Here is a 230,686-nt window from a genome sequence, read left to right as displayed (position 1 = left end):
AACCAGTCAAAACTATGTACGTTTAGCGGATGAACTGTTACGCATTGGCAGACCGCAGGAAGCTGCGACAAATTATCAAAAAGCCTTAACCGGCATCTTCGTTCAGGATCCCGATATTTTAGTTAAGCTGGCTCAGGCGCAGTTTGACAGTCATGATCCGGTCTCCTGTCAGAAAACCCTGGAACGACTTATTGATGCCAATCCTGATTATCGCTCTCAGGATGGTCATTTACTGTATGCCAGATCGCTACAGCAAACTGGTGATCTTGATAAAGCAGAAGATGAATTCAGAGTATTGGTTGAATACTACACCGGGCCAGAAGCACGTTTCCGTTATTACCAGTTACTGATTGAAAAGGGTGATAAGTTAGAAGCTAAACATCAGTTGGAAACCATTGCTGTGATGGCTCGACGCGCTAAACCACACTATCGTAAAATGCATAAAGAATGGTTGACGAAAGTGAATCAGGAGTTGAAGGCGCTGGGGTAATGTTGGATTCTTTATTTTAGGGTGCTGATAAATCTGATAAATCAGCATCTATGAATATTCCGGTCGTAAAATCTGAAGTGCTTATATTCATTTTGTGCTCGACCGGAAGACCATCTGTACTTGGCTTTGGTGCGTGTCGGGCCTGGTCTCCCTACGGGCACTTCGTTGGCTTACGCCAAGTCGACCCCCACGGGAGCCCCTCCCGACATTTGGCTATTTTAAAACACAGTGCTGAACAAATCAGACTTTGTCATCAATCTCAAATGGCCTGCGATGCAGGCCATCTTGTTTTTTTATTGTCTCAGGCGAACAGTTTACGTCTTTGTCCCTCAGCGTCAGCTGCCCTCAATGCAGCCAGTACATTTTCGGCGCTGATTTCATGGGGTTCGTTATGGATGGTTTCTCCCTGACTGCATGAAGCTTCGGCGACTTTCATCAGGTCATCATCACTGACCTGTTTTAGGCCTATATCTTCCAGTGTGGTTGGCAGACCAACATCACGGCAGAAGTTATATACCGTATCAATTACTTCGGGTTCCCGATCGGTAAGCATTAACATTGCCAGTGTGCCAAAGGCGACTTTTTCTCCGTGCCAGTAGCTGTGGGTTTGTGGCAATACGGTTAAGCCATTATGGATGGCGTGAGCCGCAGCCAGACCGCCACTTTCGAAACCTAATCCGGAGAGCAGGGTGTTGGCTTCAATAACGTGTTCCAGAGCCGGGGTGACCTGCTGTTGTTCACAGGCAGATTTTGCCAGCACGCCATACTGTAGCAAGGTGTCATAACATAAACGTGCTAAACCATAAGCCGACATAGGACCTGGACGACCCGTCATATTGCCTGCCATTTTTATGCGGCAATCTTCTGCTTCAAACCAGGTTGCCAGCGCATCGCCAATGCCGGAGACCAGAAAGCGCACCGGCGCCTGGGCGATAATTTTTGAATCAACCAGCACTACATCAGGGTTGCGGGGAATCATCATATAGCGTTTGAATTTTCCTTCCTGAGTGTAAATCACCACTAAAGAGCTGCATGGGGCATCGGTAGAGGCCAGAGTGGGCACAATAGCAATAGGTAACTTAAGGAATGCGCCGGTTGCTTTAGCGGTATCTAACGTTTTACCTCCGCCAATACCAACGATCACTTCAGCACCGTAGTTTTGTGCTAATGCCGAAATACGGTCGATCTCTTCATCAGAGCATTCGCTGTTAAACACTTCAACCTGACAGGCAATTTTGCCCTCCAGTGCTTTAACAATGTCATTGCCCAGCTTTTGATGAACGACAGGGTCTTGCAGTATCAATGCCTTTTGACCCAGACGCGATAGTTCATCACCTAAACACTTCTCAACTGCCCCTGAACCTTGTACGTAACGACCGGGGAAAATAGCAGTAGTAATCATTTTAGCTCCTTAATAGTGATAAAAATGGTTACCAATGCTTATTGTTCTTTATGTGGAACTAATGTTCTGTATGAAAGCATGTTCTTCCTGTAATTATTTGCCGTCAACTTCAAAATGGCGAAAGTTGCGTCAGCTCACAGATATTCAACTTTGACAATTTACCCCATTGACTCTTTTATCCAGCGCGAGGAATATTGTTCTGTATATTGAATATTTGTTCTATATACGGAACAAATTACGTAACAATGAATAACAAACAACTAACGTACTCGCGTTTTTTATCATTTAGCGGTTGAACCAAGGAACATAGTAATGAGCACAGATTCAAGTAAACCTATTCCTAAAGGGCGCTGGATGCATATCATTCCGGCAACCATTTTGGTCTATATCGTGGCTTATATGGACCGAACCAATATCGCAATCGGTATTGCCGGTGGTATGGATAAAGATCTCGGCATGACGGCATCATTTGCCGGACTGGTGGCAGGGATTTTCTTCATCGGTTATATCTTTCTGCAAATACCGGGTGGTCATATTGCTGAACGTTATAGCGCCAAGAAGTTTATTGCCTGGACGATTGTCGCCTGGGGAGGATTTGCCCTGCTAACCGGCTTTGTGCAAAATTCGACCCAGTTATTGATTATCCGCTTCATTCTCGGGGTTGCTGAAGGTGGGGTATATCCAGCTATTCTGGCGTTAATCGGTCACTGGTTTCCTAATGAAGAGCGGGCCAGAGCCATTGCCTTTTTCCAGATGAACCTGGCGGTTGCCTCGATTATCACTGGCCCACTGTCTGGTTGGCTGATTGAGCTGCACGGCTGGCGCGAAATGTTCATCATTGAAGGGGTATTGTCACTGGCACTGCTGTTTGTCTGGATGTCATTAGTATCTGACCATCCTCATCAGGCGAAATGGCTGGACCCACGGGAACGTGAGTGGATTGAGAAAAAGCTGGAAGAGGACCGTATGGGCGCTTCTGTTGATGATAAAGCCAGCATTAGCACCATTATTCGTAGTCCGAACCTGTGGAAATTGATTGGTATCTACTTCTTTGTTCAGGTCGGGTTCTATGGCTTTGCGCTGTGGATGCCTAACCTGATTAAAAACCTGACCGGTAGCGGCATGACCATGGTGGGTATGTTGACTGCAGCGCCTTATGTGCTGTGTATCTTCGGTCAATACTATATCGCTAAGTGGTGTGACAAGACGATGAATCGTCGCCTGTATACCGCAATCCCTCTGGTTGGTTTTGCTGTCTGTTTAACCCTTTCTCTGTTGCTGAAAGAGAGCATCTGGCTTTCTTATGGTGTCATGGTGCTGTGTGGCTTCTTCTTACAGGCTTATGCTGGTCCATTCTGGACGCTGCCACCGCTGTTATTCCCATCCAATGTTTTAGGTGGTGTACGTGGAACCATTAACGCATTGGGTAACCTGGGTGGATTTATTGGTCCATATCTGGTGGGGCTGCTAACCATGACCGTTAGCCAGACGGCGGGCATGTTTGTACTGGTCGCTGCCTTAATGATAGCCGTTTTCCTGCTGTTTACGCTGCCGGCCATTACCGCCCGGCCACCGAAAAAATAATCAGTAATGTCGTGATGAATTAATAATTAAAGGAACCACAAAATGAAACAGAAATGTCAGGGCGCTCGTGATTTATGGTCGCAGTTAGATGCACTGCGTATGGGGATGAACTACAGCAAAGAAGATACCCAGAAGCCTCAGGTACTGATTGATGACTGTTATGGCGAAAGCCATCCGGGAAGCTTTCACCTCAATGAACTGGGCTATGAAACCATGTTAGGGGTTCATGAAAGCGGTGGTCGCGCAGTACGCCATCATGTCACCGATATTTGTGATGGCTGGGGGCAGGGGCATGATGGTATGAACTACATTCTGGCCTCGCGGGAAGCGATAGCCAATATGGTAGAGATTCATGCTTCGGTAGTGCCTTATGACGGGGCGGTACTGATTTCCAGCTGCGATAAATCCGTTCCGGCACATTTGATTGCTGCTGCTCGTCTGGATATGCCGTTGATTCACATTCCCGGTGGTTCGATGCGTCCGGCTCCGAATATGAGCACCTCCGATTTGGGTGGTCTGACGGCCAAACTGAAGAAAGGCGAGATTAGCGTAAAGCAGGTAGAAGCGCATCAGCAGTGCGGTTGTCCTACTGCCGGTGCCTGTCAGTTTATGGGAACAGCCAGCACCATGCAGTGTATGTCAGAAGCCTTAGGTATGGCGTTGCCGGGTAGCGCTATTATGCCTTCTACCATGTCAGAGATCCGTCGGGTAGCACGTGCTGCAGGGCATCAGGCCATGTATCTGGCTAATCATAAAGTGAAGCCGGAAGAGGTGATCAGAAAGCCAGAGTCAGCCACCAAGAAAGGCTCCATCGCTATTCTCAAAGGCAATATTGCACCGGATGGGGCGGTTATCAAATATGCCGCCTGCCGTGCCGATATGCATCAGCACGTAGGTCCGGCCAAAGTGTTCAACTCAGAGGAAGATGCACAGCAGGCGATTATTCATAACCGGGTGAACCCTGGGGATGTGCTGTTTATTCGCTACGAAGGCCCTAAAGGTTCCGGCGCCCCCGAAATGCTGATGACAACTGATGCCATTGTGTATGACAACCGCCTGGATGGTCGAGTGGCATTGATTACCGATGGTCGTTTCTCCGGTGCTACCAGCGGCCCGTGTGTGGGGCATGTTTCACCGGAAGCGGCTGACGGTGGGCCAATTGCACTGGTGGAAGATGGTGATTTAATCGAAATGGATGTACCAGCCCGTAAGCTGAATATCGTTGGTATTAATGGTGAGCACAAAACGCCGGAGCAGATTGAGGTCGTTATGGCTGAACGTCAGGCTAAATGGATACGTCCGGATTATTCCCACCGTAAAGGGGTGTACAAGCAGTTCACTGAGCGAGCGGCTTCGTTAATGGCTGGTGCCTATACCAGTTAAGACTCTATCAGCATAACAGGGTAAGTAAGGCTTCCGTCACGGTTAAACGTGACGGAGGCAAAGTAACAGAGATGTAATTCATTAGCGATAAGACAGGATAATACAATGACTGACCTGAATAAGTTTAGAGGCGTTTTTCCTCCGGTACCGACGATTTTTCATGCGGATGGGCGACTGGATACCGTGGGAATGGGGGCGCTGATTGATAAATTAGTCAATGATGGCGTAGATGGCATGTTGATTCTTGGCAGTGGCGGTGAGTTTTGCCATATGCCTAAAGCACAGCGTTTTGACGTGGCTGAGTTTGCGGTAAAACATATTGCCGGTCGGGTTCCTGTATTATTAGGCATTAGTAGTCCAAGCACTCAGGAAGTAGTTGAGTTCGGTCAACATGCGGATAAGTTAGGCGTGGATGCCGTACTGGTTCTGAATCCTTATTATGCACTGCTTAATGAAGAGTATATGTATAACCATTTCCGCACCGTAGCGGAGAGTATTCGTTCTCCGGTCATTTTGTATAACTTCCCGGCATTAACCGGTCAGGATATCAGCGTGAGTCTGATCGCCCGTCTGGCAAAAGAGGTCAGCAATATTATCGGTATTAAAGATACGGTGGATAATATCAGTCACGTACGTGAGGTTATTAATCAGGTACGGCCAATACGTCCGAACTTTGTGGTGTTTTCTGGCTATGACGAATATATGATGGATACCCTGATTATGGGCGGTAATGGTGCCATTCCGGCAACCTCTAACTTTGCAGCTCAAATTACCTGTGGAATTTACCGGGCGTTTAAAGCGAAAGATTATGAAACCATGTTTGAACTACAGCGCCAGCTATCACGCTTATCAACGGTATATAGTTTAGAGACGCCGTTCTTTGGCGTAATTAAACAAGCGATTAAACTGTGTGGATTGAATATTTCTACTGAAGTTTTGGCTCCGGTAAAGAAACTATCAGAAGAGAAAAAGCAGCAACTGATGAAGGTATTAACCTTTGCTGAGGTGCCACATCAGGATCGTTAAGTTGTTTGTGTAGTAAAAATAGTTATTCAGAAAGCAATCAGACTTTCGTTTCCTGACGAAGGTCTGATATTTTTTTGCGAGATTCAAACTACTTTAGCTGTTGAGCCAGCTGCTGTCCTGCTTCCATCACCAGAGAGGCCAGATATTCCCGTTTATCGTCTGGGATCTGGAAAGCCACGCCGGAGGTACTGATGGCGGCAATCGCCTTGCCCTGATGGTTCAGCACCGGAACGGCAATGCAGCGAACGCCCTGACTATCCTCTTCATTATCATAGGCCCAGCCGCGCACGCGGATTTCAGCCAGCTCGGCTTTCAGCACATTGATATCGGTAATGGTGGTATCGGTGATACGGGTCAGTACTTTATCTTCCGGCAACAGTGCATCAACTTCTTCATCGCTTAAATGCGCCATTAGTGCTTTGCCTAAACCAGAACTGTATAACGACAAGCGCTTACCTTCCCAACTGCGGATAATAATCGCCTGTGGGCTTTCCAGTTTAGTCAGATAGATAGGTGACGAACCCTGTAACACCCCTAAATGGCAGGTCAGGTTAGTTTTATCGCGTAATGCTGTCAGTACCGGCAGGGCGATTTTTTTGATGTCGTACTGCTCAACGGCTTTATTGCCAAGTTCATACAACCGCAGGCCAAGATAGTATTTATCATTATCCTGACGCAGCAGGCCGTGAGCCACCATACCATTGAGTAAAGAAGATGTGCTGCTTTTTGCAATGCCAACTCCCTGATAAATCTGGCTAAAAGTGGCACCATTTTTATCAGATAAAAAGTCACAAATACGAACAACTTTATCCAGCGCAGGAATTTGTGTAGTGATTGTTTTCATCGCGGTACTTATGCAATTGGCATCGTTAAAGGAACTGAACAGAATTCAGGATAGGCTATAGTATAACCAGTATATGGAATTAAATAAAACGGACAAGGGAATCAATGGGATATGATTGCAGTTTCCCGGTGATTTACTAAGGTGAGTTACCGATAAATATACAGGGCTTAGTGTTCGCCAAGCCCTGTAATAGCAGATCAACCAATGGTCATTAAACTGGCGTTACCACCGGCTGCGGCGGTATTAATACTGAGTGCTCGCTCCAGTATCAAACGTTCTAACAAGATATTGGTATCCCCATGAGCGAATCCCTGTACTGATAAAATTGGCCCGTCGCGTTGGGCAATCTGTTCGCTAATCAGTTGCAGCTTGTCGCTGTCACCGTGGTACAGCACGCCGTCAAATGCCACTTCGGTATTATGCCAGTCGGCAACAAATCCGATTTGTGACTGGACCGGCTCCGGCAGATTTTTGTGCAGCGAACGAGTAAAGTTATGATCTACCCATAACACTTTGGAGCCGCTGGCTAAAACCGCGGCCAGTTGGATCAATGCATCCTGTTCTTCATGATGTAAGCACAAAATACGATGGCGCGGCATTAACGCATAGCTGTTGCGCTCACCGGTAGGGCCGGTGAGCAGACGAATGGTTCCTGCCTGAGAATAGTTAGCGTAACTGTCGCATAAGGTTGCCAGCGGACGATTTTCTTTCTTTAGCGCCCACTCTTTAAATGCGGTTAATGGCTGCAATAGCAGTTCTTTGGTACGAGTATCCACCAGACGTTCCCGATCGCTACGGGACAGCGCTTTAGCAATGGCATCATCCGGGCGATGGGACAGCAGACGATAGAGATACAGCGGACCACCGGCTTTTGGTCCGGTACCGGACAAACCTTCACCGCCAAACGGCTGAACGCCAACCACGGCACCAACAATATTTCGATTTACATACAGATTACCCACGGCAGCCCGCTCGGTAATTTTGGCGATGGTCTCGTCAATACGGGTGTGAATACCCATGGTTAATCCGTATCCTGCCGCATTAATTTGCTCGATTAGCTGAGTGACATTTTCGCGTTGATAACGCACCACGTGCAGAACCGGCCCAAATACTTCTTTGGTTAGCTCGTCGAGACTTTCCAGTTCAATCAAGGTTGGTTGTACAAAGGTGCCTTTTGTCAGCAGGGCGCTATCTGAATGACAGTCAAATGAAGACTGATAGATTTTACGCCCTTTGGAATGCATGGTTTGGATATGCTGTTCAATACTGGTTTTTGCCTGAGCATCAATCACCGGACCGATATCCGTTGATAAACAGTCAGGATTTCCCATTTTGCATTCGCTCATGGCGCCTTTCAACATAGTGATAGTTTTGTCAGCGATCTCTTCCTGAAGGCAGAGAATACGCAGGGCAGAACAGCGTTGCCCGGCACTGTCGAAGGCGGAAGCAACCACATCATTAACCACCTGTTCTGTCAGGGCAGAGGAGTCAACGATCATGGTGTTTAAACCACCGGTTTCGGCAATGAGCGGAATGGTGTGGCCTAAGGTATCAAGCCTTCCGGATATGTTACGTTGTAATGTCATTGCTACTTCGGTTGAACCGGTAAACATGACGCCGCGAATACGTTTGTCATTAACCAGTTTAGCACCAATGGTTTCGCCTTTGCCGGGCAGTAGTTGAACTGCTCCGACTGGAATACCAGCCTGATGCATCAGGCGAATTGCCTGAGCGGCAATTAATGGCGTCTGTTCTGCCGGTTTGGCTAATACGGTATTACCTGCTGCCAGCGCGGCAGCAACCTGACCGGTAAAGATAGCCAGTGGGAAGTTCCACGGGCTAATACATACCACCGGACCTAAAGGACGATGGGTATCATTGCTAAAGTCATGTTGTACCAGTTCGGCATAATAGCGCAGGAAGTCGATGGCCTCACGCACTTCAGAAATCGCATTATTAAACGTTTTCCCGGCTTCTCTGACCAACAGGCCAATCAGCGGCTGTAGCTGATTTTCCATCAGGGATGCGGTACGGTTTAGCAGTTCTGCCCGCTGTTCTGATGGGGTGGCTGACCAGATAGGTGCGAAGTTAACTGCACTGTTGAGTGCTTGCTCGGCATCCTGTTCTGTTGCCTCTTTGACTCGTCCAACGCAGTCGCGATGATCTGCCGGATTAAAGACTTTTTCTGCTGTCACATCACTGCTGGTTTCACCATCAATCATCGGTTCTGCACACCAGGAGTGAGACGCGCCGGCTAACAGTGCTGAGGACAGGGAAGCCAGGCGTTGCTCATTAGAGAGGTCTAATCCGTTAGAATTCAGGCGTACGCTGCCATACAAATTGCGCGGTAATGGAATTTTAGCGTGAGGCTTGCCTAATTCACCCTCGGTCACCGATTGAGCTTCAATAACCTTAACCGGATCGGCCACCAGTTCATCAAGAGTGATGCTGTGATCAGCAATACGGTTAACAAAGGAGGTGTTCGCCCCGTTCTCCAGCAGGCGACGAACCAGATAGGCCAGCAGAGTTTCGTGAGTACCTACTGGCGCATAAATACGACAAGGGCGCTGTAGCTTCCCGTCACTGTGCTTACCCACTACGTGATAATAGAGTGGTTCTCCCATGCCGTGCAGGCACTGGAACTCATATTGACCGGGGTAGTAGTTATGACCAGCAAGATGGTAAACCGCCGCTAAAGTATGGGCGTTATGGGTAGCAAACTGCGGATAAATCGCCTCCGGTACCGCCAATAGTTTACGGGCGCAGGCCAGATAGGCGATATCGGTATACACTTTGCGGGTATACACCGGATAGCCCTCAAGCCCGTCGGTTTGCGCGCGTTTGATTTCGCTGTCCCAGTAAGCGCCTTTGACTAAGCGAATCATCAGGCGATGCTGGCTGCGATGGGCCAGATCGATCAGATAGTCGATGACATACGGGCAACGTTTCTGATAGGCCTGAACCACAAAACCGATACCGTTCCAGTTAGCCAGGCGTGGTTCAAAACAGAGTTTTTCCAGTAAGTCTAACGAGATCTCCAGTCGGTCTGCCTCTTCAGCATCAATATTCAGACCAATATCATATTGGCGTGCCAGCAGGGTGAGTTCCAGCAGGCGAGGGTAGAGTTCGCTCATCACTCGTTCATATTGAGCCCGGCTGTAGCGTGGGTGAAGTGCCGATAGCTTAATAGAGATCCCCGGACCTTCGTAAACACCTCGGCCATTGGCGGCTTTACCGATGGCGTGAATCGCCTGTTGGTAAGAAAAGAGATAGCGTTGAGCATCAGCTTCGGTGAGGGCGGCCTCACCCAGCATGTCATAGGAGTAACGGAAACCTTTATCTTCCTGCTTATGGGCATTGGCTAAGGCTTCAGAAATGGTCTCACCGGTAACAAACTGTTCCCCCATCAGACGCATTGCCATATCTACCCCTTTGCGGATAAGGGGTTCACCACTCTTGCTGATAATTCGATTAAGGGATGAAGAAAGTTGTGACTCATTATGGGTGGATACCAGCTTTCCGGTCAGCAATAGCCCCCAGGTTGCGGCATTAACAAACAGAGAAGGGCTTTGTCCCAAATGGGAGTGCCAGTTACCGTTACTGATTTTGTCACGAATCAGAGCATCACGAGTGGCTTTGTCAGGGATACGCAGTAATGCTTCCGCCAGACACATGAGCGCCACGCCTTCAGAAGAGGAGAGTGAAAACTCTTGTAATAATCCCTGAACCATACCGGCACGGCCAATGGCGGTCTTCTGTCCACGTAGTTTTTCAGCCAGTTTATAGGCGAGCTGATGTGCGGCGTTGCTCTGTTCACCGTTCAGGCGTGCTTGCTCCAGCAGGCGCGGAATAATTTCAGTTTCCGGCGTACGGTAAGCGGCAGTAATGGCAGCACGGTTAACCGACTGAGGTTGTACGTTTTCAGCAAATTCCAGAAAAGGTTGGCAGACTTGCTCGGGTTCTGGCTCTGGCAGAGTGTCGTCATCTTGCCGGTTGTCCAGTTCATTGGCCGACAGCTCGAAAGGGATATTACCCTGTTCCAACTGCTCTAAATAATTGAATATAGCCTGTTTAATCAACCAATGAGGAGTACGGTCTAGGGTTTGGGCCGCTTTTTTTATTCTGTCGCGTGTCGCTTCATCCAGCTTGACGCCCATGGTGGTCATTCCCATTTTGTTTCCTCTACGCCCGCTATCAAAAATCAGGTGGTTATCATTAAGCCTCTCTCGTGTTGCTGAATTACTCAGAGCGAAAGAAGCGTAAAACATCGAAAAATAGATAAATGGTTATGCTGAATTGAAAAATTACCGCTTACTGAGAATAGGCAGTAAAACCTCAATGTTGCAACTTTGTTTTAATATGGTTGCACCTATTATGTGATCTCGATCTACGATGGTGAATAATTCTATTTAAGTACTGTTTTTTGGAATATCTGACAGAGACTTGTAATCTATTGATAAGGTATGGATAATTTCGGGCTTTTGCACATCACAGTTCGGCAGGGAATTTTGTTGCAGACAGAGTAATAATTTTATAAATGTGATCTGCTGTAACATAAATGTAATTATTTGTTAAATATATTGTTAATCTTTTATTTTGTTGACTAGGATTGTAAGACGCACTGAATCACAGGTAACACTTTAAATTCGCGTTTTAACTCTATCGCGTGCTCCGTTTTCTGGCAGTGGTGAGACTTTGGGATAACATCGTTCCCGCTTCTGTTTAATCAGAACCGGCTCAGAGCACTCTCGCCAGCAGCGATGAAAAACGTCAACTGAATATTTTAAAATAATGAAAGTGGAGAGTTGCATGAGCGCCAGCATGCCAATGTTAGTGACCTTTGTGGTCTATATCGTGGGAATGATCGTTATTGGATTAGCGGCCTATCGGGCAACTAATAACTTTGGTGATTACATTCTGGGTGGCCGCCGTCTGGGGAGTTTTGTTACCGCATTATCTGCCGGTGCTTCGGACATGAGCGGTTGGTTGTTAATGGGGTTACCTGGGGCAGTCTATCTGTCGGGTATCTCTGAAAGCTGGATTGCTATAGGTTTAACCATTGGTGCTTACCTGAACTGGCGTATTGTTGCCGGTCGTTTACGGGTACATACCGAGATTAACCATAATGCATTAACACTACCGGATTATTTTACCACTCGCTTTGAAGATAAAAGTCGTATTTTAAGAATTTTTTCTGCGGTAGTGATTTTAATTTTCTTCACTATTTACTGCGCTTCCGGGGTAGTTGCCGGTGCCCGACTGTTCGAAAGTACCTTCGATATGGACTATGGAACAGCATTATGGGTTGGCGCAGCGGCAACTATAGCCTATACCTTTATAGGAGGGTTTCTTGCTGTTAGCTGGACCGATACTGTTCAGGCATCACTGATGATTTTTGCCTTAATACTGACGCCAGTAATGGTGATTATTGCAGTGGGTGGTATCGACAGCTCAATGATTGTGATTGCAGCGAAAAACCCGGAATACCTGGATATGTTTAAAGGTTTGAACTTTGTTGCCATTCTCTCGCTGTTGGGCTGGGGCTTAGGTTATTTTGGACAACCACATATTTTGGCTCGTTTTATGGCAGCAGATTCCCACCATGTGATTCACAATGCCCGCCGTATCAGTATGACCTGGATGATTTTCTGTCTGGGGGGAGCGGTAGCCGTTGGCTTCTTTGGTATTGCGTTCTTCTCTAATAACCCGACGTTAGCGGGAAATGTGAGTGAGAACGGCGAGAGGGTGTTTATTGAGCTGGCTAAATTATTATTCAACCCATGGATTGCCGGTATTCTTCTGTCGGCTATTCTGGCGGCGGTGATGAGTACTTTGAGTTGCCAGCTGTTAGTGTGTTCCAGTGCATTAACCGAAGATTTCTATAAGGCATTCCTGCGTAAAAACGCCAGTCAAAATGAGCTGGTGTGGGTAGGTCGTCTGATGGTATTGCTGGTTGCAGTGATTGCGATTGTGTTAGCCGCTAACCCGGATAATCGGGTATTAGGTCTGGTGGCTTATGCCTGGGCAGGTTTTGGTGCCGCTTTTGGCCCGGTGATCCTGCTATCAGTCATCTGGTCAGGTATGACAAGAAATGGTGCGTTGGCTGGTATGGTGGTTGGTGCGGCAACGGTACTGATTTGGAAACAATATGGGTGGTTTAACCTGTATGAAATTATTCCAGGCTTTATCTTTGCCTCTATTGCAATAGTCATTTTCAGCAAGATTGGCAGTCAGCCAACTGAAAAAATGATTGCTCGCTTTAATGAAGCTGAAAAAGAGTTTCAGAGCGAAAAAGAATAATTCATTGATGTGCTTTATTTATGGCGCCAGACGGCGCCATTTTTTTATCCAAAATTTTAGTTACTTATCTTTAACTGGCATATAGATATCGGTGATCAGGTCGGCTTCAGGTGTATCGTAAGGGTTGTTAATATAAATTTCGAACGGTGGCAGGTCTGCGCACTCATAGCCGCTCTCAGGTAGCCATTGACCATAGAAGGTATTATAAGCCTGTTCCAGTGTGTTATAGGGGCCTGTATGGCGATATCGGGCATAGCGTCCTGCCGTCAGTTTAATGGTGCGGATATTTTTATCCTCTGGCTCTTTTTCCAATGGTTGAATGAACTGAATACAGGCATCCGACTGGCACTTTTCCGGTGCAGTAGTAATCGGGTCGTTATAGTAGATACCGATACCGTATTTCCCCTGTGATTCGAGATGATTGGCGGTAACCCATTGCCATAACTGATGAAATGCCTGTTGAATGCCAGTATAAGGGCCGATATGTCTTACGCCGTAAACGATAACCTCTTCCCGGGTTTCGATGGTGATATTCATTTTAATGATCTCCGTGCAGATGGGGGGATAGATTGAAACAGGAGCCTGGCGGTCAGGCTGGGTTCCTGCCTTACGATATTGGGCAGGTGACAAACAAAACTGATGTTTGAAAGCGCGCGAGAAAGACTGAGGTGTTTCATAGCCGGCTTCCATAGCAATATGAGTAATGGGGAGTGAGCCGCGGGCAATCTGAGCGGCTGCCCGATCCAATCGTAATCGACGATGTGTATCCGCCACGGTTTCTCCCATTAAGGCTGTATAAATACGATGGAAGTGATACAGCGAAAATGCGGATGCTTTTGCCAGTGTGGCGATATCTACCGGTTCATCTAACGATGCGGCGATCAGGCGATGAACCCGTTGAACCCGGCGGCGATAATTTTGTTCAGTTTTGGACTTCCGCATAACGTATTGTTCCATTTAGTATTTATAATTCCTGAGGGGGATTATAACGGGGGGATAAACGGAATACTTATCATGGATTGCGGAAAAGTGGTTATTTTTTGGTTGATGTGAGATGGGTACGAAAGGGAGAATGTTGAAGTAATGGTAAATAAAATAGCCACACGTTACTGATATAAATAAACATGTGGCTTATACATTGGCATTTTTATGGTATTCGTTTATTTCCCCGTGACCGGAAAATAGAGATCGGTGATTAACTCTTCTTCTGGCGTTTCCATTGGATTATTTCGATACACTTCAAACGATGGCTGGTCGGTTTTCTGGAAATCGCTGGCAGGCAGCCAGTTGTTATAAAACTCATTATAAACCGGCTCCAGAGCTGAGTAAGGGCCGATATGGCGGTAGGTGGCGTAGCATCCACCGCTTATCAAGACAGGTCTGACAATTTCAGAGAGCTGTTGGTCTGACAGAGAATGTTCAAACTGTAAACACGCATCGGAACGGCACTATTCCGGGGCTTTAACTTTTGGGTTGTCGTGATAAATAGCAATTGCCGATCTGACCTGGGTGGTGAGATCTTCCGCCAGCGCCCAGTCCCAAAGTGCATTAAACGCCTTATGGATTTCAGGATAAGGGCCACAGTGCCTGATACCATAAACAGTGATCGTTTCCCGGTTTTCGATGGTGATATTCATAGTGTATCCCTAAGATTATTCAATCAGTGGTAGTGACGTTAACCACACTAATAGCGTATTTGGATAGAAATCAATGTGCTGTTAAAAATATAGCTCAGCTGCATCTTCACGGTGTATTAATCAGGCGGTAATTCTGATTAACTTTACTACTAATAAACGCAATAACGCTTTCGTTGTCTGCCTGAGCCATTTCCCCGGGAATACCGATGTACCCCTCATCGGTAAAAATAAAAATATATTGGTCATGAGTTATGACGGATTTAACAAAGCTCCATTTAAGAGCAATAACGAACTGTGCGCGAATCTGGTTGATTCCATGCTCACCGATCTCAATAATTTCATTGTGTTCGGACGAGGCTGTTTGAAGGTGTTTTTTCACCTTTTGGGATAGGCAAAAGTTATAACGAATACCTTCAAAATAGATGCCGAATATGAACGCTAAGGTCAGTTTGACCCAGAGATCATAGCGTTCGGGGATCGCATCCCACATCATAGCGACCACAATTAAACAGAAGTAGAAAATAACATTGGCAATACGCTGGAATATACTCCGACGTTTATGACTATTTAATGCCAGAAACAGACGTGCGGCTTCTTTGTGTTCACGGTAGGGCATTGCCGGACAGGTATATCTGAATTTTATCGTGCCAATATTTCCATCAAAGACATCTGAGTTATCGCTCATTCCTGTTATTTCCGCGGGTAAAAAAATCCCCTGCCAAAACAGGGGGAGTTAATTTCAAAATAATACCACAATATATTCTGGTTATAGCTTCGTAGGCTTAATTTCCCAAATCTCTTCGGCATACTCCTGAATGGTACGGTCAGAGGAGAAGTAGCCCATATTGGCAATATTGAGAGCTGCTTTACGTGCCCAGAGGTTTGGCTTGCGATAAAGTTTATCCACCTCGTCGTGCATATCCACATAAGAGCGATAATCCGCCAACAGTTGATAGTAATCCCCGAAGTTAACTAGAGAATCAAACAGAGCTCCGTAGCGATGAGGATCTTCAGGATTAAACACCCCGGTGGCAATTTGATTTAATACCTGATTCAATTCCATATCCTCCTCGTAGATTTTACGCGGGTCGTAGCCATGGGCTCGCAGCGTTTCAACCTGCTCGGTGGTATTACCGAAAATAAAGATATTGTCATCACCCACATGCTCTTTCATTTCTACATTAGCGCCATCGAGGGTACCAATGGTTAACGCACCATTCATCGCGAACTTCATGTTACTGGTGCCCGATGCTTCTGTTCCTGCCAGCGAAATCTGCTCAGAGAGATCGGCGGCAGGAATGATCATCTGTGCCAGGCTGACGCTGTAGTTAGGAATAAATACCACTTTCAGCTTGTTCTTAATGCGCGCATCGTTGTTAATCACTTTAGCCACATCATTGATCAGATGAATAATCAGCTTGGCGTTAACATAAGACGAAGCGGCTTTACCGGCAAAAATAACCGCTTTAGGCACCCAGTCCGCATCCGGAGATTGCAAAATACGGTTGTAGCGGGTGATAACCTGCAGCAAATTAAGTAACTGACGCTTGTACTCATGGATGCGCTTAATCTGCACATCGAACAGCGCATTAGGATTAAGAATCACATTCAGGTTTTCAGCCACATACTCTGCCAGCTTTTTCTTATTCTGCAATTTAGCCTGTTTAATTTGGTCAATAAAGGCCGGGAAATCGATGGCTTCATTCAGATAAGAGAGCTTACTCAGATCGGTGCGCCAGGTTTTATCGATGGTTTTATCCAGCAGATCGGAAAGAGGGCGGTTGGCCAGTCCTATCCAGCGTCTTGGCGTCACGCCATTGGTTTTATTACAGAAGTGGTGCGGGAATATTTTAGCAAAATCGGCAAACAGCGATTTTACCATCAGATCGGAATGCAGCGCCGAAACCCCATTAACTTTGTGGCCGCCAATAACCGCCAGCCATGCCATTCTGATTCGACGGCCGTTAGATTCGTCAATCAGTGATACACGACTTAATAAACCCGGATCGTCCGGATAGTGTTCTTTAACCACATTCAGGAAGTATTCGTTAATTTCAAAAATGATCTGCAGGTGGCGCGGCAGAATTTTGCCCATCATATCTACCGGCCAGGTTTCCAGCGCTTCACTCATTAGCGTATGGTTGGTATAGGAGAAGATACGAATCGTCATCTCCCAGGCATCTTCCCATTTGAAATTGTGATTATCGATCAGTAAACGCATTAATTCAGGAATGGCCAGAACCGGGTGGGTATCATTCAGGTGAATAGCGACTTTTTCTGCCAGGTTTTCGTAGGTTTCATAAGCCAGCCAGTGGCTGTGTAGAATATCCTGCAGGGTGGCGGAAACCAGAAAGTACTCCTGACTTAAGCGCAGTTCACGCCCGGATGATGTGGAGTCATTAGGGTAGAGTACTCGGGACACGTTCTCAGAATTGTTCTTATCTTCTACCGCAGCAAAATAGTCGCCCTGATTAAACTTACCCAGGTTAATTTCGTTACTGGCACGCGCCGACCATAAGCGCAGAGTATTGGTCGCATCCGTATCATAACCGGGAATAATCTGGTCGTAGGCACAGGCCAGAATCTCCTCGGTTTCTACCCAATGGGAGGTTTTGCCTTCGGTTTGTACTCGCCCACCAAAGAACACTTTATAACGGACGTTATGGCGCGGGAACTCCCAGGCATTACCATATTCCAGCCAGTTATCCGGGGATTCCGCCTGCTGACCATCTACGATATTTTGTTTAAACATACCGTAATCATAACGAATGCCGTAACCGCGAGCGGGCAGACCCAGCGTTGCCAGAGAATCCAGGAAGCAGGCCGCCAGACGCCCCAGACCACCGTTGCCCAGACCCGGATCGTCTTCTTCGTTTATTAACTGCTCCAGATTAAAGCCCATGCTATCGAGAGCCTGTGCCAGATCGTCATAAATACCGAGGTTTAAAAGTGAGTTAGACAGCGTCCTGCCGATTAAAAACTCCATTGACAGGTAAGAAACGCGACGACCCGACTGGGAGAAGTGGGCGCGAGTAGAGCGCAGCCAGCGCTCCACCATCAGATCCCGTACGGAAAATGAGATAGCATTTAGCCAGTCATGCTCGGTGGCCAGCGCAGGTTCTTTACCAATAACAAACTTCAATTTTTCCTGAATGGAATTTTTTAGATTCCGGATACGTTCTTCGGGTGTTTCAAAATTAAATTGAGAAGACATAAGTTTCGTCCATATTGTGTATGTGTCAGCGTTAAGGGCAAATCCATTTTTTGCCAGAGGCCCTGTGAATTTTTAATTATCAATAATTGGGTTTCATGGTTTGAAACCCAGCTTGGTTTTAAGTGGTATATCCATGCGATCCCTATTTAAGTTATCGTTCAATATTTCAGCAATGCAAGGAAAAGCTAACTTAAATGTTGGTACATGGTTAAGTATTTCGCGGCGGCAATGTCCCAGCTAAAGTCCATCGCCATAGCCTGACGTTGTACCCGACGCCACTTAACCGGCTCGGCCCAAAGGGCAAAGACCCGTCGAATAGCATCGTTTAATTCATTTACCTGACTGTCGCGGAATATAAAACCGGTGGATAATTTATCCGCCAGGTTTTCCAGCGAGCAGTCAATGACGGTATCGGCCAGGCCGCCGGTATATCTGACCAGCGGAAGAGTGCCGTATTTCAGGCCATACAGTTGAGTTAATCCGCATGGCTCAAAGCGGCTGGGAACCAGAATGACATCCGCTGCACCAATGATGTTGTGGGCCAGCGCTTCATCATAGCCAATATGCACAGCTATCTGCTTAGGGTACTGTTTGGCCATCTCCAGATAAGCATCTTGCAGGTGGGCATCGCCGCTACCCAACAGAACCAGTTGACCGCCTAACTCCAGTAGTTTTGGCAGCGATCCTAACAGCAAGTCCAGGCCTTTTTGGCTGCTCAGGCGGCTTACCACGCCAAACAGCGGCGCATCCGGGGTGACGGTCAGCGCCTGTTGATATTGCAGTGCGGCTTTGCATGCCGCTTTACCCGCCATTTTTCTCGGGTGGTAGTTTTCCGGCAGCAGCGGATCGGTTAATGGATTCCATATTTGATAATCAACGCCGTTAAGAATACCGGTTAACTTACCGTGATACTGACGCTGCTCCAGCAGGTTTTCCATACCAAAACCATATTCCGCATGGGTTATCTCTTTAGCATAAGTTGGGCTGACAGCGGTGATCATATCCGCGTAATACAGACCTGCTTTGAGATAGGAAATTTGTCCGTAGAACTCCAGTCCGTCAGGCTGCATAAAATGAGACGGAAGCTGAAGCTCATGCAGATGGCGGGCAGAGAATTGCCCCTGATAGGCCAGATTATGCACGGTGAATACCGAGCGTGCCGGATAGCCACGCGCAGCCAGATAAGCACCTGCCAGTCCGGCATGCCAGTCGTGGGCGTGAACAATTTCTGGCTGCCAGTAAGGATCAATGGCGCAAGCCAGTTCACAGGCAACCCAGCCTAACAACGCAAAACGTTTATAGTTATCAGCATACTCATGCTGGGCACCATCGTGATAAGGGCTACCGGGACGATCGTAAAGATGGGGAGCATCAATCAGATAGATTCCCACGCCATTATAAGTACCGTAACGTAAGGTTATTTTACCGGCAAAGGTCTCCTGTTCGGTGACCAGTGAGGTTTCTCCAATGCCTTGCATCAAGGCGGGAAAGCCGGGCATCAGTAGGCGAACATCGGCCCCTGCGGCAATCTGAGCAGCGGGAAGGGCGCCAAGTACATCAGCCAGTCCCCCCGTTTTTAATAGCGGGTATAGCTCAGAACATGCATGTAAAACTCGCATCCTAACTCCTGTCTGAAAATAGAAATACCCCGGTTGGCGATGGTACGCAAAACCGGGTTAAATATTAAACATAGTGGATATTCACCAGACTTTCGGGGCATCCAGTTATAGTTTCGCCAGCATCTCTTTGGTGATCAAAACAATGCCCCCTTCTGAGCGATGGAAACGGCGTTGATCTTCTTCCACATTTTCTCCTACCACTAAGCCTTCCGGTAAGTGACAACCACGGTCAATAATACAGCGGCGTAAGCGACAAGAGCGACCAACGTAAACATCCGGTAACAATATGGTGGAGTCAATGGTACAGAAGGAGTTAACCCGAACTCTCGGGAACAATACTGAGTTCACCAGAACCGAGCCAGAAATAATACAGCCAGCGCTAATCAGCGAGTTCATGGTCATGCCGTGGCTGCCTGAACGGTCCTGGACGAATTTAGCCGGTGGTAGTGGCTCCATATAAGTACGGATTGGCCAGGTTTTGTTATACATGTCTAATTCAGGGGTGACCGATGCCAGATCGAGGTTAGCACTCCAGTAAGCGTCAATGGTTCCAACATCACGCCAGTAAGGCTCGGCATTGACGTCAGAAGTCACGCAGGAAAGATTAAATGGATGTGCCCATGCTACGCCCTGAGAAACGGCTTTAGGGATTAAATCTTTACCAAAGTCGTGGTGGGTTTCCATGTTCAGGCTCTCTTCTTCCAGCAGTTTATAGAGATACTGAGCGTTGAAGACATAAACCCCCATACTGGCTAAAGACATGTCTGGCTGATCGGGCATCGCCGGTGGGTTAGCGGGTTTTTCCAGGAACTGAAGAATGCGCTCATCTTCGGCAATATCCATGACGCCAAACTCAGAGGCAGCTTCACGCGGTACGGCAATACAGGCCACGGTACACTGGCTGCCTTTTTCTACGTGATCCAGCAGCATACGTGAGTAGTCCATCTTGTAGATATGGTCACCGGCCAGAATAACGATATATTCGGCCTTATAGCGGCGGATAATATCCAGGTTCTGATAAATCGCGTCAGCGGTGCCACGGTACCATTCTTCATGGTCTTCGCGCTGTTGAGCAGGAAGCAGATCAACAAACTCGTTCATCTCTTCATTCAGAAATGACCAGCCGCGTTGGATGTGTTGTACCAGCGAGTGGGAGTGATATTGGGTCAGGACGCCAATACGACGGATCCCTGAGTTCATACAGTTCGACAAAGCAAAGTCGATAATGCGGAATTTTCCACCAAAGTGTACTGCGGGTTTTGCTCGTTTAGAGGTTAAATCCTTCAGGCGTGACCCACGTCCTCCGGCAAGTATCAATGCCACTGATTGCTTAGGCAATTGTCTTGCTAACATGAGTTGATGATTGGTGTCCTGTTTAACCATTTTTCCTGCAGCCATTCTTAAAATCCTATGTAATCAAATTGAATCAATAAATACCGATATCGGTATAGTTAAATTTTTTAGTTTCTATTGCGTAGCACGCTAATACTGCGGGGTGACGCAATACATTTGGTATCGCCCACGCCAATATCAGCAACGGAGAACGGCGGGGCGATATGCCATTGTCCGGAAGGTAAATTCAGGGTTTGTAGTTGGTCGGTACGATTAATGACAACAAGCCAGGTTCCGGACAGTAAAATCTGTAACGGAGGAGGCTCAGCGCTTTCCCATTCATTGGCTGACATAGGTTGCCCTTGTGCGTTAAGCCACATCACATCTTTATTGCCGTTTGCCGATGTGGCTTCGCCAGTCCACCATGTTTCAGTGGTTAAGGCGGGGATTTGCTTACGCAGTGCTATCAGGCCTGAGGTAAACGCTAGCAGTGCTTGATCGGCCTGAATCCAGTTAAGCCAGGTCAGGGGAGAGTCCTGACAGTAGGCATTGTTATTACCCTGCTGGCTGTTGCCCAGTTCATCACCGGCCAGCAGCATTGGTGTGCCTTGTGACAGCAATAGCGTGGCCAGAAGTGCACGAGCGCTGGCGTTACGGCGCTGTAATGTTGCGTCATCTGCTTCCAGTCCTTCTATACCGTGGTTGTAGCTATAGTTATTGCTGTTTCCATCACGGTTCTGTTCGCCGTTTGCCTGATTGTGTTTTTGATTAAAGCTAACCAGATCCCGTAGGGTGAAACCATCATGAGACGTGATTTTGTTTATCGATGCGTAGGGCAAACGTTGATGGTGCTGGAAAACGTCGCTGGAGGCCGCATAGCGACGAGCAAAAAGCCCCAGCGCAGAAGGCTGTTGTAGCCAGAAACTACGCATATTATCGCGAAAGTGATCGTTCCACTCGGCCAAAGGCGCGGGGAAATGGCCTGACTGATAACCGCCCTGACCAATATCCCAGGGTTCTGCAATCAGTTTGAGTTTTGAGAGGATCGGGTCATGCTGTAATTGTGTTAATAACGGTGACTCAGAGGAGAAGTCAGGCGTTCTACCCAGCACAGTAGCTAAATCAAAGCGAAAACCATCAACATGACATTCGGTGGCCCAGAAACGCAGGCAATCCAGCACCCATTGCATTGCTGCCGGCTGCGTAAGTTTTAGGGTGTTACCACATCCGGTCCAGTTCTGATAGTCACCCTGTTCATCAAGCCAGTAATAGCTGGCGTTATCGATACCGCGCAGGGATAACACTGGCCCCGGAAGGTCCAGCTCTGCGGTGTGGTTAAACACCACGTCCAGAATGACCTCAATACCCGCCTGATGCAGCGTTTTCACCATATCGCGGAATTCAGACAGCGGTGTAGAGTCGGGGCTCTGAGACCAGTAGCTCGGCTCTATGGCAAAAGGCGCCAGCACGTTATAGCCCCAGTAATTGGTTAAACCAAGCTGTTGCAGACGGGGCTCATCAACGTGAAGTTGAACTGGCAGCAGCTCCAACGCAGTAATTCCCAGTCTTTTTAGATATTGGATCATGGCCGGATGGGCGATACCCGCGTAGGTCCCTCGCAGAATTGCCGGAATATCCGGGTGGGTTTTGGTCAGACCGCGAACATGGGCTTCATAAATAATGGTTTCAGACCACGGTGTTTGGGGCAGAGTATCATGTTGCCAGTCATAGCTTTCGCTGAGCACGATGCTTTTTGGCATGACAGAGGCGCTGTCTACACTGTCGGGATGATGGTTCGCATCACTCAGCAACGGGCTATCAATTACTTTGCCATCCAGCGCCTGACAATAAGGGTCGATTAGCAGCTTGTGTGGATTAAAACGAAATCCTCGCTGTGGATCCCAGGGCCCATGCACCCGGTAGCCATAACGCAATCCGGGTACTCCGGTTGGCAAATAGCCATGCCAGATATCACCGGTTCGTGAAGGCAGCATCAGGCGCTGTTCTTCACCATCCGAATTAAACAGACACAGCTCGACGTTTTCGGCCTGTGCTGAATAGAGTGCAAAATTGACACCCTGACCATCAAAATGGCTGCCAAGAGGATAAGGGCTGCCTGCTGCTAAAGTGACCGTCATGCTACTAAGCCTCCCGTTGCAGATAAAGGGTAGAGAGTGGCGGTAATACTAAACTTAACGAGTATGCCCGATTGTGGGACGATATCTCTTCACTATGAACGCCACCGAGATTACCGGCATTACTGCCGCGATAATATTCAGAGTCGGTATTCAGTATTTCTTGATATTGCCCCGGTAGGTTAATACCGATGCGGTAGTTTTCCCGCAGTACCGGAGTGAAATTACTGATGACAATTACTTCATTGCCCGATTCATCACGACGTATAAAGGCAAAGACCGAATTCTGATGATCGTCTACCACTAACCATTCAAATCCATTTTCAACATAGTCCAATTGATACAACGGAGCATGCCGCTGATAGCAATGGTTCAGGTCGCGGACCACATTTTGTACTCCGTTATGCCAGCCGCCGTGAATAGGGTCTAACAGATGCCAGTCGAGGCTGCCGTCGTGATCCCATTCGCGTCCCTGAGCAAATTCCCCTCCCATGAACAGCAGTTTTTTGCCGGGATGAGCCCACATAAAGCCGTAGTAGGCGCGCAGGTTGGCAAATTGCTGCCAGGTATCGCCGGGCATACGGCCAAGCAGTGAGCGTTTGCCATGTACCACTTCGTCATGGGACAGAGGAAGAACAAAGTTTTCCGTATGGGCGTAATACATACCGAAAGTCATTAAGTTGTGGTGATACTGACGATAAACCGGATCCAGTTTCATATAGTCCAGCGTGTCGTGCATCCAACCCAGATTCCACTTGTAGTGGAAACCCAGTCCACCGGCTTCAGGTGGTAAGGTTACACCGGCAAAATCAGTAGACTCTTCCGCCACGGTGATCGCGCCAGGGCATTCAATACCAATAGTCTTATTGGTATAGCGAATAAATTCGATGGCTTCGAGGTTTTCATTGCCGCCGTACTGGTTTGGAATCCATTCACCGTCCGCCCGGCTGTAATCCCGATAGACCATAGAGGCAACAGCATCAACCCGTAAGCCATCAATACCAAATCGCTCTATCCAATAGAGGGCGTTACCGGCCAGATAGTTTCTTACTTCATGACGACTGTAGTTATAAATCAGGGTATTCCAGTCCTGATGGTAGCCTTCTCGTGGATCGGAATATTCAAACTGCGCGGTACCATCAAACTGCGCCAAACCATGATCGTCACTGGGGAAGTGAGCTGGAACCCAATCCAACAAAATATTAATGCCAGCCTGATGTGCCGTTTCGATCAGGTAGCGAAAATCCTCTAAGGTGCCAAAACGGCGGGTTGGGGCATACATACCGACGGGCTGATAGCCCCAGGAACCATCAAACGGATGCTCATTAATCGGCAGAAGCTCAATATGAGTAAATCCCATATCCTTAACATAAGGCACTAACTGATCCGCCAGTTCACGGTAGCTGAGCCAACTATTATCATGCAGGTGACGCCGCCAGGAACCCAAATGAACCTCGTAAACAGACATCGGCGCAGTAAAGTCATTTGCCTGGCGGCGTTGTTGGGTCATTGTCACTCGCGATGGCAGTTGGCTAACGCGAGATGCGGTGTCGGGGCGCATTTCGGCAGCAAAAGCGTAAGGGTCGGCTTTCAGGCGAGTGACATTATTGCTGTCAATAATTTCATATTTATACAACTGACCTTCATGTATATGGGGAATAAATAACTCCCAGATGCCACTCTCTCTGCGAAATCTCATCGGGTGCCTGCGACCATCCCAGAAGTTGAAGTCGCCAACTACCGAAACACGGGTAGCATTGGGTGCCCAAACGGCGAAGGTGACGCCGTCTACGTTATCCATATTAGTGAGATGTGCCCCGAGTCGTTCATATGGACGCAGGTGGGTACCTTCAGCCAATAACCACGCATCCAACTCTTGTAACAACGGACCAAAGCGATAGGGGTCTTCAATGATCTGCTGGGCATCGCCCCAATCAATCATTAACTGGTAACGGTAAGGCGTCTTACTGGGGGAGAGGGTACCGGAGAAAAAACCAGTCTGGTCGGTTTGCGTCAGTGTAAGCAGTATCTTTTGCGTGTCTTTATCCAAAACGCTGACCTGAGTAGCATCAGGAGCGAAGGTGCGGATGGCATAGCCGTCTGCGGTTTTATGAATCCCCAAAATTGAGAATGGGTCTGCATAATGGCCGGAAGTTAGTTGTTGGATCGTGCCTCTGTCAATAGTGCCGGACATCCATATTCTCCCAATATGTTATTTATTGGCTCAAAATAAAAACCAGCCAATAAAAAATATAATATCGCTAATTAATCGGCGCGATATTAAATAAGTGCCTTGTTTTACCTTACTGAATCATCAGATTAAAACTGTGAGTTAGTTCTTGTAATTCATATAATAGCAGCCATACCGCTCTTTCAGCCAAATAGGTACCTCTCATTTATTATAACTAAGGGTATCAATGACAGACGGTAAATAAGATAACAATCTTAAGTTTGAACGTGATCTTTAGTCATAAAACCCCCTTCAAATAATAATACTCAAGTTTCATTTTTAAAGTTAAGGTCATATAAATCAAATGGTAATGATATCTTGAATGTGTAATGTACTTCTTCGGTTATCTGAAACGGTTATTAACATTTAGGATAGCCGGATAAATACTATCGAGATTCATAGTGAGTAATTCAGACATCAATACTCAGACTGATAGCTTAATTAATATATTTATATTCATTATTAGCATAACCACCTTTTTAGCTTGTGCCAGTTTGCTGTCTTATATTGTCTGACAAATAGGTTTTATTTTGATACCACGCTATTATTTCCCATTATGAGACGGTTAATTCTTTATGATTATTTTTAGTCAATTTCGATTGAAGTTATCTGACATAATTAACGTGAGGCGCTGTTCATGAATTAGTTTGATTGATTTGGTTCATGACTGATTACATTCAATCAAAAATAGTGGAAGTGTTACCAAGGTCACAGTATGATGTTTGTGATTAAATATAATCACAGCTGACCAATAAAAATCACTATGCTGAGGATACAATGAATATTAAAAAATCGATAGAGAAAATCCCTGGCGGCATGATGGTGGTTCCATTAGTTTTAGGCGCCATTATCAATACATTTATACCGGAAGCACTTCAGATTGGTGGGTTTACCACAGCACTGTTTAAAGGCGGGGCAGCACCACTGATTGGCGCATTTCTTTTATGTATGGGTGCGGGGATAAGCATTAAAGCTGCTCCTCGTGCTTTGCTGCAAGGCGGTACCATTACATTAACCAAATTGCTGGTTGCTGTTGCAATCGGTCTTGCTGTTGAACGTTTCTTTGGTGCAGATGGCATTTTCGGTTTAACCGGACTGGCTATTATTGCCGCAATGAGTAACTCAAACGGTGGACTTTATGCAGCATTAGTTGGCGAGTTTGGTAATGAGCGTGATGTTGGCGCTATTTCCATTCTGTCACTGAATGATGGCCCTTTCTTTACCATGATCGCATTAGGTGCGGCCGGCATGGCGAATATCCCAATGATGGCGCTGGTGGCGGTGCTGGTTCCATTAGTCGTGGGAATGATTCTGGGTAACCTTGATCCACAAATGCGTGATTTTCTGACTAAGGGTGGCCCGCTGTTAATTCCTTTCTTTGCTTTTGCATTAGGAGCTGGCATCGATCTGCATATGCTGCTGAAAGGCGGTCTGGCAGGGATTGCGTTGGGCGTGCTGACCACGTTGGTTGGTGGTTTCTTCAATATTAAAGCGGACCGTCTGGTAGGGGGTTCTGGTGTTGCCGGTGCGGCAGCGTCCAGTACGGCAGGTAATGCGGTGGCAACGCCATTGGCAATCGCGACCGCTGATCCATCCTTAACAGAGATAGCCAATGCGGCTGCACCACTCATTGCGGCATCGGTTATTACCACGGCTATTTTGGTACCTATTCTCACCTCTTGGGTAGCAAAACGTAACGCTCGCTTAGCGGGAGCAAACTAAGATGAAAATGCTGGTCATTGCAGATGATTTTACCGGTGCCAACGATACGGGCGTTCAACTGGCTAAAAAAGGTGCCCGGACAGATGTGCTGTTGCATGAAAAACCATTACGTAGCCATAAGGCAGATGTTTTGGTCATCAATACGGAAAGTCGAGCTGCAACTGCCCGGCAGGCAGCGGAGAGCGTTACCCGAGCTATTCATGCTCAGCTCTCCGCTGATAGTTCAGCACTGTTAGTGTATAAGAAGATTGATTCTACTTTTCGCGGTAACGTAGGCGCAGAAATTGAGGCAGCTATGAAGGCCAGTGGTGCAAAAATTGCACTGGTGGCTGCAGCGATCCCTGCTGCAGGCAGGGTTACGCTCAATGGATTATGTCTGGTAAACCGTATTCCGCTGGTGGAGACTGAATTTGCCAGCGACCCAAAAACGCCGATTCACTCATCACGTATCAAAGACATTATTGCCGAACAAACCACATTGCCTGTTCATGAAGTTTCACTGGCTCAGGTGCGTTCGGGCAAATTAGCTGAAATAGTGAAACAGCTGGCGCAGGGGCCGGAATGCATTGTGGTATTGGATGCAGAGGTAGAGAGCGATTTATCGGCTATTGCGGATACGCTCACCACTCTGGAGCAGCCTTATTTATTGGTAGGTGCCGCTGGATTTGCCGGGGCATTACCTTCTGATCTCTATCTTAAACCTCGTGAACGGTTGCCCGTATTGGTGGTTGCAGGGTCGATGAGCGAAGCGACCCGCAAACAGATTATGTATGCCCAGAGGGAGAAGTCTCTGGCAATCATTGAGGTCGATGTTGAAAAGCTGCTCGGAGCAGAGAGCCAGAGCGAAACGAAACAGATTATTACGCAGGCGGCAGACGTATTGCGTCAACACCAGCATTGTGTGTTACGCACCTGTAGGGATGAGGCCGCCCGTCAGAAGATTGACCAACTGTGTGAACGCTACCAGCTTAGCCGTCAACAGTTAGGTGACAAAATTAGCTCAACCCTGGGAATGATAACCCTTGAACTGCTGGCCCTGTCGCAAATTGGCGGATTATTCCTGACCGGTGGGGATATTGCTATTGCCGTTGCGCGCGCACTGAATGCCGAAGGTTATCGTATTTCCGCCGAAGTTTCCCCTTGTATCCCTTGTGGCACATTCGTTAACAGCGAAATTGATGATTTACCGGTCATTACCAAGGCAGGAGGATTTGGTGCGGATAATGCCCTGAGCGACGCCATTTATTTTATTGAGGAGATGTATCATGGGAAGTAAAACTATTGCCGTCACTATGGGGGATCCGGCAGGGATCAGCCCGGAAATTATTATCAAAGCCCTGACTGAAGGCAGTTTGTCAGGCGCGCCGGCGGTAGTGATTGGCTGTCTGCATACTTTACGTCGCGTACAGGCATTAGGCATTGTGCCTGCGGTAGAGCTACGGGAGATTCAGCAGATATCAGAAGCGCAATTCGCTCCGGGAGTTATTCATGTTCTGAATGAACCGCTGGCAGATCCGGAAGCGCTAGTTCCGGGGAAAGTTCAGCCGCAGGCGGGTGATTTAGCCTATCGCTGTATCAAACGTGCAACGGATTTGGCGCTGGCCGGAGAAGTGCAGGCCATCGCCACTGCGCCGTTGAATAAAGAGGCGTTGCATTCGGCTGGTCATCTCTACCCGGGGCATACTGAACTGTTGGCTAAGTTAACCAATACCCGTGATTACGCCATGGTGTTGTACACCGATACTCTGAAAGTGATCCATGTGACTACCCATATTGCACTGCGTAAGTTTCTTGATACGTTAAATCGCGATCGGGTTGAGACAGTGATTGGTATGGCGGATACCTTCTTGAGACGCGTTGGTTTTGACCATCCACGTATTGCTGTTGCCGGGGTAAACCCGCATGCCGGAGAGAATGGCTTGTTTGGTGACGAAGAGATCAAGATATTAACTCCGTCTATTGAAGCCATGAAAGCGAAAGGTATTGATGTTTACGGCCCTTGTGCTCCTGATACGGTGTTTTTACAAGCTAATGAAGGTCGCTATGACATGGTGGTTGCAATGTACCACGATCAGGGGCATATACCGCTGAAGCTATTGGGTTTCCATGATGGAGTAAATATTACCGCCGGATTACCCTTTATTCGTACTTCAGCCGATCACGGTACCGCATTTGATATTGCGTGGACAGGTAAAGCCAAATCTGAGAGCATGGGAATATCCATAGAGTTAGCTCTGAAACTTGCCTGATATACGAGTGCCATGAAAGGACAAAGTCGTCTGGACCAGATTATGGATTATTTAAAAAGTCATAATCTGGTCACCGTTGAACAGTTAGTTGCGGCGATTGATGCTTCACCGGCAACCATTCGTCGCGATCTGATTAAGCTGGATAAGCAAGGTGTGATTATTCGCAGCCATGGCGGCGTTACTCTTGACCGTTTTATTCCCGATCAGCCCACCACCAATGAAAAGATTCATCGCAACCAGCATGAAAAACAGGCTATTGCCCAATACGCAGCGGGCATGGTGAAAGCGGGGGATTCTGTCGTATTAGATGCCGGAACGACTATGATGGAGTTGGCACGTCATCTGACTCATCTTCCGTTACGGGTTATTACTACTGACTTGCATATCGCCCTGTTTTTATCTGCGTTTAAGCAAATCGAAGTCACCATTATTGGTGGCAGAATTGATGACAGTAGCCAGTCCTGTATTGGCGATCACGGTCGTCGGTTGCTACGAAATATCTATCCTGATGTTGCTTTTGTTAGCTGTAACTCCTGGAGTATGGAGCGGGGTATTACTACACCAACGGAAGAAAAAGCGGGATTAAAGCAAGATTTAGCCGCCAATGGCCGCAAGCGAGTATTGCTGGCAGACAGCAGCAAATATGGCGCCTATTCACTGTTTTGCGTAACGCCACTCAATACCTTAACGGATATTGTGACGGACAAAGGATTAACGCCTGAAGTTCAGCATAAGCTGCGACAACAGCCATTCGTGTTAAAGCTGGTGTAATTGATGACTATTCTGCGTGAAGCAGAATAGCCACACTTATCTCAGGCCCGAATATCCTGATATTCAGGCGTGGTATCAAACTCATGTTTAGCAAAAGGGCATAACGGAATAATTTTTCGATGTTCGCCGCGCATTTTCTCCACGACTTTATAGACCAGTTTCTTCCCTACGCCCTGACCCTTCAGTTTTTCATCAACATAGGTATGGTCAATAATGGTCAGCTTTTCCCCGGTAGGAACAAAGGCGACTTCGGCCAGCATGTTACCTTTCGTATCATTAACATAGAAACGATTTTCACCTTCAAGAATGTTAATTTCCATACTATTTCTCTCTGTATTGCAGGGCACCGCTTGGGCAGGTATCAATCACGCGTTTAACTTCTTCAACGCTGGCATTATCCGGCATAATCCAGGGTTTGCGAGACAGTTTAAATATATTGGCATTTCCACGTACGCAGTTGCCTGAGTGTTGGCACATGGCGGTATTAAAATAGACATCGATATTTTCGCCGGTATAGCAGCGATAACCTTTTTCCGTTAGTTCATTGCTCATAAATTGCTCACTTAATTTATTGTGATTATTTTGCCGCCTGTTAAGTATAGATAACTGTTTTAAAAAGGCATTAGGATTTATTCAGAAACAACCTGTGACAGAAACAGCGAAGGGGCGAAATCGCCCCTTACTGACAGATAACAGCAATCACCAGAAGTGGGAACCGTATCCCCACATTAAGACGGTAATAGCTAACAATGCTTCCAGCACCAGTATGCCTAAAGCCAGCGTTGAGCTGGAGAAAATGAATCCTTCACTGCGATCGATATTAAGGAAAGTCGGAATACCGGAGTAGAGCAGGTAGGCGCAATAACACAGGCCAACGATGCCAGCTAACAGACAGAGCCATACTAACGGATAGAGCGCTACCAAACCACTGAGAAACATGGGCGTGGCAGTATAGCCTGCGAAAATGATGCAACGCTCAAGGCTGGGAGACTGTGCATAGCGTCGCGCCATCAGATGAATAATCCTTCCGACAATGGCAACTGCAGCCAACAGCATGCCATAAAAGAGAATGGCAATATAAGCCGCGGTAAATAACGATACTTTTACCACCGGTTGGTCGCCAATCATCCAGCCAAATTGGGTGGTTCCGATAAATGAACAGACAACGGGAACCGCTGCCAGTACCAGAAGGTTACGGGTATAGAGATGGGAAATGGTTTCCTGCTCTTGACTGATTTGTTGGAATTCACGGCCAGGGTGGGCCAGAAGTCCCCATACATGATTGAACATCATATGACACCTCCGAGCTTACTGAAAACCCTGTCAGGTAAGCGATCCTGCCTGAGCGTTCAGGTTTCTTCTACGGTCACCCGTTAAGTATATAAACAGCAGGAAGGAATGGTTGCAGAGAGGAGGTGTATTGTATTTCAAAACATATCATCCTGTCGCAAATACGACAGGATGATAGTGGGTGATCAGCTTGCTTTTTCAGGGCTTTTCTTGGGTTTAAGTTTACCAAGTAGTGTAACCACCAGTAACACCACTGCACCGGCAACAACGCCAAACAGCATATTGAGTACGGTAGGGGTTAGCATATTGAGAACGCTGCCAACGGTTGGCAACGTTAATACTGAAACCGATGCGCCCTCAATAAGATGATGAATCATCGGTAATCCATGGGTAAGAATACCGCCGCCCACCATAAACATTGCCGCTGTACCAACAATGGATAAGGTTTTCATCAGATAAGGGGTTACGTTGACCAGACCATTGCCAATCACGCGAGCGATACTGGCTTTTTTACGGCTTAGGTAAAAGCCTACATCGTCCAGTCTGACAATACCGGCAACTAAACCGTAAACGCCAATAGTCATCACAATTGCAATGCCGGACATCACCAGAACCTGCTGTAAAAAACCAGCATTGGCTACGGTACCCAGAGTTATGGCAATAATTTCTGCAGATAAGATAAAATCAGTTCTGATCGCGCCTTTAACCTTTTGCTTCTCATAAACAGCAATTTCTTCAGGAGATAGGGCAGGCGTCTCCTGGTGCTCATTTTTTGTATCGGTTGCTTTAGGGTGTAAAAACTTATGGGCCAGCTTTTCAAATCCTTCATAACAAAGGAAAGCACCACCGACCATCAGTAAAGGCGTTACTGCCCAGGGAATAAAAGCACTGATTGCCAGCGCTAATGGCACCAGAATCAATTTATTTAAAAATGAGCCTTTAGCCACAGCCCAGACGACCGGTAATTCGCGGTCTGCCCGAACGCCGCTCACCTGTTGAGCATTGAGCGCTAAATCATCACCCAGTACACCAGACGTTTTTTTTGCCGCGACCTTAGTCATCAGCGCAACATCATCCAGAACGGCTGCAATATCATCTAATAATGCGAGTAAACTACTTCCTGCCAATTTTTAAAACTCCTGAAAAAAGAAAATCAAAGTGTCCTTACTCATTATGGAGGCAAAGCTTACCTGATGGGATGTTGGCTGCCTATATAAAACTTTTGGGCGACTACCTTTGCGTCGTTTCTAACGACTTCTGCTTTTTATAATTCTTTGCTGCCGCAGGTACTGGCGGAGCTTCTCCGGTTTCCATCCACTTGCGTAAACGGTTAGCGTCGGCAAAATGCGTGTATTTACCGAATGCGTCCAGAACAACTAAGGTTACATCCCGATTAGCAATAGTGGTGCGCATGGCCAGACAGTGTCCTGCTTTGTTGGTAAACCCGGTTTTAGTCAGTTGAATATCCCAGTCACCTTTTTTAACCAGATAGTTAGTATTGCGAAAATCCAGCGTATAAAGCGGATTTTGGAAGGTAACGGTCTTTTCTTGCGTGGTGCTCAACTGGCTAAGCAGAGGGTAGCGCTGAGAGGCAAAAAGTAATTTAGTCAGATCGCTGGCGGTAGAGACATTCTGTTCAGACAGGCCCGTAGGTTCTACATAGTGAGTATGAGTCATGCCCAATGCCTGTGCTTTATCATTCATTGCCTGAATAAATGCATGATAACCACCCGGGTAGTTATGAGCTAATGCCGCCGCTGCGCGATTTTCAGAAGACATTAGCGCCAGCAGTAACATATCTTCACGAGAGATTTCACTACCTACTTTGACCCGAGAATAAACGCCTTCCAGTTCATGAGTTTGGTTAATCGTTACCGGAATAACTTCGGATAACGGGAGCTGTTTGTCCAGCACCACCATGGCCGTCATTAGCTTGGTAATTGACGCAATGGGCACCACTTTATTTGGTGCTGCGGAATAGATCACCTGACGGTTTTTCATATCAATCACTAAAGCACTACCGGAGGCAATTTCAGGTTGAGATAAAACAGCGGATACAGTAGATGATTGTGGATTAGCAAAGGCATGAGGTAATGAAACGGTACCTGCCGAACACAACAGCAAACCTAACAGAGAATAACGAAGTTTTATGCGCATAGTGACCAATATTCTTTCAGAAAAGGGCTGGGATGATGCTAATTGTGGCAAGTATAAATGAGGTTATAGTTTTTCGCCTATGGGGTGATATGTAATTAATTATTTTAAACCTAAAACATAAAGGCTGGATTGAATAACCAAACCAGCCTTTAATCATTCAAATAGTGGTATTACCCCTGACGAACCTTCTGCTTTTTAATGCTTTTGCCGGCATCGGCAACCGGTAGCGATGGGGTTGTCTCTATCCAGGTACGTAGTCTGTTAGCATCAGCAAAATGAGTGTATTTACCATAGGCATCTAACATCACTAATGCCACTTCCCGATTACCAATGACGGTGCGCATCGTCAGACAGCGACCTGCCTTATTGGTAAAACCGGTTTTAGTTAACTGAATGTTCCAGTCATGGTCGCGAATCAAATGGTTAGTATTACGAAATTCGAGGGCGTATCTAGGATTTTCAAAAGAAACCATTTTCTCCGGCGTGGTACTCAACTGGCTAAGCAAAGGGTATTTTTTAGTCGCCATCACCAGTTTGCTCAGGTCGCGGGCGGTTGATACATTTTTCTCTGATAATCCTGTTGGCTCAACATAGCGAGTGTGGGTCATTCCCAGAGATTTTGCTTTAGCATTCATTGCGCGAATAAAGGCTTTATATCCACCGGGATAGTTGTGTGCCAGACTGGCGGCTGCACGATTTTCAGACGACATTAATGCTAATAACAACATATCCTTACGGGTAATTTCGCTACCCACCTTAACTCTGGAGTAAACCCCTTTTAATTCAGAAGTTTGATTAATTCTGACCGGAATAACCTGAGTTAACGGCTGTTTAGCATCAAGAACTACCATGGCAGTCATTAACTTTGTAATAGAAGCAATAGGCACAACTTTATCCGGATTAGTGGCATAAATAACCTTACGAGTATTGATATCTACAACCAGTGCACTTTGGGATGAAAGACCTATTTGCGGTGATGAAGTCGTTGATGCGGTTTTATTGTTTTTAGCCGTTGCTTCGGGCATTGCCACCATGCTGGAGGTCAGGACGAGCAGGCTCAATAAAGAAAATCGGATTTTTTTGCGCATAGTTTGCTGACTTCCATTGAGTTATCGGTATAGAACAGGATGTTCTGCTGCTGAAATTATAATTTATAGTTATGCAATTCGCACAGGCAATTTGTGGCATATCGGCATAATAATTGGGGGTTATTTGTAAAAAAATGTATTCCTGTCGTTTTAACCATCATCATCTTTTAAGCAGGCATATTTGACAGGTTAGTGGTGTCAGAGATAACGCTCATCTTTTTTGGGGTTCCATTTATTGTGATTGATAGTGTGGTTTGCTTTTGTTAAGTGATGATTTAATTTTTTTTAAATACAAATGACATTTAAATTAAATCAAATTCATTTTATTTTGAGTTTTTATCTTAATTTTAATTTATTAATGGAGTGTGTGTTCTAAATATTCTTAAGTTAAGAAGCGTTGCATTTATTTTTTTATTAGTTCGCATTTATTTGTTTTTGATTTCTATTTTTTATATTTTTATTTTTTCATGTTATAGCTTAGTCCTGTTTTGGAATATTTATATTATTGACTTGAATGAGAGGAATGGCTGAATATGGTGGTGTTTTGAGAAGCAATGAATATATTATTTGTTTCTCTAAATGCGGTTGTTTTATTTCTTCCTGCTTAGTTTTTATAAGTATTTATTTAGTTAATTAATTATGAATTGGGATCGATATAATTTATCGGTTTTAATTCTGAATGTAATAATGGATTAGGACATTGATATGAAAGTTGAAATTAAAAAAGTATTACTGCTCGCAGCGCTACTTACTGCAATTCCATCATCAGTTATGGCTGGAACTATTACTTTTAAAGGTAAAGTTATTGATGCTGGCTGTACGGTTGATGTTGATGGTAATACTGACGAGACGATTGATTTAGGTTCAACACCTAAAGGTGATTTCACCAGTGCTGGAGTGACGGGCGCACCAAAATCTTTCGTTATCAATTTAAAAGGTTGTCCGGTAGCGGGAACAGGTGTTCCAACCATGGCATACGTTAAATTTAGTGGTACCACGGATGGTAAAAACTCCTATTTTAAAAATAGCGCAGCAACAGGTGCTACTAACGTTGCCGTATTGCTGAAAGACGAAGCAGGTAACGAAATTGTCAACAACGATGGTAATGAGGCGATCGCTATTCCAACTACTGGTGGCGATATCGCGGTGAACTACACCGCTCGTTTAGTTGCTACTGCTACCGGCGTTACATCAGGTGACGTTCAATCTGTAGTGACTTATACCGTTAGCTATAACTAATCATTTGTTAATACCTACAGTTTTGAACCAGATTACCGCTGGTTCAAAACTGCCTCTGATTTGAAATTTGCTCAGTTTTAACCGATATAAAAGGATTTAATGATGAAATCATTATGGATGCCGGTATTTTTTTCTTTGTTGATGAGTACTGTTTTTCCGGCAAGTGCCAGCGTAGTTATTGGTGGCACGCGTGTCGTTTTTGATGGTAGTAAGAAAGAAACCTCAGTGTCGTTAGAGAACAAAGATAATGTCGCTAATTTGGTCCAATCCTGGATTACTCCAGCGGATGCAGATACACCCAGTAAAGATGCCATCATCATTACGCCACCGCTATTTCGGTTAGATGCCGGCGACAAGAATGTATTGCGTATTGTTCGTTCAGGAACGCCAATGCCAGAAGACCGTGAGTCGATGTATTGGCTGAACGTTAAAGGTATTCCATCTACCGCAAAGGCTTCATCAAGCAATTCTCTACAAATTGCAGTTAATTCAAGAGTTAAACTGATATATCGCCCTGCAAGTCTGCAAGTCTGCAAGTCTGCAAGTCTGCAAGTCTGCAAGATACTCAGCCTGAATCATTAACTCAACAACTGGTATGGGGAAAGAGTGGCAACAATATTACCGTTAATAACCCAACGCCGTACTACATGAACTTTGCCCAAATTAAAGTTAATGGCAAAGAGGTTCCTGAAGTGACTTATGTCGCACCTCGCTCTCAGGCGGTTTTTCCACTACGTCAAAATGCGGGTAGTGGGAAGGTGACATGGCGAATTCTTAATGATTTCGGCATGGCCGGTGCGGAGCATTCAGCCAGTTTCTAATTCGTACTCTTTTTGTTATGCCGTGATGTGACGTAAAGAATTAGTTCATCCACATCGCGATCAGGGATTGATAGAAACAGTTAATGGTGTAAGCAAGATGGAATTTTCTAAAAACTATCCTCGTAAATCGATGATTGCGGTAAGTCTGTTATCGGCGTTATGTATACCCTATGCCGAGTCGCAGGATTACTTTAATCCTGCATTGCTTGAAATGACCAGCACAGAACCTCCTTCAGTTGATTTGTCTTCTTTTGAAGCGGGTGCTCAGGCTCCGGGTATTTATCACGTTGATGTTTTTATTAATAAACAACTTGTTGATACTAAAGAAATTGAATTTAAACAGGTCGAGATTGCACCGGGAAATAATCAGCTTCAGCCATGCCTGAGTGTAACCCTATTAAAAAGCTGGGGGCGTAAAAACAGAAAACTATCCCGATCTTGGTAATATTAAGAGCGAATGCGCCAACCTGTCTGCTATTCCACAAGCGACGGCTGAATTTAAATTTAGCGATCAGCGTTTAAATTTAAGTATTCCACAGATTGCTATTATCTCTTTTGCCAGAGGCTATGTGCCACCGGAGCAATGGGATGATGGTATTAATGCGCTATTACTTAACTATAGCGTGTCAGCGTCTACCACAATCATGCGCAATGGTTCTGGCGGTACGCAGAATAATCAATATGTTAACTTAAGACCGGGGATGAATCTTGGTGCCTGGCGCTATCGTAACTACTCAACCTGGAATCATGGTGATGATGGGCAGAACAGTTGGAATTCTGTATATAACTATGTTACTCGCGACATTAAATCATTAAAAAGCCAGTTGATATTAGGTGATAGTGTTTCACCTTCTGATGTATTTGACAGCGTTGCATTTCGCGGCGCTCAGGCCTCTTCCGACGATGATATGCTACCGGATAGTCAACGGGGTTTTGCACCGGTCATTCGGGGCATTGCGCGCAGTAATGCTGAAGTTACCATCGAACAAAATGGCTACACCATCTACAGAACTACCGTCCCACCGGGCGCCTTTGAAATTAACGATATGTATCCTACCGGTGGTTCAGGGGATATGACACTGATCATTAAAGAGTCCGATGGTAGCGAACAGAATTTAATTATCCCTTATGCATCTTTACCAGTATTACAACGTGAAGGTCGCCTTAAATATAGCCTGACTGCCGGGCAAACACGTTCCAGCGATAGCAACGATCAAAAACTGAATTTTGGTCAAATGACGGCGATATATGGTATTCCCTGGGGCACAACAATCTATGGTGGTGCTCAGCAGGCTGAGAACCGATACAGCTCGCTGGCATTAGGGGCTGGCGTTAATCTGGGTGATATTGGCGCGGTATCAATGGATGTTACTCAGGCATGGTCGAAACTCTATACTGAAAACGACGCAACGTCATTTGAACAGCAAGATGGCCAGTCTTTGCGGGTACGTTACAGTAAGAATATTGTCAAAACGGGAACTAACTTCAACGTGGCGGGCTATCGTTACTCTACCAGCGGGTATTACACTTTGCAGGATACGTTAAGTAACCGTTACGATAATTTCGACAATAATATTGGTCGTCGTCGTAACCGTACTGACGTTTCTTTATCACAAGATGTGGTGTTTGGTTCCGTATCACTGAGTTTGATTAATGAAAACTATTGGGACAAAGGCCGTATGAGCTCGGTCAGTGTCGGTTATAACAACAGTTGGAAAAGCATTAGCTACGGTTTTAACTATACCTACAGTAAGAACTCAAGAAATAGCAGTGATGATAACGATAATAATCAGAAAAACGTTGATCAACTGTTCTCTTTTAATGTCAGCATTCCATTAGATAAATGGTTAGCGGGCAGTAGCGCAACCTATAGCCTGAACAGTTCTAAAAACAGATCGACTACCCATAACGTTGGCCTCAACGGTACTGCGCTGCAAGATAATAATCTTAACTGGAGTGTACAAGAGGGTTACGTTAGCGACGATCGGGCTAATACCGGTAGTGCCAATGTTACTTATCAGGGAACTTACTCCAAACTTAATGCGGGCTATGGCTATGACGACTATGCCGATCGATTTAACTATGGCATTCAGGGCGGAATGGTCGTACATGGTGATGGGGTAACCCTTTCCCAACCGCTGAGCGACACCGTGGTATTGGTTAAAGCGCCGGGAGCCCAAGACGTACCGGTTAATAATCAAACCGGTGTGAAGACCGATTTCCGTGGTTATGCCGTTGTGCCGTATGCCTCGCCTTATCGTAAGAGTGATATCTCTCTTAATACTGAAGACATCAAAGATAACAATCTGGAACTGGATGATACCAGTAAGAGTGTTGTTCCAACACGCGGTGCAGTGGTGCGTGCTGAATATGTGACTCAGACAGGATATCGGGCATTAATTACCATTGAGTATGCAAATGGCGTGATTCCTTTTGGTGCCGTTGTCAGCAATAGCAGCACTGGTGATAGTAAGGAATCGAGTAAAAGTAGCATCGTTGGGGATGATGGTCAGGTGTTTGTTGCAGGGTTACAAGACCAAGGACAGCTTCTGGTTAAGTGGGGGAAATCAGTCAATGAACAATGCACGGTGAATTACCGTATTTCTCCACAAGAAACCACCTCAGGTGTATTAATTTTACGTGAAAAATGTCTTTAAGGGCAGGGAGCATAATCATGATGGGAATCAACAACAATGTTAAAAGCTGCCATGGGAGCCATAAATTATGGTCAAAGGGATATCTATTTTTGGGACTGATGGGCATGGTTTTTAATGCCGCAGCATACAACGATTCTGATTCGGTGCCTTTTAACGTTACGGGTTCCATATATGCTTCATCATGTACGGTTACTTTTCCTGGCGATATTAATTTAGGCACTTACTATCGACAAAATATCTCGGTAGCCGGGGCTAATACGTCGGATATTCCGGTTGCGGTTAGCCTGACAGATTGTTCACCTTTTATCAGTAAAGCCACGGCAAGTTTTAGCGGAACCGCTTATACCGAAGACGCTGGTTATGGATCTACTCTGTATGCCAATAGCATTGTAGGTGGAGCTCAGGATCTGGGATTACAGCTATTTAATAGCGATCCGATGGTTTCGTTGGGAAATAATGCTAACTATGTGATCAATATCGATCCCTCAACAAAATCTGCCTCATTGAATATGACCGCCCGTATGTACACCCCACATGGTTCTCCAACGGCGGGTGATTTTAGTGCTGCGGTAACCATCAACTTTACTTATCAGTAAGTTTTGTTATGGCCCGAGATGAAATGGAAGTCTTATGAAAAAATATTTATTTTTAGTTCTGGTTTTTTTTAGCTCAATCACTGAGGTTCATGCGATTTGTGAACGAGCCTGGTTAACTGATATTGCCACTTCAAACTTAACATTACCTAAAAATATTGTGGTGGAAAGTCGCAATTATAATGGCGGCGAGGTGATTTATTCATCCGGGTGGCCGGGTTCCCGGCCTTCAAGTGCACAAATTAACAACTGCGGTGACAACTATGTTGTTGGTTTTTATTATATGAATCCCCCTCAGGCTAATGGTACCCCAGTGGGAGATATGATATTTCCTACCGGTCTTACCGGATTAGGGGTAAGAATCTACACGATGAATCAGGCGGGCCCCTATGATTACATCAGGGCCATTGATAATAGTTTCCAGCCCGGAGATGGAAGGGCTGGTCACAAGTTAAATAACCCCAGCTACCATTTAGAATTGGTTGCGACGGGCGGGCCGATTAGTTCGGGAATACTCTCCTTTGGTTCACCTATTGCCCGGGTTGATTTTCGTGAGAGCCCCGGAAGTACTTTAGGTGAGTCATCGGTAGGTTCCCAATTAACTGTATCTACCAGCGTCATTACCGTGAAAGCCATGGGGTGTAATGTTACAGGCTCCCCAGTTAATTTACCGATGGGCAATATTAAACTGTCTGATTTTGATTCCAATACTAAAGTTGGCTCTGCTTCTGCAGCACTGACTCTGAATTGTGAACCGGGAACTAATGTTTCATTGTCCGTCGCTGCCCCTCAGGTAACCTCAGGGGATACGGCCAATAATACTGTAATTGCCTTAACTAATGCCGGTTCTCCGGGCGTGGCCAGTAATGTTGGTGTTCAGCTTGGGCTTCAGTCCAGTGTGTACAATACCAACAGTAATGGCCTGCCGTTGAATACCCCAATTGCACTGGCAACCTCAAAGCGTACTCGCGATGGCGATGGTACTGATAGCGTTACGGGGGGGGCCCCCGCATCAATACCAATGACCATTACGGCTACTTACTATAAAACGGCAGATCCGGTTGGTCCTGGTTTAGCGAATGCGACCGGAACCTTGAATTTTACTTATAATTAATTGGTTACGAAAAAGGGTGTAATGAACGTTACGCCCTTATTTCAATTTATTAAATTGAAATAAGGGAATTGAATCATTTTTGTCTGACTACTTTTTGGTTCTGGTAATATAATAAAGCCTGATGTTAAATAAGTTTTTATATTTCCTTCTCATCTTATCCCTGCATCTATGACAGTTTATCTCTGTAGATTTAATATATCCTCTCATCTTTAAGTAAATTAATCTTTTATTGTTAATTGTTTCAGTATTTCAATCTGATAAAAATGAATCATTGCTATTTTTATAAGCGATTTCATTTTTCATGCATTGATATTTTCTTTTAAGTCCAGATAGTTAATGGTCTATTATTGGATTTTTAATTATGTTGACTGAAATATACCTATCGCATAAATATAAGAAAGTTCTTAATGAGATTGAATTTTTCCCACTTTGAATCAGGTCAAATCAGGCTGTTTATAGCTTGATTGCTTTGGATTTGTATAAACGTTATTGAATAATTACCCCTGAGATTTAGAGGAGATGAATTATTGCTCTTTACTCTGAATTTAATAATAGATTAGGACATCGCTATGAAAGTTCAAATTAATAAAGTATTACTGGTTGCTGCTTTATTTACTGCAATTCCATCTTCTGTCATGGCTGGCACCATTACCTTTACCGGTAAAGTTATTGATGCAGGCTGTACTGTTGATGTTGATGGTTCCACCGATAAGACGATTGATTTAGGTTCAACGCCTAAAAGTGATTTAGGCAGTGCTGGTATGACCGGTGCACCAAAGGCTTTCACTATCAATTTAACCGGCTGCCCGGTGGCGGGAGCTGGTGTGCCAACTACTGCATCAGTTAAGTTTAGTGGTACGACTGATGGTAATAGTACTTACTTCAAAAATAGCCTGACCGGTGCCACGGCTGCAACTAACGTTGCTGTATTGCTGAAGGATAGCGGCGGTACAGACATTATCAACAATGATGATAATCAACCGATTACGTTACCGAGTGCAGGGGGGGATATTACTGCTAATTACACCGCTCAGTTAGTCGCTACTGCGACAGGCGTTACATCAGGTGATGTCCAGTCTGCAGTCACTTATACCGTTAGTTATAACTAATTAATGAGTCAACGCATACAGTCTGAACTGGATTATCCGGTTCAGAACTGTTTTTTAATTAGTCCGCGCCTGTAGTGTTAAAAATAAAGGATTTCACGATGAAGTTATTATGGATGCCTATACTTTTCTCTCTGTATATAACAACCATTTTTCAGGCTAATGCCAGCGTTGTTATTGGCGGAACTCGTGTGATCTTTGATGGCAGTAAGAAAGAAACCTCGGTGTCGTTAGAGAATAAAGATAATGTTGCTAATTTAGTTCAATCCTGGATTACACCCGCCGATGCAGATACCCCAAGTAAAGACGCCATCATTATTACTCCACCTTTGTTTCGGTTAGATGCCGGTGACAAAAACGTATTACGTATTGTGCGTTCAGGAACGCCAATGCCGGAAGACCGGGAATCAATGTACTGGTTAAACGTCAAGGGAATTCCATCGGTGAACAAAAATACGTCAAGTAATTCATTGCAAATCGCCATTAATTCAAGAGTTAAGCTGATTTATCGACCAGTAAGTCTGAAAGAAACGATGCCCGAATCATTAACTCAACAACTGGTATGGGGGAAAAGTGGTAACCGCATTACTGTAAATAACCCAACCCCGTACTACATGAACTTTGCACAAATCAAGGTTAACGGCAGAGCAGTGCCTGATGTGACTTATGTAGCACCTCGTTCTCAGGCAATTTTCCAACTACATCAAAATACAGATAGTGGAAAAGTGTCATGGAGAATTTTGAATGACTATGGCATGGCTGGCGCAGAACATTCAGCCACCTTTTAATTTGCACTCTTTTTGTTCTGTTGAGATGTGAGTGAATTGTCAGAAAGTTCACATCATTGCCAGGGATAGACAGAGACAGTTTATGGTGTAAGTAAGATGGAAATCTGTAAAAACTCTCGTCGTGAATTGATTATTGCAGCCAGCCTGCTGCCTACGTTATGTATACCTTATGCCGTGTCTCAAGACTATTTTAATCCGGCATTACTTGAAATGAATAACTCGGTACCTCCTTCCGTTGATTTATCTTCGTTCGAAGAAGGCTCTCAGGCTCCGGGTAATTATCGTGTTGATGTTTTTATTAATAAACAGCTTGTTGATACCAAAGAGATCGAGTTTAAATCGACGGGAAGTGAGCAGGGTGACAGTAAACTTCAGCCTTGTTTAAGTGTGGAACAGCTAAAAAGCTGGGGGGTTAAAACTGAAAATTATCCCGACCTCAATCAGGCAAACAGCCAATGCGCTAATTTATCTGCTATTCCACAGGCTGCCGCAGCATTTAAGTTTAATGAACAGCGCCTGAATATAAGTATTCCACAAATAGCGGTGATTTCTTTTGCCAGAGGTTATGTACCTCAGGAACAGTGGGATGATGGAATAAATGCACTATTGCTCAATTATAGCGTGTCGGCTTCCACGACGATGCCGCGGCATGGTTCTGATGGCACGCAAAATAGCCAATATGTTAACTTACGCCCGGGTATAAATCTTGGTCCATGGCGCTATCGTAATTACTCCACCTGGAATCATAACGACGACGGGCAAAAAAGTTGGGACTCGGTTTATAACTACGTTTCCCGAGATATTAAGTCATTAAAAAGCCAGTTGATATTTGGAGATAGTGTTTCACCATCAGATGTGTTTGATAGCATCGCCTTTCGTGGCGGCCAGGCCTCTTCTGATGATGACATGTTGCCAGATAGTCAGAAAGGTTTTGCTCCGGTTATTCGGGGGATTGCACGTAGTAATGCAGAAGTCACCGTTGAACAAAATGGCTATACCATCTACAGAACCACTGTCCCACCGGGCGCCTTCGAAATTAACGATATGTATCCTACTGGTGGTTCAGGAGATATGCAGCTTACCATTAAAGAATCTGATGGTAGTGAACAGCATTTGACTATCCCTTATGCTTCTTTACCTGTATTACAACGAGAAGGTCGTCTTAAATACAGTCTGACCGGAGGAAGGACCCGCTCTAACGATAGCAGTGACCAAAAAATGGATTTTGGCCAGATGACTGCAATATATGGTATGCCATGGGGTGTCACCCTTTATGGTGGAACTCAACAGGCTGAAAATAAATACAGTTCAGTTGCATTAGGTAGTGGCGTTAATTTGGGAGATATCGGTGCATTATCGATGGATGTCACTCAAGCCTGGTCAAAAATACATATCCCAAACAATTCATCCGTAGAGCGGCAAAATGGTCAGTCTGTACGGGTGCGCTATAGCAAAAACATTGTTAAAACCGGCACTAATTTCAGCGTAGCGGGCTATCGCTATTCTACCGGGGGATATTATACCTTACAGGATATGCTGAATACTTATAACGACGATTCAGACAATGATAATACCGGGCGGCGGCGTAACCGTACTGACGTTTCATTATCACAAGATGTGGTGTTTGGTACCCTGTCTCTTAGTTTAATCAACGAGAACTATTGGGACAGAGGCCGTATGAGTTCGGTCAGCGTTGGTTATAACAATAGCTGGAAGAGTATCAGCTATGGTTTTAACTATACCTACAGCAAAAACTCTGACAATAGTAATAATTCCAACAATGATGACGCCAGTAATAGTAAAAGCACCGACCAAATATTTTCCTTTAATATCAGTGTTCCGTTAGACAAATGGTTATCGGGCAGTAACGCTAATTATAGTCTGAATAGTACAAAACACGGACCAACTTCTCATAACGTCGGTCTTAATGGAACTGCACTACAAGACAATAACCTTAGCTGGAGCGTACAAGAGGGATACGTGACCGATGACAATGCCAATACCGGCAATGCCAGTGCCACCTATCAGGGAACCTATGCCAAGCTTAATGCCGGTTACGGTTATGATGATTATGCCAATCGGTTTAACTACGGTATTCAGGGTGGAGTTGTGGCACATGGTGACGGTGTAACGCTTTCCCAACCGCTCAGCGATACTATTGTGCTGGTTAAGGCTCCCGGTGCCGAAGGGGTTCCTGTTAATAATCAAACCGGTGTGAAGACCGATTTCCGCGGCTATGCCGTCGTGCCTTACGCTTCTCCTTATCGTAAGAGTGATATCACTCTGAATACCGAAGAAATTCCTGATAACAACCTTGAGCTGGATGATACCAGTAAGAGCGTGGTTCCAACACGCGGTGCAGTGGTGCGTGCGGAATATATGACGCAAACCGGATATCGGGCACTAATGACCCTTGAATATGCAGGAGGGGTGATTCCTTTTGGCGCGATTGTCAGTCATACCACCGATAGTGAAGCATTAGGCAGAAGTAGCATCGTTGGAGATAACGGACAGGTGTACGTTGCTGGTTTACAAAATGAAGGGCAGCTTTTGGTACAGTGGGGAAAATCAACCAATGAACAATGTACGGTGAAATACCAAATCTCTCCACAAGAAACCACTTCTGGTGTGCTGATTTTGCGTGAAAAATGTCTTTAATGGTGGGGAATACAATGATGATGGGAATGGACAATAAAAAAGTTAAGTATTGTCATCGGCGTCAGAGGGTATTGATGAAGGGGTATCTGTTTGTGGGATTGTTGGGCATGGTTTTTAATGCCGTGGGTTTTAATGCTTCTGATACCGTTCCGATTAACGTTACCGGAACGATTTACGCCTCATCCTGTACGGTCACATTTCCCGGTGATATCGATTTAGGTACCTACTACCGTCAAAATATATCCGTTGCCGGGGGCAATACACCCGAAGTGATTGTTACGGTAAATCTGACCGGTTGTTCACCTTTTATCACTAAAGCTACCGCCTCGTTTAGTGGAACGCCCTATGCAGAGGATTCGAGTTATGGGCCTTACATCTATGCCAATAACGTCGCGGATGGCGCTCACGATCTGGGATTACAGTTATTTAATAATGATCCGGTGGTCTCTCTGGGTAATAACACCAGTTATGTGCTCAATATTGATGCAACAACTCAATCAGCTGCATTAGTGATGGCTGCTCGCATGTATACCCCCACGGTGCGCCGACAGCGGGTGATTTTAGTGCAACAGTTACCATTAATTTTACCTATGACTAGCGTGAAATAGTTTGGGGAAATGGGTGAAGTTCGGCTCGATATGAAATGGATATAATGATGAAAAAATATTTATGTTTAGTTTTGATATTGTGCTCTGTGGTTTTAGAAGTACGTGCGGACTGCAGACGCGCCGCTGGTAATAATATTTCTGTTTCCAACCTGACATTACCATCTAATATTGTTGTGACCAGTCAGAACTATGTTGGTGGAGAGGTTATTTATGCGTCAAGTTGGCCCGGTTCACAACCATCGAGCGTGCAAATTACCGGTTGTGGAAAAAATTATGTTGTTGGTTTTTTCTATCTTAATGCGCCTCAGGCGAGTGGTACACCAACTGGTGATATGGTCTTTCCTACCGGCGTCACTGGATTAGGCGTAAAAGTATCAACTATGAATCAGGCCGGACCTTATGATGCGGTAAGGGCTATCGACAACACCTATCAGCCAGGAGATGGCAAGTCGACACATAATTTGAATCATTCCTCTTACAACTTACAGCTTATTGCTACCGGAGGACCAATTGGTTCAGGTACACTTTCCTTTGGGTCTCCTATTGCACAAGTCGACTTTCGTGAAAGTGCAGGAAGCTCTTCGGGAGATGTCGCATCCCAATTCACAGTATCTACCAGTGCTATTACTGTGAAAGCGATGGGATGTAACGTAACCGGTTCTCCGGTGAATTTACCGCTAGGTAATATTCAGCTGTCTGATTTTGACTCGAACACTAAAGCAGGAAGCGCCTCGGCAGATTTAACCCTGAATTGTGAACCGGGAACCAATGTTTCGTTATCTGTTGCAGCCCCACAGGTAACGTCAGGAGATACCGCTAATAATACGGTGATTGCCTTAACCAATGCCGGTTCTCCAGGGGTGGCCAGCAATGTAGGTGTACAGCTCGGGTTTCAATCCAGTTTATACAATACCTATGATAACGGATTGCCGTTAAACACCCCGATAGCACTGGCAACCTCTACCCGTACTACTGACAATAACGGTACTGTTACGGTGAGTGGAGGCGCGCCTGGTTCAATACCTATAATGGTGACAGCGACTTACTATAAAACCGCCAGTCCCGTTGGCCCTGGGCAGGCAAATGCTACCGGAACCTTGAATTTTACCTACAACTAATGGGTATTGGAAAAGGGCATAATGAAGATTATGCCCAACGAGAAATTATCAGAATGGAGCAATGGCGAGGGAGAGTTGCTGCTTATCGGTAATGGTTCTTACGGTGGCAAACAATTCAGAGGCTTCATCATATTCTTTGCGTAAATAACCTAACCACTGCTTGGTTCTGGCAATATTATACAGTCCGGTATCAAACGGATTCTCCGTCTGAACATATTTCTTTAGCAATTGAAGGACCTGTTCCCATGGCATTTTGTCCTGCTGGTGTTTAATCACCGCGCCCAAATTGGGTACGTTCAGTGCACCTCTGCCCACCATCAGATCCTGACAACCGGTTATCTCCAGACAGCGTTGAGCATCTTCCTTACTCCAGATCTCGCCATTGGCGATGACCGGAATGGATAAACGCTGACGAATATCACCAATCGCCTGCCAGTTGATGCGGTCGGCTTTATAACCGTCTTCTTTGGTGCGCCCGTGAACCACCAGTTCACTGGCCCCACCTTGCTGTGCGGCATCGGCAATTTCAAAGCGATGGTCGATAGACTCCCAACCCAGGCGGATCTTTACCGAGACAGTTTTATCGGCAGTAACCGCCTGACGCATGGCGCGAGTTACCTGATAGATGGTTTCTGGCGTTTTTAGCAGGCTGGCTCCGCCATCACCACCGACCACCCGCTTGGCCGGGCAACCGCAGTTAAGATCTACCCCATGGGAACCCAGTTCCGTAACCCGAAAGGCATTTTCAGCCATCCATTGGGGAGAGTTTCCTAGTAGTTGAACCCGAACTGGTGTGCCAGATTTGGTTCTTCCACCATTACGTAACTCCGGACAAAAACGGTAGAATGCCTTGGCTGAAAGCAGGGTGTTCACCACCCGAACAAATTCGGTGACGCAAAGGTCATAGTCATTAATCTCTGTGAGAAGCTCACGAACAAAGGCATCCAATACGCCTTCCATTGGAGCTAACATTACACGCATGGGATCACCGAATAATAGATAAAAAGAAGCGGGTGCATTTTGTCACACCCGCCTCAGAGATATCAATGCTGTCAGGTTACTCTCCCTCTTTTTTCACTAATTCTTGCCCCTTTTCATCATAGGTCACGCCATTATTCTGGGTGTAGGTGGCTTTATCACCATCCTGACGATTGGTATAGGTATAAACAGAATCGTTAAAGGTATGAACAACTTGATTTTTGCGGTCAATTAAAAGAGTAACGTTACCATTTTCTACTTTGGCACTGCCACCCTGAAACATTTCTGCCGATCGATATATCAATGGAATAACTAACTTACCTGAAGTATCAATATAACCATACTCATTCTTGATTCCTTTCACTGCGGCCAGACCATTAGAGAAAGGATAAATAACTTCGTATTTACTGACATTAAGACCTGCATTCTTTCCGCTACGGTTAATATAATAACGTTTACCGTTGGCATCAGTTACTGGCATCAGTCCATCTTTACCAAAGCCGGAAAAGCTATCTAACTGATAATAATGATTATCATTGAGTTTTTTGCCATTCACATCGTAGATATCATAATGTTGATACAGGTAGTACTTGTCATTTTCAATGGCATAGTAAGGCGTATTACCTTTTAACGGTTCGATGGTGCGGGTAGTGTAGCGGGTAATAATATTGCTGCCATCAAAGGTTACAATATCAAAGGTTCCTTTCAGAATAAGCTGAAGATTATGGCTATTATATATTTCGTAGTTACGATCGGATTTTTTGTTATTGATGTTATAAGCACCATAAAAATTATCGCTTATTTCAATATCATTATATTTGACAGGTAAGATGATTTGATGAGTTTGTATATTCAACAGCCCCTGAAGACGAGAACGATCGTTTTCTTTAGTAATATAGACATATTTATTTTGCAGTGGCTTTGGTTCATATTGGGTGAAACTAAAAGGCTGAAGCTCAAGGCGTTTCTCATTTCTGTTTAACCGATAAACTGAAGTATTGTTAACATCTTTATGTGCCTCTGTCGCGTAATAATAATCGCCAACAGCATATTCAAGGCGATTGTAGCGTGGAGAAATAATCCATTCACCCAACTCAGATATCAGCCCATACTTTTTCCCGGTTTTATCTTGTGCGCTGATCAGGTCATTAAAGTAACGTTGATTACTTTGGGTTAGTTGAAATGAATAGGTTTCTGTTTTTGATTCCGGGCGCATAAACAGGTTAATAGCTGAAACCTCGCCCTGAAACTGATATGTGGCAATGAAACTCGGTGGATGGGTTTTATGTGCCTGCTCCTGAGAAGGGTAGTTATTGATAAAAAACTGTAATAATGCCTCTTTATCTTTAACTTGATGGTTTTCTATTTGTTGCAGAGCCTGCTCAGTAAAGGTCTGGAGCAGACCAATATAATAATTATCATTGCTATAGGATGAAGACCCAAGCGGCTTTAATGCCCGACCGCTGTTGTCTATCCCTTCAACGTGAAGAATATTTTTATGGACGGATTCGGGCAGTTTAAGTTCAACTTCCTGCCCGGACATTTGCACCAGTTCAATTTGCTCCTGAATAGATTTATCACCATGACTAAAGTGCAATTGCTTTGGCTGAAGCGGTAATGTGTAACTTGCTGTCATTGAAAGACTGGCAATACGCTTGGCGCTATTCAGGTTCCCATTGCCTTCAGTGTTACCACTGCTGATTGTGGCAGTGGAACCATCAATAAAAGTGACACCAGTAACGTTTAACTTATGTTTGGGATAGTTGTAATCATCATAGTTTTCAATTAACTGGGACAGATGATAGGAATTATAGTTAGTCTGAATAGTCGATAGATCGCCCGATATGGACTGGTAAAATGATAAACCGTTCAGATACTCATGGTATTTACTGTTAATTTCTGTCTCAGATAATGGAATAAATTTATCAACATGCTCTGTCTGTTGGTTTGTTATAGAGCCAGCGGAAATACGTATTGATCCAAATTCCTGATGTTTTTTCAGGCTATCAGATTGTTCCCGCAGCATTTTCTTTATCTCAGGGAAACTGTGTTTTTTAAACTCTTCTCGAAGTTCTGCTTCCATTTCAGGGGTTATTGCACGCTCTTGTGCCAGTAAATGAGCACTACACAGTAAACTTAGTGAAAGTAAAATACATTTCAACAGGGAGTGGAAAAGCATTTTTGACATAGAGAAAAATTCCTTTTAGTACAGACTAAACAGCCTGTTTAATGTTGTTTAAACAGGCTGTTCTGAAACCAATTATTCCTGATGATGATTTTGCCATAATATCGATAATTCTTTATTAAAAATAAACTCAACCTGTGTGATTTATCGAGTAAGCAAATTAAATATTAAATGAAGCATTATTTATCCTAAACAAACCTGATAATTCCATTCGTAATCCTCCAATCTGGTACATACTGTTTATATTCTTTTTACGATTTTAGAATCCAACAGGAAGCAGCCATGGTCAGACAAAATAAGCTATCTAAGCCTTTGTGTAACGTTTACCAACGATTAATAGGCGTTCTGGCTGTAACTTTGATATTGCTTCCCCTGGGGATGGTTCAGGCTGCAGAAGACGATACCAGCGTTTCTTTTGCCGGTAATTATCGAATTGTCGATCCTGAAAGTGGTGAAGTGTCCCCTCCAATATTACGCATTAGCCCATATCAGAAAGGTGAGGAAGAGAATCTGACAGAAAGTCAGCTGAAAAAACGTGCCTGGAGTGCTGAGGATATGGAAACCAAAGAAAAAGTATTTTTTGACCGAATGGATGAGAAGGATAGTAAAGTTGCTGCGGGATTGAAAGCCCACGGCTGGGAATGTGCCGTCTCTTCACATTTGTTGCTGTGCGGCGGTAAAGTGGGTGAAAAGCCATTTGATGGTGAAGATTTTACCAGCCAAACCGGTTGGTTGTTGATTGTGTTGGATCAGGGGCCGGTAGAATTAATTAAATGTGGTGTACAAAGCTGCGAAGAACCGCCAGAAGAACAAACGCCAAATAACGATGACAACATTCTGTAATTGCGGCATCTGAAGGGTTTCTTTAACAACAACTATGAGAGGATACCAATAGAATCTATTTAATTTGACATTAAGCATAAGGACTAAAGCATGAAAAAAAGAGGGCTACAGGATAAAGTAAAGCTTAATAATGGTGTGCTTATGCCTCAGCATGGATTTGGGGTATATAAAATTGATAATCAGGCAGATGCTGAGGTCGCTATCAATAAAGCGCTGGAAGTAGGGTATCGGGCATTTGATACCGCTCAGCTCTACCACAATGAAGGAATTTTGGGCAATCTGTTGCAGCAAAGCGGCGTTGCTCGTGATGAACTGTTTATCACCACAAAAATAGGTGATGAGAATCAAGGTTATGATGCAACACTGTCATCCTTTGAGCAGTCAATGAAGGCGCTAAAACTGGATACGCTGGATTTGCTGCTGGTGCACTGGCCAAGCCAACAACACTTTTTCGATACCTGGCGCGCGCTGGAAGGGCTGTATAAAGAGATGCGGGTACGCGCCATCGGGGTTTGCAACTTCAACGCCAGCCATTTGGATCGGTTAGCCAATATGGCAACGGTAGTGCCGGCGGTGAATCAAATCGAATGCCATCCTTATCTGACCCAATACCCACTGAAGAACTATCTGAAGCAACATAATGTGATTGCTGAAGCCTGGAGTCCTTTAGGCAGGGGAATTGTCCTTGACGATCCTGTACTGAAAACTATCGCGGATTATTATCATAAAAGCACGGCTCAGGTCGTGCTGCGTTGGCATTTACAGCAGGAGATGGTGATTATTCCTAAATCGGTTACGCCATCTCGCATTGCGGAAAACGTCGATATTTATGATTTTGCCTTATCTGATGAACATATGACAATGATTGACGGGTTGAACCGCGATTATCGTACCGGACACGATCCGGATGATGTTTATCCGAACATCTGATTGGTCGTAGTTTTGAAAAGAGCGCTTTGAAAAGAAAGTATTGAAGCGGAGTTTTTGAGGCGGATAGATATTATCCGCCTCTGTAACACTAATCAGTCAGGCTACAAACCGAACAGTTGGGATCCCGCGGTAGCTTCATTTCTCTGAATTGCATGGTCATGGCGTCGAGGGTTAACAATTTACCCGCTAAAGGCGTACCAAATCCGGTCAGGACTTTAATTGCCTCGGTTGCCTGCATCGCACCAACAATACCCACCACCGGAGACATAACGCCAGCTTCAACGCAGGTTAACGCTTCTGTACCAAACAGCCGACTGAGACAACGATAGCAAGGCTCATGTTGCTGATAGGTAAAGACGCTGATTTGGCCTTCCATACGAATAGCCGCTCCGGAAACCATAGGCTTACGCAGAGCAAAGCAGTGCTGGTTTAAGCGATTGCGGATCTCAACGTTATCGGTGCAGTCCAGTACGATATCAACCTGAGCAATCAGCGCTTGTAGTTGGCTATCGTCAAGATTTTCATTGACCGTATTTAATGCCACATTGGGGTTAATACCCGCCAGCGTCATTCTGGCGGATTCCACCTTCGCCATACCAATACGGTCGTCACGATGTAAAATCTGACGCTGTAGGTTAGACAGAGAAACCGTATCGAAATCCAGCAGGGTTAGCGAACCAATACCCGCCGCACAAAGATACTGAGAGGTAGGGCAGCCTAAACCACCTAAACCCACGATCAGTGCGGAAGAGGCTTTTAGCTTCTCCTGACCATCAAAATCAAATCCTCTCAGGATAATTTGGCGGTTATAACGTAGCGTTTCGGCATCGCTTAATTCCGGCAGCATGAATTAACTCTCCAACAGAGGATTAAATGGCTCAACGGTTACCCATTCACCGGCAGCCACTGAGCCACGTTCCTGTTCCAGTACGATAAAACAGTTCCCCTGGCTGAATGAGCTAAACACATGAGAACCCTGATGACCGGTGGTTTTTACTTCCAGCTCACCTTGCGCATTGCTGGATAAAATACCGCGTTGGAAGTCCATTCTGCCCGGCGTTTTTTTCAGGGCGGTGATGGTCTTCACTTTTATCTGACGCGGTTTTTGCCACTGACTGTAACCGCTAAGCTTCATTAGTAATGGCTGGACTAATTGATAGAAAGTCAGGGCAGCGGAAACGGGATTTCCCGGCAGTCCACAAAACAGGGCGTTGCTTAACTGACCAAAAGCGAAAGGCTTACCCGGCTTAATGGCCAGTTTCCAGAAGCTGATTTTACCCATTTCATCCAGAATTTGTTTCGTGTAGTCCGCTTTACCCACGGAAACACCGCCGCTGGTGATGACAACGTCTGCCTGCGCATCGGCTTTGGCAAATGCCTGGCGAATAGCCGCCTCATCATCACGAATAATGCCCAGATCGATAACCTCACAATCCAGTTTTTCCAGCATTAAACGTACGGCAAAGCGATTGGTGTCATAAATCTGGCCTTCCTGTAGCGGTTGACCAATGGTTTGCAGCTCATCGCCAGTTGAGAACAGGGCCACTTTAAGGCGACGATAGACGGTAACCTGATCCACCCCCAGAGAGGCTAAAAGCGGAAGCTGAGCTACACCCAGTTTTGAACCGACAGGGAGGACCTCTGCGCCCTGACGAATATCTTCACCGGCTAACCGAATGTTCTGGCCAGCTTTTGGCATTGCGGTAAAACGCACGCCGTTTTCCTGCACTTCAGTCTGTTCCTGCATGATCACGGCATCAGTACCAGCAGGAATGGGTGCTCCGGTCATAATACGAACACAGCTGCCCGTGGGCCATTCACCATGAAACGGCTGACCGGCAAAAGCTTTACCTGCAACGGGCAGAACGGCAGATTCGGTAACTTCGCTGCGGCGGACGGCATAACCATCCATGGCCGAATTATCGAATGGTGGTACGTTCAGCGGTGAGGTTATTGCTTGTGCGGTAATACGATCGGCTGCCTGAGTTAAATTGATTTGCTCGGTTTGGCCAACCGGTTCAACCTGAGAAAGTAATTTATCTAAAGCCTGACTCAGCGTAAGAAGTGAAGAAGAAGTTGAACAACAGTCCATCTGACGGCTCCGTTACAAACCCGTAAGGTTTGGGGTGAGGATATAGAAAATATCGGCTTATTATGCCCGAACAACGGTCATCTCACAATTTGTTGAGATGTGGATTCCATTGGGAAATATTTTAGGCGGCTGGTGCACCTCATCAGAAATCATTCAAATTTCAAGCTGACTTTCTGCTTAAAACATCTGTTTATTTAACAATATTTCTACAGAGTGCTGGATAAACCTCGTCGGCTAAATTACAGTGTCAGGCTTAAGGTGTGATCCTTATCAAAGATATTGCCATAGAGAGTTTGGAGAGAGACGATGTCATCCCTGAGTAAAGAAGCGATGTTAGTTCATGCAGCATTAGAAGCCAGAGGACTGGAGACCCCGCTACGTGGTCAACCTGTGGATGCCACTACGCGCAAACAGAAAATTGAAGAGCATATGACGTCGATTATGCAGTTGCTCAATCTGGATTTGTCCGATGACAGCCTGGCCGAAACGCCAAAGCGTATTGCGAAAATGTATGTGGATGAGATTTTCTCCGGTCTGGATTACGCAAACTTCCCTAAAATCACCTTAATTGAAAACAAAATGAAAGTGGATGAAATGGTGACGGTTCGGGATATCACTCTGACCAGCACTTGTGAACACCATTTTGTTACTATCGATGGTAAGGCGACAGTCGCTTACATTCCGAAAGATTACGTAATTGGCCTGTCCAAAATTAACCGTATCGTTCAGTTCTTCTCCCAGCGCCCACAGGTGCAGGAGCGTTTAACGCAGCAAATTCTGCTGGCGTTACAAACCTTGCTGGGAACCACCAACGTTGCGGTATCTATTGATGCTATCCACTACTGCGTGAAATCCCGCGGTGTGTGTGATGCCACCAGCTCCACCAGTACCACTTCAATCGGTGGTATCTTTAAAAGTAATCCAAGTACCCGTCAGGAATTTCTCCGGGCAGTACGCCACTCCCCACACCATATCTGATTCTGCATTTACCTGTGCAGCACGATGAAAACCTGTCAGTACAGAATAACGGGAAGGCATTAATGCCTTCCCGCCGTTTTGAACAACTGGATAGCGCCCGTGGGCTAGCGCTGTTAGGTATTCTGGTAATGAATATTGGCGGGTTTGGTTTACCTAAATCGGCCTATATGAATCCTGCCTATATCGGTATGCCATCTTTCAGCGACGGTTTGGTCTGGTCGCTACTTAGCACGTTTGTGCAGGGCACCTTTCTGGCGATGTTTGCCATGCTGTTTGGTGCAGGCTTGCAGTTGTTGAGTAAACGCAGCGCCGGATGGAATGCTTCGCGTCTGTTTTGGCTGGCTTTGCTTGGTTTTTGCCACAGCGTTTACTTTTGGGATGGTGATATTCTGCTGACTTATGGTCTGGTCGGGCTTGGCAGCATGATTATCATTCGTACCACCTCCACATCCCGTAGCCTGATGCGTACCGGTATTCTGCTGTATTTTATTGGATTGGCAATCATGCTATGGCTGGGTTCGCTATCCGGTAGTGGATTCAGCGAAGACTGGACCCCCTCAGCCAGAACTCTGGCCTATGAAACGGCATGGAAGCTGACCGGCGGCGAGCTGGCTCATGCTGAACGCCTGAAGATGACATTAATGATTCAACTTTCGGTGATTCTTCAGTATGGCTGGGAATTGGCTGGATTAATGCTCATTGGCGCTGGGTTGCTTCATAGCGGTTGGTTATTGGGCAAGGCCCCATTAACCGACTATCGCCGTCAGGGATGGCTTCTGTTTGCGATTTCGCTGCTAATACATATTCCCGCCATGTTGATGCAGTGGTGGACCGGGTGGGATTTTGTTATTGCCGGATATTATCTTCAGGTCCCTAAAGAAATTGCCGCGACGTTGCAGGGAATTGCCTATCTGGCGTTATGGTATGGTTACGGGCAGTCAATTAACTGGTCAAAAGCCAATGCTGTTTTATCGCAAGTAGGGCGTATGACGTTGAGTAACTATCTGCTACAAACGCTGATCTGTACTACGTTTTTTTATCACTATGGTGGGTTTAATCATTTTGATCGTTTACAGCTATTGGCAATGGTACCGGCTATCTGGTGTGTGAATATTCTGTTTTCATTGTTATGGCTGAAGTACTTCAAACAGGGGCCGGTAGAGTGGTTATGGCGACGGCTGACGAGCTTAGTGGCTACGGAGTGATGAATTGAAGAGAATGTTTTATCCGCAACGGAAAATGTCCTGATTCAGAAGCCAGTTATTTAATGACCCGAGGCCCTGGCATTTCGCAACGGCGGTACCGTACTTAAATCTTCCAGTTCAAGCAGCTGTTCCGGTGATACCGCCGGATAGTCCTGCACATCGCCTTCCAGACTATATGGAGTAGGGATTGGCACCATGGGACCAAGGAAACGAGGTTCCCGCTTCAGAATATAGAGATCGGTCAGAGCGCCAAGTCTGGCTACCACTTCACGCGCCCGTACCATAAACATATTTTTAGGTGAAGGAACCGCATAACACTGGGCCTTAATACCGCTATGCAAAGCGATAAACAAAGCACGCTCACAGTGAAAGCGTTGAGTGATGATGGTGAATTCGTTGGCACCAAATACTTTACGTGTGCGGATAATCGAGTCCAGCGTTCGGAAGCCGGCATAGTCGAGTACGATATCAGAGGCTGGAACACCCGCCTGGATAAAATCCTTACGCATGGTAATAGGCTCGTTATAGTTTAGCTGAGCATTATCACCACTGAGTAACAGATAGCTGATTTTATTGCTGTTATACAGATTAACGGCGCCCTGAATGCGAAACTTATAGTACTGATTGATAACGCCAGTACGTACATATTTGGAGGTGCCCAATACTACGCCAACGTGACTTGCGGGTAACTCTTCAATGTTTTCGTACACATAAGGGGCAGTTCGCCAACTAATCCAGCGATCGAGCAGCAGAGCGGTGCATAGCATTAACGCCAGCAACACTAACAGGCTATATATCAATCGTTTCAATATCATAGTTGGTTCATAGTTGGTCATTTTAAAATGAACGGCAGCTCTCAAGGCTACTTTACGGCAAGACCGAAAACAAGATGGCTTAAACTAAAAAATTGCTAAGCAATGAGTAAATTATTCGTAATGGGTGAGCAAAACAGCATTCTTTCAACACTGTTTCAGATTCTGATAGTTCATAATTTATACCTAAAAATAGTCAATCGGAGGGAGAGGCTGCCGTTGGGGTCGTAGCAGCTTTAGCTGCCGGACAAACAGGCAAAGCCTGTTTGAACAGCGCTCGCGCTGGCCCGAAGGGTGAAACACCGTAAGGTGTTTCATAACTGCCCCTAGGCTGACTAGGCCCGACGCACTCTATAGTCGAGTACTGATGGTTTACCGACCGTACTCGGAGTAGATATAAGTACATTATATTTACGGTCGGAATATCCTCAGTAGCTAATTTATTAAGTCAGACAGCGCCTCAATAAATAACGGCTCTGAATCGAGCCGTTATTAAAACAACAATAATATCAGAACGAAGTTCGCTTATACCGACGATACTGCGGATCCCAGAAGTTATTATCGATTTCTTGCTGCAAGGCTTCATCAGAAGTCACAACCGCAACGGATTCCAGCTGTGCCATTTTAGCTACTTTCAGCGCGATATAGCGGGAAACTTGCTGAATGTCATCTACTTCTGGTAACAGAGCACCTTCGCCATGTTTAGCCAGCGGAGAGCAGTCAGCCAGTGCGCGACTGGCGGCCATCAACATACCGTCAGTAACTCTACTGGCTTTAGCTGCAAGCACACCAAGACCGATTCCCGGGAAGATATAAGAGTTATTACACTGGGCAATGGGGAACACTTTCTCTTTATACATCACCGGAGCAAACGGACTACCGGTGGCAACTAATGCTGCACCGTCGGTCCAGTTGATAATATCTTCAGGGCGGCCTTCAACCCGCGAAGTAGGGTTAGACAGCGGCAGAACAATCGGTCGGGCACAGTGTTTGTGCATTTCACGAATGATCTCTTCGGTAAACAGACCTGCCTGACCCGATACACCAATCATTACCGTTGGTTTTGCATTACGTACCACTTCCAACAGTGAGATAGCTTCATTTTCGGTATGCCAGTGGTTGAGTAACTCATGTTTTTGTACCAGCTTAGATTGGAACTCAAGCAGGTTTGGCATCTTATCGGTCAATAAACCAAAGCGGTCAACCATAAACACCCGTTCCCGGGCTTCCGTTTCGCTTAAGCCCTCGGCGATCATTTGGGCAATAATCTGTTCGGCGATACCACAACCGGCAGAACCGGCGCCCAGGAATACCACCGTTTGATCTTTCATCTGGCTACCGGCAGCGCGGCTGGCGGCAATTAAACTGCCCAGCGTCACGGCAGCTGTACCCTGAATATCATCGTTAAAGCAGCAAAGCTCATTACGATAACGGTTAAGCAGTGGCGTAGCGGTCTGCTGTGCGAAGTCTTCAAACTGCAGCAGAACGTTTGGCCAGCGGCGTTTTACCGCACAAATAAAGGCATCAACAAATTCAAAATATTCATCACCGGTAATGCGCGGATGACGCCAACCCATATACAGCGGATCGTTCAGGCACTGTTGGTTATTAGTACCCACATCCAGCACCACCGGAAGGGTATAGGCCGGGCTGATACCGCCACAGGCACAGTAAAGAGAAAGTTTACCGATAGGAATCCCCATACCGCCGATGCCCTGATCCCCAAGGCCCAGAATACGTTCACCGTCGGTTACCACAATCACCTTAACGTTTTGTTTGGTGGCGTTTTGTAGCATGTCATCAATATTGTCTTTATTCGGATAGGAGATGAACAGGCCACGGTGGCGACGATAAATATCAGAGAAGTGCTCACACGCCTCGCCAACGGTCGGGGTGTAAATCACCGGCATCATTTCGCTCATGTGATTTTCAATCAGGCGATAGAACAGGGTTTCGTTAGTATCCTGAATATTACGCAAGTAGATATGCTTATCGATATCCGTTTTGAATCCTAAAAATTGTTTATAGGCGCGCTCGGCTTGCTCTTCGATGGTTTCAATTGCTTCAGGCAACAGGCCGTGGAGATTAAAGTTACTGCGTTCTTCCTCAGTGAAAGCGCTACCTTTATTCAGCAGTGGAGTTTCAAGCAGGGCAGGACCAGCATAGGGAATATATAACGGACGTTTACTTTCGTGTTCCAGTTCCATGAAATTGGCTCTTTTAGATCAGGTAAAAGGATAGTCGGGCAACTGCGACCCGTAATCGTCCGCCGATTTTAGGAAACTCAACACAAATGTACAACCAATGTTACTAATATATAGATATTTTGTTGATTATTGAGATCCAAACGACATTAATCATGAGTTGGCGATTTCGGGTCTTAGGCCGTTAGTCTACCTGAAAAATTTCCTTTTGTTCGTCCTAAGCTGTGAAAAAATGTAAATAAAAGAGGGAAATAGCAATTCCCGTTGTTTCTATTGTTTTTAGTAATTTAGGAAAATATTTAGCGGATAAGTGTGATTATCTGAGGAAGGAAAAAGGGTATGGAAAAGAAATCTAATTTCAGGCCATACCCCTAATTTATGGTTTATCAATCAGGCAAACAGTTTTACTAACACGGGAAAGACAAAAGGCGCTGCCAGAGAAGTAATAATACCGCAGATCACCAGGGCTAAAGAGCTATAGGCACCTTCCTGATAATCTTCTTCAGCGCAACGTGCAGTTCCAAGGGCATGAGCGGTTGAGCCAATCGCTAATCCTCTGGCGGACGGTGTTTTTATTTTCAGCATATTGAGTATCGGATGACCAAACACTGCGCCAAATATTCCCACAAACATGACACAAATAGCGCTGATGGCTGGAATACCGTGAATAGATTCGGCAGTCGCCATCGCAATGGGTGTCGTGACCGATTTGGGCAATACCGAAGCGGCGATTTCCGGAGAAGCACCAAGCAATAAGGCGGCAGCGGTACCGGTAATCATGGCGACCAGGCTACCCACCAGACAGATAGTAATGATTGATTTCCAGCGTGCTCGTATCTGATGCAACTGCTCATACAGTGGGAAAGCCAGAGCTACCACGGCAGGCTGTAACAGATCGTTGAGCAGTGAACTGCCGGCAAAATAGCTGTCGTAGCTGGTATGGGTAAGCAACAAAACAGGAATGATAATAAACAGCGAAATCAACAGTGGATTAAGCAACGGCTGTTTTAACTTAATCGCCAGTTGACGGGCACCATAAAACGCCACCAAAGTCAGAGGAATAGCCCACCACATTATGATGATTCCTTATCAGACTTCATTCGTCTGATGCCGTGCATATAGTGGGAGGAGTAGCCAACCACCAGCATAGTGATTAGGCTGCTGATCAGACAGGAAATCACTAAAGGACCAAACTGACTGACAAGCTGAGGATAGTATTTGATCACCCCAACGCTGATAGGTACAAACAGCAGGGCCATATGGCGAATAAACAAATAACAGCCCGGTTTTACCCAGCTAGAGGGTAATATTTGAGTGGAGAGCAGGGTAAAAAGTAACAGCATGCCAATAATGCTACCCGGAATTTTCAGGGGAAGCAGGGTAGAGATGGCGTTGCCCGCTAACAGACAAAGATAAATCAGAACAAAGGCTCGGAGGTATTGCCAGCAGAGTCTCAGGAACGGCAGCATAAAAAGTCCCTCTGCATTAGAATTGGATTTATCATACAATTAAATTTCATTAATGTGCTATCGATCACACAATAAATGTAATGAAAGATCGTTTCAAATCATTTCTGTAAAGCATCAAATTGATCGTTTCCGTTATCAGTATAAAACAAAACATTAATCGGTAATTAATCACTGAGTTAGATCATTTAATTGATTGTTTATTAAATGGTTTTTTAAGCCTTTCTCTGTGGGTGAAAAATATTTATTTTGCACTATTGGCAAGGGGGTTGTTGTGGTGCAAAATGCACCCAATAGTGAATAACCGGCGTAAAATGACGTCGGTTATTTTTTTGCATCCGACCAGAGAAAAATGGTTATAAATCTTAAAGATAATAGATTTATAGGGCTTATTCCGAGGTTAATAAATATTCACGTATACCGCTTAATTTTGGTAACTTATTGAATAAGGAATAAAAATGAAAAATTCCCTTCTCAAACCACCTCTCTGCGTCGGTGATCAATACCGCCGCAGTGACTATGGCGCACGGCAAATCCAACGCCTTACTAACCGATGTTATACCCCTCTAAATTTTAGCCGCTCGCTATGTTATTCCCCTGCGGCCTCTCTGCTTTGTGTGTTATCGAGTAAAAAAGTTGAGAGCATGGGGGAATACGGCTATGTCTATTAGTCTTTCTGCAACCTCTATACCTGTCGCTAACCGCGTTCAACTCAAACGTTCACTAAAACTGTGGCAAATCGTCGTTATCGGTTTGGCGTATCTGACGCCAATGACCGTATTCGACTCGTTTGTGATCGTTTCCGGTAAGACAGAAGGCCATGTTCCCAGCGCTTATATTCTGGCATTAGTTGCCGTACTGTTTACGGCTATTAGCTATGGCAAATTAGTGCGTCAGTTTCCGGAAGCGGGATCGGCATATACTTATTCGCAAAAGGCGATAAATCCTCATGTGGGCTTTATGGTGGGTTGGTTATCATTGATGGACTATATGTTCCTGCCAATGATTAACACACTGCTGGCAAAAATCTATTTGTCGGCACTGTTCCCTGAAGTCGCGTCATGGATATGGGTTGTTGGCTTTGTCTTCATTATGACGGTGATTAACCTGCGTAGCGTTAACTGGGTGGCAAACCTGAATATGATTCTGGTGTTTTTCCAGATCGCTATTCTGGTGGCGTTTGTCTATCTGGTTTGGGAAGGTTTGCATCTTGGTGATGCAGGCAGAGCCCAGGTTGATATCACCAGACCGTTCTTCTCCAGCGAAGCGCAAGTTGTGCCGATTATTGCCGGTGCAACGGTACTTTGCTTCTCGTTTTTGGGCTTTGACGCGGTCAGTACCTTATCTGAAGAGACGCCGGACCCTAAACGCGTGATCCCTAAAGCCATCTTCCTGACGGCGCTGTATGGCGGCATCATTTTTGTCACGGTTTCTTTCTTTATTCAGCTCTACTTTCCGGATTTAACCATACTGAACGATCCGGATAACGCCACGCCAGAAATCGCGCTGTACGTTGGCGGGAAGATGTTCCAGTTCATTCTGCTGTGCTGCACGGTAGTCGGGGCGCTGGCATCAGGTCTGGCTTCTCATGCCAGTATTGCCCGCCTGTTATATGTAATGGGACGTGACAACGTGCTGCCGGAAAAAGTGTTTGGTTATGTACATCCTAAATGGAAAACGCCGGTAACCAATATTTTACTGGTTGGCGTAGTGGCTCTGGCCGCACTGTTCCTCGATCTGGAAAGTGCCATTTCACTGATTAACTTTGGTGCTCTGGTTGCTTTTAGCTTTGTTAATATCTCGGTTATCTGGTTCTTCTTTGTGCGCCAGAAGCGCAATAAAAGCGCTAAAGATATTTTCAGCTTCCTGATCCTTCCGCTGATTGGCGCAATCATGATTGTCATTCTGTGGCTGAATCTGGAAGAAGACTCACTGCGTCTTGGTTTGATTTGGGGCGGGCTGGGCTTGTTGTATCTGGTTTATATTACCCGTGGATTCCGTCGCCCGGTCCCGACGCTGGGAGCTAATCGGGGTGTTACACCTGCGTTATTGCCTGATAATGGCGATAATACGGTAACTGAAGTTAAATAATCTAACGGGATTATCTGAGAGGGCGTCAAATGTATGACGCCCTTTTTAGTTTTTACTTTATTTCAGTTAAATAATATCTTCTTTTGGCTGACCATTTTGAACAACAGAAGTATGATGCCGTCTTTGTAGAATCCATCCCTTCAGTAACCCCGACATACAAAACAGCAACCCAATCCAAATCAGGGTAAAGCTAACGCCTTTCACTTTATCGAAAGCCTCATTGAACAAGAAAATCGCCAGTAAGAACTGAATAGTGGGTTCAATATATTGGGATAATCCAATCACGGTTAAGGTGGTGCGTTTAATTGCGGCAGCGAAAAATAGCAAAGGCAGCAGGGTAACTGGAGCTGTCAGCGCATAGTAAATCCGGGTTGTGGTATCGGCATTGGTTAATGCACTTTCGCCGCTGGTCGATAACCAAATGGTTAAACCAATGGCTACGGGAAACAGCCACAGCGTTTCAACGGTAAGGGCGGTGATAATGTCAAAACGAATGAACTTACGAATCAGGCCGTACAGCGCAAAAGCACTCCCCATAATCAATGCTAACACCGGTAATTGGCAGTATTGCCAGAGTTGATAACTGACACCGGCAAAAGCAAACAGTACCGCCAGTTTTTGGCTGAGGCTAAGGCGCTCATGCAAAAAAATCATGCCCAGCAAAATAGAGAATAGTGGATTAATAAAGTAGCCAAGACTGGCGGCTAAAACCTGATCGTGAGTCATAGCGTAAGTAAAGGTACACCAGGAAATAGCCATAATGCTGGTACCCAGCAGACAAAACAGCAAGGAGCGCTTATCCTGCCAGATTTCTCGCCAGCGGGTGCGCTGTTTTATCAAAGGACGAACTAACAAGAGCAGAGGAAGAGACCATAAAATCCGTTGAGCCAGCATTTCAATGGGTTCGGCACCAGGTAACAGGCGATAAAACAGCGGGGTAATGCCCCACAGTATAAAAGAGAAGATTGCCAGCGCGGCTCCGGACCTGACCATCATACTACTGATGTCCTGCTTTAAACGGGTGTTGAAGTTATGATACACCGGTGCAAAACAGAGATATAGCAGACTAAATCAACAAAAACGCCATATATCAGAGAGTTCTGCTATATGGCGTAAAACGATCGAAAATATTAGCCAACCAACTGTTCAGCGTAGCGAAACAGTGCTTTAAGCTGGGAGAGTTTATCTGCATTATCGCCGTGTAATTGAGCCAGTTGCTCGATTTTAGCCACGTACTTCTCCAGACGTTCCGGACTTAACATCTCCTGACGATGTGCCAGCCAGCGGCGTTGTTCAGCATCATCCAGGGTTTTAGGATAGTTACGGGCGCGGTAGCGGAACAACAGGGTTTCCAGCCGGTTATCATTAAAGGCCAGCGTTAATGCCGGCAGGTTTTCCGGTTTAGTTTTCTGAATGATGCCAATAGCCGCACGATCCGCATCGCTGAAGAAGCCGTCATATAATCGACCATCCACATCAGTTGGTGGCGTAAACGGTGTAGCTTCGCTATAGATAGCAACAACTTTTTCGCGCAGGTCCGGGCTCTGACGTAGTAATTGAAGATTGGCCAGACAGCGTTGACGATCGATACCCAAACGGTCGGCATTTTCCGGCAGTAGCGTTTTAGCAGGGGCTAACACTGGGCACTTATTGGTATGTACCAGTTTTAACGGAACCGGCAACTCTCCCTCACCAAGGTCATCACGACGGGTGTAGAGTCGTGCACGTAAAGTATCAGCATCCAGCTCCAGCAGTGGGGTCATATCACCCGCTAAATCGCAGACAATCACCGCATTATTGTTATCCGGATGCCAGGCCAGTGGTGCAATCCAACTGGTATTTCCCCGCAGTGCGCCAAACATACCGGATACGTGAACCAGCGGGGTTATTTCGGCAATATCAATCAGGTTAGCCACTTTGCGCTTATTTCTTAACTGGTACAGATAATCAAACAGTTTAGGCTGGGCCTGTTTCACTAGCTTCGCCATAGCAATAGTGGCGTAAACATCGGACATTGCATCATGAGCGTGAGTATGTTCCACACCGTTGGCTTTGGTGAGGTGTTCCAGCTTAAAGCTGGGTAAGCCATCATCATTCAATGGCCATTGAATACCATCAGGTCGCAGGGCATAACAGGCTCGCATAACATCCAGCAGATCCCAACGAGAATTGCCATTTTGCCAGCTATAAGCGTAAGGGTCGTGGAAGTTACGGTAAAAAATATTCCGGCTCACTTCATCATCAAAGCGAATATTGTTGTAACCCAAAATGCAGGTATTCGGGACGCTAAAACTATCGTGAATTTGACGGGCAAATTCCGCTTCAACCATGCCCTTGCTGATAGCTTCCTGAGGAGTAATACCGGTGATCATCACGGCATCAGGATCAGGAAGGTAGTCATTGGCGGGCTTACAGTAAATAACTAATGGTTCAGCGATAATATTGAAATCACTATCAGTACGAACGCCGGCAAACTGAGCGGGGCGATCGTAGGATGGACTAATACCGAAAGTTTCATAATCATGAACGTAAAAAGTTGGCTGTTCTGCTGGGTTTTTCATCTTACGAATAGTCTTTAGTTGTCTGTCGGTTATCTGATTTCTGGTTGGTAAGGATAACATCAAAAGCCGAATCAATCGGTAGAATTTATCCATGGTGATTTAATGTCGCGGGAAAGCTTAAGCTTATTGAAGATATAGCTATTCTATTAATGGATAATGATTGTGATTGATATAATTACTCAACCAAATTAAATGATATAACTAAGTATATAATTTCTTTTAATCCCATCATCATGGTTGGTGCATTTTATGTCTGAAACTGCGCATTCATTTTATCAGACTAAACGCCGGATTTATCTGCTGTGCTTTAGTATTAAAACCCCAATGGGAAAGGTTGTCTCTCTGTTTTGGGGAGGAATAGCATTACTTATCGTATTGACTGAATTTATGCGGATGGGGGGATTAGGGTTTAATTTTAATCATCCGACGTTTTACCATCAGATGGATATCATCTTTGTTCTGTTGTTTTCCTTTGAATATCTTATGCGACTTTGGGTTACTCCTAAGTTTATCAAGTATCCAACCTCTGTCATGGGGCTGATTGATTTAATAACCACGCTCAGTCTTTATTTGATTTTATTATTTCCTGAGCTGGTTGCGCATTATGAGAATTTAATGAGATTGGGGCGTATTCTCTGTATTTTGCGCCTGTTTAAACTATTGGGCGTAATGGATGATGTGGCATTTTTTCATCGCTGTATTTTAAAAGCCAGAAGCAAGCTATTACTGTTTTTATTCTGCATTGTTATTGTAGCAATGATGAGCGGCGGTATTATGTTTGTAATAGAAGGCCCACAAAATGGATTTACTAATCTGGGATCTTCAATCTACTGGGCGGTAGTGACACTGGCTACCGTTGGATATGGGGATATTACGCCTCACACCACGCCAGGTCGTATTATTGCTTCCATGTTGATTATATTAGGTTATTTGTCACTGGCGATACCTACCAGTATTCTTTCGGCCTATGTGATGGCAGAAAGAGAACGTAAAATATCTTTTCGCTGTCCGATATGTAAACACGTAGGGCATGAACGTGATGCCCGGTACTGTAAACACTGTGGTGGCAAACTGAGTAGTAACGGTTGATGTGAAGAAAAGCCCTTTAGATGAACTAAAGGGCTGTTGATACATTAAATTAATAAATCGAGCGATACAGTGCTTTAATCTCTTCTACGTTGGTATCCCGTGGGTTGCCACCGGTACATACATCGTCAAAGGCGGCCTGAGCCAGCGCATCGATATCACTCTCTTTCATACCAACATCACGAAGTTTGGCTGGAATACCAACGTCTTTGCTTAGTTGCTTTACCGCATTAATAGCGGCTTCACGTACTTCGGCCAGCGCCATATCCGCTGCGCCTTTAACACCCATAGCAATGGCGATAGCACGGAATTTATCACCGGTGAAATCGGCGTTGTAAGCCATGATATGAGGCAGCAAAATAGCGTTGGCCACACCATGAGGCGTGTCGTAAAAAGCGCCTAATGGATGCGCCATGCCATGAACCAGACCTAAACCAACGTTAGAGAATCCCATACCGGCAATGTATTGACCTAACGCCATATCTTCAACGCCAACAGGGTCGCCTTTTACCGAAGAGCGCAGAGAGCGGGCAATAATCTCAATGGCTTTTAGATGCATCATATCTGTCAGTTCCTAGGCACCTTTGGTGGTATAACCTTCGATGGCGTGGGTCAGGGCGTCAATACCGGTTGCGGCTTTTAGTGAGGCAGGCATGCTGGCCATCATTTCGGAGTCAATAATAGCAATAACCGGAATATCATGTGGGTCAACGCAGACAAACTTACGGCGTTTCTCTTCGTCGGTAATGACATAGTTAATGGTAACTTCAGCTGCGGTACCGGCGGTGGTAGGAATGGCAATCATGGGAACGCAGGCGTTTTTAGTGGGCGCTACGCCTTCCAGACTTCTTACGTCAGCGTATTCAGGGTTGTTAATGATAATGCCAATCGCTTTACAGGTATCCTGTGGTGAGCCACCACCAACGGCAATCAGATAATCGGCTCCAGACTGTTTAAACTTCGCTACCCCTTTTTGCACTACGGCAATGGTTGGGTTTGGGATAACTTCATCAAACATCTCGTAAGGCAGTTTGGCTTCATCCAGTAGTTTGCTCACTTTAGTGGCCACACCGAACTTAATCAGGTCTTTATCGGTTACCAGCAGCGCCTTTTTGAATCCGCGCTTTTTCACTTCATCCACAATATGGGAAATGGCTCCGGCACCAAAATAGGAGGTTTCATTGAGGATCATTCTATTTGCCATGTTATAGCTCCATAAGATTGTTATATTTAAAAGCGATTAAAAATGAATCAATTCCTGAAGTTATCTAAATTGGCAGTTCAGGCTGTTTTCCAGCCGGCTGAACCGAACTCCATGTCTATGAACTTAGAGTAATTAACTTTCCTGTCAGAAAATTGATATAGGTTAGGAAAGGGGGGGGAACAGTTGTTTTTAGTTATTATTTTTAGAAAAAAAGAATAAACTTTGATCTCAGACCATAAAACAAGATATCTGACTCTAGCCCAATGGAAGGGTTGGCAATAAGGTGACTATTCGGTATGTTTTATCCGTTTTCTAATTTCAACTATCAGGATATTTATTTTCTCACATCATGAAAGTTACCCGATTACACAGTACTAATGACGTGCTTTTTCCAACCTTTGAACGCCTTTATCGCATCTCTTTCCCCGAATTTGAGCAGCGTACCTTTGAGCATCAGGCAAAGGGATTAATGGCAGAAAACTATTTCCTTCACTGTTATGAGGAGAACTCGCTGTTTGTTGGCTTCGTGGCATATTGGGAGTTTGCTGACTATGTGTATATTGAGCACTATGCCATTAGTGACAAGGTGCGCGGGCAGGGCTATGGAACCCGTTTGCTGGGGGAGTTGATTGCTTCGACGAATAAAACGGTGATTCTGGAAATCGATCCGGTAGTGGATGAGATCTCTCAAAAACGGCTGCGTTTTTATCGTGCATTAGGGTTTGTGGAAAATGATTTCCCTCATGTTCACCCGCCTTATCAGGGGAAGTTTCATGGGCATCAGCTGAAAGTGTTAAGCAGCGGACGAAAGATTACGGAAGCGGAATATCAGCAATTTAATCAGGATTTGAAATTGATAGTGATGGAGAAGTAATAAATGAAAAAGCCAGCGAGGCGCTGGCTTTTAGGATAGTAAGGTTATTTACCTATTACTTATGTCTTTCCCGCAGCCGGTTAATCACCGAACTTAAATTCAAATCCTGATCCTGTAGCAGAACCAGTAAGTGATAAACCAGATCGGATGCTTCATTGGTTAGCTCTTCACGGTCATTAACTGTTGCGGCCAGTGCGGTTTCTACACCTTCTTCACCTACTTTTTGAGCAATGCGTTTGGTTCCGCTGGCATACAGTTTTGCGGTGTAAGAGGTGGCCGGATCCGCCTGCTTACGCGAGGCCAGCAACTGCTCTAACTGATAGAGAAATGTCCATTCAGTTTCAGCAGGCGCAAAGCAACTGCTGGTACCATTATGGCAGGTAGGACCAACCGGATTGGCCAGAATCAACAGACTATCGTTATCACAGTCCGGCGTCATGCTGACAACATTCAGGAAGTTGCCGGAGCTTTCTCCCTTGGTCCATAAGCGCTGTTTTGTTCGGGAGAAAAAGGTCACTTTACCGCTTTGCTCTGTAGCGTGTAAGGCTTCCAGATTCATATAACCTAACATCAGAACCTCGCCGGAAACCGCATGCTGGACAATCGCTGGCATCATACCGTCGACTTTTTCCCAATCCAGCTGGCTGTGTTGCTGTTGCGTTAACATGTTCTGATCTCCACTTGATTATCGGCAAGATAGCGTTTTAGCTCACCGATATTGATAATTTGCTTATGGAACACCGATGCGGCCAGTGCGCCGTCAACGTTAGCGACGTTAAATGCATCGAGAAAATGTTCCATTGTTCCGGCACCGCCAGAGGCAATAAGCGGAACTTTACAGACCTGGCGTACCAGCTTCAGCTGTTTCAAATCATAGCCGTTACGAACACCATCCTGATTCATCATATTTAGCACAATTTCACCGGCTCCGCGCTTTTGTACTTCCTGTACCCAATCCAACGTGTTCCAGGCGGTGGCTTTGGTGCGGGCTTCGTCACCGGTAAATTGATAAACCTGATAGCTTTCTTGTTCAGCGTTATACCAGGTATCAATGCCCACTACCACGCACTGCACGCCGAAACGGTCGGCTAACTGAGAGATCAATGATGGATTAGCTAATGCCGGAGAGTTAATGGAGATTTTATCCGCGCCAAACGAGAGGATCTGACCGGCATCTTCAATGCTTTTAATTCCACCGGCAACGCAGAAGGGGATATCAATCACTTCTGCTACTTTTGAGACCCAGCTTTTATCCACTACGCGGCCATCGGAAGAGGCGGTAATATCATAAAACACCAGTTCATCCGCGCCTTCTTCAGCATAGCGTTTGGCCAGTGGAACAATATCACCAATGATTTCATGATTGCGAAACTGCACGCCTTTAACCACCTGACCATCACGAACGTCCAGACAGGGTATTATCCGTTTTGCCAGCATGAAATGGCCTCCTCTACGTTAAATTTACCGTCCAACAGGGCACGACCAACAATCACGCCTTTTACACCGCTGGTGCGCAGGGCAGCAATATCATTCAGACTGCCAATCCCGCCGGATGCCTGAAATGCAATGTCCGGATAACGCTGGCTAATTTCACAATATAAATCGACGTTAGAACCAGCCAGGGTACCGTCACGGGATATATCGGTACAGAGCACGTGCTTTAAGCCATAGGGAAGATAGCGTTCTACTATCTGTTCCAGAGTCTGGCTGGAGTTTTCCTGCCAGCCGCTAATGGCTACGTTTTTATTACCGTTATCATCAATGCGTACATCTAGCGCCAACACCAATGCATCGGCACCAAAACGTTTAAACCATTGTTCTACCATTTCGGGCTGGCGTACGGCGGTTGAACCGATAACTACCCGGCTGGCTCCGGCATCAATTAAATCACTGACGTCTTGTTCTGTACGAATACCGCCACCAATCTGAACCGGAACCGAAACACCGGCTAACAGTTTGCGTAATAAAGGCAACTGGCGAGCTTTCGGGTCTTTAGCACCGGTTAAATCAACCAGATGCAGTACCTGAGCACCTTGCTGTTGATATTGTTGCAGGCGCGGCAGTGGATCGTTACCATAATCGCGCTGTTGTCCATAGTCTCCCTGATGCAGACGCACTACGCTGCCGTCAATCAGGTCTAATGCAGGAATAATCATCTCAGTTACATCTCCAGAAAGTTTTTCAGTAGTTGTGCGCCGGCCTGACCAGAACGTTCTGGATGAAACTGTACGCCGAAGAAGTTGTCTTGCTGTACTGCGGCGGTGAAGGGCTCGCCGTAGGTGGAGTGCGCGATAGTGGCTGAACATACGGGCATAGCGTATCCATGTACGAAATAGAAATAAGCACCGTCCTCGATGCCGCGAAACAGATGATGACCCGCCAGTGGATTGACGTTATTCCAGCCCATATGAGGGAGAGGCAGGTTGTGCGCTTTCATCTGCTTGATCGGAGCATCAATAATGCCCAGCGTATCTGTTGAGCCTTCTTCACTGCTTTTAGCCAGTAGCTGCATACCGAGGCAAATGCCTAAAACCGGTTGAGTACAGGCTTTGATTAAAGGGATTAATTCGCGCTCATTCAGTATTTTCATGGCGGCAGAGGCGGAACCTACACCGGGAAGAAATAGCTTGTCAGAACGCAGAACAATGTCTGGATCCCGACTCACTACCGGGTTATAGCCCAGGCGCTTAACCGCATAAGCCACCGATGCCAGGTTGGCACAGCCGGTATCTAAAATCACCACTTCCATTACAGCACCCCTTTTGAGCTCGGCAGGGTATTACCCTCTACGCGGATTGCCTGACGCAGGGTGCGGCCAAATACTTTAAACAGACTTTCCACCCTGTGGTGGTCATTTTTACCCTTGGTTTTCAGGTGTAAGGTGACCGCCATTGAGTAAGACAGCGAGTGGAAGAAGTGTTCCACCATCTCAGTGCTCATATCGCCAACGCGCTGATGGGTAAATTCGGCTTTGTACTCAAGGAAAGGACGACCGGAAATGTCCAGCGCACAGCGGGCCAGACACTCATCCATCGGTAGTGTAAAACCAAAACGGCCAATACCGCGTTTATCACCCAATGCCTTTTTAAGCGCTTCACCCAGTGCCAAACCGGTATCTTCAATGGTGTGGTGATCGTCAATAAACAGATCGCCTTTCACATTGATATTCATACGAAAACCGCCATGAGTGGCTATTTGGTCCAGCATATGGTCAAAGAAACCAATACCGGTGTGAATTTTGCTGTCGCCCTCACGATCCAGCCAGACTTCCACATCAATGGAGGTTTCTTTGGTGGTACGAATAACATGAGCATGGCGGTCTGACTGAGTTAACTGTTCAACGATTTGATTCCAGCCCAGCGCATCACGCTGGTAGCGAATGCCCTGAATACCCATGTTTTTCGCCAACTGGATGTCGGTTTCCCGATCGCCAATCACCCAGGAATTCTCATAATCCATCACGGCTTTATGCATATAGGCTGCCACCATTTTTGTTTTAGGCTTGCGGCAGTCACATTTGTCTGCTGGCATGTGCGGACAGATCAGCGTTTCTTTAAAGCAAATTCCTTGAGAGGACAGAATCTGCATCATCAGGTTGTGTGGTGGATCGAAATCTTGCTGCGGAAAACTGCTGGTTCCCAGTCCGTCCTGATTGGTGATCATCACCAGTTGATAACCGGCATCCTGTAATTTCAGCAGGGCGGGAATGACCTGTGGCTCTAATGCCAGCTTATCTAACCGATCTACCTGAAAGTCTTCAGGGGGTTCGGCGATGATGGTACCGTCGCGGTCAATAAACAGATATTTTTGGCTCATGGCGGCTGTTTTCCTTAAAAGTTTTTCAAAGCGTCAGTGACGGCATCGCATTCACGCTGGGTTCCGATAGAGATGCGCAGGCATCCTTTCAGTCCCGGCTGTTTGTTTTGGTCTCTGAGTATAATTCCTTTATCCCAAAGCGCCTTAAAGGCTTTTTCTGAATCTGTCAGGTTAAATAGCAGATAGTTAGTTTCGCTGGGATAAACCTGGGTTACGCAGGCGCATTTAGCTAACGTTAGCTTCAGTTGATCGCGACGGGCATTGAGTTCTGCTACGCGTTTACGCATGGTGGATATACCCGTTTCGCTCAGTGCCTGTGCGGCAATGTCTGCCACCGGTGTTGAGAGTGGATAAGGGGCAATCACTTTCAACAGCAGATTGATAATCTCTTGGCTGGCGAGGGTAAAGCCACAGCGTAAACCCGCCAGTGCAAAAGCTTTGGACAGCGTACGCAACACCACCAGGTTAGGGTACTGGCTGAGCCAACTGACTACGCTGGCTTCAGGACAAAATTCAATATAGGCTTCATCAACGACGACTAATGCGCGTCCGGCAGTCATTGCCAGCAGTTCACGAATGTCGTCCGGATTGATCAGATTTCCGGTGGGATTATTTGGACTGCAAACGTAAACCAGTTTTACGCCTTCCAGTGCAGCGGCAATGGCAGGTAAATCTAACTGCCAGTCAGCTTTGCTGGCGACAGTCCGGCGTTCAACACCGAGGGTTTCGGCACTTACGCTATACATCCCATAGGTTGGCGGGCAGTAGAGCACTGAGTCTTTACCCGGCTCGCAGAAGGCTCGCATCAGTAATTCAATACCTTCATCAGCACCACGGCTAACGATAACCTGCTCTGGTTTTACGCCTGCGTAAGTGGCGTAACGTTGAATCACCTGAACCGGTTGGCATTCCGGATAGCGGTTTAAATTTTGCTCTGTCAGCTGATAACTGGTGGCTTCCGGATACTCATTGGCATTCAGCCAAACGTCACCGTTACCACCAATACGGCGAGCTGACTGATAAGGCGTTAACTTTCTTACATTATCGCGGGCTAATTGTTCAATACTCATTTACGCCTCCGGATTCAGTTGTTTTAGTTTGGCGACGCGCAAAGAGACAGCCTGTTTGTGGGCGGTTAATTGCTCAGCCTGTGCAAGGGTTTCAATCGTCGGGGCTAACGCCATAAAACCCTGCTGGGTTAACTGTTGAACGGTCATACGCTTTTGGAAATCCGCTAAGCCTAAACTGGAACTGGTTGCGGTGTAACCGTAGGTCGGCAATACGTGATTGGTTCCGGATGCGTAATCACCGGCAGATTCCGGTGACCAGTCGCCAAGGAACACCGAACCAGCGCTGGTAATTCGCTCCACCAGTGCTTCAGGATCGCGCGTCTGAATGATTAAGTGCTCTGGTCCATACTGGTTACTGATATCAATGCATTGGTCCAGATCTCTGGTCACAATTAAGCGACTTTCAGCCAACGCCTGACGGGCAATATCTTGTCGTGACAGGGTTACCAATTGCTGTTCCAGCTGTTCAGCAACGGCCTGAGCAATATCTCTGTCTGGCGTTAATAAAATAACCTGAGAATCGGGGCCGTGTTCCGCCTGTGACAGCAGATCCGAGGCGATAAAGGCAGGGGTTGAACCACTGTCAGCGATTACCAGTACTTCTGAAGGACCGGCTGGCATATCAATCGCCGCACCACCAATAGCCTGACTCACCTGACGTTTGGCTTCGGTCACATAGGCGTTGCCCGGTCCGAAGATTTTATCCACTTTAGGTACGGTTTCGCTGCCAAATGCCATCGCGGCTATGGCCTGAGCGCCACCCAGTTGGAAAACGTTTTTAATACCGCACAGTTTTGCCGCATACAGAATTTCATCGGCAATCGGTGGCGGTGAACAAAGCACCACTTCTTTACAACCCGCCAGACGAGAAGGGATGCCTAACATTAATACCGTTGACGGAAGCGGTGCGGTTCCTCCTGGAATGTACAGGCCAACGGATTGAATTGGGCGAGTAACCTGCTGACAACGTACGCCAGGCTGTGTTTCGATATCCACCGGTGGCAACACTTGAGCCTTGTGGAAGGTTTCGATATTGCGTGCCGCAATAGCCATTGCCTGTTTGATTTCGTCACCTAAACGCTCAGACGCCGCATTGATTTCTTGCTCGGTGATACGCAGGCTGGTGGTTTGTACTTTATCAAACTTAGCGTTAAGCAGGGTCAGCGCTCGGTCACCACCGGCTCTCACCTGTTCGATGATTTCGCTCACCGCGGTACTGATGCGATCGGATGCATTTACCGCAGGACGAGAAAGCAGTTCCTGCTGTTGCTGTTTATTGCATTGTTCCCAGTAGGTCAGTTGCATGGTGGTTACTCCATCATTTTTTCGATTGGTAACACCAGAATTGAGCTGGCACCGAGTTTTTTCAGGCTTTCCATGGTTTCCCAGAACAACGTCTCACTACTCACCATGTGCATGGCTACGCGATTTTTATCACCGGCCAGCGGCAGAATGGTAGGGCGCTCGGCACCAGGAAGCAGGGCGACAATCTCTTCCAGACGGTCGTTCGGTGCGTGCAGCATGATGTATTTGGATTCACGAGCCTGAATCACCCCTTGCATACGGGTCAGCAGTTTATTGATCAGTTCTTGTTTCTCGTCGGAGATTTCACCATCACGCTGAATTAATGTCGCTTTAGAACGATAGATTACGTCCACTTCACGCAGACCGTTGGCTTCCAGCGTTGCTCCGGTAGAGACTAGATCGCAGATAGCATCGGCCAAGCCTGCCCGAGGGGCAACTTCGACTGAACCATTTAACAGACAGGATTTAAAACGAACTTTTTGTTCGTCCAGATAGCGTTTTAACAGGTGAGGATAAGAGGTCGCGATACGGCTGTTTTGTAAGCATTGTGGACCGGTATATTCGGCATCCAGCGGCATAGCGATAGAGAGACGACACCCGCCAAAATCAAGGCGACGCAGGGTAGTATAACGAGGATCCTCTCCCTGAGCGCGGCGGCTTAACAGTTCTTCTTCCAGAACGTTTTCACCAATAATGCCAAGATCTACTACGCCATCCATAACCAGGCCGGGAATATCGTCATCACGTACGCGAAGAATATCAATGGGCATATTTTCTGCGAAAGCGATCAGGCGCTGTTGTTGGAGGTTAATTTTGATACCACAGCTGGCGAACAGCTTCTGGGATTCATCACTTAAACGACCTGATTTTTGCATAGCTATTCGTAAACGGCTTTTATCTAACATGGTAATCCTCTTATCTCTCTAATTTATTCTTCTTAAATCGTGGGCATTAAAAAAGCCCTCGGAAGGATTCTTCCGAGGGCTCTCTCTAACATTCTGTTCGCCACTGGAAGATCCGTTGATCGTCTTCCAGCACCAAAGGCCTGAAGACTAATCAGGGTGATGGTGATGATGGTGGTTAAACAGAACGTTATTCATAATATTTTGCGCCTTGAATCAGATAATTTATTTATGTCGCTGATAAGTAACCTACCCATTGTTTAACAGAATGGCAACTACTTTTTTAAATAATTATGCAGAATGTAGAATAGGTAAGAAAATCATGGTTGAACTATCTGCTCTAAATACCGATTGGTTACTGAATTAAACAGGTAAGGCCGTTAGTTTTGGCTTATATTGTATAGCGTTACTCCAACAAACAGAGTCATATATACCTACAGGTAAAATGCAGATGAAGAAGGTATCCATAATTGGTTTAGGCTGGCTTGGAATGCCGCTGGCACTTTCACTGGCAGGACAGGGATATATTGTCGCAGGCAGTAAAACCACACAGGATGGCGTTGAGGCGGCTCGTATGACGGGTGTAGATGCTTATCCTTTAGTGATGAGCCCTTCGCCAGAATGTGAAGCAGAGGATTGGGAGCAACTGCTGAACTGTGATGTATTAATTATTACCTTACCAGCCAGTCGCGATCCTGAGCGGGCGGATATCTACCGTCAGTCAGTACAGCTGTTAGTGGATAGCGCGCTGAGTAAGCAAATTTCCCGCATTATTTTTATCAGCTCTACCTCGGTGTATGGATCAGGGGAAGGGGAAATAACGGAAGCATCTTCTCTCAAACCGGAACGCGTCTCTGGCAACGCGTTGGTGAGCATAGAAAACTGGTTACATGATATGCCTCACCTGCAGGTGGATATTCTGCGTCTGGCGGGTTTGGTTGGACCCGATCGCCATCCGGGGCGATTCCTGTCCGGTAAGCAAGAATTGCCGGAGGGAAACTGTGGTGTAAACCTGGTTCATCAGGAAGATGTTATCGCAGCGATTCAACTATTACTGAAGCAGCCACAGGGTGGGCATGTTTATAACCTGTGCGCGCCAATGCATCCACGCAAACAGGATTACTATCCTCAGATGGCAAAAAAATTGGGTGTACCGCCACCGCAGTTTACGCCAACAGGTCGTACATCGCTGGGACGAATCATCAATGGGCAAAAGATATGTCGGGAATTAGGATTTGAATACCGCTTTGAAGACCCGGCATTGATGCCGTTGTTGTAGTTAAGCCCCGATGGTCTTCCGGCCGCCCTCGATGTTTATATCTGGACATCGAGGGCGGCCGGAATATTCAATAATAATTTGTTTCAGGTGGTTGACGTTAATTAACGATGCTCAAACGCCAGTGCTTTTTTCTCAATTAACCGCATCATCAGCGTGAGCAAACCATTAACACACAGATAGATAATACCGGCTGCGCCATACACCATCACGTCGTAGGTTCGGCCATACATCAGTTGGCTGTAACCCATCACTTCCATCAGCGTAATGGTATAGGCCAAAGAAGTACTCTTGAATACCAGAACAACTTCGTTGGAATAGGAAGAGAGGGCACGTTTAAAAGCATAAGGTAATAAGATCCGCAGGGTTTGCGCTTTAGACATACCCAATGCAGAGCAAGACTGCCACTGACCGGATGGAATGGCGCGTACTGCGCCGTGGAACAGCAAAGTGGAGTAGGCAGCACTGTTTAAAGCCAGTGCGATCATAGCGCACAGCCAAGGCTCGGACAGCAATTGCCATAACACCGGGAATTGCTTAATGCCTTCAAATTGACCCGGGCCGTAGTAAATCAGGAATATCTGTACCAGTAACGGAGTTCCGGTAAATAGCGTGATATAGCCTTTAACTATCCAATTAATGACCGGTGTTTTTAACGTCAGAACCACGGTAAACAGGATAGCCAGAATCAGCGCTACAATCAGAGCAACAATCGTCAGCGTCAGGCTGGTATGTAGCCCCTGTAATACATCCGGTAGATACTGAAACATTATGAAGCCTCCCGTTCAAAGCGCGTAGTGCGTCGCTCAATCAGGGAGAGAATATGCTGGCTAATCAGGGTAATGGCTAAATAGACCAGTGCCGCAATCATAAACCAGGTGAAGGGTTCCTGAGTGCGGATAGCAATACTCTTGGTTTGCAGCATCAGGTCATTAACGCTAATCAGTGAAACCAGTGCAGTATCTTTTAACAGAACCAGCCATTGATTGCCTAAGCCGGGCAGGGCATGACGCCACATTTGCGGCATGATTAAACGAAAGAAAATGGCGCTTTTACTGATACCCAGTGCCTGACCCGATTCCCACTGCCCACGAGGAACTGCTTTTAATGCGCCGCGCAGGGTTTGTGAACCATAAGCGGCATACAGTAATGACAGGGCAATGACACCGCACAGGAATGGGCTGACATCGAAGTTTTCAATATTTAGCTGAATGGTGACGCCCAGTAGGGTAAAGCCATCTGCAAGGGTCATCAACAGTTGTGATGCCCCAAAATAGATAAATAATACCACCAGAATTTCTGGCAAACCGCGCAGGATCATAACGACACCGGTGGCGATATAGCTAAGAAATTTCAGGCGAGATGACTCCCATACGGCAAAAAACATAGCCAATATCAGACCCAACACCAGAGAGCATACTGCCAGGCCGACGGTCATACCGGCGGCGCTGGCTAACGGGAGAATTTCATTCATTATTTGTCAGATTACTTCTGGAACCATTTGTTATAGATAGTCTGATAGGTACCATCTTTCTTGATTTTATCCAGTGCGGCATTCAATTTGTCGCGCAGGTCAGTATTCTTTTGGTTTACTGCAATGGCAAAGCCGGTACCAAAGTAGGCATTATCTGTGACCCTGTCACTAACACTGGTTAAATCATCATTTTTCTTCAGCCACTCGGCGACTACCGCCGTATCACCAAACACCGCATTAATACGGCCACTTTTCAGATCAAGAATGGCATTCTGATAGCTGTCATAAGCGACCGGCGTGATTTCGGTATGCTTCTCCAGCAGATATTTCTGGTGAGTGGTACCGTTTTGCATGCCGACTTTTTGTCCTTTCAGCGCGGCCAGATCGGCTACTTTGCCTTTGATAGCAATAAACTGAGCGGAGTTATCATAATAAGTATTGGTGAAGGCTACCTGCTCCAGACGCTCTGGCGTAACATCCATGGCGGCAATCGCGGCATCAAAACGACGGAATTTCAGGCCCGGAACCAGGCTGTCAAAACCCTGATTGGCAAAAGTACATTCCGCCTGAAGCTCTTTACACAGCGCATTAGCCAGATCGATATCAAATCCCTGAATCTGATTTTTTGCATCAACAAACTCAAACGGAGGATAGGATGCTTCAGTAGCAAAACGGATTTTTTCTGCGGCTGCGGCAGAAAGGCTAAGGCTTGCAAGCAGGGTGGCGACCAGTAATTTTTTCATATCCAGACTCCAGAGAGACTTAATGGGAGAGATAACCTGCAAACTCTTTGGTTTGCGGGTGAATAAAGGCATCGGCGGTGCCGTATTCTACGACATGGCCTTGTTCCATATAGACCACCCGGCTGGCAGTCTTCTTGGCAAACTCAACTTCATGCGTCACGATAACCTGAGTAATTCCTGTATCAGACAGTTCACGAATGATGTTTACTACCTGAGCAGTGATTTCAGGATCCAGCGCGGCGGTTGGTTCGTCAAATAATAGTATCTGAGGTTCCATCATCAAGGCTCTGGCAATGGCCACACGCTGTTGTTGTCCACCAGAAAGATGTAATGGGAAACGAGTACTGAACTCTTGTAAACGCAGACGCGCCAGTAGTTTCTCTGCCCGATCGATTGCAGCCTCTTTAGACAGCCCTAAAACCCGACAAGGGGCTTCAATCAGGTTCTGCATTACCGTCAGATGCGGCCACAGATTATATTGCTGAAATACCATACCGACATTACGACGTAACTCGCGAATGGCACTTTCTGATGGCGGCTGACTAAAATCAAATTTGTTACCTGCGATGGCAAGTTGCCCGGAAACCGGCATTTCTAACAGATTCAATACTCTGATTAGTGAGCTTTTACCTGCGCCACTAGGGCCGAGTAACACTAAGGTTTCTCCGCTTGGGCAGTCCAGTGTGATGTCAAACAGAGCCTGATGGCTACCGTAGAAACAGTTTATCGCTTTTAAATGAATACTCATGCGCCAATACTGAATAGTAATTAATGTGTTAATGGTAACGTTGACCGGATAGGGATGCAATCAAAGCCGTATAAAATTTGCAACGACTTCACAATTAACGGAAAACCGAATGACTAATCATCGACTATTTACCGGTAAATGCAGCGTCTTTAGTTTAGGTCAGGTTTAAAAATGGTACAAAAGGAGATAACAAGCAGAGGAAGAAAAAGGGGAGTATTGGCTGTCAAAGACAGCCAATCGGTGTTGCTGAACACATTACTGAGCAATATTCATTATAAAATTGCGCAATAAACCTCATAGGCAGCCCAACCAAGAACCGCGCCAGCAGGTAAATCGATAATATAGTGCTGTTTGGTAAACATGCAGGAAAGGGCAATCAGAATTGGGAACAGAAATACCCAGGGACCAAGCGTGCTGTATGCCAGTAACGCAGTCAGCGTGGCGACAGATACGTGCATGCTTGGGAAGCAGTTCGATGAGTCATCAAACTTTTGCACAAATAACAGGAATTTTTCAGACCAGCTTTTACCGGTATTCATGCTACGCCAGTGAGAGGGGGTAGAGACTGGAAACAGCATAAAGAATGTCATCTGCATAACCAGAAGAACAATATAGCTGAAAACAATCATGATGAAGTGACGGGAATCTTCCACAATCCAGTTGATATACAAAATGGCAGGATAGTAAAGGAAACTGTAAATCCATGACCAGGATGGCCAGAACGGAATTTTTTCATCAATGGCTGAGCTAAACTCACGGACTTTGGTAATCGTATGGCGTTGGGTAAAAAAGTAAAACTGATAAACACCAACAATAAGAATACCGCTTAAAATAAGATTGATAACGTAATCGATAGGACTCATGGGTTATTCCCTTAACTGATTCAATACTGGATTTTGTTGTTATATTGGTCTGATAAATAATAAAGGGCGATAGTATATAAATTAATTCAGCTTGTGTATCGCAAAGTCTGCATAGTCGGCGATTATCGCAACATAATTTGTATCAAACTATGAAAATGTTTCAGATTTACAGCCAGTTAATATAATTAGCTTTAAAACTAAATGGTCGCTCCTTTATAGGCTGAAAAAGAGTATTGTTTTTTTGAGTAATTACTTATCGTAAACTTATTGTTTTTTATAACTATTATTTAATTTTGATGCGTGTGGATAAATATGCTCAACCTCGACGCATCAGGACTTTCCCGTTATGATGATTCAATATCTGATTGATACCTTTGGAGAACGGTAATGCAACGTATAACGATTTCTATTGATGACGACCTGATGGAAGAGATAGATAACATTATCAAGCAGAAAAACTATCAAAACCGTTCGGAAGCAATTCGGGATTTAACCCGCACTGGTATCCAGAACTCCTCATTAGTGGTTGAAGGTAATCCCCCGTGTGTCGCGGCGCTGGTCTATGTTTATGACCATGAGTCGCGTGAACTGTCTAAGCGATTAACCCGCACTTTTCATGAACAACATGACTTAACGTTAGCCAGTCTGCACGTTCATCTTGATCACGGTAGCTGTATGGAAGTCTCTATGTTGAAAGGTGATGCAGAGCGGGTAGGACAGCTGGCTGAGCAGGTGATTACGGAACGGGGTGTAAGATATGGCAAGTTGGTGATGGTACCGGATAATAGTGGCGGACATTCCCACCATCACCATCATGATGACGAACATGACCATCATCATGATTAAGATTTTGTTTAAAATGTAAAAACAGGGCCCGGATTATTATCCGGGCCCTGTTTTTTATTGAACTAACAAAAAACCATTTAAAGCGCTGACTCGTAAATTTTCTGGCTGTCGGCTAAGGTGATATCACGGTGTTCGCCGAGTTGGGTCATTCCGTGTTCTTTTAGCTTTTCTATCAGTGCAGGAATCGAACTACCATCTAACTTATAGTCAGACAGGCGCGTAGGGGCACCCATTTGCTGGAAGAAGTTTTCGGTAGCTTTAATTGCTGCTTCGATACGCTGATCTTCGGTGCCGGTATCAATGTTCCATACGCGTTCTGCGTATTGCAGTAATTTCCCCCACTTCTGCGCTTTTTTGGCGCGCATAATGGCAGGCAGAATAATGGCCAGGGTTTGTGCGTGGTCCAGACCGTGCATTGCGGTCAGTTCATGGCCCAGCATATGGGTTGCCCAGTCCTGTGGTACACCAGCACCAATTAAGCCGTTTAATGCCATGGTGGCACACCACATGATGTTTGCCCGAACGGCATAGTTTTCTGGTTCTTTTAATGCTTTAGGACCTTCCTCTATTAACGTCAACAATAACCCTTCAGCGAAACGATCCTGTACTTTGGCATCAACCGGATAGGTGAGGTACTGCTCCATGGTATGAATGAACGCATCAATAACCCCGTTAACAATCTGGCGAGGGGGAAGAGTATAAGTCGTGACCGGATCCAGAATAGCAAACTGAGGCATCACGAACGGAGACATAAACGCTTGCTTATCACCCGTTTCACGACGGCTAATAACCGCACCATCATTCATTTCCGAACCGGTAGCCGGTAAAGTCAGTACCGAACCGATTGGTAGTGCTTTCGTGACTTTCTTTCCGCGACTGGTGACGATTTCCTAGGTTTCTCCCACGTAATCAGCAGCAGCGGCAATAAATTTAGTCCCGTCCAGTACTGAACCACCACCGACGGCAAGCAAGAAATCGATCTTATTGTTATGCACCATTTCTACTGCTTGCATCAGCGTTTCATAAGTAGGGTTGGGTTCAATACTACCGAATTCAAACAGGGTATAACCTTTCAACGCCTGATGAACCTGATCTAAAACACCGTTACGTTTAATGCTGCCGCCGCCGTAGGTAATCAAGACTCGGGCATGAGCAGGAATAACCATAGGGAGTTGAGCAATCTGACCCTGACCAAACAAAACTTTTGTAGCAAGATGAAGGCTGAAATTATTCATAGTGATAGATCCTGACGGTAACATGATGGATAAGAAACAGAATTTTTTCGTTTCGGAAATGCTTAACAAGATACTTTATTCACATTAACATAAAACCGATAGGTAATTGGCCTGTTTAATGTAAATGAGTGATTCATGGATGAGCCTAACTTACTGAGTAACAGAATATTCTGTCATAAGGCCTTTAACCAAAGCGTTAGATATTGAGTATACTAATGCTATTCACCGATTTTTTACATGCAAAATCACAAGCTTGAACAATACTGTTAGACAGTGCTTTGAACGTGATAAAGCCACATCTGAAATAACCCGTTGGGAGATATTGAAATGCAAAGACTAAGAATTAAAGAGTGGGCTAAAGTTCGTGAAACATCCGTTGAAATTGCAGAAGCTATTTTTGAACTGGCTAATAACGATGAAGTAAAAGCACAACAAATTTGGGACGAGGGCAGCGATGAAGTTCTGCCACTGGCATTTAGTAAAACCGATGCCGATCGCCTCTACTGGGGTGAAGAAACTATCGAACGTAAAAACGTCTGATAACGTTTCAGATGTTTTACCACCTTAATAACGTCGCTTTGTGCGACGTTATTGATCGTTATCCAATAGAACACAAAACTTCATATAAAACACATATAAATCAATTAGGCTCAGCGAACAGGTTTAGTTAACGGATTAAATAACCATGCGTAGGCCACTCTCCTCATATCATCCCTGGCTTTACTGGCTACGGGTACAACAACGGCGCTTTTTTCGTCAAATAAGCTGGCGACTAGGCTCCCGTAACTATACTAATCGGTTAATACCTGAGCAGCGTCTGGAATATCGCTTTATCAAGCACACCTCTAAGCTTATTCGCAAACTAGGTAATAGTGACATCGCTCTGCAACATAACAAAGTGATTAACCTTAAACTGGCAACGGCAGCAACCAGCGGTATTGTGATTGCCCCGGGAGAGTACTTTTCATTTTGTCGTCTGGTAGGGAAACCGACAGAAAAGCGCGGGTTTGTTGAAGGAATGGAGCTCTCTTATGGCGAAGCTCGTCAGGGAATTGGCGGTGGAATTTGTCAGTTAAGTAATCTTATTCACTGGATGGCTATCCATTCGCCGCTAGTAGTAGTGGAAAGAGCTAACCATAGTTTTGATCCTTTTCCCGATGAGGGGCGTATTTTACCTTTTGGTTCCGGTGCGGCAATTTTTTATAACTATATCGATCTGGTTTTGCATAATCCAACGCAAGATACCTTCCAACTGATTTTTAATGTGGCAGAACATCAATTAGAGGGAGAGTTGCTGTGTGATAAGCCCCGGGAAGTGAAATACCATGTTTATCAGCAGGCGCATCGATTTGTACGACAGGGCGATCGGGTATGGCGGCAAAATGAAATCTGGCGTGATATTTCAACCAAAGGCCAGGAACCGGTTATTTTACAGTCAGAGTGTTTGTATCGTAATAATGTGGTGGTTAAATATCATGTCGATACACAACGGCTGAACACAGATCTGTCATCAGCCTGAAGGTAACAGCAGACATTCGGCGCCAGCAAATTATTTTTTCTTTCTTAATTCAGTCACGGGAAATCCACCAATACCCCAGTTGTCCATATCCACTTCATCAATAACAACAACGGTAGTGGCCGGGTTTTTATCCAGAACCTTAACCAATAGTTGGGTTACTCCTTCGATAAGCTGCTTCTTTTGTTCTGCGGTAGCGCCTTCTTTAGTAATTTTAATATTGACGTAGGGCATGACGAAATTCTCCAGGTTGTTTATTCAGAGGCTTTTTTAAGGTATTGATATTAAATTATGGGCAGCAACCACAATTTTTACCAGCCACGATTTAGTGGTAGTTGAGTGCTGGCGCAAAAAGGCGTTATTCTTAATACCAATTGGTGTTGATAGGTCATTTTGTGGGTGGGGTAACCGATAATTGCATGCAGGACAATGAATTATGATTTTGATTACCGGCGGTGCACGCAGTGGAAAAAGCCGTCTGGCGGAACAGCTAGCCAATCAGAAGGCTGCTGCATACGGAGGAAATGTACTCTATATTGCCACGTCACTGGCGACTGATGATGAAATGTTGCGACGCATTGAACAGCATAAATTAACACGTCCTGCTCACTGGCGTACTCATGAAGGTTATCGCCAGACAGGCAATGAGATCCGTCAGCAATCAGGCTTTTTTCCGGTAATAGTGCTTGAATGTATAACGACTATGCTAACCAATCTTATCTTTGACTGGGCTGGCGATAGTGATCCCGACCAACTGGATTATTCGGCACTTGAACGTTGGCTGGAACCGCAAATGGATGATTTATTGAAGTCTTGTGCGGAGAGCAAAAGTGAAATCATTATTGTGACCAATGAGTTAGGTTGCGGTATTGTGCCGGAATATCCATTAGCACGACATTTTTTAGATATCGCCGGTAGGGTGAATCAAAAACTGGCTCAACAGGCGGATGAAGTACATCTTGTGGTATCCGGAATTGATGTGAAAATTAAAGGTTAATCATGAAATTTATTAAACTTTTTCTGGTCTCTTTGCAGTTTCTTACTCGAATTCCGGTTCCAGGACGCTATACAGACAGTGTTGAAATCAGTGAATATCGTCGTATGGTGATGGCTTTTCCGCTTGCCGGATTGACCATTGGTTTAATCAGCGCTTTTGTTTTTGTATTGACTCAATTGTGGTGGGGAAACCTGCTGGCTTCTGCCTGTGCAGTTTTAACCGTTGCCATGATTACCGGAGCGTTTCATCTGGATGGTTTAGCGGATACGGCAGACGGCATATTCTCTTCCCGCCCGCGAGATCGCATGCTGGAGATTATGCGCGATAGCCGCATTGGTACTCAGGGTGCATTAGCGCTGATATTTAAGATCTTATTGCATGTACTGGTGGTGTATCAGTTGGCCGAAAATCAGGCTTCGGTTGCTCATTTATTAATTGTCGCGCCGGTGGTTGGTCGTTCACTGAGCGTACTGCTGATGTACCGACAAAACTATGCCCGAGAGAGCGGCATGGGAAATTTGTTTATTGGCAAGATTGAACGGGGTGAGTTCTATACGGCATTGCTGATTGGTCTGGTGTTAGTATTTCTGTTTGCCGGTGGATACGGTGTATTAATGGCCGTGGTAGCTGGCGTATTGTTACTGGTTTACCGGGCGTTGATTCAAAGCAAATTGGGTGGACAAACCGGGGATACACTGGGTGCCGGTATTGAAATCGCTGAACTTCTGTTCCTGTTACTTATGGTTCATTGATTGATGCGCTTATATTTGGTGCGTCATGGTGAAACAGAAGTGAACCAACGACGGGTCTATTCGGGTTCTACCGACCATGAACTTAATGTACAGGGGATTGCACAGGCAGAGCTATTAGCTCGAGCCTTATCCGGGGTTCAATTTGATCGGGTCGTAACTAGTGGATTAAGGCGAACTCAGCAAACGGCAGAATATATCTCAGGGATAAACCGGCAGCAACATCAGCAATTAAATGGATTAAATGAAATTCATTTTGGCCTTTGGGAAGGGCGTCATTATCAAGAACTGGAGCAAAACGATAGCCAAAATTATGCCAACTGGTGCTCAGACTGGAAGAATTTTCCGCCCCCCGAAGGGGAGAGCTTTAATCAGTTCAATCTACGAATTCATCACTCTTTTACAGCCTGGTTAAATGAAGCTGAGGCTGCCAGTCTGAATAACATCCTGTTTGTCGGTCATCAGGGAACCTTACGCTGTATTTTACTCTCGTTGCTGAAAATGCCGGCAGAAGGCTTTTGGTTTTTTACCTTCAGGCATGACGCTTACAGTGTTATCGATATTCATCGTGGGCATGCGGTGATCCAGCAACTGAATGTTCTGGTCTGAAGCATCCATTTTTTGTAATACCACAACTCTCATAGGTCATTACCGTATATGCAAAGCTTAAACCAAATCATCGCTCAGATACGCCCCCTGGACAAACAAGTAATGGATGAGATGTCCATCAGATTGGATGGTTTAGTGAAGCCGGTAGGCAGCTTGGGCAGGTTAGAGCTACTGGCTATTCAGCTAAGCGGTATTTACCGTAGCCTGAATATTAGCGCACCTCATAAACAGTTAATTGTCATGGCGGCAGATCACGGGGTCTATGCTGAGGGAATCACTTTGGCACCGCAGGCAGTAACTCATCTTCAAATGATGAATATGGTAAAAAGCGTTTCTGGCGTTTGCGTACTGGCAAAACAGATGGATGCGGAGGTTTTGCTGGTGGATGCCGGGATTGATTCATCACCGATAGAGGGTGTTTTAAATCATAAGGTTCGTCGCGGCAGTGGAAATATTGCTACTCAGGCAGCCATGAGTCGTGAAGAAGCAGTAACACTGCTGGAACGTAGCGCACAACTGGCTATAGAGCAGGTTAATCGCGGTGTCAGATTAATCGGTACCGGTGAGCTGGGCATGGGCAATACTACGCCAGCGGCGGCAATGGTGAGTGTGCTTTGTAATGTGATGCCTGAACAGACTGTGGGTGTAGGGGCGAATTTCCCACAGGATCGTATGCAACATAAGATTGAGGTCGTCAAACGAGCGATTGCAGTTAACCAACCGAATGCGGACGATAGTATTGATGTATTGGCAAAGGTTGGTGGCTTTGATCTCGGTGGGATGGCGGGAGTAATGATAGGGGCAGCAGCGGCAGGAATACCTATCGTTTTGGATGGCTTTCTCTCTTGTGCTGCAGCATTGGTTGCCGTAAAAATTGCCCCACAGCTTCATCCTTATTTGATACCGTCCCACCGTTCTGCTGAGAAAGGTACACATTTGGCGCTAGAAAAGCTAAAACTTGTTCCCTATTTGGAGATGTCTATGAGACTGGGGGAAGGTAGTGGTGCTGTGATGGCATTTCCAATAATCGATGCTGCCTGTGCTATTGCGAATAACATGGGAAGTTTGGCGGAATCAAATATTTTATTATCAGATTGATTTGTTATTCATCAAATTGCACATGAAATTAGACTATAGTATTATTTTTTGTGGCGGCACTAAATGGAATATAGATTATAAAATAATAAATCGATAATCTTGCATAGTTATAGTTTACGTAATTATTTATTTCAGGTGACTATTAGGCTTGTAAGTGAAAATTAATGAAACATTATTCTGATTGTGTGCTGTAAGAAAAGAAAGTTAGTTTAAATAGAAAATAATCAGGCAGAATTTAGCGAATAATATTATTATAATCCTAATTATCTATAACAGATTGAGAACCATCGCTTTAACTGTTGCAGCTGTTTTATTGGATACAGAAAGCTTTTTAAGAATATTATTTACGTGAAAATTAACGGTTCTGTCACTGATTGACATCAAAATAGCAATTTCATTTGAGGTCTTGCCTTCAGCCGTCCAGCGTAGAATATCTTTTTCTCGTTTCGTTAGCTGATAATCGGCTTCATGGTTTTCTTGTGGTAAGAGATATTCTGCCAGACGGTTATGCGCGATTTGAGAAAGCCAGATAAGTGAAGGGGCTTGAACTAACAAGGTTTTAGCCGTGTAGTGCTGATCGGGACTGGCAAACGTTAACATTCCGACACGACCAATAGAATCTTTCTGAGCTTGAGAGATACCGTGATTAATGCCAAACGCTTTAGCTTCTTCCCAAAAATAGGGAGACGTTCTGTATAAGTCATCCTCCCAGAATAGCGCCTGGGTAGAGCGCAGGCCATGTTGAACGGTTGGATCTATTTCGAAATAATTATTGGACTGATAGGCCTGATTCCAGCCGATAGGGTAGTTATTAATAACCTGCGGTTGCTGGGCTGATAAGGGATATATGGGTCTTACTCCGTAAGCACAATATTCAAAGCCCAAATCGCTGGCTGCTTTTTGTAATGTTTTAAAGAAGGATTCTTTATCTTTGGTTTTTGATAAATTTTCATAGGTTCGATATAAATTAATTTTCAAAACCGCTTCCTTCGATAGAAAAACACTTAGAAATAAACCGACGGGAAATCGATATCGTTGAACAAGACAACGACATGATAAATTTTTATACACTTAATTATAATATATACACGAAGCCCGTCAGGTAGCCAGTACGCAATATAAATATAGTTAAACAACTGACTGATTGTAGTAACTAGTATACTAATATCATAATTTTGAGCTGTAAATAAAATATGTTGTACTAACCAAGCTTGATCACAACTTAAGATACCAAAGTTTAACACTTAAGGAGATGTGTGTGCAGAACAAGAAAGACATTAATATTGAAAATCATGATGAATGCCATGCAGCCAGCGTGGATTATCGCGTTAAAGTCGATGTCGATTTCTTTAAAAATGTTAAATTTACCCACCTCTATTCTGCGGCACATGCGGAACCTGAAGAATTACGCTTTCAGGGGGGAGTGATTACCGCCATTACGGGTTATACCGAATGGGTAAGTCAGATAACTCCCATTTTATCAATAGGTTGGGATTGGGAGCTGCGTTATGAAAACGCCAATTGTCAGTATGTGAAAATTGGACCAATCTTTAGCAATATCGCTTTTTATATGGATGAAAACTTACAGAATGAAACGGATGAAGAGGGATATATACAGCGACAACTTGATAACAAAATAGCTGAAATCGATTGGAATGAGAAAATATTTCAGTTTATCACTCAGTAACTCCGTGCGATAGCTAGTAGATCTGTCAGGTTACGCTCCGTAATCCAATGTTATTAATATATTTTTCCAATAAATTTACAGTGTGGGAAAATATATCATGGAATTTTTATCAGGTTCACCGCGTAACTTACCTTCTGGATTAGAAAATGAGCTTGCGGCATATCGCTATAAAGTTTTTGTTGAGAAACTGGGTTGGGAGCTAAACACCCCAATTGGATATGAGCGAGATCAGTTTGATAAGCCTGATACGGTGTACGTTATCGCCAGAAATAGCCAGAAAGAGATCATTGGTTGCTCCAGGTTGTTACCGACTACGGAGCCCTATTTGTTAAGTGAAGTGTTTCCTGAATTACTCAATGGAAACCACCCTCCAAGTTCACCTTATATCTGGGAAATATCTCGTTTCTCTGCGCTGGATTTAAACTCGTCCGCGCTGGAGAAGCAGCGGGGCAGCCTTTCATCGGTTGTTGCTGCTGGTTTATTAAAAGAATCAATAAACTATCTTGCTCAATATAATGTGAAAACCATTGTCACCGTCTCTCCACTTGCCGTGGAACGATTGATTAAAGGATTAGGCTACGACGTCCACCGGGGAGGGCCGCCGGTACTGGTTGATGGTCATCCGGTGATTGCCTGTATCATTAATGTGAGATAGCAGTATTCTCCATCCACGGGTTGTACCTGTACCCATAGCCAATACGTTATGTTGAAAACATGATTTATTGGCTATTTAGCTTTTTTTGCTGTTTTACCAGTCAATTCCCTGTCTGGCCTGCAATCCCTGATCAAAAGCGTGTTTTACCGGGCGTAGTTCGCTAACCGTATCTGCCATCTCAATTAGAGCGCGATGACAACCTCGTCCTGTAATGATAACCGTTTGCCCCTGTGGTCGGTCTTGTAGCGCCTGTATAACCTCTTCCAGTTCGACATAACCATAGGTGATCATATAGGTCAGTTCGTCCAGTACTACCAGGTCTAATAACGCATTGGATAACATTCGTTTGCCGTGTTGCCATACTTCTTGCGCAGCTAAAGTATCACTGGCCTTATTTTGTGTTTCCCAGGTAAAGCCAGTCGACATCACCTGAAACTCTACACCATGCTGGGATAACAGATTACGTTCCCCACACTCCCAGGTCCCTTTAATAAACTGAATAACCGCTGCCTGCTGGCCATGGCCAACGGCTCGGGCTACGGTACCAAAGGCGGCAGTACTTTTACCTTTACCATTTCCGGTCAAAATTAACAGGAGTCCGCGATCCTGAGTGGCAGCAGCGATTCGTTCATCAACCTGCTGTTTGATTTTTTGTTGACGCTGCTGATGACGCTGGTCATTTTGAGTGGTCATGGAGAGTTTGCTCTTTGGTTATTCATAAGCACTAAGCTTAGCAACGATTTTTACCGATTATCCAGAAATATCCGAACGGATAAAAACGGGATAATCATGTTACTGGCGAGTTTTTTACTTTCAGGGTAATGTGGGGGGAGGTTAAAGCAGTTTCAGGTGCGATTGCTTTAAATTAACGCTATCAGTTCCACATTGTTTATATATGTCTTCTAAAAAAAGAAAACTGTTATCTGTTTTTGTTAATGATAAATAAACGCCTGTATAGAGAAGAGCGCAGTCAACTTAAGGGGTAGGGAATGTTTCAACACGTTAATGCATATGCCGGAGATCCAATTCTTTCTCTGATGGAAGAGTTTTCTAAAGATAAGCGTGAGTCAAAGGTGAACTTGAGCATCGGTCTTTACTATGATGAGCAAGGGCGAATTCCTGTTTTAGATTCAGTATCCCAGGCAAGAGAAAGACTATTTAAAACCAATCATGACCCTCTGGTATATTTACCGATGGACGGCATGCCTGTTTACCGCACGGTAACTCAACATCTGTTATTGGGAGAGGATAATCCGGCGTTAGTGGCTAATCGTGTGGCGACAATTCAAACGCTGGGTGGTTCCGGTGCTTTAAAGGTAGGGGCAGATTTCTTGCATACCTATTTCCCTGAGTCAGAGGTTTGGGTCAGTAATCCTACTTGGGATAACCATGTGGCGATTTTTGAAGGGGCAGGGATCAAGGTTAATCGTTATCCCTATTTTGACAGTGAAACCCGAGGTGTTGCCTTTGAGCAAATGCTGGCAACCCTGAAGACATTACCGGCAAAAAGCATCGTCCTGTTACACCCGTGCTGCCATAACCCAACAGGGGCCGATCTGCTGCCTGAACAGTGGGACAAAGTGGTCGAGGTTCTGGCGGAACGTGAACTGATCGCCTTTATGGATATTGCTTATCAGGGCTTTAGTAAAGGTTTAGATGAAGATGCCTATGCCATTCGTGCCGTCGCTAAAGCGGGCATTGCCTGTTTGCTGTCTAACTCATATTCAAAGAATTTCTCTATTTATGGTGAACGTTGCGGTGGTCTTTCGGTTTTTTGTGATAACGCCGATGAAGCGACCAGAGTGCTGGGGCAGCTTAAAGCAACAGTGCGTCGTAACTATTCAAGCCCGCCATTGAGTGGTGCACAGGTTGTTGCAACCGTTCTGTCCGATCCGCAGCTAAAAGCGATGTGGATGAGTGAAGTGGCAGAGATGCGCACTCGCATTCTGCAAATGCGTCAAAAGATGGTTGAGGTGATGACTCAGGCATTACCGGGACGCGACTCAAGCTATCTGGTGAAACAAACCGGCATGTTCAGCTATACCGGCTTAACGCCAGAACAGGTTGATCGACTGAAAAATGAATATGCTATCTATCTGGTGAGAAATGGCCGTATGTGCCTGACCGGATTAAACGGCGCTAACGTTGAGCGAGTAGCCAAGGCATTTTCTGAAGTATTGTAGAGAATAAAAAACACGCCCGGTAATCATATCGGGCGTGTTTTTATTTACTGCTTAGAGGCTATATCACGCCTTCGACGCGCTGTTATATACCATCTTCCCGCCAACCACCGTACGCAGTACTTTTACGTTTTCGATATCTTCCGCGGGAATATTGAACACATTACGGTCCAGAACAATCATATCGGCAAATTTACCGACCTCCAGCGAACCGATAACATCTTCACGGTGTTGAGCGTAAGCGGAGTCGATAGTTGCAGCACGCAGCACTTCAGTAACGGTCAGGTTGCGGTCATTGTCCAGTCTCGGTGGTGTGACGCCATCCACAGTACGTCCCTGACGGGTGGCCGCGACCTTCAGGTCGTACCATTCATCTAAGCCATCAATTGGCCAGTCGCTGCCAAATGCCACAACGGCGCCGGCATCGATAAATTTAGCGATAGGTTCCAGCTCCTGAAAACGCTGTTCTCCCAACATATGGCGCTCTGCAACGATCAGTTCTGGCGTTGGGGCTGCCCATTGGAAAGAAAGGCAGGCAATGGCTCCCAGACGGGCAAAACGGGCATAATCTTTGGCGTTAACCAGTTCGTTATGGGCTAGCCCCGGGCGAATATCTTTATCCGGATGGGCAATTCGCATTTTTTCAATGGCATCCAGAGCGATGGAGACCGCCCCTTCACCCACAGTGTGCAGATGTGGGTCGAAACCTGCGGCGGCAATTTTCTCCATCAGTTCATCAAGAATTTCAGGGGTAAAATAGAGGTCACCATAGCGATCGGTAACCTGCCAGTCCGGTTCAGTCTCAGTGCCTTTATTAATGGTATAAGGTTCCAGCAGAGAAGCGGTCATGGTCGGTGGCTGTAAGACGCCATCAACAAACATCTTGATATTACGTAAGCCGATTCCCGGTTCTGGTTGCCATTCGGCTTGATGGTAGCGGTTTGCAAACTCAACGGCTTTTTCTACCGCTCCGGCAACGGCTTCTACACTATGAGCATCATCTGGCGTGATCTCTCGGGCCGCCTGAAAACGCAGGGTAAGTTGACCTTGCTTTTGCAGTTCGCTAAAGGCATCCAATTGTTTGGCTGAAACCCGTGCGTCCATCACCGCGGTGACACCTTGAGCGTTAAGGGCGTTCTGCACCAGCGCCGCCACTTTTACTGCCTGTTCAGCTGTCAAAGAAGGAATACTGTCAACCGCCCGCATTGCCGGGGCATCTTCCAGTATGCCGTTAAGCTCACCATTTGGATATTTACCTATTTTGCCATCGCTCGGTTCAGGCGCATTTTTATCAATGCCGAACAGTTCCAAAGCACGGCTGTTAGCCAGCATGGTATGGCAGTCGTTAGAGAACAGGATCACCGGACGTTTGGTATTCAGGCGATCCATATCGGAACGGTACATATCGATACCGGCTGGAATCATGCCCTGGCGCAACCAGGCGGTCACTTTTAACCAGTCGTTTTCGCCTTTCAATACATCTTTATCCAGATGTTGCTGTACGCGCGCCAGAATCTGTTCGATAGTCAGTGATTCATAGTTCAAATGACAGCCAGACAGCTGCTCACCACCCCAGAATGGGTGCATATGACCATCGATGATGCCCGGCATCATCATTTTTCCCTGCAAATCGATTTGTTCGGTTTTTGCTCCGACATAAGATTGAAGCTGTTGAATATCGCCACAGGCCAGAACCCTGCCAGCCGCAATCGCAATAGCATCAACGACGCTGTTTTGAGCATCTGCGGTGTAGATATATCCATTAAAATAAATGACGTCGGCTACGGTATTACTCATCGTCAATCATCCAGTTGTTGATTAAAAATGTTACGGGCTGGCGCAATTAATCGCGTCAGCCGATGTTAAATTCCCACTGTTGTATGCGTTATATCTCCGGTGGAGGCATAAGCAACAGGACAAAAGGGGGAGGCTAAAAATAACAAAACGGGGAGAATTAAATTCTCCCCGCTCAGGCGGCTCCTGAAACCCATTGGTGGGTAACCTTAGCCAATAATCAGGTCAACCTCTTCAGCGGAGATTGCCGGAGGCGTTTTACTGAAGCCTCGGGTAATAAAGGCCAGATAAAGCGCACCAATCGATAACCAAACCAGACCAACGGTAAGGGCATAGCCGTCCAGGCTGGTCCATAACCACAGGGTCAACAGAACACCAATGGATGGCAAAATCAGATAGGTGAATAATTTCATGGCGCTGTGAGGCGTTTTGCTGTCAATGACGAAATGCTTAATTACCGTCAGGTTAACGAAGGTAAAGGCAATCAGTGCACCAAAGCTGATCATTGACACCACCATATTGAGTGACAGCACCAGAGCAAACAGAGAAGTCACACCAACAAAGATAATCGACAGTACCGGGGTTTTCAGACGTGGGTGAATATAGGCAAATACCGATTTAGGTACCACACCTTCACGCCCCATCGCATAGAAGATCCGCACAATACTGGCCTGAGAGGTCATAGCGGAAGCAAACACACCAATGACATAAGCAAAGGTGAAAGCCGAAGCCAGCAGCGCGCCGCCAACTTTACGCATCACCGCCAGCGTTGCGGTATCTGTATCCGGAAGAAAATCCTGCCACGCCGGATACACCAAATGAGAACAGTAAGAGATGATGATAAACATCACACCGGCAATAAATACGGTATACATAATGGCGCGTGGCAGGGCACGCTTGGCATCTTTGGTCTCTTCAGCCATGGTTGAAATGGCATCAAAACCGAGAAAAGCCAGACAGAGTATGGCCGCGCCAGCGAATAATCCGGATGTTTGTCCCTGCACAATGGTAATCGGTGCCATTAAGGTTTCGATATCAAAATCAATTGGCGTCTGGAAACAGAGATAGAGGAACAGTGCAATAAAGAGTAATTGCATGACGATGATTAGCATATTCATTGAGCTAACCAGTTTAATTCCTAAAATATTTAACGACGTTACGATAAATATGGTGGTGCAAATGATTGCCCACATTGGAATCGCCGGAAATTCAGCATGCAAATAGATACCAATCGCCATGTAATTGATGATCGGCAGAAACAGATAGTCGAGCAGTTGTGTCCAGCCCACCAGAAAGCCAAGGTTGCCACCAAATGTTTTTTGAACATAAGAGTAGGCCGAACCTGAAAGAGGCAGGGCGCTGGTCATTCGACAGTAACTGAGAGCTGTAAAAAGAACGGCTGCTAAGGTGATAACATAAGCGACAGGCAGATGGCCTTCGCTGAGTACAGTAACTTGACCATAAGTGGTGAAGATACCTAAAGGAACCATATAGGCCAATCCAAAGAATACTAACGCAGGGGTGGTTAATACTCTTGTCATACGTACCGCATTGTGTTGCATTATTTTCCAAGCCCTTCCCAAAAGCCCTGACCAATGCAGCCTATATGTATTTGATATAGCACTACACCTGAAATAATCGATGTTGCGCTCATTTTCAGTGAAACCCTTAAATCAAAGCGACATGAGAATGAATGTCTGATTAAAGAGAGCTCAATGAAACGTTGAAAAGCCACACGCTTTTCATCCGCTGGGGTGAACGCAGGGGGCGTACCTTATAGCACTTAAACCCGTTTGGCAATAATTAGTCGCCACACAGTAAAATTTTATCATAAATAAATTGATGAAAGCCAGATATGACAAGGCTTACAGGATGGTTCAATGTGGCGAGTATTATTGATTTAATAAGATAATGTATTGTATGTTTTTTGTTATTCAGATGAATGGATTAGTTACTTTAAGTAATACCGTTTATAAGAACTGAATATCCAATAATGTGACCATTGCCTGAAGACAGATAATAAAAATGACACACCAGACTGACTGGCGTTTTAGTTATTCGCTTGTATAACCAAAAGACAATTTGCTAAAGTAAACACTCCTATCTGACTGGAGTTTGCGCCGAAATGAATAAATAACCCTGAATTGCCGATAACAGATATCCATCTTTTTTGAGGCAGGGTTATATATGCGCAAACATCACCATCTTTTTTTTGCTCATCGTTTTTTAGCATATTGATGCTCTGTCTTATCGCCATATTGATTTTTGAGGTGATAAATGACCGCAATTTCTCTTCACCAACTGCATTTTCAGTTCAGCAGTGACAGGGTGATTTTTCAACAATTGAGCCATAGTTTCTTGCCGGGTAAACAGGGTATCGTTGGTGACAACGGTAGTGGCAAATCGGTATTGGCAGCGCTGATTTGTGGACAATATTTACCCGATGCCGGTACCTTGATTGGGCCAATATCTCCGGGTTTTTTAACTCAGCAACATTATTCTGATCGGATAACCATTGCTGATTTTCTTGGTCAGGACGCGCGTTTAGCTGCGTTGCGTCGAGTGTTATCTGGTTATTTCAGCCCGCAGGACTTGCTGTTGGCGGAAGATAACTGGCTACTGGAAGAGCAGTTAAGGCATCAATTAGCGGATATTCACATTGCTGCCGATCCGCAACGGGAGGTCGCCTCCCTTAGCGGAGGAGAGCAAACCCGGTTAATGCTGTGGAAACTATTTACCGGTAATCATGACTGGCTGATTCTTGATGAGCCTGGCAACCACCTTGATTTAGCCGGTCGTCGATGGCTCCAACAGGAAATCGAACGCTATACAGGAAACTTACTGTTGATTAGCCACGATCGCGATTTACTGGAACAGATGCCGCAGATTCATGAACTGTCTGACGGTCACTTGCGAAGCTATGGTGGAAATTACAGTCTATACCAGCAGCAAAAGCAGGAGCAGCACTCTGCACAATTGCGACAGTTAACTCATCAGAAGGAGCAGCTTAAAACATTACGCATTGCGCAACAAAACAGCATTGAACGCGCGGAAAAACGCGCTAAGAGCGGTAAAAAGTTGCGCGACAGCGGCAGCCAGTGCCTGTTGTTGCTGGATAAAATGAAAAACAGCGCCGAGATGCGTCGATCTTCAAGCTTACGCCATGCAGACCGTAAAATTGAGCAGACGCAAACCACCATTGCCGATATGCAACAAAAGCTACAACAACCTAAAGCATTAAATATGGTTATTGATACCCAGAACAAAAAGAGTCGTTATGCTGTTCAGATGGATAAGTTGATCATGCCTTATGGTTATCAGGGGGAGATAACCCAAACCATCTTCCCCGGCGAACGCTACTGGTTACAGGGTAATAATGGTTGTGGTAAATCAACGCTATTGAAAATTCTGACAGGGAAGATAATACCTCAGTCGGGTACAGTGAAAATGCAGGGGCGTATTGCTTATTTCGACCAGCATCAGTCACTGCTTCAGGGTTCGCTATCGGTTTTGGATAACCTGCGTTATCTGGCATCAGGCCTGACAGAAAGTGAATACCGGACTCAGTTAGCCAATATTGGTTTTCGGCGAGATAACGTGTTTAAGCTGGCAGGTTCGCTTAGCGGAGGACAGCGGGTCAGATTGGCATTACTGGCAATAACCAGCGGTTCACAACCGGCTTCGATATTATTGCTGGATGAGCCGGACAACCATCTGGATTTACATGCCCGACAAATGTTTGAACAGGCGATAGCCGGTTATAACGGAACGCTGATGGTTGTCAGCCACGATCGGCATTTCATTGATAATATTGAAGTGACTCATTGTCTGAAGCTAATGTCATGATGTTAAAACGTTTACCATAAGGCACCAGTGCATTGGTATCACGTGTTTTTTCTGTTTGTTAAGGCGAGTGGTTTAACTATAAGATATCAGGCAGACAAGGTTTTGATTTTTTAATCTGAAGGTTTTATATGGCCTATATACCAAAGAACTACGCCAAACTTGAAAATGGCTATCGTGAAAAAGCCCTGAAGCTGTTTCCCTGGGTTTGCGGCAGATGTTCCCGCGAATTTGTCTATTCCAACTTAAGAGAGCTGACGGTACACCATGTCGATCACGATCACTCGAATAATCCGGAAGATGGCAGCAATTGGGAAATGTTATGTCTGTTTTGCCACGACCATGAGCACTCGAAATATACCGAAGCGGATATCTATGGCTCAACGGTAGTTGCCGGGGAAGATGCACAACAGGATCAAGGGCTGGCAACCCATAATCCGTTTGCTAATTTGCGTGATTTAATGAATAAAAAATAGCCAAAGGGACAGTGTCACAAACGATCGTTCATCAAAGAGATTATATATTGATGACCGATCGTTTTTATTTTTTGGTGGTTAAACCGTGGTAATGAAAGGTGCCGCCATTTGCTGCATCCGTTCACAGACTTCATTAAAGGTTTGCTGATTTTTTAGCATACTTTTCAAAATGCGGTATTTACCCTGTGCAGTGGTAATTTCTAACGCTTCATTATGCTGGACATTAACCCGCTCCAGTTCACGGATGTCGCCATACATAATAGTCATCACTTTTGGCCTGACGTGTCCTTTCGGGTAATTGACCGAATCGGAAGTAAAGATAACGTTCTGACGCTCAGAAAAACTATTCAGTAATATGATAAACGCCATCAACGTTAGCAGAGCAAAAATCAATGCGGTTGCAGAAAGCAGGTAGCGTGCCTGTTCAGCCGTTACCGAGGCAGATTGTCCAACAACTAGCCATTGCTCGGTATTATTGATTTGATTATATGAAAACCAGGCTAACCAGCCAAAAAAACCAATACCCATTAAAATAAACAACCGATTTATTTTGTAGGGATACTTTACGATATCCATGCATTGTTCCTGTCAGCACTGCGATAGGTTTAAAACCATAATGCCAGAGGTTATAGAAAGCCAGAGAGTAACCCAATTTATACATTAGTGCCATTTTGTATCGGATTACGCGGGCGATATTAGCCATAATCCCTGCCAGCCTTCCTCAATACGATTAAAAATTAAATAATTCACACCTTTGATGATATCGTATAACACACATTTCATAATTAATAATTTACTATTTATCAATTAATTATAATTAATTGAGCTTCTGTTTACTTCCGTTTGCTTCTGATTTGGACTTGAGTGTATGACTGTAATCACCCTCTGTGTTTTTATCATTAACTACTATTACCCTGGTACAGAGGAGGGAACATGTTTTTAGAAGAAAGAAGAGAGAGAATTCTGACTTTTTTAGATAAAAACGAACGGGCAACGGTAAATCAGTTGGCTGTGATGTTCTCTGTTTCTAAAGAGACAATACGTTACGATTTAAGAGTATTAGCTCAAAAAAGTTTACTCTTGCGCTGCCACGGCGGTGCTCAAGTGTTACGAAAAACGCTGCAATCGGATCTTATTACGCCATCATCAGATATGGATATCGCTTCGTTACTTAAAAAAATCGACAAAAAGAAAAAACGGACTTCGTTGTTGAACAGCAACCAAACGGTTCAGGGTAACGTCTGTATCTTAGGTTCTTTTAACGTTGATATCGTGGCAAAAGTAGAGCGTTTTCCTAAAGGCGGTGAATCGCTGATGGCGATTAACAGTACGCTGGGCCCTGGAGGCAAAGGGGCCAATCAGGCCATGGCGGCCAGTAATGCGGGTGCAAAAGTACATTTTGTCTGTAAGACAGGCAAAGATCAGTTTAGCCAGTTTGCCTATCGCCATTTAAGTGATTCTGCTATCCATTCTTTTACACTTTATCAGTCGGATGAAGCGAATACCGGCAATGCGGTTATCTATGTTTCTCAGCAGGATGGGGAAAATATGATTGCCATCTACCCGGGCGCCAATAAAACCATTACCGAAAGCGAAATTATTGCTATCAGCGAACAACTAAAAAAATCTGACGTATTACTGGTTCAGTTGGAAAACAATTTTGATGCCACATTCAATGTGATGAGGCTGGCCAATGCGCTTGGGGTCAAAATCATTCTTAATCCGGCACCCTACTCGCACGAAATACTACAATTCATTGAGTTAGCTAACATTATCACCCCTAACGAAACGGAAGCCTCGCTGCTATCGGGCATTGAGGTGACTGATATTGCCAGCGCACAACAAGCCGCACGTGAAATTGCCCATAAAGGGGTTCAGACCGTTATTATCACGCTGGGAAGCAATGGCGCACTGCTTTATGAAAATAATCAGTTTCAACATATTCCGGCATTGCCCGCCGTGGCGGTAGATACCACCGGCGCGGGTGACGCTTTTACCGGCGCATTAACGGCGGCCATTGCGTCAGGACAAAATCTGGGATGGGCGGTGAAATATGCCACGGCTTTTGCCTCTTTAGCGGTAGAACGGGAAGGAGCTTCAAACATGCCTACTCATCAGCAAGTGTTACATCGGCTCTCGCTAAATGCCGATTTTTAATCATATGTTCAATTCAGGAGTATCAACCACATGGTAAAAAAAATTATTCTGGATTGCGATCCCGGTCATGACGACGCAATCGCTATGTTACTGGCTCACGGTAACCCTAATATTGAGTTACTGGCGGTGACGACAGTCGTCGGTAATCAGACATTAGAGAAAGTTACGCGTAATGCATTAGCGGTGGCGCGAATTGCCAATATTACCGGTGTTCCTTTTGCAGCAGGTTCGGCTCGTCCTCTGATTCGCCAGATAGAAATTGCCCCCGATATTCATGGTGACTCTGGCCTCGATGGCCCGGTATTACCCGAACCGGCCTTTGATGTGGATTCCCGCCATGCGGTGGATTTAATCATTGAAACCATCATGTCACATCCACCTAAAACGGTAACCATTGTTCCAACCGCGGGTTTAACCAACATTGCATTAGCTGCCCGTCTTGAACCGCGCATTGTTGAGCGGGTAAAAGAGGTGGTACTGATGGGCGGTGGTTACCATGTAGGAAACTGGAGCGCAGTAGCCGAGTTTAATATCAAAATTGACCCGGAAGCGGCACATATCGTCTTCAATGAAAAATGGCCGTTAACCATGGTGGGGTTAGATCTTACCCATCAGGCACTGGCAACCCCTGACGTTGTAGAGAAAATCCGGGCAGTGGGAACCAATCCGGCTAAATTTGTTCTGGAGCTGCTTGAGTTTTTTGGCACCATGTACAAAAGCGCTCAGGGATTTGATTATCCACCGGTACACGATCCTTGTGCTGTTGCATATGTTATTGACCCTTCAGTTATGACCACGCAAAAAGTACCGGTTGATATTGAACTGACAGGTACCTTAACGCTGGGAATGACGGTTGCTGATTTCCGTTCACCACCACCGGCAGATTGTCATACTCAGGTGGCGGTAAAACTCGATCACCAACGTTTTTGGGATTTGGTGGTAGATGCTCTTGAGCGTATCGGCGAGGTCAAAGTATGACCAATGCCTCTTCTGGATCTTCAACGGTAAGTGTAACGGTACTAATGACGGCGTTGCTGGCAGCCTGTATCGCCTTTCAGCTGAATGCCAGTATGCTGGGTCCGGTGTTGGTCACTATTGCTGAAGAATTACATTCTGATGAGGCGGCGGTTTCATTATCTCAGACCGCTTTTTTCACCTCAGCGGCACTGTTTTCGCTGTTCTTGCCCCGACTGAGTGACATTAAGGGGCGTAAAAAAGTATTAGTCTGGATGCTGGTGATTATGACCGCAGGGACTATTCTGGCGGCCGTCGCGCCTAATATCGAAACGCTGTACGTAGCCCGAATTATTCAGGGTGTTTCCGGCCCGGTAGTACCACTATGTTTGTTAATGCTGCGCCATGAAATATCCGATCCGAAAGTCTACGGCACCATGATGGGGGTAGTAACCGCCGTAAATGGTGGTATTGCGGGTATTGATGCCATTGCCGGTGGTGTACTGGCGGCTAACTTTGGTTTTCGCTCGGTATTCTGGGTGATAACTGCGGTGGCGGCGATCTCTACTTTGCTGGTGATTAAATGGGCACCCGAATCCCGTCCTTCAGCCGGAACAAAAATGGATTGGCCGGGCGTTGTCTTACTGGTGCTTTCTTTGGCTTCGATGCTGATAGCATTAGGGCAGGCAGGAAATATCGCTGCAGTAAACTGGCCGTTGGTAATGGGGCTGGTGATTTTCTCGGTGGTGATGTTTATCTCTTTTTGGCAGGTTGAAAATCGTAGTCAGCATCCGCTGGTAACCACGTTTTATCTTAAACAGCGTAGTACCTGGGCGCTGCTGCTAACCACCATACTGACCATGACAGGAATTTTTGCCATCGTAAACGGTCTGGTTATGTCCTTTGCTCAAAACCAGTCAGTAGGTTTTTCTTTAGGTGCAGATACTGCCGCATTAGCATTTCTGACGCCTTATGCACTGATTGGCTGGTTAGTCGGGCCTTTTTCCGGTCGTCTGGCACCAACCCTTGGTTATAACAACGTACTGCGTATTGGTTTGTCAGGAAGCATCGTGGCGATTCTGATCATGATGTTCATTGGCCTGCATTCCTTACCGGTGCTGATTGCCGCCGTATTGCTGATAGGCATGACCTATGCGGGTATTGCCAATATTATGCTCAACGGATTAGGGATTGTGTTATCTCCTAAAGATAACCCCGGTTATCTACCGGGAATGAACGCCGGTGCATTTAATTTGGGGGCAGGACTAAGCTTTGCGTTGCTGCCTGCGGTGCAAATTATGACCACTCCTGAAGGCACTACCTCACCAGTGGGGTATTTCAACGGAATAACTCTGGGACTGGGCATCACGGTTCTGGCGCTATTGGTGTCGTTTTTAATTCCAAGACCGGTTAGTGCGGAAGTGAAACAGTGATGTGATATGGATTTGAGCATCGACCATCAAAGAGCCGGGGTAATCCCCGGCTCTTTACTTATGTGAAATTAGTGAGGGGATGTGGCTTTTAGCCCATAACTGCCTGAGGTGTCGCTCCCGGTATAGTTTGTCCGGCTTTTTCCTGTTCATCGTCTTCCTGTTGGAAACGTTCAGCCGCAGGAACAGATATTTTAATAGCGATCATTACTGCCAGGAAACCACCGACCAATTTACCTAACAGAATCGGAATGACCAGTGTCGGTTGGAAATTGGCAGTAAAGGCCAGATGATCACCAATGGTTGCCTGAGCGCATACGCCAAAAGCCACACATAACACTTTGTCACGGGCACGCATATTGATGAATAAGTGATAAGTGGCAATGATATTGGCTAACACCATAATGAACGCCAGCGCGCCGATATCGGTTAACTTCAGAACTTTGCTTAGTGCACCAACCATACGTTTACAGTACTTCTGGAACAGATAACAGATAGGGAAGGTACCTGCCAGCATAATGCCAATGTATCCGGCAATTTCGATGGCTCGGAACAGCTCTTTCTGGTCGGCAAACAGTGGGTCAAAGCCCCAGGCGCCAAACACTTTCGCAAATACTCCCGTGAAGTGTTCGATAATAGAACAGGCCAGAACCAGCTTAATAAAGGCGTCCATAATTTTACCAAACACCAGAAAGCCAGCCACCATCAATTGAGGGCGATACTTCAGGCCGGCAGCCAGCAGAAAACAAAATACAAACAGCGGTGCCAGATATTGCAGCATAGTGATGAAATCCAGCGTCAGATGATGCAATGCCGGAGAGTTGGTGGAGATAACATCGCGTACCGGAATATTGTTAAAGGTAATCAGCAATAGTGAAGCCAGAACCCCAAATGGAATACTGATCAGCCCCGCCATAGCACCTAATGCCAGATATTTGTGATCCTGACGGTTAAGCATAGTTAGCCCAACCGGAATCAGATACACAATGGTTGCCCCGGATGTATAACCAATCAACATGGCGGTAATCCACATATCGCGGTTAGAGGTTAGGGCATCGGCTAACTGATAGCCGCCCATATCCACGGCGATAATCGATAGTGCGACGATAGAAACATCAGAACCAACCGCGCTAAATACCGGCCCCAGCAAATGTGATATAGCCTGAGACAGTAAAGGCACTGCGGCCATGATACCCGCCTGAGCCAGAAATACCGGTCCGATAGAGTGTATGCCGTTAACAAACTCTTTTCCCAGCCCGCTGTCTGGTTTAATGATGGAGGCCAGTGCACCGACCAGTGTTCCCACCATTATAAGATAAATAACATAGTTGCCGAACTCAGCCATGGGATATCCTTTTGAATTTATTCTTTTATTAACTGCGTAAGTTGCGTGAACGGCCAATAATGTCTTGATACTTTTCCATTACGCCGGACATGGAACTGCGATTTGGTTTAGTAATTTGGGCATCTTGTTTAAAGCTAATAGGGCGTTCGATTCCCAATCCTTTTCGAGCCAGCATGGCAGCACCCAGCGCGGTGACTTCACGATTTACCGGTGCAACAATGTTTTTCTGAATCAGATTAGCGAGGAACTGTTTGAAATATTGGTTAGATGACAGGCCACCATCGACAGAGATCGCGTCACCCAGTGGAGAAAGCTTATCCATAGCGAGAATCACTTCTGCTGAGCGTACTGCGATGCCTTCCAGTACCGATTGCAGAAGATCTTTTCTTTCGATGTCCAGTGATAATCCAGCCCAAACACCGGCAGCAGAGCGATCCCAGTATGGGCACGCCAGACCAGATAACGCAGGTACAAAAGCCAGTCCGCGAGAGATAGCAGAGTCTTTATTGAAATCGCTCAACTCATCAAAATCGTCAAGCAGGCCGATTTTCTTCACCCAGTTAATGGCGGATGCAGCGTTATACACACCACCGTCCAGGCCAAAAATCGGTTCCTGACCGGGGAATTTCCAACATAATGTGGGTAACAGGCCGGAGCCTTTGGTTTCTGCGATAGTGGTTCCGGTTAAGGATTGCAGAAATGCGCCGGTACCAAATGTCACTTTGGCATCTCCCTGATTGCGGCAGCCGTGGCCATAGGTTCCGGCAAACTGATCGACAATCACCGCAGTAACGGGGGTAATGTGCCCATCCAGATTAATACTGCCAAAATCACCTACCGTATCGCGGATTTCAGGCAAACAGTGAATAGGAACGCCGAATATTTCGCACAGTTCAGGATCCCAGGAGAGGGTGTGGATATTGAACAGCGAAGTACGGGATGCGGCATTATAGTCAGTGCAGTAAATGCCACATAAACGGTCAAGAAAAAAAGCATCCATAGTACCGATACGCAGCTTTCCTTTATCGGCCAGCTGTTTGACGCCAACAATATTCTCAATAATCCAGTTCATCTTGCTGGCGGAGAAATAGGGGTCGAGTGGTAAACCGGATTTTTGTTGTACTAAGGGTTCCAGCCCCTGATCTTTCATCTGTTGAATACGCTTTTCCGTGCGCATGTCTTGCCAGATGATAGCGTTATACAACGGTTTTTTGCTGTCCGCATGCCAGGCGACAATGCTTTCGCCCTGATGGCAGATCCCCAGGGCATCAACCACTTCACAGCCAGATAAACACTTCATAATGTTAGCCAGAATCTCTTCCGGATCGTGTTCAACCCAACCACTGTTTAGCGTGATTTGCTTGTGTGGAATGCTCATAGGGGAATGAGAGCGACCATTTTCATCAAACACCACGATTCTGGTTCCGGTCGTCCCCTGATCGATGGCGGCATAACGTTGGTTAAGCATTGTTCGCTTTCCTAAATATTATTGTTGTTAATTGGAGTGTTTTTTTGATTATCTCGATCAAACGGAAATAAAATCCACAAATATCTCACATTATGTTTCTTATATGTGATAAACGTCACAACAAATTAACATTGTGGTGTTGTTTTTGTTATTAGTGGTTATTAATGTTGTTTGTGATGTTGATATTGTGGATTTGATGTGGTTTTATGTGTTCAGGAAACAAAATTTATCGGGATTACCTGAAGATGAAAAATCAAAATGACCAGATTTGGGATGTGATCGTCATTGGTGGTGGCGTGGTAGGTTGTGCTGTTCACCGTAAGTTTGCCTTGATGGGTGCTAAAACACTGTTGCTGGAAAGAGGGGGAGATATCCTCTCTGGTGCCAGTAAAGCCAACAGCGCTTTGTTGCATACGGGGTTTGATGCTCCACCAGAAAGCCTGGAGCTGACCTGTATCCAAAATGGCTACCGTGAATTCATGGACATCAAAGACAAAATGAATTTACCGTTGCTGCAAACCGGCGCGTTAGTGGTTGCCTGGAGTGATGAACAACTGGCTAAACTGCCGGGCATTGTTGAGCAGGCTCATCGTAATGGCGTGATGGATGTTGAGCTTATTGATAAAGAAGAAGTCTATCGACGCGAACCTAAACTGGCAGCCGGGGCACTGGCCGCGGTGAGCGTACCGGGTGAAGCAGTGATGGATCCATGGAGTTCGCCATTAGCCTATCTTACTCAGGCAGTGAAACATGGTGCGAGTTACCAATTCCACTGCGAAGTGGAAAGTGGGGCTTTGGAACAAGGAATGTGGGTTTTACAGACCAAAAAAGGTGAGTTTCGTGCCCGTTTAGTGATTAACTGTGCCGGTATCAATGGGGATATTGTTGAAAGTATCTGTCATCCATCACCTTTTCAAATTAAGCCGAGAAAAGGCCAATTCCTTATTTATGACAAAGCGGCAGCGGAAGATATCAACGCTATTATTTTGCCGGTTCCAACGGCTATCACGAAAGGCGTTTTGTTAACTAAAACCATTTTTGGCAATTTACTGCTGGGGCCAACGGCGGAAGAGCAGGATGACCGCTGGAAAGCGGAAGTGAAACAAGACGTGTTGGAAGATCTGATTCGGCAGGGCAGCAAAATGTTACCCAGCTTGCATAACTATACGGTCACTGCCACCTATGCCGGATTGCGTCCGGCAACGGAAGAAAAGCACTATCGCATCGCTGACTACCCGGAAAAACAGTGGATTTGTGTTGGCGGTATTCGCTCTACCGGGCTGACGTCCGCTTTAGGCGTCGCTCAACATATTGCCAGTCTGTATTTGCAGAATTTTTCCCCGCTGTTTGAATTCAACCCACCACAAGAGATTATCTGGCCACAAATGCCGGTGCTGTCTGAATATCATCAGCGCGATTATCAGCATGAACATAATGGCGGCATCGTTTGCCACTGTGAGTTGGTAACCCGAAGAGAAATTGAAGCGGTATTTGATTCTGATATTCCACCAGAATGTCTGGGAGGACTACGCAGACGAACCCGGGCCATGATGGGGCGCTGTAATGGCTTTTTCTGCAGTAACAAAGTGGCAGAAATTATTAACGATCGTTTTGAGAATACGCTGGCTGTGGAGGTACTGAAATGAGACTGAATTATGATGCGATCATTATCGGCTCAGGACCTTCTGGTATTGCCGCCGCTACCGAATTAAAACAGCAAGGCATCAATAATATTGTGATTCTGGAACGTGAATCACAGGCGGGTGGCGTTCCCCGTCATTGTCAGCATCCAACCTTTGGTTTGTTGAGCTTTAAACGACCAATGAAAGGTGGCGCATTTGTAGAGAAGATTTTATCACTAAGCGCCGGAGTTCCGGTGATGACCAATACCACGGTGGTAGAGATTCGTCCGGAAGGAAAATTGCTGGTCTCCTGTGATAAAGGACTGGTTGAAATGCAGGCGAAGCGAGTATTGATTGCTACCGGCGCTCGTGAAACACCGCGTCACCCGCGTTTAGTTTCCGGGTTACGTCCACAGGGGGTATTAACAACCGGAGCACTACAGCAGTTTATCTACCTTAACCGCCAGAAACCTTGTCGTAATCCGGTGATTATCGGTAGCGAAATTGTCAGTTTTTCTGCCATTTGGACTTTACGAAATGCGGGCATTAAAGCCAAAGCGATGATTGAATCTCAATCGCGTATAACAGCCAATCGTCCTTTAAGCTTATTTCCTGCCCTGATGGGGGTTCCGCTGCATTTAAATAGCAAGTTGGTTGAGATTGGTGGATTAAACCGGGTGGAGTACGTCGTCATTGAGCGTAACGGTCAAAATGAACGCATTGAGTGTGATGCCGTTATCTTTACCGGAGAATTTACTGGTGAAAACACCCTGATTAGAAAGAGCCATCTCGATTTTATTGCCAATACCGGTTGCCCGGTGGTAGATACCAATGGACGCTGTTCTGACGCTGCTTACTATGCATTAGGTAATATGCTGCATCCTGCCGATATGGGAGATCAGTGTTATCTGGAGGGAAAAGTGATTGGTGAGGCGGTTGCCAGAGATCTGCATCAGGTGAGTGGAGCGGCGATAAATCGCATTGTAATCCAACACGATAACCACATTTTGTTTACTGCACCGGGTTGTGTGGACAAAACGGCAGCCAATAGCCAGTTTAATTTGAATATTCGGGTGAAACAGGCGATCAGTGGACAGGTCACGGTAACAGCGGGGAGTACCATTTTGTATCAGGGAAATCACCGCTGTATGCCGGGTCGTCGAATCATGCTGAAAAATGTGAACGCTGAATTGATACCGCTAAACGCTACAGAAATTAGCGTGAGTATCGTATAGTTGAGTAAAAGTTAACTGCTTAATAATAGGGTACAAAAATATATGGCTGAAGGACGTTCATCTAATTTCCGGCATCAAACGATTCTGGAACAGCTATCCTCTAACGGTCAGGTATTTGTTCACGATTTAGCTGAGTATTTTAATGTTGCGCAGGAAACCATCCGCCGCGATCTGACCAAGCTGGAGTCGCAAAAGTTACTGAAAAAAGTTCACGGCGGAGCGGTGAACATTCAGTCTAAATTTGAGCGAAATTTTTCTGAACGGGCCAAAGTGGCTATTGATGAAAAGAAAGCCATTGCGGTAAAAGCGGCGGGGGTGATTAAGTCAGGTGATACGCTGTTTATTGATTTTGGTTCAACCACGGTTGAATTCAGTCAAAGCGTCAAGATGATTAATAACCTGACCGTCATTACCAATTCCCCGGTAATTGCCAGCATTATGCAAGAGAACCCAACCATAGAGACCATCTTAATTGGTGGTCAATTTATTGGTTCTCAATATGCCTGTCTGGGGGCGATTGCCCTGAGAAATATCAGCGAGCTGTTTGCAGACTATGCGGTTATTGGTGTGGGGGCTATAGACGTGAATCGCGGCATCATGGATCAGAATGTTGATGAAGCGGCGGTAGCCAGAAAAATGCTGGAAAACAGCGATAAGCTTATTGCATTGGCGGACTCATCTAAAGTGAATAAACATGCGATTAATTTGGTTACCGGTTGGGAAGATGTCGATATTTTAGTCACTACCAGTAAAGATTTTAAGATTGCTGATAAACGTAGCGCAATTAAAACCAAAATTATTCTGGCTAGTACCGGAAGTGATGCGGAATAGATAAATAGCATTTCGCATGCGTTAATTAAAATTTTGTATTTAATGTCAGGCCATTAATTCTATGGCCGGCATTTCCCTACGCCTGATTTAAGGCACTTAAATGTTATCTGGTTGATTTATATATAATGTAAAGGAAACATAATGAAGCTCTATTTTATTGCCTGCCCTTATTCAGACCCAAATCCGGAAATTGTTGAACAACGTTTTAACCAGTGCACTGAAGTCGCAGCGAAATTGTCATTAGCCGGGTATGCGGTATATAGCCAAATTACCATGACCCATCCAATTAATGTGGTAGTCAGTAAACAAGGCAAAAAGATTAGCTGGACGCCGATTGATGAAGCTTATATGGCACGTTGCGATGAGCTGATTGTACTGACGTTACCGGGCTGGGATAAAAGCAGTGGTGTAGCGGGAGAAATTGAATACTTTCAATCCCGCGGAAAGCAAGTATGGACATATGATGAGTTCGTGCAAGAGTATGATATATAGGCAGCGCTTTTTTACTGTCAGTCCGTTGGTTTAAAATAATCCACGCTATTGCGTGGATTATTACGTTATTAATCTGGATATTGGCTATCAGTGACTTTTTCCATCCAGGTTACGCTACTTCCCTCCAGCGATTCGGATATGGCGATGTGAACCAGCGGTTGAGTGGCGGATGCGCCATGCCAGTGTTTAACACCGGGTGGAATCCATACTATGTCACCGGTTTTAATTTGCTGAGCTTGGTTGCCCGATTGTTGTACCCAGCCGGTTCCGGAGGAGACAATCAGGGTCTGGCCAAGGGGATGGGTATGCCAGGCGGTGCGTGCTCCCGCATCAAAAGACACAATACCGCCGCCAATTCTGGCGGGAGAACTCCGTTGAAAGCGAGAATCTACTTTTGCCGTACCGGTAAAATAATCTGCTGCGCCAATGGTGGTGGGTTGAGAGCCTGCCGGGCTGATGATAACGTTATTCTGCGTTGCCATAACGGTTATGGGTAACGACAAGACAACAAGAGCAAGGATAATGGCTTTTTTCATAACTGATTCCTGTAACGATGATGCAGGGCGAAAATGTGCTTATTTATTTTCTTTAAAAACATCTTTGGCTATTGAAATCGCGGTGACGGAATTCGGCCAGCCGGAATAGAACGCCAGTTGAGTAATGGTTTCAATTAGCTCTTCCTGTGTTACTCCGTTCTGACGGGCGAGGCGAAGATGTGAACGCAACTGGTCGGGGCGATTCATCGCCACTAAAGCACTAACGGTGATCAGACTCCGATCTCTTTTGGATAGCTGGGGGCGCTCCCAGATATCCGCATATAACACATCATCAGTGAGCTGGGCCATTTTGGGCGCAATATCCCCCATTAGCTGCTGTGCGCGGGAAGGGGGTTTATTTTGAGTAGCAGCATCCTGAGCGTAGGAATAGGTAGTGACTGAACTGGCAAAGATTAAAGCGCTACAGATTAAAGAACGCATAATGATTTTTTTCATTGTTCATTTCCTTTGTTATCGGTGAAGTTAAACCTAGATATCAATGAAGATGTAACAATGTTAACCAATGACTCATGTCACCAGCCTGACAACCCACTGACATATTTGTCAGAAAGCTTCTATTTATTCATTTAGCTCAGATTAATCGCCAGCGTCAGTCCAAAGGTATTAACACCATCATGACTATGGGCAAATACATCCCCCTGATGCATTAATGCCACTGCCCGAACGATAGAAAGCCCCAGTCCGTGGTGGGTACTGCTACTGGTGCGTGATAAATCTACGCGATAAAAACGTTCAAACAGACGAGTTAAATGTTCAGAAGCAATGGCATCGCCAATATTAGTGACGGCAACAGCAGCGAATCCATCTTTCTGGCTGATCGTTATTTTAACGTTGGTATTTGGAAATGCATGACGGGCGCTGTTTTCCAACAGGTTTGCCAGTGAGCGATGAAACAGACGTTTATCAATATGAGCAATAACATCACCTTCTATCTGAATAGTGAGATTTTTTTCTGCAAAAGAGGGCTCTACATATTCAGTAGTTTTAATTGCCTCTTCACGTAAAGAGACGTTAGTTAATTGAGTGGCGTGTTCACCTGCCTGCGCGTGGGAAAGAAAAAGCATGTCATTGACGATCGACGTCATTCTCTCAAGTTCTTCCAGATTGGATTCCAGTAACTCTTCAAGCTGGTAAACTTCACGCTTTCGCGACAGGCTCAGTTGGGTTTGTCCAATAAGGTTAGTCAGTGGTGTTCTTAACTCATGAGCAACATCTGCATTAAAACTTTCTAATTGTTGCCATGCCACTTCCTGACGTTTAAGCACACCATTAAACGTCGTTGCCAACTTCTGTAACTCATCCGGCAGGGTTGCGGTATCCAGACGTTGACCTGGCGTTCCGGGTGCAAGCTGGTGGGCCTGCTCGCTAAGGTGATTAACCGGGCGCATCCCTATTCTGGCGATGGCGTATCCCAACAGTGCTACCAGAAAGACACCAAAAGCGGTAATCAAAATCAGCGTGCGGGTAAATTCATTTAGCGTCCCCATATAGGGCGTAGAATCAATGGTCACCACATAGCGCAACGAGGGGCGTTCACCGGCAGCAGGAATTTCTGTAATTAACAGAAACAGAGAACAGGCCTCTTCTGTGGCTCCTGCAACTTTACTGAACCCGTTATCCAAAGAAGCTAAATTGACGCCGACCGGAGTGGGGCCGCCCACCTGAAACCTGGCGTCATCACTGAGAACCCAATACTGAACGCGTCCTCCCTCTGCTGCTGACAGATCGGCGAATTTAGTGGACAGAGTCTGCCAGCCATCCAATGTTGTTCTGGCTTGAATCCAGGGTTCCATCAATGAATGGCGGAACAACAATTCATTGTGCATTTGCCTTTGCAGTGAATCATGCAGGGAGTTTCTTAACAGCAGGCCAGATGCGGAGACAATCAGAATAGAAGCTAAAGTAAACATCAATGCCAGTCGGCCAGAAATAGAACGTTTCATCATCCAAGTCTTCACTATTTTGTCGGGTGCTCAGGCCTGATCTCCAGAACGTACCCCATACCACGTACGGTATGCAGTAATTTCAGCGGATAAGGCGTATCTATTTTGGCTCTTAAACGTTTAACCGCCACCTCGACCACATTGGCATCACTGTCAAAATTCATATCCCAAACCTGTTCAGCAATCATCATTTTTGACAGTATTTCTCCCTGATGCCGGGCCAGAAGACTTAACAGAGAAAACTCTTTAGCGGTTAATTCCAGTCGATTTCCTGCCCGGCTAACGCGTCGGGCCAACAGGTCGAGATGTAAATCATGAATTTGTAGTTGAGTGACATCGGCCCCATCACTGGGACGGCGTCTTAGCAAGGCTTGAATACGTGCAACTAACTCAATCAGTGAGAAGGGTTTGGGCAGATAATCATCTGCGCCATGACGTAATCCCTTGACGCGTTCATCCACCGAACCACGAGCAGATAGCATTAATACCGGAGTTTGCTTACGGGCACGTAATCCCTCCAGAACGCTGTAACCATCCATACCTGGCAACATCACATCTAACACAATGGCATCGTAGTCATATTCGAGCGCCAGATATAATCCGTCTGTCCCGTTAGCGGCTACGTCTACGGTAAATCCCAGTTCGCTGAGTGCCCGGTTGATGTAGGAAGAGGTTTTTTCTTCATCCTCTATCAGAAGTAATCGCATGTTTTCCCCTTTATTCTTCAGGGTGATAATACACCAGTTACGGCTATCTTAACGGTTCATCGCCAACATGTAGCTGACATTTTCCTGACATTTTTGTCAGAAAACGTCGATTTTAAACTGACAGAAATGTTATCTGACGGTCACGTTGATGTCAGCCAGCCCCGTTTAGACTACCTGAAAATCAACGCCCTTATTCAGCAGCAGCAAGGGATCGTGCGGAATATTAAATCGTTAATTCCTTATCAGGAGACTATTTTTAATGAAACATAACATGTTCAGAATCACGCTATTAGCTGCAATGATAACTATCTCATCTGGAGCAGCACTGGCAGCAGACTATAAGCAAAATCCCTTTACACTAACGTATGACGGTGCAATTACTGACAATGTGAAAGGCAACGTCAATATTCATCCGGTTACCTATAAACTCAATGGCATTGATATAGCCGCCAACGTATATACCCCGGCGAACTATGACCCGGATAAAAAATATCCAACAGTGGTGGTGGCTCATCCGAATGGCGGGGTAAAAGAGCAGGTGGCTGGCTTATACGCACAACGGCTGGCTGAACAGGGATATATCACCATTACCGCTGATGCCGCCTATCAGGGGCCAGTGGTGGAACGCCGCGTAATGTCGATAAACCAGCTCATCGAATTGAGGACATTCACGGTATGGCCGATTTTATCAGTCAATATGCTGGTGTTGATGTTGAACGCTTAGGCCTGTTGGGCATTTGTGGTGGCGGTGGTTATTCGCTAAAAGCCGCGCAAACAGATAAACGCTTTAGTGCCGTTGCCACTCTGAGCATGTTTGATTCTGGTCTGGTCAGGCGTAATGGTTATGTTGACTCTCAGCTCGATACCATACAGCAGCGTTTAAAACAGGCTTCTGACGCCAGAGCACAGGAAGCCGCTGGTGGTGAGGTAATCTACACGGGTGATGCTCAATTAACCGATGAGCAGATTGCACAATTGCCATTTGACCTGTATCGCCAGGGTTTTGAGTATTACGGTAAAACACACGCGCATCCTAACTCTACTTTCAGATACACCTTGAGCAGTTTGCTCGACTTAATGCGTTTTGATGCCAGCAGCAATATGGATTTAATCGACAAACCACTGCTAATGATGGCGGGGAGTAAAGCTGATTCCCTGTATATGACACAAAACGCGTTTAGTCAGGCGACCAATGCAAAAGATAAAGAGCTATTTCTGATTGATGGGGCAACCCATATCGAAACTTACTGGCAGCCGCACTATGTCGATCAGGCGATGGTCAAACTGGACCAGTTTTTCGCTAAGAATCTTTAACGGATAAAACCGTATATGACTTGTCTGTGCCTGTCAGTGAGCGATAAGTGTTTGCTGGTAGGTCAGACGAGGGTTAATCCTTTTATAAGAGCAATAAACGTTATGAAAAAAATCATCATTCTCTTTTTGTTCGTGGCCTTCGGTAGTTTGAATGCCATGGCGGAACCGATAAGTAATCACGCTCAAAGAACGTTAATTGTCTATTTCTCTCAGCCAGAAGAGGTGAAGTTAGAGGGTGTTGATGGTGTTTCCGGCGCCAGCATTTTACAAAAAAATAACCAGATATTGGGCAGTACACAATATCTCGCTCAGGTTATTCAACGCCATACCGGGGGCGAATTATTCCGAATTGAAACCGTTATCGCGTATCCAACACAGCACGAGCCATTACTACGCTACGCGGAACAAGAACTGCGAGATAACCGACACCCTGAATTGAAAGCTAAAATTGATAATCTTGCTGATTACGACAGGATTTTTATTGGCTACTCCATATGGTGGTACAAGATGCCAATGCCAGTGTATAGCTTTTTACAGCAGCACGATCTGAGTGGCAAAATCCTGATTCCTTTTACCTCACACGGTGGTAGCCGTTTCTCTGATTCTCTTCGTGAAATTAAGCGCCTGCAACCGGATGCTCAATTAATCACTCAGGGGCTGGCTATTTCCAGAGAAGATGTGGCAGATGAGAGCACCGTAACCAGAGTGAGTGACTGGTTGAATCAATTAGCTAACGTGCAGCAATAACGGGCTTGTGATGAGAAAAAAATATCAGTGTCAGGTTATGTTGGATGTGGTCATGGTTTCAATTCTACTTTCATTAATGGGATTTCATCTATGGAGTGAATATGTCCACGAATGGCTTGGTGCGGTCTTTTTTTTAATGGTGGTATTGCATGTGAGTTGGAATATTCACTGGATACAAGCGCTATTTCAGGGAGAATACTCTACTTTTCGCATCCTGCAACTGTCGATAAATGTCCTTCTGATGCTATTGTTTTTGTCTGCGGCGATCAGTGGAATAATGCTTTCGCGACATATACTCCCCAATTTCATTATGCATAATTCATCCGATTTGGTCCGAAAGATACACATGACCAGTATACATTGGGGACTCGTCGTTATCGCTTTGCACCTCGGTGTTCACTGGAAAATGCTGGCTAATTTCTTCTGTAAAATCTGGCATATTTCACCTGACTCGGTATTGGTCAGACGTATTCTTCCTGCGCTTTTAGGTATGGTTTCCGGTTATGGTCTTTATGCTTTCATTCACCGAGGGATATTGCCTTATCTGCTACTGCAGGTCGATTTTGCCTTTTTTGACTTTGAAGAGTCAAAGCTTCTGGTTTACTGGGATTTTTTTGCCATCATGATGTTTGGGGCTTATCTGACCCGATATTTGATATGGCTGACAATATTCAGACCACAGTAAGGTGTTCGGGGCGGTCTGATAGTAAAAAAGAGACTAAAGTCTTCAAATATTGAAGTGGCACTTGTTATTCGGGATATCATTCGATATATAATTATTTATATATCGAAATGAGAGGATCTCTAATGACATTTTTATCTCGCCGTCTGGCGCTTGCCAGTTTGACTCTGCTTATCTCTTTTTCTGCTTTCGCCGATCGTCAGGTTACCGACCAGATTGGTCGTACGGTAACCATTCCTGATCGGGTTGACAGGGTAGTGGTTCTGCAACATCAAACGTTGAACCTGCTGGTGCAAATGAATGCTACTGAAAAAATTGTGGGCATTCTGGCCAACTGGAAACAGCAATTAGGCAGTAACTACGCCACTCTGGTTCCTGAACTAAACGGTAAAGCGACGCTGGGCGATTTAACCCATGTGGATGCAGAAAGTCTGGTGGCATTGAAGCCACAGGTAGTTTTTGTCACTAACTATGCTCCTCAGGAGATGATCGATAAGATCAGTGCATTGGGTATTCCAGTGCTGGCTATTTCATTGCGTCATGATAATCCGGGGGAACAGTCAAAAATCAACCCAACCATGGATGATGAAGAACAGGCTTATAATTTGGGCCTCAGGGAAGGGATTGAGTTGATTGGGAATGTCATCAATAAGCCCGAAGAAGCTAAAGCGCTGGCGGATGCTGCCTTTGCGGGTCGTCAAATGGTTACCGATCGTTTAAAATCACTGACCGAACAACAGCGCGTTCGGGCCTATATGGCGAATCCCGATCTGAGCACTTATGGTTCCGGCAAATATACCGGACTGATGATGAATCATGCGGGAGCATTCAATGTCGCGGCAGCCACAGTAAAAGGCTTTAAGCAGGTTGCATTGGAGCAGGTTATCGTCTGGAATCCCCAAGTGATTTTTGTTCAGGATCGTTACCCTAAAGTGGTGGATGAAATTACTCATGATGCGAAATGGCAAACTATCGATGCGGTTAAAAATCACCGCGTGTGGTTGATGCCAGAATATGCAAAAGCCTGGGGCTATCCAATGCCGGAAGCTATCGGCTTAGGTGAACTGTGGATGGCGAAAAAACTCTATCCTGAAACGTTCAGCGATATTGATATGCGTAAAGAAGCGGATCGCTGGTATCAGCGTTTCTATCGTACTCATTATCAGGGTATTGATTGATGTTAAAAGTGCTGGCTGCGGGCAGTTTGCGTCGGGTATGGATTCCATTGATGGCGCAGTTTCAAGCTGAAACCGGTATAGCATCAGACACTCAATTTGGCCCCGCGGGATTGCTGCGCCAGCGAATTGAGGCAGGTGAAACCTGTGATTTCTTTGCTTCAGCCAGTGCGAATCATCCGGCTGCCTTAATCTCTGCCGGGCTTGCTTTGGGCAGCATACCTTTTGCCTCTAATCGTTTGTGCCTGAGTGTAGCACGGCGGGTTACTACAGCCAGTGATGACTGGTTATCACTATTGAGTAACCCGAAACTACGCCTGGCAACCTCTACGCCGGGCAGCGATCCTTCTGGTGATTATGCCTGGCAACTGTTTGATAATCTGGAACACTATCAATCTGGTTTAGGTGAAAGCCTCAAAAATCGGGCGCTATGTTTAGTCGGTGGAGCCGGGAGTCCGGCAGTTCCTCAGGGGGAGATGGCTGCCAGTTGGCTGATTCGCAGCGGGCAGGCCGAAATGTTTCTTGGTTATGCCAGCTACGCCTCAAGCTTGAGGCAGCATGCTGATATATTAGTGTGTGATATCCCTGAAGAGATGAATATAGTAGCAGATTACGTTTCTGCTATATGTAGTGAAATGGGAATGGCTCTTGGCGCATTTCTTCGTACGCCAACGGCAATGGATATTCTTAAACAGTATGGATTTGGTGTCGGACTCTCTTCGGGTTCAGATTGCTGAATTTTCCCGAGTTGCAGTAAACCCTTTTATTTTTTGATAACCAGCCTGTGTGGATATACCTGAAATACCTACTTAGGAGGTATTTTCTTAGATCAAAATTCGTTATATATTTATTTATATAGCGATAGGCGGATACAAAAGTGAACGATGAAATATGAGTAATTTTTTTGGTATGGGATTAATCGCAGGTATCAATAGCCAGGAACCTTATAGTTCTCAACATATAACACGCTACTGTGAAGATTTTAGACGCGGTTATGTTATTGGTTATACCCATTCTTTAATGCAATTAAGTGGTGATAGCGAATTAGTCACCCGAGTAGCAGGAAGTTTGACTCAAAAATACGGCCTTAACAAAGAGACGATGATGGAAATTTATACTGAATTTCAGCAGGACTCTTCTGTTAGCTCGTTTATTTCTGGTTATACGGCTGCGGCTTAAACTTCAGGCAATGAAGAGCTTCGGTCTTGATCATATCACCAGATCGCCTGCCTTAGCTGGCATAGAGAATCTGTTTCAGAGCGCATAAGAAAAGGATAGCCAGATGTTTCTTTATATGTTTTATCTTGGTGGTAACGCAGGTAAGTCTAATATTGAAGTCCATGACGTTCAGTTTGTTGCCGCAGCGAAACCTGAAAACGCATGGCCGGCCTTACGTTCGGCCTGGTTTGGCGATGCGAATAAAATTCATATAGACGGTTATGCAAAAATCACCTGGGTTGATGGATACTCCGTATCGCTTTCGTTAACTCCCTCAGGAAAAGATAATCGGTTATATTTTGTTAATGTTGGCGGCTATCATCCTTCGACTCTGGCGGAACTCCATGCTTTCGATCTTTTTGTTGCCCGAAGCGATAAAGAAGCGAAAGTTAAGGGACTACAACATCTTCTACATGGTGTTGCGCAGCAGCATAAAGATAATTTAAAAGCAGTCGACGATTGCCTGCTGTTAGATAAAGTGGGGGAGTATTATATCCACCTTGAGCCTTGCTCAGCAGGAACCCACTTTAGCCCTGAATGGCAAGGTTATCAGCCTATTGGTTAATAGTATCAGTTCACGACATTCGATTTTCATCGATAAAAACAGGCGCCTTAGTTAACTAAAGCGCCTGTTTTTATTGTATTTGATTTCTACGGCTTAAAGGTGTTGCTGTACTGGATTTTTTGTTGTGATGAATAATCAATAGAGATAACCAATTTATCCGAATCGATTTTGGTTATTTCTAATTATTATTTATAAATTTATTTATTTTAAAGAGTTGTTAATTTCATCGATTATTTTTTACATATATTATTATCTTGCTAAGTTTTTTGATGTGTTCGTTTGACTTATTGTGATTATTGTTATTTAACCAATTGAAAATAATGCATTAATTTTTCAATCCAAATCCTTAATGTGTGTTTTATTAAAATATTAAATATATTGATTTTCATCACTAAATGGGGGTTTTGGTTAGTTTTGATGAAAATCTCAACATTTCTTATTTACAAAATTGATGAAATGTATACAATCTGAAACTTAAATTAAAAGCGTTGTTTATTGTGTCGTTTTTAATCGATTTTATTAAATGGATAAATGTCATCAGGATGAGCCATTATGGATAATAGATATAATAGTTGTTATTTAGGAGAGCGCGCTTCAAAACCTAAAGTAGCGCTACAAAATTTACACCATCACGCCAGTCAAAATCCCTTTAATAAAACTCTACTTGCAGGTGCTATCTTTCTTGCTGCCAACACCGCTTATGCCGCAGATCCTTGTGATTATGTGAGTACCAGTCCTGAAGCCAGTTGTGTATATGTTGATAACCAAATAAATATCACTATTCACTCTGATATCAATAATCCAAATAATACTCCAGCCTATCAATATGAAACTGATTATATGACTACAGATAAATCAGTCATCAGTTTAGAGGCAGGTACAACAATTCATTCGGATGCAACGGGTATTCAGGCACTAGGTTATAGCAACTCTGAAATTGAAGTGAGTACCTCTGGCAATATTTATACCGGTAAAACGACCGATGTTGATGCGCCGGATCCTCAGGCTCCAATAACCGGGCCTTCCGGAGGTCTTTTAGCGCTGGGCGCCGTGATTCAAAACTCCGATAGCCAAATTGTTAACCAGAGTGCCAGTAAAGATACTGCCGCAATATATTCTCAGGCGCTGGAGTCTCGGGTGACTACCTCGGGTGTTATTCGCTCTCAGGTTGGGGATGCGGTTCGTTTACAGGATACCGGTCCTGAATATTCCTATAGTAGCGGTGGCTACATTATTCTCGATCCTCAGAGTGTGTTTGATGTTCACCTACAGGCAGGGAGTGTGGTTGAAGGTGGCTCGGAAGGTGCGGGTATTAAAACCATTGGCGGTGCAACCTCTAATATCACTATTGATGAGGGAGCAACACTAAGCGCATTGTCTGATGTAGCGATTAGTGCAACTGGCTATGATCATTACGATCTCAACTATAGTAGTAATCCGTCTGGTATCGATACATACCAATACAGCGGGGCGGCTACCAGCATCACCAATGCAGGAACCATTACCGGTGTTATTCAATTGACCAGTGGTCAGGACAAGATCGTGAATGACACAACGGGCGTCTGGAATGTTCGTCAGTGGTCAGATTCCGATCGGGATGGTGTCAGGGATACGGTTGCTTCTGTAGCAACCAGTGATTTTGGTGGTGGAACGACAGAGTTGGACAACCGCGGTCAAATTATACTGACAGCCAATGCTGATGGCAGCGCAAATAGCGCGCTATTGCAAAATTTGAACACCTTTAAAACCAGGGGCGTTTAATACTCGCTAATAATGTAGTGGGTGACCGTTTTACCATTGACGGTGACTATGTGGGTAATAATGGCACCATTGAGCTGGATACTTATCTGGGGGACGATAGTTCTCCCACCGACAGAGTGATCATTAATGGCTCAACCTCTGGACAGAGTTATCTGGTGATTAATAATCTTGGCGGAACAGGGGCTGAAACCCGTGAAGGAATCAAAGTTATTGAAGTTAACGGTGATTCATCCGGTGAGTTTATTCAGCAAGGTCGTGTTGTTGGCGGCGCATATGAATATTATCTGCATAAAAATGGCATGAATAATCAGGATGGTGACTGGTATCTGCGTTCACAGCTTCCGGTAGTAACGCCTGAAGATCCCGATCCTACGCCGGACCCGGACCCTGAGCCTGAAAATATCAATCGACCAGAACCTGGTAGCTACATGTTTAACCACATGGCGGCCAACAGCCTGTTCCTGATGCGCCTTCACGATCGTATGGGCGAAACCCAATATACGGATGCCTTGACCGGTGAGCAAAAGGTGACCAGTTTATGGTTGCGTCAGGTTGGCGGTCATAACCGTTCTCGTGATAGCAGCGGTCAGTTAAAAAATCAGGGAAATCGTTATGTGGCTCAAATGGGGGCGATGTTGCTCAGTGGAGTACCAATGGTTTAGACCGTTGGCATTTGGGGGTAATGGCTGGATACGCCAGGCAAAACGGCAATACTGAGTCAAAATATTCTGAATATAAATCCAGGGGTTCTGTTGAAGGTTACAGTGCAGGATTTTATGGTACATGGTATGCCAATGAGCAAGATAAAACCGGAAGCTATGTTGATGCCTGGGCTTTATATAACTGGTTTGATAACGAAGTGAAAGGCGACCAACTGGCGACGGAAAAATACAAATCCCGTGGTGTTACGACATCAATCGAGGCTGGCTATACTTTCAAACTGGGGGAGAGAGCCTCTGACGGTGTGAAATATTACCTGCAACCTAAAGGGCAGCTCACCTGGATGAACGTTCGGGCTAATGACCACACTGAACATACCAGTAGTGGTAGTTCGCGGGTTTCCTTTGATGGTGATGGCAATATTCAAAGTCGTCTGGGTATTCGTGCTTATGCCAACGGTCATAGTGATATTGATAACGGTAAAGATCGTAAGTTCCAGCCATTTATTGAAGCCAACTGGATCCACAACACCCATAACTTTGGTGCAACCATGAATGGCTATAGTAATAGTATTGATGGCACCAAAAATATTGGCGAAGTGAAAGTGGGTCTTGAAGGCCAGTTATCTCGTCATCTGGATCTTTGGGGTAACGTCGCGCAGCAAATGGGTGACAGTGGCTATAGCGATACTCAGGCTATATTAGGTATTAAATATCGTTTCTAGTTGATGGTCATCGTTAAATGAAAGCCTGTCGGTGTTGTTTAACCGACAGGCTTTCCACCTCGCGAAATAGAGTAAAGATGTCATCCACGAATATCTGTCGCGTTTGATAATAGGGTCTGGTATGCAACCACGAGTTTTAATTGTTACAACTGAAGCCCCGGACGTGCTGTTTAGCGGTCTGGGCTTTTTTAATGAGCACTTTTGGGCGGAATTAAAACGTCGTAATTATCCTTTTAAAGTGTTGTATCTGAATAATCAAAAGACACCACCTTCTCAGTTGGCTGATTATGAGATTGCAGTAGAACCCGCTTTACCTTTTGACTCATCGCTGGAGTCGCTTAGCCTCAATGTGGCCTGGAGTACATCGCAAAAAATTCAGCCGATCCTCAATGAGTTCAAACCCGACATTATCTCGGTGCATGAAAACTCACCGCTGTTACCGTTCTTTTTTGAGCTAAACCGGGTTCAGTTTACCCTGCATTCAAGCTATATCGGTATGCAACACTATCTGACCCGTACGCAAAAAGGAATGCAGCATTATTGGGAGCAGAGAATCGCCGTACGGCAAAGTGGCGCGGTGGTTCTTCATAGCGATTGGGCTCATCGTTCTATTATTCAGCATGTTTCTGCAGATATCGTTCCTCCTCATATTTTCCCTATCGGTGTGAATTTCGCTGACTATCCGGCAGATAAAATTGCCCATCCGGAAGGCAAAGTGGTGATTAGCTTCTTTGGACGCTTTACCGATATTGTGAAAAATTTTCAGATTTTCCGTGATGCCATCAATACGCTTCCGCCAGCCTATCGGCAGCGTGTAGAAGCCCGGGTTTATGGCCCTGAAAAAATCCCCGACTATATGGAGAAAGAAGGTTTTAAAGGTTTAACCTTTGTTCAGGGGGAAGAGAAGAGGCGGGCACTGGCGGAAACCGATATCGTGGTTTTCCCGAGTATGCAGGAAAGCTACGGTATTGTTGGGCTGGAAGCATTGCTGTCGAACTGCGCGCTGATAGCCACACCGGGATTAGGCATGGATAGTTATATGCAGCCGGAATACGCCTGTGAACCGACGGTCACCGCGATACAAGGGCGAATTATTGCTTACCTGTCGGATGTGGAACAACTGCGTAAAGACCAGAAGGCACAGCTATTCCGCAATAGTGTTAATCGACCTGAGTTTACGTTAGGCAAGATGACCGAGTCGTATATTGAGGTTTGGCAGGAATTGCTTAAGAAGTTACAGAAAGAACCACAGTAATAGTTTAACGCGCAGTGATTCATTCTTTTATAAGCTTATTTTGACATAGGGCCAGATATTTAATCTGGCTCTATTTTATTCCGGTTCATTGATTATCTTCTTGTTTATACCATTCCCCGTATATCCCTAAATTACCCCTACATTATTTACGGCTAATCTGGTCGCCTTTTTTTGCCAATCTGGTGCTTATTCAACCGATCCCCCCTTGTTATGGTGTTTTCAGATAAAGGTGATACCACCTTTGAACATGTCTAAAGCCAATATAATGAGGAAGCATGATGACCAGAAAACTAGAAGGAAAAGTGGCACTAATAACCGGTGGAGCATCCGGTATTGGTGAAGCGATTGCCAAAATTTATGCGAAAGAAGGCTGCAAAGTTGCTTTGCTTGATATTGATGAACCGCGCCTGAAGATGGTCGCCGGTGAAATGCTTAATCAAGGCTTTGATGTTATCTCCATGGTTGTGGATGTGGTTGAAGAACAGCAGGTTATTCAGGCATTTAAAAGTACCGTTGACCGTTGGGGCAAAATTGATCTGGTGGTAAACAGCGCAGGACGTGACTCGCTCTCGCCACATATTTCAGAAACTACGCTGGAAGAGTGGAACAAAACCATTGGGCCAAACATGACGGGCGTTTTCCTGTGCTGCCGTGAAGCGTTTCGGGTAATGGAAAAACAGTCGAGCGGTGGACGCATTATGAACATCGGTTCCTCCTCCGCCAAAATGGCCTCTTGCCCGGGCCATAGCCCATATCGCGCATCCAAGCACGGCATGATGGGTCTAAGCAAAAATATTCTGCTGGAAGGCATGAATAAAAATATCGGCGTGACTGTGATTAACCCTTCCCATGTAAAAACCCCAATGACCGAAGTTCTGGACTCCGGCACCTATGACGGTGGCGTAGTTCATACCGATGGCTGGCTGGATGAGAAAGAGCTGCGTGAAGGCATCTACAACAGCTGTATTGATGTGGAAAACGTGGCGGAAATTGCACTGTATATCGCCACCAGAACGCCGGATGTTACCGTTCCAACCGTTGCGTTCTACCCAACCCACAAAGCTCATCGTTATGGCATGGAAGTGTAGGGAGGTCGCCATGAAAAAGTTAACTACTGCGCAATTAGCAAAATATTTTGATCACACCCAGTTAAAGGCATTCGCCACGGAAGAGGATTTCAAAATCCTGTGTTCTGAAGCGAAACAGCACGGCTTTATGATGGTGGCAATTAATTCAGTTCCTGTTGCCGCCTGTAAAGCGCTGTTAGCCGGTACCGACGTCCATGTTGGTGCAGCCATCAGTTTTCCTTTAGGTCAAACCACCATCGAGGTGAAGTGCTTCGAAACCGAGCGCGCCATTATCGAAGGTGCCGATGAAATCGACTATGTCATCAATATCGGCAAGCTGAAAGAGGGTAATTACGCCTATATCGAGGAAGAGATGAAGGCCATTGTTGCCCTGTGCCGTAAAGCTAACGTGTGTTCCAAAGTGATTTTTGAAACCTGCTATTTAACCAAAGACGAGATTGTGCGCGTGGCTGAAATTGCCAAACGGGTGAAACCGGACTTTATCAAAACCTCAACCGGTTTTGGTACCGCAGGGGCTACGGTTGAAGATGTGGCACTGATGAAGCGCACAGTGGGTGATGACGTCAAAGTAAAAGCCTCTGGAGGTGTTCGCGATCTGAAAACCTGTCTGGCCATGATCGAAGCAGGTGCTGAACGGATCGGAAGTTCGAACAGCGTCAAAATTGTTGAGGAATACGCCGGACAGTACGCGTAATAAGGAGTCACTCATGTCGTTAAAAATGGTGGTCACCGATCTGGATGGCACGCTGCTGACATCAACTGATCGACTGACTCAGGCTTCGGTAAATGCATTTATCCACTTAAAACAGCAGGGGATATTGCCAGTGGTCGCAACCGGAAGAATGTTAAGTGAAGCGCAATTTGCCGTTGAAGGCATTGGGGCGACTAACTACTTCATGGGGATGAACGGGGCTCAAACCGTGAATCTGCAGACCCGGGAAACCATTTACCAGAGAACATTGGACCTGGCGACAGCGCAGGCGCTGGCCGATATTCTCGATGAACTGGGGGTGTTCTATCAGATATACAGTCACACCTCCGTTTATACCCGCCAGCACTGGTTAAACGACATGAGTGCTTCAGGAATGAAAGCCGAATATATCCGGCGATTTGCCTCATCCATTCTGCCATTTTCTCAGGTCAACGATCTGGGCGCGGTAAAAATGTTTGTGGTATGCAAAGACATCAATAAGCAACAGCTGATGCGTGAGCGTCTTGCTTCTCTGGAGTCCATCATTCTGGTCTCTTCCTATCCCAACTATTTTGAAATTTTGCCGAAAGGGCTAAATAAAGGCGATGCGCTACTACGTCTTTGCGCCCATCTCGGTATTGCGCTGCATGAAGTCGCCGCCATTGGTGACAGTGATAACGATATTGAAATTTTATCTCAGGCTGGCGTCGCCATTGCCATGGGAAATGCGTTTCAACAAGTGAAGGACGTAGCCGACCACATTGTTCCGGGTAATGACGATGACGGAGTGGCATACGCCTTAACCCATATTATTCCACAATATTTGTAATTAATGAGGCCCAATATGAAAGCCGCTTATTTCCACGGTGTTGGTGATATCCGTGTAGAGAGTCAATCCATACCGGAAGCTGGTTCTGATGAACTGGTGATTAAAATGAAGGCCAGCGCCATATGTGGCACCGATCTGCGTATTCTTAAGTTTGGCCACTTTAAAATTCCAACCGGAACCAAACGCGTATTAGGCCATGAAATTGCCGGAGAAGTGGTGCAGGTTGGTCGCCATGTCAGTCAGTTCAAAGTGGGAATGCGCGTTGCGTTACCGCCAAATATTGGCTGCGGCTCCTGCGCTATGTGTCGTAAAGGCTATACCCAGCTTTGTCCAACTTATGAAGCGTTCGGTATTAGCTATGACGGTGGTTTTCAGGACTATGTCAAAGTACCGGCACAGGCGATACAGCGCGGAAACGTGGTTATCATCCCTGGCCATATCAGTTACGAAGAAGCGGCGATGGTTGAGCCATTCTCCTGCGCTTATCACTCTTATAAAGCGTTAAATATTAAACCCGGTGACAGCGTGGTGATTATTGGTGCCGGACCGATTGGTGCCTGTCATGTGTTGATGAGTCAATTAGCCGGCGCGTCAAAAATCATTGTTGCCGACGTTCAGGATAACCGTCTGGAAGAGATGGCAAAACTGGGTGTGGATGTTACGGTTAATTCAGCTCGTGAAGATCTAAAACAGGCCGTGCTGCGAGAAACTGACGGCGAAGGTGCTTCAGTCATTATTACTGCCTGCTCAATTCCTGAAATTCAAACCCTCTCGATGGAAATTGCCGCCACTCACGGCCGAATCAATCTTTTTGGCGGAATGCCAAAAGGTAAAGAGATTGTTCCATTAAACACCAACCTGATTCATTACAAGGAGCTTACGGTACTGGGTACCACCGGCTCGAGTATCAATGATTATTGTGAGTCAATGGCGCTGGTTGCTTCCGGAAAATTGCAGTTATTACCTTTGGCAACGGCACGTTTCAATGTGGCTGAAATCAATCAGGCTTTTGAATATGCGCTTTCTGGTCAGGGCATGAAAACGCTGGTGGTGGAGGACTGATGATGACGGTATCAACAATGAAAGCTGCGGTATTGCACGCTCCTGCCGATTTACGGGTACAAGATGTGCCAGTCCCTGGTTGCAAGGAGGATGAAGTTCTGATTCAGGTTAAAGCCGCAGGGATCTGCGGTTCAGACCTTGATCGAGTAATGGTAACGGGAACCTATCGTTTTCCAACCATTCCGGGGCACGAGTTTAGCGGCGTTATCGCCGCCATCGGACGCAATGTCACTAAGTTTTCACCAGGAGACCGGGTAGCGGTAGCACCCATTTTGCCTTGCTTTAGCTGTGATTTTTGCCAACAGGGCCATTATGGTCAATGCAACAATTACAACTATCTGGGTTCCCGTACCGACGGTGGGTTTGCTGAATATGTCGCCGCGCCGGAAAGAAATTTAGTCAGGCTGTCGGACAATATCAGCTATGAACATGGTGCGATGGTGGAACCTGCGGCAGTGACACTTCACGGTGTAATGCGTGCCGGTATTAAAGCCGGAGATAGCGTAGCGGTATTAGGTTGTGGTGCGCTGGGGCTTTTTGCTATTCAGTTTGCCCGCATCTTAGGAGCGACCCGCATTATCGTTACCGACATTGCTGAAGATAAACTGGCGCTGGCTCAGCAGGTTGGTGCGACTCAGGTGATTAACAGTAAAACCGATGATGCAGTGAAAGCGATTCTGGCCAGTGGTGCGGTTGATATCACCATTGAAACGGCAGGGGTAGCGGCCACACAGGTTCAGGCGCTGGAAGTAACCCAAAAGCACGGCAAAGTGCTGTATTTGGGCACGGCACATGCGGATGTCACCATTCCTCCTCATGTTTTTGAACACATTATTCGTAATGAGCTGACGCTTCTGGGGGCCTGGAACTCGTTTTCAGCACCATTCCCCGGACGGGAGTGGTTTGCCATTATTGACTATATCCAGAATGGTTCATTAGTTATGCAACCACTAATTACCCACACCATAAAGCTTGAAGATCTTCCCATCTTTGTTAAGGACATGAAGAAACGAGTTGTCTCTTACAACAAAGTCATTATAAAAATGTAATAACAAAATACGAGGAACATCGTATGACTTTTTTTGAGCTAAAGAACTATTCCAATCCTTCAATTAGCCTTGCCCAACAGCGCCGCCAGTGGGGAGTTCAATTCCTGAAAGCCTTTCTGGCGGTATTTTTAGGCTATATGGCTATGTATCTTATCCGTAACAACTTTAAAGTTGCCGGACCTTTATTAAAAGAACAACTGGATATGACAACCACGGAGCTTGGCCTGATAGGGCTGAGCTTTTCGATTACCTATGGCGGCTGTAAAGCTCTGGTCGGATTTTATATTGATGGAAAAAATACCAAAAAGTTTCTGGCATTTTTATTAGGGCTCTCGGCTCTGTCAGTGATGGCAATGGGGCTGGTCATGAGCCATTTTGGTTCACCTATTGGCATTCTGATGACGCTGTGGGGGCTTAACGGCCTGTTTCAAACCTCTGGTGGTCCGGCATCCTATTCAACGTTGACGCGTTGGACACCAAAAGAAAAACGCGGACGTTTTCTCGGCTTATGGAATATGTCACATAACGTCGGTGGTGGTTTAGCCGGAGTACTGGCCCTCTGGGGAGCGAATGTATTCTTTGATGGTAATGTGGTGGGCATGTTTATTTTCCCTTCCTTCATTGCGTTAGCCATTGCGGTGCTGACTTTTTATCTCGGTAAAGGAGACCCCAGAGAACTGGGCTGGAATCGGGCGGAAGAGATCTTTGATGAACCGGTAGCCGAGGTGGATCAGGAAAACAGTGAAAGCAAATGGACCATCGTGAAAAGACACGTTCTGCTAAACCCCTTTGTCTGGATCCTCTGCCTGTCGAATATCTTTGTTTATATCATTCGTATTGGTGTCGATAACTGGGCTCCTTTGTACGTGGCCGAGCACTTCAACTGGAGCGGTAGTGATATGGTCAATACTATCCTCTATTTTGAAATGGGGGCATTGGTGGCCAGCTTATTGTGGGGATATGTTTCGGACTTACTGAAGGGACGGCGGGCGATTGTGGCGGTAGGCTGCTTTGTATTGATTATTTTTGCCTTACTCAGCTATCGCTACGCCACTTCGGTATTTATGATCAATGCTTCTCTGGCGGCGCTTGGGTTACTGATTTTTGGGCCTCAATTAATGATTACCATCTCGCTGGTGGACTTTGTGCCTAAAAATGCCGTTAGCGTAACGACCGGACTGTCGGGGGTATTTGCCTATTTACTGGGTGACTCCATTGCTAAAGTCTATCTGGCGATGATTGCTGACCCTGAGAAGCCCGGCGTTAAATTCTTTAATACGACGCTTCACGGCTGGCATGACATTTTTGTGATTTTCTACTGCTGTGTGTTTGCGGGGATTGTTTTATTATCGATTGTTGCTATTGCCGAAGAGAAACGCATTCGCAAAGAGAAGAAAATAGCGTTACTCAAAGCTGAAGTGACCGAGGCTGAAGCCTGTTAATTGGTTAAAGCGCTAAGTTTAGCAATCAGGGTTTCAATGCTGGATAAAGAGTCTGCCGCACAATACATATAGAGTGAGTTGGCAAAGTTTTTATCCAGCGTTTGCAGCGGAAGTAAACTGATTTGTTGTCCCTGCATTTTGATGATGCTTCTTTCATTGAGTGGGGTTGGAAAGGTAATTAATCGGCTGATACTCGGCATTCCATGCCAGTTGGCTTTTCCTGCCAGATGAGTCGATAAAATATTTTCTACGCCTTCATTTTGTTGTCGAACTTTGGCTTTCAATTCTGATAAAAATTGCTCATAAGCACCGCTGCGCAGCATCTCTTCCGCATAAATTTGAATCAGCGTACTGACTCTTGGTTCAACCTGAGACTTCACTTCCAGCAGCCGTTTTACCGTATTGCGCGGCGCCACAATCCAGGCAAGACGCATGCTGTGCCCAATGGTGTTGGTAAAAGTACCCACATAAATAACATTGGAAGCGCTGCCGGAATAGGAACGCATGGGAAGTGGTGCATCAAATAGTCCACGCATGGCATCGACTTCGATAATCGGATTATCGTTGGTGCGACAAATCTCATATTGTGCACGTTTGTTTTGTTCATCGGTCATATGGCAGGTTGGCCAGTGGCACAGTGGCGTGGTCAGGAAAAAAGCGTAGCGATTTTTGGTTAATACTTTTTGCAGGCTGTCAGTGCTGATTCCGCCTGCGCACATGGGTAAAGGAATGGCTGAAGCCCCTAAACTGGTTAAAATCGGCTCGTAATAGCCCGGTGATTCATAGACTACCGGTGATAAACGGCTAAAAAAGGTGGAAGAAATAATATACAGCGCATTAGAAATGCCGCTGGTGATAACAATCTCTTCTGGTGAGCAATCAATGGCCAGGGTGTTTTTTAAGTGACTTGCCAGTAATTCCCGCAGTTGATGAAACCCGATATCGTCATAATTCATTAAGTCTTTACTGGCGATACGGCGGGAGACCGCATCAGAAACCGCCATTAACGGCATCTGCGGTGAGAAATCCATGCCTGGCCACAGCAGCATACTCTTACTGTAAGAACGGGCAGAAGAGTATTGAACATCATCCTGCATACGCGAATGACAGGCTTTCTGAATCAATAATTGCCAGTCGATACCCTGAGCACGTAAGGTGGAGATCGCCCGTGACTTTTCCCGAATGCTAATCACCTCTTCATCCTGCAACAGATTAAAGGCTTCAACCACCGTAGTTTTACTGACGTTTAGTTTCAGGGCGATAGCGCGTTGGGAAGGGAGCTTATGACCGGCAGGGTAATTTTCTAAATATTTCTTAATACTGCTGGCTACCTGAAAATAGAGCGGGGTACCTGCCTTCTGATCGATAGGCGTTAACATGAGCTTACTCCTTGTTCAGCGGCAGATAGCTAAGGCAATGGGTTGTAACCAATATAATCGCAGGAAAAGCCGCTAGTCAAAGCAGTGAAAGCATAATTGCTGGTGAGATAACAAAGATTTGGCAAGCTATACAGCAATCATGTTTCAGATATTGCCTCAGGAGCATGACTTCAGTTTATTTGTCAGGACCAACGATAATCTGAATAGCGTTTATCATCGTTCATTGGCTTAAATGAAAAGTATAAAAATAAAGCGTCATAGTGTGTTTATTAAACAAATCAGAGAAATAGTTAGCAGGCTGTTTATTTATGCAGTTTGAATAGATAATAATTAATTTATCGTTTTATATTGATTGGATTTTTCTAATTATTCAATCCATTAATAATTAACCACTTCAGATGAAATAAAAATTTATCCTTTTTTATTTATTGGTATTTTTTCTTTAAAAACAATACCGTGGCTTATAGTGAGGAAATCTTAACGCATTGTCCTGGCTGTGTTTTTTAATCAATGGACTTTGGCGGTTGTGATTTCAAATGCAAACATAGTCTAAGATTAATTATGTAATTACGGACAAACAGAAACGCTGGCGGAATAATGAGATGTCAGTTTACTCTCATGATTTATATCAATGTTGATTAATTAAACAGCTTAAATGCAGCTGACAATTTAAATAACTTAATACATTATGCAGAATGTTTTTGATTTCTTATCTCTGCAAATAATAACGATAAGGTGATACAGATGGATCTCTTTTTAGTGCAACTCGCTGTCGTGTTGTTATGTATAGCTATTGGTGGAAAAATTGGTGGAATAGGGCTGGGTGCTGCCGGGGGAATGGGGTTGTTCGTACTGGCATTTCTGTTTCATCTGGAGCCTGACTCGCCGCCGGTGAGTGTAATGCTGATTATTATTTCGGTTATTACCTGCATCACCATTCTTCAAGCCGCGGGAGGGCTTGACCTTCTGGTATCACTGGCGGAGAAAATGCTGCGCACCAAACCCAATGCGATTACTTTTTTAGGTCCATTTGTCTGTTATATCTTCACCATCATGTGTGGTACATCCTATATTGCTTTCTCGGTTTATCCGGTGATTGCGGAAATAGCTACCGATGCCAGAGTCCGTCCGGAAAGAGCCATGTCCATGTCGGTGATTGCGGCCAATATGGCACTGGTTGCCAGCCCGATTAGCGCCGTTGTGGTGGGAATGCTAGCAAAGGCAGCTTCTTTAAATATTACGTTATTGGATATTTTGTCCATTACGGTGCCGGGTACGTTGCTGGGTTGCTTAGCCGGTTGTCTGTTTGTGTATAAAAAAGGCGCGGAGTTGTCTGATGATGAGGAATTTACCCGGCGTCAGCAGACGGGAGAGTTCGATTTAACCACGTTGTCAGCCGCAAAAATTGGCAATCCGACTCAGGCTAAAATCGGTCTGGCTATTTTTGCCGTCGGCGTACTGTTGATTGTTATTTTAAGTTCTTTTAAAGCGATGAGACCAGAATGGCATGGTGAAGTGATGTCGGTTTCTACCACCTTGCAAATACTGATGTTAACCACTGCCAGCCTGATTATGATTTTTTGCCGTATTGCGCCGGAAAAACTTCATGAAGGTTCTACCTTTAAGTCTGGTTTGATCGGCGTAGTGGGGATCTTTGGCCTATCGTGGATGACCGGTACTTTCTTTGGTACCTACAACGATCTGTTTATTACCAACTTCTCTCATATTCTGAATGAGTATCCGATGGTGTTCGGTCTGGTGCTGTTTTTCCTGTCGATACTGATTTACAGCCCGGCAGCTACCATTATTGCGTTGATGCCATTAGGGGTAGCGATGGGGCTTCCTGTGTATACCCTGATAGCATTACTACCTGCCGCCTGTGCCGTGTTTATTATTCCCGGTGGTGCGCAAATCGCCTGTGTCGCCTTTGACCGAACCGGCACCACCCGGTTAGGTAAGTATGTTATTAACCACAGTTTTCTGCTGCCCGGTATGGTATCGTTAGTGATGTCGGTTGTTTTTTGCATGTTGATTGCTAAAACATTCTACTGATTTACCGACTAAATAACTTATATCTTATTGAATTAGCGAAGTAAGGGAGCTGTTAATGGGTTCTGAATCGGTTTTTTTTGAAAAAGTGCGCTCGCATATTTTAGAGCAGGCAACTTTAGGCGAACGAATTGAAACAGAAACGGAACTGGCTGCGCGTTTTAATGTTACTCGCTATCAAATAAGAAAGGTGTTGACCTCGCTGACCCAAATGGGAATTTTGGATAGATCGCCTAAAAAAGGCAGTGTGATTCGCCAGATGAACACCGATACCTTAAGCGATCAGATGCAAATTCAGTTTGGCGCGGCAGGGTTTGATATTAATGAGTTTTTAGAAGCGCGGGTGTTAATTGAATGCGCAATTCTGCCTTTAGCGATTAAGCGTATGACGCCGGCGCTGATGGGAAAATTAGAAAACACCCTGAATCAGATGGAAGAGTTTGCCCATATTCCTTCCAAAGCAGACCAGTTTGACCGGGATTTCCATCTGCTGATCTTGCAGGCCTGTGGCAATCGTGTGTTGCAGGTGTTCTCTGATGTACTGATAACTTACTTTGATAAAACCTCTGCATTATTGAATTCTTTTGGTCCGGAGTATTTTGTTGATATCGCCCGGCAGGAAAAGGCTATTTTGAGTGCGATTAAAAGCGAAGAGGTTGAGTTAGCGGTGAAACTGTTACGGGAGCATTTGGTGAACACTTCACAGACTCTGCCGCCGGAGAATATTGCTGTTGGTAAACCGAAGGTTAAGCGCAGTAATAAAAAGACTGAGAAAGGGTAATTTGTTGGTTTTTTTGTCTGTTTTAATGTTGGTGGTTATTCTGGCCGTAAAGGTGGTGTGTTTATATCAACGTTGTGCCCGTCTGTAAGACCATTTGTACTTTACCCCGGAGTGTGTCGGGCCAATGCAAGCGTTGTTCAAACAGGCTTTGCCTGTTTGTCCGGCAGCTAAAGCTGCTAAGACCGCCAACGGCGGCCTCTCCCCGATTGACTATTTTTAGTTATGAATTCTAATGCATTGAACTTTTTACTTAATCCAGAAGCTGACAACGATTAATTTGTCGGCTTCTGGCCCTATATGGTTTAGTTAGAACACGATTTGAGAAATAAAGTAGCCTGCAATCACTGCTGAAATCACCATCACAAAGCCTGGTCGTAGGTAGCTGTGGTTGATGACGTATTTACCCAGTCGGGTAGTGCCGGTTCGGTCAAAGGCGACGCAGCCAATTTGGCCTGCGCCGGGAACGATAAAGTCACCGCAGGTTGCCGGATACATAGCAACCAGCAGCGCAGGGGGAATCCCCATGGCTGCACCTAATGGCATTAGCGCTGCCACCGTGGCGGACGGGCTGAAGATAACGGCTGAGAAGCAGAACAATATTAAGCCAAACAGCATCGGCCAGGATTCAACCATATGTTTGAACAGCTCTTCGAACAGAGGGCGATAGGCATCGAAGAAGGTACCGGTCATCCAGGAAATACCGAATACGCCAACCACCCCGATTAAACCGGAACGGAACACTGAGCCGGAGGCAAACTTATCGCTGGGGACTTTACTAAAGATAATGATAAACAGGGCGGCGGCCAGCATGACCATTTGGATCGGGGCTGGAGTAGCCAGAGGCACCATTTTTCCGCCGACTTCCCAAGCAGGCAGCAGAGACTTGACGGAGCCAAACAGAATAACGGTGGCAACGCCAATACCAAAAATCAGTACCTCAACTTTAGCGCCAAACGTTGGTTTATAAGCCTGTACTTCTTTTTGCTCAACGTGTAGCGACTGATAGTCACCTGCGGCAACTCTGCGTTGAAATTCCGGATCGTTCTCCAGCTCTTTTCCGTGTTTAAATACCGATAGACATCCACACAATGTACCAATAATAAACGCGGGGATACTCACCCCAAGGATTTGGATGATAGAAACGTCATACATCGACAGTGCGGCTATCATACCTGCGGTTGCGGCACTCATTGGGCTGGCGATAACGGCGATACCCGCGGCGATAACGCACATCGACATGGGCCGTTCGGGCCTGATTTTGGCTTCAGCGGCAACTTCTGCCACCACCGGGTAGACGGCAAAAGCCACATAAGCCGTTCCGCAAAACATGACAAACAGTGAGCAGATGAAAGGGCCCAGAAAGGTGATTGCACTGGGTTTTTTCCGTAGCATCTTTTCGGCAACGCGTACCAGAAAATCAAGACCACCGGCACCCTGTAATACACTGGTACAGGCGATAACTGCGATAATAATTAATAATACGGCAATCGGTGGTGAGGCAGGTTGTAAGCCGAACAGTAGTGTCAGTATACATACACCTAACCCCCCGGCCGCACCCAGTCCAACGCCGCCATAACGCCCACCCACACCGATACAAACAAGTACAACTAACAGTTGAACCCAGAATAATTCAGACATAAGAGTCCCTCCTACAACATGCAAAAAGCACGGCAGTCATATAGGTTATTTTTATTTAAGGCATCAGCGCAGAGTGATGAGTCGATGCCCTATGACATGATTGGCTGGCTCAAGGGCTATAACAGGCTCTTAGCCAGAGCGATCTGCTTAGTCACTGCATCAGGTGCTGTTCCGCCGTAAGACTGTCGGGCACCGACTGAGGCTTCCAGCGTAATATCTTCATAGATATCGTTTTCAATTTGTGGATGGAAACTGTGGTACTCATCGAGGGTGAGTTGATTAAGCTTTTTGCCATGCTTAATGCAGTAGTTCACTACGCTACCTACCACATGGTGAGCATCACGGAACGGATGCCTTTGCGTACCAGATAGTCGGCCATGTCGGTGGCGGTTGAGAACCCACGGTCTGCCGCATCCCGGGTTTTATCTTCATTGATTTTCATTTTCTCGATCATTGGCGCAATAATCTTCAGGCCTGCTTGCAGGGTATCCATTGAATCATAGACCGTTTCTTTGTCTTCACTCATGTCGGTGTTATAGGAGAGGGGAAGGCCCTTCATAATGGTGAGTATTGCCATCAGGTTGCCATAAACCCGACCGCCTTTGCCGCGCATTTTTTCTGCCACGTCAGGGTTTTTCTTCTGCGGCATAATGCTGGAACCGGTACAGAAATCGTCAGACAGTTCGATAAACTTAAAGTCCTGGCTGGAGAAGAGCACCAGTTCTTCTGAAATGCGGGTCAGATGCATAAAACACATGGCCGCCGCCGCATTAAACTCAATCATATGGTCGCGATCGCTGACGGAATCAATGCTGTTTGGCGTTGGTTCATCAAAGCCCAGAGCTTTTGCGGTGAATTCGCGATCGATAGGGAAGGTGGTACCGGCTAAAGCTGCGGCACCTAATGGGCACTGCCCCATACGGCGATACAGATCGTTAAAGCGGCCATAGTCGCGCTGTAGCATCCAGAAATAGGTCATTATCCAATGGGAGAACAGAATCGGCTGTCCGGTTTGCAGATGGGTATAACCTGGCATGATGACATTAAAATTTTGTTCTGCTTTGGCCACAATGGTTGCTTGTAGTGCGCGGATATTCTGCTGAATTTCCAGAATAGTAGCGCGCATATGCATTTTAGAGTCCAGCGTGGTTTGGTCGTTTCGGCTTCTTCCGGTATGTAGTTTTCCACCTACGGGTCCTACGATCTCGGTCATCCGTTTTTCAATTGCCATATGAATATCTTCATCAGCGGTACTGAAAACAAACTGGCCGTTTTCGATCTCTTGCTCTACTTTTTTAAGCCCGCTAATGATGGTGTCTGCATCACTTTGGCTGATGATATTTTGACGCCCCAGCATGGTTGCATGAGCAATGCTGCCCTTAATATCGAATGGGCATAGTCTTTGTTCAATCATGATCGTTGCATTGAACTCTTCGACCAGTTTGTTGGTTGGTAAATCAAATCTGCCGCCCCATAGTTTTGATGACATGTTACTTTTCCTCGTTAGATTATTTTTTATACATAAAAGAACGTAATGAATCTGAACTACAACACACAGTTATATTGTCGACAATTAAGATTATAAAAACGACAATATTGATCACATAATCGACAAATGAATTTTGACAGAAAGTAATTGTTGTTCTTTTCGTGTGAAAATTTTGTTTAATAATGTGAGAGGTAGGGGAGAAAAAATGATGAGAAACCCACTCTGGCGGGTAACGCTATAGGCAGGCTTCTTCGAATTTAAAGAGAAGAGGTCATGGGGATTATCCGTTAGTGGTTACGGCTAAAAGGCGGCCATCATCTATAGCTAAATGCTGCCGGGCCAGCGCTTCAACCTCTTTCGGCTCATGAGAGACTAATAACAGGGTGACGGAAAACTCGGATTGTATGGTTTTCAGTGCCTGCCATAAACGCAGTCTGACTGACCAGTCAAGGCTGGAGAAAGGTTCATCCAGTAATAATAATCGTGGTTGGCTAATTAACGCTCTGGCTAACGCTGCCCGCTGTTGTTCCCCACCAGAAATTTGTGAGGGATAGCGTTTAGCTAAATGTTCTATTTCCAGTAACTGTAATAAATCACGGCGCTTTTGCCAATCTTGTGGCTGCTTTGCTGCGTATTGAGCAAGGCGAAGATTGTTTTCTACTGTCAGGTAAGGGAACAGATATAAACGTTGATTTAAGTAGCGGCAAGGGCGCTGCCAGATAGGCAATGTATCAATGCACTGGTCCGCAATGGAAATCGAGCCCTGATAGTGAATATTGCCAACAATGGCATTGAGTAACGTGGTTTTGCCGCTACCGGAAGGGCCGCATATTGCGGTACAGGTTCCGTGCTCAACGGAAAAACTGACCTGTTTTAAAATACCGCAGGAAAGGTTATTCACTTTTAACATCGGGAATCCCTTTTTGTTGTAACAGATGCAGTATCAGTAACAGGAAAACGGCAAACAAAATTAATAACAGGGCGCAGCCAACCGCTAACGAAAAATCACCGCTGGCAATATTCAAATACACGGCAATAGGCAAGGTTTCGGTTTTCATTCGTGTTGCGCCAGCCAGCATTAGCGTGGCGCCAAACTCCCCCAGTGCACGGGACATTGCCAGCACACAACCACTGAGTAATGAACGCCAGACTAATGGAATTTCAACCAGGCAAAGGGCTTTTAACGGAGTGAGCCCTAAGTTATAGGCCGTATGCACATAGGCAGGAGCGATAGAGGTAAAGGCAGCATAGGCGCTGCGGGTAATAATGGAGCAGGCGACATAGGTTTGAGCAATAACAATACCAAAGGGAGAAAACAGCCATTGGGATATCATCGGTGCCACTTTACCTAATGGCCCGGATTGCCCCAGCAACAGCAGCAGTCCAATGCCGACCACTAAAGGAGGCATTACCATTGGCAAATCCAACAGTATGTTGATAATTCGCTTTCCGGGTACGTGCAAACGAGCCATGGCCCAGGCGGCGGGAAGACTGATGATACAGGCCAGTAACAATGAGATGAGCGCCGTAGTGACAGATAACATTAACGCAAACTGAATCTCACTGTCTGACAATAGCTGGATAAGGTGACTAAAACTCAGTTGAGTAAAGAGTGAGCATAGTGATCCTACGATTAAAAAAAGTAGGATCGCCAGAGGTAATAACGCTAATTTTGCCACCTGTTAACCTGTATCCGTATTAATCAGTTAATTGCTCTTTACCGGCAGGTATCCCCGATCGGTAAAGTTTTTTATGCCCTGCGGAGAAGCAAAAAATTCAGCCAGTTGTTTGGCAATCTCCGGCTGAGTACTGGTTTTTAGCACGGCAATCGTGGCGACTTCTTCGGGGATTCCATCCGGCGAAGGTAACAGCGTTAGGGTGTCCTGGTTTTTGATAGCATCAGAACGACCAATAACGGCTGCGTCTACATCACCATTCAGTAAATAAATCAGGAGCTGTTTAATGGTCGTAGCCTGTACCACGATTTTGGCTTTTAGCTCTTTTTCATAACCACTGGCGACCAGTAACTGCTCTCCACTTTTGCCTAAGGCAATGGCTTTAGGATCGCCCATACCAATCTTAAGATTACTTTTCGCCAGTTCAGCCAGGGTATGAATATCACCACCGGTGGCTTTTCTGACGGCCATGACCGGTGTATGAAGTACTAATGGGTAAGAGGAACTCACCTCTCCCTGTTGCTGCAATTTCTCAACGTAGTCCGCAGAGCCGGGTAGAAAAACATCACCGGCTTTCGTCAGATTAAAGCGGGTAAGGATTTGTCCTGAACCGCCATACTCAATCACCACTTTATGGCCAGTATCTTGTTCAAACTGTTTTACGATCGATTCTACAGGCTGACGTAAACCTGCTCCGGCATAAAGGTGTAATTCTGCTGCGCTGGCAGAATGACTGGCTAGTAGTAAGCTCATCAGGGTAAGTGCTTTTTTGAATAAACGAGGCATAACGGATTTCTCATTATTATTAAATACTGTTCTGGCCTTGGGTTCGATGACGTAGCCAGCATGACAAACAAAAGCTATCGATATGTTATTATTTATATAGCGATAATCAATGTAACATGCCTGTTTGACAAAACAAAGATGGTTTGAATACCACTTTAGCGTTGTTTCGATCGACTATAGTGAGGGTAAAAAAGTGATTTGCTGGTCAGCCCTTGATCTATTCGTGGCGGAGTAAATCGAGCACCTGACGTCAGAGGCGGTATGGCAAAAGAAATCAGATAAAAGATGGAAATGAAGTATTTCGTATTAAAGCTACACACCTTTTCAATCATTATGAATGTATGCTTTATCCGATTCTATTTTTACGAACAGGACTGATGAAGATGCGATGGTTATTTGATATTACAGTAACTGAAGATCTCGCTTGTCATTGAATGTATCCTCTATTGGTATTTTTATAAAAATATTCCGACACTTTTACCCATCATCTTAACTATGCTAAGTATGAAAAATTGCATTTGATGAAAAAATTAATGAGAAAACCTGAGTTTTTTATAACTAGAATTTAGCAAGTTGATAATGGATCTGATCAAACCATGGAGTAGCTATAGTTTTATCGCTCATCACAAGATGTTTTTTATTTAATGTAGTATTCATTTTTATCTGCGGCTTACATTTTCATAAACAAGAAAATAAATTAAAACTAAAATAATTTAATTATGTAACTATTTCTTTGGTTATTATTATTTTTATTCTTATTTTTAGCTTTCTCTGAAGAAAAATTAATAATGTTTGCTGTTTATTTATTTTGTTACTAATTGGTTTAATTCGGTATTTTTGATTTTAATCAATTTATATTGAGTGTCTTATCTATGATTAGAATCACAGTAAAATTTAAAGTACTCATAATTGGTAGTGTCATTATTTTATTTTAATTACCTGGTGAAAGGTTCTTTTTATGTGATGAATTTATTAAATCCATTACTGTTTTTTTAAATTTACAAAAAAACAGGTGGATTAAAAAAAGTTTTATCGGCTATATTCATTAATTATTCATATTAATTATTTTATTAAAATACTACATATTAGATTTATTGATCGTTTTACTTGATTAAATTGGTTTTTATTGCTGGATTGATCATGTTGCACAGCATTATTGATCGTGTTTTAATGTTTAAAAAGCGATAAAGAGTAATTTATTGGTATTTTTTTGAATAAATCACTACATTGTGATTTCTGGGTGATGGGGCGACGTTGCTCTTATTTAATGGACTTTTAAAAACATTAAGATGATAGAAAAATAATTTCAACACATTAAGTTATTCTCATTAACTTATTTTGAAAGATGAATTCTCATGCATATAAAAAGATGAGAGTGTTTACGTGAGTAGAGCATGGATAGCTGCTTTCGCAGGCCATCTATCTGTGTCTCAGATCATGAGGATATAACCAAAAAATACACATTGGTTATTAAATTTAGAAAGTGAAATACCAACATGGAGTTTGTTATGAAATTGAATAAATATCTTTTGGCAACCGTTGTGGCAACGGCTTTAAGTAGTGCGGCCGTTCAGGCGGCTGATGGAACGATTACTTTTAACGGTACCGTGACAGATTCAGCCTGTACCGCGATTGCATCTGTTACTGCGGATACCGTAGCAACGGGTACGCCAATTTCAGCTACGCTGACCTTGCCGCCGGTTACCACTACCACGCTGAACGCTGCGACAGGTACTTATGCTGGGCAGACTCCGTTCTCTATCCAGTTAACCGGATGTGAAGCAGCTACCGGACTGAACAACGTACGTGCACTGTTCACCACCTCTAACACGCCGGCTGGTGATGCCCATGTGATGGCAAATACCGCTGCTGCAACACCGGCAACTAACGTCGCGGTTGCCATCATGCAACAAAACGGCACCACGCAGATTGATCTTAACGGTGGTACCGCAACCGATCCGGGGGCTGCATTGCCTGTTGCCGGCTCTCCTGGGCCACTTAATCTGCACTACAAAGCGGCCTATAAGTCACTTAACCAGAGCGTAACGGCCGGTAACGTAACCGGAGTGGCTGATTTCGTCATCTCCTACTTCTGATAATTAACTCACTGCATTTAGTAGAAATAACAACCACCACGACAGTGATTGTCGTGGTGGGTATGAAATGACTTAACGGACTGAGAGAAAGTCAAAATGATAAAGTTACCTAAGCGAATGATTATAAGAAAACAATGCACTTTATCGGTTATTGCTGCGTCGATTTTACTGTCATTTTCTTCTGGCGTATGGGCAGAAGAAAATGACAGTGAATTTGAAAGTGCGTTTTTGCGAAAAGACAAAAATGGCGCTTCGCCAGACATCTTTCTCTACAAAAATGCCATTGCACCCGGAATGAAACGGGTGGAAGTGGTGGTCAATGACCGGATCACCGATGTGTATGAAGTGAATTTTGTTCCTCAGTCACAGGGTGGGCAGGTAGTGCCCTGTCTGAATCGTCGGTTGTTGAATGACGCCGGCGTTAAAACCGAACTGTATGACAACTGGCGAACGTCACTAAAAAATGATGACGGGCCTTCAGAAGCATCGGCCGTTTGTGATGATTTAGAACAGCGTATTCCGGCCGCCAGAGTATTTTATGATGATGCGCATCAGCAATTGCGTCTGACCTTGCCGCAGGAAGCAGTAAATAGCCAGCGATTTCAGATGATTTCGCCTAAAGAATGGGATGATGGTACACCAACGTTACGTACCGCTTATAACGGCTATTTTTATCATTCCCGACAGAAGAGCAGCGGCAGTGATGGCGGGCGAAATATTAACAACAGCGCCTTCGTCAGTCTTAATAGTACCGCCAGTTTTGGTGCCTTGCGGGTCTATAGCTTTGATACCTTTAACAAGAATCCGGATCGGGGCTGGCAGAGTAACCATGACCGGTTGTATGCCGAAAGAAATATTGTTTCGCTGAGTTCCAAAATTTATGCAGGGGATATTTATACCTACACCCCCAGCAATATTATGGGGGTTATCCCACTGCGGGGTTTTACCCTGGGTACTAACGAGCGCATGTTGCTGGAGTCGCAGTTTACTTATGCGCCGGTTATTCGGGGAACGGCGCGTACTAACGCCCGTTTGATTGTACGCCAGCGGGGAAACATCGTTTACAGCCGAACGTTGACGCCGGGTGCGTTTGCCATTGATGACCTGTACTCCGCACAAATGGGGGCTGATCTGGATGTTACGGTAGAAGAGACCGACGGTACTGAGCAAAAGTTCAGCGTTCCCTATACTTCGCTCCCCAATATGATACGGCCCGGAGCACTACGCTATAGCTTGTCAGTAGGGGAGTACCGGGATAATCAATCAGACAAACCGGTGATGGGGGCGCTGAGTATTGAGCGGGGATTTGAGGCCTTTACCCTGAATGTTTCCGGTCTGGGCTCAGATGATTACCAGTCAGTTGCCGTGGGTGCAGCCTGGAATATCGGCAATATTGGGGCATTTTCACTGGATATGGCGCAGGCCCGTTATACCTATGACCGGGTATCCGGTCAGTATGATCAAGAGACCAAAAATGGTACCGCATTGCGCCTGCTGTACGCCAAACAGTTTGATACCACCGATACTGGATTACGTATTTTGGGTTATCAGTACCGCTCGGAGCACTTTCTCTCGTTTTCCGAATTTAACAGCCGTAATTACCATCGCCGGGAAGGGTACGATAACGACTACGAAGATGGCGATAGCCTGTGGAACAAACGGCGTCGCAGCCGCCTTGAAGTGAACGTTAATCAGGGAATGCAAGATTACGGCAGCCTTTATCTGACGCTGAGTCAGGATCGTTACTACGGCACCTCAGAAAAAACCACTTCGGCTTCTGCCGGCTATGGATTTATGGCAGGACCAGCCAATATCAGTCTGGCCTATACCTACAGTAAAAATGGCAAAGGGGACAACGATAATTCACTGAATCTGGGCATCAGTATTCCTTTGCGCTGGGGAGAGAGGGGCAAAAATTATAACTCGGTGAATTACAACCTGACCCGCAATAAAGATAACCGTTACAGCCAGTCGGTAGGCTTCTCGGGCAGCAGTCAGAACAGTCCGCTGTCCTACAGCCTGAACGTACAGCGAGATTATCAGGAAAAGTTCAGTGAGTCCGCCTCCCTGAGTTATGACTCCAGTCTGGCGATGTTGAATACCTCTATCAGTCACAGTGACTATTCGGATCAATTTTCGGCGGGGATGTCTGGCGGTTTAGTTCTGTATAAGGGCGGACCAATTTTAACCCCACGAATGGGGGATACCATCGCTATCGTGGAAACCCCGGGCGCATCAGGTGTCGGCGTGTCAGGCAGTAATAATCAAACCGATTATTTTGGGCGTGCGGTAGTGAACTACCTGAGCCCTTATCGCTACAACACCATTAGTCTGGATACGACTAATACTCAATCGGTAGAGCTGAAAGAGTCTGCCAGAAAGGTGGTGCCTACCGAGGGCGCGGCAGTACTCATGCGTTTTGCCACCCGAGTGGGGCGACGGGCGATGGTGATCGTTCAGGGTCCAAATGCAGTACCGGTAGGAGCGATAGTGACTGTTGAGGGACAGGATGAAGAGGCCGGTATTGTGGGCAATAACGGTTTGACTTACCTGACCGGGCTGGATGCTCGCAACGATGAATTACTGACCGTTTCCTGGGGCAGAAACAACCAGCAGTGTCAGTTTACGTTGCCCAAATTGCCGGATGCCGACGATAAATCGCAATGGCATCAGAAAATCCCGGTGAACTGCCGCTGACAGCCAGAGTTAACCCGGAGCAATTGCCCGATATTGAATAGTGATGAATTGAAAGGAAGTGGAAAAATGATGTTGAACAGGCTGAATAACATGAAACGTATAACTCTCGCCGCACTGGCTTTGGGAACCCTGTTGCTCTCGGCACAGACTTTCGGTGCGGTTCGGCCACAGCTAACCCGAATTGTGGCTTATGCAGCCGACAAAGAGACACCGATTGAGGTCATTAATGAGAGTCAGGAAACCTACCTGATTCAGTCCTGGCTGGAGGATTTAAAGGGCAATGAGAATAATCTACCGTTAGTACTAACGCCGCCGGTAATGAAGATTGCTGGTAAGCAGGAAGGCAAACTGCGTCTGGTGGTGTTACCGGCAGAAATCCCACAGGACAGGGAATCAGTGTACTGGTTGTCGATTCAGGAAATCCCGCCCAAGGCGAAAGATAATGAGAACAATAAACTGGTGCTGGCCATCCGTAGTCGTCTGAAGGTGTTTGTGCGTCCAGAGGGGCTGGATGGTAGTAAGGCTGCCGATGCGGTGAAGTCATTACAGTGGGATGTTGAGCGTGATGGGGGCGAAGTATGGCTAAAGGCCACCAATCCAACCCCTTATTACATCAGCTTTGGCAAGCTGGAACTGAAGGCGGGGGGTGCAAACGGCACCACGCTGGAAAGTAAAACAGTGATGCCGGCACCGATGAGCAGCCAGCGCTATGCGGTACCGAAGAGTTTTAAAGGTAAATCAGTAACGCTGACCTACAGTGCGGTGAATGATTATGGTGGGGAGACTGAGGTGCTGAATACGGGGGTGAGGTTGTGAATAGACTGAGAAGCATGTCGCTGGTTGTACTGGCTGCGGTAATCTCTGTGGTGGGAGGGATGCGGGGGGCATGGGCGGGAATGTCGCATGTTGCATATACCTGGACATATGCAAACTCCCCTAATAGTTATAATAAACCGGCAGGCACATGTACCTTTATATATCCAGAATATCAACCCTTCGCTCAGGCAAGAGAGCTGATAGTGGATAACCATTTACCAAATGGCTCTGTTCTTTACTCTTGGGATTATAATAATTTCCTGCCCAACTTTGGCTGGTCCTGTACAAGTTCTGGTGTGAGCAGTTGGGGGGCGGATCATTTGATCACTGATGCAGGGATAATACCAGGCTCATTGGGTTATATATATGCCACCTATTTACGGAGCGCGACAGAGCTTTCACCGGGTATTTATAAAACGTCTGTAGAGGGCATTGGCGTAAAGTTTTATCTGAAAATATCAGACGAGACCACCTATAACATTCATCAAGGCCATACTGGCATTAATACTATTGAGGGGACTGGTTTCACAACCCCAGAACCCCCACCAGGCAGTGAATTCACAGTTAGCGGTGTTACTACTTTTTATGTGAGAATGTCGAGATTTCCAGAAAGTAAGGGTACTTCTGGCAACTTTACATATACGCTGAAGGGAACGGCAAAGTATTCTATCAGAGCGGAACTCATCAAAACTGGCGATATTACAATAACATCACCAATTGCATTAAGTGTTGTTGGTGCAAGTAATGGATACGTGGATTTTAATAGCATGAAAGAGCTGAACGGTTTATCCAGACTGCCAGGTCCTCTCGCTGGTAGTGGTATATTAATATACCCCGCAGCCTGCCGTCTCCGCGGAGCAGCGGACTACCAAATAGACCTAGGCCGCTGGGTTGATTTGACTGGAAATAATATCGGGAGCCTGCCTGCCCAAGGAAACATAAAACCTGTCAATATTAGTCTTGAATGCTCTGGTAAACTCGATAATGTCGAATTCAGCTTCCAGGACACAGGCGATTCTCCTCTAACCAACCGTAATATTAGTCTTTATGACAACATTGGTGGACAAAAAATTGAAGGGCTGGAAGTGGAAATGCTTTATAACGGTACTCGCCTGAATGTCCATAAAATGGGCGAAGCAACGACAACCTATAAAACGAATACCGGTGCCCACGGCAGCATAAAAACCAATCCATCCGATATCACATTCAACAGTCAAAGCAGAGCTTCTTTCGCTGCTCGCTTTGTACAGCGCAACGCTATTAAACGTAACGGAGTGGCTTATGCCGGCCCGGTAACCGGAAAAGTCAATATGTTCGTCACTTATTATTAACTAAACAATAAATACCAAACCGAAATAATTAGCGGTTAGATATTAATTAAATACCTATTCTCAATTTATTTTGGGAAGCTACTAATACAAGCTTAATTTATAAAAATTAATTATTAACCTTTTTACATTATTAAATTTTAATTTATTAGTATTTAAATTTTTATTTTAAAGGTGAAGCTACAGGAGAAAATACCATGTTCAATAAAAGGGTCGTTTGTCGATATTGCTTTAAAGGTAATGCGGTTAAAAAACACGGCACTGCACCTTCAGGTTATCAGCGCTATTTATGTGGTCACTGTAAACGAACTTTTCAGGGTGAATATTTATAACGCTTATAAGTCACCTGAAGAATTAGAAAAAAAGAGAGATTATTTAAATAAAGAACGGCTTTCTTTACTTAAAGGCCTGTCAAATATTGATAAACCGGGTATAGCTAATTAATTGATATTCGACAATCCGGATATTCAATAAATATTTTGACTGATAAGAGAGCTTTATGGTGATAACACCTAAGGATAATGAGGCTGGCTGGGTGTTATTTCTCTCTGCCTGCTACGGCATTACCGGATACTAATCGGTTTGCTCTGGTAGTGCCTTGGCTAAAGACAGGTTGTGTAATCCGCCATTTTTGATAACACCAATAACAGGAGTACCACCGTGTTAAATAAAAACCAATTCTCAGTACGATGTCCGTTTTGTGAAGGGAGTAATTTTAGACGCTATGGCTATAGCAAAGCTAAAGCTCAGCGTTATTTATGTTGCGACTGCAACAGGACATTTCAGAATAAATATATTTATGTAATTAGCCGATTAAAAGTGGCAGAAACAGTAACGGGATAATTTATTCCATTGGAAGTTTTAAATACAGGGAGCCATCAAGATGAAAAAACGAACATATAACGGGTTTATTGTTCTGGGAGTCGTTATTTTTGTTGCCGGACTGGTTTTTTCAGCCGCCACTGGTTATGCGGTTTGGCGTAGTTATGAAAGTATCGGTATTTATACCTTTACTTCTACCGGCGAAATTATGGTGAAAGAGGAGCGGGAACGTACCGGGCGGAGAACCAGTAAGGTGGCTAATCGTCATTATGCCGTGTTTGCATCGGCAGATGGAAAGTACCGCTCGGAAGAAAAGATCTCGCCATCGTTAAAAACCGGGATCTCCCGGGGCGGTAAATATAACCTTGAGCGGGAAGTGTTTATTGATCGAACCGGGGATTACAAAGTTACCGCTCCACAGAGCAAAGATATTCATGACAATCGAGTCCGGACTAATTTTATGGTTGCAGGACTGATTAGTCTGTTTGGTGGCGTGATGATTTTTATAACCTGGCGTATGCGGCGGCGGTATATCTTAAATTCGATGTAGATAACCATGTGTTGATACCGCAACCATTGGATTAAATGAGAGGGAATGATGTTCAGGGATGAAACCGGAATGTTTTTGTTTTCTTTAAGTATTGATATCGCCATGGTGGCAATGATGGGTTACGTGATGGTTACTCTGGTTATCTTTGTGGTTTCAGGATGTATTGACATTTGGGAACGATGTGACCGAAAAAAGTAACCTGATTTTATCCATTCATGCCCGTTACTGATAAGCCGTTATTTAGATGTCTGTGCTAGATTCAAATTTATTCGTTATCTTACATTTTATGATCTTTAATTAACTATATGATAATTATGCTTTTTAATTCATTCGAAGTGTTAGTTTAAGAAGGTGTATTTCGTTATAACACGCTTTAATTTTAGTTTTTATATCCTCATTGGACATGAGATGAATTTAGATAAATAACATGAAATATCTGACAGGAAGAAATATGAAAGTAAAAACATTATTAGGGATGACGATGGTCTTTTTCGCCTTAGCAACGATGGGAGGCAATAGCTATGCGGATACCAAAACCAGATCGGTATTCAATGGAAAAGCCCGTATGGAACTCCCCGCTGAGTATCAGAAAATGCCGGATAACAAACTGAAAGAAGCCTATTCAAGCTCAGGTCGCCCAAAAGAAGCATGGTATATGACGGATCGGAATACCGGCGCAATGGTGACTTTCAGCCAGTTTGAAATGAAGGGTAAAAAGATGGCTGAGTCTAATTTACGCGCCGTGGCTGAGGGGATGGTCGAAGAGTTTGGTTCTTCCCCGCCAACGATGAGAGAGGGTAAGGTTAATGGTCGAAAAGTGATCTGGCTGGAATTACAGAAGATGAGCATAAAGTCATCGGGAAAGCGTGCCTCTATGATGCAATTATCTGAGTATCGCGGAAGTTTACTGGTCACGACTCTTATTGTTGATAATGATAAGGGAGATAGACATTATAGTGCGGGTAAACGAGCCCTGAAGACATTGTCTTATTAATTGAGCTGAATGCCCCTCGATAAATATGGTGGTATAACGCCATTATTAAATGAGTTCATTATTGGCGATGTAATGAAAAATAAAGGAGTGCATCTATGCCGGTTTATCAAGAGAGTATTAAGGTTTTAGAATCTTTATTTGCCAGGGATAGTTTTTTTGCCTTTGCTACCTCAAAAGATAATGTCCCATCCGTCAGAATTGTCGATGCGTTTTATGATGATTATTGCTTTTATATTGTTGTTTCCGGAAGAACTCAAAAAATAAGAGAAATCGCGCTAAATGAAAATGTCGCATTGTGTCATGAAATGTATCGTTTTACAGGCAAAGCATACAATATAGGGCATCCACTTCAGCCAGAAAATCAAGAGATTAGAAGCAAGCTGATTAAAGTATTTGAGCCATGGTACTTTGCTCATAATAACGAAGACAGTAACGAGATGTATTATATTAAAGTAGAGTTAGTAACAGGATTTTTCCATAAGGATGGAACAGGATATCGAGTGGATTTTATCAATAAGAGCGCAGAATCAATGCCGTTTGAATTTGGTGAGTAGTGAGTCAGTTTGAAAACAGCCAATATGTTATTGAATTAAAAAATCCACGCAGTTGCGTGGATTTTAAGTATTTTGTCGCCCTGATAAATCACCCGGAGATGTTATCGGGTTTGCCAGATGTTAGACGTTGAATCGTGATTTCATATTTATTTCTTTGATATTTAATTATTTTATTTTTAGTTGTTATTTTTATACTCATACCTGTACTCACTTTAGTTGATGCTGTTAACTGAGGTTAGTAATCCCAACTCCTGTTCATCTAGAGATAGGGGCACTATTTATTCTCTTTATCAGTGCATTGCTTTAGTAGAATTGCCAAATACTTAGTAAGTAACAAGTATAGTTATAAGAACAGATCATTTTTACTTTTAAAAACAGCACATTAATATTATCTGATATTTGTCAGTTTTATGCATTTTTAACTCTTAGTTGCCAAAGTGGCACCACAGCATTTGCCAGTTAGTCATCATTTGGTTTAATTTTGTCCAATAGTGATTGAACCATTTCCTTTCCCATATCATTGATTATATGAGAATTAGTAACTTTATCAAAATAACTTTCTGTGTGTTGGGAAAAAAGGAACGCTGCACTAGATGGTTCTTTGTTCTTTTCAACGGCGTATTGTAAAACCACATAGGGGGGCACATTTGCATTTTTGCAGGATGCGATAAGATACTCAAATTCATCAAATGCTAAGCAAAATATATTTTCTTCAGGTATGTGGTAGTCGATATTGAATTTATCATATATTTTTTGCATCTCATTTTTTGCATAAGTACTGGCAAGGAAACTACCATTACCTAAGAAGAGGTTTTTATATGTAATGCAGATTATGAATGATGCCTTTCTAAATGGAGTTATTATTTTTTCGTCTAAGTAAATCTCTCTATTAACTTCATGAGCTTGCTCAATGGCTTTTAAAACAGACGTTTTTATTTTTCCTGAAATATCTTCTGGGCGTAAAGTGACCATGCCCTTTTGATGTATTTCAACACCTTTAGCGTCAATAAATATGTTTGCATTCATATGCGGAATCAAAAAATCAATTACTTTGTTATCTTTAGGTAATATTTCTTTAAGGTGATTTTCAGTGATAAAATCAATATTACCCTCTTGGATGATTTTTTCTAATGAACGTTCGAATACACTCCCAAAGCTGTCCATGAATTTTTCGGCATCGGTTCTTCTTAGGAGGTCATATATAAATGTCTGTATACTTCTTGATGTTAGTTGTGTATGTATCTGGAAATATTCCGAATCCTTTTTTATTAAAGGATTTTCGAGGTATGGTGAAGATGAATAGTATTCTAGCAAAGGCTTATCAAAAGTCTTTAATTTTGAAAATGCTGGCAAGTCTTCATAATTAATTGATATTACCCTAAGAAATCTTTCTATAGTATCTTTCGAAATAATTGGAAATAGAAGGTTGAAAGTATTTATATTCATTTTGCGAACAGGATTTTCAATTGTTATGATAGATATTAAAATAAAAGATAATTTTAAAAAGTCTTCAATAGAAATATTTGTTAATTTAAAAAAAGATTGCTTTATTTTGTGGTTGCTTTCAAGTTTAGAAAATAAAAAAACCTGCCTGCTAATGGAGTTTAAAGCATCAATCTTTTGATAAATTCCTTGCTGATATAAGTTGTTTCTAAGGAAAAAATGCAGTCCATTTTTCTTTTCAAGGCCGAGTGGAATAATATTTAAATTTTCATAAGCTTTTTGAAACAGTGCGATGGCCTGATTTTTGTTGAGAGTTTTGAATTTTCTATTCTTGCCGATAACTGATGCTGACCATTTTAAACATAAGTTAACTACCCACGGCATATGACGCAGCATATGTAAATTATCATCGAATTTTTGTAGGTTATATTGCATACAGAATTCGATAAATAATTCAGGATTATAACCTTGTATTTCTGAACGAATAGCATCCATCCTTAATTTAGCAACAGCATCTGATTGAATGTCTAAATTTTTAATCACGACTGTTCTCCATTACATCCTCAGGACTATATCTTATCTAATAGATAGATTTATGCTAGAAGCAGGTATTTTTTAACACCATTGATATCGGGGACAGATCCAATTTTTTTCAATGATCAGCAAGCAAAGATTTCTGATGGTGTTAGCCAAAGAAGGGGGGACTTAATGTCAGAGACTCATTCACACGATGACACACAGACTTTACCTCAGGACCGGGAAACACTACCTGACTACCGGAACACGTAACCGCTATGGCCTGTGCGTGAAGAATGCAGTAGGGCAGAATTTTAACTGCACGTACAAAAAATCAGGTAACGGGGAAAAACGGCAGCCCCAGCAAATGCGTCGCAAGCTGCTGGCTCATATGCTACAGGGTTTGGAAAGTCAGGCAGTGTATGACTTTGTTGCCAAACAGAAGGGGATTTGTGCGTTGGAGCATGATGGGTTTGTGTGTAGGTGGAAGATTGATGTGGATAAGGATTGGCGGCATCCATATTTGGTTATTGTGTTGAAGAACGTAGGGTAAAAGATTAATCATAAACTGCTGCGCGACAGTCATCTTTGACTATACGTTCGGTTTACAAGGATACTTACAATAAGAGTAATATGTTCTTGGGGAAAGCAGATCGTAAGAAAACTAGAGCTCTAAATACCATCTTAACCTATCAGGACTGAAAGAACGGTCAGTAGAACACTATTAACTAATGCAATGGGATACGTGGATATGAGTGAAAACCTGAAAGATCAAAGTAACCCTTTTTCAACTGGTGGTGGCGGAGTTAACTTTGAAACTCGCATACAGGCATCATTTGCGTTGGTCCTACTGGCTGGCATTTCCGTTCCAGGTCTACCTCTTACGGCCAAAGCACGTGAACTGAAGTTTCAAGCAAAATATGATGGTGTACACACTGATGATTTCGTTTTGGTCGCAAATGATAAAGCCGGAAACGACTATAAACTGTGTGCTCAAATTAAGCATACGATCACGATAAGTGCTCAGGATGCAATGTTTTCGGAAGTTATCAAAAGTGCGTGGGAAGATTTTAATGCTACAGGCGTAGATGGAAGAATAGACGCGCTTGCTTTGATCACTGGCCCGCTGACAAGAAAGGATGTTAATAGTACTTTACCCATCCTTGAGTGGGCCCGCTATTCAGCAACGGCTGAAGAGTTTATAAAGAAATCCACAACAGAGGGTTTTACCAGTAAAGATAAACTTGAGAAACTCGAAGCATTCAAAATTCAACTAAAAGTAGCCAATAATGGTCAGGATCTAACAGAAGAACAGCTTTGGCAATTTCTGAGGATTTTCTACTTACTATCGTTCGATCTGGATTCAAAAAACTCTATTGTGGGCAATATGATGGGGGGACTTATCAGTGCTCACTCCGATGAAGCACCATATTTGGTGTGGCAAGGCTCATTACGTGTGTCCAAGAGTTTAATCAGAATGCCGGAACGTTGACTTTATCTAATATTCCTTCTGATCTGAGTATGCTATTTCAGCCGGTTGTATCGTCTGCTCTGGATGAAGACATTAGAAAGCTACGTGAGCGTGGTGATTATATTTTTGATGGTATTTCAACCTCAATAGGTGGAATTCATATACCACGAGACGAGGGTATTGCCAAAATAGAGGACGCTTTCGGCGCCAACCAGTTTATTTTTGTCACTGGGGAGAGAGGCGCTGGAAAATCAGGTGTCGTGAAAGACTTTATCTCAGCTAGACGAAAGAATATGGCGACTTTCTATTTGCGGGCTGAAGATTTGGATAAAAGTCACTTGAATGACGTATTTTCAGCTATTGGGATGAGCTCTACATTAGGACGGATTGCAGAGCACCTTTCCTTGGTTAAAAATAAGGTGTTGGTGATTGAATCAGCAGAAAAAATATTGGAGTTAAACAATCAGGCTGCCTTTACGGATTTACTGAAGTTTATCAAAGCACAGGGGGACTGGATAGTTATAGCAACAGGGCGAGACTACGCTTACCAGAAACTGTCATTCGGTTACTTACAATTGTGTGAAATATCCTTTGCAACCGTAAATATTGAGGGTTTCTCCGACATACAGCTAAATATACTTTGCTCTGAAGCTACGGTACTCAGACCGTTGGTGGAAAATGATTCGTTGGCATCAATTATCAAAATCCCCTTCTTCTTGGAACTAGCGATGCGTGCATTAACCAATGGCGCAACATTTGGCGAGAGTGATACGGAATCGGAATTTCGCAACACAGTATGGAGTTCGGTGATTGCTAATGATTCTTACCGAAAGGGTGGGCTACCTGCAAGGCGGAGGGCAACGTTCATTGAGATTGCGAAAAAACGGGCAAAGTTAATGCTTTTTGGCGTTCATGAAAGAGATTTTGACGCCGAAGCAGTCTCTGCACTGGAAGCCGAACATTTAATTTTCAAGGATAAGGGGGCGTACATTAGTCCTAGTCATGATGTGCTTGAAGACTGGGCGTTGGAGGAGTTCGTCCACGAAGAATATTGTGCATGTTCCGGCGATCTTAAAGCATTTCTGGCTGCTATTGGAAGTGAGCCTGCAATTAATCGAGGTTTCCGGTTATGGTTGCAAAGGAAGCTAAATACTGATGCTGAACTGAGAGATTTCGTAGGCCTAATGCTTGCTGAGTCGTCAGTCGAAAGTTATTGGAAAGATGAAACTATCACTGCCATCCTTCAAAGTGACAATGCTGATGATTTCTTCCTAACACTCAAACCACTGTTGATTAAGAATGATAATGAATTGTTGCTCAGGTTTATGTTCATTCTGCGTGTCACTTGCCAACGACCCAGGGATCTGGGCTTAAAAATCGCGAAGGATGTCGATGCTCTATTGCAGACGCTAATTTTGCAACCATATGGACATGGATGGGCTTCGTTGATTAAGTTTGTATACGAAATCCGAGAACAACTGGTGTCATCATCTTTGCCAAGTGTCGTTGATATACTCAGTATCTGGGGGGATGGGCAGAGCATGCAAAAGGATCTTTCAGAAGAGGCTCGAACCGTTGGATTGTTAAGCCTCTATCTCCTTGAGCCAATCAAAGATGCCTACAGGAAGGAAAAACTTAGACTCAAAATTCTGGGTGTCATATTAAAAGTATTTCCTGTCATTAAAGATGAATTCAAGGCTCAGATTGAACAGGATGTATTTGTTCCGAAACATGGCTCAGATAGGTTGGCTTATGTAGATGAACTCTGTCAGTTAGTACTGCAAGGCGATAGTGCGGTTGCATTATGCAAAGAATCTCCTGATTTTGTTATTAGATTGGCTTATCACGAGTGGGTGAAGGAGTATGAAGTTGATATGTTCGGTCAACTTTACTCGATGGATATCGAGGCATCCTATGGATTGGATACTGAACATGATTATTCTTCTGCAAGTGGAATAAAAGGGCCATTCAAATATTTATTTATATTTCATCCAAGAAAGACTCTCGATTTCATGCTCAATTTTTTCAATCGAGCAGTCACTGTTTTTTCTGAGTCCAGATATGCTGCAGTAGTTGATGATGCATCTCCTTATAAATGGCTAAATCAGACTGCGTTGAATAAAGTAGAGATTAAACTCAACAATGGATCGTCGATTGAGCAATTTGCTTCTTTGCAGCTATGGAATGGTTATCGAGGTTTCTCAACACTCCCCGGAGTCCTGCAATGTGCCTTGATGGCTTTTGAAAACTGGCTTATGAATTATGTGGAAAAAAATAGGGCCAATAACGAAATTGATTGGATATATAATCATATTCTCACTGCGAGTAATTCGGTCATGCCTACTGCAGTTCTGGTATCAGTAGCGACTGCTTTTCCAAATAAAATCGGTGAGGCAGCTCTTCCTTTGCTCAAATGCAGTGAACTCTACACATTGGATATTTGTCGACAGAGTAAGGAGAAATTTGAAGGTGGATGGTTTAGTGGCGGATTTAATTCAGACCCGTTATCAAATCTTTATATGCAAGAACGAAAAGTAGCATCCAATCGCCCTTGTCGAAAACAAAGCTTAGAACATTTGCTTTTAGCCTTTCAGCTCAATCCGGAATTACGCGATATGGCGCTGACGATCGTCGATGAATTACAAGCACAGGCGGTAGCTACTCAAGATGAAAATCTGCGATTCATGCTTCATCGTGCAGACTCTCGTGGTTTGAGTGTTGTAAAGGATCAGGGAACTAACAGTAAAGAGGCGCAGACCACTTACTCAATTTTATGCGTAAGAATGGTGAAAATAGTCATGTTTATGAGGCATTGTGTTCATTGATTTATCATTTTCCTCAGATGTTTTTTGCCGATGGTATCAGTATTGCGATGGAAAAATATGAAGGAAATTCCGACATAATGCATATGCAAGTAAACTCTGCTTATTATTTGGAGATGGCGCTTGCCCGCTATTTGCAAGTTGAAAACCGTGGACCATTGACTCGCAAAATGCATAAAGTGTGTTGACGGGTATAGTTGAGTTAGGGTCTGCACGAGCCTATTACCTACGAGATAATCTCGTCAGCGCTCGACGGATTTCTAATTGATGAATAGTTTGTCCTTGATCTTTTATCAAGAATCAAGGCGGTGCTGAACTACATATCTTTATTTTTCCGGAGACTCCGAATTATTTCCGCCGGAGTCATCTTATTTAGTGAGGAATGTTTCCTTTGATTATTATACACCATTCTCCACTGGTCGAGTTTTTCTTGCGTGATTTCCAACGAAAGAAACCAGTGAATACTAAGACACGCATCCCTCAGGGTACCGTTAAATAAAAGCATTATCTGTCGGTTTCCCCGGTTGGGAGAGATCTATCGCCACGCTATTTTAATAGGCCCATTTTGAATAACTACTGTTTTTGTAGTCACCTTCGGGGAGGTGTTTAAAGTGCCAGCTTCCGCTTCTCACTCACAAAGGACTTTGCGTTCTGTCCTGTGTAGCTTTACAGTGTTCCAAAAAAGCTTCAAAACTACTGGTGAAAAAACAGCAAGCGACAATGAGTTAATTTTCGAACAACTAGCGAATAGACAGTACGGATTTTGTCGGGATTGTTTTCTCGGTTTGAGTAAAAACCGGTTGAAAAAATAGGTAATTCGTTATTAGTTTGGGTTGAGTAGAAATCACGAAAGAAGGCAAAAAAACCGACTTGCGGGCGTTTTACCTTCTATCAAATTATTAGCCTTCTTTCTCGGCAAGTGGTCAAATTTAACTAGGGACTAGTAAGTGGAAAATATTGAAGAGTATTTTGATGATAAAGGTAGAAAACTGCATTTAGTTTATGGTCAATTGTCAGAAAAATTCATTCGTGAAGACATAGGCATAATTCTTGACGGAATCCCTTACCTTATAAATGAAGATACTAGAGAAACCTATTTAACACCGTTTGGCAGAGTTCTTATTGAAAAGCTTGTTGGAGAAGCGAAAACTAAAGGGATACGAGAGCTTACTATTTCTCCACCAAAACATTTTACCGGACAAAGATTTAAATTCTGTGATGACCTACCATTTAAATACTCTGCATTGGAATACTTTTCAATTCCCGGGTTAGCTCGCGAGTTTAGTAATGATGGCTTTCTGGTGCCTATCTACTTCAATATTGAAGTGCTAAATAAATATTCTCAGAATCCAGATTATGAATTACATCTAATGTCATCAACTTATGGAAATCTTTATTTTAAAGATGAATGGTCAATTTCATTTGGTGTAAATAGAAACAAAAGCGTCATTATGTGGCTGGGAGATATAGATAAACTCCCAAAGAAAGAGCAGTTTTACTTACTATCAGAAAATATTGAGCCAGATTATGAAGTTCATTCGGAATTTTATGAAGGGCAAATATGCGTTCAATGGGCTGAAGGCTCACTAGAAAGCAAGGTTTTTGAATTGCGTGAAAATTTATCTGAATTAATATTAGATAAATTTGGCAGTAAGCTGTTCAAGCTCGATGGTGAGATTTCAAAAGTACTTTCTAATCTACAAAAGCCTGTCTTTTGGCAAGATAAGCATGTGGCTCCAGTGATAGAAGCTTTAAATCGCATATTTGTAGAATCGCTATGCGAAAAGAATATCAAAGAAATCATCAAGAATGAATCTCCTGAGACGGGTATCAAAGGACTCAGAGGCTTGAAGCTATTAACGGTATTACTGAATGATGTACTAGAAATTGAGAATAGCGCAGAAATAATGTGTCCATTTTTTGTTCTTTATGACTATCGGGTTGTGATGTGTCATTTACAATCCGAAGAATCTGTTAATGAAAAAATGGACAGTATTTTCTACAGACTACATATCAGTGATAACGATAAGCATCATGAAACTGTATACATGAGTATTTTTGAGTTTATGAAAGATTCATTGAGTAGAGTCATCGAACATATAGGAGAAAAGGCTAACAAGGGTCAGCAACGGACCGCAAAACCTATCACTTAAATTGCTGGCGCAATTCCGTGCCAGATTCTACGACCACTGTGGCCAGCATTAGGCAATTAAGGAAAATATGAGTTTCCCCAAATATAACCAGACTAATTCTCAAGAAAGATTAGGTGTAAATGCTGTTGCAGAAGCTATGGCAAAAATTGGCCAGATTTGGCGTGAAACTCCAATGGCTGACGTTGGAATTGATGGCCAGATTGAGTATGTTAGTCCCGAGGGATTTGCCACGGGAAGGATGATAGCTGTTCAAATAAAGTCAGGGCCATCCTTTTTTAAGGAAAGCAACGGAGATTGGGTTTTCCACCCAGAAGAGAAGCACCGATTTTACTGGGAAAGATTTCCGTTGCCTGTACTCATAATTATTCACAACCCAGATACAAATTTAAGTTATTGGCAAGATGCTCGCCAAGTGTTAAGAGTTGCCAAGCCAACAGATGCAAAGGGTATTACCATACCCAAATCAAATGTCTTACAATCTACCAGTGCTAAAACACTCTTTGAAGGGTTTGCGGTCATAGATCAAGACTTTATGTCGGTCGAAGATGTTCTTGACTATTTGATTAAGGCTAAAAGTAACAATGCTTCATTTCCTGTCTCATATTTCAATCTTTTCTGCTCCGGCCTAACTAATATCTGTCGCTCTTTATATTTTGGTATGGATGTAGCAATGGCCGTAGCAGAAGTTGAATTGCATAATCAAAATTCACCTTATGGTGTCGGAGTAGGTGACTCAGAACATAATTTTCTGTTTAAGTATATAAAGTTCATCGTGCACCAGCGTATAGCTGATGTTGATTTCTCTGACTGTATGATTGACTGGTATGATCGTGAAAGGCAGCCATCTTTTATGGCACCACTGACCTCTAGAGGTAAAGAATTGGTACGGCTCATCCATGAATTAGAATGTAGGTTAAAGTCGGAAGGCAGAATAGAAGATACTGGGTATTTACACGCCGCACAAGAGGGTTTTGTGCAGTTGCTATTTACCCCAAGCGAGATACAGAGGATTGAACTTACCAATAAAGTTCAGCGGGAGTACTTAAAAAGTTCCTAACAAGCGTATGTTGTCGGACTGGTTTTTTCTACTGCGCTCCAAACTAGCCGCAAATGCGAGCGTTATGTCCGCAATTCGCTCATAGCAGCCAGTCATATTTGATAAGCCGCTAAATTTTTGGAAGCGACCAGGTGAACGTAATGACCCAGCGACAGATTAGGAAAGAACAAATCAATACCTGCTTCACTACTCATAAAGATGTCGTAATGTGGTGAATAATCGTTCATCAGAGCAATACTGGCAATGAGATTCAAGCGATCAACCGTGTAATTTATTGTTGATCAACGCACCCAACCATCCAACTTATCCGCCCAATCCTGCATCATTACTCGTCGTTCATCAAGATAGGTAGCGTGGTTGTAAGTCCTGCGAACGTTGTTTTTATCCGCATGCGCCAGTTGTGCTTCGATAGCGTCAGCGCGGTACCCCATCTCATTTAAACGAGTACTGCCGGTGGTTCTAGTGGCGTGAGGGCTATAGGTGCCACTCCAACCCAATGTTTTAAGCGCCTGTCTTAATGAATGTGTTGTCATCGGAGCATGACGATTGTCGCGGCCGGGAAATAGGTGTTTACGATTTCCCGTTATTCCTTTGAGCGCGGTGAGCATTTCTACGGCCTGACGGGGTAGGGGAATGGTGTGGTCGCGGCGAGCTTTCATTCTTTCTGCTGGAATAATCCATAGCGCTTTTTCCAGATCAAATTCAGCCCACTCGGCCTCAGCTACTTCAGCAGGGCGAGCCAGCGTCCACCACATTAGCCACATGCAGTAATTCACCTGATAAGTGCATTGAGTGTTGTCAAAGCTGCTTAATAACTTACCGATTTGCTCTGGTGTCAGGGCTGGCTTGTGCTGAGTTTTGTTAGCGGGTAACGCCTTACGTACAGGCCAGACTGGATCGCTATCTGCGCGTAGTGTAGCTACGGCAAGCTCAAAGATGGCAGAAATGGTGCGTCTGGCTTCAGCGGCAACGGTAGGCGCTCCACGCTTAGCTGTGTTTTGCAGAATACTCAAAATATGGTGTGGTGTTATTTCTTTGATTGGAAGCTTTCCGATAGCAGGGAAGACAACGCGCTCCAGCATATCGAGACGACGTACTTTGGTTATTTCAGCCCAATCTTTCATCTGTAGCCACTCTCTTGCGATGACCTCAAAGGTATTGGCAGCTTCATTGGTTTTACGGATCTTATCGAGCTGGCGTGCCTGAGCTGGATTGATGCCTTCACTGACGAGTTTGCGAGCCTGCTTACATTTCTCTCGCGCTTCAACCAGCTTAACAAGCGGATACTCACCCAGAGCAAACATGCTGGACTTGCCATTGATTTTGAAACGATACCGCCACGCTTTCTTGCCGTTGGGCTTAACTTCCAGATAAAGGCCGTCAGTGTCATTGAGGCGATAAAGCTTTTCTTTGGGCTTTGCAGTACGGCACTGGGTGTCTGTGAGCATAACGTTGTCCCTGTATAATTATTATACCGTTATTGTACTCACCCTGAGAGAAGATAAAAGTATTTTATACTCACTCCTGTACTCATTTTTGACTGAGCTGTATTGAGATTAGTTGAGATCTTGTGAAAAGAAAAATCCACGCAATTGCATGGATTTTATGGGTTTTTATTGCTTCGATGAGATTTAATGAAACCTCATGAGTCAACAGATTTTATTTAGACGTTAAACAAGAAATTCATCACATCGCCATCTTTAACGATGTAATCCTTTCCTTCTGAACGCATTTTACCGGCTTCTTTAGCGCCTTGTTCACCTTTATAGGTGATGAAATCTTCAAACGCGATGGTTTGAGCGCGGATAAAGCCCTTTTCAAAGTCAGTATGGATTTTACCGGCAGCCTGCGGGGCAGTGGCACCGACAGGAATTGTCCAGGCACGAACTTCTTTCACACCGGCGGTGAAGTAGGTTTGCAGGTTCAGCAATTCATAACCAGCACGAATGACACGATTTAAACCTGGTTCAGTCAGACCCATTTCCGCCATAAACTCATCACGTTCTTCGTCATCCAGTTCGGCAATATCAGATTCAACGGCAGCACAAACGGCAACCACCACTGAACCTTCAGCAGCGGCAATTTCACGTACTTTGTCCAGATATGGGTTATTCTCAAAACCATCTTCATTGACGTTAGCAATGTACATCGTTGGTTTTAAGGTCAGGAAACTTAAATAACGCAGTGCTGCTTTCTCTTCGCTGTCCAGATTCAGAGCGCGTAACATACCGGCATTCTCTAAATGTGGCAGACACTTTTCTAATGCAGCCAGCTCAATTTTGGCATCTTTATCGCCGCCTTTGGCTTTTTTCTGCACGCGATGAATTGCGCGTTCACAGGTTTCCAGATCGGAAAGGGCCAGTTCGGTATTGATAATATCGATATCTTCTGCCGGATCGACTTTACCGGATACGTGAATAATATTGTCATTCTCAAAACAGCGAACAACATGGCCGATGGCTTCGGTTTCACGAATATTGGTTAAAAATTGGTTACCCAGGCCTTCACCTTTAGAAGCCCCTTTAACCAGACCGGCGATATCCACGAATTCCATGGTAGTCGGCAGAATGCGCTGTGGCTTAACGATTTCAGCCAGTTGGTCGAGGCGCGGATCGGGCATGGGTACGACACCGGTATTAGGCTCAATTGTACAGAACGGAAAGTTAGCCGCTTCGATACCCGCCTTCGTTAACGCATTAAACAGGGTTGATTTGCCTACGTTAGGCAACCCAACAATGCCGCATTTAAATCCCATAACTCATCTCACCTTAAAATTATTTAATATCAGCAAGTTAATATCTACCTTGCTCAAAGCGCTCTAAATTGATGCGCTATTATACACATTATGAGATTTTTATCGCTAATTGGGTATATCGGTTGATAACGATGAATGGGAGGAGCCTAACTATATGGCTTGCCATTCTTAATCTATCAACGATAAAAATGATGATAAGAGTGTGATGCAGATGATCCTCTGCGTTATATAAAGATGTTTTAATAGACAAAATTTATCGGGAGGTCAGTTTAATGGAGCAGTTCTTATTAGAACTTAAAGCCGGGATTCTGGACGCGCAGTGGTGGAACGTATGGCTTCAGCTTGCCATGCTGGCGCTGTTTTTAGTGGGTTATCTCTGGTTTATTCGTTTGAAATCTGGCGCTGAATTTAAAGCCATGAAAGATAACTTTGCTGAACTAATGGAACAAAACCGTCGGCTAACTCAGGAAACTGAGCAGATCAAACGAGAGTTAGAGAAAGGAACCATTGCCTATCAGATTAAGTTGTCAAAATACCATGACAGGGCGATAGCCTCGTTAGATGAAGTCTATTCAGAGTTGTATTCCATCGTTTCTGCCGCCAGACAGTTTTGTTCTTCTTCACATCCAGACTCTAAGGCATTCTACGATATTACTCATCATGTGAAAGCTTCTATCAACCGTCATCGTTTGTGGATTGATGAAACCTTATATCAACAGATGATGGTATTTATTGAGCAGGCCAAAGAGAAAGTTTCAAGCTCAATGATAAATGAACTTCAACTGACTAATATTGAAGCAGGCGAAGAAAGTCGGGCAGAATTTCTGGAGATGAAAGGAGAGTCAATATCTCGTTTCTTAACCGAAGAACTCGATGGAATTATGGGGCAGTTAAAACTGGAAATTCAGCAGCATCTGAAACCAGAATAATTAATTAGCAGTAATAGACAGACCCTCGACAATATTAGTGAGGGTCTTTATCTGCACTATTTATCAAGTGAAATTAGTAGGTACTTCTTTGTATCGCTTCACCACCCGCTTCAATATCCTGCCCAACTCCACGAGTTGTATTGCAGGCAGACAGCAGGCCACAGAAAAGAACTAATGAAAGAATGGCAATAGCACGTTTCACTAACATTGGCATTATCCTCCGTAGAAAGAACAAGGGTGCATGGTTAAGGTTAGTTGAAAACTGAGTGATTTCCATTAAAAAATAGAAATTTTCGATGACCAATTATTAAGGATAATTTATGTGAATAAATTAATCGGATATATCTGATAAAATATAATTGAGAATTTTCAGTGATATTTCAGTATCAAAATGCGGTCTAATTGGATGATATGTCAGGTAACGTAATCATATTGTTGAATTTATTTATCACATCGTTAAGTTAACAATCAAACCGTTCGAATTGATAATACGGCTTGATCGAATTAAATTAAACTGTATATAATTCCCGACCAGCCTATCATTCGTTTTTATGAACATTATTGTATTTTCAGTTTGGTCAGTAATTAACTGAATGGTAGTAATGTCTGGGATATAAAAATAAATTACTGTAAAAGACAATGCTTTTCTCTTTACTCCAGGTATGGAGGAGGATAGCTGTCTGGTAATTATATGGGTAATGGATGCATATTTTTTAAAAAGGAGGTTATTATGGAAGTGAGGCAGTTAGTTTGTCACCATTGTAATGTACCCGGTAGGATAAGACGTCATGGTCAGGCGCGCTCCGGAATTCAACGTTACCTTTGTGTTTTATGTAAGAAGACATTTCAAGTTTCTTATATTTATCAGGGGCATGAAACAAATATCGCTAAGCAAATTAAATCTTTGTTAGCCGAAGGGCAAAGCCGTGAACAAATATCTCGTTCTCTCGGCGTTAGCCTGAAAAATATAGATCGTCATATTTATATGCTGGAAAGCGAAGCTATATAAATATATTTTAATTCTAATTTCTATCCTACCCAGCGCTCTTTTTATTAAGAGCGCCGTCTTTTATATTCTCTTTAACTTTTATAATATATTTAGAATTATTATTGCTCAGTCAGTAAGTAATTTAAATAATTACTTAATAAAATCTTAATGTATTTTTTAAATTGAACAAATAATACCTTATTTTTTGACATTTAAATAAATATGACTATCTCATCCTGAATCATTTATATATATTTCTTTAGCGGCATGAATCGCTGTGTTGGCGCTATTCGCATATAAACCAAGATTATTTTAAGTAATATTATTACCTTACTAAGGATTCAGGATGAGAGAGCTATCAAATACAGAAATAGAGCAGGTAAATGGAGCAGGAATTTTTACTGACATAATATGGGACGCAATTCATTTAGCAGTTGATGTGCCATCACGTCTTGCCGGAAATGTTGTAGGCGATAAGATTGGTGGAACGATTGGGGGCATTATTGCCACACCAATAAATTGGATTTACTCCCTGTTTAATAAGAAATAATTTTAAGGATGAAATAATGAGAGAACTAAGTGTTGTAGAAATTGAACAAGTTTCTGGTGCTGGTTTTATTCAAGACTCAATGGCTTCTGTTGGTGGTTTTTTAGGTAAAACTTTTGGCGATACTGGAATTACCGTAGTGAAGGGTATCGCTAATAAATTTTCCCCTGCGTTGGGAGCTGGCCTCGATCTGTTGGCTTCAACGGGCATCGTAAATGGTGAGAATGCAGGGCATCTGGCGGGTTATGCGGCAGGTGCATTTGTTGAGGGTGCGATCGGTAGCATTGGCACCAGCTTTAAGAGCAAATTTACTTTCTGGAAGTAATCTCAGAGGCCGTATCTAAGTAATCAAACGCAGTGTATTCAGGCATTAACTTAGAATGAGAGAATATACTGGCTGTCACAAGACTGTTACGACATCACCAAAAAAATACCCCCGTAGGTAATCGGGGGTATTTTTTATACTATTACGCTATAGCCTGGTTTAAGCGCTTTCACCTTTTGGTGGATCAAATGCGGTTAACGTCAGAGCTGGGCCGGTATACTTTTCAATAGAAACTAAAGCCGTATTACCAGAACAGCCATTCGCTAATTGCGATGTTGGAATATCAAGGGTTAGTACGTTAGCGCCACCGTTTTTACAAATGCCAGTAGCGGGGTCCAGATCTGGCCATGCACCTTCGTGAATACAAACGATACCTTGCTTAATGCCGTCAGAAACTACGGCTCCCACTAACACCTGACCACGCTCATTAAAGGCTCTGACCAGATCGCCATTAGCAATACCACGAGCTTTTGCATCTTCCGGGTGGATGGTAATTGGTTCGCGGTTGGCTACAGCATACTGTTCGCGCAGTTTTGCATAGTTAAGTTGGCTATGCAGGCGATGAGCAGGGTGGGCAGTTAATAACTGCAACTGACCCTCTTTGGCGTTGCCTTTCCACTCATCCGGAGCCAGCCAGCTTGGATGTGCCGGGCAGTCCGCATACTTAAACCCTTCGATAGTTTTAGAGAATATCTCAATTTTACCGCTTGGAGTTCCCAGAGGGTTCATTATTGGATCGGCACGGAATTCAGCAAAACGAATGAATTTTTCATTCTTCTCGTTTTTACGCATCTCAATCAGTTTATTTTCCTGCCAGAATTGATTGAACTGCGGCATAGCAACGCGCTGAGCACGGGCACCTTTTTGAGCTGCATCATAGAACTCACGCAGCCAGTCCATCTCTTCCTTACCTTCGGTATAGACCTTGCGGCCCCCGGCTTTCAGTAGCTCAGACATGTCCGCAAAGACGTCGAAGTCATTACGTGATTCAAACTGAGGTGGTACGACTTGCTTCATTGGCACTAAATGTTGGTTACTGTAATCACCGGTCATGGTCAGATCGTTACGCTCAAACGATGTGGTGATTGGCAATACGATATCCGCATGTTTAGCCGCCGCAGTCCAGTAGCATTCGGAGATAACAATCATCTCTGGTTTTTGCCAGGCTTTGATTAGACGGTTGGTATCCTGATGGTGAGTAAAGTTTGCACCACCGGCCCACCAGATCATTTTAATATCAGGGAAGGTCATTTCATGACCGTTGTGCTGATATTTGCTACCGGGTTTTTCCAGAGCCTCAACAATACGAGCTAATGGGAAACTATTTACTGCATCGGAAGCTGCCCAGTCGTTACCCGCAGAAGATGTGCCTGCTACTGAGGCCGAAATGGCAGAAAGTACACCGCCGCTACGAGTTGGGTTACCGCCGTTAGAATAGTGATAAGAGAAGCCAAAACCGCCGCCTTCACTACCAATCTGGCCCAGCATGGCTGCCAGAGTAACCAGCATCCAGTGTTTTTGTTCACCATACTGTTGGCGTTGCATACCCCAACCACCCATCAGCATGGTGCGGTTTTTGCTGAAAATTTCGGCCAGTAGCTCAATTTGCTGTGCCGGAATACCACAGATGGCTTCCGCCCAAGCCGCTGTTTTTGGTGTCTTATCGTTTTTACCTAACAGATACTCTTCAAAACGATCATAGCCGGTCGTGTATTTGTCCAGGAACGCTTTATCGTGCATGGATTTGGTGACCAGCGTATGGGCAACACCTAACATCATGGCGACGTCAGTACCCATATTAGGTGCCAGCCATTGAGCTTTATCACCAAAGAATTCAATGGTTTCTGAACGCATTGGGTCAATAGCAATAACCGTTTTGCCTGAACTTTTTAGCTGATTAAAGAACTCAAGGCCCTGTTCGTCGGTGCTGCTCCAGGCAATTTTCAGCGTGTTTAGTGGGTTAACACCCCACAGCACAACAACCTGAGTATGTTCCATAATGACCGGATAAGTGGTTTGTTGCTCATAAACCTCAACGGAACCTACTACATGGGGCATAATCACTTGAGCTGCGCCGGTTGAATAGTCGCCCATATGACCAGAGTAGCCACCGGCAAGACTCATATAACGTTGCAGTAAAGTTTGTGCTTTATGCAGTACGCCACTGGAACGCCAACCGTAAGAGCCAGCAAATACCGATGCTGCACCGTGCTCTTTACGAATACGCATATGCTGCTCATGAATTAACTTCATGGCGTCATCCCAGGATATTTTTACAAACTCATCGCTACCGCGCTTGCCGTCAGGTTTGCCTGGTGCGGCTAAAAAGCCTTTACGCACCATAGGGTATTTCACTCTGGCATTAGTGTGCACCTGATCCGGTGCGGTGGTCTGCAGGCTGTTAGGTATAGTTTTTGCCAATGCACCTTTTGATGAAATCACTTTGCCATCTTTGACTTCAACTTGCATGGCACCCCAACGACCGGCCGTCAGAATAGTACCTGCCGGAGCATCTGCCCAGGCTGGCAGTGGAATTGCAGAGGAGATCGCCATCGCCCCTGCGGTAACACCTGCACCTTTAATAAAACCTCTACGAGTAAGATTCATATGCCATCCTCTTTATTAGTGACTGTTTATATCTTTGGCGTTGTATTGGAAATACTTGGTTAAAATATCCAAATCCTGTGGAGAGATATCGGTTCTGGCACCCATGCCTTTTGCCACCGCAGGCCAGGCATTAACGGTATAGTGTTTTGACGAAATTTTGGCATGACAACCAGAGCAGTAAACGTTGTCCAGATTTTCGGCGTAGCTCCATAATGGTGCGAGGTCGGACAAGACGGGGTCCGTTATGGTGGCGGTTAACGTTACAGGACGCCATTCATTGTCGTACTCATCTTTAGTGAAGTCGGCGTTAATTTTTAGCGCGTTTTGACCTTGCTCTGTCAGCGTAGCCAGAATCAGGCGTTGGCCTTTTTCCAGATAGATAACCTGTTCAGCCCCTTTCATCTGGCTTCCGTTCAACTCAACTTGTCGACCGGACGCATCGGATTTCACCACTTTTAACGCAGTAGCAGGGTAGGCGGTTCCCAGTTCACTGAGTTTGACTGGCTGAACCGGATAGACCAGTTTCGCATCCTGAGAGGTTTGCTTGGCTTCACTCAGTAAGGCATCCTGCGCCTTTTCATCCATTTTAATTTCAGGCGGGAAGTGAGCTACACCCTTGTGACAATCAATACAGGTCTGTTTTTCTTTAATACCCAGGTTATGCATCTTTTGTGCATCAGCGCTTTGTGCCTGAATATCCATCGCATCAAACTGGTGGCAAGAACGACAGGTTGCCGAATCGTTTTGCTGTAGCTGATGCCAAACCGTCTGCGCCATAGCCAACCGGTGTTCTTCATATTTTTCCGGTGTATCGATTTTTCCGGTGACAAACTGATGATAAACATCTTTACTGGCTTTCATTTTTGCCAGTAAGAAATCAACAGGAGCCTGTGGAATATGGCAATCAGAGCATTCTGCCCGAATACCTTTCTGATTTTTAAAGTGAACTGAGCCCTGATATTCTTCATAGGCTGACTGCATGGTATGGCATGAGAGACAGAAGCTGGTTTCTGACGTTTTGTGTAATACATAGCTGCCGCCGCTAAATGCCAACAGCCCTAACAAAAGTGCTGAACAAATAAATAGAAAAAACTTCGACTTCCTTCCAGACATGATAAATATCCATCCCCATTATTAGATTCAGTAAATTTTGTTATTGGTTTTTAATATAAAACAACCACTACCCATTTTTGATTATTAAAGATAATAATTATTTCCATTAAAAATGTATATGCATTGAATCAAATTATTTATAGGAAAATTGGCTTATCGATGTATAATGAAATACATAACGAATATGTGCTTTTCATTATGGCTAAATGCGTATTTTTTATTTTTTAGAAGAGGTTAAGAACTACAGATAATTGCTATATCAATAATTTTACATAATGGATGTTTTTATTTTACATTTTTTGATATCTGGTATTGAATCAATTAAATATAAATAACCAATTGATTCTAATAAATTATTTTTAATTTGAATTTAAGTTCATAGTCATACTGAATGATATTTACTTTATTTATAGATTATTATTCTACCATCTAAAAATTTAAAGTATAAATTATTGACTTTGTTTTATATCATGTTTTATTTCGTATCAATTGATTATTTTATTGCCATGAATTTATTTAGATCAAAAAACTAAATAATGAATTCTTTGTGACTAAAAGTTCTTGGTCGAGGGCTATTTTTAACCCTCACGATTGAATCATCACTTGATGGTGAGTGTTTAACTAATTGAGTCCGGGAATATTGTACTTAGATTTATTATTTATGAGAAAAGATTTATTAAGAACAAATAACTAATAAAGATGGTTATTATTTCATTTGTTTCAAATTCATTTGTGATATTTTGTAAAAATTGGATGTCGAAATGGAACGTAAATGAAAAATGGCACACCAATAGTAAATACGTTATGTACGGTTGAACAGGTACTTATCTTTTTGGGATGTACTGCTAATTTATTCAATAATTATTGTTTTAAAGCAGAGAGTTTTGGCTGGTAAGGCTACACTTATTCAAAAGTATTGTGATGCCAGGAAAGGGTATTTATGCATAGAGAGAAAATCCCGTTTTATACTGAAAATATTATTAAAGATTTGATTCCTCGAGTTTTTTTTCGGAGGAATATTCATCGATTACTCGAGAGTATTAGTGAATCTAAACGGGACTATATTGACTATCGGGTTAATTACTACAATAAACTCAATACGCCTTTTACACTGGATGAGTCCGCTGTTGAATGCGGCAAACTGACGGTTAAGGGACATCCCAGTACCTATTATTATGATTTGATGGAGTCTGCCCGTTATTTTGATCCCCATCTCCGAATTAATTATTTTCTCGGTGATATAAAACACGTCCCGGATAAGCCAACGTTGCTGAAAACACGACCAATTGCCGGAGATAATCAAAATTCGGTACTTTTGAAGCTAAATAAAATACGTCATTTCCGCCTGTTTAATGACACTATCCCTTTTGAACAGAAGCTGGATATGGCGGTATTTCGAGGTGCCTGCTACCAGGAAGCCAGAAAGCAATTACTCAATAATTTTCACAACTCTCCGTTGGTTGATGTGGCTGATACCGGACGATATGGTGATGTGAAAAGAAAAAACCTGATGTGCGAAACCGAACAAATGAAATATAAGTTCATTATTAGCATAGAAGGAAATGATGTTGCCACCAACCTGAAATGGATTATGCACTCTAACTCACTCTGTTTTATGCGTAAGCCGCGTATTGAAAGTTGGTTTATGGAAGGAATATTGATTCCTGATTTTCATTATGTTCAATTGAACGATGATTTTTCCTATTTGGAAGAGAAAATAGCCTACTATTCTCATCATATAGATGAAGCTAAAATGATTATTCATAACGCGAATGCTTATGTGTCACAGTTTTTGGACAATGTGCAGGAGAGAGCAATTTCACTGTTGGTGATGAAGAAGTATTTTGCGCTTTCTGGCCAGTAGAGGTCTCTGTTTACCATTATGGTATTGCTGTGATCGTTTGAATATTTACTACAGCTTCCGAACTCATTGAATATTAGAAATGAAAAGCGCCATTCTGAAAGGAATAGCGCTTTTTTACATAATGATTTCCTGAAGAAATACCTTGTCAGAGAACCAGATTTGCCAGCATAAATCCTACCGGGATAGCACAAACAATTCCCAGTAAACCTGGCAGGAAGAAAGGATGATTAATAATAAAGCAGCCATTCCATTTTTTACTCAAAAATGAACCAGTATCATCGGTTGCAATGGCGAAAGCTGTGGTGGGATAGATATTGGTAATATACAGAGCGCTGACGGCCACAAAACTGGCTAAAATTGTTGCGGCATCGACATGTAAAGAGGCCGCAATAGGAATTAATAATGCACTGGTTGCCCCCTGACTAAACAGCAGAGCGCTGGTAAAGAAGAACACCACCGCCAGCAGCGCAGGGTATTCCTGTAATATTTCACCCGCCGCGACTTTTATTTCAGGAATATGGACACCAATAATGGTTGCGCTTAGCCAGACAATACCTAACACCACAATTAATGATTCTGCACCGTCCTGAAAGATTGGTGCTTTCTTGATGGTGGTTAACTCTACTTTGCAAACTAATACCATAATGAATGAGGTCAGGAGCATCGTAATTACGATGATATCCTGAGATCCCAATTTATGACCGATAATCGGCTTAAACAGTAGCATCAGGACAATAAATGAAACACCGGCCAGAAAGATCCACACAGAACGCTTGGCTTCTTTCGTGGCTTCAACCAGTTTTACTTCTGGTGGTATAAAGTTAACTAATCCCTTATTTACACGTTCAATATAAATAGGGTCATCTTTCAGCTCGATCCCCTGACGACTGGCAACAAACGCCGCTACGGCAGATCCAAATATTGCCGCAGGCATAATAACGCATAAAGCCGAACCAAAACTGACGCCCATCTGTTCAACCACCACATACATAGCAGCGGTGGCTGCCGATATTGGCGAAGCCGTGATGGCTATTTGCGAGGCGACCACCGCAGAACTTAGCGGCTGGCTTGGGCGAATACCATTCTCTTTGGCTACCTGCTGGATAACGTTAAGTACCGACATGGCGGTATAGCCTGTTCCTGCCAGAGTGGTTAGCACAAAGGTGGTTGCCGGTGCCAGAATGTTAATATAGCGAGGGTGCTTTCTTAATAATTTTTCGGCGCACTTCACCATATAACCCATGCCGCCAGCTTGCTGCATGACGGACAGCGCCAGAATAACTGAAAGTATAATTAACATCACGGCGATAGGGATATCACCAGGCGGCAATCCAAGGATAAAAATGACTATTGCCAGTCCTAATCCTCCGGCTAATCCTACCCCAATGCCACCCAGACGAGCGGCCAGTACTATCGCCCCAAGCAGTATGACTATCTCAAGTATTAACATAATGATTTTCCTTATTATTGTTATAATTTATTGGCTTGTGGAGGCAGCCCCAATAAGGGGCTGCCTGGCCTTATTGGTTTTCCTGGTGATAACGGTTAATGGCGGCGGCACTGGCGCTGGGATCGCACATGGTCATGGGATCGAGCAGATAATCCGCCTGTGACTCAGTCAGAATTTTTTCAGCAATCACCACCTCGCGAACGCTCAGGTTCTGTTCAAACGCCAGAGTGGCAACCCGGCTGCCGACCTTGTATCCAAACAGGGTTGAGATCACTGTGGCTAGCGCAGTGCTTTGTTCGGCGTAGCGGCGACACACCTCAACATTGGGTAGCAGTTCCAGTAAGCATTTATCGATAAGAATAGGGATGGCGTTGGTTAGCAGACCGCAGGATTCGAAAAGCGCTTTGATAATGACCGGTTCCCATACGTTGAGATCCAGCTCACCTCCTTCAACCGCCATGGTGATACTGAGATCGTTGCCAATTACCTGATAGGCTATTTGGTTAATCAACTCCGGAATAACCGGATTGATTTTCCCCGGCATAATCGAGGAGCCAGGCTGAACGGCGGGTATCAAAAGTTCATTAAAGCCCGCCCTCGGTCCGGAACCCTGCAGGCGAAAGTCCGTCGACATCTTAGACAGAAATACTGCCAGCTTCTTAATCTGCGCCGCCACTTCGAGGTAGCTATCGCCATTTTGTAAGCCATCGAAGAAATTCTCTTCGGCAACAAAAGGCTCTCCGGTGATTTGCTGCAAGAGAGGGTAGACGAGCTCAAGGTATCCCTGCTGGGTAGATAAACCGGTACCAATGGCAGTTGCACCTAATGGTAGTGCGAAGGTTTGTTTACGGGCTTCTGTCAGGGAGTGGTGTAAACGTTTAATCTGGTGGTAATAGCCGCTAAATTGCTGGCCGAATGTCATGGGAACGGCATCCTGCAAACAAGTTCTTCCCAGTTTGACGACGTGAGCGAACTGCTTAGTTTTTTGTTCCAGTACCTCTTCGAGGCGACTAACGCCAGAGATTAAATCCACCAGATTCAGGCAGCAGGTAATTTTCATTGCCGCAGGAATAACATCGTTGGTTGACTGGCACATATTGACGTGCGTATTTGGGTGAACAACATCGTAGCCTTTACTACCGGTCAGAATTTCATTGGCCCGGTTAGCAATAACTTCATTCATATTCATGTTGGTGGAGGTACCGCCGCCGCCCTGAAAAATATCGATGGGAAACTGGTCGTCGAACTTATGTTCCATGACTTCGGTTGCGGCTTGAATAATGGCGTTGGCAATAGCCGGATCTAATGCACCAATTTTGCTATTGGCTTCGGCGGCGGCGCGTTTTATCGCCGCAATGGACCAAAGATAATTCGGTACATCCACTGCTGTTTTACCGGATACCGCAAAATTTATCCGGGCCCGTTCCGTTTGGATACCGTAATAGGCATCATCCGGTATCATCATATTTCCTAATAAGTCTGTTTCGCTTCTCATAAATAAACTCCTGCTTGAATTGACAGGATTCATTATGTGATAGGGTTTTCATTGGAAATGAGAGGCAGATCGGCTACGGAACAGCAGTTAAGAATATAATGATTACTATTAAAAATATTTATAATTGGCGTAAATATGAAAAAAGTCACCTTTGATTTACATCAGCTCAGAGCCTTTATTACGGTGATTGATACCGGCTCTTTTAGCGCTGCTGCCCGCCAGCTAAATCAGACTCAGTCCGCTATTTCGCAGCTTATCTCACAGTTGGAAAAATCATTAAATAGCCAACTGATCGATCGCCGGCGTCGCCCGGTAAAGGCAACATTATTGGGGCATGAATGCTATCGCTTCAGTATGAAGATTTTGTCTGAGTGCGGAGAAATGCAGAACTGGTTGCATACCATTGACAGTGGAAAATTACCGCGATTACGACTGGGATTGGTGGATTCCGTGGTCGCCATTGCCGGGCTGCAAATCCTAAAATACCTGCAACCTAAAGTAGATAAGGTGAGTCAGATAACCGGTACAGCACCTGAGTTGCTGGCCGCACTCCAATCCGGCAAACTGGATGTGATTGTTACCATGATTCATGAAGATGTTCCTGAATCGCTCTCTTTGTATCCGCTAATTACCGAAAGGTTTTTTGCCGTGACCCCAATAAACTGGCCGGAACAGACGCTGGAACAGTTGTGTAAACGTCACAATTACATCGCCTATGCTAACTGGACGCCGACAGGGGCTCAAACCCTTAACTGGCTGAAATGGCGCAATCTTAAACCTCATATTCAATTTGAGTTAGCACGAGCGGATCACATTTTATCAATGATTGCCTCCGGACACGGGTGGACACTGGCAACCCCTATGTTTCTTGCCAATGACTTTAGTTTGCTGTCATCACTGAACTGTAATCCATTGCCAGCGCCGGGGCTGAGCCGAAAAATGGCGATATTATGCAGGGAAGGGGAGTTGGAGAATTTTATCCCCTCATTTACTGCGGATATTAAACAGTTGGTTGAAACGACGATTGATGAGCACATGGCAGAGCGCTGGCCGTGGATGTATCAGCGGTGAGATTTTTACTGCCATATAATGCGATTCGCTTTATTTGAATGGGGACATCTGTTTATATTGAGAGAATGATGGTTATTACTCTTTTCCTTTTCACGGTATTCCACTCTTCGTTTTTGCAGCAATAAGGAGGTTCCATGCGGTTGAGTTCTTTGAGTCTGAGTTTTCTGGTTCTATTCTCTTCTCCGGTATTCTTATCTTCGGCCAGTGCCGATACTTCACCACAGCTAAAACGGGTGATGTTATCCAGCGCTGGGGTTGGTTATTTTGAATATGAATCAGATGTTGAAGGGCCAACAACGCTGACGCTCTCCATTCCACGCAACCAGATAGATGATGTATTAAAAAGCATGACGATTGACGGTGCTAATGGTGGCGCAGTATCTGTACGCATGCCTGATGATGAACCACTGGAAAAGGGATTTAGTGATTTTTTGTTTACGCCCGACTCGCTGGAGTCACCGGCACGCTTACTGAGTGAGTTACGTGGTGCTGAAGTATCGATTGAAGGTCCCCGTTCAATTAAAGGGAAGCTGATGTCGGTAGAAGCGGAAACGGTGACGCTGGATAACGATAAAGGTACCCAGAATCGTTATCGGGTATCACTTATTACTAGCGAAGGGTTGAAACAGGCTATTTTACAGGATGTTCAGTCTTTGCATTTCGAAGATGAAAAGCTTCGTAACCAACTTAATCAGGCTTTAACGCTGATGGCTACAGCTCAGGAGAATGGGCCACGCCAGTTAGATATTGTTCTGTCCGGAAAAGGCAAGCGCCAGGTGAAGATTGGTTATGTTGTCAGCACACCCGTCTGGAAAGTCGCTTACCGGGTCCAGTTAGATAAAGCCGACCGCGCCCATCTGCAGGGCTGGGCTATTTTAGAAAATACCAGCGGACGAGACTGGAAAGATGTTGAACTTACCCTTTTGTCAGGAAATCCAATCGCATTTCGCCAGCCGCTTTATCAGTCCTACTACGTTGATCGCCCGGTGGTACCCGTAGAGACGCTGAACCACCAACTGCCCCTGATTGATAAGGGGGAGCTTGATGGAAGAAGTCAATTAAACCAATATGCTATGCAAAAGCAGGCTCGCCCAATGGCAGCGCCAAACCAATTGAATGGCGGGCAGTTCCTGGCTGCACCTACTGCCCTGATGGTTCGCTCTGAGGATGAAAAGGACATAAGAGAGACCGACGTTTCTCAATCTGCGCCTCAGGCAGAAGCGATAGAAAATCAGAGCCAGATTGTGCTTAAACTCCCTGAGCACCAGACGATTGCTTCTGGTCAGTCTATGATGACACCGATTATCGACCGGGATATCCCTGCCGTTCGCCATACTCTATTGAGTAATAATAAACCTATTGTGGCGGTTGAAATTGCCAACCAGAGTACAACCGGACTCCCCCCGGGAGCCATTACGTTTTACGATGGTACTGTTGATACTACGTATTTAGGGGATGGGCAGATTGGTGCGTTACCCGTGGGTGAGAAGCGGTTAGTGGGTTTTGCTTCAGATCTAAACGTTCGTATTATTCGTGATGCGCCAACCACAAAAGAGCTGTATTCAGCATCAGTGAATAGTGGCGTGGTACAGATTAAGAATTCTGTGCGTCAGACAACAACCTATCGACTAAAATCGTCAGCAAAAGAGAAACGCATCGTGGTACTCGATATACCGCGCCGTGCCAATGAAACCTTGGTTGAACCGAAAGCGGATGCCAGTGGTATCAGCCTGATTCAAAATGGGTATCGTATCAGACATTCTCTGGCCGCAGGTCAGGAAGAGACACTCAATATTGTCACCGAGTCAGTAAAACTGGAGTCACTCAGTTTTGAACAGATGCAGAATATCGACCGAAACAGTCTGGATTTTTATATGAGGACCATTATCCAAAATGGGGCAATGGATGATGAAACTAAAAAAATATTCCGTCAGATTGCCAGTATGCGTCAGCCATCTATTGATGCCGACGACGCGATTGCCAGTTTTCAGGATTCGCGTGAAGTTATTATTTCTGAACAGAAACGACTACGGGAAAATCTTGCTCAGGTACCCAATGGCAGTGACTTACAGAAACGTTACCTGAAGCAGATGGAACAACAAGAAGATAAAATGGACGCATTGCTAAGTCAGATAGAAACAGAGAAGGACAAAAAGGCTAAGGCAGATGTCGCATTAAAAGTCTGGTTAAACAGCAATTAAACATGGGTAATCGTTAATTATTCTGTTATTACATAAGACACCGAACCGCCATAATTTACTCTGTGGCGGTTCGTTTTTTTATGGTTTTTAGCTAATGGCGTTGAGATAGTAAAATACTATCGCTATACCCTTAATTTATTGCACCTGTAACTTAAAGTACACGCTTTCCCAAGCAATAACTGGTACAGGTAACTCTAGAAACTTATGCAATACTACTTAAAAGCGGGTTTATTACCTTACTGATAGGGATAACAATTTTGAGGATGGTTAGATTAGTAAATGATCTTCAAAAAACATTATCTATTCTTTTTCTCAATACAGTGAAATCTGCCTTTGCTTCTTGAATTGTCAGTCCAGGGTTAACTCTTCGATACTCGCGGATAAAGGCTGGTAGGTCGTTTTCAAAAACTGCCAGTGAAAGTATTTTCGTTGTTATTTTGGGTTGTGGGAGCTGAAGATAGATGAAGTCAGGTCTCCATGTTCCCCAATCTAGTCCGCGTTTAAAATCACCCCATTTGTCTGCATCTTGATTACATTGAAATCCCCAAATAGGAGCTACAGAGAGGAATCGGCAGTCAGAGCACTTGCGTGGAACAGTAACCTTTGATTGTATGAAGGCATTTTCATAAATAACCGGGTCGCTTGGTCCATCAATACCACATGGTCCATGGTCTAAGTAAAGATAATCACCCACAATTTCTGTATGACGAGTGCATTCACCTTCGAATAGTTTGGGGCAATTTGCACATTTTATAGGGACTGCACCTTGAATACCAAGATGCCCGAATGAAACTGGCGGCTCAATTGGTCCATTGACATCACATGCTGGAAAATATTTTTTATACATTTAGGTAGTTTTGATCTCCGACTGAATTTACCTTTATCTTTAATAATTGTTTTACTGCATTGATGTTAAAACTATTGGTATGTCCACATTATGAAAGAATGCGGGTATCGAAACACTACCAGATAAAATTAATAGACTTACTGTCAATCGTCTTACTCAACTAGTTTTTATTATTATTATCACAAACACTGAAGAACTTAACATTCCTGATTTCAAATTGGAAATTGATGAGGAACTTAACGCGCCAAAATTTTATCATCGACAAAATGAGCCAATTGACAATCTTGCCATAGCTTAATTGCATTCTTGATATCTAAAAGCGTAATACTAGCATCCAGTTCAGCCGCTTGAATTTGATCTTTAAGTTTGATTAGGGCTTTGGGTTCTCTGTCATTTACCTCATGCCAATCTTTAGTGTGTAAGGATTTTTTCAGTTCATTTTTTGCCGATGATTTTTCGTAGCGGTTTGGGAGCAATTAGGCGGGCGTAATACGTTCCATGTCGGTCAGATTTTATATAGTTCATAATACCCATTTGGACCACTATCAAAGCGATGGGCAAATGAAGTCATAAAGAAAAACGGATATAAACCAGCATGTTATTGATTCAGAAATGAAAAAACCTGCTAAAAAGCAGGTCTTTAAATATGGCGGTGAGGGAGGGATTCGAACCCTCGATACGTTGCCGTATACACACTTTCCAGGCGTGCTCCTTCAGCCACTCGGACACCTCACCAAATTTTGTGGTTACAGCAAGGATTATTCACTGCAACGGGGCGCTACTATAGGGAGAAGGCGGAGTTCGGTCAAGTATAAATTCATGTTCTTGAGCTATTTGGTTAAGCTATCAGCAAATTGTCGTTTATGTCTGCGGATAGAATCAGGTAGATTAGGGGAGGACAACAGGTTTACCCTCTGATTCAGCAAATCTTTTATCTTCTGGAGCTGCCATGAATATTCTCTTTTATCATCCTTATAATGATGCCAAACCCTATCTGGAAGGCATTCCTGCCCGTCTACCTGGTGCAAAAATTAGAGTATGGCAACCGGGGGACGATCAACCGGCAGATTACGCTATTGTCTGGTTACCACCCTATGAAATGCTGGCGGGACGGAAAGATTTAAAAGCCGTTTTCAGCTTAGGAGCCGGAGTTGATGCCATCGTTGCTCAATTGAGAGAGCGTCCTGAGATGCTGGCGCCAGGTGTTCCATTGGTTCGACTGGAAGATGCAGGCATGGCAAGCCAGATGGAAGAGTATGCCAGCGCAGCCGTATTACGCTATTTCCGCCGTCTGGATGATTATCAACGACTGCAACAGCAAAGTCGCTGGCAGTTTCTGGAACCCCATACCTATGAGAATTTCACCATTGGCGTAATGGGGTTAGGCATTTTAGGTGCCAGTGTGGCGCAGCGACTGTCATCCTTTGGTTTTTCGGTACGCGGTTGGAGCAGAAGCAAAAAGCAAATTGATGGTGTAACCACATACAGTGCCGAACAGTTGCCTGAATTTCTCAATCAAACTCGTTTGATAGTGAATTTATTACCCAGAACGCCAGATACTCAAGGTATACTGAATAAAGCGTTGTTTGACCAACTGCAGAAAGGGGCATATCTAATCAATATTGCCCGTGGCGCACATTTGGTTGAGGCGGATTTATTAGAGGCATTGGATAGCGGGCAGCTAAAAGCTGCAACGCTGGATGTTTTTGCCTCCGAGCCACTATCCAGACAACATGTGTTCTGGCAGCGTACGGAAATTACCATAACGCCACATATTTCAGCCATTACACAGCCACAAACTACCATGGACCAAATTTGCAGCCGGTTGCTGGCCTTTCAGGCCGGGGAGCCAATCAGCGGTATTGTTGATATTATTAAAGGATATTGATCCATAACCAAACGGGAAATGGATTAGAAACGTTTTACAAGCACAGTAATAAAGAAGGAAGTTTGTTATGTACCCGGTTGATTTACACGCCCATACCGTAGCCAGTACTCATGCCTATAGCACAATAAGTGACTATTTTGCCATTGCCAAACAGAAAGGTATCAAGCTGTTTGCTATCACTGACCACGGGCCAGATATGGCAGATGCACCGCATCGCTGGCATTTTATGAATATGGCTGTGGTTCCTCGCATGGTGGACGGTGTTGGGATTCTGTATGGCATTGAGGCGAATATCAAAAATCTGCAGGGCGAAACCGACTGTGATGAGCAGATGGATAAACAGTTAGATCTGATTATCGCCGGGTTTCATGAACCGGTACTACAGCCCATGAGTCGCGAAGAAAATACACAGGCGATGATAGCGACCATTGCCAGCGGTAAGGTACATATCATTAGTCATCCGGGTAACCCAAGATACCCTATCGATATTACGGCGGTGGCTCAGGCTGCGGCTAAACATAATGTGGCGTTGGAAATTAACAACTCTTCATTTATCCATTCCCGTTTAGGCAGTGAAAAAAATTGTATTGAAGTGGCAAAAGCCATTCGTGATGCCGGAGGCTGGGTAGCGCTGGGTTCTGATTCCCATGTGGCGTTCTCTCTGGGTGGTTTTGAACATTCTCTCAAAGTATTGAAGGACATTGAATTTCCGGAGGAGAGAATTCTCAACGTAACGCCACGTAGATTGTTAAACTTCCTTGAATCACATGGTAAAAAGCCAATTCCTGAGTTAGCTTCGCTTTAAGTCCACAGGGTGATTTTTTCTCTGAGCGGTTAAACGAAATTCATTAATATTTAAGGATAAATATCTATGTCATTAATTACCTCCGGTCGTTTCCAAACTACGGTACTGGGAGCCGCCGTGGCACTGGCTTGTTCCATATCCGCTCAGGCTAATACTCTCACAGAAAAAATGACGTTAGATAACGTTACGGTGTTTATTCGCGGTGCCGAGCTGTTTAACAGCGGCAAAGTAACCTTGCCTGCCGGCGAGAGTGAAGTGATATTCACCAATATTGCTACCGGTCTGAATGAACAAAGCCTGATGGTTGAAGCGGATAACGGTGTGGTGGTTCAGTCATCAGGAGTACGGCGAGATTTTCTCAGTGAAAACGTTTCACCAGAAGTGGAATCGCTGAAAAAACAAATTGAAGCGGAAGTGCGCGAACAGAGCAAACTGAACGTACAGCGCGAAGTGATTCAGGCTCAACTGGCCGTACTGGAAAGCAATCGCGCGCTGGGCAGTGAAAAAGAAGGAACTTCGGTTGAACAAGTAAGCCAAATGCTACAGTTGGTTAATGGCAAAATGAATGAACTCTTGATGAGTGATATTGACCTCAGAGAGAAGTTGGTCGAAGTCGAAAAAAATATTAATAAACTGAACAATCAACTGGAAGAAGCCCAACAGAAAAGCGCTCAGGCAGTTAATCAGGTGGTGGTTAAGTTTTATGCACCTAAAGCGGCATCCAGTAACATTAAACTTTCCTATGTGATTAGCTCAGCGGGCTGGGTTCCTACCTATGATATTCGGGTTGATAGCATTACTGAACCGGTGAAGCTGGGCTATAAGGCTAATGTCTTCCAGAATAGCGGCATTAACTGGGATAAAGTTAATCTGACTCTTTCTACCGGTAATCCAAGCGAAGGCGCTCAGGCACCGCGGTTATCTCCGTGGTATGTTGATCTGTATCGACAGCCAATTCTGTCGTCGAAAAGTGCCCGGTATGATAGAGAGGCGTCTGTGCCAATGGCGGCGCCAGCTCCCGTAATGGAAATGCAGGAAGACAGGGTAGTTCAGGCAGAGATGGCTGCTGCTGAGAGAAGAGCTAAGACATCCAAGCCACTGTCTGACTATGTGGTTACCGATGTTGGCGGTGTGAATACTCGTTTTAGTATCGCTTTACCGTATAATATTGCCGCTGATGGCAAAGGACATTCAGTGTTGATTAAACAGGTGGATGTTCAGGGGGACTATCGCTATGTGGTAGTACCTAAACTGGAGCCGGATGCGTTCTTACAGGTACAGTTAAAAGATTGGGAAAAACTGAACCTGCTGCCAGGAAAATCCAATATCTTCTTTGAAGGCTCGTTTGTAGGGCAGGGATATATTGATATTCGCAGAGTTAAAGAGACGTTGGATCTCTCTTTAGGCCGGGATAAGAAGATCGTAGTCACGCGGGAAAATGAAAAGCAGGTAACCGGAAAAGCTGAGTTCTTTGGTAACTCTGTCAGCCAGCAATACACCTACACACTGGATATTAAGAATACCCGGAAAGAACCGGTGAAACTGGTGGTGCAAGATCAGGTTCCCGTCAGTAAAGATGCTTCCGTTACCGTTGAAGGGCTGAAATATGATGGCGCAACCTTCGATAAAAATACCGGCGAGGTGCAGTGGTCACTGGATCTGACGCCAAATGAATTACGTAAACGGGGCTTGTCTTATACGGTGAAATATCCAAAAGATCAGCAAGTTATTGGTTTGTAATTATCGCTTTTTTACTTAAGTTAACAGGTCAATTTGATGAATGAGTTTTCTGTAGTCTGCCGTATTCTGGGTTCACTGTTCTATCGCAGTTCTCAGGATCCGGTTCTGGATCCGTTGTTTGCGCTTGTAGCGGACGGCAAGTTGAAACAACACTGGCCGCTGGAGCAAGACGATCTGCTGGACCGTATGGGACAGGGACTGGATCGTAAGGTTCTGGAAGCTGACTATCAGGCAATGTTCGCCGCAGAGGGTAGCGTTTCGCCATATGCTTCTGATTACGAAGATGGTGCAGAAGAAGCGGCCACTCGCGCTTTTCTGACTCAATGCGGTATGCCATTAACCGAAGCGCCAGCCGATCATTTTGGCCTGCTGCTATTGGCAGCCTCATGGATTGAAGATAATGCTCTGGAGTTTGATGAAGTTCAGGCTCAACTGGCACTGTTTGATGACTATTTGCTGCCGTGGTGTGGGCGTTTTCTGGGTAAAGTTGAAGCACATGCTACAACCGGTTTTTACCGCACCTTATCGATGGTGACGCGAGAAGCGCTGCAGGCAATGCGTGATGAGCTGGCTGAAGTTTCCTCTGATGAAGGGAATGAATAAGATGGAAACTGCTATTAACAATGATGAATCAGAACTGGCACCTTCAGTGTTTGCCCATCTGTCATTAGCCCGTTATCCGGAGTTTGATACCGCCAGCAGCCTGCAGGCCTGGGATGCCGCGGACGAGTATTTAATTAATACCGTTGATAAGCAAAAACTGGCGCAAGGCCCCGTGCTTCTGCTGAATGATACTTTTGGTGCTTTAGCCTGTGAATTGCATCAATATCATCCGGTAAGCTATGGCGATTCCTACGTGAGTCAGTTGGCAACGCTACGTAATTTGCAGCTAAATAACCTGTCAGCCGACAACGTTAGTTTTATTGATAGCGTAACGCCGTTATCAGCTAAACCTGCGGTAGTGTTGATTAAAGTACCTAAAGCGCTGGCTCTACTGGAACAACAACTGTATGCACTGCGGGAAGTGGTAGGGGAAGATACGCAAATTATTGCCGCAGGAAAAACCCGTGATATTCATACCTCTACGCTGCAACTGTTTGAGAGGGTGCTTGGCCCAACCCATACCAGTCTGGCATGGAAAAAGGCGCGTCTGATTTTCTGCCAGTTTAATCAGCCGGATGTCGCCCCTTTTAATGAATTAGTCAGTTGGCCTCTGGATGGAACAGACTATCTTATTCATAACTATCCAAATGTGTTTTCCCGTACCTCTCTGGATATTGGTGCCCGTTTCTTTTCTGAACATCTGCCGTCCGGTTTAACTGGCACTTTGGTGGATTTAGGCTGTGGTAACGGCGTTCTGGGGCTTGGTTTACTGGAACAGAACCCGGAAGCTGAAGTGATTTTCCGCGATGAATCTTTTATGGCGGTGGAATCGAGCCGGTTAAACGTAGAAAAAAACCGACCGCAGGATATTGATCGCTGCTTCTTTGAAGCGGACCACTCGCTGGCCAATGTTGAACGTAACAGTTTGCAAGGGATCGTATGTAATCCGCCGTTTCATCAGCATCACTCGGTAACGGACTACATTGCCTGGCAGATGTTTAATGATGCCAAACGTTGTCTGGCGATTGGTGGTGAGCTGCGTATTATTGGCAATCGTCATCTGGGATATCACCAAAAGCTGAAGCGCCTGTTTGGCAACTGTGAATTGCTGGCATCCAATAAGAAGTTTGTTATTTTGCGTTCGGTAAAGGCACCAAGAAAGAGCCGCCAGAGCTGAATTGAAGAATAATAAAAAGGCGCATCGAATTTTCCGGATGCGCCTTTTTTAATGCAATTAATTGATTATTTAATAAAGTCGAAAACTAGTTTGCCTTCTTCTACTTTAATGCCTTTCGCCAGTTTTTGTGCCGTTGCCTCTAATGCACTGTTAGCTGGATTCAGAACATAGACCGGTTGGTCATTGAAATAGAGTTGCAGTGCGCTATTCAGTAATGGAATAAAGGTTTTCACATTTTTCACTGCGCCCTGAGTGGTTTTCAGGTCATAGTCTGCCAGTTCCAGATCTTTCAGATAAACGGCGCCTTTTACCGGATCAAAGTCCGGACGCGCATTGATAGTTAGCTGAAGATTGGCATCCTGATTACCCAAAATAGATGAAATAGCGAACACGGCATTACCGGTTAACGTCACCTTATTTGGCGTATCGCGACCAATTTTAGCATTCAGATTATTCAGGGATAGATCGGCATTAACCAGACCGCTCAGGTTAAAGCTGCGCGATGCTTTATCAGTATGGGTGGATAAATATTTATTAATCGATTGCTCGCTTAAAGCATATTGAGAAACCTGATTACAACCAAACAGCAGTCCAATAACCAGCACGGCACAAACGCGGGAAAAAATTCTAAACATACTTACCCTTATATAATCCATCAGATAGTCCATTTCGCTATAGAGTAGCAATTACTTTATAGACAGAGCAAACCTAATTCCGTTCACAATATTTTATGAAGCCATGGCTTTGGTGTTCATACTCCCGGGGAGAATTGACGATGCAGCGCCAACGCAGTAATTATTCCGACAACCCCTAAAAGTAACCAGGGAATTTCAGGCAGGTTCATCTCATGCCCAATATCATAAAGCCACCCGCCGCCGGTATAGCCAATAGCGCCACCGAATGCTAAACCTAATTTACTAAATCCCATGTAACTGGCACGTGCATGAGGATTTGACAGCGAGGCACTTAAGGTTTCGCGCGCCGGTTCGGCAATAATCAGACCGAGATAGAAAAAGAAGATCAGAGCTAAAATACCGGAAAGGGAGTGTACAAATCCTAACGGCATCAGACTAAAGGTCATTAACAGTAAACCCACCATCAAACGCTGATCGAGGCGGAAATACTTCTCGCTCCAGCGGGCAATGGGATAGAGCAGGGAGAGAGAGAGAATTGCCTGAATCAGGTACATCCAGCGAATCGTTTCGGGTGCACCGGAAACTTCATTTACCAGTAAAGGCAGCATTAACATCACTTGAATGGATAATACATAATAACCGGTAAGGGTTAATACATAGCGACGGAAGTAGCTATCCTTCACTGCGGCTTTAATTCCATTCATGATAGGAGCACGAACCGAAGTGGAAACCCGATAGGCCGGTAATACAAAGGCGTTTAACGCGGCGGCCAGTACGAAGAATGCAGCACCAAACCAACAAACCCAGTGAAAGTCATAACGTAGTAACCAACTGCCTAATAGTGCGCCAATCACCACGCCGGCACTGTCCTGCATCATTAACAGCGAATAGAAACGACCGCGTTCATGGGGGCGAGTTAATTTAATGACTAACGCCACGCGTGGTGGGTCAAACAGTGTGCCGCCAAAAGCCGAAAGGGCACAGGAAAAAATCAGGATCCAGGGCTGATCTGCTAATGCCATGGTTGCAAAGCCTGCGGCGCGTAACAGCATACCGGTAACGATCAGCGGCTTGGCTCCAAAACGGTCTGCCAGTGCGCCACCAAAAATGCCTAACCCCTGTTGCAGAAACTGACGCAGCCCTAAAGCCAAACCGACCACTAATGCGGCCCAGCCAAGTTGATCAACAAATCGAATTGAAATTAGCGGGAAAACGACGAAAAAACCAAGAACAACTAGCAGGTTATCTAATAATAGAAAATACTTACCTAAGCTTCTGACTCGCGATACCCGAGGCATAATTTCACCGTCAGCGAAAAAATAAATAAAAAGGGGGGAATTCTGTCGCTATTTTGAACTTTATTACTGAATAACGATACCAATTTAGTACACTATCTTTGTCATTTAATGCTGTATTTTCATTTTTTATAAGGGGTCCCGGATGTTTGGCTATCGTTCGAATGTTCCTAAGGTATCATTAACGACGGATCGCCTGAGCGTGCGTCTTGCCTGCGAACGTGATGCCTACCGGCTTGCAGACTATTATACCGAGAATAGAGAGTTCCTGAAGCCATGGGAACCCGTGCGTGACCAGAGTTATTGTTATCCTTCTGGCTGGCAGGTGCGTTTAAATCTGATTAATGAGTTGCATAAGCAGGGCAATGCTTATTATTTCTTGTTACTCGATCCCGATGAAAAAGAGGTCAGAGGCGTTGCAAATTTTAGCAATGTCATCCGGGGAGATTTTCATGCCTGTATTCTGGGCTATTCCCTTGGGCAAAAATGGGAAGGTCAGGGATTAATGTATGAAGCGCTACAGCCAGCATTACGCTATATGCTTAACCAGCAGCGAATGCACCGAATAATGGCAAACTATATGCCCCATAATCAGCGCAGTGGAAATTTATTATTACGATTAGGTTTTGAGCGTGAAGGGTATGCTAAACAGTATCTGCGAATTGATGGAAACTGGCAGGATCACGTGATGATGGCCCTGACAAACCTTAACTGGAAACCGGCGATTTAAGGAGTCGATAGATGAAGTATCAATTAACGGATAGTGAAGCCCGGGTTATCGGCAGTATGCTGGAAAAAGAGGTGACGACACCAGACCAGTACCCATTATCACTAAATAGCTTAATGACCGCCTGTAATCAGAAAACCAGCCGTGAACCCGTCATGGATTTAAGTGAGTTGGACGTGCAGGAAACGTTGGATAGCCTGCAAAAAAAGTATCTGGTACGTACTGCCAGCGGAATTGGTGGCCGGGTTGCTAAATATGTTCATCGTTTTTGTAATACCGAGTTTGGTGATTTTAAACTGTCACCGGCCGAGTTGGCCGTCGTTTGTTTGCTGCTATTGCGCGGTCCTCAAACTCCGGGTGAACTGAGAACGCGTTCCAATCGACTGTATGAATTCTCGGATATCAGTGAGGTTGAACAGGTACTGGAAGGATTGTCCAATCGGGAAGATGGTCCCTATGTTGTTAAGCTGGCGCGGGAACCGGGTAGAAGAGAGAGTCGTTATGCTCATCTATTTTGCGGGCCAGTAGATGCCGCTTCTTTTAGTTCAGCAAGTTCAACGTCAGACAATAGAGTGTCAGAAACCTCTGAAGAGTTAAGTGAACGGGTACAACAGTTAGAGACAGAGGTTGCCTTACTGAAGCAGCAATTGGCTGAACTAAACGAAAAGTTTGAGATTTTAGTTGGTTAATCAGTGACATTGTCACAAAAAATAAAATCAATTTAAATCAACTAATTAATTAAATATATTCAACCTGAATTGTTGCTGACTCGGTGCGATTCAGGGTGAAAATCACATTTTTATACGCTTTTAGATTGGTGATTCAACGGACTAACCGTACACTACGCCTCAGTCAGCCATCGCACAGACAGCGATGCCATTAATAAGAATCGTTTAATTACATGAATTTATTAAAATCACTTGCCGCGGTCAGCTCAATGACCATGGTGTCACGGATTCTGGGATTTGCCCGTGATGCGATTGTGGCGCGGGCGTTTGGTGCCGGAATGGCAACGGATGCCTTTTTTGTCGCTTTTAAGTTACCTAATTTGCTACGACGTATTTTTGCCGAAGGGGCATTCTCTCAGGCATTTGTTCCTATTCTGGCTGAATATAAAACCCAACAGGGGGAAGAGGCGACCAGAACCTTTATTGCCTATGTATCTGGTCTGCTAACGTTGGTATTAGCACTGGTGACTTTTCTGGGTATTGTTGCCGCCCCTTGGGTTATTTGGGTTACTGCACCGGGATTTACCGATGAGCCGGATAAGTTTGCTCTAACAACTCAACTGTTACAGGTTACCTTCCCCTATATTTTGCTGATATCGCTAGCCTCGCTGGCTGGCGCGATTCTTAATACCTGGAATCGTTTTTCGGTACCGGCATTTGCTCCCACGTTGTTAAACGTGAGTATGATTGGTTTTGCTTTATTTGGTGCGCCTTACTTTGACCCGCCGATTATGGCACTGGCTTGGGCGGTGGTGGTTGGGGGAATTCTTCAACTGCTCTATCAGTTGCCACATTTGAAAAAGATTGGCATGTTGGTTTTACCGCGCCTCAATTTGCGAGACAGTGGCGTTTGGCGTGTTATGAGGCAAATGGGGCCTGCAATTCTCGGCGTATCGGTGAGTCAAATCTCACTGATCATTAATACTATTTTTGCTTCATTTCTGGCGTCGGGGTCTGTGTCCTGGATGTATTATGCCGACCGCTTAATGGAGCTGCCGTCAGGGGTATTAGGGGTTGCGTTAGGGACTATCTTATTACCTTCATTAGCCAAAAGTTTCTCCAGCGGGAATGCTGAAGAGTACTCCAGCTTGATGGACTGGGGATTAAGACTCTGCTTTTTACTGGCTTTACCTTGTTCAGTCGCGTTGGGAGTTATCTCTGAGCCATTGATCAAATCGCTGTTTCAGTATGGTCAATTTAGCGCCCACGATGCGATGATGACTCGCCAGGCGTTGATTGCCTATTCGGTCGGACTGATGGGGTTAATTTTGGTTAAAGTTCTGGCTCCGGGCTTTTATTCCCGTCAGGATATTAAAACACCGGTCAGAATTGCTATTGTTACGCTGATTGCCACCCAACTGATGAACCTGGCGTTCATTGGTCCGTTTAAACATGCAGGTCTGGCGCTGTCGATTGGTGTTGCTGCCTGTCTCAATGCCGGTTTGTTGTTTTGGCAGTTGAAAAAACGTAAATATTTTCAGCCCAAAAGCGGTTGGGGTATCTTCTTTGTTAAATTGATCATTGCCCTTATAGTCATGACTGCGGCGTTAATTGGCATGGTGTATATTATGCCTGCGTGGGATATCGGTAGTATGCTGATGCGCATATTACGTTTGTTACTGGTGGTAGCCGTTGGAGTCGTAGCTTATTTCGGCACACTGGGATTATTAGGTTTTCGCATCAGGGATTTTGCCCGTCGGATAGCGTAGGTTAAATTGTTGCCGGAAGCGATTTCATCGCGACTAAAAACAGAAACTGAATCTAATAATAAAGGCGCCGATGGCGCCTTTATTGTCATCATGAGAACAGCATTACATCCGCTCAACCGTTTGGATACCTAGGGTATCCAGACCCAACTTCAACGTACGGGCAGTAAGCGCGGCTAATTTCAGACGGCTCTGACGAGTGCTTTCGTCATCAGCATTCAGAATTGGGCAGTTTTCATAGAAACCGGAGAACAGGCCAGCGACATCGTACAGGTAAGCACACATCACATGCGGTGTACCTTCTCGGGCTACGGTGTAGAGCGTTTCTTCAAATTGCATCAGACGAGTAGCCAGAGCTTTTTCACGCTCATCAACAATTTTCAGTGCACTTGTTAACGTGCTTTCATCAATGCCAGCGCGTTTAAAAATAGAGGCCACGCGAGTATAGGCATACTGCATATAAGGTGCGGTGTTGCCTTCTAACGCTAACATGATATCCCAATCGAACACATAATCAGTGGTACGATTTTTAGATAAATCAGAGTATTTAACGGCACCAATACCTACAGCGTTAATCACATCTTTCAGTTCATCTGCTGTCATGTCCGGATTCTTTTCAAGAATCAGGTTATGCAGCTTAGCGTCGGCATTCTCAATGGCTTCATCCAGCAAATCGGATAGCTTAATGGTGCCGCCAGAACGAGTTTTAAACGGTTTGCCATCTTTACCTAGCATCATGCCAAACATATGGTGTTCCAGCGTCACGCTGTCAGGGATATAGCCAGCCTTACGTACGATGGTCCATGCCTGCATCAGATGTTGATGCTGACGAGAGTCAATGTAATAAAGAATACGTTCAGCACCTAAGGTTTCATAGCGGTATTTAGCACAGGCAATATCGGTTGTGGTATACAGGAAGCCACCGTCATTCTTCTGGACGATAACTCCCATAGGTTCACCTTCTTTATTCTTGAATTCATCAAGATAAACCACCGTTGCCCCGTCACTTTCAACCGCCAGACCTTTGGCCTTAAGGTCGGCCACAATACCGGGCAACATCGCGTTATAGATACTTTCGCCCATAATGTCGCCAACGGTTAAGGTCACATTCAGACGCTGGTAGGTAAGGATATTTTGGTGCATGGTTACGTCAACCAGCTTACGCCACATGGAACGGCAGTATTCGTCACCACCTTGCAGCTTCACCACATATTCACGGGCACGTTCAGCGAAAACCGGATCGGAATCATAATGCTGCTTGGCGGTACGATAGAAGGCTTCAAGATCGGATAGTGTCATATTATCCGCATTCTCATTTTCCATCTTTTCCAGATAGGCAATCAGCATACCAAACTGGGTTCCCCAATCGCCCACGTGGTTAGCTCGGATAACGTTATGGCCCAGAAACTCTAACGTACGAACAACGGCATCACCAATGATGGTTGAACGCAAATGACCCACATGCATTTCTTTGGCAACGTTTGGTGCGGAATAGTCAACTACGATGGTTTGTTTATGAGCTGGGGTGACATTTAACTTATCGTCTTGTAATGCCAGTTCCACCTTGGAGGCCAGCCACTCAGGATCCAGAAAGATATTAATAAATCCTGGCCCCGCAATTTCGATTTTACTGGCGATGGGGGAGAGATCCAGATGGGTTAATACCTGCTCAGCCAATTGACGAGGAGGAAGACCGAGCTTTTTCGCTACGGCCATAATGCCATTGGCTTGATAATCACCAAACTGTGCTTTGGCAGACTGACGCACTTGAGCTTCACAATCTGCAGGCGCGCCAGCAGCAATGAGTGCCTGGGTAATTTTATCTGATAAAAGAGCCTGTATATTCACCGGATTACCTTATTACGACTTGTTATATAATTCTGCGAAAAACAGCAGCAAGCTATGGGCGTCGTCATGACATTTGAATCGACGCAGGCTTACCGCTTTCTAAAGAAAACCGGTGAATAATACCCGATCTTATGGATTACGTCAGCTTTAGTGCAGGGGGAGGAGTACGATATTAAAACGTTTCTTTGACCAAAAGGTATTCAGATAGCGCAATATACAAGAACAGGCATCAAATAGTCAGAAGTTGACAGGGTTAACGTGACGGTAAGATTAATTGTTGGTGGTTTTGTACTGTTGGGCGATATCCAGCTCTTTGTTGTCTATTTCAGCATCATCTTTGGAAGAGAACATACATAGGAATATGTTTATAGCGATAGATAGGAATACCATAATTAAGAATGGGATACATAAGAACAATGTGTTCATTAAAGAGAGGGAGACACCATTGATATAAACAAGATAATAGAAGAATTTTACTACTGAGATAATGGGCAATACACACCAAAAGACAAAGAATATAATATTCAGTGTTTTATTGAGTAGCAGAGCGGTGTTGTTATTTTGATTAGACTTAAGCTCAGAGATCATGCGGACTGGTTTTTTTGAACATTCGGCCAGTTGACTCTCTAACTGACTAACATGGCGATACCAGCTCTTATGCCAGTAATTATTATTCACCGTAACCCGGTACCAGGCGTGAGAAATCGTAATACCCATAATCGAAATCACCATTTCGATAAAGTAGGTGATTAACGTGGAGGTACTGAAAAATACAATGCCAAAAAACAATGTAATGACGGCGCCCATAGCAAGAAAAAGCATACTGCGCTGCCAGTAAGACTGAGCTTCAGCTTTTTTCAAATTATGTGCGTGCTTGAGTGACATTCTTGTCAAGTGACATAAATCATTGCACACATGTGCGTCCTCGGATTTATGCACTGTATCTTTATTTAAGTGCATGTTCATCTATCATCCATTATAGATATACTCCTTACAGCTTACCTGAACAGGCGTTAAGACTCAATGGTCAATACAAAACGCCTGCGTGAATAACACATATCTACGGTTTGGATTTTAACAGTTTATTACATGCCTATTTTACCATTAAATGGGGATTAAATTGTATTGTTTCTTAGGTTTAAGCGACAATATTCTTTAGTGGGGGTACTTTATCATGTGATTATATATTAATTGTATAATAATCTTGGTTATTGTGTCGCAGAATGCATTAACGCTAACTTAATGTGTTGTTTTTATTCGATTATGATACCTTAAATAGATTATTAGCATGATGGAGTGGGAATGTCAGGATGACTTATCGCGCTATACGAACCGGCTGATAAGCCAGAAGACAGCGGCATTTTTAGAGGGCAGTTGAACATAAGAAAGCGTTTGATGTTTTCGGCGATACGGACGATAACTGAAACAGTTCGTTATATCACTAAAGATGAGCTTCTATTGTAAGATTAATTCTGCATTTTTTATATTCCTTTCGATGATTTGTTAATCAAAATTTAGCTTGATTATTCAACTGACTGTTTATGTGTAAATTTGATATAACAAACAAACATATATAAATGCATCTCTGAAATAGCGCTTAAAATATAGCCGACACTGTACTTTGGGTATTGTCTGATTACCTGAATATTGAAATAGCCAAAGAATAATTTAACGATAAGCGGAGAGATGGCAGGGCAGCGTTAGTTCATTACTTATAAAGAATGCGTGTAGAAATTACACTGATTTTATTTGGTTTATTATATCGTTATAAACGCTATAATAGGCAATAACAAAGGCTATCAGGAACGCACCATTTATGAAGTTTTATCATGAGATTACCAGTGACGGGCTTAATACTGATATATGCTATAGCGTCGTTATTCTCGGCACGCCATTAAGAGCCTCCAGACGTATTCGCCATCCAGCTTCACGAATTAAGCAAGAGCAGGCGAAGAAAGCACTCAGACGCTCTTTGTGTAAAACCAGAAAATTTATCCGTATGCATCAACTATCAGAAGAAGCCTGGTCTGCTTTTTGTGACAGATAAGGTTATACCCGATAATTATCTGGTCATTGTCGGGTTAGTGTTTCCAGTTGTTCAATAACTTCTCTAAAGGTATTAAAGGGCTGTTCGGTTAATAAACTAAACCGACGGTGGTGAATTTTCGCCAGCAGATATTTTGACCCTTTTCCATAAACGACGAATCCATCCGATATATCGGCCTCAAAGCTAATATTGCCATGAAACACCGTGACAATGTGGCCGTTAACTTCCAATCTGTTCATATTGACTCCAATCCTTGTCATCACTTTTGGTTAAAGCGGTAATTATTAGAAAAAAGTTAAACCCATATGTGTAAAGACGATTGATTCAATGTTGAGCTATCGTTCCGGGCTAACACGCCTGTGAAAGAGAAAACAAGCGAAGAGAATTTTAATGAGTCATTTGGCCCGATAAATATATAAAGAATAATCTTTATATATCAAATAATTAAACTTTCCATTTAATAGGTAATAAAGGTTATTCTGTTGAAATCACATGCAAAAATAGAAATTTGAACAGATAACAACTATCATTAACGGGTAGCAACATAAAGGAAAAAGCTATTCAGTTAATTAACCGAATGACGGGAGAGTATGAATAGCTAGTCTGACAGGAATGGATTTTTTTTGGAGGTGAATAATGGGTTTTATTGCTTGGATCGTATTAGGTTTAATTGTCGGTATTCTGGCTAAATGGATCATGCCTGGTAAAGATGGCGGTGGATTTATCGTAACCGTTATTCTGGGTATTGTTGGTGCATTAGTTGGGGGATATATCAGTTCCTTCTTCGGCTTCGGCACGGTAGATGGTTTCAATATCGGAAGCCTGGTTATTGCTGTTCTTGGTGCACTACTGGTTCTGTTTATCTATCGCAAAATCAAGAGCTAATGAGTTAGTCACTTGATGATCTCAGCCGCTAATTTAGCGGCTGATGTTTTTTCTGGTGTTGTATTATTACTGAGTCTTAGCGGAATATTAAGCAGTGGCTTTAAAGGCGTGTAACCGATTCATTGCTTTAGTAATATTTTCTTTAATCAAAATATCGGTACAGCGTACCGCTTCATCAATAGCTTCATCTATCATCTTTTGTTCAGAAGCCGGTGGTTTACCCAAAACAAATCCCGTAACTTTATTTTTGTCCCCCGGATGACCAATACCAATTCTTAATCGATAAAAGTTAGGGTTATTGCCCAGCTTATTTGCGATATCCTTTAAACCGTTGTGACCTCCATTACCACCACCCAATTTTAATTTAGCCACGCCAGGGGGGAGGTCGAGTTCGTCATGAGCCACCAGAATTTCATCGGGTGAGATTCGAAAGAAATTGGCCATGGTCAGCACAGCTTTTCCACTTAAATTCATAAAGGTGGTAGGAACCAACAGTCTGATATCGTTACCTGCGATATTCAGGCGAGCGGTGTAGCCAAAGAATTTCGTCTCTTCTTTTAACGGCTGATTATTGCGCTCAGCTAACAGATCAACAAACCAGGCACCGGCATTGTGGCGAGTTTGAGCATATTCCGCTCCCGGGTTAGCTAAACCAACGATTAATTTAATACTACTCACAGTCAATTCCTACAAAACAGTATGATGGTATTGGGATGACAAAATTATAAGCGAGGTAGTTTACCCTTAGTCCTGCGAATTACAAAATCACTACCAGATTGCCCGCTTGAAGCGCTGTGCCTATCGACAAAGCGTTGTTATTGCAGTAGCACAAATTGCTAAACTTGCTATCTAATGAATTGTAAGCAAATTGTAAGGATTAATGGCCAAGCTGTGATCGTAGCCACACAAATAATGTATTTACGTGTCTATACTCATAGTGAAAGTAAGGTTAAGTCACTTCAGCAAGCTTTTGGTGGAGGGTACTATGAAACGCAGAAACGCAGTTTTACTCGGCAATATCCTAATGGGACTAGGTCTGGTTTCAATGATTGGTGGCGTAGGCCTGACCATCGTTGGCCATCTGAAGGATATGGTACTTTTACCGGGAGATCTAGCCCATATACCGATCATGGGAATTTTCCTTGGCGCCTTAGTGTGGTTGGTTGGAGCTCGTATTGGTGGGCGTGACCGGGTTGCAGATCGCTATTGGTGGATCAAACACAGCGACAACGGTGCTCGCAGATGCGGATATCGCCATAAACATCTGTAGTTAATCCTTTGGTTAAATTAGCCAAACGTTGAACGGTAAGGCATTGTCATTATTTATTAACCCATATAGGCATACACATCATGGTGCTTATCAATTGAAAAGCCCGCTATTCAGTAGTGAATAACGGGCTTTTTTCATTAGACAGTTTTTGCCAGTGTTTAGGAATTAATGCTCAAACATGGCAGAAATTGACTCTTCGTTACTGATGCGGCGAATAGCCTCAGCCAGCATGCCAGAAAGCGTTAACGTACGAACTTTATTAATCGCTTTAATTTCAGCAGACAGCGGAATGGTGTCACAAACCACCACTTCATCAATCACGGAGTTTTTGATGTTATCGACGGCATTACCTGAGAAGATCGGGTGAGTCGCGTAAGCAAATACACGTTTAGCGCCACGCTCTTTCAGTGCTTCAGCCGCTTTACACAGGGTGCCACCGGTATCAATCATGTCGTCAACTAAAACGCAGTCGCGACCGTTAACATCACCAATAATATGCATTACCTGAGAAACGTTAGCGCGCGGGCGACGTTTATCGATAATAGCCATATCAGTATCGTTAAGCAGTTTAGCGATAGCGCGGGCACGAACAACACCACCAATGTCTGGAGAAACAACAATTGGGCTTTCCAGATTTTGTTGCAACATGTCTTCTAACAGGATTGGGCTACCGAATACGTTATCAACCGGTACATCGAAGAACCCTTGAATCTGTTCAGCATGTAAATCTACGGTTAATACACGGTCAACACCAACGCTGGAAAGAAAGTCAGCAACAACTTTAGCAGTGATTGGTACACGGGCTGAACGTACACGACGATCCTGACGGGCATAACCAAAGTAAGGAATTACCGCGGTAATACGACCAGCAGAAGCGCGACGCAGGGCATCAACCATCACGACTAATTCCATTAAATTGTCATTGGTTGGTGCACAGGTGGATTGGATAATAAAGATATCGCCACCGCGTACGTTTTCATTAATTTGAACACTCACTTCACCGTCACTAAAACGGCCTACAGCGGCGTCACCAAGAGATGTATAAAGACGATTGGCTACACGTTGTGCTAGTTCCGGCGTAGCGTTACCAGCAAAGAGCTTCATGTCAGGCACGAGAAGAACCTCAGGCTTGCATCCAGATAAGATATCATCGCGGGCAGGGATAGAGCTGACCCATTGATGATATACGGAAATAGAGACCACAAAATGCTGTAAACAGGGCTGACTCCAGAATAGCTTTGGTTACAACATTTAAAGTAGTGCTCATTCTTGCCTTGAGAGTACAGCTTGCAACGGTGAGGTATTGACACCTTGCGCAACAAAACCATGTAACCACTCAGGGGCTTGTTTTAACACGTCAACAGCCGCCGCCTGCGTATCGAATTCCGAAAATACACAAGCACCTGTTCCCGTTAAACGTGATGGGGCATATTCTAACAGCCAAGAAATGAGCTGTTCAACCTCGGGGAACCTTTTTCTTGCGATTGGTTCACAATCATTTAAAAAAGGTGAGGCTAAAAGGGTGGTAAGAGTACGTTTTGGCGTATTTCTAACCAGCTCCTGATCGTTAAAGATAAAGGGTGTGGGAATATGTATACCCGGATGAGCAACTAAATACCATTTTTCTTTTGGTTGAGCAGGTTGTAATTTTTCACCAACGCCTTCAGCAAAAGCCGCATATCCATAAATAAATACCGGAACATCAGCACCGAGAGTTAATCCAATTTTGCACAATTGTTCTGTTGTCAGTCCGCATTTCCACAAGTGATTGAGGGCGACCAGTACCGTTGCTGCATTAGAGGAACCGCCGCCAAGACCACCGCCCATGGGCAAAATTTTGCTAATGGAAATATCGGCGCCAACCTGACAGTTACTGAACTGTTGTAACATTCGGGCTGCACGTATAATTAAGTTTTGCTCATCAGGAACGCCATCAATTGGCGTTAACAATACAATTTGCTCATCCTGACGTGGTGCGAAATTAAGCGTATCGCCATAATCAAGAAACTGAAACAGTGTTTGTAAATCGTGATAGCCGTCAGGGCGACGGCCATTAATATACAAAAACAAATTCAGTTTGGCGGGTGAAGGCCAGTCAACCATCATTGCAGTGTCCAGTTGTCCATCTTCAGCTTAATACGTTCTTCATCATGGGATATTTCCAGACGGCTCGGTAGTGCGGGTTGAACGTCCTGATTATAAGCCTGGTAATCAACGGTCCAGGTTTGTCCGTTTTGCTCCAGGGTTACTTTATGCAGACGAGCTTCTGGCGTTAACGTGTAATTTTTGGCATCAGCCGGCAGGCCAAGCATCCACTTACGCATATTGTTTAGTGGAATAGTCATTCCCGTTAGTTCCTGGATCATCTTCTCGGCATCATCGCTGACATAGCGTTGGCCTTGATCGTCGGTTAACTGTACCAGACCCGGCTGAACGTTTAGCTCCATAACGGTATTACCTAATGGGTTGGTCAATACTAAACGGTATTGATCGGGATTCTGCTGCTGCCAAAAAAATCGGGCGTACACTTTCTGTTCAGATGAAAGATAAGCAAAAGCACCACGAGTTTGATATTGAGTCAGCGCCGTAACCTGCTGTTGATGTTTCTGCCACTCAGGAGAAGAGGGCGAAACCGCCGTACCCTGTTGACCGGTTAATGTACAGGCAGTCAGAAATACGCTGGCTAAAGGGATCAGTTTTAGAAAAGTAGAAGTCCGTATAAATGTCATGATGTTCTCGCCGGGATCCTGTCGATAACCGATAACGCTAATGACCTTAAGGTAAAACGTCAATCGGATTGTTATTACGGGTAAAATTAATGGCATAAAGTATATCTGTTTTATGCTGATAAATCCTGCAAACGCACTCTCACGATAAGTAGTGACTTTTATTGGTAGTCAGCATCAAGTAGAATATGCCAACGAAATACCGATTCAACTGAGAATCTAAAATAACTATAACTATTTCATGACGCTGTTTGCACTTGGAATCAATCATAAAACTGCCCCAGTATCATTGAGGGAAAAGGTTACCTTTTCCCCGGATACATTAGGTGATGCATTGCAAAGCCTGCACCAACAACCTTTGGTGCAGGGCGGTGTTGTGTTGTCTACGTGCAACCGAACCGAGCTGTATTTAAGCGTTGAGCAGGATGAAAATACGCTGCAACAGCTCATTAAATGGTTATGCCAGTATCATCAGTTATCGCCAGAAGAATTAACTAAAAGTCTGTACTGGCATCAGGATTCTGATGCCGTTAACCACCTAATGCGTGTTGCCAGCGGCTTGGACTCTCTGGTACTGGGTGAACCTCAGATATTGGGGCAGGTGAAGAAGGCTTTTGCCGAGTCGCAGGAACACCGTAAGTTAAATACCGAGCTTGAGCGCTTATTCCAAAAATCATTCTCTGTAGCAAAGCGCGTTCGTACCGAAACCGAAATTGGTTCCAGTGCGGTGTCGGTTGCTTTTGCCGCCTGTACGCTGGCGCGCCAGATTTTCGAATCCATGAGCGACGTGAATGTATTGCTGGTCGGCGCCGGTGAAACCATTGAGTTGGTGGCGCGTTATTTACGCGAACATCAAGTTAAAAAGATGGTGATTGCCAATCGTACACGCGAAAGAGCGCAACAGTTGGCGGATGAAGTTCAGGCTGACGTTATCACCCTACCTGAAATTGATGAACGCTTATATAAAGCGGATATAGTTATCAGTTCAACCGCCAGTCCGTTACCTATTATTGGTAAAGGTATGGTTGAGCGCTCGCTGAAAGCACGCCGTAATCAGCCAATGTTATTTATCGATATTGCGGTACCGCGTGATATCGAACCTGAAGTGGGTGATCTGTCAAACGTCTATCTTTATACCGTTGACGATTTACATGCGATTATTGAGCACAATTTATCACAGCGTAAAGCGGCTGCTGTTCAGGCTGAAGATATTGTTCAGCAGGAAAGCGCCAACTTTATGGCATGGATGCGATCGCAGTCAGCCGTCTCTTCTATTCGGGATTACCGGTCAATGGCGGATGGTATTCGGGAAGAATTAGTAGAAAAGGCCTTATCCTCTATTGAACAGGGGGCTGATGTTGAAAGTACCATTAACGAACTGGCGCATAAGCTCACCAACCGTCTTATTCACGCACCAACCAAATCTCTCCAGAAAGCGGCAAGCAGCGGCGATCTGGAACAATTGAATGTATTACGTGACAGCCTCGGGCTGGATCAGTATTAGTTTTCTTTTATTTTATTCACAAGGTGTTTAGCCACGCATGAAACCTTCTATTGTTGCTAAATTAGAAGCATTACAAGAGCGTCACGAAGAAGTACAGGCACATCTGGGTGATGCGTCTGTTATCGCCGATCAGGACAGATTCCGTGCGCTTTCACGGGAATACGCACAACTGGAAGATGTTACCAACTGTTTTCGTCAGTGGCAGAAAGTACAAGAGGACTTGGTTGCAGCCGAAATGATGTTGGCTGACCCTGAAATGCGCGAAATGGCTCAGGAAGAGATCGATGAGGCCAAACAGCAAATTGAAACGCTGGAACAGCAGCTTCAGGTATTGTTGTTACCGAAAGATCCTGATGATGAACGCAACTGTTATCTTGAAGTCAGGGCCGGAACCGGCGGTGATGAAGCGGCAATTTTTGCCGGCGATCTATTCCGTATGTATAGCCGCTATGCCGAATCTCGTCGCTGGCGTGTCGAGATTATGAGTGCTAACGATGGTGAGCACGGTGGCTATAAAGAGATTATTGCCAAAGTAACCGGCGATGGTGTGTATGGCCAACTTAAGTTCGAGTCTGGCGGCCATCGGGTACAGCGCGTACCAGAAACGGAATCTCAGGGGCGTATTCATACGTCTGCCTGTACGGTTGCGGTGATGCCTGAAATTCCAGAAGCAGAGTTGCCGGATATTAACCCGGCGGACCTGAAAATTGATACTTTCCGCTCTTCTGGTGCGGGTGGACAGCACGTTAACACCACTGACTCCGCTATCCGAATAACCCACTTACCAACCGGTATTGTGGTGGAGTGTCAGGACGAGCGTTCTCAACACAAAAACAAAGCTAAAGCGTTATCAGTATTAGGTGCACGTATTCGCGCAGCCGAAATGCAAAAGCGTCAGTCTGAAGAGGCGTCAACGCGTCGTAACTTATTGGGTACCGGTGACCGTTCTGACCGTAATCGTACCTATAACTTTCCTCAGGGTCGGGTGACTGACCATCGTATCAACCTGACGGTTTACCGTTTAGATGAAGTGATGGAAGGGAAGCTGGATATGCTAATTCAACCTATTGTTCAGGAATATCAGGCTGACCAACTGGCAGCGTTATCTGAGCAGGATGCATAATTTGACACCATGACATTTAATCAATGGTTAGAGCAAGCCATCGCCAAATTAACCGGCGGTGACAGTCCAAAGCGGGATGCGGAAATCCTGTTGGGGCATGTGACAGGAAAAACGCGTACATTTCTGATGGCGTTTAGCGAAACTGAGCTGGATGCCGATCAGCAATCTCGTCTTGACGAGCTATTGTGCCGCAGGCTACAGGGAGAACCTATTGCCTATCTGGTTGGTTCCCGTGAATTCTGGTCGCTGCTGTTGAAGGTTTCACCGGTAACCTTGATTCCCCGTCCGGATACCGAGAAGTTAGTAGAGTTAGCATTAGAACGTTTACCCACGATCGATTGCGATATTCTGGATTTAGGTACCGGAACCGGCGCTATTGCACTGGCGTTAGGTCATGAACGTCCCGACAGTTCAGTGACCGGTATTGACTATCAGGCGGAAGCCGTCTCGCTGGCGCAAGATAATGCAGATAATCTGAATATTAACAACGTCCATTTTGTTCAGGGCGATTGGTTTGAGCCACTGAATGACGCTTATTTTGATATGATCGTCAGTAATCCGCCCTATATTGATGAAAGCGATCCGCATTTAAGTCAGGGAGATGTGCGTTATGAACCAAACAGCGCGCTAATTGCCGCACAGCAGGGCTTTGCTGATTTAAACCATATTATTGAACAGGCTCCGGATTACCTTAAACCTGGCGGTTGGCTATTACTTGAACACGGTTGGACGCAGGGGGAGCAGGTTCGAACGCTGTTTAAACAGCGGGGTTTTGAATTGATCGCTACCCATCAGGATTATGGCGGAAATGAACGAGTTACTCTGGGGCGCTGGTTTAAACATTAAACTTGAAATATCACCGTTCGGACACCAAATAAACAGGAACAGCTTTATATGTACATATGGTTAAAACATTTACATGTTCTCACCGCAGTAATCAGTATTGTGCTGTTTATTTTGCGTTTTTACTGGAAGTGGCGTGGCTCTGCCATTATGCAGCAACGCTGGATCAAGATTGCACCTCATCTGAATGACACTATTCTATTCGGCACCGGTGTAGTGTTAATCTTTATTACCCACTTTTATCCATTCTCTGTTCAGGGAACCTGGTTAACTGAAAAGCTGATAGCCGTAGTGATTTATATTGTTTTGGGATATATCGCTCTGGGAAAACGAGATCGGAGTCAGATGGTGAAATCGGTAGCCTTTATGGCTGCGATACTCTGCCTGTATCTGATAGTTACATTAGCGACAAGTAAAATGCCGTTATTTATGGGGTATGCATGAAGCGCGGAAGCATCACTGATTTTGAGTTTAACAGTCATCCGTTAAGTGAAGGTATTTACCTGATTACCCGTTTAATTCGTGATGATTTTCCGGAAGATCAGGTTCGTTATGAATTAGACCAGTTAGCAGAAAAGGCCAGAGGCCTTATCGCTGAAGATCTGGATGCAGACCTACAGCTCGAGCAGTTACTGGAGTTGTTCTACCATACCTGGGGATTTGGCGGTGCAGGTGGGGTTTACAATTTGTCAGATACCTTATGGTTAGATAAAGTGCTAAAAACCCATCAGGGAGCGCCTTCATCATTAGGTCTGATATTGATGTATATTGCTAATCGATTGGGTATTCCTCTTTATCCGGTGATTTTCCCAACCCAGTTGCTGATTAAAGCGGAATGGTTGGATGGTGACAGTTGGGTGATTAACCCACTGAATGGTGAGACACTAACCAGTCATATTCTGGATGTCTGGCTGAAAGGGCATTTAGGCATTAGCGCCAAATTGACTAATGATGACCTGAGTGATGCCGAAAACAGCCAGATTATTATACGGTTGTTGGGTTCTCTTAAGGGGGCATTAATGCAGGAGAATAAGCCGGAGCTCGCCCTGAGAGCCAGTGAACTGGCCCTGAGCTTTGACCCGGAAGACCCCTATGAGATTCGCGATCGTGGTTTAATTTATGCACAACTTGAGTGCAACCACATTGCAGCAAAAGATTTGAATTATTTTGTTGAGCAGTGCCCGGAAGATCCGGTGACTGAGATTATAAAGTTACAGCTGAACAATATTGAACAAAACACCGTTACGCTTCATTAAGATGCGGTCAATGGCGGCAGTTAAATCTGTTAATCAAGAGATTAAGGAAAAGACAGCATGAGTCAGAAAGTAGTTAAAATTGGTGACATCAAGGTAGCTAACGACCTGCCATTTGTCCTGTTTGGCGGTATGAACGTGCTGGAGTCACGGGATCTGGCGATGCGTATTTGTGAACATTACGTTACCGTTACTCAAAAGCTAGGCATCCCTTATGTCTTTAAAGCCTCTTTTGACAAAGCCAATCGCTCTTCTATTCACTCTTACCGTGGCCCGGGTCTGGAAGAGGGGAGGAAAATTTTTCAGGAACTGAAACAGGCGTTTGGTGTAAAAATCATTACTGATGTACATGAAAGCTGGCAGGCCCAACCGGTAGCCGATGTGGTTGACGTCATCCAGTTACCAGCATTCCTTGCCCGTCAGACCGATTTGGTTGAAGCTATGGCGCGTACTGGTGCGGTGATTAACGTTAAAAAACCGCAGTTTGTTAGCCCAGGTCAGATGGGAAATATTGTCGATAAATTTAAAGAAGGCGGCAACGATCAGGTTATTCTCTGCGATCGCGGTAGTAATTTTGGTTATGACAATCTGGTTGTGGATATGCTGGGCTTCAACGTAATGAAGCAGGCAACAGGCGGCCACCCGGTGATTTTTGATGTCACTCATGCCTTACAGTGTCGTGACCCATTTGGTGCTGCCTCTGGTGGTCGTCGCGCTCAGGTTGCTGAACTGGCTCGCTCCGGTATGGCGGTTGGTATTGCAGGTCTGTTTATTGAGGCACATCCGGATCCTGCACATGCCAAATGTGACGGTCCTTCAGCGCTACCGTTGGATAAGCTGGAGCCGTTCCTGGCCCAGATGAAAGCCATTGATGAACTGGTTAAGAGCTTTCCGGAGCTGGATACCACTAACTAATATTTACTGAGACTTAACCGATAAAGGAGAGCCATGGCTCTCCTTTATTTTTACATGAAATAATTTATATTATTTTCCTGACACGCATTAATCTTGATGCTTTCTATTATTTGTTTTCGATCTACAAGGTTTTTTCGTTATATTTTTATTAAGCTGAGTTAAGAATCTTTCAGTAAGTGCTACTAATTGTTTCAATGGCTTGATAACCGGTTTTTGCGTGTTATTATCCCCAAATTCTCAAAGGGTTGAGAATAATTAATTGCTTTCCAGGGAGATAGCATATGTTTAAGAAAATCTGTTTAATTGTTCCTTTAATTATTTCTCCAGCCGTCTTTGCAGCGGAATCTAACGCGGGTAAAGATTACTGTGCGATAAAAGAGGAGAAAATCAATCAGCAGATAGAATATGCAAAAAAATATAATAACCCGCATCGTTTAGCCGGGTTAGAACGTGCATTAAGCAATGTAAAAGCTCACTGTAGTAATAATGGCTATATTGCTGATGCAGAGAGTAAGATAGCTGATAAAGAACGTAAAGTTGAAAAACGCCGTCAGGAACTGGCTGAAGCGAAAGCTACCGGCAAGTCTGACAAAATCAGCAAAAAACAGAAAAAGCTTCAGAAAGCTGAGGCCGAACTGGATGAAGCGCTGAATGCACTGTAACGAATAAATGTTATCAGTGAAAATGATAAGCCCCGTTTGAAACGGGGCTTTATAATAATTAATTACCAATCTTTTCGATTAATCCGGAATTCGGGAACTTGCCATCAGCGCCTCTTCCATCGAGGCATAGAACGCCAGCTTACCGGCAATTGGTTTAATACCCGCCCGAGCCAGCGTTTTTAATGGCTGATACTGAATATCACAGTTAATCAATTCAGTACCTTCTGGCAAAACATCAATAAACCGCTGAAATGCACTCAGGCCACCAGCATCCAGTACAGACACCGCATCCCATTGCAGGATAATCACACGTTGGTTTTCAATTCGCAGGGTGAGTTCATTAAAGATGCGTTCTGCTGCCGCAAAAAACAATGGACCGCTAACCCGCATCACTAGACGGTCAGACGTAGATTCTGTCGTCATTTCCGTTAAGCGGGTCATACGTGCAATTCGACGCATAAACAGTAATGAGGCCAGAACGATACCCACGGTGATGGCGATAACCATATCGAATAGCACGGTGAGGCTCATACACAGCAGCATTACGATAATGTCGTCTTTTGGTGCACGACGTAAAATATCGATAACTTTGTGCGCTTCACTCATATTCCATGCCACTAACAACAACAGTGATGACATAGCCGCCAGAGGCAAGTAGGAAAGCGCAGGCGCTAAAACCAGTAACGCCATAATCACCAATATTGAGTGAATAATAGCGGAAACAGGGGAACTGGCCCCTGCACGCACGTTAGCCGCGGAGCGGGCAATTGCGGCAGTGGCGGTAATGCCACCAAAGAATGGTGCCGTCAAATTACCTAATCCTTGACCAATTAATTCACCGTTAGAATGGTGCTTTTTACCGGTCATTCCATCTAATACTACGGCACAGAGTAGCGATTCGATCGCCCCTAGCATGGCCATAGAGAATGCAGCAGGTAACAAGGCAGAAATGGTATCCCAATTGAGCTCAAATGTTTTGCCACTGATATCAGGGATGTTCCAGGGCAGTACGAACTGCGGAAGAATCGGTGGAATACCTTGACCGCTGCTGCCATCAGGCATCAGATAATGAAATTTAGAGCCAATGGTAGCAACCGAATAACCAAACCAGGAGAGCAGTGCCATAACTGCGGTTCCGGCCAATAATGCCGGTAAGTGGCCGGGAACTCGTAATTTCAGACGGGGCCACAGTACCAGCACCGCTAAAGTTACGCTGGCTATCAGCGTATCCGCCCAACTGATGGTTGGCATAGCGGAAGCCAATGCAACAACCTTATCTATGTAGTGCTCCGGGACATCCAGCGTCAGGCCAAAGAAATCTTTAATCTGCATGGTAGCAATAGTAATACCGATACCAGAGGTAAAGCCTAAGGTTACAGAGATCGGAATATATTCAATCAGACGGCCAAAACGAGCCAGCCCCATAATCACCAAAAATACGCCGGACATCAGGGTGGCAATCAGCAAGCCTGACAGGCCAAACTGCTGGGATACCGGATAGAGAATGACAACAAAAGCAGCGGTTGGCCCGGAAACACTGTAGCGAGAGCCACCGGTAACGGCAATGACAATGCCAGCAATGGCTGAAGTATACAGACCATATTGTGGTGGTACACCGCTGGCGATTGCCAACACCATAGCTAGTGGGATCGCAATAATCCCTACGGTAATACCGGCAATAATGTCTTTAAGGAAACGTTGAAGTGTATAGGATTCGCGCCAACAGGCATCAATCAGTGCACTGAACGGTCTGACACCGTTAATTCCATGCGTTTTCATCGTGGGATAACCTGACCCTAAAATAGAGCTAAAAAAATGGCGGGCTGTAGCTGCCCGTCGCAAATTTATCTGATAACCATACTCCCTTTGTAAAATTATTGCATGGGGTATATCAATGAATCTGACTATTTCATTATGAAGTAAAAATAATCGGTGTATTACCCGATAAAAGATAATTAATGCTTTGTTTACTAAGGGTAAATCAGCTGTTAAAAACCAAGATTAAATCAATCTGTGCGTTTAACCTGAAACGAGCGTTATAAAACCTGGCTAACTATTTAATTAATTTAAATAAATATGAAAAATACCTACGAAAAAAAGAAGGGTGAAACAGGGTGTGGTTAAGAGGTACTCTATCTGGTTATAGCTGTTAGCCCGTTATTTGTCATTGGACCGGTTAAAAAACATATTGTGATATCAATAGGTTTAAACAAGAGAGGGTAAGGCGAGGGATAACGTGCAAACAGAACTTCTGGGTTCAGAAAGTATCTGCAAGCACGTTAACAACAGCGAAGGTTATTTAGTCTCTGCCGCAGTAGTCTCATCAGTGGTTGACCAAATGCGGTAACGAACCTGAATATCCTGTGGTGCATAAACCACAATAGGCAGTTTGCTGTTATAGCGTTGCAGGAACTCGCCGTGAGGAATCGTTACCAGCGCCTTGTGTTTTTTACCGTCCGGACAAGCCATCATGGTTGAAACCGGGCCGCTTACGTCACTTAAAACAAAATAGTTATATCCCCAGCCTTCGAGATCTTTGTTTTCCAACTTGCCACCGAGCATTTGACGGTTGCAGTCGACTTCCATCTCTTTTCCCATCACCAGTTCGACTTTCAGGTTATTTTCATTCTCTACGGCAGGCAGAAAAATCGCGTGACGAACCTGACCTTTTTGCGCTTCAGGATAAGGCGCGATCTCTTTTAGTTCCGGAGTTTTAGAGGCTGGAGCAATCTCTTTTGACACAGATGTTTCCTCTTTAGGGGCTGAGCCAATACGGTTGTGGCTTGGTGTTTCAGCGAATGCATGGGTAGAGATACCAATCAGTGCGGCCATCAGGGTGAGCTTAATCTTCATTTGCTATTTTCCTTCTTCAAATAAACTAATTATAAGCATTATATGCTGATGGTGTTAATGCTTCTACTACAATCGTCGAATTCATACCTCAACTCGTCGCCTGGGCCATAAACCCCATACCCAGATGAAAAACAATCAAAGCCTGTGAGTGAATAATGCTAACAATCACTTTAATTGATTATTTAATTTTGAAATCAATCACAAAACTCACTATTGACGAGGATTTGACCAATCAGCAGTGATGTTTGTCACAATTTTAACGCCATTGGAAGCATATAAACGTTCAGTAGTTGATTGAATGGAGGTGGTCTTGAACGCCTCCCAAATAGTAAAACGGGGAGGATATATGACTTTTGATGTTCAAAAAAATCTGCTGAGTTTACTGGCGCTGGATGGAATCTCTGACCATGAACATAACATCGCATCGGTTATGCAACAGCAATTTAGCCAAAGCGCTCATCAGGTATGGCAGGACCGTCTGGGCAACGTTGTTGCTCAATACGGCAGTCAATCGCCGGATGCTTTCAGACTGATGGTTTTTGCGCACATGGATGAAGTGGGCTTCATGGTGCGAAAAATTGAAGAAAATGGTTTTTTGCGTTTCGAACGAGTAGGTGGTCCGGCACAGATCACGATGTCAGGTTCAACGGTCAGACTGGACGGTGAACAGGGCCCGGTACATGGTTGTATTGGGATTAAGTCTTATCATTTCAGTAAGGGCGATGAACGTACTCAACCTCCGGGTATTGAACATCTGTGGATTGATATCGGTGCAGCAGATAAGCAGGATGCTGCCCGGATGGGCATCAAAGTAGGAACGCCGGTATGTCTGTATAACCCACCGCAGCTGTTAGCTAACGATCTGGTTTGTAGTAAAGCGCTGGACGATCGACTGGGATGTACCGCGTTATTGGGTGTTGCTGCAGCAGTAGAACAGATGGAGCTGGATATTGCACTTTATCTGGTGGCCTCGGTACAAGAGGAATTTAATATTCGGGGGATTTTGCCGGTATTGCGCCGGATTAACCCGGATATGGCCATTGGTATTGATATTACCCCGTCTTGCGATACCCCCGATTTATCAGATTATTCCGATGTGGTTATCAACAAAGGTCCGGGTATTACCTGTCTGAACTATCACGGGCGGGGAACGCTGGCTGGTCTGATTACACCACCCAGGCTGATTGCTTTTCTGGAAAAGACCGCAGCAGAGCACCAGATCCCGGTACAAAGAGAAGTGGCTCCGGGCGTAATTACTGAAACGGGCTATATCCAAATGGAGCAAGACGGTATTCCTTGCGCCAGCCTGTCTATCCCTTGTCGTTATACCCATTCTCCCAGCGAAGTAGCCAGCATCCGCGACCTGAGTGATTGCATTCGATTATTAACCGCCATAGCCCAGACTAAGGGGCAACAGTTTCCTGTTGCCGCCAGATAAGCGTTGGCACTTAACAACTCTCTTTTACGATGAGGTACAACAAGATGAAAAAGATACTGGTAGCCTGCGGAACAGGCATGTCCACCTCAACCATGATTGCACAGCGCTTACAGGAATATTTAAGTGAGCAAGGAATCCCGGTGAGTACATCTCAATGTTGTTTGAATGAGATCCCTTATAACTGTAGCGGAATGGATCTGATCGTGACATCCATGAAAGTGGATAAGGATTACGGCATTCCCACACTGAACGGTGCACCGTTATTAATCGGTATTAATGATGATGTGCTTAAAGAAAAAATCAAAGCACTGCTGAGCCAATAGGGCGGGAGGCGTTATGTTTGATTACATTTTGTCTCTGGGAGGAACCGTTTTCGTACCGATGGTGATGATTCTGATTGGTTTAATTTTCAGAATTCCAGTTCTGCAGGCGGTAAAAGCGGGGGTAACGGTAGGTATTGGCTTCGTTGGTATGGGGTTAGTCATTGTTATGGCGATAGATAGCCTCAGTCCGCCGATAAAAATCATGATTGAACGCTTTGGTCTGAACCTACACATATTGGATGTCGGCGCAGGACCTGCCTCCGGTGTGGGCTATGCCACTGCCATTGGCGCAATGATTATCCCGGTGATTTTCTTACTCAATATCGGCATGTTGGTTACCCGGTTAACCAAAACCATGAACGTCGATATCTATAACTACTGGCACTATGCCATTACCGGTTCAGTGGTACAGTTAATGACGGGAAATATGATTTATGGCGTGCTGGCAGCGATATGCCATGCGGCACTTTCCCTGAAAATTGCCGATCTGACGGCGAAACGAGTACAAAGCATTGTTGGGCTGGAAGGGATCTCTATACCACAGGGATATGGTTCCAGTTCAGTGCCGCTGTTTATCCTGTTGGATAAACTTTATAGCTATGTTCCGTTTCTTAAAGGCCGAAATATTGATGCCACTGAAATTCAGAAGCGTTTCGGCATGGTTGGCGATCCGGTGATTATCGGCGTCGTGCTGGGACTGATTTTTGGCTTGTCCGCCGGAGAAAACTTTAAAGGCACGATGACACTGATGATCACGGTAGCGGCAATTATGGTGTTATTTCCTCGAATGATCCGCCTGATTGTGGAAGGTTTAATGCCGATTTCAGACGGTGCACGTAAATTCTTTCAAAAATATCTTCACGGACGGGAAGTTTACATTGGTCTGGACACGGCGGTAACCCTGGGGCATCCAACTACGATCGCCGTTGGCCTGTTGCTGATTCCGATTATGTTATTGATTGCCAGCGTATTGCCCGGCAATCAGGTATTACCGCTGGCGGACCTTCCCGTCGCACCATTCTTCATTTGTATGGCAACCGTGATTCATCGTGGTGACCTGATTCGTACCTTAATTAGCGGTGTGATTGTCATGATAACCGTATTACTTATTGCCACTCAATTTGCCCCTTACTTTACCGAAATGGCTCGTAACGGTGGGTTTAGCTTTGCTGCCGACGGTGCACAAATCAGTGCCTTATCCGTGGGAAATATGTTTGGTTGGTCAATTGTTGAGTTAATGGCCATGGGCGTTATTGGTGTGGTCATTGCAGTGGGGGCGGTATGTGCAATTGTACTGTGGTTACGCACTAAAGAGCTGTCTGCTTAATGGGTTATTAACAATTTTTTATTCAGGTCTAAATTGAACAGGAGTAACAGAAATGAGTTGGCTTAAGTCAGTGATTGGCATAGAAAAAGCGGTGATAGCCATGTGTCATTTTCGAGCATTACCGGGAGATCCGGGTTTTGATACCAGCAAAGGCATGAGCTGGGTGATTGATCGGGCATATGAAGATTTGACCGCCTTACAAAACGGTGGAGTAGATGCGGTGATGTTCTCCAATGAGTTTAGTATGCCTTACTTAACCAAAGTGAAACCAGAAACCTCAGCCGCAATGGCCCGCATTATTGGTCAATTGATGGCGGAAATCCGGGTTCCATATGGGGTTAACGTACTCTGGGATCCGGTGGCCTCTTTTGATTTGGCTATGGCAGTAGACGCACAGTTCATTCGTGAAATTTTTACCGGGGCTTATGCCAGTGATTTCGGCGTTTGGAATACCAATGTTGGAGAGACTATTCGGCACCAGCAACGGATAGGTGCAGGAAAGGTGAAAACGCTGTTCAACATCGTACCGGAAGCAGCCGTCTATTTAGGTAATCGGGATATTCAGTCGATTGCTAAATCAACGGTATTTAACAATCGTCCGGATGCGCTCTGTGTTTCTGGTTTGACTGCTGGCAGCAAAACCGACTCGGCTACGCTGAAGTTAGTAAAAGATACGGTACCTGACACCGTGGTGTTAGCCAATACCGGGGTCTGTCTGGAAAACGTAGAAGAGCAGTTGTCTATTGCTGACGGTTGCGTTACTGCCACGCATTTCAAGAAAGACGGCATTTTTGAAAATTTTGTCGATGGAGATCGTGTAGCGCGATTTATGGATAAGGTTCGCAGTATTCGCCAATAAAAAGGGATAAGCAAAGCGCTTACCCCCGGTAGTTAGCCAATGAACAGGCTATTCCCCCGAAGTCTTCGCCAAAAGTACCTTCGGGGGAATATTACAATAACCTAATGGTTAAAGGAGTCAACGATGTTGATTGTGGATTGTAAGGCCGCGCAGGCTTTACGCCATGCTGAATCATGGGAGGAAGCGGTAGCGCTGGCGGCCACACCATTGATTGAGCTTGGCTATGCAAAAATCGAGTATATCCAGGGCATTATTGATAATACGCTGGAATACGGCCCGTATTATTTAATTGCACCAGGAATCGCCTTACCTCATGCCCGTCCAGAGCAGGGTGCTATCCGTAATGGTGTGGCATTTACTACATTGTCGCAACCAGTGAACTTTGACCATGATGAGTGTGATCTCATCTGGCTGCTTATTTGCGTCAGTGCAACGGATGCTGAACAGCATATAAAGACCATCCAGACTATTGCCTCCTTACTGGATAACTCAGCACTGATAACACAAATTCAGCAGGCCAGAAGCGATGATGAACTTTACCGACTGGTAGATTCGGCAATTGTGGGTATCTGACTATGCTAACCACTATTCACCCGTCACTGGCCTCGGCCTGTCAGCTTGAGTTAGGCGAAACCCTCAACCGGTTGAATACGGCGACAATAGGCTCGATTCATTTGGATATTGAAGACACCAGCTTTATTCGAAATATCACCTTTGGTTTAAAAACCGTTACTCAGGTTGCAGGGGCTACTTCTCATCCTTTGTCGTTTCATTTAATGGTCAGGGATCCATTTCCATGGATTGAATGGCTGAAACCACTTAATCCAGCCTGGATATTTGTTCATGCTGAAACACTGGCGAATCCGGCTGAGATTCTGGCCCTAATTAAAGAAATCGGAAGTAAAGCCGGACTGGCGTTCAATCCGGCAACACCATTGGCACCTTATTCTTATCTGGCTTCATTGATGGATAGCTTAATGGTTATGACCAGTGAGCCTGACGGTGTGGGGCAGCGTTTTAATCCACAGCTGATTGATAAAGTTGTACAGGCCACATCGTTGTTTAAAGAAATGGAAATTTGGGCTGATGGTGGTATTACGCTTGCCGCGGCCAGCAAACTGTATGCTGCCGGAGCCCGACATCTGGTGCTGGGGCGGGCACTATTTAGTTCAGAAGCCTTGGTAGCAAATATCGATACTTTTCGGGAGATTGGCGATGAGCGATAAACGTTCCGATCGAATGCGTAATATCCTGCACTATCTGTGGCAGCATAAAAAGATAGAAACACGCCAGGTGGTTGAACTGTTTGGCTATGCTGAAGCTTCTGTCAGACGAGACTTTCAGATTATTGTGGATGGCTATCCGGGAATGGTTCGCTGTCATGGTGGTATCGTATTTGATAAAACCACCGTCGATCAAGAGTACATTTTTGATGTTAAACAGAGTATTCAACGGGTGGCTAAGCAGGATATTGCTCAGGTTGCCCGCAACATGATCAAGCCAGATGACTGCATTTTGCTGGATTCAGGTTCAACCTGTCTGGAACTGGCAAAACGACTGTCAGATATCTCCGCCAAAGTGATTACCACTGATGTAAAAATAGCCAATCAACTGGGGTGTTATAACCAACTGGAGAGCTATATCGTTGGCGGCATGATTCGCTCAGGATATTTTTCCGTAGGAGAAAGCCTTGCCGTTGATATGTTGAAACTATTTTCAGCAGATAAAACCTTTATGTCATGTGATGCGTTATCTCTGGAGAGCGGGATAACTAACTCCACCGTTTTTGAAGTAGGAGTGAAGAAAATGCTGATCCAGCGGGGCCGACAAGTCGTACTACTGGCGGATCACAGTAAATTCGATCAGATAAAACCTCACAGTGTGGCGACGTTACTCTCGATGAGCTGTATTATTACTGATGCGTTACTGCCTGAAGAGACGTTTCAACGTTACCGACAGGCTGGAATTAATATCATCAGAGCGGGAGAAAGAGGGTATGACGACGGCTATTATCTTTGATATGGATGGCGTACTGGTGGATTCAGAGCCTGTTTGGGTCAAAGTGGAACAAGAAATTTATTTGCAGTGTTATGGCGTTCATTTAGACGATGAGGATTTTAAAGATAGTGCCGGGATTCGTATTGATAAGTTACTGACAGAGCACCATCATCGTCACTCACTCCCGTTAGAAGACGTTCCTCGCCGTGTTGAAGAAATTGTTACTGAAGTTGGTCGAAGAATACAAACTCATCCTCAGCCTATGCCTGGGGTAGTTGAACTGTTGGAAACTATTCAACAGCATGGTTTGCCGATAGTAGTTGCGTCTTCTTCACCACGAAAGCAAATTGCCCGCGTATTAGATGCGTTAAATATTAGCCATTACTTTTCCCACCAAATCTCTGCTGAAGGCATGATTAATGGTAAGCCTCATCCGGCGGTATTTTTGCGGGCGTCAGAAATACTCAACGTCAATCCGGAGGAGTGTATCGTGATTGAAGATGCAGTAAACGGTATGGTGGCGGCTAAAGCGGCCCAGATGAAAGTGATCGTTATGCCTGCACCAGAAGCGTGTCAGGATAAGCGATTTGGATTAGCCGATGTGCAGGTTAATTCGCTGGGTGAAGTCTGGCAGGCAATACAACAGTTAAAATAAAGCATTCCCGGCTCTGATTGAAAAGAGCGGACAGAATGGCAATGTGGTAATCAAATCGTGTTGCCATTAATTATCTCAATTTATAATTTTTTATCCTATTGGATAAATTTCCTTCGGTTTGTTTTCGCCTAATTTTTCTCTTAAAAATAAATAAAAAATTAATATTGTTTTAATTCAATTAATTAAAATTATTTATTCCTGTTTTTTAAAAGTTGGCACGCTTATCGCTATATATCTGGCATGAAGGGCAGCAACGTTAGAACAAGTCATCAAAGATAGATTGATTGTGATAACAACGAAGATGGCGTGCTGCCCACCAGATTAATTTTGTCTCAAAGGAGAATGAGAATGGCGAATACTCAACTATTTAAATCATTAAAAGGTCGTTGGTTACCAAAAACGAATGATAAGAATGAAGCAGGTGGAACGGCATACCGCTTTAGTGCAGAACATGCATTGGCACAGTATGCTGCCACGGGTTGCTTAAATGGTACTTATTACGCTTCGGCAGAAACTCAATTAGATACCGTAATGGCGCTGTGCTCTCAGGTAGATCCGTTAATGCTGGCCAAAATAGCCGTGTACTGCCGTCAATATGGTTATATGAAAGATATGCCGGCATTACTGTTAGCCATATTGTCAGTGAAGGGAAAAGAGTATTTACCAATGGCATTTCCACTGGTGGTGGATAACGGCAAAATGTTACGTAATTTTGTGCAGATATTACGTAGTGATACCGTGGGACGTAAATCTTTAGGTACACGTCCTAAAAAATTAGTGCAGGATTGGTTAAATAACGCCAGTGAGAAAGCACTGTTATCAGCGGCAGTAGGTAATAATCCTTCGTTAGCGGATGTGGTAAAGATGGTACATCCAAAACCACAAGAAAGCTGGAGAGAAGCCTTCTTTGCCTGGTTAATTGGTAAGCCCTATGATGAAAAAGTATTACCGCCAATTACTCGCGCGTTTGAGCAATATAAACGTCAGGGTAACTGTGATGAAGATGGATTACCGGCGGTGCCGTTCCAGATGTTAACTGCATTAAATTTGACTACGGCAGACTGGGCGAAGATAGCAAAGCAGGGTAGCTGGCAGATGGTGCGAATGAATCTGAACACCTTTGCCCGTCACGGTGTGTTTGAGTTACCGGGCATGACAAAAGTGATTGCTGATAAGTTGAGTGACAGAAAGAACATTATGCAGGCAAAAGTGTTCCCGTATCAGTTAATGACGGCATATCAGTCAGCCAGTAAAGAGATTCCGCTGATGGTGCGTGAAGCATTACAGGATGCATTGGAAATTGCCTTAGAGAACGTATTGCCAGTGGCAGGAAAAATGGTGGTATGTCCGGATGTCTCGGGTTCTATGCACTCTCCGGCAACCGGTTATCGCCCTGGAGCAACAACCGTAACCCGCTGCGTTGATATTGCGGCATTGATTGCCGCCACTTATCTGCGTAAACAGCGCGATACACTAATCGTACCTTTTGAGTATCAGGTAGTGGAAAGCAATCGGGTTGTGTTGAACCCAAGAGATACGGTGTTAACTAATGCTACCAAATTGGCAGCGGCCTGTGGTGGTGGAACAGATTGTAGCGCACCGCTGAAATGGTTAAACGCCAAAGGCATTCGCGCTGATGTAGTACTGCTGGTTTCGGATAACGAATCCTGGGGAAGTATTCATCGTCAGGGAAGTAGCGCAACAGAGACTATGCGCCAGTGGGAAATGTTTAAACGTTTTAATCCGTCGGCCAGACTGATTTGTCTGGATATCCAGCCCTATGCCACGACACAGGCGAAGGAAAGGGAAGACATTCTGAATATTGGTGGGTTTTCTGACACAGTATTTCAGATGATTAGCGCATTTTCCCAGGGACAAATGCAATCCGAACACTGGTTAGGTGAAATTAATAAAGTGACATTGTCACAATAACTGAGCATCGTGGCATAACAGTTAAAAGCAAGGTGGTAAGAAGTTTGTCTTCCCGATCATCATAATGTTATGCCACTCCTGATAAAGGAGGAATGCCGATGGAACTACATCACTACGAATGAGGAGGTCACGGGTTCGAATCCCGTCGGTTCCGCCACAATGGAACCGTAGCTCAGAGGCAGAGCACCGGATGCTTGCATCCAATACGTTTCATCACTTTTGTCCTCCGCTTTTTCAGGGTCAGAGTTAGATTAAATAGTTTAAGTCATTGCTGAAATAATGACAGAACAACGCAAACAGGTAACAAATGCCCGCAGGGATTACATGGTTTAGCCGGTTCGAACCCGGCCTCCGCAAGGAGATATCTCTGCATCACTGGTTGTTATCGGTTTGCTTTACGAATAAGCGGTAAATGCAGGCGAAACTACAGTGTTCCCGGTTCGAGTCCGGGTTACTGAGAAATCAGCAATAGCTCAAACTGGTAGAGCGAGTGTTTCGCACAATACTTGTTACCGCAGCTAAATACAGGGCGAATGCCGGTGGAACTACATCCAAGTACAAAGGTCGCGGGTTCAACTCCCGCCGGAATCTAACCAGGTTCCGTAGCTCAGTTGGATAGAGCATTGTGAATGTTTCACCAAAATTTGTCGCCCGACCTTATAAATACCACTTGTTGAAATGATAAAACCAACAACGAAATGGAAGAGAACAAAGGATAAATAATGAAACCCTCAATTCAGGTAATGAACGTTGAGAATGGTCGCCCGGTTAAAATGTGGACTCAGGGAGTTCCGGTTGAAGACGAGGCTAAGCGTCAGTTAGAGAACACGGCCAAAATGCCGTTTATCTTTAAACATATTGCAGTGATGCCGGACGTACATTTGGGTAAAGGTTCAACCATTGGCTCTGTCATTCCTACCATAGGGGCGATTATTCCCGCTGCGGTAGGTGTGGATATCGGTTGTGGGATGATTGCGGTGAGAACATCTCTGCATGCAAGCGATTTACCGGATAACTTATCTGCGGTGCGAGATGCGATAGAACGAGCGGTACCGCATGGTCGGGAAGTTAATCGATCCAAGCGAGATAAAGGAGCATGGAATGATGTGCCTGAAACGGTAAACCGTGCATGGTTACAGTTAGATCCTGACTTTAAGCAGATTATTGATAAGTACCCTAAGTTGAAAAATACCAATAATCGGGTTCACTTAGGAACCTTGGGAACAGGTAACCACTTTATCGAAGTTTGTCTGGATGAGAATCAGGCTGTGTGGTTTATGTTGCACTCCGGTTCTCGTGGTATCGGTAATGCTATCGGAAGCCTGTTTATTGAACTGGCGAAAAAAGATATGCAACGACACTTTATAAACCTACCGCATCAGGATTTAGCTTATCTGGTTGAAGGTAGCGAACATTATAACGATTACGTTTTTGCCGTTGATTGGGCGCAGCGTTATGCCCGATTAAACCGTGAAACGATGATGAATAACGTGATTGCTGCAGTTCGTACTGTAATCACTAAGCCCTTTACTTTAGAGATGGAAGCAGTGAACTGCCATCATAACTATGTACAGAAAGAACAGCATTTTGGTCAGGACGTACTGGTAACTCGTAAAGGTGCGGTGAGTGCTCAGGCCGGTGAATTGGGGATTATTTCCGGTTCTATGGGAGCCCGATCTTTTATCGTACGAGGAAAAGGTAACCCGGATGCATTCTGTTCCTGCAGTCACGGAGCAGGTCGAACAATGAGTCGTACCGAAGCAAAACGTCGTTTCTCGATCGAGGATCAGATCAAAGCCACGGCGGGTGTTGAATGCCGTAAAGACTCAGATGTTATTGATGAGATACCTATGGCTTATAAAGATATTGATGCAGTGATGACCGCACAGTCAGAGCTGGTAGAGATTGTTCATACTTTAAAGCAGGTGGTTTGCGTTAAAGGGTAAACATCTGATGCTCTGGGTATAAGAATGAAAAGGAACCTAAAGTGCAATGGATTGAAATTGATGGCTCAAAAGGTGAAGGCGGAGGGCAAATTCTCCGCAGCGGATTGTCGCTGTCGATGATTACTGGTAAAGCCGTACGTTTTACTCATATCAGAGCCGGGCGAAGCAAGCCCGGTATTATGCGCCAACATTTAACCGCTATTCTGGCAGCACAGCAGGTTTGTGATGCACAGGTCAGTGGTGCAATATTAAACTCAACGGAATTGACGTTTATTCCAGGTCAAATTAAGTCCGGAAACTATCAGTTTGATTTAGGAGGCGCTGGCAGTTGTGCATTGGTGTTACAGACGCTATTACCCGCCTTATGGTCAGCTCATAGCGAAAGTAGGGTGAGATTGAGCGGTGGTACTCATAACCCTATGGCACCATCGACCAGTTTTTTACAACAGGTTTGGCTGCCATTAATGGAGCGAATGGGGGCGAAAGCAACCTTATTAGTGCATCGCTGTGGTTTTTATCCGGCAGGTGGCGGTGAAGTTGAGATTGTCGTTTATCCGGTTAAGCAATGGCAAGCGTTACATTTGCCTCAGCGCGGTAAGTTGATTGATATTGGTGCACAATCGTTGATTTCAGATGTCCCTGATTCAGTTGCCTTCAGAGAATTGAACATTGTAAAACAGCAGTTAAAGGTTGAACAATCAAAGCTAAGCTCGATTGATGTATCTTCAGCAAGATGTGCTGGTAATGCGCTATTGGTAAAATTGCAATTTGAACATTTAACCGAACTATTTTGTGCCATTGGCACTAAAGGCAAAGCAGCAGCTAAAGTGGCTCAGGAGGCTTGTGATGAAGCACAAGCTTATTTGAAATCATCAGCGGCGGTAGGCGAGTATTTGGCCGATCAATTGCTGTTGCCAATGGCCATCGCGGGGAAAGGATGTTTTACCACTTCAGAGATAACCGATCATCTTTCGACTAATGCTTTAGTTATCTGTCAGTTTTTAAATTGCCGTATTGATATTCAATCGATAGAGCAGGGAATCGAAGTAAACATTCAGAAGCAATAATGCTAAAAATAAGTCTGTCCAGTAGTGTGGATAGTACAACGTTCTGATTAAAGGCACTCCTGTAATGGAGTGCCTTTATTTTTTTCAATAAAAAGCATTGGCTAACACATTAGGCGTTAATTTTGGGGACTTCATGGTCTTTTGAAGAAGGTAGTGCCTTGTGTTTTTAAGTGATGACTTATTTTGATTGGCAATCAACCTTAATATGAAAATAAATAAATAAGGTTTTACTTATATATTTTTGTTTTTATTTTGGTAATATTTATTTTTACCTGTCTTTTTAATTTAATTTTTCATTCTTTTTTTGTTTTTAATTTATATCTTGATTAATAAGTTATATTTGTGATTTAAATGTGATTATTTTAAATTAATAATTCTCTAAAAATATAAATAATGACTTATGTTTTATAAATAATCACTAATTTACAATGTTTTTGATTTATTTTAATTAATTGATTTATATGGTGTAAATTATTTAACTTGATGTTTGATTGGTGGTTTCGATTGTTTTTTAAATGATCAAATGATAATAACGATTTATTTTGATTTTACTTTCAATTTAATATTAAATCTCATTAGTAATATGTGCTAATGTATTATTAAATGGAATGGGCTTAGATAATTACTTGTAAACGCCGTCACAATATTTCGTTGTGATTAGTGGTTATTTTTCTTAAAAAACAATAATTCAGAATATTTGAGTCCTGTCTCTATTACTTGGAAGTAAATAGGGAGCCTGTTGAAACTTTAATGCGGGCTCTTATTTGGAGGAAAACATGAAAGCGACTAAACCAATTTGTCATTACTGTGGCGATTCAAAAACGGTTAACCGGCACGGGACAGCCCAAAATGGTTATCCCAGATTTTACTGTAAAGCGTGTAAAACAACATTTCAAACCAGTTATATCTATAAGGGTTATGAAGAGAACATCTTACGACAAATAAAACGGATGTTGGACGATGGCTATACACCAGAAAGAATAAGCTATGAGTTAAAAATTGCTTTGACATCAGTACGTCAATATATGAAGTACGAGACCGTTGGGCAGTAATGCAGCCAGTGAAGAAACCCTATATCCATTTCAATTAAGATAAATATACGGGCTAATGTGATATCAGTAAGCGATAAAGCATGGTCATCGCGCTGCAAAGAATAAAAATAAAGGTGATTAGCTGGAAAGCGCGTTCTGAAACATTTTTAAGTAGGTATTTGGCTAGCGGGATCGAGAGTATTGAACCCAGGCTGAGTATGACTGCCAGATGTAAATCAGTATAGCCACCCTGACCGTACGCCAGCGCAGAAGCACCCGAAAGCAACATGGTAACGAATACCGAAGTTCCTATTGCCTGTTTGATATTCATCCCGGCATATTTGGTTAAAATCGGTAACATCACAACACCACCGCCGACGCCCGTTGCTCCAATAGTGATCCCCGCAGCAATTCCAGGGAGAATAAAACGGGTTGTCGGTGTTATTGTTTTTGTGGATGCGTCACTAACCAGGGCGGCAGGATGAAACAGCTGGGTGCAGAAGATAAAAAGTGACAATGCAATAGCCAATACAATCAAAATATTGATACTGAGTTGAACATACTGATGCCAGGCATCAATGTTGGCTAGCAGTGTGATACCGTAACTGGCAATCAGCGTACTGGGCAACATAATAGACAGAATAATCAGCGAACGTTTTAAAGGGATATTACCTAATCGAAAGTGAACGCCGGTTGAAGATATCTTCATTAACATCGACATCAGATTGGCGGTTGCTACCGCCGTCAAAGTGTCCATACCAAACAACCAGATCAATACTGGCAAAATAAGAACGCCACCTCCAACACCGGTAGTACTGATAATCAAGCCCAGCAGTGCTCCAATAAAGACTTTGGCTAACAGCGCCAGTAACATTACCATAAGTCATTCCCGTTAAATTCCATCGCAATCATACCACGCTCCAGATATCCTTAAACACGCTTATGAGTCGCTTTCGACAACAATAATAAGAATCGCTTAAAGTCACTTCAGAATAGTTCCTGCAATCAGTGTCTATTACAAGATACCAATCCCATTGTCGTGCAATAAATAGAGAAAAATAGAATACATTCATCAACCTGACTGGAACAAAAATGAGAAATAATGAATACTGGATTTCAGTCGTGTGGTTTTTAACAAAAATAAATTTGATTTCGGTGGCACAAACGTTAAATTGACACGTGATTACAGACATAGCTAATACAGACATCAAGCGCTAAAAATGACTAATCAAAAAGGTTAGTGACTTTACCCATAATAGGCCATATGTCTGAAATCAATGCTATGGATGGGTGGGCATCTACAATATTAAAGGGAAATAAAAGAATATTATGGCAATCGATCTATCTAAAACATTGGTGATAGGTATCTCAGCTACAGCGCTATTTGATTTATCAGCCGACAACGACATGTATCAGGAAAAATTACAGCAAGATCCTGATTCAGCCATGAAAGAGTTTCGTCTCTATCTGCGTGGAAATGAAGATAAGCCGTTAGATGATGGCGCAGGTATGCCGCTGGTAAAATCTATACTGGCCTTGAATGAACATAAAAAAGCCAATGATGAAGGTCCGGTAGTTGAAATTGTTGTGGTCTCTCGTAATGCCCCAGAAGTAGGCTACCGTGTATTAAAAGAGATTAAGAAACGTGGATTAAATATTTCCCGTTCGGCTTTTACTTCTGGTGAATCAATTAGCGATTATCTTGATGCATACTATATTGACCTGTTCCTGACAACAGACACGCAAGAAGCTAAGCGGGTAATGGAGAACAATCAGTGCGCTACTGCTTTGGTATATGCACCGAAAAAGACCATTGCACAAACTGCATTGCCTCAGCTCAGATTTGCATTTGATGGTGACGCAGGGATTTTTAATGCGATCACTGACGGTAAGTCCGAAACATCAATTAATCCAGGCCCGCATGCCAACTTGCTGATCAAATTATCGAAAGTGCAAGAACGCATCTCTGAAAGTCTGGATCACTCACCGTTACGGGTTGCATTGATTACCTCTCAAAACAGCTCCAGCGATCCGGCTGAAATGACCATGATTGATACACTGAAACATTGGGGTATCTATATTAATGATATTTTCTTCTTGGGTGGCTTACAGAAGTCTCGCTTCCTTAAAGCGTTCAAACCACATATTTTCTTTGATAGTCAGGATTCTCAGCAAGATGCCTCTGAATTGGATATGCCTTACGCTAAAGTCATGTATAGCAATCAAGTTGAGACATCAGTGGTAGAAGAAAAAGAGACGGAGGCGTCGGAAGAGGTAAAAAAGTCTGAAACATCAAAAGCAGAAGTGAAAGAAGCAACCGAGAAGAAACCTTCGGTAGTCGTGGAAAACGATGAAGATGATGAAGACGAAGACGATGAAAAGCTGACGACGGAAGAAAAGAAAAAAGAGGGTAAAGAGCTGGGCGTTTCTTTAGATGAATGCCTGAGTCCTGCTCCGCCAGAAGATTTAAGTAATTTACTCAACAAGTTTATTCGCAAGAAACCTGCTGATGCAGAATAAGATTGTTTGATGATATCGGACCCGCTTTTAGTGATGAATGTTGATATTGTTATTGCTGACTACCAGAATCCCGCTCAGGGAAATGATTTGTTGATGTTACTGGATGGGTATGCTCAAGACCCAATGGGCGGTGGGGAAGCGTTAGCACCATCGGTAAAAGCAAGCCTGTTGGGAGAGTTAGCCAGGTTACCTCATGCTTTTACCGTGTTGGCCTATGTCGACAATAAACCTGCGGGCTTGATTAACTGTTTTCTCGGTTTTTCAACGTTTGCAGCCAAACCTCTGGTGAATATCCATGATGTGGTGGTTAGTCCATCATTTAGAGGATTGGGGCTAAGCCAGAAAATGATGGCAAAAGTGGAACAAGTTGCCCGGGAGAAAGGTTGCTGCAAGATGACGCTGGAAGTGCTTGAGGGTAATGATGTCGCTAAAGGCAGTTACAGTAAATTCGGTTTTTCAGGTTATGAGCTGGATCCGCAAATGGGAAAAGCCGTTTTCTGGCAGAAGACGCTGAGTTAAACACAAAGCAATTCGTTAGTTTGATGTGAAAAGGGCATCCCATTACAGGATGCCCTTTTAGTTTATCACTAATTTTCAGAGCGCTCTGTTTAAATCCAGAACATCAGTGCCAGAATCTGTGGTGACATAATTCTTAGAAACATGGCTAACGGGTATACCGTCGCATAAGCAAGAGCAGCAGCGCCGCTGGTAGGATGCATGCCGTTGGCAAAAGCCAGTGCCGGCGGATCGGTCATAGAACCGGCCAGCAATCCGCAAATAACCAGATAATTCATTTTTGCAACAGTGTAGGCCAGCAGGCCTACAATCAACAAAGGAATAATGGTGATCAGTGCGCCATATCCCATCCAGACAATGCCGTCGCCATTGAGCAGAGTATTAATAAAACTGGCGCCGGATTTAAATCCAACCACGGATAAGAATAATACAATTCCCAGTTCACGTAAGGCCAGGTTAGCACTAGGGGGCATAAACCAGTGCATTTTCCCCAGAGTACCGATTCGACCAAGAATCAACGCAATAACCAGCGGCCCACCGGCCAGCCCAAGACGTAAAGCAGCAGGAAAACCGGGAATAAACAGCGGAATAGAACCCAGCAAGACGCCAAGGCCAATACCGATGAATACCGGCAACATCTGTACCTGTTGCAGGCGCTGCTGCGCATTACCAACGATATCAGCCACAATATCAATGGATGAGGGTTTGCCGACCAGATTAAGAATATCGCCAAAATGCAATGAGAGGCTACGTCCCGCCATTAGTTCGACACCTGCACGGTTAAGACGGGTAATCACTACGTCATAACGATGCAGATTTAAATCGCCAATCCTCTTACCCATGACTTTTTCGCTGGTTACTACCACCCGCGCCATTTTCAGATCGCTGGTTCGGGTAGAGAGAGCAACATCCACCTCATTACCAATCAGCAGTTTGGCCTGATTAAGCAATTGCCTGTCACCAACCAGATGCAGTAAATCCCCGAGCTGTATTTGGGTAGATGCTGAAGGCACCATCAGTACATTGTCTCGTTTCAATCGGGAACAAATAATAGTGTCGCCGTTAATAATCGGGATATCTTGCAGCTGCAAACCGTTCAGATTGGTGTTGCAGACTTCTACGTTAATGGTTTGCAGATTATCCGCAGAAGCCCCTGTCTGGTTATCGAACTCTTTTGCTGACTGATCGACACTAATTTTGAAGGCTAACCGAATAATCCACATCACCAGCAAAATGCCGCAAATCCCAAAAGGATAGGCCATTGCATAGGCCATACCCATTTGATTAACCAATACGCCATTGGCATGAAGATCGGTTAATACCTGCTGTCCGGCACCGAGAGAAGGGGTATTGGTGACCGCACCAGAGAAGATACCTAAGATAATCGGTAAAGGAATATCGAACAGTTTATGTAATCCGGCGGTTACAAAACAGCTGAGGATCACCAGTAAGAAAGCAAAGCCATTTAAACGTAATCCGGAGCGGCGTAATGAGGAGAAGAAACCAGGGCCAACCTGAATACCAATCGTATAAACAAACAGAATCAGGCCGAATTCCTGCACGAAATGCAGCATGTTTTCGTCAAGTTCAATATGGTAAGTATGGGCGAAGTGACCCACAATGATGCCGCCAAATAGCACACCACCAATGCCTAACCCAACGCCGCGGATTTTCCAGTTGCCAATCCATAAGCCGAGTACGGCAACCAGCGCTAACAGGCTGACTGTCAGGGCAATATCACTCATTATAACCATCCTTGCACAGGTGCTTATAGCTCTTGTCGGTTAATCATTTTTGTTTTGTATCGCCAGTCTGGTTCAGATACAGACAAACTCATCATAGAGAAAAGCGATATTAAAATTGTGACTGGCTCGGCGAAATGAAGGAATTAGCCACGATAAAAATTGATATTTATCATAATAATGGCATTTGCACGAAACGATTCAGGAAAGAGGAAATAAATGAATAAAATTCAACGATCAGGGAGCAAAATAAAACAACGAAAATAAAAAAGTCTGGCGACTACATTAACCGCCAGACGGTGTTGCCTTAAGATAAATGGTGGACAGTTATTCCCACCAGATATCGTACAGCTCACTGGTTTCGACATTTTCCATGCCGTTTTGTGTTAACCAGTTAGCAATCAGGGTACGGTGCTCTTCGGTGCAGCTTCCGACTTTCTGCAGGCAGATAATACCTTCCCAGTCTAAATAACCGCTGCCACCAAAACCAAGACCATTAGGCTCAATGACTTCTTTAATCATGCGATTAATAAAAGCGTCAATGGTATCGAGATCGGTACCCTGAGCGAAATTCCAGTTAACGGTAAAACCAATTTCCTGAAACTCATCCAGATGTAATTTTTTACGTAAACGACGACTGCGCTGTTGAGCCATGGGTTCATCCTCTGAAAGAAAAAAGGAATCTTACTCGGATGTGGTGATAGCGTCCAGTCAGTCAGAGAATGAGGCCGAATATATCAAACTAAAGCTACTTTTTCTTATCCTCTTCATGAGGATGTTTTTTTTCATGCTTTTCGCGACGTTTTTCTTCCGGCGTTTTTAGTGGTTTTTTCTTCTGATCGTGGCTCATGATGTTTTCCCATGTTGAGTGAGTACATTAATGAGTTAAGACTGAGTTTAATGGTTATGCAAGTTAATGTAGAAAACCAACAAGTGGAAAGCACTAAAGGGAGCATAGTGGCTATCTCCCTTAGTTATTTTGATATCAAGCGTTATGAATAGAAAGCGATACGTACCAGTTTGTAAACACCATCTACCGGTTCAATCACCAGATTGTAACCATTGTCACTGTTCTCATGCTCAATGATATAACCTTCGGGGCTTACGGCATCAAGAACCTGACTTTGGTCTGCATCTCCCTGACGATATTGATTGGTTTTAATCAACTTCACCATTTCAACATCGAAGAGTTCATCATATTGAGAAAGAAATTCCGCTTCATTTTGAAAAATCATTGGAGAGTGCTCGTAATCGCTAAATGGAAAGTTCATCATTTTAGCGACGGCCTCTTTATCCTGAGTACTTACAGCAAGCTGTAAGTCATGCCAGAAAATGGTGAAATCTGAATGTTGATCAAACTGGTAGTGGCTCTCTGTAGCAGGCACTTCCTGTGCATTAATGACAGGAGAGAAGGAAATACCAAGCATAACAACCAAAGCGCCTATCATGTTTTTCAGCATAGTGAGTTACTGTCAGTAAGATATTATGAGATGAGTATAAATTATATTTGGTAAGTGGTTTATTAGCTGACCAGTAAATAATTTAGTGGTTATCACAAAAATATAAAAAATATCTGAACAGATTAAAATGTTGATTGCTGAATAGCAATCAACACGTGAATCACGAAGTGATTGCCGGATAATGAATGAGCGCTATTCGGTTTTTGGTGCGGCGTCCTGCAATGCATTGAGTACTTTAGAAAAGTCTTCAAAAGAGCAGAAACCATTGGTGTCGACAGGGCAATCAGCCATCTCCAATACTACTCGCTTAGGGGGATGATTTAAGGTTAATTTATCGCCGCGACGAATTTGTTCTCTGGTTTGATAAATATATTCAATCTTCATTAAATTTTTATCTGTAGCCTTATCTTTCCAGCGTTCAAAAACAATTTTTCCACCAATAGGTGTTTTCTCGAATTGGCCGGGTAGTTGATATGGCTTAATCTTTAATACTGAAAGTAAAGAGAAGACATTAGAGTCATGACCAACCAAGAGGTTAAATTTTGCCGGCTGGCGCATCACATCTTGAGTAAAGATAGCATTAATATATTTAATCAGCGGTGCAGAAACATCTTTGGCCACTAACGGTGAGCCGAACAGTACTTCACCATAGCGGTCTTTAATGTTAGCCAGCATTTTCCATTCACTGTCTGACTGTATGGCACCCCAGGCAATGTCCTGTGCCGGGAAACCCTCATAATATTGCAGAATGAACGCATCAGAAATGGAGGTGCCAATGCGCAGAGGACCACTCACGCCAGGTTCTTTATCTTTCTCTACGGTAAATTCGGCCGGTTCACTGTTTAAGTCACAGCGCTTATCGGTCAGGCAGACACTACCATTTTTATAATCGGTAATTTTACTCAGTAAGTCATAAGACGGCTTTAATTCCCGATTTAAACCCGTTAATCCATCAGCGCTGGCTTCTGTATTCATTGCCGCAAGTGCAGACTGTTTAAATGCATCAGAGCCATCGTGAATAATGGGGTTAAAGTTTGGATCCATCACTCCCAGCTCAGCCTGATGGAAAATCTTCACATCACATCCGGGAAATGCCCCCAGAGTAAAATATTGAGCGGTCGCCAGCGTTCTTTGCAGGCTGTTAGCATAGATAAAGGTATCTTTTGCCAGAGGACAGGTGTCCTTATTAAACAGTTTTTCCTGCGTTAACCAGGAGTTCACATATTCACCAAAATAGCTTTCCAGAATACCCCCCTTAGAAGTGAGATGACCGCCTTTAGTCTCCCATTCAGGCCAGCTTTTTGGTGTTGATATTGCAAGCACACTGCCGGAGTTAGCTAAAGGGGCGCGCAGGCCATGACGGCTGAATAAAACGACCTGTTCCAGTTGATATCCTTCAGGCGTAGCTGATACAGCAGGCAAACAAGGAAGAGATATCAGCAGACCACATAGCAACGTTCGGTAGTTGAATTTTTTTATCATGACAATATCCATATATTGATATGAAAGGGAGCGATAGTTTACCTGTGAAAAACCAATAATGTGTTGGTTATTGATCACAAAGAAGTTGAAATTATTTCATCCGAACAGAAAATGTGTTGCAATTTAACAGTCCAACTCTGTATTCCTCATTTGAGCAGGCCAGATGGCCTCTTCGGATGCATTAATAATGTTATCGTCTGCAAAGAGAAATCTATGTTTAATGCCAATGGTTCCATCATTGATGTGCCCGGAGTGAAAGTAGGCCATCAGCATGATATGACGTCAATGACGGGATGTAGTGTAGTCATACCGGAGCATCCTTCAGTATGTGGTGTCGATGTGCGAGGGTCTGCTCCCGGTACCCGCGAGACGGACCTACTGAGTGCAGTTAATGCGGTGGATAAGATACATGCTTTACTGCTCACGGGTGGTAGCGCTTATGGTCTGGATGCTGCAACGGGCGTGATGAAATATCTGGAACAGCAACAAATAGGTTTCGATGTTGGTGTTGGCGTGGTACCCATTGTGCCGGCGGCAGTGATATTCGATCTCTCATTTGGTGATGCAAACGTTCGACCCGATGCGGATATGGGCTACCTGGCGGCGCAAAGCGCCAGTAAAAGTAGATTCCCTGATGGAAATATTGGCGCCGGTACCGGGGCAACGGTAGGGAAGCTGGTTGGCGAGCGATGGCGAATGAAAGGGGGATTAGGCAGCGCTTCAATAACCCTCTCAAATGGATTAGTGGTAGGCGCTATGGTGGTGGTCAATGCCGTTGGTGAAATTCGGGACCCTGACACTCAACAGGTTCTTGCGGGAAGCTACGATGGTCAGGGGCGAGTTCAGGATATGCTTTCTTTAATGCTACAGAATGTGACCGATCCGGGTCCGGTAGGGACCAACACCACTATTGGCATCGTTGCCTGTAATGCCAATATGAATAAAACCCAAATGACCAAAATTGCCCAGATGAGTCATGACGGGCTGGCCCGGACTATCTATCCTGTTCATACCATGAGTGATGGGGATACATTATTTGCACTGGCGACCAGCGGTGTTGATGTTTCAGTCAATCTGTTAGGTACTTTAGCCGCAGAGGTGGTCGCCCGAGCGGTGGTAAACGGGGTGAAAGCGGCTGAAGGTGCGCTTGGGGTTCCTGCATGGCGGGATTTAAATAAAGAATAATAAAGATAAAGGAAGCGTTAATTAATGAATTTATTGGATATCACTTGTCGTTCTGTTCCTGCTTTGCCTTGGGGGTCTGGCGACAAAATTCCCTGGAACGATCCGGCATTTAGTCAACGAATGTTAGAAAATCATTTGTCGCAACAACATGACTGGGCCAGCCGTCGTTTAGTGGTAATTCAACAGCAGGTTGAGTGGATTTCACAGCAATTACCCGACAAACGGGCGAAAATATTGGATCTCGGTTGTGGCCCCGGGCTGTACACCGGGATGTTAGCTAAGTTAGGTTATCACTGTGTGGGCGTCGATTTTTCTCCCGCATCGATAGCTTATGCTACTGAGCAGGCCAAAAAGCAGCAAATGAATATTGAGTATGTGTTAGCGGATATTCGTGATTATCAGTCAGAACAAAAATTTGATCTGGTTATGCTGACTTTTGGTGAGTTTAATGTGTTCACTCCCTCTGATGCCGAACAGATTTTGACTAACGCCTCATCGTTATTGAGCCACGATGGTATTTTGGTGATTGAAGTTCATACCTACGATGAAGTTCGTCGACAGGGCGAAAGTTTATCATCATGGCAGAGCCATGAAACCGGGCTTTTCTCCACCAATCCTCATTTGTTATTGCAGGAAAATTATTGGGACAAACAGCAAGCTACCGCGACCACGCGTTATCTGATTATTGATGCACAATTGGCGGATGTTATGGAATATGGTGCAACGATGCAGGCTTATACTGAATCTCAATATCTGTCTATGTTCGAACACTGTGGTTTAAAGGCTACCAGTCAGTTGATGCCTGAACAATGGCCTGTAGGGGAGATGTTTACCGATAAGCTGGTCGTCTATGTTGGTCGCAAGTAGTTATTAGCGTGTGAGTAAGCATAAATTTGTGATTTCATTTTTATGCTTACTTAAATAAAACGGCACAGTAAATAATTTATTACAATTTTACTTGATTAGTTTTTTTTATTTTTTATTTATAAGTTTTTTATTTGGTTAATTATCCATTATTAAAGGGTTGTTTGATTTTTGCACCCTCTATTTTTCAGCAGTAAGCCATTTCTTTTCAATCATTTCATCAGAGGTCACTACCTCAAATCGTTTCTTGAAAAATTAATAGTTTAAATATTTTTTATTATTATAAATCAATTGATTGTTTTGTTTTTTTACATGAATTCCATCTGGAATTATATCAAAAAAAATAGTTAGATCGATAATATCGATCGAATAATTCAATGTGATAGTATTTATCTATCAAATGTTGTGGGTTTGTTTGATAATAACGATTTGTTGTTTCATTCAATTAACATTACCTTTCTACGGTAATAAATAATTCCTTAAAGAGTGTTTTAGGTATTAGTTAATGGGTTTGAAATGCTTTCTTTGTTTTGGGGTTCTTCACCTGATTAACTTCATAAGGGAATGATTTTATACATTTCATTGTGAATGATGATGAAAACTTAATGTGTTTTTTTAATGTCAATAGATATAAGTCCCAATAAAATGAATAACATAGCTTATTCATTAAAGGATGTTGTTAGTATTTAATGGAGTAGGATGGATTAGTATGGATAGGTCTTTGTATAAAAAGGAATATCAGGGAAAGTTCTCCGGTAAAATCTCAAAAAGTATCTTACAGAATCAGTTGGCCATGAGCGGCTTACTGAGTGTTAGTGTACTGTTCTTCCCACCGTTTGTACTGTCACAGGATATTGGCAGTCAATCTTCGCAAACGATAGTACTGAATGATGGTGATAACCTCAGAGCTGACCTTGAAAACAACAGTACGCTTTATGGTGTTTTGAACCGTTATAGCACGCAGGCTTCGATTAACCTGGCGAACGATGTCACCATTACCGCAGAAAAATCAACGGGTCAGGCTAAAGGAATTATTGTTGATGGTACTAACTCAACGCTGACGGCAAATCGCTTAACAGTAAACAGTAAGGGCTTGACCAGTACCGGTATTGATATTGGTGGTAGTAAAAACAATATCGATTTAGGTACCGGTAGCAAAATTACCGTTGAGGGGACCAATGATGCACAAGCTTATGGTCTTCGTGTTGGTGGTGCTTCAACGCTGAAAGCCGATGCATTATCCATCGAGACTAAAGGCGGCAATGGTGTTGGCGTAGGTGTGGATAATCAGGGAACGTCGGTGGATCTTGGCAGAGGAAGTTCCATAACTATCAATGGTCGAGGTAGCGTTGGCCTGTATATTTTTGGTGCCAATGGAAATGCTGCTAATGGACCAGCCCGTTTCAAAGCCACTGAACTCACTATTAATACCCAGGGCTATAGCGCCTATGGTATCAACGCTCAGAAAAATTCTGTCATTGACTTAGGTCAGGGCAGTACGATTAACACCGCCGGAAACTATGCCACAGGTATATGGAACTGGGGGGTGATTACAGCGGATGCATTAACCATCAATGCAACAGGCGCTGACAGTATCGGTATTGAAACCCGTGAAGGTGGTACTGTTACTGTTGGTGCTAACAGCCATATTTCATCAGAATTAGCAGGTGGAATCGTTGCTTCCGGCAATGGTGCCATTATCGATTTCACTGGTACCGAATCAGCCCGTAATACCATTTTTTCTGGTGGTTCCTATGGTGCTTCAGCGCAAGGTACTGGCTCTGCTATTCATTTATATAATACCGATGTCACTATTGACCGCCGGGGCGCATTGGGATTGGGGCTTTGGACACTGAGTGGTGGTGTAATAACGGCTGATGATTTGACGGTTAACGGTGCTGCGGCAACGCGTGGTGTTTATGCCATGACCAACAGTCAAATTGACTTAACGGGAAATACCACCATTACTATGGCTAATCCATTGGATATGGCAATAGCCACTCAGCATAATGATGGTTATGCAGCCAGCCGGATTAATGCTTCAGGAAAGATGACTATTGATGGCGGTATTCTTTCTCGTGGAGGCCTGATCAATATCAATATGGCTTCTGGTTCGCGCTGGACGGGACAAGCCTACAGTGATGGCGTTAATGGTGGTGCTCTGAATATCACCATGACGGATAGCCGCTGGAATATGATTGCTGATTCTAATCTGGATAATCTGGCGCTG

201 protein-coding genes, 1 tRNA gene, 8 pseudogenes and 1 other annotated feature (2 of these 211 only partly in view) are annotated in these 230,686 nt (G+C 44.5%); of the genes and pseudogenes, 122 read left to right on the top strand and 88 right to left on the bottom strand.

Annotated features, from left to right (window positions below; genetic code table 11):
• Positions 1 to 490: the 3' portion of a hypothetical protein gene (locus EKN56_RS10140; protein ID WP_130591670.1), read on the top strand. The gene continues 251 nt to the left of window position 1, outside the view; 490 of the gene's 741 nt are visible here — the last part of the coding sequence; its start codon lies beyond the left edge, outside the window; its stop codon occupies positions 488 to 490.
• Positions 491 to 791: 301 nt separating this feature from the next.
• Here EKN56_RS10140 and EKN56_RS10135 read toward each other — a convergent pair whose 3' ends face one another.
• The gene (locus tag EKN56_RS10135; protein WP_130591669.1) at positions 792 to 1,892 is read right to left on the bottom strand and encodes a glycerol dehydrogenase; all 1,101 of its coding nucleotides are present in this window, start codon (positions 1,890 to 1,892) and stop codon (positions 792 to 794) included.
• A 312-nt stretch (positions 1,893 to 2,204) separates the two neighbouring features.
• Here EKN56_RS10135 and EKN56_RS10130 point away from each other — a divergent pair, with 312 nt between their 5' ends.
• The 3 genes from EKN56_RS10130 to EKN56_RS10120 all read left to right on the top strand — a co-directional run bounded on the left by EKN56_RS10130 (position 2,205) and on the right by EKN56_RS10120 (position 5,885).
• Positions 2,205 to 3,476 carry an MFS transporter gene (locus EKN56_RS10130; RefSeq protein ID WP_130591668.1) on the top strand — a complete coding sequence of 424 codons (1,272 nt, stop codon included), beginning with the start codon at positions 2,205 to 2,207 and terminating at the stop codon, positions 3,474 to 3,476.
• Between the two features lie 42 nt (positions 3,477 to 3,518).
• Positions 3,519 to 4,859 carry a dihydroxy-acid dehydratase domain-containing protein gene (locus EKN56_RS10125; RefSeq protein WP_130591667.1) on the top strand — a complete coding sequence of 447 codons (1,341 nt, stop codon included), beginning with the start codon at positions 3,519 to 3,521 and terminating at the stop codon, positions 4,857 to 4,859.
• Positions 4,860 to 4,964: 105 nt separating this feature from the next.
• Positions 4,965 to 5,885 (top strand): dihydrodipicolinate synthase family protein, encoded by a 921-nt coding sequence (locus EKN56_RS10120; RefSeq protein ID WP_130591666.1) that lies wholly within the window; start codon positions 4,965 to 4,967, stop codon positions 5,883 to 5,885.
• A gap of 88 nt (positions 5,886 to 5,973) precedes the next feature.
• Here the strand turns inward: EKN56_RS10120 and EKN56_RS10115 are convergent, their stop codons facing one another.
• Both EKN56_RS10115 and putA read right to left on the bottom strand, forming a co-directional pair.
• Positions 5,974 to 6,729 (bottom strand): IclR family transcriptional regulator, encoded by a 756-nt coding sequence (locus tag EKN56_RS10115; RefSeq protein WP_130591665.1) that lies wholly within the window; start codon positions 6,727 to 6,729, stop codon positions 5,974 to 5,976.
• Positions 6,730 to 6,926: 197 nt separating this feature from the next.
• Positions 6,927 to 10,901 carry a trifunctional transcriptional regulator/proline dehydrogenase/L-glutamate gamma-semialdehyde dehydrogenase gene (gene putA, locus EKN56_RS10110; protein WP_130591664.1) on the bottom strand — a complete coding sequence of 1,325 codons (3,975 nt, stop codon included), beginning with the start codon at positions 10,899 to 10,901 and terminating at the stop codon, positions 6,927 to 6,929.
• 637 nt (positions 10,902 to 11,538) lie between these two features.
• On the opposite strand from putA, the gene putP reads away from it, so the two are divergent.
• A complete protein-coding gene (gene putP, locus EKN56_RS10105; protein WP_130591663.1) occupies positions 11,539 to 13,029 on the top strand; it encodes a sodium/proline symporter PutP in 1,491 nt (496 codons plus the stop codon).
• 60 nt (positions 13,030 to 13,089) lie between these two features.
• Here putP and EKN56_RS10100 read toward each other — a convergent pair whose 3' ends face one another.
• The 8 genes and pseudogenes from EKN56_RS10100 to glgB all read right to left on the bottom strand — a co-directional run bounded on the left by EKN56_RS10100 (position 13,090) and on the right by glgB (position 25,160).
• Positions 13,090 to 13,971, bottom strand: coding sequence for an AraC family transcriptional regulator (locus EKN56_RS10100; RefSeq protein WP_168189642.1), 882 nt, complete (start codon positions 13,969 to 13,971; stop codon positions 13,090 to 13,092).
• A 218-nt stretch (positions 13,972 to 14,189) separates the two neighbouring features.
• Positions 14,190 to 14,666: pseudogene (locus tag EKN56_RS21210) on the bottom strand (AraC family transcriptional regulator).
• Between the two features lie 106 nt (positions 14,667 to 14,772).
• On the bottom strand, positions 14,773 to 15,351 hold the full coding sequence (locus EKN56_RS10085; RefSeq protein WP_130591659.1) for a hypothetical protein: 579 nt from the start codon (positions 15,349 to 15,351) through the stop codon (positions 14,773 to 14,775).
• Positions 15,352 to 15,432: 81 nt separating this feature from the next.
• Positions 15,433 to 17,880, bottom strand: coding sequence for a glycogen phosphorylase (glgP, locus tag EKN56_RS10080; RefSeq protein ID WP_130591658.1), 2,448 nt, complete (start codon positions 17,878 to 17,880; stop codon positions 15,433 to 15,435).
• 185 nt (positions 17,881 to 18,065) lie between these two features.
• A complete protein-coding gene (gene glgA, locus EKN56_RS10075) occupies positions 18,066 to 19,499 on the bottom strand; it encodes a glycogen synthase GlgA (RefSeq protein WP_130591657.1) in 1,434 nt (477 codons plus the stop codon).
• Positions 19,500 to 19,604: 105 nt separating this feature from the next.
• Positions 19,605 to 20,882: a glucose-1-phosphate adenylyltransferase gene (glgC, locus tag EKN56_RS10070; protein WP_130593664.1), complete on the bottom strand. Its 1,278-nt coding sequence runs from the start codon at positions 20,880 to 20,882 to the stop codon at positions 19,605 to 19,607.
• Between the two features lie 77 nt (positions 20,883 to 20,959).
• Complete coding sequence (gene glgX, locus EKN56_RS10065; protein WP_130591656.1) at positions 20,960 to 22,969, bottom strand: glycogen debranching protein GlgX; 2,010 nt, start codon at positions 22,967 to 22,969, stop codon at positions 20,960 to 20,962.
• A gap of 4 nt (positions 22,970 to 22,973) precedes the next feature.
• A complete protein-coding gene (glgB, locus tag EKN56_RS10060; RefSeq protein ID WP_130591655.1) occupies positions 22,974 to 25,160 on the bottom strand; it encodes a 1,4-alpha-glucan branching protein GlgB in 2,187 nt (728 codons plus the stop codon).
• Positions 25,161 to 25,973: 813 nt separating this feature from the next.
• Here glgB and EKN56_RS10055 point away from each other — a divergent pair.
• The 4 genes from EKN56_RS10055 to EKN56_RS10040 are packed head-to-tail and all read left to right on the top strand — an operon-like array spanning position 25,974 to position 29,938.
• Entirely contained in the window at positions 25,974 to 26,918 is a 945-nt protein-coding gene (locus EKN56_RS10055) for a 2-keto-3-deoxygluconate permease 1 (protein WP_130591654.1), read from the top strand.
• 1 nt (position 26,919) lies between these two features.
• Positions 26,920 to 28,194, top strand: coding sequence for a D-threonate kinase (gene dtnK, locus EKN56_RS10050; protein WP_130591653.1), 1,275 nt, complete (start codon positions 26,920 to 26,922; stop codon positions 28,192 to 28,194).
• A complete protein-coding gene (locus EKN56_RS10045; protein WP_130591652.1) occupies positions 28,184 to 29,167 on the top strand; it encodes a D-threonate 4-phosphate dehydrogenase in 984 nt (327 codons plus the stop codon). The genes dtnK and EKN56_RS10045 overlap by 11 nt, the downstream gene beginning before the upstream one ends.
• Positions 29,168 to 29,179: 12 nt before the next feature.
• Complete coding sequence (locus EKN56_RS10040) at positions 29,180 to 29,938, top strand: DeoR/GlpR family DNA-binding transcription regulator (protein ID WP_130591651.1); 759 nt, start codon at positions 29,180 to 29,182, stop codon at positions 29,936 to 29,938.
• 41 nt (positions 29,939 to 29,979) lie between these two features.
• On the opposite strand, the gene EKN56_RS10035 is transcribed toward EKN56_RS10040, so the two are convergent.
• The 6 genes from EKN56_RS10035 to pbpG (EKN56_RS10010) form a co-directional block, all read right to left on the bottom strand.
• Complete coding sequence (locus tag EKN56_RS10035) at positions 29,980 to 30,252, bottom strand: GNAT family N-acetyltransferase (protein ID WP_130593663.1); 273 nt, start codon at positions 30,250 to 30,252, stop codon at positions 29,980 to 29,982.
• 7 nt (positions 30,253 to 30,259) lie between these two features.
• Positions 30,260 to 30,490, bottom strand: coding sequence for a (4Fe-4S)-binding protein (locus tag EKN56_RS10030; RefSeq protein ID WP_130591650.1), 231 nt, complete (start codon positions 30,488 to 30,490; stop codon positions 30,260 to 30,262).
• A 147-nt stretch (positions 30,491 to 30,637) separates the two neighbouring features.
• Positions 30,638 to 31,228, bottom strand: coding sequence for a Yip1 family protein (locus tag EKN56_RS10025; protein ID WP_130593662.1), 591 nt, complete (start codon positions 31,226 to 31,228; stop codon positions 30,638 to 30,640).
• A gap of 185 nt (positions 31,229 to 31,413) precedes the next feature.
• A complete protein-coding gene (locus EKN56_RS10020; protein ID WP_130591649.1) occupies positions 31,414 to 32,355 on the bottom strand; it encodes a DUF808 domain-containing protein in 942 nt (313 codons plus the stop codon).
• 103 nt (positions 32,356 to 32,458) lie between these two features.
• Complete coding sequence (gene pbpG / locus EKN56_RS10015) at positions 32,459 to 33,385, bottom strand: D-alanyl-D-alanine endopeptidase (RefSeq protein WP_130591648.1); 927 nt, start codon at positions 33,383 to 33,385, stop codon at positions 32,459 to 32,461.
• Between the two features lie 170 nt (positions 33,386 to 33,555).
• Positions 33,556 to 34,473: a D-alanyl-D-alanine endopeptidase gene (gene pbpG / locus EKN56_RS10010; protein WP_130591647.1), complete on the bottom strand. Its 918-nt coding sequence runs from the start codon at positions 34,471 to 34,473 to the stop codon at positions 33,556 to 33,558.
• A gap of 705 nt (positions 34,474 to 35,178) precedes the next feature.
• Here pbpG (EKN56_RS10010) and EKN56_RS10005 point away from each other — a divergent pair.
• The 12 genes and pseudogenes from EKN56_RS10005 (at position 35,179) to EKN56_RS09960 (ending at position 47,175) form a co-directional block, all read left to right on the top strand.
• Positions 35,179 to 35,712 (top strand): fimbrial protein, encoded by a 534-nt coding sequence (locus tag EKN56_RS10005; protein WP_130591646.1) that lies wholly within the window; start codon positions 35,179 to 35,181, stop codon positions 35,710 to 35,712.
• A 102-nt stretch (positions 35,713 to 35,814) separates the two neighbouring features.
• Positions 35,815 to 36,533, top strand: a pseudogene (locus EKN56_RS10000) (fimbrial assembly chaperone).
• A 97-nt stretch (positions 36,534 to 36,630) separates the two neighbouring features.
• The gene (locus EKN56_RS21715; RefSeq protein WP_246020034.1) at positions 36,631 to 36,978 is read left to right on the top strand and encodes a FimD/PapC N-terminal domain-containing protein; all 348 of its coding nucleotides are present in this window, start codon (positions 36,631 to 36,633) and stop codon (positions 36,976 to 36,978) included.
• 1 nt (position 36,979) lies between these two features.
• A pseudogene (locus EKN56_RS21710) lies at positions 36,980 to 37,102 on the top strand (FimD/PapC N-terminal domain-containing protein); the annotation flags it as partial.
• Positions 37,103 to 39,190 (top strand): fimbria/pilus outer membrane usher protein, encoded by a 2,088-nt coding sequence (locus tag EKN56_RS09995; RefSeq protein ID WP_246020032.1) that lies wholly within the window; start codon positions 37,103 to 37,105, stop codon positions 39,188 to 39,190. It abuts the pseudogene before it with no gap.
• 17 nt (positions 39,191 to 39,207) lie between these two features.
• Entirely contained in the window at positions 39,208 to 39,786 is a 579-nt protein-coding gene (locus EKN56_RS09990) for a fimbrial protein (RefSeq protein WP_168189641.1), read from the top strand.
• Positions 39,787 to 39,820: 34 nt separating this feature from the next.
• Complete coding sequence (locus EKN56_RS09985; protein WP_130591644.1) at positions 39,821 to 40,897, top strand: type 1 fimbrial protein; 1,077 nt, start codon at positions 39,821 to 39,823, stop codon at positions 40,895 to 40,897.
• A 569-nt stretch (positions 40,898 to 41,466) separates the two neighbouring features.
• Positions 41,467 to 42,006 (top strand): fimbrial protein, encoded by a 540-nt coding sequence (locus EKN56_RS09980; protein ID WP_130591643.1) that lies wholly within the window; start codon positions 41,467 to 41,469, stop codon positions 42,004 to 42,006.
• 98 nt (positions 42,007 to 42,104) lie between these two features.
• Positions 42,105 to 42,791, top strand: a complete 687-nt coding sequence (locus tag EKN56_RS09975) for a fimbrial assembly chaperone (protein WP_130591642.1) — start codon at positions 42,105 to 42,107, stop codon at positions 42,789 to 42,791.
• A gap of 96 nt (positions 42,792 to 42,887) precedes the next feature.
• Positions 42,888 to 45,449, top strand: coding sequence for a fimbria/pilus outer membrane usher protein (locus EKN56_RS09970; RefSeq protein ID WP_130591641.1), 2,562 nt, complete (start codon positions 42,888 to 42,890; stop codon positions 45,447 to 45,449).
• Between the two features lie 26 nt (positions 45,450 to 45,475).
• A complete protein-coding gene (locus tag EKN56_RS09965) occupies positions 45,476 to 46,057 on the top strand; it encodes a fimbrial protein (protein ID WP_246020030.1) in 582 nt (193 codons plus the stop codon).
• Between the two features lie 44 nt (positions 46,058 to 46,101).
• The gene (locus tag EKN56_RS09960) at positions 46,102 to 47,175 is read left to right on the top strand and encodes a type 1 fimbrial protein (protein ID WP_130591640.1); all 1,074 of its coding nucleotides are present in this window, start codon (positions 46,102 to 46,104) and stop codon (positions 47,173 to 47,175) included.
• A 48-nt stretch (positions 47,176 to 47,223) separates the two neighbouring features.
• On the opposite strand, the gene dusC is transcribed toward EKN56_RS09960, so the two are convergent.
• Both dusC and EKN56_RS09950 read right to left on the bottom strand, forming a co-directional pair.
• Positions 47,224 to 48,156 carry a tRNA dihydrouridine(16) synthase DusC gene (gene dusC, locus EKN56_RS09955; protein ID WP_130591639.1) on the bottom strand — a complete coding sequence of 311 codons (933 nt, stop codon included), beginning with the start codon at positions 48,154 to 48,156 and terminating at the stop codon, positions 47,224 to 47,226.
• Between the two features lie 76 nt (positions 48,157 to 48,232).
• On the bottom strand, positions 48,233 to 50,341 hold the full coding sequence (locus EKN56_RS09950; protein WP_130591638.1) for a WG repeat-containing protein: 2,109 nt from the start codon (positions 50,339 to 50,341) through the stop codon (positions 48,233 to 48,235).
• Between the two features lie 279 nt (positions 50,342 to 50,620).
• Here EKN56_RS09950 and EKN56_RS09945 point away from each other — a divergent pair, with 279 nt between their 5' ends.
• A complete protein-coding gene (locus EKN56_RS09945) occupies positions 50,621 to 51,181 on the top strand; it encodes a hypothetical protein (protein ID WP_130591637.1) in 561 nt (186 codons plus the stop codon).
• A gap of 90 nt (positions 51,182 to 51,271) precedes the next feature.
• Positions 51,272 to 52,111: an aldo/keto reductase gene (locus EKN56_RS09940; RefSeq protein WP_130591636.1), complete on the top strand. Its 840-nt coding sequence runs from the start codon at positions 51,272 to 51,274 to the stop codon at positions 52,109 to 52,111.
• Positions 52,112 to 52,199: 88 nt separating this feature from the next.
• On the opposite strand, the gene moeB is transcribed toward EKN56_RS09940, so the two are convergent.
• Together moeB and moeA are read right to left on the bottom strand one after the other, a co-directional pair.
• Positions 52,200 to 52,958, bottom strand: coding sequence for a molybdopterin-synthase adenylyltransferase MoeB (gene moeB, locus EKN56_RS09935; RefSeq protein WP_130591635.1), 759 nt, complete (start codon positions 52,956 to 52,958; stop codon positions 52,200 to 52,202).
• Positions 52,959 to 52,961: 3 nt separating this feature from the next.
• The gene (gene moeA, locus EKN56_RS09930) at positions 52,962 to 54,203 is read right to left on the bottom strand and encodes a molybdopterin molybdotransferase MoeA (RefSeq protein WP_130591634.1); all 1,242 of its coding nucleotides are present in this window, start codon (positions 54,201 to 54,203) and stop codon (positions 52,962 to 52,964) included.
• A 306-nt stretch (positions 54,204 to 54,509) separates the two neighbouring features.
• On the opposite strand from moeA, the gene folE reads away from it, so the two are divergent.
• Entirely contained in the window at positions 54,510 to 55,181 is a 672-nt protein-coding gene (gene folE, locus EKN56_RS09925; RefSeq protein ID WP_130591633.1) for a GTP cyclohydrolase I FolE, read from the top strand.
• 62 nt (positions 55,182 to 55,243) lie between these two features.
• The gene (gene yeiB, locus EKN56_RS09920) at positions 55,244 to 56,386 is read left to right on the top strand and encodes a DUF418 domain-containing protein YeiB (protein WP_130593661.1); all 1,143 of its coding nucleotides are present in this window, start codon (positions 55,244 to 55,246) and stop codon (positions 56,384 to 56,386) included.
• A 59-nt stretch (positions 56,387 to 56,445) separates the two neighbouring features.
• On the opposite strand, the gene sanA is transcribed toward yeiB, so the two are convergent.
• The 4 genes from sanA to EKN56_RS09900 all read right to left on the bottom strand — a co-directional run bounded on the left by sanA (position 56,446) and on the right by EKN56_RS09900 (position 60,871).
• Positions 56,446 to 57,198 (bottom strand): outer membrane permeability protein SanA, encoded by a 753-nt coding sequence (gene sanA / locus EKN56_RS09915; protein WP_130593660.1) that lies wholly within the window; start codon positions 57,196 to 57,198, stop codon positions 56,446 to 56,448.
• A gap of 509 nt (positions 57,199 to 57,707) precedes the next feature.
• Entirely contained in the window at positions 57,708 to 59,405 is a 1,698-nt protein-coding gene (locus EKN56_RS09910) for an NAD-dependent malic enzyme (RefSeq protein WP_130591632.1), read from the bottom strand.
• A gap of 387 nt (positions 59,406 to 59,792) precedes the next feature.
• Complete coding sequence (locus tag EKN56_RS09905) at positions 59,793 to 60,476, bottom strand: CidB/LrgB family autolysis modulator (protein WP_130591631.1); 684 nt, start codon at positions 60,474 to 60,476, stop codon at positions 59,793 to 59,795.
• Positions 60,476 to 60,871 (bottom strand): CidA/LrgA family protein, encoded by a 396-nt coding sequence (locus tag EKN56_RS09900; RefSeq protein ID WP_130591630.1) that lies wholly within the window; start codon positions 60,869 to 60,871, stop codon positions 60,476 to 60,478. Before EKN56_RS09900 ends, EKN56_RS09905 begins: the two co-directional genes overlap by 1 nt.
• Before the next feature lie 657 nt (positions 60,872 to 61,528).
• Between EKN56_RS09900 and EKN56_RS09895 the strand changes: the two genes are divergently transcribed.
• Entirely contained in the window at positions 61,529 to 62,959 is a 1,431-nt protein-coding gene (locus tag EKN56_RS09895) for an APC family permease (RefSeq protein ID WP_130591629.1), read from the top strand.
• A 66-nt stretch (positions 62,960 to 63,025) separates the two neighbouring features.
• Here the strand turns inward: EKN56_RS09895 and rarD are convergent, their stop codons facing one another.
• Both rarD and sbcB read right to left on the bottom strand, forming a co-directional pair.
• A complete protein-coding gene (gene rarD / locus EKN56_RS09890) occupies positions 63,026 to 63,955 on the bottom strand; it encodes an EamA family transporter RarD (protein WP_130591628.1) in 930 nt (309 codons plus the stop codon).
• 134 nt (positions 63,956 to 64,089) lie between these two features.
• Complete coding sequence (gene sbcB, locus EKN56_RS09885) at positions 64,090 to 65,520, bottom strand: exodeoxyribonuclease I (protein ID WP_130591627.1); 1,431 nt, start codon at positions 65,518 to 65,520, stop codon at positions 64,090 to 64,092.
• Positions 65,521 to 65,769: 249 nt separating this feature from the next.
• Here sbcB and EKN56_RS09880 point away from each other — a divergent pair, with 249 nt between their 5' ends.
• Positions 65,770 to 66,609: an ion transporter gene (locus tag EKN56_RS09880; RefSeq protein ID WP_130591626.1), complete on the top strand. Its 840-nt coding sequence runs from the start codon at positions 65,770 to 65,772 to the stop codon at positions 66,607 to 66,609.
• Between the two features lie 49 nt (positions 66,610 to 66,658).
• On the opposite strand, the pseudogene fucO reads toward EKN56_RS09880, so the two are convergent.
• A pseudogene (gene fucO / locus EKN56_RS09875) lies at positions 66,659 to 67,810 on the bottom strand (lactaldehyde reductase).
• A gap of 382 nt (positions 67,811 to 68,192) precedes the next feature.
• Here fucO and EKN56_RS09870 point away from each other — a divergent pair.
• Positions 68,193 to 68,684 carry a GNAT family N-acetyltransferase gene (locus EKN56_RS09870; RefSeq protein WP_210405344.1) on the top strand — a complete coding sequence of 164 codons (492 nt, stop codon included), beginning with the start codon at positions 68,193 to 68,195 and terminating at the stop codon, positions 68,682 to 68,684.
• Positions 68,685 to 68,739: 55 nt separating this feature from the next.
• On the opposite strand, the gene hisIE is transcribed toward EKN56_RS09870, so the two are convergent.
• The 8 genes from hisIE to hisG are packed head-to-tail and all read right to left on the bottom strand — an operon-like array spanning position 68,740 to position 75,780.
• Positions 68,740 to 69,351, bottom strand: a complete 612-nt coding sequence (hisIE, locus tag EKN56_RS09865; RefSeq protein WP_130591624.1) for a bifunctional phosphoribosyl-AMP cyclohydrolase/phosphoribosyl-ATP diphosphatase HisIE — start codon at positions 69,349 to 69,351, stop codon at positions 68,740 to 68,742.
• Positions 69,345 to 70,121 carry an imidazole glycerol phosphate synthase subunit HisF gene (hisF, locus tag EKN56_RS09860; protein WP_130591623.1) on the bottom strand — a complete coding sequence of 259 codons (777 nt, stop codon included), beginning with the start codon at positions 70,119 to 70,121 and terminating at the stop codon, positions 69,345 to 69,347. The genes hisIE and hisF overlap by 7 nt, the downstream gene beginning before the upstream one ends.
• A complete protein-coding gene (gene hisA, locus EKN56_RS09855; protein WP_130591622.1) occupies positions 70,103 to 70,840 on the bottom strand; it encodes a 1-(5-phosphoribosyl)-5-[(5-phosphoribosylamino)methylideneamino]imidazole-4-carboxamide isomerase in 738 nt (245 codons plus the stop codon). The genes hisF and hisA overlap by 19 nt, the downstream gene beginning before the upstream one ends.
• 5 nt (positions 70,841 to 70,845) lie before the next feature.
• Positions 70,846 to 71,433 (bottom strand): imidazole glycerol phosphate synthase subunit HisH, encoded by a 588-nt coding sequence (gene hisH / locus EKN56_RS09850; protein ID WP_130591621.1) that lies wholly within the window; start codon positions 71,431 to 71,433, stop codon positions 70,846 to 70,848.
• Positions 71,433 to 72,500 (bottom strand): bifunctional histidinol-phosphatase/imidazoleglycerol-phosphate dehydratase HisB, encoded by a 1,068-nt coding sequence (hisB, locus tag EKN56_RS09845; RefSeq protein ID WP_130591620.1) that lies wholly within the window; start codon positions 72,498 to 72,500, stop codon positions 71,433 to 71,435. Before hisB ends, hisH begins: the two co-directional genes overlap by 1 nt.
• Before the next feature lie 14 nt (positions 72,501 to 72,514).
• Complete coding sequence (gene hisC / locus EKN56_RS09840; protein WP_130591619.1) at positions 72,515 to 73,570, bottom strand: histidinol-phosphate transaminase; 1,056 nt, start codon at positions 73,568 to 73,570, stop codon at positions 72,515 to 72,517.
• Positions 73,571 to 74,875, bottom strand: coding sequence for a histidinol dehydrogenase (hisD, locus tag EKN56_RS09835; protein WP_130591618.1), 1,305 nt, complete (start codon positions 74,873 to 74,875; stop codon positions 73,571 to 73,573). It abuts the gene before it with no gap.
• A gap of 5 nt (positions 74,876 to 74,880) precedes the next feature.
• Entirely contained in the window at positions 74,881 to 75,780 is a 900-nt protein-coding gene (hisG, locus tag EKN56_RS09830; RefSeq protein WP_130591617.1) for an ATP phosphoribosyltransferase, read from the bottom strand.
• A gap of 46 nt (positions 75,781 to 75,826) precedes the next feature.
• Positions 75,827 to 75,952, bottom strand: a sequence feature (His leader region).
• 276 nt (positions 75,953 to 76,228) lie between these two features.
• Between hisG and EKN56_RS09820 the strand changes: the two genes are divergently transcribed.
• Positions 76,229 to 77,056, top strand: coding sequence for an SDR family oxidoreductase (locus tag EKN56_RS09820; protein WP_130591616.1), 828 nt, complete (start codon positions 76,229 to 76,231; stop codon positions 77,054 to 77,056).
• Positions 77,057 to 77,157: 101 nt separating this feature from the next.
• Here the strand turns inward: EKN56_RS09820 and artM are convergent, their stop codons facing one another.
• The 5 genes from artM to EKN56_RS09795 all read right to left on the bottom strand — a co-directional run bounded on the left by artM (position 77,158) and on the right by EKN56_RS09795 (position 80,881).
• Complete coding sequence (artM, locus tag EKN56_RS09815) at positions 77,158 to 77,823, bottom strand: arginine ABC transporter permease ArtM (protein WP_130591615.1); 666 nt, start codon at positions 77,821 to 77,823, stop codon at positions 77,158 to 77,160.
• The gene (artQ, locus tag EKN56_RS09810) at positions 77,823 to 78,527 is read right to left on the bottom strand and encodes an arginine ABC transporter permease ArtQ (protein WP_130591614.1); all 705 of its coding nucleotides are present in this window, start codon (positions 78,525 to 78,527) and stop codon (positions 77,823 to 77,825) included. Before artQ ends, artM begins: the two co-directional genes overlap by 1 nt.
• 11 nt (positions 78,528 to 78,538) lie before the next feature.
• Positions 78,539 to 79,270 (bottom strand): arginine ABC transporter substrate-binding protein, encoded by a 732-nt coding sequence (artJ, locus tag EKN56_RS09805; RefSeq protein ID WP_130591613.1) that lies wholly within the window; start codon positions 79,268 to 79,270, stop codon positions 78,539 to 78,541.
• Between the two features lie 19 nt (positions 79,271 to 79,289).
• The gene (gene artP / locus EKN56_RS09800) at positions 79,290 to 80,018 is read right to left on the bottom strand and encodes an arginine ABC transporter ATP-binding protein ArtP (RefSeq protein WP_130591612.1); all 729 of its coding nucleotides are present in this window, start codon (positions 80,016 to 80,018) and stop codon (positions 79,290 to 79,292) included.
• A 272-nt stretch (positions 80,019 to 80,290) separates the two neighbouring features.
• The gene (locus EKN56_RS09795) at positions 80,291 to 80,881 is read right to left on the bottom strand and encodes a phosphatase PAP2 family protein (RefSeq protein WP_130591611.1); all 591 of its coding nucleotides are present in this window, start codon (positions 80,879 to 80,881) and stop codon (positions 80,291 to 80,293) included.
• A 387-nt stretch (positions 80,882 to 81,268) separates the two neighbouring features.
• On the opposite strand from EKN56_RS09795, the gene nikR reads away from it, so the two are divergent.
• Complete coding sequence (gene nikR, locus EKN56_RS09790; RefSeq protein WP_130591610.1) at positions 81,269 to 81,727, top strand: nickel-responsive transcriptional regulator NikR; 459 nt, start codon at positions 81,269 to 81,271, stop codon at positions 81,725 to 81,727.
• A gap of 77 nt (positions 81,728 to 81,804) precedes the next feature.
• Here nikR and yqhD read toward each other — a convergent pair.
• A pseudogene (gene yqhD / locus EKN56_RS09785) lies at positions 81,805 to 82,962 on the bottom strand (alcohol dehydrogenase).
• Between the two features lie 327 nt (positions 82,963 to 83,289).
• Here yqhD and EKN56_RS09780 point away from each other — a divergent pair.
• Positions 83,290 to 83,502 carry a YccJ family protein gene (locus EKN56_RS09780; RefSeq protein ID WP_130591609.1) on the top strand — a complete coding sequence of 71 codons (213 nt, stop codon included), beginning with the start codon at positions 83,290 to 83,292 and terminating at the stop codon, positions 83,500 to 83,502.
• 145 nt (positions 83,503 to 83,647) lie between these two features.
• Complete coding sequence (locus tag EKN56_RS09775) at positions 83,648 to 84,481, top strand: VanW family protein (protein WP_130591608.1); 834 nt, start codon at positions 83,648 to 83,650, stop codon at positions 84,479 to 84,481.
• Between the two features lie 30 nt (positions 84,482 to 84,511).
• Here EKN56_RS09775 and EKN56_RS09770 read toward each other — a convergent pair whose 3' ends face one another.
• A complete protein-coding gene (locus tag EKN56_RS09770; RefSeq protein WP_130591607.1) occupies positions 84,512 to 84,712 on the bottom strand; it encodes a 2-hydroxymuconate tautomerase family protein in 201 nt (66 codons plus the stop codon).
• A gap of 202 nt (positions 84,713 to 84,914) precedes the next feature.
• Here EKN56_RS09770 and cobU point away from each other — a divergent pair, with 202 nt between their 5' ends.
• The 4 genes from cobU to cobT are packed head-to-tail and all read left to right on the top strand — an operon-like array spanning position 84,915 to position 87,931.
• Positions 84,915 to 85,475 carry a bifunctional adenosylcobinamide kinase/adenosylcobinamide-phosphate guanylyltransferase gene (gene cobU / locus EKN56_RS09765; RefSeq protein WP_130591606.1) on the top strand — a complete coding sequence of 187 codons (561 nt, stop codon included), beginning with the start codon at positions 84,915 to 84,917 and terminating at the stop codon, positions 85,473 to 85,475.
• 2 nt (positions 85,476 to 85,477) lie between these two features.
• Complete coding sequence (gene cobS, locus EKN56_RS09760; protein WP_130591605.1) at positions 85,478 to 86,227, top strand: adenosylcobinamide-GDP ribazoletransferase; 750 nt, start codon at positions 85,478 to 85,480, stop codon at positions 86,225 to 86,227.
• A 3-nt stretch (positions 86,228 to 86,230) separates the two neighbouring features.
• Positions 86,231 to 86,833, top strand: coding sequence for an alpha-ribazole phosphatase (gene cobC / locus EKN56_RS09755; RefSeq protein ID WP_130591604.1), 603 nt, complete (start codon positions 86,231 to 86,233; stop codon positions 86,831 to 86,833).
• 48 nt (positions 86,834 to 86,881) lie between these two features.
• The gene (gene cobT / locus EKN56_RS09750; RefSeq protein WP_130591603.1) at positions 86,882 to 87,931 is read left to right on the top strand and encodes a nicotinate-nucleotide--dimethylbenzimidazole phosphoribosyltransferase; all 1,050 of its coding nucleotides are present in this window, start codon (positions 86,882 to 86,884) and stop codon (positions 87,929 to 87,931) included.
• Positions 87,932 to 88,198: 267 nt separating this feature from the next.
• Here cobT and EKN56_RS09745 read toward each other — a convergent pair whose 3' ends face one another.
• Positions 88,199 to 88,909 (bottom strand): LuxR family transcriptional regulator, encoded by a 711-nt coding sequence (locus tag EKN56_RS09745; protein WP_168189640.1) that lies wholly within the window; start codon positions 88,907 to 88,909, stop codon positions 88,199 to 88,201.
• Positions 88,910 to 89,189: 280 nt separating this feature from the next.
• Between EKN56_RS09745 and EKN56_RS09740 the strand changes: the two genes are divergently transcribed.
• Positions 89,190 to 89,618: a DUF4902 domain-containing protein gene (locus EKN56_RS09740; RefSeq protein WP_168189639.1), complete on the top strand. Its 429-nt coding sequence runs from the start codon at positions 89,190 to 89,192 to the stop codon at positions 89,616 to 89,618.
• A 97-nt stretch (positions 89,619 to 89,715) separates the two neighbouring features.
• A complete protein-coding gene (locus EKN56_RS09735; protein ID WP_130591600.1) occupies positions 89,716 to 90,273 on the top strand; it encodes an acyl-homoserine-lactone synthase in 558 nt (185 codons plus the stop codon).
• Between the two features lie 93 nt (positions 90,274 to 90,366).
• Here the strand turns inward: EKN56_RS09735 and cobO are convergent, their stop codons facing one another.
• Complete coding sequence (gene cobO / locus EKN56_RS09730; protein ID WP_130591599.1) at positions 90,367 to 90,966, bottom strand: cob(I)yrinic acid a,c-diamide adenosyltransferase; 600 nt, start codon at positions 90,964 to 90,966, stop codon at positions 90,367 to 90,369.
• A gap of 296 nt (positions 90,967 to 91,262) precedes the next feature.
• Between cobO and EKN56_RS09725 the strand changes: the two genes are divergently transcribed.
• Positions 91,263 to 92,456: an amino acid aminotransferase gene (locus EKN56_RS09725; protein WP_130591598.1), complete on the top strand. Its 1,194-nt coding sequence runs from the start codon at positions 91,263 to 91,265 to the stop codon at positions 92,454 to 92,456.
• A 63-nt stretch (positions 92,457 to 92,519) separates the two neighbouring features.
• On the opposite strand, the gene EKN56_RS09720 is transcribed toward EKN56_RS09725, so the two are convergent.
• Positions 92,520 to 94,250, bottom strand: a complete 1,731-nt coding sequence (locus tag EKN56_RS09720; RefSeq protein ID WP_130591597.1) for an amidohydrolase — start codon at positions 94,248 to 94,250, stop codon at positions 92,520 to 92,522.
• Between the two features lie 206 nt (positions 94,251 to 94,456).
• On the bottom strand, positions 94,457 to 95,809 hold the full coding sequence (locus EKN56_RS09715) for an APC family permease (RefSeq protein WP_130591596.1): 1,353 nt from the start codon (positions 95,807 to 95,809) through the stop codon (positions 94,457 to 94,459).
• A gap of 715 nt (positions 95,810 to 96,524) precedes the next feature.
• On the opposite strand from EKN56_RS09715, the gene EKN56_RS09710 reads away from it, so the two are divergent.
• Both EKN56_RS09710 and yajD read left to right on the top strand, forming a co-directional pair.
• The gene (locus EKN56_RS09710; RefSeq protein ID WP_130591595.1) at positions 96,525 to 98,093 is read left to right on the top strand and encodes an ABC-F family ATP-binding cassette domain-containing protein; all 1,569 of its coding nucleotides are present in this window, start codon (positions 96,525 to 96,527) and stop codon (positions 98,091 to 98,093) included.
• 128 nt (positions 98,094 to 98,221) lie between these two features.
• Positions 98,222 to 98,566, top strand: coding sequence for an HNH nuclease YajD (yajD, locus tag EKN56_RS09705; RefSeq protein ID WP_130591594.1), 345 nt, complete (start codon positions 98,222 to 98,224; stop codon positions 98,564 to 98,566).
• 78 nt (positions 98,567 to 98,644) lie between these two features.
• On the opposite strand, the gene EKN56_RS09700 is transcribed toward yajD, so the two are convergent.
• The gene (locus tag EKN56_RS09700; protein ID WP_130591593.1) at positions 98,645 to 99,142 is read right to left on the bottom strand and encodes a hypothetical protein; all 498 of its coding nucleotides are present in this window, start codon (positions 99,140 to 99,142) and stop codon (positions 98,645 to 98,647) included.
• Between the two features lie 357 nt (positions 99,143 to 99,499).
• On the opposite strand from EKN56_RS09700, the gene rbsK reads away from it, so the two are divergent.
• From rbsK to uriT, 3 genes are read left to right on the top strand one after another with little or no spacing between them, the layout of a single operon-like run.
• On the top strand, positions 99,500 to 100,723 hold the full coding sequence (gene rbsK / locus EKN56_RS09695; protein WP_130591592.1) for a ribokinase: 1,224 nt from the start codon (positions 99,500 to 99,502) through the stop codon (positions 100,721 to 100,723).
• A 30-nt stretch (positions 100,724 to 100,753) separates the two neighbouring features.
• The gene (gene uriH, locus EKN56_RS09690) at positions 100,754 to 101,701 is read left to right on the top strand and encodes a uridine-preferring nucleoside hydrolase UriH (protein ID WP_130591591.1); all 948 of its coding nucleotides are present in this window, start codon (positions 100,754 to 100,756) and stop codon (positions 101,699 to 101,701) included.
• On the top strand, positions 101,698 to 103,110 hold the full coding sequence (gene uriT / locus EKN56_RS09685) for a uridine transporter UriT (protein ID WP_130591590.1): 1,413 nt from the start codon (positions 101,698 to 101,700) through the stop codon (positions 103,108 to 103,110). Before uriH ends, uriT begins: the two co-directional genes overlap by 4 nt.
• Before the next feature lie 88 nt (positions 103,111 to 103,198).
• Here the strand turns inward: uriT and eutH are convergent, their stop codons facing one another.
• Together eutH and EKN56_RS09675 are read right to left on the bottom strand one after the other, a co-directional pair.
• Positions 103,199 to 104,452 (bottom strand): ethanolamine utilization protein EutH, encoded by a 1,254-nt coding sequence (eutH, locus tag EKN56_RS09680; RefSeq protein WP_130591589.1) that lies wholly within the window; start codon positions 104,450 to 104,452, stop codon positions 103,199 to 103,201.
• Positions 104,453 to 104,480: 28 nt separating this feature from the next.
• Positions 104,481 to 105,920 carry an FGGY family carbohydrate kinase gene (locus EKN56_RS09675; protein ID WP_130591588.1) on the bottom strand — a complete coding sequence of 480 codons (1,440 nt, stop codon included), beginning with the start codon at positions 105,918 to 105,920 and terminating at the stop codon, positions 104,481 to 104,483.
• A 245-nt stretch (positions 105,921 to 106,165) separates the two neighbouring features.
• On the opposite strand from EKN56_RS09675, the gene EKN56_RS09670 reads away from it, so the two are divergent.
• From EKN56_RS09670 to EKN56_RS09655, 4 genes are all read left to right on the top strand, one after another.
• On the top strand, positions 106,166 to 107,566 hold the full coding sequence (locus EKN56_RS09670) for an NAD(P)/FAD-dependent oxidoreductase (protein ID WP_130591587.1): 1,401 nt from the start codon (positions 106,166 to 106,168) through the stop codon (positions 107,564 to 107,566).
• A complete protein-coding gene (locus tag EKN56_RS09665; RefSeq protein ID WP_130591586.1) occupies positions 107,563 to 108,777 on the top strand; it encodes an NAD(P)/FAD-dependent oxidoreductase in 1,215 nt (404 codons plus the stop codon). Before EKN56_RS09670 ends, EKN56_RS09665 begins: the two co-directional genes overlap by 4 nt.
• A gap of 42 nt (positions 108,778 to 108,819) precedes the next feature.
• Complete coding sequence (locus EKN56_RS09660; RefSeq protein ID WP_130591585.1) at positions 108,820 to 109,608, top strand: DeoR/GlpR family DNA-binding transcription regulator; 789 nt, start codon at positions 108,820 to 108,822, stop codon at positions 109,606 to 109,608.
• A gap of 141 nt (positions 109,609 to 109,749) precedes the next feature.
• Positions 109,750 to 110,100 carry a DUF1937 family protein gene (locus EKN56_RS09655; RefSeq protein WP_130591584.1) on the top strand — a complete coding sequence of 117 codons (351 nt, stop codon included), beginning with the start codon at positions 109,750 to 109,752 and terminating at the stop codon, positions 110,098 to 110,100.
• Between the two features lie 68 nt (positions 110,101 to 110,168).
• On the opposite strand, the gene EKN56_RS09650 is transcribed toward EKN56_RS09655, so the two are convergent.
• From EKN56_RS09650 to EKN56_RS09635, 4 genes are all read right to left on the bottom strand, one after another.
• On the bottom strand, positions 110,169 to 110,636 hold the full coding sequence (locus tag EKN56_RS09650; protein ID WP_130591583.1) for a (R)-mandelonitrile lyase: 468 nt from the start codon (positions 110,634 to 110,636) through the stop codon (positions 110,169 to 110,171).
• Positions 110,637 to 110,675: 39 nt separating this feature from the next.
• Positions 110,676 to 111,092 (bottom strand): carboxymuconolactone decarboxylase family protein, encoded by a 417-nt coding sequence (locus EKN56_RS09645; RefSeq protein WP_130591582.1) that lies wholly within the window; start codon positions 111,090 to 111,092, stop codon positions 110,676 to 110,678.
• Between the two features lie 131 nt (positions 111,093 to 111,223).
• A complete protein-coding gene (locus EKN56_RS09640) occupies positions 111,224 to 112,603 on the bottom strand; it encodes a heavy metal sensor histidine kinase (protein ID WP_130591581.1) in 1,380 nt (459 codons plus the stop codon).
• Positions 112,604 to 112,614: 11 nt separating this feature from the next.
• Positions 112,615 to 113,307, bottom strand: a complete 693-nt coding sequence (locus EKN56_RS09635) for a heavy metal response regulator transcription factor (protein ID WP_130591580.1) — start codon at positions 113,305 to 113,307, stop codon at positions 112,615 to 112,617.
• Between the two features lie 271 nt (positions 113,308 to 113,578).
• Here EKN56_RS09635 and EKN56_RS09630 point away from each other — a divergent pair.
• The 16 genes and pseudogenes from EKN56_RS09630 to uhpT all read left to right on the top strand — a co-directional run bounded on the left by EKN56_RS09630 (position 113,579) and on the right by uhpT (position 129,569).
• Positions 113,579 to 114,621, top strand: a pseudogene (locus EKN56_RS09630) (alpha/beta hydrolase).
• A 102-nt stretch (positions 114,622 to 114,723) separates the two neighbouring features.
• Positions 114,724 to 115,368, top strand: a complete 645-nt coding sequence (locus EKN56_RS09625) for a flavodoxin (protein WP_130591579.1) — start codon at positions 114,724 to 114,726, stop codon at positions 115,366 to 115,368.
• 10 nt (positions 115,369 to 115,378) lie between these two features.
• On the top strand, positions 115,379 to 116,053 hold the full coding sequence (locus tag EKN56_RS21485; protein ID WP_130591578.1) for a DUF4405 domain-containing protein: 675 nt from the start codon (positions 115,379 to 115,381) through the stop codon (positions 116,051 to 116,053).
• Between the two features lie 122 nt (positions 116,054 to 116,175).
• Complete coding sequence (locus EKN56_RS09615; RefSeq protein ID WP_130591577.1) at positions 116,176 to 117,228, top strand: ABC transporter substrate-binding protein; 1,053 nt, start codon at positions 116,176 to 116,178, stop codon at positions 117,226 to 117,228.
• Positions 117,228 to 117,962: a substrate-binding domain-containing protein gene (locus EKN56_RS09610; RefSeq protein ID WP_130591576.1), complete on the top strand. Its 735-nt coding sequence runs from the start codon at positions 117,228 to 117,230 to the stop codon at positions 117,960 to 117,962. The genes EKN56_RS09615 and EKN56_RS09610 overlap by 1 nt, the downstream gene beginning before the upstream one ends.
• 154 nt (positions 117,963 to 118,116) lie before the next feature.
• Positions 118,117 to 118,404 carry a DUF2623 family protein gene (locus EKN56_RS09605; RefSeq protein ID WP_130591575.1) on the top strand — a complete coding sequence of 96 codons (288 nt, stop codon included), beginning with the start codon at positions 118,117 to 118,119 and terminating at the stop codon, positions 118,402 to 118,404.
• Between the two features lie 103 nt (positions 118,405 to 118,507).
• Positions 118,508 to 119,008 (top strand): DUF1543 domain-containing protein, encoded by a 501-nt coding sequence (locus EKN56_RS09600; protein WP_130591574.1) that lies wholly within the window; start codon positions 118,508 to 118,510, stop codon positions 119,006 to 119,008.
• Positions 119,009 to 119,560: 552 nt separating this feature from the next.
• Positions 119,561 to 120,769: a hypothetical protein gene (locus tag EKN56_RS09595; protein WP_130591573.1), complete on the top strand. Its 1,209-nt coding sequence runs from the start codon at positions 119,561 to 119,563 to the stop codon at positions 120,767 to 120,769.
• Positions 120,770 to 120,786: 17 nt separating this feature from the next.
• Positions 120,787 to 122,153: pseudogene (locus EKN56_RS21625) on the top strand (autotransporter outer membrane beta-barrel domain-containing protein).
• Positions 122,154 to 122,274: 121 nt separating this feature from the next.
• Positions 122,275 to 123,408, top strand: a complete 1,134-nt coding sequence (locus EKN56_RS09580; protein ID WP_130591570.1) for a glycosyltransferase family 4 protein — start codon at positions 122,275 to 122,277, stop codon at positions 123,406 to 123,408.
• A gap of 275 nt (positions 123,409 to 123,683) precedes the next feature.
• Positions 123,684 to 124,496, top strand: a complete 813-nt coding sequence (locus tag EKN56_RS09575) for an SDR family oxidoreductase (RefSeq protein WP_130591569.1) — start codon at positions 123,684 to 123,686, stop codon at positions 124,494 to 124,496.
• A 10-nt stretch (positions 124,497 to 124,506) separates the two neighbouring features.
• A complete protein-coding gene (gene deoC / locus EKN56_RS09570) occupies positions 124,507 to 125,190 on the top strand; it encodes a deoxyribose-phosphate aldolase (protein ID WP_185955855.1) in 684 nt (227 codons plus the stop codon).
• A 13-nt stretch (positions 125,191 to 125,203) separates the two neighbouring features.
• Positions 125,204 to 126,016, top strand: coding sequence for an HAD family hydrolase (locus tag EKN56_RS09565; RefSeq protein ID WP_130591568.1), 813 nt, complete (start codon positions 125,204 to 125,206; stop codon positions 126,014 to 126,016).
• Between the two features lie 15 nt (positions 126,017 to 126,031).
• Positions 126,032 to 127,078, top strand: coding sequence for a zinc-dependent dehydrogenase (locus tag EKN56_RS09560; RefSeq protein WP_168189637.1), 1,047 nt, complete (start codon positions 126,032 to 126,034; stop codon positions 127,076 to 127,078).
• Positions 127,078 to 128,127, top strand: a complete 1,050-nt coding sequence (locus EKN56_RS09555) for a galactitol-1-phosphate 5-dehydrogenase (RefSeq protein WP_210405343.1) — start codon at positions 127,078 to 127,080, stop codon at positions 128,125 to 128,127. The genes EKN56_RS09560 and EKN56_RS09555 overlap by 1 nt, the downstream gene beginning before the upstream one ends.
• A gap of 23 nt (positions 128,128 to 128,150) precedes the next feature.
• On the top strand, positions 128,151 to 129,569 hold the full coding sequence (gene uhpT / locus EKN56_RS09550) for a hexose-6-phosphate:phosphate antiporter (RefSeq protein ID WP_130591566.1): 1,419 nt from the start codon (positions 128,151 to 128,153) through the stop codon (positions 129,567 to 129,569).
• Here uhpT and EKN56_RS09545 read toward each other — a convergent pair.
• Entirely contained in the window at positions 129,566 to 130,948 is a 1,383-nt protein-coding gene (locus EKN56_RS09545) for an aminotransferase-like domain-containing protein (protein WP_130591565.1), read from the bottom strand. The two genes, uhpT and EKN56_RS09545, sit on opposite strands and share 4 nt — an antisense overlap.
• A 744-nt stretch (positions 130,949 to 131,692) precedes the next feature.
• Between EKN56_RS09545 and EKN56_RS09540 the strand changes: the two genes are divergently transcribed.
• The gene (locus EKN56_RS09540; RefSeq protein WP_130591564.1) at positions 131,693 to 133,000 is read left to right on the top strand and encodes an anaerobic C4-dicarboxylate transporter family protein; all 1,308 of its coding nucleotides are present in this window, start codon (positions 131,693 to 131,695) and stop codon (positions 132,998 to 133,000) included.
• Positions 133,001 to 133,055: 55 nt separating this feature from the next.
• A complete protein-coding gene (locus EKN56_RS09535; RefSeq protein WP_130591563.1) occupies positions 133,056 to 133,778 on the top strand; it encodes a FadR/GntR family transcriptional regulator in 723 nt (240 codons plus the stop codon).
• 306 nt (positions 133,779 to 134,084) lie between these two features.
• Here EKN56_RS09535 and EKN56_RS09530 read toward each other — a convergent pair whose 3' ends face one another.
• The 6 genes from EKN56_RS09530 to modA form a co-directional block, all read right to left on the bottom strand.
• Complete coding sequence (locus EKN56_RS09530; protein ID WP_130591562.1) at positions 134,085 to 135,416, bottom strand: anaerobic C4-dicarboxylate transporter family protein; 1,332 nt, start codon at positions 135,414 to 135,416, stop codon at positions 134,085 to 134,087.
• Positions 135,417 to 135,532: 116 nt separating this feature from the next.
• Positions 135,533 to 135,730, bottom strand: a complete 198-nt coding sequence (locus tag EKN56_RS21185) for a hypothetical protein (protein WP_246020028.1) — start codon at positions 135,728 to 135,730, stop codon at positions 135,533 to 135,535.
• An 8-nt stretch (positions 135,731 to 135,738) separates the two neighbouring features.
• Entirely contained in the window at positions 135,739 to 136,905 is a 1,167-nt protein-coding gene (gene argH / locus EKN56_RS09525; RefSeq protein WP_246020026.1) for an argininosuccinate lyase, read from the bottom strand.
• Positions 136,906 to 137,185: 280 nt separating this feature from the next.
• The gene (locus EKN56_RS09520) at positions 137,186 to 137,815 is read right to left on the bottom strand and encodes an ABC transporter ATP-binding protein (RefSeq protein WP_130591561.1); all 630 of its coding nucleotides are present in this window, start codon (positions 137,813 to 137,815) and stop codon (positions 137,186 to 137,188) included.
• Positions 137,799 to 138,584 (bottom strand): ABC transporter permease, encoded by a 786-nt coding sequence (locus tag EKN56_RS09515; RefSeq protein WP_130591560.1) that lies wholly within the window; start codon positions 138,582 to 138,584, stop codon positions 137,799 to 137,801. Before EKN56_RS09515 ends, EKN56_RS09520 begins: the two co-directional genes overlap by 17 nt.
• A gap of 27 nt (positions 138,585 to 138,611) precedes the next feature.
• Positions 138,612 to 139,367, bottom strand: a complete 756-nt coding sequence (modA, locus tag EKN56_RS09510; RefSeq protein ID WP_185955856.1) for a molybdate ABC transporter substrate-binding protein — start codon at positions 139,365 to 139,367, stop codon at positions 138,612 to 138,614.
• A 1,508-nt stretch (positions 139,368 to 140,875) separates the two neighbouring features.
• Between modA and EKN56_RS09505 the strand changes: the two genes are divergently transcribed.
• The 10 genes from EKN56_RS09505 (at position 140,876) to EKN56_RS09475 (ending at position 149,224) form a co-directional block, all read left to right on the top strand.
• Positions 140,876 to 141,463 carry a fimbrial protein gene (locus tag EKN56_RS09505; RefSeq protein ID WP_168189636.1) on the top strand — a complete coding sequence of 196 codons (588 nt, stop codon included), beginning with the start codon at positions 140,876 to 140,878 and terminating at the stop codon, positions 141,461 to 141,463.
• A gap of 96 nt (positions 141,464 to 141,559) precedes the next feature.
• Positions 141,560 to 144,160 (top strand): fimbria/pilus outer membrane usher protein, encoded by a 2,601-nt coding sequence (locus EKN56_RS09500; protein WP_130591558.1) that lies wholly within the window; start codon positions 141,560 to 141,562, stop codon positions 144,158 to 144,160.
• A gap of 90 nt (positions 144,161 to 144,250) precedes the next feature.
• A complete protein-coding gene (locus EKN56_RS09495) occupies positions 144,251 to 144,976 on the top strand; it encodes a fimbrial biogenesis chaperone (RefSeq protein ID WP_130591557.1) in 726 nt (241 codons plus the stop codon).
• 14 nt (positions 144,977 to 144,990) lie between these two features.
• The gene (locus EKN56_RS09490) at positions 144,991 to 146,307 is read left to right on the top strand and encodes a hypothetical protein (protein ID WP_130591556.1); all 1,317 of its coding nucleotides are present in this window, start codon (positions 144,991 to 144,993) and stop codon (positions 146,305 to 146,307) included.
• A 194-nt stretch (positions 146,308 to 146,501) separates the two neighbouring features.
• Positions 146,502 to 146,636 carry an IS1/IS1595 family N-terminal zinc-binding domain-containing protein gene (locus tag EKN56_RS21480; protein WP_260676936.1) on the top strand — a complete coding sequence of 45 codons (135 nt, stop codon included), beginning with the start codon at positions 146,502 to 146,504 and terminating at the stop codon, positions 146,634 to 146,636.
• Positions 146,637 to 146,964: 328 nt separating this feature from the next.
• Entirely contained in the window at positions 146,965 to 147,147 is a 183-nt protein-coding gene (locus EKN56_RS21705) for a transposase (RefSeq protein ID WP_456085573.1), read from the top strand.
• 40 nt (positions 147,148 to 147,187) lie between these two features.
• Positions 147,188 to 147,676, top strand: a complete 489-nt coding sequence (locus tag EKN56_RS09485; protein ID WP_130591555.1) for a hypothetical protein — start codon at positions 147,188 to 147,190, stop codon at positions 147,674 to 147,676.
• Positions 147,677 to 147,721: 45 nt separating this feature from the next.
• Complete coding sequence (locus tag EKN56_RS20915; protein WP_168189635.1) at positions 147,722 to 147,874, top strand: hypothetical protein; 153 nt, start codon at positions 147,722 to 147,724, stop codon at positions 147,872 to 147,874.
• 253 nt (positions 147,875 to 148,127) lie between these two features.
• Complete coding sequence (locus EKN56_RS09480) at positions 148,128 to 148,670, top strand: hypothetical protein (RefSeq protein WP_130591554.1); 543 nt, start codon at positions 148,128 to 148,130, stop codon at positions 148,668 to 148,670.
• Between the two features lie 95 nt (positions 148,671 to 148,765).
• The gene (locus tag EKN56_RS09475; protein WP_130591553.1) at positions 148,766 to 149,224 is read left to right on the top strand and encodes a pyridoxamine 5'-phosphate oxidase family protein; all 459 of its coding nucleotides are present in this window, start codon (positions 148,766 to 148,768) and stop codon (positions 149,222 to 149,224) included.
• 459 nt (positions 149,225 to 149,683) lie between these two features.
• Here the strand turns inward: EKN56_RS09475 and gapS1 are convergent, their stop codons facing one another.
• The gene (gene gapS1 / locus EKN56_RS09470; RefSeq protein ID WP_130591552.1) at positions 149,684 to 151,210 is read right to left on the bottom strand and encodes a GapS1 family protein; all 1,527 of its coding nucleotides are present in this window, start codon (positions 151,208 to 151,210) and stop codon (positions 149,684 to 149,686) included.
• Between the two features lie 187 nt (positions 151,211 to 151,397).
• On the opposite strand from gapS1, the gene EKN56_RS21180 reads away from it, so the two are divergent.
• The 3 genes from EKN56_RS21180 to EKN56_RS09455 all read left to right on the top strand — a co-directional run bounded on the left by EKN56_RS21180 (position 151,398) and on the right by EKN56_RS09455 (position 155,479).
• The gene (locus EKN56_RS21180; protein WP_246020024.1) at positions 151,398 to 151,736 is read left to right on the top strand and encodes a hypothetical protein; all 339 of its coding nucleotides are present in this window, start codon (positions 151,398 to 151,400) and stop codon (positions 151,734 to 151,736) included.
• 198 nt (positions 151,737 to 151,934) lie between these two features.
• Positions 151,935 to 152,675: a hypothetical protein gene (locus EKN56_RS09460; protein ID WP_130591551.1), complete on the top strand. Its 741-nt coding sequence runs from the start codon at positions 151,935 to 151,937 to the stop codon at positions 152,673 to 152,675.
• The gene (locus EKN56_RS09455) at positions 152,672 to 155,479 is read left to right on the top strand and encodes a hypothetical protein (RefSeq protein WP_130591550.1); all 2,808 of its coding nucleotides are present in this window, start codon (positions 152,672 to 152,674) and stop codon (positions 155,477 to 155,479) included. The genes EKN56_RS09460 and EKN56_RS09455 overlap by 4 nt, the downstream gene beginning before the upstream one ends.
• 313 nt (positions 155,480 to 155,792) lie before the next feature.
• On the opposite strand, the pseudogene EKN56_RS21620 reads toward EKN56_RS09455, so the two are convergent.
• Positions 155,793 to 156,045: pseudogene (locus tag EKN56_RS21620) on the bottom strand (integrase core domain-containing protein); the annotation flags it as partial.
• Between the two features lie 378 nt (positions 156,046 to 156,423).
• Between EKN56_RS21620 and EKN56_RS09445 the strand changes: the two are divergent.
• Together EKN56_RS09445 and EKN56_RS09440 are read left to right on the top strand one after the other, a co-directional pair.
• Positions 156,424 to 157,629, top strand: a complete 1,206-nt coding sequence (locus EKN56_RS09445; RefSeq protein ID WP_130591548.1) for a hypothetical protein — start codon at positions 156,424 to 156,426, stop codon at positions 157,627 to 157,629.
• Positions 157,630 to 157,696: 67 nt separating this feature from the next.
• Positions 157,697 to 158,686, top strand: a complete 990-nt coding sequence (locus EKN56_RS09440) for a DUF4365 domain-containing protein (protein ID WP_130591547.1) — start codon at positions 157,697 to 157,699, stop codon at positions 158,684 to 158,686.
• Between the two features lie 281 nt (positions 158,687 to 158,967).
• Here the strand turns inward: EKN56_RS09440 and EKN56_RS09435 are convergent, their stop codons facing one another.
• Together EKN56_RS09435 and ychF are read right to left on the bottom strand one after the other, a co-directional pair.
• A complete protein-coding gene (locus EKN56_RS09435) occupies positions 158,968 to 160,134 on the bottom strand; it encodes a tyrosine-type recombinase/integrase (RefSeq protein WP_130591546.1) in 1,167 nt (388 codons plus the stop codon).
• Positions 160,135 to 160,349: 215 nt separating this feature from the next.
• A complete protein-coding gene (gene ychF, locus EKN56_RS09430; protein WP_130591545.1) occupies positions 160,350 to 161,441 on the bottom strand; it encodes a redox-regulated ATPase YchF in 1,092 nt (363 codons plus the stop codon).
• Between the two features lie 272 nt (positions 161,442 to 161,713).
• Between ychF and EKN56_RS09425 the strand changes: the two genes are divergently transcribed.
• Positions 161,714 to 162,370 carry a hypothetical protein gene (locus EKN56_RS09425; RefSeq protein ID WP_130591544.1) on the top strand — a complete coding sequence of 219 codons (657 nt, stop codon included), beginning with the start codon at positions 161,714 to 161,716 and terminating at the stop codon, positions 162,368 to 162,370.
• Positions 162,371 to 162,443: 73 nt separating this feature from the next.
• Here the strand turns inward: EKN56_RS09425 and EKN56_RS09420 are convergent, their stop codons facing one another.
• A complete protein-coding gene (locus tag EKN56_RS09420; protein ID WP_130591543.1) occupies positions 162,444 to 162,578 on the bottom strand; it encodes an entericidin A/B family lipoprotein in 135 nt (44 codons plus the stop codon).
• A gap of 522 nt (positions 162,579 to 163,100) precedes the next feature.
• On the opposite strand from EKN56_RS09420, the gene EKN56_RS09415 reads away from it, so the two are divergent.
• The 3 genes from EKN56_RS09415 to EKN56_RS09405 all read left to right on the top strand — a co-directional run bounded on the left by EKN56_RS09415 (position 163,101) and on the right by EKN56_RS09405 (position 164,230).
• On the top strand, positions 163,101 to 163,379 hold the full coding sequence (locus EKN56_RS09415; RefSeq protein WP_130591542.1) for an IS1 family transposase: 279 nt from the start codon (positions 163,101 to 163,103) through the stop codon (positions 163,377 to 163,379).
• A 325-nt stretch (positions 163,380 to 163,704) separates the two neighbouring features.
• Positions 163,705 to 163,908, top strand: a complete 204-nt coding sequence (locus EKN56_RS09410) for a hypothetical protein (protein ID WP_130591541.1) — start codon at positions 163,705 to 163,707, stop codon at positions 163,906 to 163,908.
• Between the two features lie 16 nt (positions 163,909 to 163,924).
• Positions 163,925 to 164,230, top strand: coding sequence for a hypothetical protein (locus EKN56_RS09405; RefSeq protein ID WP_130591540.1), 306 nt, complete (start codon positions 163,925 to 163,927; stop codon positions 164,228 to 164,230).
• A 159-nt stretch (positions 164,231 to 164,389) separates the two neighbouring features.
• Here EKN56_RS09405 and EKN56_RS09400 read toward each other — a convergent pair whose 3' ends face one another.
• Together EKN56_RS09400 and EKN56_RS09395 are read right to left on the bottom strand one after the other, a co-directional pair.
• Positions 164,390 to 166,837, bottom strand: a complete 2,448-nt coding sequence (locus EKN56_RS09400; RefSeq protein ID WP_130591539.1) for a trimethylamine-N-oxide reductase 2 — start codon at positions 166,835 to 166,837, stop codon at positions 164,390 to 164,392.
• A gap of 15 nt (positions 166,838 to 166,852) precedes the next feature.
• Complete coding sequence (locus tag EKN56_RS09395; protein ID WP_130591538.1) at positions 166,853 to 167,950, bottom strand: NapC/NirT family cytochrome c; 1,098 nt, start codon at positions 167,948 to 167,950, stop codon at positions 166,853 to 166,855.
• Positions 167,951 to 168,890: 940 nt separating this feature from the next.
• Between EKN56_RS09395 and EKN56_RS09390 the strand changes: the two genes are divergently transcribed.
• On the top strand, positions 168,891 to 169,814 hold the full coding sequence (locus EKN56_RS09390) for a glycosyl transferase family 90 (protein WP_130591537.1): 924 nt from the start codon (positions 168,891 to 168,893) through the stop codon (positions 169,812 to 169,814).
• A gap of 145 nt (positions 169,815 to 169,959) precedes the next feature.
• Here the strand turns inward: EKN56_RS09390 and EKN56_RS09385 are convergent, their stop codons facing one another.
• Together EKN56_RS09385 and EKN56_RS09380 are read right to left on the bottom strand one after the other, a co-directional pair.
• Positions 169,960 to 171,264, bottom strand: a complete 1,305-nt coding sequence (locus EKN56_RS09385; protein WP_130591536.1) for an anaerobic C4-dicarboxylate transporter — start codon at positions 171,262 to 171,264, stop codon at positions 169,960 to 169,962.
• A 70-nt stretch (positions 171,265 to 171,334) separates the two neighbouring features.
• Entirely contained in the window at positions 171,335 to 172,759 is a 1,425-nt protein-coding gene (locus EKN56_RS09380) for an aspartate ammonia-lyase (protein ID WP_130591535.1), read from the bottom strand.
• 135 nt (positions 172,760 to 172,894) lie between these two features.
• On the opposite strand from EKN56_RS09380, the gene EKN56_RS09375 reads away from it, so the two are divergent.
• Both EKN56_RS09375 and EKN56_RS09370 read left to right on the top strand, forming a co-directional pair.
• Positions 172,895 to 173,830 (top strand): LysR family transcriptional regulator, encoded by a 936-nt coding sequence (locus EKN56_RS09375; protein WP_130591534.1) that lies wholly within the window; start codon positions 172,895 to 172,897, stop codon positions 173,828 to 173,830.
• Between the two features lie 134 nt (positions 173,831 to 173,964).
• Entirely contained in the window at positions 173,965 to 176,031 is a 2,067-nt protein-coding gene (locus tag EKN56_RS09370) for a DUF4139 domain-containing protein (RefSeq protein ID WP_130591533.1), read from the top strand.
• Between the two features lie 286 nt (positions 176,032 to 176,317).
• Here EKN56_RS09370 and EKN56_RS09365 read toward each other — a convergent pair whose 3' ends face one another.
• On the bottom strand, positions 176,318 to 176,878 hold the full coding sequence (locus EKN56_RS09365; RefSeq protein ID WP_130591532.1) for a hypothetical protein: 561 nt from the start codon (positions 176,876 to 176,878) through the stop codon (positions 176,318 to 176,320).
• A 647-nt stretch (positions 176,879 to 177,525) separates the two neighbouring features.
• Positions 177,526 to 177,613 (bottom strand) — tRNA-Ser (locus tag EKN56_RS09360).
• 214 nt (positions 177,614 to 177,827) lie between these two features.
• On the opposite strand from EKN56_RS09360, the gene EKN56_RS09355 reads away from it, so the two are divergent.
• The 5 genes from EKN56_RS09355 (at position 177,828) to rlmG (ending at position 183,091) form a co-directional block, all read left to right on the top strand.
• A complete protein-coding gene (locus EKN56_RS09355) occupies positions 177,828 to 178,766 on the top strand; it encodes a 2-hydroxyacid dehydrogenase (protein ID WP_130591531.1) in 939 nt (312 codons plus the stop codon).
• Positions 178,767 to 178,833: 67 nt separating this feature from the next.
• Positions 178,834 to 179,571, top strand: a complete 738-nt coding sequence (locus EKN56_RS09350) for a phosphatase (RefSeq protein ID WP_130591530.1) — start codon at positions 178,834 to 178,836, stop codon at positions 179,569 to 179,571.
• A 66-nt stretch (positions 179,572 to 179,637) separates the two neighbouring features.
• On the top strand, positions 179,638 to 181,311 hold the full coding sequence (locus EKN56_RS09345; RefSeq protein WP_130591529.1) for a DUF4139 domain-containing protein: 1,674 nt from the start codon (positions 179,638 to 179,640) through the stop codon (positions 181,309 to 181,311).
• 36 nt (positions 181,312 to 181,347) lie between these two features.
• Positions 181,348 to 181,914, top strand: coding sequence for a TorD/DmsD family molecular chaperone (locus EKN56_RS09340; protein ID WP_130591528.1), 567 nt, complete (start codon positions 181,348 to 181,350; stop codon positions 181,912 to 181,914).
• Position 181,915: 1 nt separating this feature from the next.
• Entirely contained in the window at positions 181,916 to 183,091 is a 1,176-nt protein-coding gene (gene rlmG / locus EKN56_RS09335) for a 23S rRNA (guanine(1835)-N(2))-methyltransferase RlmG (protein ID WP_130591527.1), read from the top strand.
• 65 nt (positions 183,092 to 183,156) lie between these two features.
• On the opposite strand, the gene EKN56_RS09330 is transcribed toward rlmG, so the two are convergent.
• Positions 183,157 to 183,726, bottom strand: a complete 570-nt coding sequence (locus tag EKN56_RS09330; protein WP_130591526.1) for a lipoprotein — start codon at positions 183,724 to 183,726, stop codon at positions 183,157 to 183,159.
• A 116-nt stretch (positions 183,727 to 183,842) separates the two neighbouring features.
• Entirely contained in the window at positions 183,843 to 185,024 is a 1,182-nt protein-coding gene (mdtH, locus tag EKN56_RS09325; protein ID WP_130591525.1) for a multidrug efflux MFS transporter MdtH, read from the bottom strand.
• Between the two features lie 142 nt (positions 185,025 to 185,166).
• Here mdtH and rimJ point away from each other — a divergent pair, with 142 nt between their 5' ends.
• The 3 genes from rimJ to murJ all read left to right on the top strand — a co-directional run bounded on the left by rimJ (position 185,167) and on the right by murJ (position 188,185).
• Positions 185,167 to 185,751 (top strand): ribosomal protein S5-alanine N-acetyltransferase, encoded by a 585-nt coding sequence (gene rimJ, locus EKN56_RS09320; protein WP_130591524.1) that lies wholly within the window; start codon positions 185,167 to 185,169, stop codon positions 185,749 to 185,751.
• An 11-nt stretch (positions 185,752 to 185,762) separates the two neighbouring features.
• Complete coding sequence (locus EKN56_RS09315) at positions 185,763 to 186,437, top strand: YceH family protein (protein WP_130591523.1); 675 nt, start codon at positions 185,763 to 185,765, stop codon at positions 186,435 to 186,437.
• 212 nt (positions 186,438 to 186,649) lie between these two features.
• Positions 186,650 to 188,185: a murein biosynthesis integral membrane protein MurJ gene (murJ, locus tag EKN56_RS09310; RefSeq protein WP_130591522.1), complete on the top strand. Its 1,536-nt coding sequence runs from the start codon at positions 186,650 to 186,652 to the stop codon at positions 188,183 to 188,185.
• A gap of 102 nt (positions 188,186 to 188,287) precedes the next feature.
• Here the strand turns inward: murJ and argS are convergent, their stop codons facing one another.
• Both argS and EKN56_RS09300 read right to left on the bottom strand, forming a co-directional pair.
• Entirely contained in the window at positions 188,288 to 190,030 is a 1,743-nt protein-coding gene (argS, locus tag EKN56_RS09305; RefSeq protein WP_130591521.1) for an arginine--tRNA ligase, read from the bottom strand.
• 270 nt (positions 190,031 to 190,300) lie between these two features.
• Entirely contained in the window at positions 190,301 to 190,915 is a 615-nt protein-coding gene (locus EKN56_RS09300) for a RipA family octameric membrane protein (protein WP_456085572.1), read from the bottom strand.
• 931 nt (positions 190,916 to 191,846) lie between these two features.
• Between EKN56_RS09300 and EKN56_RS09295 the strand changes: the two genes are divergently transcribed.
• Entirely contained in the window at positions 191,847 to 192,077 is a 231-nt protein-coding gene (locus tag EKN56_RS09295) for a hypothetical protein (RefSeq protein ID WP_130591519.1), read from the top strand.
• 23 nt (positions 192,078 to 192,100) lie between these two features.
• On the opposite strand, the gene EKN56_RS09290 is transcribed toward EKN56_RS09295, so the two are convergent.
• Positions 192,101 to 192,316 carry a hypothetical protein gene (locus EKN56_RS09290; protein WP_130591518.1) on the bottom strand — a complete coding sequence of 72 codons (216 nt, stop codon included), beginning with the start codon at positions 192,314 to 192,316 and terminating at the stop codon, positions 192,101 to 192,103.
• A 397-nt stretch (positions 192,317 to 192,713) separates the two neighbouring features.
• On the opposite strand from EKN56_RS09290, the gene EKN56_RS09285 reads away from it, so the two are divergent.
• Positions 192,714 to 192,962, top strand: a complete 249-nt coding sequence (locus EKN56_RS09285) for a GlsB/YeaQ/YmgE family stress response membrane protein (protein WP_130591517.1) — start codon at positions 192,714 to 192,716, stop codon at positions 192,960 to 192,962.
• A gap of 87 nt (positions 192,963 to 193,049) precedes the next feature.
• Here EKN56_RS09285 and pth read toward each other — a convergent pair whose 3' ends face one another.
• Complete coding sequence (gene pth, locus EKN56_RS09280) at positions 193,050 to 193,640, bottom strand: aminoacyl-tRNA hydrolase (protein WP_130591516.1); 591 nt, start codon at positions 193,638 to 193,640, stop codon at positions 193,050 to 193,052.
• Positions 193,641 to 193,947: 307 nt separating this feature from the next.
• Here pth and ychH point away from each other — a divergent pair, with 307 nt between their 5' ends.
• Positions 193,948 to 194,232: a stress-induced protein YchH gene (gene ychH / locus EKN56_RS09275; protein ID WP_130591515.1), complete on the top strand. Its 285-nt coding sequence runs from the start codon at positions 193,948 to 193,950 to the stop codon at positions 194,230 to 194,232.
• Positions 194,233 to 194,397: 165 nt separating this feature from the next.
• Here the strand turns inward: ychH and prs are convergent, their stop codons facing one another.
• The 3 genes from prs to lolB all read right to left on the bottom strand — a co-directional run bounded on the left by prs (position 194,398) and on the right by lolB (position 196,961).
• Positions 194,398 to 195,345 carry a ribose-phosphate diphosphokinase gene (gene prs / locus EKN56_RS09270; protein WP_047781175.1) on the bottom strand — a complete coding sequence of 316 codons (948 nt, stop codon included), beginning with the start codon at positions 195,343 to 195,345 and terminating at the stop codon, positions 194,398 to 194,400.
• Between the two features lie 150 nt (positions 195,346 to 195,495).
• Complete coding sequence (gene ispE, locus EKN56_RS09265) at positions 195,496 to 196,338, bottom strand: 4-(cytidine 5'-diphospho)-2-C-methyl-D-erythritol kinase (protein ID WP_130591514.1); 843 nt, start codon at positions 196,336 to 196,338, stop codon at positions 195,496 to 195,498.
• Positions 196,335 to 196,961, bottom strand: coding sequence for a lipoprotein insertase outer membrane protein LolB (gene lolB, locus EKN56_RS09260; RefSeq protein ID WP_130591513.1), 627 nt, complete (start codon positions 196,959 to 196,961; stop codon positions 196,335 to 196,337). Before lolB ends, ispE begins: the two co-directional genes overlap by 4 nt.
• Positions 196,962 to 197,199: 238 nt before the next feature.
• Here lolB and hemA point away from each other — a divergent pair, with 238 nt between their 5' ends.
• From hemA to EKN56_RS09225, 7 genes are all read left to right on the top strand, one after another.
• Positions 197,200 to 198,462, top strand: a complete 1,263-nt coding sequence (hemA, locus tag EKN56_RS09255; protein ID WP_130591512.1) for a glutamyl-tRNA reductase — start codon at positions 197,200 to 197,202, stop codon at positions 198,460 to 198,462.
• A gap of 37 nt (positions 198,463 to 198,499) precedes the next feature.
• Positions 198,500 to 199,585, top strand: a complete 1,086-nt coding sequence (prfA, locus tag EKN56_RS09250; RefSeq protein ID WP_130591511.1) for a peptide chain release factor 1 — start codon at positions 198,500 to 198,502, stop codon at positions 199,583 to 199,585.
• 9 nt (positions 199,586 to 199,594) lie between these two features.
• A complete protein-coding gene (gene prmC / locus EKN56_RS09245; protein ID WP_130591510.1) occupies positions 199,595 to 200,431 on the top strand; it encodes a peptide chain release factor N(5)-glutamine methyltransferase in 837 nt (278 codons plus the stop codon).
• A gap of 48 nt (positions 200,432 to 200,479) precedes the next feature.
• A complete protein-coding gene (locus tag EKN56_RS09240; RefSeq protein ID WP_130591509.1) occupies positions 200,480 to 200,872 on the top strand; it encodes a SirB2 family protein in 393 nt (130 codons plus the stop codon).
• Positions 200,869 to 201,684 (top strand): invasion regulator SirB1, encoded by an 816-nt coding sequence (gene sirB1 / locus EKN56_RS09235; RefSeq protein ID WP_130591508.1) that lies wholly within the window; start codon positions 200,869 to 200,871, stop codon positions 201,682 to 201,684. The genes EKN56_RS09240 and sirB1 overlap by 4 nt, the downstream gene beginning before the upstream one ends.
• Positions 201,685 to 201,741: 57 nt before the next feature.
• A complete protein-coding gene (gene kdsA / locus EKN56_RS09230; RefSeq protein ID WP_130591507.1) occupies positions 201,742 to 202,596 on the top strand; it encodes a 3-deoxy-8-phosphooctulonate synthase in 855 nt (284 codons plus the stop codon).
• A gap of 281 nt (positions 202,597 to 202,877) precedes the next feature.
• Positions 202,878 to 203,258: a DUF1090 domain-containing protein gene (locus EKN56_RS09225; protein WP_130591506.1), complete on the top strand. Its 381-nt coding sequence runs from the start codon at positions 202,878 to 202,880 to the stop codon at positions 203,256 to 203,258.
• 78 nt (positions 203,259 to 203,336) lie between these two features.
• Here EKN56_RS09225 and dauA read toward each other — a convergent pair whose 3' ends face one another.
• The gene (gene dauA, locus EKN56_RS09220) at positions 203,337 to 205,037 is read right to left on the bottom strand and encodes a C4-dicarboxylic acid transporter DauA (protein ID WP_130591505.1); all 1,701 of its coding nucleotides are present in this window, start codon (positions 205,035 to 205,037) and stop codon (positions 203,337 to 203,339) included.
• 516 nt (positions 205,038 to 205,553) lie between these two features.
• Positions 205,554 to 206,111, bottom strand: coding sequence for a serine protease inhibitor ecotin (eco, locus tag EKN56_RS09215; RefSeq protein ID WP_246020022.1), 558 nt, complete (start codon positions 206,109 to 206,111; stop codon positions 205,554 to 205,556).
• 346 nt (positions 206,112 to 206,457) lie between these two features.
• Between eco and EKN56_RS09210 the strand changes: the two genes are divergently transcribed.
• From EKN56_RS09210 to rtcA, 11 genes are all read left to right on the top strand, one after another.
• Positions 206,458 to 207,549: a M42 family metallopeptidase gene (locus EKN56_RS09210; protein ID WP_130591504.1), complete on the top strand. Its 1,092-nt coding sequence runs from the start codon at positions 206,458 to 206,460 to the stop codon at positions 207,547 to 207,549.
• Positions 207,550 to 207,593: 44 nt separating this feature from the next.
• Entirely contained in the window at positions 207,594 to 207,872 is a 279-nt protein-coding gene (gene sgcB, locus EKN56_RS09205; RefSeq protein ID WP_130591503.1) for a PTS sugar transporter subunit IIB SgcB, read from the top strand.
• A 13-nt stretch (positions 207,873 to 207,885) separates the two neighbouring features.
• Complete coding sequence (gene sgcC / locus EKN56_RS09200; RefSeq protein WP_130591502.1) at positions 207,886 to 209,199, top strand: PTS sugar transporter subunit IIC SgcC; 1,314 nt, start codon at positions 207,886 to 207,888, stop codon at positions 209,197 to 209,199.
• A 52-nt stretch (positions 209,200 to 209,251) separates the two neighbouring features.
• Positions 209,252 to 210,058 carry a BtpA/SgcQ family protein gene (locus EKN56_RS09195; protein WP_130591501.1) on the top strand — a complete coding sequence of 269 codons (807 nt, stop codon included), beginning with the start codon at positions 209,252 to 209,254 and terminating at the stop codon, positions 210,056 to 210,058.
• 126 nt (positions 210,059 to 210,184) lie between these two features.
• Complete coding sequence (locus EKN56_RS09190) at positions 210,185 to 210,631, top strand: PTS sugar transporter subunit IIA (RefSeq protein ID WP_130593654.1); 447 nt, start codon at positions 210,185 to 210,187, stop codon at positions 210,629 to 210,631.
• A 2-nt stretch (positions 210,632 to 210,633) separates the two neighbouring features.
• Positions 210,634 to 211,284, top strand: a complete 651-nt coding sequence (locus tag EKN56_RS09185) for a beta/alpha barrel domain-containing protein (RefSeq protein ID WP_130591500.1) — start codon at positions 210,634 to 210,636, stop codon at positions 211,282 to 211,284.
• A complete protein-coding gene (locus EKN56_RS09180) occupies positions 211,274 to 212,077 on the top strand; it encodes a DeoR/GlpR family DNA-binding transcription regulator (protein WP_130591499.1) in 804 nt (267 codons plus the stop codon). Before EKN56_RS09185 ends, EKN56_RS09180 begins: the two co-directional genes overlap by 11 nt.
• Positions 212,055 to 212,711: a hexitol phosphatase HxpB gene (gene hxpB / locus EKN56_RS09175; RefSeq protein ID WP_130591498.1), complete on the top strand. Its 657-nt coding sequence runs from the start codon at positions 212,055 to 212,057 to the stop codon at positions 212,709 to 212,711. The genes EKN56_RS09180 and hxpB overlap by 23 nt, the downstream gene beginning before the upstream one ends.
• 348 nt (positions 212,712 to 213,059) lie before the next feature.
• Complete coding sequence (locus EKN56_RS09170; protein WP_130591497.1) at positions 213,060 to 214,643, top strand: vWA domain-containing protein; 1,584 nt, start codon at positions 213,060 to 213,062, stop codon at positions 214,641 to 214,643.
• A 722-nt stretch (positions 214,644 to 215,365) separates the two neighbouring features.
• Positions 215,366 to 216,589, top strand: coding sequence for an RtcB family protein (locus EKN56_RS09165; protein WP_130591496.1), 1,224 nt, complete (start codon positions 215,366 to 215,368; stop codon positions 216,587 to 216,589).
• 41 nt (positions 216,590 to 216,630) lie between these two features.
• On the top strand, positions 216,631 to 217,656 hold the full coding sequence (rtcA, locus tag EKN56_RS09160; RefSeq protein WP_130591495.1) for an RNA 3'-terminal phosphate cyclase: 1,026 nt from the start codon (positions 216,631 to 216,633) through the stop codon (positions 217,654 to 217,656).
• A gap of 1,104 nt (positions 217,657 to 218,760) precedes the next feature.
• On the opposite strand, the gene EKN56_RS09155 is transcribed toward rtcA, so the two are convergent.
• On the bottom strand, positions 218,761 to 219,555 hold the full coding sequence (locus EKN56_RS09155) for a sulfite exporter TauE/SafE family protein (RefSeq protein WP_130593653.1): 795 nt from the start codon (positions 219,553 to 219,555) through the stop codon (positions 218,761 to 218,763).
• 461 nt (positions 219,556 to 220,016) lie between these two features.
• Between EKN56_RS09155 and EKN56_RS09150 the strand changes: the two genes are divergently transcribed.
• On the top strand, positions 220,017 to 221,207 hold the full coding sequence (locus EKN56_RS09150; protein ID WP_130591494.1) for a 5'-nucleotidase: 1,191 nt from the start codon (positions 220,017 to 220,019) through the stop codon (positions 221,205 to 221,207).
• Positions 221,208 to 221,240: 33 nt separating this feature from the next.
• Positions 221,241 to 221,726 carry a GNAT family N-acetyltransferase gene (locus EKN56_RS09145; RefSeq protein WP_130593652.1) on the top strand — a complete coding sequence of 162 codons (486 nt, stop codon included), beginning with the start codon at positions 221,241 to 221,243 and terminating at the stop codon, positions 221,724 to 221,726.
• Between the two features lie 89 nt (positions 221,727 to 221,815).
• On the opposite strand, the gene EKN56_RS09140 is transcribed toward EKN56_RS09145, so the two are convergent.
• From EKN56_RS09140 to agp, 4 genes are all read right to left on the bottom strand, one after another.
• Positions 221,816 to 223,468 (bottom strand): putative transporter, encoded by a 1,653-nt coding sequence (locus EKN56_RS09140; RefSeq protein ID WP_130591493.1) that lies wholly within the window; start codon positions 223,466 to 223,468, stop codon positions 221,816 to 221,818.
• 324 nt (positions 223,469 to 223,792) lie between these two features.
• Positions 223,793 to 224,119 (bottom strand): YggL family protein, encoded by a 327-nt coding sequence (locus tag EKN56_RS09135; RefSeq protein ID WP_130591492.1) that lies wholly within the window; start codon positions 224,117 to 224,119, stop codon positions 223,793 to 223,795.
• A gap of 338 nt (positions 224,120 to 224,457) precedes the next feature.
• Positions 224,458 to 224,925, bottom strand: coding sequence for a hypothetical protein (locus tag EKN56_RS09130; RefSeq protein ID WP_130591491.1), 468 nt, complete (start codon positions 224,923 to 224,925; stop codon positions 224,458 to 224,460).
• Positions 224,926 to 225,117: 192 nt separating this feature from the next.
• A complete protein-coding gene (gene agp, locus EKN56_RS09125) occupies positions 225,118 to 226,407 on the bottom strand; it encodes a bifunctional glucose-1-phosphatase/inositol phosphatase (RefSeq protein WP_130591490.1) in 1,290 nt (429 codons plus the stop codon).
• A gap of 213 nt (positions 226,408 to 226,620) precedes the next feature.
• On the opposite strand from agp, the gene EKN56_RS09120 reads away from it, so the two are divergent.
• The 3 genes from EKN56_RS09120 to EKN56_RS09110 form a co-directional block, all read left to right on the top strand.
• Positions 226,621 to 227,592: a P1 family peptidase gene (locus EKN56_RS09120; protein WP_130591489.1), complete on the top strand. Its 972-nt coding sequence runs from the start codon at positions 226,621 to 226,623 to the stop codon at positions 227,590 to 227,592.
• 24 nt (positions 227,593 to 227,616) lie between these two features.
• Complete coding sequence (locus EKN56_RS09115) at positions 227,617 to 228,459, top strand: class I SAM-dependent methyltransferase (RefSeq protein ID WP_130591488.1); 843 nt, start codon at positions 227,617 to 227,619, stop codon at positions 228,457 to 228,459.
• Between the two features lie 706 nt (positions 228,460 to 229,165).
• On the top strand, positions 229,166 to 230,686 hold the 5' portion of the coding sequence (locus EKN56_RS09110) for an autotransporter outer membrane beta-barrel domain-containing protein (RefSeq protein ID WP_407656540.1). The gene runs 1,350 nt beyond the window's last position; 1,521 of the gene's 2,871 nt are visible here — the first part of the coding sequence; the start codon lies at positions 229,166 to 229,168; its stop codon lies beyond the right edge, outside the window.

It is taken from the genome of Limnobaculum zhutongyuii (assembly GCF_004295645.1).
Classification (GTDB): domain Bacteria; phylum Pseudomonadota; class Gammaproteobacteria; order Enterobacterales; family Enterobacteriaceae; genus Limnobaculum; species Limnobaculum zhutongyuii.
The sequence above is the reverse complement of the archived record's forward strand: the minus strand, read 5'-3'. Positions and strand labels throughout refer to the sequence as shown.

Bases quoted from the DNA above. Each gene is read 5' to 3' on its own strand.
- EKN56_RS10135 (WP_130591669.1), bottom strand. From the start codon at position 1,892: ATGATTACTACTGCTATTTTCCCCGGTCGTTACGTACAAGGTTCAGGG.
- EKN56_RS10130 (WP_130591668.1), top strand. From the start codon at position 2,205: ATGAGCACAGATTCAAGTAAACCTATTCCTAAAGGGCGCTGGATGCAT.
- EKN56_RS10125 (WP_130591667.1), top strand. From the start codon at position 3,519: ATGAAACAGAAATGTCAGGGCGCTCGTGATTTATGGTCGCAGTTAGAT.
- EKN56_RS10120 (WP_130591666.1), top strand. From the start codon at position 4,965: ATGACTGACCTGAATAAGTTTAGAGGCGTTTTTCCTCCGGTACCGACG.
- EKN56_RS10115 (WP_130591665.1), bottom strand. From the start codon at position 6,729: ATGAAAACAATCACTACACAAATTCCTGCGCTGGATAAAGTTGTTCGT.
- putA (WP_130591664.1), bottom strand. From the start codon at position 10,901: ATGGGAATGACCACCATGGGCGTCAAGCTGGATGAAGCGACACGCGAC.
- putP (WP_130591663.1), top strand. From the start codon at position 11,539: ATGAGCGCCAGCATGCCAATGTTAGTGACCTTTGTGGTCTATATCGTG.
- EKN56_RS10100 (WP_168189642.1), bottom strand. From the start codon at position 13,971: ATGCGGAAGTCCAAAACTGAACAAAATTATCGCCGCCGGGTTCAACGG.
- EKN56_RS10085 (WP_130591659.1), bottom strand. From the start codon at position 15,351: ATGAGCGATAACTCAGATGTCTTTGATGGAAATATTGGCACGATAAAA.
- glgP (WP_130591658.1), bottom strand. From the start codon at position 17,880: ATGTCTTCTCAATTTAATTTTGAAACACCCGAAGAACGTATCCGGAAT.
- glgA (WP_130591657.1), bottom strand. From the start codon at position 19,499: ATGCGAGTTTTACATGCATGTTCTGAGCTATACCCGCTATTAAAAACG.
- glgC (WP_130593664.1), bottom strand. From the start codon at position 20,882: ATGGTTAAACAGGACACCAATCATCAACTCATGTTAGCAAGACAATTG.
- glgX (WP_130591656.1), bottom strand. From the start codon at position 22,969: ATGACGGTCACTTTAGCAGCAGGCAGCCCTTATCCTCTTGGCAGCCAT.
- glgB (WP_130591655.1), bottom strand. From the start codon at position 25,160: ATGTCCGGCACTATTGACAGAGGCACGATCCAACAACTAACTTCCGGC.
- EKN56_RS10055 (WP_130591654.1), top strand. From the start codon at position 25,974: ATGAATATTAAAAAATCGATAGAGAAAATCCCTGGCGGCATGATGGTG.
- dtnK (WP_130591653.1), top strand. From the start codon at position 26,920: ATGAAAATGCTGGTCATTGCAGATGATTTTACCGGTGCCAACGATACG.
- EKN56_RS10045 (WP_130591652.1), top strand. From the start codon at position 28,184: ATGGGAAGTAAAACTATTGCCGTCACTATGGGGGATCCGGCAGGGATC.
- EKN56_RS10040 (WP_130591651.1), top strand. From the start codon at position 29,180: ATGAAAGGACAAAGTCGTCTGGACCAGATTATGGATTATTTAAAAAGT.
- EKN56_RS10030 (WP_130591650.1), bottom strand. From the start codon at position 30,490: ATGAGCAATGAACTAACGGAAAAAGGTTATCGCTGCTATACCGGCGAA.
- EKN56_RS10025 (WP_130593662.1), bottom strand. From the start codon at position 31,228: ATGTTCAATCATGTATGGGGACTTCTGGCCCACCCTGGCCGTGAATTC.
- pbpG (WP_130591648.1), bottom strand. From the start codon at position 33,385: ATGCGCATAAAACTTCGTTATTCTCTGTTAGGTTTGCTGTTGTGTTCG.
- pbpG (WP_130591647.1), bottom strand. From the start codon at position 34,473: ATGCGCAAAAAAATCCGATTTTCTTTATTGAGCCTGCTCGTCCTGACC.
- EKN56_RS10005 (WP_130591646.1), top strand. From the start codon at position 35,179: ATGAAAGTTGAAATTAAAAAAGTATTACTGCTCGCAGCGCTACTTACT.
- EKN56_RS21715 (WP_246020034.1), top strand. From the start codon at position 36,631: ATGGAATTTTCTAAAAACTATCCTCGTAAATCGATGATTGCGGTAAGT.
- EKN56_RS09990 (WP_168189641.1), top strand. From the start codon at position 39,208: ATGATGGGAATCAACAACAATGTTAAAAGCTGCCATGGGAGCCATAAA.
- EKN56_RS09985 (WP_130591644.1), top strand. From the start codon at position 39,821: ATGAAAAAATATTTATTTTTAGTTCTGGTTTTTTTTAGCTCAATCACT.
- EKN56_RS09980 (WP_130591643.1), top strand. From the start codon at position 41,467: ATGAAAGTTCAAATTAATAAAGTATTACTGGTTGCTGCTTTATTTACT.
- EKN56_RS09975 (WP_130591642.1), top strand. From the start codon at position 42,105: ATGAAGTTATTATGGATGCCTATACTTTTCTCTCTGTATATAACAACC.
- EKN56_RS09970 (WP_130591641.1), top strand. From the start codon at position 42,888: ATGGAAATCTGTAAAAACTCTCGTCGTGAATTGATTATTGCAGCCAGC.
- EKN56_RS09965 (WP_246020030.1), top strand. From the start codon at position 45,476: ATGGACAATAAAAAAGTTAAGTATTGTCATCGGCGTCAGAGGGTATTG.
- EKN56_RS09960 (WP_130591640.1), top strand. From the start codon at position 46,102: ATGATGAAAAAATATTTATGTTTAGTTTTGATATTGTGCTCTGTGGTT.
- dusC (WP_130591639.1), bottom strand. From the start codon at position 48,156: ATGCGTGTAATGTTAGCTCCAATGGAAGGCGTATTGGATGCCTTTGTT.
- EKN56_RS09950 (WP_130591638.1), bottom strand. From the start codon at position 50,341: ATGTCAAAAATGCTTTTCCACTCCCTGTTGAAATGTATTTTACTTTCA.
- EKN56_RS09945 (WP_130591637.1), top strand. From the start codon at position 50,621: ATGGTCAGACAAAATAAGCTATCTAAGCCTTTGTGTAACGTTTACCAA.
- EKN56_RS09940 (WP_130591636.1), top strand. From the start codon at position 51,272: ATGAAAAAAAGAGGGCTACAGGATAAAGTAAAGCTTAATAATGGTGTG.
- moeB (WP_130591635.1), bottom strand. From the start codon at position 52,958: ATGCTGCCGGAATTAAGCGATGCCGAAACGCTACGTTATAACCGCCAA.
- moeA (WP_130591634.1), bottom strand. From the start codon at position 54,203: ATGGACTGTTGTTCAACTTCTTCTTCACTTCTTACGCTGAGTCAGGCT.
- folE (WP_130591633.1), top strand. From the start codon at position 54,510: ATGTCATCCCTGAGTAAAGAAGCGATGTTAGTTCATGCAGCATTAGAA.
- yeiB (WP_130593661.1), top strand. From the start codon at position 55,244: ATGCCTTCCCGCCGTTTTGAACAACTGGATAGCGCCCGTGGGCTAGCG.
- EKN56_RS09910 (WP_130591632.1), bottom strand. From the start codon at position 59,405: ATGGAACTGGAACACGAAAGTAAACGTCCGTTATATATTCCCTATGCT.
- EKN56_RS09905 (WP_130591631.1), bottom strand. From the start codon at position 60,476: ATGTGGTGGGCTATTCCTCTGACTTTGGTGGCGTTTTATGGTGCCCGT.
- EKN56_RS09900 (WP_130591630.1), bottom strand. From the start codon at position 60,871: ATGCTGCCGTTCCTGAGACTCTGCTGGCAATACCTCCGAGCCTTTGTT.
- EKN56_RS09895 (WP_130591629.1), top strand. From the start codon at position 61,529: ATGTCTATTAGTCTTTCTGCAACCTCTATACCTGTCGCTAACCGCGTT.
- rarD (WP_130591628.1), bottom strand. From the start codon at position 63,955: ATGATGGTCAGGTCCGGAGCCGCGCTGGCAATCTTCTCTTTTATACTG.
- sbcB (WP_130591627.1), bottom strand. From the start codon at position 65,520: ATGAAAAACCCAGCAGAACAGCCAACTTTTTACGTTCATGATTATGAA.
- EKN56_RS09880 (WP_130591626.1), top strand. From the start codon at position 65,770: ATGTCTGAAACTGCGCATTCATTTTATCAGACTAAACGCCGGATTTAT.
- hisIE (WP_130591624.1), bottom strand. From the start codon at position 69,351: ATGTTAACGCAACAGCAACACAGCCAGCTGGATTGGGAAAAAGTCGAC.
- hisF (WP_130591623.1), bottom strand. From the start codon at position 70,121: ATGCTGGCAAAACGGATAATACCCTGTCTGGACGTTCGTGATGGTCAG.
- hisA (WP_130591622.1), bottom strand. From the start codon at position 70,840: ATGATTATTCCTGCATTAGACCTGATTGACGGCAGCGTAGTGCGTCTG.
- hisH (WP_130591621.1), bottom strand. From the start codon at position 71,433: ATGGAAGTGGTGATTTTAGATACCGGCTGTGCCAACCTGGCATCGGTG.
- hisB (WP_130591620.1), bottom strand. From the start codon at position 72,500: ATGAGCCAAAAATATCTGTTTATTGACCGCGACGGTACCATCATCGCC.
- hisC (WP_130591619.1), bottom strand. From the start codon at position 73,570: ATGAGTATTGAACAATTAGCCCGCGATAATGTAAGAAAGTTAACGCCT.
- hisD (WP_130591618.1), bottom strand. From the start codon at position 74,875: ATGCAACTGACCTACTGGGAACAATGCAATAAACAGCAACAGCAGGAA.
- hisG (WP_130591617.1), bottom strand. From the start codon at position 75,780: ATGTTAGATAAAAGCCGTTTACGAATAGCTATGCAAAAATCAGGTCGT.
- EKN56_RS09820 (WP_130591616.1), top strand. From the start codon at position 76,229: ATGAAGAAGGTATCCATAATTGGTTTAGGCTGGCTTGGAATGCCGCTG.
- artM (WP_130591615.1), bottom strand. From the start codon at position 77,823: ATGTTTCAGTATCTACCGGATGTATTACAGGGGCTACATACCAGCCTG.
- artQ (WP_130591614.1), bottom strand. From the start codon at position 78,527: ATGAATGAAATTCTCCCGTTAGCCAGCGCCGCCGGTATGACCGTCGGC.
- artJ (WP_130591613.1), bottom strand. From the start codon at position 79,270: ATGAAAAAATTACTGGTCGCCACCCTGCTTGCAAGCCTTAGCCTTTCT.
- artP (WP_130591612.1), bottom strand. From the start codon at position 80,018: ATGAGTATTCATTTAAAAGCGATAAACTGTTTCTACGGTAGCCATCAG.
- EKN56_RS09795 (WP_130591611.1), bottom strand. From the start codon at position 80,881: ATGAGTCCTATCGATTACGTTATCAATCTTATTTTAAGCGGTATTCTT.
- nikR (WP_130591610.1), top strand. From the start codon at position 81,269: ATGCAACGTATAACGATTTCTATTGATGACGACCTGATGGAAGAGATA.
- EKN56_RS09780 (WP_130591609.1), top strand. From the start codon at position 83,290: ATGCAAAGACTAAGAATTAAAGAGTGGGCTAAAGTTCGTGAAACATCC.
- EKN56_RS09775 (WP_130591608.1), top strand. From the start codon at position 83,648: ATGCGTAGGCCACTCTCCTCATATCATCCCTGGCTTTACTGGCTACGG.
- EKN56_RS09770 (WP_130591607.1), bottom strand. From the start codon at position 84,712: ATGCCCTACGTCAATATTAAAATTACTAAAGAAGGCGCTACCGCAGAA.
- cobU (WP_130591606.1), top strand. From the start codon at position 84,915: ATGATTTTGATTACCGGCGGTGCACGCAGTGGAAAAAGCCGTCTGGCG.
- cobS (WP_130591605.1), top strand. From the start codon at position 85,478: ATGAAATTTATTAAACTTTTTCTGGTCTCTTTGCAGTTTCTTACTCGA.
- cobC (WP_130591604.1), top strand. From the start codon at position 86,231: ATGCGCTTATATTTGGTGCGTCATGGTGAAACAGAAGTGAACCAACGA.
- cobT (WP_130591603.1), top strand. From the start codon at position 86,882: ATGCAAAGCTTAAACCAAATCATCGCTCAGATACGCCCCCTGGACAAA.
- EKN56_RS09735 (WP_130591600.1), top strand. From the start codon at position 89,716: ATGGAATTTTTATCAGGTTCACCGCGTAACTTACCTTCTGGATTAGAA.
- cobO (WP_130591599.1), bottom strand. From the start codon at position 90,966: ATGACCACTCAAAATGACCAGCGTCATCAGCAGCGTCAACAAAAAATC.
- EKN56_RS09725 (WP_130591598.1), top strand. From the start codon at position 91,263: ATGTTTCAACACGTTAATGCATATGCCGGAGATCCAATTCTTTCTCTG.
- EKN56_RS09720 (WP_130591597.1), bottom strand. From the start codon at position 94,250: ATGAGTAATACCGTAGCCGACGTCATTTATTTTAATGGATATATCTAC.
- EKN56_RS09715 (WP_130591596.1), bottom strand. From the start codon at position 95,809: ATGCAACACAATGCGGTACGTATGACAAGAGTATTAACCACCCCTGCG.
- EKN56_RS09710 (WP_130591595.1), top strand. From the start codon at position 96,525: ATGACCGCAATTTCTCTTCACCAACTGCATTTTCAGTTCAGCAGTGAC.
- yajD (WP_130591594.1), top strand. From the start codon at position 98,222: ATGGCCTATATACCAAAGAACTACGCCAAACTTGAAAATGGCTATCGT.
- EKN56_RS09700 (WP_130591593.1), bottom strand. From the start codon at position 99,142: ATGGATATCGTAAAGTATCCCTACAAAATAAATCGGTTGTTTATTTTA.
- rbsK (WP_130591592.1), top strand. From the start codon at position 99,500: ATGTTTTTAGAAGAAAGAAGAGAGAGAATTCTGACTTTTTTAGATAAA.
- uriH (WP_130591591.1), top strand. From the start codon at position 100,754: ATGGTAAAAAAAATTATTCTGGATTGCGATCCCGGTCATGACGACGCA.
- uriT (WP_130591590.1), top strand. From the start codon at position 101,698: ATGACCAATGCCTCTTCTGGATCTTCAACGGTAAGTGTAACGGTACTA.
- eutH (WP_130591589.1), bottom strand. From the start codon at position 104,452: ATGGCTGAGTTCGGCAACTATGTTATTTATCTTATAATGGTGGGAACA.
- EKN56_RS09675 (WP_130591588.1), bottom strand. From the start codon at position 105,920: ATGCTTAACCAACGTTATGCCGCCATCGATCAGGGGACGACCGGAACC.
- EKN56_RS09670 (WP_130591587.1), top strand. From the start codon at position 106,166: ATGAAAAATCAAAATGACCAGATTTGGGATGTGATCGTCATTGGTGGT.
- EKN56_RS09665 (WP_130591586.1), top strand. From the start codon at position 107,563: ATGAGACTGAATTATGATGCGATCATTATCGGCTCAGGACCTTCTGGT.
- EKN56_RS09660 (WP_130591585.1), top strand. From the start codon at position 108,820: ATGGCTGAAGGACGTTCATCTAATTTCCGGCATCAAACGATTCTGGAA.
- EKN56_RS09655 (WP_130591584.1), top strand. From the start codon at position 109,750: ATGAAGCTCTATTTTATTGCCTGCCCTTATTCAGACCCAAATCCGGAA.
- EKN56_RS09650 (WP_130591583.1), bottom strand. From the start codon at position 110,636: ATGAAAAAAGCCATTATCCTTGCTCTTGTTGTCTTGTCGTTACCCATA.
- EKN56_RS09645 (WP_130591582.1), bottom strand. From the start codon at position 111,092: ATGAAAAAAATCATTATGCGTTCTTTAATCTGTAGCGCTTTAATCTTT.
- EKN56_RS09640 (WP_130591581.1), bottom strand. From the start codon at position 112,603: ATGATGAAACGTTCTATTTCTGGCCGACTGGCATTGATGTTTACTTTA.
- EKN56_RS09635 (WP_130591580.1), bottom strand. From the start codon at position 113,307: ATGCGATTACTTCTGATAGAGGATGAAGAAAAAACCTCTTCCTACATC.
- EKN56_RS09625 (WP_130591579.1), top strand. From the start codon at position 114,724: ATGAAAAAAATCATCATTCTCTTTTTGTTCGTGGCCTTCGGTAGTTTG.
- EKN56_RS21485 (WP_130591578.1), top strand. From the start codon at position 115,379: ATGAGAAAAAAATATCAGTGTCAGGTTATGTTGGATGTGGTCATGGTT.
- EKN56_RS09615 (WP_130591577.1), top strand. From the start codon at position 116,176: ATGACATTTTTATCTCGCCGTCTGGCGCTTGCCAGTTTGACTCTGCTT.
- EKN56_RS09610 (WP_130591576.1), top strand. From the start codon at position 117,228: ATGTTAAAAGTGCTGGCTGCGGGCAGTTTGCGTCGGGTATGGATTCCA.
- EKN56_RS09605 (WP_130591575.1), top strand. From the start codon at position 118,117: ATGAGTAATTTTTTTGGTATGGGATTAATCGCAGGTATCAATAGCCAG.
- EKN56_RS09600 (WP_130591574.1), top strand. From the start codon at position 118,508: ATGTTTCTTTATATGTTTTATCTTGGTGGTAACGCAGGTAAGTCTAAT.
- EKN56_RS09595 (WP_130591573.1), top strand. From the start codon at position 119,561: ATGGATAATAGATATAATAGTTGTTATTTAGGAGAGCGCGCTTCAAAA.
- EKN56_RS09580 (WP_130591570.1), top strand. From the start codon at position 122,275: ATGCAACCACGAGTTTTAATTGTTACAACTGAAGCCCCGGACGTGCTG.
- EKN56_RS09575 (WP_130591569.1), top strand. From the start codon at position 123,684: ATGATGACCAGAAAACTAGAAGGAAAAGTGGCACTAATAACCGGTGGA.
- deoC (WP_185955855.1), top strand. From the start codon at position 124,507: ATGAAAAAGTTAACTACTGCGCAATTAGCAAAATATTTTGATCACACC.
- EKN56_RS09565 (WP_130591568.1), top strand. From the start codon at position 125,204: ATGTCGTTAAAAATGGTGGTCACCGATCTGGATGGCACGCTGCTGACA.
- EKN56_RS09560 (WP_168189637.1), top strand. From the start codon at position 126,032: ATGAAAGCCGCTTATTTCCACGGTGTTGGTGATATCCGTGTAGAGAGT.
- EKN56_RS09555 (WP_210405343.1), top strand. From the start codon at position 127,078: ATGATGACGGTATCAACAATGAAAGCTGCGGTATTGCACGCTCCTGCC.
- uhpT (WP_130591566.1), top strand. From the start codon at position 128,151: ATGACTTTTTTTGAGCTAAAGAACTATTCCAATCCTTCAATTAGCCTT.
- EKN56_RS09545 (WP_130591565.1), bottom strand. From the start codon at position 130,948: ATGTTAACGCCTATCGATCAGAAGGCAGGTACCCCGCTCTATTTTCAG.
- EKN56_RS09540 (WP_130591564.1), top strand. From the start codon at position 131,693: ATGGATCTCTTTTTAGTGCAACTCGCTGTCGTGTTGTTATGTATAGCT.
- EKN56_RS09535 (WP_130591563.1), top strand. From the start codon at position 133,056: ATGGGTTCTGAATCGGTTTTTTTTGAAAAAGTGCGCTCGCATATTTTA.
- EKN56_RS09530 (WP_130591562.1), bottom strand. From the start codon at position 135,416: ATGTCTGAATTATTCTGGGTTCAACTGTTAGTTGTACTTGTTTGTATC.
- argH (WP_246020026.1), bottom strand. From the start codon at position 136,905: ATGTCATCAAAACTATGGGGCGGCAGATTTGATTTACCAACCAACAAA.
- EKN56_RS09520 (WP_130591561.1), bottom strand. From the start codon at position 137,815: ATGTTAAAAGTGAATAACCTTTCCTGCGGTATTTTAAAACAGGTCAGT.
- modA (WP_185955856.1), bottom strand. From the start codon at position 139,367: ATGCCTCGTTTATTCAAAAAAGCACTTACCCTGATGAGCTTACTACTA.
- EKN56_RS09505 (WP_168189636.1), top strand. From the start codon at position 140,876: ATGAAATTGAATAAATATCTTTTGGCAACCGTTGTGGCAACGGCTTTA.
- EKN56_RS09500 (WP_130591558.1), top strand. From the start codon at position 141,560: ATGATAAAGTTACCTAAGCGAATGATTATAAGAAAACAATGCACTTTA.
- EKN56_RS09495 (WP_130591557.1), top strand. From the start codon at position 144,251: ATGAAACGTATAACTCTCGCCGCACTGGCTTTGGGAACCCTGTTGCTC.
- EKN56_RS09490 (WP_130591556.1), top strand. From the start codon at position 144,991: ATGTCGCTGGTTGTACTGGCTGCGGTAATCTCTGTGGTGGGAGGGATG.
- EKN56_RS21480 (WP_260676936.1), top strand. From the start codon at position 146,502: ATGTTCAATAAAAGGGTCGTTTGTCGATATTGCTTTAAAGGTAATGCG.
- EKN56_RS09485 (WP_130591555.1), top strand. From the start codon at position 147,188: ATGAAAAAACGAACATATAACGGGTTTATTGTTCTGGGAGTCGTTATT.
- EKN56_RS20915 (WP_168189635.1), top strand. From the start codon at position 147,722: ATGATGTTCAGGGATGAAACCGGAATGTTTTTGTTTTCTTTAAGTATT.
- EKN56_RS09480 (WP_130591554.1), top strand. From the start codon at position 148,128: ATGAAAGTAAAAACATTATTAGGGATGACGATGGTCTTTTTCGCCTTA.
- EKN56_RS09475 (WP_130591553.1), top strand. From the start codon at position 148,766: ATGCCGGTTTATCAAGAGAGTATTAAGGTTTTAGAATCTTTATTTGCC.
- EKN56_RS21180 (WP_246020024.1), top strand. From the start codon at position 151,398: ATGACACACAGACTTTACCTCAGGACCGGGAAACACTACCTGACTACC.
- EKN56_RS09460 (WP_130591551.1), top strand. From the start codon at position 151,935: ATGAGTGAAAACCTGAAAGATCAAAGTAACCCTTTTTCAACTGGTGGT.
- EKN56_RS09440 (WP_130591547.1), top strand. From the start codon at position 157,697: ATGAGTTTCCCCAAATATAACCAGACTAATTCTCAAGAAAGATTAGGT.
- EKN56_RS09435 (WP_130591546.1), bottom strand. From the start codon at position 160,134: ATGCTCACAGACACCCAGTGCCGTACTGCAAAGCCCAAAGAAAAGCTT.
- ychF (WP_130591545.1), bottom strand. From the start codon at position 161,441: ATGGGATTTAAATGCGGCATTGTTGGGTTGCCTAACGTAGGCAAATCA.
- EKN56_RS09425 (WP_130591544.1), top strand. From the start codon at position 161,714: ATGGAGCAGTTCTTATTAGAACTTAAAGCCGGGATTCTGGACGCGCAG.
- EKN56_RS09420 (WP_130591543.1), bottom strand. From the start codon at position 162,578: ATGTTAGTGAAACGTGCTATTGCCATTCTTTCATTAGTTCTTTTCTGT.
- EKN56_RS09415 (WP_130591542.1), top strand. From the start codon at position 163,101: ATGGAAGTGAGGCAGTTAGTTTGTCACCATTGTAATGTACCCGGTAGG.
- EKN56_RS09410 (WP_130591541.1), top strand. From the start codon at position 163,705: ATGAGAGAGCTATCAAATACAGAAATAGAGCAGGTAAATGGAGCAGGA.
- EKN56_RS09405 (WP_130591540.1), top strand. From the start codon at position 163,925: ATGAGAGAACTAAGTGTTGTAGAAATTGAACAAGTTTCTGGTGCTGGT.
- EKN56_RS09400 (WP_130591539.1), bottom strand. From the start codon at position 166,837: ATGAATCTTACTCGTAGAGGTTTTATTAAAGGTGCAGGTGTTACCGCA.
- EKN56_RS09395 (WP_130591538.1), bottom strand. From the start codon at position 167,950: ATGTCTGGAAGGAAGTCGAAGTTTTTTCTATTTATTTGTTCAGCACTT.
- EKN56_RS09390 (WP_130591537.1), top strand. From the start codon at position 168,891: ATGCATAGAGAGAAAATCCCGTTTTATACTGAAAATATTATTAAAGAT.
- EKN56_RS09385 (WP_130591536.1), bottom strand. From the start codon at position 171,264: ATGTTAATACTTGAGATAGTCATACTGCTTGGGGCGATAGTACTGGCC.
- EKN56_RS09380 (WP_130591535.1), bottom strand. From the start codon at position 172,759: ATGAGAAGCGAAACAGACTTATTAGGAAATATGATGATACCGGATGAT.
- EKN56_RS09375 (WP_130591534.1), top strand. From the start codon at position 172,895: ATGAAAAAAGTCACCTTTGATTTACATCAGCTCAGAGCCTTTATTACG.
- EKN56_RS09370 (WP_130591533.1), top strand. From the start codon at position 173,965: ATGCGGTTGAGTTCTTTGAGTCTGAGTTTTCTGGTTCTATTCTCTTCT.
- EKN56_RS09365 (WP_130591532.1), bottom strand. From the start codon at position 176,878: ATGTATAAAAAATATTTTCCAGCATGTGATGTCAATGGACCAATTGAG.
- EKN56_RS09355 (WP_130591531.1), top strand. From the start codon at position 177,828: ATGAATATTCTCTTTTATCATCCTTATAATGATGCCAAACCCTATCTG.
- EKN56_RS09350 (WP_130591530.1), top strand. From the start codon at position 178,834: ATGTACCCGGTTGATTTACACGCCCATACCGTAGCCAGTACTCATGCC.
- EKN56_RS09345 (WP_130591529.1), top strand. From the start codon at position 179,638: ATGTCATTAATTACCTCCGGTCGTTTCCAAACTACGGTACTGGGAGCC.
- EKN56_RS09340 (WP_130591528.1), top strand. From the start codon at position 181,348: ATGAATGAGTTTTCTGTAGTCTGCCGTATTCTGGGTTCACTGTTCTAT.
- rlmG (WP_130591527.1), top strand. From the start codon at position 181,916: ATGGAAACTGCTATTAACAATGATGAATCAGAACTGGCACCTTCAGTG.
- EKN56_RS09330 (WP_130591526.1), bottom strand. From the start codon at position 183,726: ATGTTTAGAATTTTTTCCCGCGTTTGTGCCGTGCTGGTTATTGGACTG.
- mdtH (WP_130591525.1), bottom strand. From the start codon at position 185,024: ATGCCTCGGGTATCGCGAGTCAGAAGCTTAGGTAAGTATTTTCTATTA.
- rimJ (WP_130591524.1), top strand. From the start codon at position 185,167: ATGTTTGGCTATCGTTCGAATGTTCCTAAGGTATCATTAACGACGGAT.
- EKN56_RS09315 (WP_130591523.1), top strand. From the start codon at position 185,763: ATGAAGTATCAATTAACGGATAGTGAAGCCCGGGTTATCGGCAGTATG.
- murJ (WP_130591522.1), top strand. From the start codon at position 186,650: ATGAATTTATTAAAATCACTTGCCGCGGTCAGCTCAATGACCATGGTG.
- EKN56_RS09300 (WP_456085572.1), bottom strand. From the start codon at position 190,915: ATGTCACTCAAGCACGCACATAATTTGAAAAAAGCTGAAGCTCAGTCT.
- EKN56_RS09295 (WP_130591519.1), top strand. From the start codon at position 191,847: ATGAAGTTTTATCATGAGATTACCAGTGACGGGCTTAATACTGATATA.
- EKN56_RS09290 (WP_130591518.1), bottom strand. From the start codon at position 192,316: ATGAACAGATTGGAAGTTAACGGCCACATTGTCACGGTGTTTCATGGC.
- EKN56_RS09285 (WP_130591517.1), top strand. From the start codon at position 192,714: ATGGGTTTTATTGCTTGGATCGTATTAGGTTTAATTGTCGGTATTCTG.
- ychH (WP_130591515.1), top strand. From the start codon at position 193,948: ATGAAACGCAGAAACGCAGTTTTACTCGGCAATATCCTAATGGGACTA.
- ispE (WP_130591514.1), bottom strand. From the start codon at position 196,338: ATGATGGTTGACTGGCCTTCACCCGCCAAACTGAATTTGTTTTTGTAT.
- lolB (WP_130591513.1), bottom strand. From the start codon at position 196,961: ATGACATTTATACGGACTTCTACTTTTCTAAAACTGATCCCTTTAGCC.
- hemA (WP_130591512.1), top strand. From the start codon at position 197,200: ATGACGCTGTTTGCACTTGGAATCAATCATAAAACTGCCCCAGTATCA.
- prfA (WP_130591511.1), top strand. From the start codon at position 198,500: ATGAAACCTTCTATTGTTGCTAAATTAGAAGCATTACAAGAGCGTCAC.
- prmC (WP_130591510.1), top strand. From the start codon at position 199,595: ATGACATTTAATCAATGGTTAGAGCAAGCCATCGCCAAATTAACCGGC.
- EKN56_RS09240 (WP_130591509.1), top strand. From the start codon at position 200,480: ATGTACATATGGTTAAAACATTTACATGTTCTCACCGCAGTAATCAGT.
- sirB1 (WP_130591508.1), top strand. From the start codon at position 200,869: ATGAAGCGCGGAAGCATCACTGATTTTGAGTTTAACAGTCATCCGTTA.
- kdsA (WP_130591507.1), top strand. From the start codon at position 201,742: ATGAGTCAGAAAGTAGTTAAAATTGGTGACATCAAGGTAGCTAACGAC.
- EKN56_RS09225 (WP_130591506.1), top strand. From the start codon at position 202,878: ATGTTTAAGAAAATCTGTTTAATTGTTCCTTTAATTATTTCTCCAGCC.
- dauA (WP_130591505.1), bottom strand. From the start codon at position 205,037: ATGAAAACGCATGGAATTAACGGTGTCAGACCGTTCAGTGCACTGATT.
- eco (WP_246020022.1), bottom strand. From the start codon at position 206,111: ATGAAGATTAAGCTCACCCTGATGGCCGCACTGATTGGTATCTCTACC.
- EKN56_RS09210 (WP_130591504.1), top strand. From the start codon at position 206,458: ATGACTTTTGATGTTCAAAAAAATCTGCTGAGTTTACTGGCGCTGGAT.
- sgcB (WP_130591503.1), top strand. From the start codon at position 207,594: ATGAAAAAGATACTGGTAGCCTGCGGAACAGGCATGTCCACCTCAACC.
- sgcC (WP_130591502.1), top strand. From the start codon at position 207,886: ATGTTTGATTACATTTTGTCTCTGGGAGGAACCGTTTTCGTACCGATG.
- EKN56_RS09195 (WP_130591501.1), top strand. From the start codon at position 209,252: ATGAGTTGGCTTAAGTCAGTGATTGGCATAGAAAAAGCGGTGATAGCC.
- EKN56_RS09185 (WP_130591500.1), top strand. From the start codon at position 210,634: ATGCTAACCACTATTCACCCGTCACTGGCCTCGGCCTGTCAGCTTGAG.
- EKN56_RS09180 (WP_130591499.1), top strand. From the start codon at position 211,274: ATGAGCGATAAACGTTCCGATCGAATGCGTAATATCCTGCACTATCTG.
- hxpB (WP_130591498.1), top strand. From the start codon at position 212,055: ATGACGACGGCTATTATCTTTGATATGGATGGCGTACTGGTGGATTCA.
- EKN56_RS09170 (WP_130591497.1), top strand. From the start codon at position 213,060: ATGGCGAATACTCAACTATTTAAATCATTAAAAGGTCGTTGGTTACCA.
- EKN56_RS09165 (WP_130591496.1), top strand. From the start codon at position 215,366: ATGAAACCCTCAATTCAGGTAATGAACGTTGAGAATGGTCGCCCGGTT.
- EKN56_RS09150 (WP_130591494.1), top strand. From the start codon at position 220,017: ATGGCAATCGATCTATCTAAAACATTGGTGATAGGTATCTCAGCTACA.
- EKN56_RS09145 (WP_130593652.1), top strand. From the start codon at position 221,241: ATGAATGTTGATATTGTTATTGCTGACTACCAGAATCCCGCTCAGGGA.
- EKN56_RS09140 (WP_130591493.1), bottom strand. From the start codon at position 223,468: ATGAGTGATATTGCCCTGACAGTCAGCCTGTTAGCGCTGGTTGCCGTA.
- EKN56_RS09135 (WP_130591492.1), bottom strand. From the start codon at position 224,119: ATGGCTCAACAGCGCAGTCGTCGTTTACGTAAAAAATTACATCTGGAT.
- EKN56_RS09130 (WP_130591491.1), bottom strand. From the start codon at position 224,925: ATGCTGAAAAACATGATAGGCGCTTTGGTTGTTATGCTTGGTATTTCC.
- agp (WP_130591490.1), bottom strand. From the start codon at position 226,407: ATGATAAAAAAATTCAACTACCGAACGTTGCTATGTGGTCTGCTGATA.
- EKN56_RS09120 (WP_130591489.1), top strand. From the start codon at position 226,621: ATGTTTAATGCCAATGGTTCCATCATTGATGTGCCCGGAGTGAAAGTA.
- EKN56_RS09115 (WP_130591488.1), top strand. From the start codon at position 227,617: ATGAATTTATTGGATATCACTTGTCGTTCTGTTCCTGCTTTGCCTTGG.